At 68.0% G+C, this 225,956-nt stretch carries 216 protein-coding genes, 6 pseudogenes and 1 riboswitch (2 of these 223 cut by a window edge); of the genes and pseudogenes, 99 read left to right on the forward strand and 123 right to left on the reverse strand.

Annotated elements, in window-relative coordinates:
• From ACEL92_RS13085 to ACEL92_RS13100, 4 genes are all read right to left on the reverse strand, one after another.
• Positions 1-62: the beginning of a wax ester/triacylglycerol synthase domain-containing protein gene (locus tag ACEL92_RS13085; protein WP_374025953.1), read on the reverse strand. The gene continues 1,306 nt to the left of window position 1, outside the view; only the first 62 of its 1,368 coding nucleotides appear in the window; it begins with the start codon at positions 60-62; the stop codon falls past the left edge of the window.
• 117 nt (positions 63-179) lie between these two features.
• Complete coding sequence (locus ACEL92_RS13090; RefSeq protein ID WP_374025954.1) at positions 180-1,520, reverse strand: hypothetical protein; 1,341 nt, start codon at positions 1,518-1,520, stop codon at positions 180-182.
• A 23-nt stretch (positions 1,521-1,543) separates the two neighbouring features.
• Positions 1,544-3,004, reverse strand: a complete 1,461-nt coding sequence (locus tag ACEL92_RS13095; RefSeq protein WP_374025955.1) for a condensation domain-containing protein — start codon at positions 3,002-3,004, stop codon at positions 1,544-1,546.
• Between the two features lie 381 nt (positions 3,005-3,385).
• Positions 3,386-4,570, reverse strand: a complete 1,185-nt coding sequence (locus ACEL92_RS13100) for an acyl-CoA dehydrogenase family protein (RefSeq protein ID WP_374025956.1) — start codon at positions 4,568-4,570, stop codon at positions 3,386-3,388.
• A gap of 146 nt (positions 4,571-4,716) precedes the next feature.
• Here ACEL92_RS13100 and ACEL92_RS13105 point away from each other — a divergent pair, with 146 nt between their 5' ends.
• Positions 4,717-5,097, forward strand: coding sequence for an NYN domain-containing protein (locus tag ACEL92_RS13105; protein WP_374025957.1), 381 nt, complete (start codon positions 4,717-4,719; stop codon positions 5,095-5,097).
• Positions 5,098-5,164: 67 nt separating this feature from the next.
• Here ACEL92_RS13105 and tpx read toward each other — a convergent pair whose 3' ends face one another.
• Complete coding sequence (gene tpx / locus ACEL92_RS13110; RefSeq protein ID WP_374025958.1) at positions 5,165-5,659, reverse strand: thiol peroxidase; 495 nt, start codon at positions 5,657-5,659, stop codon at positions 5,165-5,167.
• 127 nt (positions 5,660-5,786) lie between these two features.
• Between tpx and ACEL92_RS13115 the strand changes: the two genes are divergently transcribed.
• Together ACEL92_RS13115 and ACEL92_RS13120 are read left to right on the forward strand one after the other, a co-directional pair.
• Positions 5,787-6,746 (forward strand): GlxA family transcriptional regulator, encoded by a 960-nt coding sequence (locus tag ACEL92_RS13115; protein WP_374025959.1) that lies wholly within the window; start codon positions 5,787-5,789, stop codon positions 6,744-6,746.
• Positions 6,747-6,764: 18 nt separating this feature from the next.
• Complete coding sequence (locus ACEL92_RS13120) at positions 6,765-7,502, forward strand: DJ-1/PfpI family protein (RefSeq protein WP_374025960.1); 738 nt, start codon at positions 6,765-6,767, stop codon at positions 7,500-7,502.
• Here ACEL92_RS13120 and ACEL92_RS13125 read toward each other — a convergent pair.
• Positions 7,499-7,972 (reverse strand): nuclear transport factor 2 family protein, encoded by a 474-nt coding sequence (locus tag ACEL92_RS13125; protein WP_374025961.1) that lies wholly within the window; start codon positions 7,970-7,972, stop codon positions 7,499-7,501. The two genes, ACEL92_RS13120 and ACEL92_RS13125, sit on opposite strands and share 4 nt — an antisense overlap.
• Positions 7,973-8,030: 58 nt before the next feature.
• Here ACEL92_RS13125 and ACEL92_RS13130 point away from each other — a divergent pair, with 58 nt between their 5' ends.
• Positions 8,031-8,801, forward strand: coding sequence for an SDR family oxidoreductase (locus ACEL92_RS13130; RefSeq protein WP_374025962.1), 771 nt, complete (start codon positions 8,031-8,033; stop codon positions 8,799-8,801).
• A 1-nt stretch (position 8,802) separates the two neighbouring features.
• Here ACEL92_RS13130 and ACEL92_RS13135 read toward each other — a convergent pair whose 3' ends face one another.
• The 3 genes from ACEL92_RS13135 to ACEL92_RS13145 all read right to left on the reverse strand — a co-directional run bounded on the left by ACEL92_RS13135 (position 8,803) and on the right by ACEL92_RS13145 (position 12,140).
• On the reverse strand, positions 8,803-9,576 hold the full coding sequence (locus ACEL92_RS13135; RefSeq protein WP_374025963.1) for a YqjF family protein: 774 nt from the start codon (positions 9,574-9,576) through the stop codon (positions 8,803-8,805).
• Positions 9,573-10,232 (reverse strand): hypothetical protein, encoded by a 660-nt coding sequence (locus tag ACEL92_RS13140; protein ID WP_374025964.1) that lies wholly within the window; start codon positions 10,230-10,232, stop codon positions 9,573-9,575. The genes ACEL92_RS13135 and ACEL92_RS13140 overlap by 4 nt, the downstream gene beginning before the upstream one ends.
• A gap of 75 nt (positions 10,233-10,307) precedes the next feature.
• Positions 10,308-12,140 (reverse strand): fatty acyl-AMP ligase, encoded by a 1,833-nt coding sequence (locus ACEL92_RS13145; protein WP_374025965.1) that lies wholly within the window; start codon positions 12,138-12,140, stop codon positions 10,308-10,310.
• A 217-nt stretch (positions 12,141-12,357) separates the two neighbouring features.
• On the opposite strand from ACEL92_RS13145, the gene ACEL92_RS13150 reads away from it, so the two are divergent.
• Complete coding sequence (locus ACEL92_RS13150; RefSeq protein WP_374025966.1) at positions 12,358-12,825, forward strand: SRPBCC family protein; 468 nt, start codon at positions 12,358-12,360, stop codon at positions 12,823-12,825.
• A 6-nt stretch (positions 12,826-12,831) separates the two neighbouring features.
• Here the strand turns inward: ACEL92_RS13150 and ACEL92_RS13155 are convergent, their stop codons facing one another.
• From ACEL92_RS13155 to ACEL92_RS13175, 5 genes are all read right to left on the reverse strand, one after another.
• A complete protein-coding gene (locus ACEL92_RS13155) occupies positions 12,832-13,167 on the reverse strand; it encodes a hypothetical protein (RefSeq protein ID WP_374025967.1) in 336 nt (111 codons plus the stop codon).
• A 73-nt stretch (positions 13,168-13,240) separates the two neighbouring features.
• Positions 13,241-14,404 carry an LLM class flavin-dependent oxidoreductase gene (locus tag ACEL92_RS13160; RefSeq protein WP_374025968.1) on the reverse strand — a complete coding sequence of 388 codons (1,164 nt, stop codon included), beginning with the start codon at positions 14,402-14,404 and terminating at the stop codon, positions 13,241-13,243.
• Between the two features lie 183 nt (positions 14,405-14,587).
• The gene (locus tag ACEL92_RS13165; RefSeq protein WP_374025969.1) at positions 14,588-14,986 is read right to left on the reverse strand and encodes a hypothetical protein; all 399 of its coding nucleotides are present in this window, start codon (positions 14,984-14,986) and stop codon (positions 14,588-14,590) included.
• A gap of 419 nt (positions 14,987-15,405) precedes the next feature.
• Entirely contained in the window at positions 15,406-17,697 is a 2,292-nt protein-coding gene (gene aceA / locus ACEL92_RS13170) for an isocitrate lyase ICL2 (RefSeq protein WP_374025970.1), read from the reverse strand.
• Positions 17,698-18,027: 330 nt separating this feature from the next.
• Positions 18,028-18,750, reverse strand: coding sequence for an MBL fold metallo-hydrolase (locus ACEL92_RS13175; protein WP_374025971.1), 723 nt, complete (start codon positions 18,748-18,750; stop codon positions 18,028-18,030).
• A gap of 144 nt (positions 18,751-18,894) precedes the next feature.
• Between ACEL92_RS13175 and ACEL92_RS13180 the strand changes: the two genes are divergently transcribed.
• The 3 genes from ACEL92_RS13180 to ACEL92_RS13190 are packed head-to-tail and all read left to right on the forward strand — an operon-like array spanning position 18,895 to position 21,040.
• Positions 18,895-19,899, forward strand: a complete 1,005-nt coding sequence (locus tag ACEL92_RS13180; protein ID WP_374025972.1) for a zinc-binding dehydrogenase — start codon at positions 18,895-18,897, stop codon at positions 19,897-19,899.
• Between the two features lie 35 nt (positions 19,900-19,934).
• Entirely contained in the window at positions 19,935-20,381 is a 447-nt protein-coding gene (locus tag ACEL92_RS13185) for an SRPBCC family protein (protein WP_374025973.1), read from the forward strand.
• A gap of 50 nt (positions 20,382-20,431) precedes the next feature.
• A complete protein-coding gene (locus ACEL92_RS13190) occupies positions 20,432-21,040 on the forward strand; it encodes a YbhB/YbcL family Raf kinase inhibitor-like protein (RefSeq protein ID WP_374025974.1) in 609 nt (202 codons plus the stop codon).
• 3 nt (positions 21,041-21,043) lie between these two features.
• Here the strand turns inward: ACEL92_RS13190 and ACEL92_RS13195 are convergent, their stop codons facing one another.
• The gene (locus ACEL92_RS13195) at positions 21,044-22,606 is read right to left on the reverse strand and encodes a phytoene desaturase family protein (RefSeq protein WP_374025975.1); all 1,563 of its coding nucleotides are present in this window, start codon (positions 22,604-22,606) and stop codon (positions 21,044-21,046) included.
• Between the two features lie 107 nt (positions 22,607-22,713).
• Between ACEL92_RS13195 and ACEL92_RS13200 the strand changes: the two genes are divergently transcribed.
• Complete coding sequence (locus ACEL92_RS13200; protein ID WP_374025976.1) at positions 22,714-23,313, forward strand: TetR/AcrR family transcriptional regulator; 600 nt, start codon at positions 22,714-22,716, stop codon at positions 23,311-23,313.
• A gap of 31 nt (positions 23,314-23,344) precedes the next feature.
• On the opposite strand, the gene ACEL92_RS13205 is transcribed toward ACEL92_RS13200, so the two are convergent.
• Positions 23,345-24,214: a LysR family transcriptional regulator gene (locus ACEL92_RS13205; RefSeq protein WP_374025977.1), complete on the reverse strand. Its 870-nt coding sequence runs from the start codon at positions 24,212-24,214 to the stop codon at positions 23,345-23,347.
• 95 nt (positions 24,215-24,309) lie between these two features.
• Here ACEL92_RS13205 and ACEL92_RS13210 point away from each other — a divergent pair, with 95 nt between their 5' ends.
• Complete coding sequence (locus tag ACEL92_RS13210) at positions 24,310-24,702, forward strand: tautomerase family protein (protein WP_374025978.1); 393 nt, start codon at positions 24,310-24,312, stop codon at positions 24,700-24,702.
• Positions 24,699-25,676, forward strand: a complete 978-nt coding sequence (locus ACEL92_RS13215) for an NAD(P)H-dependent flavin oxidoreductase (protein ID WP_374025979.1) — start codon at positions 24,699-24,701, stop codon at positions 25,674-25,676. The genes ACEL92_RS13210 and ACEL92_RS13215 overlap by 4 nt, the downstream gene beginning before the upstream one ends.
• On the opposite strand, the gene ACEL92_RS13220 is transcribed toward ACEL92_RS13215, so the two are convergent.
• The 3 genes from ACEL92_RS13220 to ACEL92_RS13230 are packed head-to-tail and all read right to left on the reverse strand — an operon-like array spanning position 25,662 to position 28,532.
• A complete protein-coding gene (locus ACEL92_RS13220; RefSeq protein ID WP_374025980.1) occupies positions 25,662-26,375 on the reverse strand; it encodes a hypothetical protein in 714 nt (237 codons plus the stop codon). The two genes, ACEL92_RS13215 and ACEL92_RS13220, sit on opposite strands and share 15 nt — an antisense overlap.
• Before the next feature lie 15 nt (positions 26,376-26,390).
• Complete coding sequence (locus ACEL92_RS13225) at positions 26,391-27,824, reverse strand: class I adenylate-forming enzyme family protein (RefSeq protein WP_374025981.1); 1,434 nt, start codon at positions 27,822-27,824, stop codon at positions 26,391-26,393.
• A gap of 9 nt (positions 27,825-27,833) precedes the next feature.
• Positions 27,834-28,532, reverse strand: a complete 699-nt coding sequence (locus ACEL92_RS13230; protein ID WP_374025982.1) for a hypothetical protein — start codon at positions 28,530-28,532, stop codon at positions 27,834-27,836.
• A gap of 163 nt (positions 28,533-28,695) precedes the next feature.
• Here ACEL92_RS13230 and ACEL92_RS13235 point away from each other — a divergent pair, with 163 nt between their 5' ends.
• The 6 genes from ACEL92_RS13235 to ACEL92_RS13260 all read left to right on the forward strand — a co-directional run bounded on the left by ACEL92_RS13235 (position 28,696) and on the right by ACEL92_RS13260 (position 32,784).
• Entirely contained in the window at positions 28,696-29,178 is a 483-nt protein-coding gene (locus ACEL92_RS13235; RefSeq protein ID WP_374025983.1) for a carboxymuconolactone decarboxylase family protein, read from the forward strand.
• A gap of 13 nt (positions 29,179-29,191) precedes the next feature.
• Positions 29,192-29,821 carry a nitroreductase family protein gene (locus ACEL92_RS13240; RefSeq protein ID WP_374025984.1) on the forward strand — a complete coding sequence of 210 codons (630 nt, stop codon included), beginning with the start codon at positions 29,192-29,194 and terminating at the stop codon, positions 29,819-29,821.
• Positions 29,821-30,315, forward strand: coding sequence for an SRPBCC family protein (locus ACEL92_RS13245; RefSeq protein ID WP_374025985.1), 495 nt, complete (start codon positions 29,821-29,823; stop codon positions 30,313-30,315). Before ACEL92_RS13240 ends, ACEL92_RS13245 begins: the two co-directional genes overlap by 1 nt.
• 93 nt (positions 30,316-30,408) lie before the next feature.
• Positions 30,409-30,978: a hypothetical protein gene (locus ACEL92_RS13250; RefSeq protein ID WP_374025986.1), complete on the forward strand. Its 570-nt coding sequence runs from the start codon at positions 30,409-30,411 to the stop codon at positions 30,976-30,978.
• Between the two features lie 43 nt (positions 30,979-31,021).
• Positions 31,022-32,005, forward strand: a complete 984-nt coding sequence (locus ACEL92_RS13255; RefSeq protein ID WP_374025987.1) for an FAD-dependent oxidoreductase — start codon at positions 31,022-31,024, stop codon at positions 32,003-32,005.
• Positions 32,002-32,784, forward strand: coding sequence for an enoyl-CoA hydratase/isomerase family protein (locus ACEL92_RS13260; protein ID WP_374025988.1), 783 nt, complete (start codon positions 32,002-32,004; stop codon positions 32,782-32,784). Before ACEL92_RS13255 ends, ACEL92_RS13260 begins: the two co-directional genes overlap by 4 nt.
• 4 nt (positions 32,785-32,788) lie before the next feature.
• Here the strand turns inward: ACEL92_RS13260 and ACEL92_RS13265 are convergent, their stop codons facing one another.
• Positions 32,789-33,187, reverse strand: a complete 399-nt coding sequence (locus ACEL92_RS13265; protein ID WP_374025989.1) for a phage holin family protein — start codon at positions 33,185-33,187, stop codon at positions 32,789-32,791.
• 165 nt (positions 33,188-33,352) lie between these two features.
• Entirely contained in the window at positions 33,353-34,420 is a 1,068-nt protein-coding gene (locus tag ACEL92_RS13270; protein ID WP_374025990.1) for an amidohydrolase family protein, read from the reverse strand.
• A gap of 155 nt (positions 34,421-34,575) precedes the next feature.
• Between ACEL92_RS13270 and ACEL92_RS13275 the strand changes: the two genes are divergently transcribed.
• On the forward strand, positions 34,576-35,772 hold the full coding sequence (locus ACEL92_RS13275; RefSeq protein WP_374026204.1) for an MFS transporter: 1,197 nt from the start codon (positions 34,576-34,578) through the stop codon (positions 35,770-35,772).
• A gap of 77 nt (positions 35,773-35,849) precedes the next feature.
• On the opposite strand, the gene ACEL92_RS13280 is transcribed toward ACEL92_RS13275, so the two are convergent.
• The 3 genes and pseudogenes from ACEL92_RS13280 to ACEL92_RS13290 all read right to left on the reverse strand — a co-directional run bounded on the left by ACEL92_RS13280 (position 35,850) and on the right by ACEL92_RS13290 (position 40,874).
• Complete coding sequence (locus ACEL92_RS13280) at positions 35,850-37,121, reverse strand: competence/damage-inducible protein A (protein WP_374025991.1); 1,272 nt, start codon at positions 37,119-37,121, stop codon at positions 35,850-35,852.
• 27 nt (positions 37,122-37,148) lie between these two features.
• Positions 37,149-40,396: pseudogene (locus ACEL92_RS13285) on the reverse strand (LuxR C-terminal-related transcriptional regulator).
• Between the two features lie 172 nt (positions 40,397-40,568).
• Complete coding sequence (locus ACEL92_RS13290) at positions 40,569-40,874, reverse strand: MTH1187 family thiamine-binding protein (protein ID WP_374025992.1); 306 nt, start codon at positions 40,872-40,874, stop codon at positions 40,569-40,571.
• A 51-nt stretch (positions 40,875-40,925) separates the two neighbouring features.
• Here ACEL92_RS13290 and dtd point away from each other — a divergent pair, with 51 nt between their 5' ends.
• Entirely contained in the window at positions 40,926-41,357 is a 432-nt protein-coding gene (gene dtd, locus ACEL92_RS13295) for a D-aminoacyl-tRNA deacylase (protein WP_374025993.1), read from the forward strand.
• Positions 41,358-41,417: 60 nt separating this feature from the next.
• A pseudogene (locus tag ACEL92_RS13300) lies at positions 41,418-42,197 on the forward strand (SAM-dependent methyltransferase); the annotation flags it as partial.
• On the opposite strand, the pseudogene ACEL92_RS13305 reads toward ACEL92_RS13300, so the two are convergent.
• The 3 genes and pseudogenes from ACEL92_RS13305 to ACEL92_RS13315 form a co-directional block, all read right to left on the reverse strand.
• Positions 42,198-43,354, reverse strand: a pseudogene (locus tag ACEL92_RS13305) (alcohol dehydrogenase catalytic domain-containing protein). It lies immediately after the preceding pseudogene.
• 10 nt (positions 43,355-43,364) lie between these two features.
• Positions 43,365-45,296, reverse strand: a complete 1,932-nt coding sequence (locus ACEL92_RS13310; RefSeq protein ID WP_374025994.1) for a flavin-containing monooxygenase — start codon at positions 45,294-45,296, stop codon at positions 43,365-43,367.
• A gap of 94 nt (positions 45,297-45,390) precedes the next feature.
• Positions 45,391-45,513 (reverse strand): annotated as a pseudogene (locus ACEL92_RS13315) (hypothetical protein); the annotation flags it as partial.
• A 62-nt stretch (positions 45,514-45,575) separates the two neighbouring features.
• Here ACEL92_RS13315 and ACEL92_RS13320 point away from each other — a divergent pair.
• Complete coding sequence (locus ACEL92_RS13320; RefSeq protein ID WP_374025995.1) at positions 45,576-46,040, forward strand: hypothetical protein; 465 nt, start codon at positions 45,576-45,578, stop codon at positions 46,038-46,040.
• A gap of 112 nt (positions 46,041-46,152) precedes the next feature.
• Complete coding sequence (locus ACEL92_RS13325) at positions 46,153-47,283, forward strand: nitronate monooxygenase (protein WP_374025996.1); 1,131 nt, start codon at positions 46,153-46,155, stop codon at positions 47,281-47,283.
• Between the two features lie 8 nt (positions 47,284-47,291).
• Here ACEL92_RS13325 and ACEL92_RS13330 read toward each other — a convergent pair whose 3' ends face one another.
• The 3 genes from ACEL92_RS13330 to ACEL92_RS13340 are packed head-to-tail and all read right to left on the reverse strand — an operon-like array spanning position 47,292 to position 48,277.
• Entirely contained in the window at positions 47,292-47,519 is a 228-nt protein-coding gene (locus ACEL92_RS13330) for a hypothetical protein (protein ID WP_374025997.1), read from the reverse strand.
• A 57-nt stretch (positions 47,520-47,576) separates the two neighbouring features.
• Positions 47,577-47,867: a hypothetical protein gene (locus ACEL92_RS13335; protein ID WP_374025998.1), complete on the reverse strand. Its 291-nt coding sequence runs from the start codon at positions 47,865-47,867 to the stop codon at positions 47,577-47,579.
• Between the two features lie 11 nt (positions 47,868-47,878).
• Entirely contained in the window at positions 47,879-48,277 is a 399-nt protein-coding gene (locus ACEL92_RS13340; RefSeq protein WP_374025999.1) for a hypothetical protein, read from the reverse strand.
• A 211-nt stretch (positions 48,278-48,488) separates the two neighbouring features.
• On the opposite strand from ACEL92_RS13340, the gene ACEL92_RS13345 reads away from it, so the two are divergent.
• Genes ACEL92_RS13345 through ACEL92_RS13355 form a run of 3 tightly spaced genes read left to right on the forward strand, consistent with a single transcriptional unit; the run spans position 48,489 to position 51,359 of the window.
• Positions 48,489-49,772 (forward strand): cytochrome P450, encoded by a 1,284-nt coding sequence (locus ACEL92_RS13345; RefSeq protein ID WP_374026000.1) that lies wholly within the window; start codon positions 48,489-48,491, stop codon positions 49,770-49,772.
• A gap of 10 nt (positions 49,773-49,782) precedes the next feature.
• Positions 49,783-50,796: an alcohol dehydrogenase catalytic domain-containing protein gene (locus ACEL92_RS13350; RefSeq protein WP_374026001.1), complete on the forward strand. Its 1,014-nt coding sequence runs from the start codon at positions 49,783-49,785 to the stop codon at positions 50,794-50,796.
• A 14-nt stretch (positions 50,797-50,810) separates the two neighbouring features.
• Positions 50,811-51,359 (forward strand): YceI family protein, encoded by a 549-nt coding sequence (locus tag ACEL92_RS13355; protein ID WP_374026002.1) that lies wholly within the window; start codon positions 50,811-50,813, stop codon positions 51,357-51,359.
• Between the two features lie 11 nt (positions 51,360-51,370).
• Here ACEL92_RS13355 and ACEL92_RS13360 read toward each other — a convergent pair whose 3' ends face one another.
• The gene (locus ACEL92_RS13360; protein WP_374026003.1) at positions 51,371-52,477 is read right to left on the reverse strand and encodes a hypothetical protein; all 1,107 of its coding nucleotides are present in this window, start codon (positions 52,475-52,477) and stop codon (positions 51,371-51,373) included.
• A gap of 592 nt (positions 52,478-53,069) precedes the next feature.
• Between ACEL92_RS13360 and ag85B the strand changes: the two genes are divergently transcribed.
• Complete coding sequence (gene ag85B / locus ACEL92_RS13365; protein WP_374026004.1) at positions 53,070-54,065, forward strand: diacylglycerol acyltransferase/mycolyltransferase Ag85B; 996 nt, start codon at positions 53,070-53,072, stop codon at positions 54,063-54,065.
• Between the two features lie 73 nt (positions 54,066-54,138).
• Here ag85B and ACEL92_RS13370 read toward each other — a convergent pair whose 3' ends face one another.
• Positions 54,139-54,819, reverse strand: coding sequence for a hypothetical protein (locus ACEL92_RS13370; RefSeq protein ID WP_374026005.1), 681 nt, complete (start codon positions 54,817-54,819; stop codon positions 54,139-54,141).
• Between ACEL92_RS13370 and ACEL92_RS13375 the strand changes: the two genes are divergently transcribed.
• From ACEL92_RS13375 to ACEL92_RS13415, 9 genes are all read left to right on the forward strand, one after another.
• On the forward strand, positions 54,812-55,393 hold the full coding sequence (locus ACEL92_RS13375; RefSeq protein WP_374026006.1) for a chorismate mutase: 582 nt from the start codon (positions 54,812-54,814) through the stop codon (positions 55,391-55,393). The two genes, ACEL92_RS13370 and ACEL92_RS13375, sit on opposite strands and share 8 nt — an antisense overlap.
• 132 nt (positions 55,394-55,525) lie before the next feature.
• Positions 55,526-55,936, forward strand: coding sequence for a resuscitation-promoting factor RpfC (rpfC, locus tag ACEL92_RS13380; protein ID WP_374026007.1), 411 nt, complete (start codon positions 55,526-55,528; stop codon positions 55,934-55,936).
• A gap of 38 nt (positions 55,937-55,974) precedes the next feature.
• Positions 55,975-56,448, forward strand: a complete 474-nt coding sequence (locus tag ACEL92_RS13385) for an SRPBCC family protein (protein ID WP_374026205.1) — start codon at positions 55,975-55,977, stop codon at positions 56,446-56,448.
• A gap of 6 nt (positions 56,449-56,454) precedes the next feature.
• Positions 56,455-57,288: an SDR family oxidoreductase gene (locus ACEL92_RS13390; RefSeq protein ID WP_374026008.1), complete on the forward strand. Its 834-nt coding sequence runs from the start codon at positions 56,455-56,457 to the stop codon at positions 57,286-57,288.
• A 13-nt stretch (positions 57,289-57,301) separates the two neighbouring features.
• A complete protein-coding gene (locus tag ACEL92_RS13395) occupies positions 57,302-57,721 on the forward strand; it encodes a lipoprotein LpqH (RefSeq protein WP_374026009.1) in 420 nt (139 codons plus the stop codon).
• Between the two features lie 54 nt (positions 57,722-57,775).
• Positions 57,776-59,107 (forward strand): cytochrome P450, encoded by a 1,332-nt coding sequence (locus tag ACEL92_RS13400; protein WP_374026010.1) that lies wholly within the window; start codon positions 57,776-57,778, stop codon positions 59,105-59,107.
• Positions 59,108-59,181: 74 nt separating this feature from the next.
• Entirely contained in the window at positions 59,182-59,631 is a 450-nt protein-coding gene (locus ACEL92_RS13405) for a nuclear transport factor 2 family protein (RefSeq protein ID WP_374026206.1), read from the forward strand.
• 463 nt (positions 59,632-60,094) lie between these two features.
• A complete protein-coding gene (locus ACEL92_RS13410; protein WP_374026011.1) occupies positions 60,095-60,286 on the forward strand; it encodes a hypothetical protein in 192 nt (63 codons plus the stop codon).
• A gap of 33 nt (positions 60,287-60,319) precedes the next feature.
• Positions 60,320-61,261: a DMT family transporter gene (locus ACEL92_RS13415; RefSeq protein WP_374026012.1), complete on the forward strand. Its 942-nt coding sequence runs from the start codon at positions 60,320-60,322 to the stop codon at positions 61,259-61,261.
• A 116-nt stretch (positions 61,262-61,377) separates the two neighbouring features.
• Here the strand turns inward: ACEL92_RS13415 and ACEL92_RS13420 are convergent, their stop codons facing one another.
• The 9 genes from ACEL92_RS13420 to bfr form a co-directional block, all read right to left on the reverse strand.
• Positions 61,378-61,626: a DUF3761 domain-containing protein gene (locus ACEL92_RS13420; RefSeq protein ID WP_374026013.1), complete on the reverse strand. Its 249-nt coding sequence runs from the start codon at positions 61,624-61,626 to the stop codon at positions 61,378-61,380.
• Positions 61,627-61,727: 101 nt separating this feature from the next.
• Positions 61,728-62,162, reverse strand: coding sequence for an SRPBCC family protein (locus ACEL92_RS13425; protein ID WP_374026014.1), 435 nt, complete (start codon positions 62,160-62,162; stop codon positions 61,728-61,730).
• Complete coding sequence (locus ACEL92_RS13430; protein WP_374026015.1) at positions 62,162-62,995, reverse strand: lysophospholipid acyltransferase family protein; 834 nt, start codon at positions 62,993-62,995, stop codon at positions 62,162-62,164. Before ACEL92_RS13430 ends, ACEL92_RS13425 begins: the two co-directional genes overlap by 1 nt.
• A 31-nt stretch (positions 62,996-63,026) precedes the next feature.
• Positions 63,027-64,136 (reverse strand): amidohydrolase family protein, encoded by a 1,110-nt coding sequence (locus tag ACEL92_RS13435; RefSeq protein WP_374026016.1) that lies wholly within the window; start codon positions 64,134-64,136, stop codon positions 63,027-63,029.
• 10 nt (positions 64,137-64,146) lie between these two features.
• The gene (locus ACEL92_RS13440; RefSeq protein WP_374026017.1) at positions 64,147-65,499 is read right to left on the reverse strand and encodes a glutamine synthetase; all 1,353 of its coding nucleotides are present in this window, start codon (positions 65,497-65,499) and stop codon (positions 64,147-64,149) included.
• 41 nt (positions 65,500-65,540) lie between these two features.
• Complete coding sequence (locus ACEL92_RS13445; protein ID WP_374026018.1) at positions 65,541-66,431, reverse strand: TIGR03854 family LLM class F420-dependent oxidoreductase; 891 nt, start codon at positions 66,429-66,431, stop codon at positions 65,541-65,543.
• Positions 66,432-66,559: 128 nt separating this feature from the next.
• Positions 66,560-67,054 (reverse strand): carboxymuconolactone decarboxylase family protein, encoded by a 495-nt coding sequence (locus ACEL92_RS13450; RefSeq protein WP_374026019.1) that lies wholly within the window; start codon positions 67,052-67,054, stop codon positions 66,560-66,562.
• Positions 67,055-67,083: 29 nt separating this feature from the next.
• Positions 67,084-69,156, reverse strand: coding sequence for an MDR family MFS transporter (locus ACEL92_RS13455; RefSeq protein ID WP_374026020.1), 2,073 nt, complete (start codon positions 69,154-69,156; stop codon positions 67,084-67,086).
• 84 nt (positions 69,157-69,240) lie between these two features.
• Positions 69,241-69,720, reverse strand: a complete 480-nt coding sequence (gene bfr / locus ACEL92_RS13460) for a bacterioferritin (protein ID WP_055405255.1) — start codon at positions 69,718-69,720, stop codon at positions 69,241-69,243.
• A 357-nt stretch (positions 69,721-70,077) separates the two neighbouring features.
• Between bfr and ACEL92_RS13465 the strand changes: the two genes are divergently transcribed.
• Positions 70,078-70,263 (forward strand): bacterioferritin-associated ferredoxin, encoded by a 186-nt coding sequence (locus tag ACEL92_RS13465; protein ID WP_374026021.1) that lies wholly within the window; start codon positions 70,078-70,080, stop codon positions 70,261-70,263.
• A gap of 6 nt (positions 70,264-70,269) precedes the next feature.
• Here ACEL92_RS13465 and ACEL92_RS13470 read toward each other — a convergent pair whose 3' ends face one another.
• From ACEL92_RS13470 to ACEL92_RS13485, 4 genes are read right to left on the reverse strand one after another with little or no spacing between them, the layout of a single operon-like run.
• Positions 70,270-71,019, reverse strand: coding sequence for an enoyl-CoA hydratase/isomerase family protein (locus ACEL92_RS13470; RefSeq protein WP_374026022.1), 750 nt, complete (start codon positions 71,017-71,019; stop codon positions 70,270-70,272).
• An 18-nt stretch (positions 71,020-71,037) separates the two neighbouring features.
• On the reverse strand, positions 71,038-71,481 hold the full coding sequence (locus ACEL92_RS13475) for a TIGR03618 family F420-dependent PPOX class oxidoreductase (protein WP_374026023.1): 444 nt from the start codon (positions 71,479-71,481) through the stop codon (positions 71,038-71,040).
• Positions 71,478-72,188: a hypothetical protein gene (locus ACEL92_RS13480; RefSeq protein WP_374026024.1), complete on the reverse strand. Its 711-nt coding sequence runs from the start codon at positions 72,186-72,188 to the stop codon at positions 71,478-71,480. Before ACEL92_RS13480 ends, ACEL92_RS13475 begins: the two co-directional genes overlap by 4 nt.
• A 26-nt stretch (positions 72,189-72,214) precedes the next feature.
• A complete protein-coding gene (locus ACEL92_RS13485) occupies positions 72,215-73,150 on the reverse strand; it encodes a hydrogen peroxide-inducible genes activator (protein ID WP_374026025.1) in 936 nt (311 codons plus the stop codon).
• Positions 73,151-73,251: 101 nt separating this feature from the next.
• Here ACEL92_RS13485 and ACEL92_RS13490 point away from each other — a divergent pair, with 101 nt between their 5' ends.
• From ACEL92_RS13490 to ACEL92_RS13500, 3 genes are read left to right on the forward strand one after another with little or no spacing between them, the layout of a single operon-like run.
• The gene (locus tag ACEL92_RS13490; RefSeq protein WP_374026026.1) at positions 73,252-73,839 is read left to right on the forward strand and encodes a peroxiredoxin; all 588 of its coding nucleotides are present in this window, start codon (positions 73,252-73,254) and stop codon (positions 73,837-73,839) included.
• 40 nt (positions 73,840-73,879) lie between these two features.
• On the forward strand, positions 73,880-74,416 hold the full coding sequence (locus ACEL92_RS13495; protein WP_374026027.1) for an alkyl hydroperoxide reductase: 537 nt from the start codon (positions 73,880-73,882) through the stop codon (positions 74,414-74,416).
• Positions 74,417-74,420: 4 nt separating this feature from the next.
• Entirely contained in the window at positions 74,421-75,731 is a 1,311-nt protein-coding gene (locus ACEL92_RS13500; protein ID WP_374026028.1) for an alpha-amylase family protein, read from the forward strand.
• Here the strand turns inward: ACEL92_RS13500 and ACEL92_RS13505 are convergent.
• Positions 75,717-76,154 carry a DUF1810 domain-containing protein gene (locus ACEL92_RS13505; protein WP_374026029.1) on the reverse strand — a complete coding sequence of 146 codons (438 nt, stop codon included), beginning with the start codon at positions 76,152-76,154 and terminating at the stop codon, positions 75,717-75,719. The two genes, ACEL92_RS13500 and ACEL92_RS13505, sit on opposite strands and share 15 nt — an antisense overlap.
• Before the next feature lie 19 nt (positions 76,155-76,173).
• Here ACEL92_RS13505 and ACEL92_RS13510 point away from each other — a divergent pair, with 19 nt between their 5' ends.
• Positions 76,174-77,442 carry an alpha-hydroxy acid oxidase gene (locus ACEL92_RS13510; protein WP_374026030.1) on the forward strand — a complete coding sequence of 423 codons (1,269 nt, stop codon included), beginning with the start codon at positions 76,174-76,176 and terminating at the stop codon, positions 77,440-77,442.
• On the opposite strand, the gene ACEL92_RS13515 is transcribed toward ACEL92_RS13510, so the two are convergent.
• Positions 77,410-78,189 carry a helix-turn-helix transcriptional regulator gene (locus ACEL92_RS13515; protein ID WP_374026031.1) on the reverse strand — a complete coding sequence of 260 codons (780 nt, stop codon included), beginning with the start codon at positions 78,187-78,189 and terminating at the stop codon, positions 77,410-77,412. The genes ACEL92_RS13510 and ACEL92_RS13515 overlap by 33 nt on opposite strands.
• 93 nt (positions 78,190-78,282) lie before the next feature.
• On the opposite strand from ACEL92_RS13515, the gene ACEL92_RS13520 reads away from it, so the two are divergent.
• The 7 genes from ACEL92_RS13520 (at position 78,283) to ACEL92_RS13550 (ending at position 84,393) form a co-directional block, all read left to right on the forward strand.
• On the forward strand, positions 78,283-79,107 hold the full coding sequence (locus ACEL92_RS13520) for a sulfite exporter TauE/SafE family protein (protein ID WP_374026032.1): 825 nt from the start codon (positions 78,283-78,285) through the stop codon (positions 79,105-79,107).
• 87 nt (positions 79,108-79,194) lie between these two features.
• Positions 79,195-81,516 (forward strand): endopeptidase La, encoded by a 2,322-nt coding sequence (lon, locus tag ACEL92_RS13525; RefSeq protein WP_374026033.1) that lies wholly within the window; start codon positions 79,195-79,197, stop codon positions 81,514-81,516.
• 270 nt (positions 81,517-81,786) lie between these two features.
• Entirely contained in the window at positions 81,787-82,185 is a 399-nt protein-coding gene (locus ACEL92_RS13530; protein ID WP_374026034.1) for a hypothetical protein, read from the forward strand.
• Between the two features lie 77 nt (positions 82,186-82,262).
• Positions 82,263-82,652, forward strand: coding sequence for a nitroreductase family deazaflavin-dependent oxidoreductase (locus ACEL92_RS13535; RefSeq protein WP_374026207.1), 390 nt, complete (start codon positions 82,263-82,265; stop codon positions 82,650-82,652).
• A gap of 7 nt (positions 82,653-82,659) precedes the next feature.
• Complete coding sequence (locus ACEL92_RS13540) at positions 82,660-82,992, forward strand: TfoX/Sxy family protein (protein ID WP_374026035.1); 333 nt, start codon at positions 82,660-82,662, stop codon at positions 82,990-82,992.
• A gap of 43 nt (positions 82,993-83,035) precedes the next feature.
• A complete protein-coding gene (locus tag ACEL92_RS13545; RefSeq protein WP_374026036.1) occupies positions 83,036-83,671 on the forward strand; it encodes an endonuclease in 636 nt (211 codons plus the stop codon).
• A complete protein-coding gene (locus ACEL92_RS13550) occupies positions 83,668-84,393 on the forward strand; it encodes a DUF72 domain-containing protein (protein ID WP_374026037.1) in 726 nt (241 codons plus the stop codon). Before ACEL92_RS13545 ends, ACEL92_RS13550 begins: the two co-directional genes overlap by 4 nt.
• Here ACEL92_RS13550 and ACEL92_RS13555 read toward each other — a convergent pair.
• The 3 genes from ACEL92_RS13555 to ACEL92_RS13565 form a co-directional block, all read right to left on the reverse strand.
• Positions 84,390-86,504 (reverse strand): NAD-dependent epimerase/dehydratase family protein, encoded by a 2,115-nt coding sequence (locus ACEL92_RS13555; protein WP_374026038.1) that lies wholly within the window; start codon positions 86,502-86,504, stop codon positions 84,390-84,392. The two genes, ACEL92_RS13550 and ACEL92_RS13555, sit on opposite strands and share 4 nt — an antisense overlap.
• Positions 86,505-86,602: 98 nt before the next feature.
• On the reverse strand, positions 86,603-88,087 hold the full coding sequence (locus tag ACEL92_RS13560; RefSeq protein WP_374026039.1) for an acetyl-CoA acetyltransferase: 1,485 nt from the start codon (positions 88,085-88,087) through the stop codon (positions 86,603-86,605).
• Positions 88,088-88,144: 57 nt separating this feature from the next.
• On the reverse strand, positions 88,145-90,538 hold the full coding sequence (locus ACEL92_RS13565) for a CoA transferase (protein WP_374026040.1): 2,394 nt from the start codon (positions 90,536-90,538) through the stop codon (positions 88,145-88,147).
• Between the two features lie 162 nt (positions 90,539-90,700).
• Here ACEL92_RS13565 and ACEL92_RS13570 point away from each other — a divergent pair, with 162 nt between their 5' ends.
• A complete protein-coding gene (locus ACEL92_RS13570; RefSeq protein ID WP_374026041.1) occupies positions 90,701-91,618 on the forward strand; it encodes an undecaprenyl-diphosphate phosphatase in 918 nt (305 codons plus the stop codon).
• A gap of 69 nt (positions 91,619-91,687) precedes the next feature.
• Here ACEL92_RS13570 and ACEL92_RS13575 read toward each other — a convergent pair whose 3' ends face one another.
• The gene (locus ACEL92_RS13575) at positions 91,688-92,197 is read right to left on the reverse strand and encodes an N-acetyltransferase family protein (protein WP_374026042.1); all 510 of its coding nucleotides are present in this window, start codon (positions 92,195-92,197) and stop codon (positions 91,688-91,690) included.
• Positions 92,198-92,295: 98 nt separating this feature from the next.
• Here ACEL92_RS13575 and ACEL92_RS13580 point away from each other — a divergent pair, with 98 nt between their 5' ends.
• The 3 genes from ACEL92_RS13580 to ACEL92_RS13590 all read left to right on the forward strand — a co-directional run bounded on the left by ACEL92_RS13580 (position 92,296) and on the right by ACEL92_RS13590 (position 96,566).
• On the forward strand, positions 92,296-93,144 hold the full coding sequence (locus tag ACEL92_RS13580) for an SDR family oxidoreductase (RefSeq protein ID WP_374026043.1): 849 nt from the start codon (positions 92,296-92,298) through the stop codon (positions 93,142-93,144).
• Between the two features lie 46 nt (positions 93,145-93,190).
• A complete protein-coding gene (locus tag ACEL92_RS13585; RefSeq protein ID WP_374026044.1) occupies positions 93,191-95,590 on the forward strand; it encodes a phosphoketolase in 2,400 nt (799 codons plus the stop codon).
• Positions 95,591-95,804: 214 nt separating this feature from the next.
• Positions 95,805-96,566 (forward strand): lysostaphin resistance A-like protein, encoded by a 762-nt coding sequence (locus ACEL92_RS13590; protein ID WP_374026045.1) that lies wholly within the window; start codon positions 95,805-95,807, stop codon positions 96,564-96,566.
• 14 nt (positions 96,567-96,580) lie between these two features.
• Here the strand turns inward: ACEL92_RS13590 and ACEL92_RS13595 are convergent, their stop codons facing one another.
• From ACEL92_RS13595 to modA, 6 genes are all read right to left on the reverse strand, one after another.
• Positions 96,581-97,609 (reverse strand): zinc-binding alcohol dehydrogenase family protein, encoded by a 1,029-nt coding sequence (locus ACEL92_RS13595; RefSeq protein ID WP_374026046.1) that lies wholly within the window; start codon positions 97,607-97,609, stop codon positions 96,581-96,583.
• 49 nt (positions 97,610-97,658) lie between these two features.
• A complete protein-coding gene (locus ACEL92_RS13600) occupies positions 97,659-97,958 on the reverse strand; it encodes a GlsB/YeaQ/YmgE family stress response membrane protein (RefSeq protein WP_374026208.1) in 300 nt (99 codons plus the stop codon).
• A gap of 125 nt (positions 97,959-98,083) precedes the next feature.
• Positions 98,084-99,163 (reverse strand): alanine and proline-rich secreted protein Apa, encoded by a 1,080-nt coding sequence (locus ACEL92_RS13605; protein ID WP_374021277.1) that lies wholly within the window; start codon positions 99,161-99,163, stop codon positions 98,084-98,086.
• A 108-nt stretch (positions 99,164-99,271) separates the two neighbouring features.
• Entirely contained in the window at positions 99,272-100,369 is a 1,098-nt protein-coding gene (locus ACEL92_RS13610) for a sulfate/molybdate ABC transporter ATP-binding protein (RefSeq protein WP_374021278.1), read from the reverse strand.
• Between the two features lie 6 nt (positions 100,370-100,375).
• Complete coding sequence (locus ACEL92_RS13615; protein ID WP_374026209.1) at positions 100,376-101,173, reverse strand: ABC transporter permease; 798 nt, start codon at positions 101,171-101,173, stop codon at positions 100,376-100,378.
• A 242-nt stretch (positions 101,174-101,415) separates the two neighbouring features.
• Positions 101,416-102,183, reverse strand: a complete 768-nt coding sequence (gene modA / locus ACEL92_RS13620) for a molybdate ABC transporter substrate-binding protein (protein WP_374021279.1) — start codon at positions 102,181-102,183, stop codon at positions 101,416-101,418.
• A 253-nt stretch (positions 102,184-102,436) separates the two neighbouring features.
• On the opposite strand from modA, the gene ACEL92_RS13625 reads away from it, so the two are divergent.
• The 4 genes from ACEL92_RS13625 (at position 102,437) to ACEL92_RS13640 (ending at position 106,173) form a co-directional block, all read left to right on the forward strand.
• Positions 102,437-103,114, forward strand: a complete 678-nt coding sequence (locus ACEL92_RS13625; RefSeq protein ID WP_374021280.1) for an SDR family oxidoreductase — start codon at positions 102,437-102,439, stop codon at positions 103,112-103,114.
• A gap of 59 nt (positions 103,115-103,173) precedes the next feature.
• A complete protein-coding gene (locus tag ACEL92_RS13630) occupies positions 103,174-104,091 on the forward strand; it encodes an LLM class F420-dependent oxidoreductase (protein ID WP_374021281.1) in 918 nt (305 codons plus the stop codon).
• Positions 104,092-104,205: 114 nt separating this feature from the next.
• Positions 104,206-104,586, forward strand: a complete 381-nt coding sequence (locus tag ACEL92_RS13635; RefSeq protein WP_374021282.1) for a DUF4189 domain-containing protein — start codon at positions 104,206-104,208, stop codon at positions 104,584-104,586.
• A gap of 198 nt (positions 104,587-104,784) precedes the next feature.
• Complete coding sequence (locus tag ACEL92_RS13640; RefSeq protein WP_374021283.1) at positions 104,785-106,173, forward strand: NAD(P)/FAD-dependent oxidoreductase; 1,389 nt, start codon at positions 104,785-104,787, stop codon at positions 106,171-106,173.
• Positions 106,174-106,380: 207 nt separating this feature from the next.
• On the opposite strand, the gene ACEL92_RS13645 is transcribed toward ACEL92_RS13640, so the two are convergent.
• Positions 106,381-106,770, reverse strand: a complete 390-nt coding sequence (locus ACEL92_RS13645) for a PaaI family thioesterase (RefSeq protein ID WP_374026211.1) — start codon at positions 106,768-106,770, stop codon at positions 106,381-106,383.
• A 308-nt stretch (positions 106,771-107,078) separates the two neighbouring features.
• Between ACEL92_RS13645 and ACEL92_RS13650 the strand changes: the two genes are divergently transcribed.
• The 4 genes from ACEL92_RS13650 to ACEL92_RS13665 all read left to right on the forward strand — a co-directional run bounded on the left by ACEL92_RS13650 (position 107,079) and on the right by ACEL92_RS13665 (position 111,499).
• Positions 107,079-107,498, forward strand: coding sequence for a BlaI/MecI/CopY family transcriptional regulator (locus ACEL92_RS13650; protein ID WP_374021284.1), 420 nt, complete (start codon positions 107,079-107,081; stop codon positions 107,496-107,498).
• Between the two features lie 14 nt (positions 107,499-107,512).
• The gene (locus ACEL92_RS13655; RefSeq protein ID WP_374021285.1) at positions 107,513-108,463 is read left to right on the forward strand and encodes a M56 family metallopeptidase; all 951 of its coding nucleotides are present in this window, start codon (positions 107,513-107,515) and stop codon (positions 108,461-108,463) included.
• Between the two features lie 100 nt (positions 108,464-108,563).
• On the forward strand, positions 108,564-110,021 hold the full coding sequence (gndA, locus tag ACEL92_RS13660; protein ID WP_374021286.1) for an NADP-dependent phosphogluconate dehydrogenase: 1,458 nt from the start codon (positions 108,564-108,566) through the stop codon (positions 110,019-110,021).
• Between the two features lie 41 nt (positions 110,022-110,062).
• Entirely contained in the window at positions 110,063-111,499 is a 1,437-nt protein-coding gene (locus tag ACEL92_RS13665) for a GuaB1 family IMP dehydrogenase-related protein (protein WP_374021287.1), read from the forward strand.
• A 51-nt stretch (positions 111,500-111,550) separates the two neighbouring features.
• Here the strand turns inward: ACEL92_RS13665 and ACEL92_RS13670 are convergent, their stop codons facing one another.
• The gene (locus ACEL92_RS13670; RefSeq protein WP_374021288.1) at positions 111,551-112,174 is read right to left on the reverse strand and encodes a GNAT family N-acetyltransferase; all 624 of its coding nucleotides are present in this window, start codon (positions 112,172-112,174) and stop codon (positions 111,551-111,553) included.
• Between the two features lie 293 nt (positions 112,175-112,467).
• Between ACEL92_RS13670 and ACEL92_RS13675 the strand changes: the two genes are divergently transcribed.
• The 6 genes from ACEL92_RS13675 (at position 112,468) to ACEL92_RS13700 (ending at position 121,933) form a co-directional block, all read left to right on the forward strand.
• Positions 112,468-113,838, forward strand: coding sequence for a hemolysin family protein (locus ACEL92_RS13675; protein ID WP_374021289.1), 1,371 nt, complete (start codon positions 112,468-112,470; stop codon positions 113,836-113,838).
• A complete protein-coding gene (locus tag ACEL92_RS13680) occupies positions 113,835-114,875 on the forward strand; it encodes a hemolysin family protein (protein WP_374021290.1) in 1,041 nt (346 codons plus the stop codon). The genes ACEL92_RS13675 and ACEL92_RS13680 overlap by 4 nt, the downstream gene beginning before the upstream one ends.
• Before the next feature lie 281 nt (positions 114,876-115,156).
• On the forward strand, positions 115,157-117,352 hold the full coding sequence (locus ACEL92_RS13685; RefSeq protein ID WP_374021291.1) for a malate synthase G: 2,196 nt from the start codon (positions 115,157-115,159) through the stop codon (positions 117,350-117,352).
• Between the two features lie 108 nt (positions 117,353-117,460).
• Positions 117,461-119,515, forward strand: coding sequence for a substrate-binding domain-containing protein (locus ACEL92_RS13690; RefSeq protein ID WP_374021292.1), 2,055 nt, complete (start codon positions 117,461-117,463; stop codon positions 119,513-119,515).
• A gap of 234 nt (positions 119,516-119,749) precedes the next feature.
• On the forward strand, positions 119,750-121,003 hold the full coding sequence (gene kasB, locus ACEL92_RS13695; protein WP_374021293.1) for a 3-oxoacyl-ACP synthase KasB: 1,254 nt from the start codon (positions 119,750-119,752) through the stop codon (positions 121,001-121,003).
• Positions 121,004-121,072: 69 nt separating this feature from the next.
• Positions 121,073-121,933 carry a haloalkane dehalogenase gene (locus ACEL92_RS13700; RefSeq protein WP_374021294.1) on the forward strand — a complete coding sequence of 287 codons (861 nt, stop codon included), beginning with the start codon at positions 121,073-121,075 and terminating at the stop codon, positions 121,931-121,933.
• Between the two features lie 10 nt (positions 121,934-121,943).
• On the opposite strand, the gene gcvP is transcribed toward ACEL92_RS13700, so the two are convergent.
• From gcvP to ACEL92_RS13760, 12 genes are all read right to left on the reverse strand, one after another.
• A complete protein-coding gene (gene gcvP, locus ACEL92_RS13705; RefSeq protein ID WP_374021295.1) occupies positions 121,944-124,778 on the reverse strand; it encodes an aminomethyl-transferring glycine dehydrogenase in 2,835 nt (944 codons plus the stop codon).
• Positions 124,779-124,950: 172 nt separating this feature from the next.
• Positions 124,951-125,048, reverse strand: a riboswitch (glycine riboswitch).
• 41 nt (positions 125,049-125,089) lie between these two features.
• Complete coding sequence (locus ACEL92_RS13710; protein WP_260737685.1) at positions 125,090-125,695, reverse strand: MerR family transcriptional regulator; 606 nt, start codon at positions 125,693-125,695, stop codon at positions 125,090-125,092.
• Between the two features lie 292 nt (positions 125,696-125,987).
• Positions 125,988-126,482 (reverse strand): bifunctional nuclease family protein, encoded by a 495-nt coding sequence (locus ACEL92_RS13715; RefSeq protein WP_046184273.1) that lies wholly within the window; start codon positions 126,480-126,482, stop codon positions 125,988-125,990.
• 105 nt (positions 126,483-126,587) lie between these two features.
• Entirely contained in the window at positions 126,588-127,343 is a 756-nt protein-coding gene (locus tag ACEL92_RS13720; protein ID WP_374021296.1) for a MerR family transcriptional regulator, read from the reverse strand.
• Positions 127,343-127,804, reverse strand: a complete 462-nt coding sequence (gene garA, locus ACEL92_RS13725) for a glycogen accumulation regulator GarA (protein ID WP_374026212.1) — start codon at positions 127,802-127,804, stop codon at positions 127,343-127,345. Before garA ends, ACEL92_RS13720 begins: the two co-directional genes overlap by 1 nt.
• A 259-nt stretch (positions 127,805-128,063) precedes the next feature.
• On the reverse strand, positions 128,064-128,462 hold the full coding sequence (gcvH, locus tag ACEL92_RS13730) for a glycine cleavage system protein GcvH (RefSeq protein ID WP_374021297.1): 399 nt from the start codon (positions 128,460-128,462) through the stop codon (positions 128,064-128,066).
• Between the two features lie 28 nt (positions 128,463-128,490).
• On the reverse strand, positions 128,491-129,435 hold the full coding sequence (locus ACEL92_RS13735; RefSeq protein ID WP_374021298.1) for a DUF881 domain-containing protein: 945 nt from the start codon (positions 129,433-129,435) through the stop codon (positions 128,491-128,493).
• Positions 129,398-129,730 (reverse strand): small basic family protein, encoded by a 333-nt coding sequence (locus ACEL92_RS13740; RefSeq protein WP_007170008.1) that lies wholly within the window; start codon positions 129,728-129,730, stop codon positions 129,398-129,400. The genes ACEL92_RS13735 and ACEL92_RS13740 overlap by 38 nt, the downstream gene beginning before the upstream one ends.
• Before the next feature lie 55 nt (positions 129,731-129,785).
• A complete protein-coding gene (locus tag ACEL92_RS13745) occupies positions 129,786-130,712 on the reverse strand; it encodes a DUF881 domain-containing protein (protein WP_374021299.1) in 927 nt (308 codons plus the stop codon).
• Positions 130,705-131,334: a CDP-alcohol phosphatidyltransferase family protein gene (locus ACEL92_RS13750; protein ID WP_374021300.1), complete on the reverse strand. Its 630-nt coding sequence runs from the start codon at positions 131,332-131,334 to the stop codon at positions 130,705-130,707. The genes ACEL92_RS13745 and ACEL92_RS13750 overlap by 8 nt, the downstream gene beginning before the upstream one ends.
• A gap of 67 nt (positions 131,335-131,401) precedes the next feature.
• The gene (gene secA2, locus ACEL92_RS13755) at positions 131,402-133,726 is read right to left on the reverse strand and encodes an accessory Sec system translocase SecA2 (protein ID WP_374021301.1); all 2,325 of its coding nucleotides are present in this window, start codon (positions 133,724-133,726) and stop codon (positions 131,402-131,404) included.
• Positions 133,727-133,760: 34 nt separating this feature from the next.
• Positions 133,761-135,413 carry an acetolactate synthase gene (locus tag ACEL92_RS13760; RefSeq protein WP_374021302.1) on the reverse strand — a complete coding sequence of 551 codons (1,653 nt, stop codon included), beginning with the start codon at positions 135,411-135,413 and terminating at the stop codon, positions 133,761-133,763.
• Positions 135,414-135,506: 93 nt separating this feature from the next.
• Here ACEL92_RS13760 and ACEL92_RS13765 point away from each other — a divergent pair, with 93 nt between their 5' ends.
• The gene (locus tag ACEL92_RS13765) at positions 135,507-137,432 is read left to right on the forward strand and encodes an ABC transporter ATP-binding protein/permease (RefSeq protein ID WP_374021303.1); all 1,926 of its coding nucleotides are present in this window, start codon (positions 135,507-135,509) and stop codon (positions 137,430-137,432) included.
• Positions 137,433-137,435: 3 nt separating this feature from the next.
• Here the strand turns inward: ACEL92_RS13765 and ACEL92_RS13770 are convergent, their stop codons facing one another.
• The 3 genes from ACEL92_RS13770 to ACEL92_RS13780 form a co-directional block, all read right to left on the reverse strand.
• The gene (locus ACEL92_RS13770) at positions 137,436-138,899 is read right to left on the reverse strand and encodes an FAD-binding protein (protein ID WP_374021304.1); all 1,464 of its coding nucleotides are present in this window, start codon (positions 138,897-138,899) and stop codon (positions 137,436-137,438) included.
• Positions 138,896-139,399 carry a VOC family protein gene (locus tag ACEL92_RS13775; protein WP_374021305.1) on the reverse strand — a complete coding sequence of 168 codons (504 nt, stop codon included), beginning with the start codon at positions 139,397-139,399 and terminating at the stop codon, positions 138,896-138,898. The genes ACEL92_RS13770 and ACEL92_RS13775 overlap by 4 nt, the downstream gene beginning before the upstream one ends.
• A 120-nt stretch (positions 139,400-139,519) precedes the next feature.
• Positions 139,520-140,203, reverse strand: coding sequence for a TetR/AcrR family transcriptional regulator (locus ACEL92_RS13780; RefSeq protein WP_374021306.1), 684 nt, complete (start codon positions 140,201-140,203; stop codon positions 139,520-139,522).
• Positions 140,204-140,315: 112 nt separating this feature from the next.
• Between ACEL92_RS13780 and ACEL92_RS13785 the strand changes: the two genes are divergently transcribed.
• Positions 140,316-140,759 (forward strand): nitroreductase/quinone reductase family protein, encoded by a 444-nt coding sequence (locus ACEL92_RS13785; RefSeq protein WP_374021307.1) that lies wholly within the window; start codon positions 140,316-140,318, stop codon positions 140,757-140,759.
• 5 nt (positions 140,760-140,764) lie between these two features.
• Here ACEL92_RS13785 and ACEL92_RS13790 read toward each other — a convergent pair whose 3' ends face one another.
• A complete protein-coding gene (locus ACEL92_RS13790; protein ID WP_374021308.1) occupies positions 140,765-141,445 on the reverse strand; it encodes a hypothetical protein in 681 nt (226 codons plus the stop codon).
• Positions 141,446-141,539: 94 nt separating this feature from the next.
• Complete coding sequence (locus ACEL92_RS13795) at positions 141,540-142,472, reverse strand: sterol desaturase family protein (RefSeq protein ID WP_374021309.1); 933 nt, start codon at positions 142,470-142,472, stop codon at positions 141,540-141,542.
• A 101-nt stretch (positions 142,473-142,573) separates the two neighbouring features.
• Between ACEL92_RS13795 and ACEL92_RS13800 the strand changes: the two genes are divergently transcribed.
• Entirely contained in the window at positions 142,574-143,770 is a 1,197-nt protein-coding gene (locus ACEL92_RS13800) for an NAD(P)/FAD-dependent oxidoreductase (protein WP_374021310.1), read from the forward strand.
• On the opposite strand, the gene ACEL92_RS13805 is transcribed toward ACEL92_RS13800, so the two are convergent.
• The 20 genes and pseudogenes from ACEL92_RS13805 to ACEL92_RS13900 form a co-directional block, all read right to left on the reverse strand.
• Complete coding sequence (locus tag ACEL92_RS13805) at positions 143,767-144,477, reverse strand: MgtC/SapB family protein (RefSeq protein ID WP_374021311.1); 711 nt, start codon at positions 144,475-144,477, stop codon at positions 143,767-143,769. The two genes, ACEL92_RS13800 and ACEL92_RS13805, sit on opposite strands and share 4 nt — an antisense overlap.
• Positions 144,478-144,645: 168 nt before the next feature.
• Positions 144,646-144,966: a DUF732 domain-containing protein gene (locus tag ACEL92_RS13810; RefSeq protein ID WP_374021312.1), complete on the reverse strand. Its 321-nt coding sequence runs from the start codon at positions 144,964-144,966 to the stop codon at positions 144,646-144,648.
• Between the two features lie 91 nt (positions 144,967-145,057).
• Complete coding sequence (locus ACEL92_RS13815; RefSeq protein WP_374021313.1) at positions 145,058-145,381, reverse strand: DUF732 domain-containing protein; 324 nt, start codon at positions 145,379-145,381, stop codon at positions 145,058-145,060.
• A gap of 91 nt (positions 145,382-145,472) precedes the next feature.
• Positions 145,473-146,885: a PPE family protein gene (locus ACEL92_RS13820; RefSeq protein WP_374021314.1), complete on the reverse strand. Its 1,413-nt coding sequence runs from the start codon at positions 146,883-146,885 to the stop codon at positions 145,473-145,475.
• Between the two features lie 55 nt (positions 146,886-146,940).
• Positions 146,941-148,200: a PPE family protein gene (locus ACEL92_RS13825; protein ID WP_374021315.1), complete on the reverse strand. Its 1,260-nt coding sequence runs from the start codon at positions 148,198-148,200 to the stop codon at positions 146,941-146,943.
• Positions 148,201-148,816: 616 nt separating this feature from the next.
• A pseudogene (locus ACEL92_RS13830) lies at positions 148,817-148,900 on the reverse strand (type VII secretion protein EsxI); the annotation flags it as partial.
• Between the two features lie 241 nt (positions 148,901-149,141).
• Positions 149,142-150,974 carry a type VII secretion AAA-ATPase EccA gene (eccA, locus tag ACEL92_RS13835; RefSeq protein ID WP_374021316.1) on the reverse strand — a complete coding sequence of 611 codons (1,833 nt, stop codon included), beginning with the start codon at positions 150,972-150,974 and terminating at the stop codon, positions 149,142-149,144.
• Entirely contained in the window at positions 150,971-152,167 is a 1,197-nt protein-coding gene (eccE, locus tag ACEL92_RS13840; RefSeq protein ID WP_374021317.1) for a type VII secretion protein EccE, read from the reverse strand. The genes eccA and eccE overlap by 4 nt, the downstream gene beginning before the upstream one ends.
• Before the next feature lie 19 nt (positions 152,168-152,186).
• Positions 152,187-153,992 carry a type VII secretion-associated serine protease mycosin gene (locus ACEL92_RS13845; RefSeq protein ID WP_374021318.1) on the reverse strand — a complete coding sequence of 602 codons (1,806 nt, stop codon included), beginning with the start codon at positions 153,990-153,992 and terminating at the stop codon, positions 152,187-152,189.
• On the reverse strand, positions 153,970-155,481 hold the full coding sequence (gene eccD, locus ACEL92_RS13850; RefSeq protein ID WP_374021319.1) for a type VII secretion integral membrane protein EccD: 1,512 nt from the start codon (positions 155,479-155,481) through the stop codon (positions 153,970-153,972). The genes ACEL92_RS13845 and eccD overlap by 23 nt, the downstream gene beginning before the upstream one ends.
• 263 nt (positions 155,482-155,744) lie before the next feature.
• Positions 155,745-156,647 carry an ESX secretion-associated protein EspG gene (locus ACEL92_RS13855; RefSeq protein ID WP_374021320.1) on the reverse strand — a complete coding sequence of 301 codons (903 nt, stop codon included), beginning with the start codon at positions 156,645-156,647 and terminating at the stop codon, positions 155,745-155,747.
• Positions 156,648-156,734: 87 nt separating this feature from the next.
• Positions 156,735-157,019, reverse strand: coding sequence for a WXG100 family type VII secretion target (locus ACEL92_RS13860; protein WP_046182844.1), 285 nt, complete (start codon positions 157,017-157,019; stop codon positions 156,735-156,737).
• A 50-nt stretch (positions 157,020-157,069) separates the two neighbouring features.
• Entirely contained in the window at positions 157,070-157,366 is a 297-nt protein-coding gene (locus ACEL92_RS13865; RefSeq protein WP_007168951.1) for a WXG100 family type VII secretion target, read from the reverse strand.
• Between the two features lie 288 nt (positions 157,367-157,654).
• On the reverse strand, positions 157,655-157,954 hold the full coding sequence (locus ACEL92_RS13870) for a PE family protein (RefSeq protein WP_374021321.1): 300 nt from the start codon (positions 157,952-157,954) through the stop codon (positions 157,655-157,657).
• Positions 157,955-158,365: 411 nt separating this feature from the next.
• Positions 158,366-159,583 (reverse strand): PPE family protein, encoded by a 1,218-nt coding sequence (locus tag ACEL92_RS13875; protein WP_374021322.1) that lies wholly within the window; start codon positions 159,581-159,583, stop codon positions 158,366-158,368.
• Between the two features lie 340 nt (positions 159,584-159,923).
• Positions 159,924-161,177: a PPE family protein gene (locus ACEL92_RS13880; protein ID WP_374021323.1), complete on the reverse strand. Its 1,254-nt coding sequence runs from the start codon at positions 161,175-161,177 to the stop codon at positions 159,924-159,926.
• Between the two features lie 473 nt (positions 161,178-161,650).
• Complete coding sequence (locus ACEL92_RS13885; protein WP_374021324.1) at positions 161,651-162,871, reverse strand: PPE family protein; 1,221 nt, start codon at positions 162,869-162,871, stop codon at positions 161,651-161,653.
• An 8-nt stretch (positions 162,872-162,879) separates the two neighbouring features.
• Positions 162,880-163,179 (reverse strand): PE family protein, encoded by a 300-nt coding sequence (locus ACEL92_RS13890; protein ID WP_374021325.1) that lies wholly within the window; start codon positions 163,177-163,179, stop codon positions 162,880-162,882.
• Between the two features lie 165 nt (positions 163,180-163,344).
• A complete protein-coding gene (locus ACEL92_RS13895) occupies positions 163,345-164,598 on the reverse strand; it encodes a PPE family protein (protein WP_374021326.1) in 1,254 nt (417 codons plus the stop codon).
• A gap of 495 nt (positions 164,599-165,093) precedes the next feature.
• On the reverse strand, positions 165,094-165,288 hold the full coding sequence (locus tag ACEL92_RS13900) for a ferredoxin (protein ID WP_374021327.1): 195 nt from the start codon (positions 165,286-165,288) through the stop codon (positions 165,094-165,096).
• A gap of 253 nt (positions 165,289-165,541) precedes the next feature.
• Between ACEL92_RS13900 and ACEL92_RS13905 the strand changes: the two genes are divergently transcribed.
• Positions 165,542-166,714 (forward strand): cytochrome P450, encoded by a 1,173-nt coding sequence (locus ACEL92_RS13905; RefSeq protein ID WP_374021328.1) that lies wholly within the window; start codon positions 165,542-165,544, stop codon positions 166,712-166,714.
• Between the two features lie 45 nt (positions 166,715-166,759).
• On the opposite strand, the gene eccCa is transcribed toward ACEL92_RS13905, so the two are convergent.
• Together eccCa and eccB are read right to left on the reverse strand one after the other, a co-directional pair.
• Entirely contained in the window at positions 166,760-170,923 is a 4,164-nt protein-coding gene (eccCa, locus tag ACEL92_RS13910) for a type VII secretion protein EccCa (RefSeq protein WP_374021329.1), read from the reverse strand.
• The gene (gene eccB, locus ACEL92_RS13915; RefSeq protein ID WP_374021330.1) at positions 170,920-172,437 is read right to left on the reverse strand and encodes a type VII secretion protein EccB; all 1,518 of its coding nucleotides are present in this window, start codon (positions 172,435-172,437) and stop codon (positions 170,920-170,922) included. The genes eccCa and eccB overlap by 4 nt, the downstream gene beginning before the upstream one ends.
• A 462-nt stretch (positions 172,438-172,899) precedes the next feature.
• Here eccB and malQ point away from each other — a divergent pair, with 462 nt between their 5' ends.
• The 4 genes from malQ to ACEL92_RS13935 all read left to right on the forward strand — a co-directional run bounded on the left by malQ (position 172,900) and on the right by ACEL92_RS13935 (position 176,842).
• Positions 172,900-175,062 (forward strand): 4-alpha-glucanotransferase, encoded by a 2,163-nt coding sequence (gene malQ / locus ACEL92_RS13920; protein WP_374021331.1) that lies wholly within the window; start codon positions 172,900-172,902, stop codon positions 175,060-175,062.
• Positions 175,063-175,066: 4 nt separating this feature from the next.
• Positions 175,067-175,948, forward strand: a complete 882-nt coding sequence (locus ACEL92_RS13925) for an LLM class F420-dependent oxidoreductase (RefSeq protein WP_374021332.1) — start codon at positions 175,067-175,069, stop codon at positions 175,946-175,948.
• A gap of 4 nt (positions 175,949-175,952) precedes the next feature.
• The gene (locus ACEL92_RS13930; protein WP_374021333.1) at positions 175,953-176,420 is read left to right on the forward strand and encodes a nuclear transport factor 2 family protein; all 468 of its coding nucleotides are present in this window, start codon (positions 175,953-175,955) and stop codon (positions 176,418-176,420) included.
• Between the two features lie 155 nt (positions 176,421-176,575).
• Positions 176,576-176,842, forward strand: a complete 267-nt coding sequence (locus ACEL92_RS13935; RefSeq protein ID WP_374021334.1) for a LapA family protein — start codon at positions 176,576-176,578, stop codon at positions 176,840-176,842.
• Between the two features lie 30 nt (positions 176,843-176,872).
• On the opposite strand, the gene ACEL92_RS13940 is transcribed toward ACEL92_RS13935, so the two are convergent.
• Complete coding sequence (locus tag ACEL92_RS13940; RefSeq protein WP_374021335.1) at positions 176,873-177,301, reverse strand: SRPBCC family protein; 429 nt, start codon at positions 177,299-177,301, stop codon at positions 176,873-176,875.
• Between the two features lie 120 nt (positions 177,302-177,421).
• Positions 177,422-177,979, reverse strand: coding sequence for a hypothetical protein (locus ACEL92_RS13945; RefSeq protein ID WP_374021336.1), 558 nt, complete (start codon positions 177,977-177,979; stop codon positions 177,422-177,424).
• A gap of 196 nt (positions 177,980-178,175) precedes the next feature.
• On the opposite strand from ACEL92_RS13945, the gene ACEL92_RS13950 reads away from it, so the two are divergent.
• Positions 178,176-179,927, forward strand: coding sequence for a DUF4407 domain-containing protein (locus ACEL92_RS13950; protein WP_374021337.1), 1,752 nt, complete (start codon positions 178,176-178,178; stop codon positions 179,925-179,927).
• On the opposite strand, the gene ACEL92_RS13955 is transcribed toward ACEL92_RS13950, so the two are convergent.
• Positions 179,924-180,532 (reverse strand): CGNR zinc finger domain-containing protein, encoded by a 609-nt coding sequence (locus ACEL92_RS13955; RefSeq protein ID WP_374021338.1) that lies wholly within the window; start codon positions 180,530-180,532, stop codon positions 179,924-179,926. The genes ACEL92_RS13950 and ACEL92_RS13955 overlap by 4 nt on opposite strands.
• Positions 180,533-180,594: 62 nt before the next feature.
• Between ACEL92_RS13955 and ACEL92_RS13960 the strand changes: the two genes are divergently transcribed.
• Positions 180,595-181,554: a DMT family transporter gene (locus ACEL92_RS13960; protein ID WP_374021339.1), complete on the forward strand. Its 960-nt coding sequence runs from the start codon at positions 180,595-180,597 to the stop codon at positions 181,552-181,554.
• 247 nt (positions 181,555-181,801) lie between these two features.
• On the opposite strand, the gene ACEL92_RS13965 is transcribed toward ACEL92_RS13960, so the two are convergent.
• The 3 genes from ACEL92_RS13965 to ACEL92_RS13975 all read right to left on the reverse strand — a co-directional run bounded on the left by ACEL92_RS13965 (position 181,802) and on the right by ACEL92_RS13975 (position 185,042).
• The gene (locus tag ACEL92_RS13965) at positions 181,802-182,089 is read right to left on the reverse strand and encodes an ANTAR domain-containing protein (RefSeq protein WP_067750263.1); all 288 of its coding nucleotides are present in this window, start codon (positions 182,087-182,089) and stop codon (positions 181,802-181,804) included.
• Between the two features lie 240 nt (positions 182,090-182,329).
• Positions 182,330-183,694 (reverse strand): wax ester/triacylglycerol synthase domain-containing protein, encoded by a 1,365-nt coding sequence (locus tag ACEL92_RS13970; protein ID WP_374021340.1) that lies wholly within the window; start codon positions 183,692-183,694, stop codon positions 182,330-182,332.
• Between the two features lie 115 nt (positions 183,695-183,809).
• Positions 183,810-185,042 (reverse strand): CaiB/BaiF CoA transferase family protein, encoded by a 1,233-nt coding sequence (locus ACEL92_RS13975; protein ID WP_374021341.1) that lies wholly within the window; start codon positions 185,040-185,042, stop codon positions 183,810-183,812.
• A 285-nt stretch (positions 185,043-185,327) separates the two neighbouring features.
• Between ACEL92_RS13975 and ACEL92_RS13980 the strand changes: the two genes are divergently transcribed.
• From ACEL92_RS13980 to ACEL92_RS14015, 8 genes are read left to right on the forward strand one after another with little or no spacing between them, the layout of a single operon-like run.
• Positions 185,328-186,191: a mycofactocin-coupled SDR family oxidoreductase gene (locus ACEL92_RS13980; protein ID WP_374021342.1), complete on the forward strand. Its 864-nt coding sequence runs from the start codon at positions 185,328-185,330 to the stop codon at positions 186,189-186,191.
• A 4-nt stretch (positions 186,192-186,195) separates the two neighbouring features.
• The gene (locus tag ACEL92_RS13985; protein ID WP_374021343.1) at positions 186,196-187,179 is read left to right on the forward strand and encodes a thiamine pyrophosphate-dependent dehydrogenase E1 component subunit alpha; all 984 of its coding nucleotides are present in this window, start codon (positions 186,196-186,198) and stop codon (positions 187,177-187,179) included.
• 2 nt (positions 187,180-187,181) lie between these two features.
• Positions 187,182-188,180, forward strand: a complete 999-nt coding sequence (locus ACEL92_RS13990) for an alpha-ketoacid dehydrogenase subunit beta (protein ID WP_374026213.1) — start codon at positions 187,182-187,184, stop codon at positions 188,178-188,180.
• Positions 188,173-188,409: a lipoyl domain-containing protein gene (locus ACEL92_RS13995; protein WP_374021344.1), complete on the forward strand. Its 237-nt coding sequence runs from the start codon at positions 188,173-188,175 to the stop codon at positions 188,407-188,409. Before ACEL92_RS13990 ends, ACEL92_RS13995 begins: the two co-directional genes overlap by 8 nt.
• 20 nt (positions 188,410-188,429) lie before the next feature.
• The gene (locus ACEL92_RS14000) at positions 188,430-189,302 is read left to right on the forward strand and encodes an enoyl-CoA hydratase/isomerase family protein (RefSeq protein WP_374021345.1); all 873 of its coding nucleotides are present in this window, start codon (positions 188,430-188,432) and stop codon (positions 189,300-189,302) included.
• 7 nt (positions 189,303-189,309) lie between these two features.
• Positions 189,310-190,842, forward strand: coding sequence for an acyl-CoA synthetase (locus ACEL92_RS14005; RefSeq protein WP_374021346.1), 1,533 nt, complete (start codon positions 189,310-189,312; stop codon positions 190,840-190,842).
• 4 nt (positions 190,843-190,846) lie between these two features.
• Positions 190,847-192,238, forward strand: a complete 1,392-nt coding sequence (locus ACEL92_RS14010) for an SRPBCC family protein (RefSeq protein ID WP_374021347.1) — start codon at positions 190,847-190,849, stop codon at positions 192,236-192,238.
• Positions 192,235-193,938, forward strand: a complete 1,704-nt coding sequence (locus ACEL92_RS14015; protein WP_374021348.1) for an FAD-binding protein — start codon at positions 192,235-192,237, stop codon at positions 193,936-193,938. Before ACEL92_RS14010 ends, ACEL92_RS14015 begins: the two co-directional genes overlap by 4 nt.
• On the opposite strand, the gene ACEL92_RS14020 is transcribed toward ACEL92_RS14015, so the two are convergent.
• Together ACEL92_RS14020 and ACEL92_RS14025 are read right to left on the reverse strand one after the other, a co-directional pair.
• Positions 193,935-194,780, reverse strand: a complete 846-nt coding sequence (locus ACEL92_RS14020) for an enoyl-CoA hydratase/isomerase family protein (protein WP_374021349.1) — start codon at positions 194,778-194,780, stop codon at positions 193,935-193,937. The two genes, ACEL92_RS14015 and ACEL92_RS14020, sit on opposite strands and share 4 nt — an antisense overlap.
• A gap of 99 nt (positions 194,781-194,879) precedes the next feature.
• The gene (locus ACEL92_RS14025) at positions 194,880-195,440 is read right to left on the reverse strand and encodes a class I SAM-dependent methyltransferase (protein ID WP_374021350.1); all 561 of its coding nucleotides are present in this window, start codon (positions 195,438-195,440) and stop codon (positions 194,880-194,882) included.
• An 81-nt stretch (positions 195,441-195,521) separates the two neighbouring features.
• Between ACEL92_RS14025 and ACEL92_RS14030 the strand changes: the two genes are divergently transcribed.
• The 4 genes from ACEL92_RS14030 to ACEL92_RS14045 all read left to right on the forward strand — a co-directional run bounded on the left by ACEL92_RS14030 (position 195,522) and on the right by ACEL92_RS14045 (position 198,221).
• Positions 195,522-196,106, forward strand: a complete 585-nt coding sequence (locus ACEL92_RS14030) for a TetR/AcrR family transcriptional regulator (RefSeq protein ID WP_374021351.1) — start codon at positions 195,522-195,524, stop codon at positions 196,104-196,106.
• Between the two features lie 199 nt (positions 196,107-196,305).
• Positions 196,306-196,977 carry a TetR/AcrR family transcriptional regulator gene (locus tag ACEL92_RS14035; RefSeq protein WP_374021352.1) on the forward strand — a complete coding sequence of 224 codons (672 nt, stop codon included), beginning with the start codon at positions 196,306-196,308 and terminating at the stop codon, positions 196,975-196,977.
• Positions 196,978-197,020: 43 nt separating this feature from the next.
• Entirely contained in the window at positions 197,021-197,497 is a 477-nt protein-coding gene (locus ACEL92_RS14040) for a hypothetical protein (protein WP_374021353.1), read from the forward strand.
• Positions 197,498-197,558: 61 nt separating this feature from the next.
• Positions 197,559-198,221, forward strand: a complete 663-nt coding sequence (locus ACEL92_RS14045) for a cutinase family protein (RefSeq protein WP_374021354.1) — start codon at positions 197,559-197,561, stop codon at positions 198,219-198,221.
• An 8-nt stretch (positions 198,222-198,229) separates the two neighbouring features.
• Here the strand turns inward: ACEL92_RS14045 and ACEL92_RS14050 are convergent, their stop codons facing one another.
• The 3 genes and pseudogenes from ACEL92_RS14050 to ACEL92_RS14060 form a co-directional block, all read right to left on the reverse strand.
• Entirely contained in the window at positions 198,230-198,610 is a 381-nt protein-coding gene (locus tag ACEL92_RS14050; RefSeq protein ID WP_374021355.1) for a DUF5073 family protein, read from the reverse strand.
• Complete coding sequence (locus ACEL92_RS14055) at positions 198,607-199,392, reverse strand: heavy metal-binding domain-containing protein (RefSeq protein ID WP_374026214.1); 786 nt, start codon at positions 199,390-199,392, stop codon at positions 198,607-198,609. Before ACEL92_RS14055 ends, ACEL92_RS14050 begins: the two co-directional genes overlap by 4 nt.
• Before the next feature lie 176 nt (positions 199,393-199,568).
• Positions 199,569-200,466, reverse strand: a pseudogene (locus ACEL92_RS14060) (SDR family NAD(P)-dependent oxidoreductase).
• Between the two features lie 605 nt (positions 200,467-201,071).
• Between ACEL92_RS14060 and ACEL92_RS14065 the strand changes: the two are divergent.
• The 3 genes from ACEL92_RS14065 to ACEL92_RS14075 all read left to right on the forward strand — a co-directional run bounded on the left by ACEL92_RS14065 (position 201,072) and on the right by ACEL92_RS14075 (position 203,154).
• The gene (locus ACEL92_RS14065; protein WP_374021356.1) at positions 201,072-201,881 is read left to right on the forward strand and encodes a SigB/SigF/SigG family RNA polymerase sigma factor; all 810 of its coding nucleotides are present in this window, start codon (positions 201,072-201,074) and stop codon (positions 201,879-201,881) included.
• Between the two features lie 123 nt (positions 201,882-202,004).
• Complete coding sequence (locus tag ACEL92_RS14070; RefSeq protein ID WP_374021357.1) at positions 202,005-202,628, forward strand: hypothetical protein; 624 nt, start codon at positions 202,005-202,007, stop codon at positions 202,626-202,628.
• A 34-nt stretch (positions 202,629-202,662) separates the two neighbouring features.
• Positions 202,663-203,154, forward strand: a complete 492-nt coding sequence (locus ACEL92_RS14075; protein ID WP_374021358.1) for a DUF2231 domain-containing protein — start codon at positions 202,663-202,665, stop codon at positions 203,152-203,154.
• A 15-nt stretch (positions 203,155-203,169) separates the two neighbouring features.
• Here ACEL92_RS14075 and ACEL92_RS14080 read toward each other — a convergent pair whose 3' ends face one another.
• Positions 203,170-203,646 carry a nitroreductase family deazaflavin-dependent oxidoreductase gene (locus ACEL92_RS14080; protein WP_374021359.1) on the reverse strand — a complete coding sequence of 159 codons (477 nt, stop codon included), beginning with the start codon at positions 203,644-203,646 and terminating at the stop codon, positions 203,170-203,172.
• A 145-nt stretch (positions 203,647-203,791) separates the two neighbouring features.
• Here ACEL92_RS14080 and ACEL92_RS14085 point away from each other — a divergent pair, with 145 nt between their 5' ends.
• The 6 genes from ACEL92_RS14085 to ACEL92_RS14110 all read left to right on the forward strand — a co-directional run bounded on the left by ACEL92_RS14085 (position 203,792) and on the right by ACEL92_RS14110 (position 210,269).
• Positions 203,792-204,469, forward strand: coding sequence for a TetR family transcriptional regulator (locus tag ACEL92_RS14085; protein ID WP_374026215.1), 678 nt, complete (start codon positions 203,792-203,794; stop codon positions 204,467-204,469).
• Between the two features lie 43 nt (positions 204,470-204,512).
• Positions 204,513-205,736, forward strand: a complete 1,224-nt coding sequence (locus tag ACEL92_RS14090) for a cytochrome P450 (protein ID WP_374021360.1) — start codon at positions 204,513-204,515, stop codon at positions 205,734-205,736.
• Complete coding sequence (locus tag ACEL92_RS14095) at positions 205,730-206,680, forward strand: SDR family oxidoreductase (RefSeq protein WP_374021361.1); 951 nt, start codon at positions 205,730-205,732, stop codon at positions 206,678-206,680. The genes ACEL92_RS14090 and ACEL92_RS14095 overlap by 7 nt, the downstream gene beginning before the upstream one ends.
• A 71-nt stretch (positions 206,681-206,751) precedes the next feature.
• Positions 206,752-207,918: an amidohydrolase family protein gene (locus ACEL92_RS14100; RefSeq protein ID WP_374021362.1), complete on the forward strand. Its 1,167-nt coding sequence runs from the start codon at positions 206,752-206,754 to the stop codon at positions 207,916-207,918.
• 1 nt (position 207,919) lies between these two features.
• Positions 207,920-209,155, forward strand: a complete 1,236-nt coding sequence (locus tag ACEL92_RS14105) for a M24 family metallopeptidase (protein ID WP_374021363.1) — start codon at positions 207,920-207,922, stop codon at positions 209,153-209,155.
• Positions 209,145-210,269, forward strand: coding sequence for a M24 family metallopeptidase (locus ACEL92_RS14110; RefSeq protein ID WP_374021364.1), 1,125 nt, complete (start codon positions 209,145-209,147; stop codon positions 210,267-210,269). Before ACEL92_RS14105 ends, ACEL92_RS14110 begins: the two co-directional genes overlap by 11 nt.
• 33 nt (positions 210,270-210,302) lie before the next feature.
• Here the strand turns inward: ACEL92_RS14110 and ACEL92_RS14115 are convergent, their stop codons facing one another.
• From ACEL92_RS14115 to ACEL92_RS14150, 8 genes are all read right to left on the reverse strand, one after another.
• Positions 210,303-211,388 (reverse strand): IS630 family transposase, encoded by a 1,086-nt coding sequence (locus tag ACEL92_RS14115; RefSeq protein ID WP_374021365.1) that lies wholly within the window; start codon positions 211,386-211,388, stop codon positions 210,303-210,305.
• Between the two features lie 43 nt (positions 211,389-211,431).
• Complete coding sequence (locus ACEL92_RS14120) at positions 211,432-211,995, reverse strand: HdeD family acid-resistance protein (protein ID WP_374026216.1); 564 nt, start codon at positions 211,993-211,995, stop codon at positions 211,432-211,434.
• A gap of 53 nt (positions 211,996-212,048) precedes the next feature.
• Positions 212,049-212,477 (reverse strand): hypothetical protein, encoded by a 429-nt coding sequence (locus ACEL92_RS14125; RefSeq protein WP_374021366.1) that lies wholly within the window; start codon positions 212,475-212,477, stop codon positions 212,049-212,051.
• 511 nt (positions 212,478-212,988) lie between these two features.
• Entirely contained in the window at positions 212,989-215,109 is a 2,121-nt protein-coding gene (glgX, locus tag ACEL92_RS14130; protein ID WP_374021367.1) for a glycogen debranching protein GlgX, read from the reverse strand.
• A gap of 90 nt (positions 215,110-215,199) precedes the next feature.
• On the reverse strand, positions 215,200-216,219 hold the full coding sequence (gene dmpG, locus ACEL92_RS14135; RefSeq protein WP_374021368.1) for a 4-hydroxy-2-oxovalerate aldolase: 1,020 nt from the start codon (positions 216,217-216,219) through the stop codon (positions 215,200-215,202).
• Positions 216,216-217,169: an acetaldehyde dehydrogenase (acetylating) gene (locus ACEL92_RS14140; RefSeq protein ID WP_374021369.1), complete on the reverse strand. Its 954-nt coding sequence runs from the start codon at positions 217,167-217,169 to the stop codon at positions 216,216-216,218. The genes dmpG and ACEL92_RS14140 overlap by 4 nt, the downstream gene beginning before the upstream one ends.
• Before the next feature lie 23 nt (positions 217,170-217,192).
• Entirely contained in the window at positions 217,193-217,981 is a 789-nt protein-coding gene (locus tag ACEL92_RS14145; protein WP_374021370.1) for a 2-keto-4-pentenoate hydratase, read from the reverse strand.
• Positions 217,978-218,637: a TetR/AcrR family transcriptional regulator gene (locus ACEL92_RS14150; RefSeq protein ID WP_374021371.1), complete on the reverse strand. Its 660-nt coding sequence runs from the start codon at positions 218,635-218,637 to the stop codon at positions 217,978-217,980. Before ACEL92_RS14150 ends, ACEL92_RS14145 begins: the two co-directional genes overlap by 4 nt.
• 89 nt (positions 218,638-218,726) lie before the next feature.
• Here ACEL92_RS14150 and ACEL92_RS14155 point away from each other — a divergent pair, with 89 nt between their 5' ends.
• Genes ACEL92_RS14155 through ACEL92_RS14165 form a run of 3 tightly spaced genes read left to right on the forward strand, consistent with a single transcriptional unit; the run spans position 218,727 to position 222,150 of the window.
• Positions 218,727-220,274 (forward strand): bifunctional 3-(3-hydroxy-phenyl)propionate/3-hydroxycinnamic acid hydroxylase, encoded by a 1,548-nt coding sequence (locus tag ACEL92_RS14155; RefSeq protein WP_374021372.1) that lies wholly within the window; start codon positions 218,727-218,729, stop codon positions 220,272-220,274.
• An 11-nt stretch (positions 220,275-220,285) separates the two neighbouring features.
• Positions 220,286-221,140, forward strand: coding sequence for an alpha/beta fold hydrolase (locus ACEL92_RS14160; protein ID WP_374021373.1), 855 nt, complete (start codon positions 220,286-220,288; stop codon positions 221,138-221,140).
• 8 nt (positions 221,141-221,148) lie between these two features.
• A complete protein-coding gene (locus tag ACEL92_RS14165; RefSeq protein WP_374021374.1) occupies positions 221,149-222,150 on the forward strand; it encodes a VOC family protein in 1,002 nt (333 codons plus the stop codon).
• A 190-nt stretch (positions 222,151-222,340) separates the two neighbouring features.
• Here the strand turns inward: ACEL92_RS14165 and ACEL92_RS14170 are convergent, their stop codons facing one another.
• The 5 genes from ACEL92_RS14170 to ACEL92_RS14190 all read right to left on the reverse strand — a co-directional run.
• Positions 222,341-222,466: a hypothetical protein gene (locus tag ACEL92_RS14170; RefSeq protein WP_374021375.1), complete on the reverse strand. Its 126-nt coding sequence runs from the start codon at positions 222,464-222,466 to the stop codon at positions 222,341-222,343.
• A gap of 20 nt (positions 222,467-222,486) precedes the next feature.
• On the reverse strand, positions 222,487-223,284 hold the full coding sequence (locus ACEL92_RS14175; protein ID WP_374021376.1) for an AI-2E family transporter: 798 nt from the start codon (positions 223,282-223,284) through the stop codon (positions 222,487-222,489).
• A 374-nt stretch (positions 223,285-223,658) separates the two neighbouring features.
• Positions 223,659-224,942 (reverse strand): hypothetical protein, encoded by a 1,284-nt coding sequence (locus ACEL92_RS14180; RefSeq protein ID WP_374021377.1) that lies wholly within the window; start codon positions 224,940-224,942, stop codon positions 223,659-223,661.
• Between the two features lie 4 nt (positions 224,943-224,946).
• Entirely contained in the window at positions 224,947-225,711 is a 765-nt protein-coding gene (locus ACEL92_RS14185) for an SDR family NAD(P)-dependent oxidoreductase (RefSeq protein ID WP_374021378.1), read from the reverse strand.
• A protein-coding gene (locus tag ACEL92_RS14190) for a CaiB/BaiF CoA transferase family protein (protein ID WP_374021379.1) crosses the window boundary here: on the reverse strand, positions 225,708-225,956 show its end. The gene runs 2,085 nt beyond the window's last position; only the last 249 of its 2,334 coding nucleotides appear in the window; the start codon falls outside the window, past its right edge — the gene reads right to left on this strand; the stop codon is at positions 225,708-225,710. Before ACEL92_RS14190 ends, ACEL92_RS14185 begins: the two co-directional genes overlap by 4 nt.

Here is a 225,956-nt window from a genome sequence, read left to right on the forward strand (position 1 = left end):
ACTCCCGCGGCTTCCCCGAGGCGAAAAAAGGTCTGGTCTACCAGATCCAGTGTGGTGTTCATGGTTTGAGTCCTTTACTTTTCTATCCGAAACCGAAGGTATGGCGCGGAGCGGTTACCTGTCGTGCTTGTGAGCCATAGCCGGCGATAGCCGCAATCCCCTCCTTTTGCGCATTGTGCTCACCGGCCGGCCGGCTCGGTGCATGGCCAACCGATAGCCGACGAGAGCGAGAATTCGCGAAGGACGCTCGAAACGTGCTGCCGTAGCTCATCATTCGAACCCGCTTCGGGCGACGGGCTCGCAACCACAGAGACGAAGAGCCGCCCGTTGGCGATTCCCCCGAGCAGGGACAGCAGCCCGCCGAGCTGATGCACCATGCCCTTGGTCATGCCCGCGGGCAGAGAACGCATGGCGAAGTGGTCGGCGCCGGAGCCGTCCGGCCGATTGGCGGCCGGGTCGACCAAGCCGATGTTTGACGACCCGACGGTGGCCGCGCTGTTCGTGGCGGCGCCGACCCATTGCTTGCCGAGTCGCTCGGGCACCAGGGGAACCAAGGGCAGCAGCGTCCACCGCACGTCGGGCTCGTCCTTCGAGCGGATCAGCGCCCGTTTTGTGGCGGCGCGGATCGCGCGCAGGTCGGCCGTTGCCGGTGCGGGGTCGACCGTGAAGTCGACGTTGGTGATCGCATTGGCGCGGGTGTCACCGCCGGTGCGCTCGTTGACGGCCATCGTCATTTCGACCGTGCCGTCGGCGGTGACGCGTCCCACCCGCTGGGCGAGGCGCGCGGCCAACGCAAGGAACAGGCTGTTGGTGGTCCCCCCGAGAGTCCGAGCGCGGGCGTCCCATTCGTCGGCGTCGACGAAGACCGTCGCCGTCGCGGGCGTGATGCTTTCGTCGTTCGCCGTCATCGGTGCGCGCGCCGGCGCGGTGTGGTCGTGGTTGCGCCGGATGAATTGTGCGGCTGCGACGGCGGCCCGGCCGATGGCGGGGATGTCGCGTGTGGTCTGGCAGGCGTCCTCGCACAGCGCCCGTAACCGCCGGCGCGAACCGGCGGCGGGCCAAAGGCCCCCGTTGTCGTGGCCGTCCGCAGCATCCGCCAACGCCTGGTACAGCCCGACGGCGTCGGTGAGGCAGTGCGAGGCGACCAGGCTCACCCCGGCGCCGCCCTCGGTGAACGGGAGCACCGCGAGGTGCCATCCGGGACCGAATTCGGCGTCCAGTGCGGTATTGGTCTGCTCGTCGCACCAGGCGTCGAACTCCGCACGCGGACGCGGGGTTTCGACGATCTGAAGCTCGGGCTGGGCGTTGGGGGTGACCCAGCGGTGTCGGCCGAACGGCAACGGCGAGCGCTCGACACTCCTTGATAGCCGACCCTGCTGCAGGTGCTGGTGAAACCGGCGCAGACCGTCGATGTCTATCCCGTGCTCGTACATCCACATGCACTGGATCACATTGGTCATGCCGGCGGAACGCTCCACGCGGAAGAAGGTGTGGTCGACCAGGTCGAGTACGTTGTTCATTTTCCTCACAGTCCTTTCGTTTCTCACGCGCCGACGGCGCTGTTGCAGCACGAGTTCGCGTGGTCCACAACGGCATTCACCCAGTCGGCGGTGGTCTTGACGGCGGCCGCGAACGCCCGGGCCAACGCCGCGATGTAGCGATGCACCGATGCGTGCGCCTCGGGGTTGTCCGGAAAGGAGATCGTCGCGGTGGTCTTGTCGGCGTGACGGTTGATCCACATGTTGATCCCACCGTGCGACAGGTTGTCGGCGTAGGTGCCGAAGTTGGCCTCGTCCAACAGGTCGCAGGCCGGAATCGCGCGGAAGTCGATGAAGGACACCATCATTGCCCGGTTGGTGGGCGGCGCGACCTCGAGGTGATCCGGGTCGGCCAACTCGAGGGCTCGTTGCACGGGCACGGCGGCGAGAGGCTTTGCGCCGTCGAACGATCGCTGCGCGGCGTGCGCCGCCTCGGGAAACGAGCCGGTCCCGGTCGGCACGGTGACGGGAATCAGGGTCGCGAACCAGCCCACGGTCATCGAGTCGACGCCCGCAGTGCGCGTGTCATATGGCGTGAAGCCGTGATACGTATCCTTGCCCGTCAGCTCGCGCTCGGCCAGCGCCGCGCACGCCAGTACCCCCCCGCTGAATCGGGCGCCGGCCGCGCGGCAGGCGGTGTCGAAGGACTCTGTCTCGGCGGCGTCCAACAGGTCGAAGGTCAAAAAGTCGCCCTTCTTGTCGGCGCAGTTCCCGGCTTCGGTGTCACCCAGGGGCAGCGGGAAGCTCGGCCACTCGCCCGCGGTGTCGCGTGCGAACTCCATCCACTGCTCGACCTCCGGGGACGCCGCGGTCAGGCCCGCCAGCTTCTCGTGCTGCCGCAGCCCGTAGCTGCGGTAGCTGGCGATCTGCGGGAAAACGCCGGGCAGGTCGGTGGTTTCGGTCATCGACCGGTAGGTCAGCTGGATGTCGAAAAAGATCAGGCCGGCGGACACGCCGTCTATGTGCAGATGGTCGACGCTGGCGTAGAACGAGAAGTGGTCGGCGTGCTGGACGATGCCGAAGGTGAAGCAATCCCACTCGAGCGTCGCCGGCGTCGTCGTCAGGACGTGGGCGCGGATCTGATCGGCGTCCATGTGCCCGGATTCCGTCGGAACGAGGTCGATCTCGGCGGGGTCGACGGACCGGCGGACGAAGGTCCCGGCGTCGAATTCGAACCAGTCGTGGTAGGCGTCGTTGCGCCGGACATGCGCGTTGATCGTCGCCGTCATGGCGGGGATGTCGCAGACACCGGGGATGTCCCACGCCACGACCATCAGCCGGGGAAGCTGGACGCCCGCCGCCTTGCCGTCGTAGGCGGCCTTCAGGTGCTGAGCCCGCTGGTAGCTCGGTGGTAGATCACTGCGCCGCGCGTTCCGGGCCGCTTCGTGCGCCGCGGATGACGCCATCCAGGTGGTGACGGGACCGGCCGACGGCTGCCATCCGGTGATCTTGCCCAGCGTGATCATTTCTCGATCCTTTTCTGTGTGGTGCCACCGTCGCCGCGAGAAGGAAAAGCGTTGTCCGCACACATGTTTCGATGCGTTCCTGTGGCCTATTCGGTTGTTGCTGGAATTGAACCTACGGCGCGCCGACGGCGAAGTCGCGCTTGTGGTCGATAGACGGAATAAGCGACGATTCATCGGTTTTGCGCGTTGTGCTCAGGTGTTGTCCCGGGGTGGCGGCGCGCGAACAAAGCGGCGGCCTCGACGCCGACGACAGACTTGGTCCCGGCCGGAGCGCCGCTCAGGAACAGCTCGCTCGGTCGGGCGTGACGTCGGGCGAGGGCAATGACCACTGCGACGTCGACGGCCAACCGCCGGGCGAGCGGCTGGCTTAGTCGCGGCCCGTTACAGCCCCGGCTGGTCTTCGATGATGCCGAGCCAGATCTGCGCCACGTCGATGGCAACTTTCTCGCTGATGAACGCGTGCTGCGTGCCGGTGTAGATGTCGCGGAAGGCGCGCTCGAGCCGGCTGCCCTCCCGGATCGAACTTGTGCCCGCGACCAGGTGGGCCCACTCGGCGCAGCCGCGGGCAGTGTCGGTCGCATAGACCGCCGCCACCCGCATGTCCGCGCGCAACGTGGGCGTCAGGTCCTCCCCCGCGGCGACCGCGGCCTCCGCGGTGGTGAACGCGTCGAGCACCAGCAGGCGCGCGGCCCGCCACGCCGCGCGATGGTGCGCCAGCCCCTTCTGGAACGTGGGTCGGCTGGCCAGCGACGCCATGTCGCTCATTCGGAACTTCGTCGCCGCCAGCTCTTGGACGTCGTCCAGCATGCTCTTGGCGACGCCGAGCGCCCACGACGCGTGACCCGCTGCGGTGACCGGCATCAGCCCCATCCGGGTGGCCGGGGACGTCCCCCGATGCGGCTGACGCACGAAGAGCTCGAAGGTGCGGCTCGCCGGCACGAAGACCTCTTGGGTGCTGTAGTCGTAGGAACCAGTCCCCTTGAGCCCCTGCACAAACCAGCCGTCGTTGAAGCTGATCTGCTCCCGCGGAATCACCGCGACCCGCATTTCGGGGATGCCCTCACTGATCCAGCGCATTTCACCGTCGTCCATCGGCAGGAACCCGGCCGCGACGTACTGGGAGTGTCCGATGCCCGAACCGAAATTCCACGACCCGCTCACCAGGTAGCCACCGTCGACTGCGGCCCCCTGCCCGTTGGGGAAGAATTGGCCGCCCATCGTGACACGGTTGTCGTGGGCGGTGAACACCTCCGCGAAACCCTCGTCGGGCAAATACGCCGCCGCGGCGAACGAGGAGGGCAGGTTGGCGATGCCCACCCAACCGAATGAGCCGTCTTGCCAAGCCATTTCGATCCAGGTCTCGATCATTTCGGTGAACGAGGGCTCGACCCCGCCGGCCTCGACCGGGTTGAACGCGGGCATCAGCCCGGTCGCCCACATCTGGTCGACGATTGCCGGCGTCAGCGTGCGGGCCCGCTCGGATTCGGCGGCTTCGGCGAGCACCAGCTCCCGCATGCCGCGGGCCAACGAGACGACCCGGTCATCGGTGGGGGCTATCGACGTCATTGACCTGTCCCATCGTTGCGACGGCATCAGCGGGCAACTGATATCGGTGACCGTACCAACCGGTCAGCGTCGAAAGGATGCATTCGCGGGTCGCGGAGTGCGGGTCGATGGGCGGCACGGTGAAATGTCGCCCTACCGTAGGGACCGTGCGGTGGATCGTGGACGGCATGAACGTGATCGGGAGCCGTCCGGACGGCTGGTGGAAGGACCGCCGCCGCGCCATGGCCGCACTGGTCGACAGCCTCGAGCGATGGGCCGCCGCCGGGGAGGACGACGTCACGGTCGTGTTCGAGCGGCCGCCCTCGACCGTCATCCCCACGTCCGTGGTCGAAATCGCCTATGCCCCCAGGCCGGCCGCCAACTCGGCCGACGACGAAATCGTCCGCCGCGTGCGCGCCGATCCCCATCCGCACGACATACGGGTGGTGACGTCGGACAAGGGGCTGAGCGAACGCGTGCTGGGCCTCGGCGCGTCCGTGCACCCCGCCGCCGGCTTTCGTGACCTCATCGACCCGAGGGGCTCATGAACACCGGCCCCGCACCCAACCTGAGCAACCCGGCCACGAGCCCGCAGATAACGGGCTTGGCGGTGAGTCAGCCCGCCGCGGCCAGCGCCGCGTCGTAGTTGGGCTCCTGGGCGATCTCGGGCACCAACTCGGTGTAAGCGACCTTGCCATCGGCGCCGACCACCACGATCGCGCGGGCCAGCAGGCCGGCCATCGGGCCGTCGTTGATGGTGACGCCAAAGTCCTCGCCGAAGCTGCTGCGGAACGCCGAACCCGTCTTGACGTTGTCGATGCCCTCCGCCCCGCAGAACCGGGCGAACGCGAACGGTAGGTCTTTCGACACGCACACCACCGTGGCGCCGGTGGCGGCGGCGCGTTCGTTGAATGTGCGGACGCTGGTCGCACATACCGGGGTGTCCACCGACGGGAAGATGTTGAGCACCAAGGCCTTCCCGCCGAGCTGGTCGCTAGTGACCTCCGACAGATCGCCGCCCGTCAGGCTGAAGGCCGGCGCCGGAGATCCGACGGAAGGGAGCTCGCCGACGGTGTTGATCGGGTTTCCACGCAACGTTATCTGTGCCATGCCGCACAGTCTGCCAAGCCCGTCGCGGCCCCTGCGGGCCAGGTCCCCGTGTCCTAACTCCCCGTGTCCTAATTGGTGGGGTGCGCGGCCTAGACGCCAAGCCGGGCTGTGCCGAACACTTAGGTCCATGACTCGCAGGGTGGTCATCGCCGGGTTCCCCGGCGTGCAGGCGCTCGACGTGGTGGGACCGCACGAGGTTTTCACCAGCGCGTCGCTGCTCACCGGCGGCGGGTACGACGTCGCACTGGCTTCCATCGGCGGTCAGGCGATCACCACACCGACGGGGCTGGCCTTCGTCGCGGCGCCGCTGCCGGATCTCGGCGAACCCGGCGAACAGATCGACACGGTGGTGTTGCCGGGCGGTGGCGGTGTCGACGCCGCGCGGTCGGACGCCGAACTGATCCGCTGGATCCGGGCCGTCGCCGCGACCGCCCGCCGCGTCGTCACGGTCTGTACGGGCGCGTTCCTGGCGGCCGAGGCCGGGCTGCTGGACGGGCAGCGCGCGACCACGCACTGGGCATTCGCCGGGCGGCTGGCCCGCGAGTTTCCCGCGATCGACGTGGACCCGGATCCGATCTTCGTCCGCAGCTCGGACACCGTGTGGACCGCCGCGGGTGTCACCGCGGGCATCGACCTGGCGCTCTCGCTGGTGGAGGACGACCACGGCACCGAGGTCGCGCAGACCGTCGCGCGCTGGCTGGTGCTGTATCTGCGTCGGCCCGGCGGGCAGACACAGTTCGCGGCGCCGGTATGGATGCCCCGGGCCAAACGCACCTCGATTCGCGCGGTGCAGGAGGCGATCGAGGCCGAGCCCGGAGGCGAGCACCGCATCGACGAGCTGGCCCGTCGCGCGGCGATGAGCCCGCGGCACTTCACCCGCGTGTTCACCGCCGAGGTCGGCGAGGCACCCGGCCAGTACGTCGAGCGGATTCGCACCGAAGCCGCGCGCCGGCAGTTGGAAGAGACCGACGACACCGTCGTCGCCATCGCCACCCGCTGTGGCTTCGGCACCGCGGAGACCATGCGGCGCAACTTCCTTCGTCGGGTCGGCATTCCGCCGGACCAGTACCGCAAGGCTTTCGCCTAACAGGAAAGAACGACACCCATGACCGAAATAGCGATCGTGAGCTATCCGGGGTTCACCGCGCTCGACATGATTGGCCCATACGAGGTGCTGCGCAACCTGCCGGACGCCGAGGTGCGATTCGTCTGGCACGAGGCGGGCCCCATCACCGCCGACTCCGGCGTGCTGGTCATCGGCGCCACCCATTCGCTGGCCGAAACGCCCTCGCCGGACGTGGTTCTGGTCCCCGGTGGCCCGTCGACACCGGTGCATGCGCGCGATGAGGTGCTGCTGGACTGGCTACGCCAGGCGCATCGAAACGCCGCGTGGATGACGTCGGTGTGTTCGGGGTCGGTGATCCTGGCGGCCGCCGGTCTTCTCGAGGGCCGCCGCGCGACGTCGCACTGGCTGACCGTTGCCGCCCTGAAGGCATTCGGCGCGGTGCCGGTGGGCGACGAGCGGATCGTGCGCCAAGGCAACGTCGTCACGTGTGCGGGGGTGTCGGCGGGACTCGACCTGGCGCTGTGGCTCGCCGCGGAGATCGGCGGCGAGGGCCGCGCCAAGGCCATCCAGCTGGCCATCGAATACGACCCGCAGCCGCCTTTCGACTGCGGCCATCTGTCGAAGGCGTCGACGGCCACCAAGGCGGCGGCCACCGCGCTGCTGTCCAGGGACAGTGTGAAGCCGGCCAACATGAAGGCCGCCACGATGCTGGCGTGGGAGCAGGCGCTGGCGGCCGTCCGGTCACGCCGACGGGCGGGACATCCGGTGACGAGTTAGCCCGGCTGCAGGATTTCGTCGGACGCCAGCCGTCCCCCCGCCTGCAGCCAGGCCGTCACCACGCCGGGCGCGTCGCGGTTGGGGTTGTAGATGTCCTCCTCGCTGGAGAACAAGCCGTTGCCGGCGTAGACCAGCCGGGTCCAGTTCGGAAACCAGAAGGGCTCACCTTTGGGATCGGTCGGGTGGTCGAGCAGATTCTTGATCATCACCACCACGGCGTCGTTGTCCTCGTCGTAGGCAGTCCAGTCGGACGGAAATCGCATGTGCGGGAACGGCGCCATGACGGCGACGATCCAGTCCCGCACCGCCTCGCGGCCGTGGAACACTCCGTAGTGATGCTCGGTGTAGACGACGTCCTCGGTGAAGAGATCAGCGAACGGACGCCAGTCGCCCGAGGCGCTGCACCCCTCCACCACCCGCGTGTAGTTCTCGACCGCTTGCTCGATTTCTGCCCTGGTGAATTTGCCCATGGCGGACACACTAGAACGTGTTTCGGTTATAAGTCGCTCCTCTGGATAGGGATCCCGCATGAACGTCTTGAAGTTGTTTGATCTGCGCGGCAAACGGGCGTTGGTCACCGGGGCATCCAGCGGCATCGGCAAGAAGGTGGCGCAGGCGTATCTCCAGGCCGGTGCCGACGTGGCGATCGCCGCGCGGCGCGCCGAGGGTTTGGCAGAGGTGGCCCGCGAGATCGCGGCGGACGGCGAGGGCAAGGTTTTACCCATCCCCTGCGACGTGACCCAGCCCGAGCAGGTGACCGCGATGCTGGACCGGATGACCGCGGAGTTGGGCGGGGTCGACATCGCCGTCTGCAACGCCGGCATCATCACCGTGACTGGAATGCTGGACATGTCCCCGGAGGAGTTCGAACGCATCCAAAGCACCAACGTGACAGGCGTTTTCCTGACCGCCCAGGCCGCGGCCAGGGCTATGGTCCGGCAGGGGCTCGGCGGCAGCATCATCACCACGGCCTCGATGTCCGGCCACATCATCAACATCCCGCAGCAGGTGGGTCACTACTGCGCGTCGAAAGCGGCGGTGATCCACCTGACCAAGGCCATGGCCGTGGAGTTGGCACCGCACAACATCCGGGTCAACAGCGTCAGCCCCGGTTACATCCTCACCGAGCTCGTCGAGCCCATGACGGAGTACCACCGGCTGTGGGAACCGAAGATCCCGCTCGGCCGGATCGGCCGCCCCGAGGAACTCACCGGCCTCTACCTCTACCTGGCCGGCGAGGCCTCCAGTTACATGACCGGATCCGACCTCGTCATCGACGGTGGCTACACCTGCCCGTAGGTCATGCGACGACGACGCGGCGGCCGAACCGCGTTCGCACACCCGGTGAGAAGAGCGCGCGCAAGCGCTCGCCGGCGGGCCGCACCATGCTGGCCGCCACCAGCTCGTCGTCCAGCGCGACGACCTGGGCCGCGCGCAACGGCCAGGGTTCGTGCTCGTTCGGTATCCACCACGTTCGGCCGGCCTTGCGGGTGTGTGCGCCCCACCGGGCGGTGAGCCAGACCTCCAGCGCCGTCGGGTCCACCGGGCCGCCGACGGTGATCTCGATGCTGCTGCGCAGGCCGCGCCGGGGCCACCGGCGAACGCTGTGGTACGTGACGCGGTCGCCGTGCCGGCTCGTCCGCATCCTCGCCCAGGTGTAGTGCACGCCGAGGCTGGCCCGGACGGCGGGCACGACCGCCAGCCGAGCCGTTTCCAGCGACCGGAACAGCACGCCGTGCCGGCCGGAATTGTCGACGGAATAGAGCCGTACGTTGGTCTCCGGGAAGCTGCCGAAGTACGGAAGAGGAAGGGAGGAGCCGACTTTGGTGCGGTCCATGACGAACGGGACCAGCCCGACGTAGGTCATCCCGTCGGAGAAGACGTCGGGGCGGGTGCCGGGCGGATACATCGTTTCGACGGTGTCGGGCCGGACCGGCCAATGGATGAAGGTCAGGTCACGCCAGCGCTGATCGAAGGTGACGGGACCGCCGAGCGGCGGCGGCGTGACGGTAAAACCCGCGAGAGGTGGGTTCCCGCCGGGTTCGGCGACCGGCGGGTCGGGCGTCGCGGTCATCCCTCCAGCTCACCGAAGACCGTGCGCTCGATGGCGGCTTGCGTGGTGGCCGGAAAGACGACGAGGCCCTCCAGTTCCTGACGCGCCAACTCGTAGGCGCGCCGGCGTTCCTGTGGTGCCGCGGCGGGGTCCGACGCCACTCGCAGCAGGTTCTGCCCGCGCGCGATTCGCTGCTGGTCCGCGCGGGAGAAGTCGCTGCGCCGCCTGCGCTTCGCCTCGACCTCCGCGGTGTTGAAGGCGGTCACATAATCCTCGACTGCGGCTCGGTATTGCGCGGCGGCCTCCCGGTCGTCGACCAGGTCTTCGGCTTTGACCGGGCGCAGGAAATCGGCGCGCAGCTTGGCCTTGTGGAAGGCGACCGTCAACGGATCGCGCATGTCCGTCATCAGCGGGAAGTCCAGGAGCTTGGCGATGTCGAGTTCATAGTCGAGCCATCGCGAGTCGGTGCGCCTGTGCTCCTCGAGAACCCGGCGTAACGACTGCCACTGCGCGACGTGGTTGTCGCCGGCATCCGGCGGCGTTTCCGCCCGGTCGACGACCGGTGCTTGCTCGGCCGCGCGCCGGTTGGCGCCGAACGAGCGGACCACGGCGACGGCGGCACCCACCAGGGGCAGGATCACGATCAACAGCTCCGCCAGCCGGATGAGCAAACCCACACGGCCAGGATGCCACCCGCGGGGTGGTCACGTCGGTGGTCGCACGCCGAGGGCGTCGCGAGCCGTCCGCCCGATTCAGTGTGCGCCCAGGCCGCCGCTCAGGTACTGGTCGCGGCAGGCCCGGCGAGCCAGCTTGCCGCTGGTGGTGCGCGGGATGGCCCCGGCCGGCAGGAAACAAATGTCGGCGACCGGCAGCCCGTGGCGGCGCATGACGGCGGCCCGGATGGCCTCGATCGCCGGTTGCGGATCGGCTCGGCTGGTGCCCGTCGCGCGCTCGGCAATGATCACCAGCTGTTGATCGGACTCCCCGTCCGGCACGGCGAAAGCCGTTACATAGCCACGCCGGACGAGCGGAGACGCTTCGGCGACGGTGGCCTCGATGTGCTGCGGGTAGTGGTTGCGGCCTGCGACGGTGACCATGTCGGCGATCCGGCCGGTGACGTACAGCTCGCCGTCGAGATAGGTGCCCAGGTCCCCCGTCCGCAGCCACGCCCGGTCGACGGCCGAGCCCGCCGCGTGACTGCCTTCGGCCAACCGGGTGTGCAGCCGACCGCCGAACGCTCGGCGGGTGTCGTCGGGCAACCCCCAGTAGCCGCGGCCGACGTTGTTGCCCTGCACCCAGATCTCGCCGACGCGACCGTCGGGCAGTTCGGCGCCGCTGTCCGGGTCGACAATGACGGCCCACTCGCTGCGGCCTACCTGGCCGCAGGACACCTGCGTGACCGCGTTCGGGTCGTCCGCCGCCACCCGCACGGCGCGACCGGCGCCCAGTTCCTCGCGGTCGAAATAGGCCGGCGTCGCCTCCGCTTCTGGCGCGATCGTCGCGACGAACAGGGTCGCCTCCGCGATGCCGTAGGAAGGCTTGAAGGCCGTCGGGGGTAGACCGTAGGGACCGAACGCCTTGTTGAAAGCGCTGATCGCGTCGATGCTGACCGGTTCGGATCCGATGATCAGCACCACGTTGCTCAGGTCGACGGCGTCACCCGGCGCGGGCGAGCCCCGTTGGGCAGTCCATTCGTAGGCGAAGTTGGGCGCCGCGGTGACCGCCCGCCCCGCCTCGGCCGACAGGGCTTTGATCCACCGTTGCGGTCTGCGCACGAACGCCGCGGGAGACATCAGCGTGGAGTGTCCCCCGTACACCGCCGGGAAGCCGATCATCGACAGGCCCATGTCGTGGTACAGCGGCAGCCAGCTCACACCGTGGGTGTTGCGGTCCAGCAGGTCGATCGACAGGATCATCTGCACGAGGTTGGTGCCCACCGCCCGGTGGGTGATCTCGACGCCGACCGGGGGCCGCGTCGAACCCGACGTGTACTGCAGGTGGGAGACGTCGTCGTGGCGGAGTTCGGTGGGGGTGAACGATTCCCGCGCCGAGTCGGGTATCTCGTCGATGACGATGACCCGCGGCCGGTGCAGCGGCAGCCCGCTCAGAAAATCTTCGACCGCTGCCCTGGCCGCAGCCGTCGTCAACACGGCCGTCGGCCGCGAATCACGCAGGGCGGTGTCCAGGCGTTCGGCATGGCCGGGCAGCTCGGGCGCGAACAGCGGCACCGCGATGGCCCCGGCTTTGACCGCCGCGTAGAAGCCCATCACATAGTCCAGGCTCTGCGGCGCCAGGACGGCGACCCGCTCGCCGGGGCCGGCGGCCTCCTGCACGCGCGCGCCGATGGCTTCCAGCCGGATACCGAACTGGTTCCACGTCACCTCTTCGGCCACCCCGTCGGCCGAGCGGTTGTAGTCCAGGAAGCGGTACGCCACGGCGTCACCGACGTTCGCGATGTTGCGGTCGATGAGGGAGATCAGCGTGACGTCCGGCGGCGGCATGATGTTGCCGTCGGCATCCAGGCAGTCCTCGATCTTGAGCATGCGGGGGACACCTTGGGCGCGCTGCCCGGAACCGGACTCCATGAACCCACTGTAGGCAAGGCGACGCGGCAACCCGTGGTGCGTGAACGTGATCATCGGCACGCCGCTCGCGCGAAGGACGTTGTCTGAGAAGCGAATCCGCGAGCTGCATCCAGGGTTTCCCAGCGCCTCGGCAAGGGCCTGCGGGTCATGCTTGGGGTGCGGTAGCCTACGCGCGAGCGGCCGGCAGGGCCGGCGACGGATTTCCGGGGAGTGGCTCATGTCAGGCAGGACGTATTCGTTCGAGGTCACCCGTGCCAGCGCCGCGCCCGCCGCGACGCTGTTCCGCCTCGTGACCGACGGCGCGAACTGGTCGAAGTGGGCCAAGCCCATCGTCGTGCACTCGAGTTGGGCGCGGCAGGGTGATCCGGCGCCGGGCGGGGTCGGGGCGGTCCGCAAGCTCGGGATGTGGCCGGTGCTCGTGCAGGAGGAAACCGTCGAATACGAGCCGGACCGGCGGCACGTCTACAAGCTGATCGCGCCGTCGAACCCGATCAAGGACTACGTCAGCGAGGTGGTCCTGACGCCGAACCCGGCCGGCGGCACCGACATCCGCTGGACCGGCTCGTTCGTCGAGGGCGTCCGCGGGACGGGTCCGCTGATGCGGGCCGCGATGGGTGGCGCGGTCCGGTTCTTCGCGCGTCGGCTGGTGGAGACGGCCGAGCGCGAGTCGAAAGCCCAGCGCTAGCGCCAGCTACGGGTTGTTGGCCTGCTGCTCGTCGAGCTGAGCCTGCTGCATGCCCTGTTCGAACTGCTGCTGCGCCTCTTCGTTTTGCTGTTCGGCCTGCTGCATGGACTGCTGCAGCTGCTGTTGAGCGAGCTGCTGCTGCAGTTGAGCCTCGTCGTCGCCGTCATCGGCGGCAAAACCGCTCCCGCCGGAAAGGGTGGGCGGGGTCTGCGGGAACGCCGTCGCGTCGGTTGGACGCGCCGACGCCTGCGCCGCGTCGAAGGTCAGCAGGGCGACGGCCGCGGCCGCCGCGAAGAAAAGCCGCGTAATCCGGCGCCTGGAATGGTGAAGGGTGGTGGTCATCCCACAGTTGTGCGCCGGGACCCTAGCAGCCAGCTGGGAAGCGGCTATCGCCGCAATATGAAGAATCGCAGCGCTACTTGGAGTCGACTTCGTCCTGGTACTTCTTGGTCATGTGCGCGACCGCATCCAACTGAGATTGCGCGAGGCTGTCCCGGGCCTGTCCGGCGCGCGCGGCTGCATCCAGCGTCGGCTGTGCCTGCCCTTGGAAATGGGGCATGACCTCGGCGGCGAACAGTTCGGCGGACCGTCTGGTGGCGGCCGGGTTGGCCCACTCGTGGCCCATCTGCAGCATGCAGCCGAATCCGCCGGATTGATCCCACAGCCGCTGCACCTGTTCCCGCCCGCGCTCCGGCGTGCCGATCACGCCCGCCCCGTTGTCGTTGATGACGTCGATCATTTCGTCGAGCTGCTCGCCGGGCATTGTCATCTGCGGGAACGCGGCCACCTTCTGGAAGTACCGGAACCACGGCTCGATGCCGAACTTGACCTCTTCGCGCGCCTGCTTGTCCGTTTCGGCGAGGTGGAACAGGCCGACCAGGCTCCAGTTCTTGCGGTCGACCTGCGCGCCGAACGCCGCCGCGCGCTCCTCGACGATGCCCCAGTGATAAGACAGCGCGTTGAAACCCTCAACGGTCAGCGTCGCGCCGATGGACAGCAGGCCGATGCCATGCCTGCCCGCCAGCCGGGCGCCCGTCGGTGACGCGACCGCGGCCACCGACAGCGGGATCCCGCCGTCGGAATACGGGGCGAGCTGCAGCTTGGCGTCGAACAGTTGGTGCGTGGCCGTCTTGGCGCTCACGGTTTCGCCGGCGAGCAGGCGGACGACGATGTCGAGGTTGGTTTCGAGCAGTTCGCGCGTGTCGGTCGGGGTGAGCCCGATCATCGACGAGTCGCTGGGCAGCGAGCCGGGACCCACACCGCCGATGATCCTGCCGTGGGTCAGGTGATCCAGCAGCATCAGCCGGTCGGCAACCCACAGCGGGTTGTGGTAAGAGAGCGAAATGACCCCCGTGCCAAAGCGAATGCGCTTGGCGCGCTCGGCCGCCGCGGCGATGAAGACCTCCGGCGAACTGATGATCTCGCTGCCCGCCGAGTGGTGCTCGCCCAGCCACACTTCGTCGAAGCCGAGGGCGTCGAGGTGCTCGATGAAGGCGAGGTCGCGCTGCAGCGCCAGCGTCGGGTTCGTGCCGGCCCGATGGAACGGCGCGATGAAGTATCCAAACCTGAGCTTCGCCATCGAAGTCCCCTTGCAGCCGAGTTGGCCAGAACCATAACTCGAATGCAGTGTCCGGCCTAGGCCGTCACGCCAGAACGCTCGTTTGGCGGGAATTTTCAGCCGGCGGGGCCGGGTGATCCCAGCCCCGCCGACTAGGGGAACAAGTCCGTGTTGTGGTGCGGTCGGCGCCGGTTCGGCGAGATGTCAGTAGCCGCCGCAGACGTTGCCGACGCAACCGCCGCCGCCACCCGGGCCGCCGCCGCCACCCCCGACACCGGGGATGCTGCCGCCACCGCCGCCCGGGCCGCCACCACCCGTGGGGCCGCCGGGGACGCCGCCGCCACCGCCGCCCGGGCCGCCACCGCCGGTGGGGCCCCCGGGGACGCCGCCGCCACCGCCGCCCGGTCCCCCACCGCCCGTGGGGCCGCCCGTGGTGCCGCCGCCCCCGCCGGGGGTGGACGGCGCAACGCTGGACGACGGCGTGGTCGTCGGCGTGGTGGTGGTGTTGTTGGTCCCCTTGTTGCCGCCGCCGCATCCGACCGCGAGCACAAGCATGGCCGCACCGCCGAAGAGCGCGACCGAGTTTCTGGCTGCAGATCTCATCTCGAAGTCCCCAATCCCCACTTGCACCACGTGCAACTGGTCCCCTTGTCCCTACCCCGGCGCACGCTCGGGCAAACCGGATGCGCCACAGGCTCTTCGAAGCCGAGAAACGCCGCTGGCCCATCACCGGGATGGGCCAGCGGGAAGACGGTTCGACAAGCAGTCGAGACCGGACACGCAGCGAAATCGGGCTGGAGCAGAAACGAGGAACGCGAAGAACGGTTCGCGCGTGGGACCGAGGCGCGGTTGGGGCCGATGGCCCATCTCGGGCTAATGGACCATCGGCGAATCAAATCGTATCCGCGGACAACTGTTGCTATGCGGGATTCCGATTAAGCCGCGGTAAGAAATTTTCTTATTCGTAAATTGGATAGCCCGCCCGGCCACTTGGCGCACCCGTCCCGCCCGGGGGCCGCTCCTCAGTCTTCCTTGGTGATCAGCTTCCGCAGCGCCACGCGGTCGGGCTTCAACAGTTCCTCGATGCGCGGACGGTTCACCTCGGCGACGATGATCTCGCCGACCTCCTGATTCACCTCGCTGAAGATGCCGTGGGACTTCATCTTCGACGTCTGGTACTGGTTGTCCTCGGTGGGCGTCACGTAATAAACCGCGTCGGCCTTGAAGCGGTGCACCAGCCAGAGGTGGATCAGCGTCATCAACCGCTTCTGGCGCAGCTTCTCGGCGAACGTGTTCTGGTCGCGCACCGTCAGAATGCTGCGGCCGTGCCGGTCCTTGATCGGATCGAACACGACGTTGGCCAGCTGTTCGTCCCCGTTGCCGTGGATGCCCAGCACCAGCACGTCCGAGCCGGGCCGCCGCGGCCGCAGCTGCACGCGCAGCTTCTCGCCGAGCTGGTAGTGCTCGCTCCACAGCGCCAGCCACTCCTCCAGCAGCTTCTTGGGCACCTCGGTCTGCACGAGGTGCTGGTGCTGGGTCGAACCCTTGCCCATCGCCTTGGTGGTCGCCGTCCGCCCCGAGGACGCCTGCAGCGCCGCGTCGCTGCGCGGCCCACCGACCAGTGTCTGCGGCGTCCGATACGGCGACTCCACCAGGCGCATCTTGCGCTGCAGGCGAGCCAGCGCCAGCATGCCGTCCTGTTTCAAGGAGGCCGCGAACTCCTCGGCGGCGACGCCGTCAATCTGGTGGCCGCCGTAGGTGATGAAGTTGAAGACGAAGCCCATCTTGCCGAGCTCCTCGGGGAAACGCTTCATCTCCTCGTCGGTCATGCCGGTGGTGTCCCAGTTGAACGACGGGGACAGGTTGTAGGCCAGCATCTGGTCGGGAAACTCGGCGTGGATCGCCTCGGCGAACTGCCGGGCGTCGGCGAGATCGGCCGTCTTGGTCTCCATCCAGAGGATGTCGGCGAACGGCGCCGCGGCCAGCGACTTGGCGATCGCGTAGGGAATGCCGCCGCGGATCTGGTAGTAGCCCTCCGGCGTCTTCGCCAGCTCGCAGTCCCACGGCGGGTCCACGCCCAGCTGCTTCGCCTTCTCCCGGGCGGCGTAGAGCGACGCGCGCTGGGCGAATTCCCGCCACTCCGCCGGGCTCATGCCGACGGGCTCGTCCTCTTCGCTCTCGCCGAATTCGAGCACCTCGGCGACGGCCTCGCCGTAGGTCATCAGGCCGGCATCGTCTTCCCAGGCGGCCACGAATCGCGACTCCACCTGGTCGAAGAGGTCGTCGATCGAATCCCGCCCGTCCTCGCGACGGGCGTTGACGGCCTCGGAGATCAAGCCCTGGATGCCCTGGCGTTCGAGCCACGCGGAGGCCACGGCGTACTCCGAGTCCGCCAGCGCGTAGAGCAGATGGCCGTTGAGTTCCTTGACGCCCAGCTCGTAGAAACGCCGAAGCATCGCCAGGAAACAGGCCTTGTACGACGGGATGTTGAGGTTGGTGGCGCCGAGCAGGAACGGCTGGTCGCGCTCGTCGGCGCGGCTGTCGATCAGGTTCGCCGCCTCGGCGTCGGTGCGCGCGACGATGATCCCCGGCACCCGCATGATGTCGAGCTGGAAGCGAGCGGCGTTGAGCCGCTTGATCTGTTCGTCGGAGGGCACCAGGACCTTGCCGCCCTGGTGGCCGCACTTCTTCGTGCCCGGGCGCTGGTCCTCGATGTGGTAGCCGGCGACGCCCACCTCGACGAAGCGGCGGACGAGGTTGCGCACGTGCGGATCACCGCCGTGCCCGGTGTCCGCGTCGGCGATGATGAACGGGCGGTAGTCGTAGGCGGGGGTGCTGGCTCGCTGCGCCTCGCTCATGTTCAGCCGCTGGTACTGCTGGTTGCGGTCGGCCGTCAACAGGGCGCGCACCAGTACCGCGGCGTCGTCGGGCACCTGGCTGAGCGGGTAGCTCGCCAGGTCCGGGCCGGGGTCCTCGGTGGTGGAGCCCTTGGCCGAGGTTGCCCAGCCGCCGAGGTAGATGCCCTCGATGCCCATCCGCTTCATTGCCACGGCCTGGCCGGGCGAGTAGGGCCCGAACGTGGTGATGCTCTTCTTGGTGGCGAACAGTTCGCGCAGCCGGTCGTAGAACGCGGCCGCCGCTTCGCGCGCCACGATGTAGTCGGTGGGGATGGTGCCGCGTTGTTCCACTACCTGGCGAGCGGTGTAAAGACGCGTGATTCCGGCGAACCGCGGGCCGTCCATGTAGCGCTGGGTGGCGGCGATGTCGTCTTCGTACGAGGTCCGGACTTCAGTGTCCGAGTCAATGATGGCCATGGCCCTACGCTCCCTGTTCGGCACGATTCCCTTGAACGTGAGTCTATCCCCGGGGGTGACGGTTCAATCAGGGGTCGAAAGACCCGTGCCAAAACTGTTGCCAACTGCCCTACTCCGGACCACGCCGGGAGCGCGAGCCTGACGGGCACACAAGACCGTCGGTATCGACGGAAGTCCCCGACCGGTGCGAACAAATCTGATTCGACAGAATTCGTTGTACGGCAAGTGATTTGATAACTTCGACGGCTTGCCCCGACCGCCCGCTCGAGCGGAAGTGCGGAAAGCCGGCGAATCCAGCAAACAAGAGGTCGCGTCTGTGCGGTGCAACGTTTAGCCCGGGGCGGTGCCCGCGCGTCGGGCCAGCCAATCCCGCTGGCGGCGGATGAATCCGGCGTCGACGACGCGTCCGTGGCCCGGCACGTAGACGGCATGCGGTCCGCCCACCGCGAGTATCCGGTCGAGGGTCGACGGCCAGGCCGCCACATCGGAGTCGGCGTCGATATAGGGATCGCCGGACTCCTCGACGAGATCACCGGTGAAGAAGACGACCGGGTCGCCTTCGCCGTCGACGCCGGGCGCGATGACGACCAGGTCGGCGATGGTGTGTCCCCGACCCAGGTGGGTGATCGTGACGGTGCGATCGCCCAGGTCGACAACGGCGTCGTAAACACCGCGCTGGGGCGGCCGCAACGCAGCGATGGCGCGCTCGACCTGCGCGGCGTCGGCGCCATAGCTCACGGCGTGCGCACGAAGGTGATCGGCGGCGGTCGACAAATACTCGATAACCTCTGGGGCACAGATGATTTCGGCTTCGCCAAAGGCCGAGGAACCCAGAACGTGGTCGAAGTGGTTGTGCGTCAACACGACATGGGTGACCCCTCGCCCCGCGAGCCGGCGCACGTCGGCCGCGATCGCCTCCGCTTCGGCCAGCGTGGTGCCGGTGTCGACGAGCAGTGCCCCGGTGCCGCCGCGGACCAGCCCGATGGTGACGTCGCAGAACGGCAGCCGGCAGCGATGCACGCTGGATGTCAGCCGCTCCCAGGCGAAGTGCATAACCGGGAAGATAACCGTCGCCGGGCTGCGCCGTCAGCGCTTGTCGGAATGGTTGACATGCCGGAAATCCCCGACTTATATTTCGGTCCCCCCGCCTGGCCGACGCCGTCAACCGGGCCTGAGCGGCCGGGGAGGAAGTTGCAGATGCGCGCAGTCGTCATCACCAAGCGCGGCGATCCATCGGTGCTGCGGGTACAGCAGCGCCCCGATCCCCCGCCACCGGGTCCCGGGCAGCTGCGGGTCGCCGTGCGGGCGGCGGGGGTCAACTTCGCCGATCACCTCGCCCGTGTGGGCATGTACCCCGACGCGCCGAAACTGCCGGCGGTGGTCGGCTACGAGGTCGCCGGGACGGTCGAGGCCGTCGGCGCGGGTGTCGATCCCGGCCGCGTGGGCGAACGGGTCCTGGCGGGCACCCGGTTCGGCGGCTACGCCGAGCTGGTCAACGTCGCGGCGAGCGACTCGGTGCCGATGCCCGCCGCGATGACCTTCGAACAGGGCGCCGCCGTCCCGGTCAACTACGCGACCGCATGGGCCGCGCTGCACGGGTACGGGTCGCTGCGCACCGGCGAGAGGGTGCTGGTGCACGCCGCGGCCGGCGGGGTCGGGATCGCGGCCGTCCAGTTCGCAAAGGCCGCGGGGGCCGAAGTGCATGGCACGGCGTCGCCGGCGAAGCATCAGAAGTTGGCCGAACTGGGCGTGGACCGAGCGATCGATTACCGACGCGACGGCTGGTGGGAGGGCCTGGAACCGTACGACGTGGTGCTCGACGCGCTGGGGGGAACCTCGTTGCGGCGGTCCTATGCGCTGCTGCGGCCGGGCGGAAGGCTTGTGGGATACGGCGTTTCGAACCTGCAACACGGCGAGAAACGCTCGCTGCGGGCGGCGGCCCCGCACGCGCTGGCGATGCTGCGCGGGTTCAACCTGATCGACCAACTTTCGGCGTCCAAGGCCGTGATCGGCCTCAACATGCTGCGACTGTGGGACGACCGCGGCACCCTCGAACCGTGGATCGCCCCGCTGACCAAGGCGCTCGAGGACCAGACGATCGCCCCCATCGTCCACGCGGCGGTGCCGTTCGACCAAGCGCCGGAGGCGCACCGCATCCTGGCGGCGCGCGAGAATATCGGCAAGGTGGTCCTGGTGCCGTGAGTTTTTAGTGGCGCCGCAGTGGTTATCTATCCCCCATGGCTGTCACCGAATCCCGCGAGGTCGTCATCGAAGCGACACCGGATGAGATCCTGGATGTGCTGTTCGACATCGAATCGCTGCCCGAGTGGTCCTCGGTTCATCAAAAGGTGGAGGTTCTCGAGCGGGACGATCAAGGTCACCCCACCAGGTCGAAGCAAGTGGTCAAACTGGTCGGCGTCAGCGACGAGCAAGAGCTCGCGTACACCGTGCACGACGACGGCGTGAGCTGGACACTGGTCAGCGCCAAACAGCAGCGCGCGCAGGACGGCCGCTACACGCTGACCCCCGACGGCGACTCCACCCGGGTGAACTTCGATCTGACCGTCGACCTGTTGATGCCGGTGCCCGGGTTCTTGATCAAGCGTGGATCCAAGAGCCTGATGGACACCGCGACCAAGGGGCTGCGCAAGCGCGTGCTCGACGTGAAGAAGCGCGACTCCTAACGGCGCTCCGGCCCTACCGGACGGCCGCGGCGCGGTCCACACTGTTTGTTATGGAATCGACGACCCCGCGCGGCCCTCGCCGTATCGCATCGATCATCGGCGGGCTCTCGATCGTTGTCGCGCTGGCCGGCTGCGGTGGCCACGGCGACACGCGCGTGACGGCGCCGTCGACGCCGAAGGTGACCACCCTGGGGCGGACGGTCGCGGCCGCGCCCGCCGGGGCGCCATTGACCATCAGCAGCCCGGCGTTCGGCGACGGCGCCCCGATTCCCGTGCAGTACACCTGCAAAGGGGCCGACATCGCGCCGCCGCTGGCCTGGTCGGCACCGTTGGGGGCGGCGCTCGTGGTCGACGACCCGGACGCCGTCAACGGGCTGTACGTGCACTGGGTCGTTGTCGGCATCGGCCCGGGATCCGGCAGCACCGCCGACGGTCAGACTCCCGCCGGTGCGGTCGCGCTGCCGAACACGGCCGGACAGGCCGCTTACAAGGGCCCGTGCCCGCCCGCGGGAAGCGGCACTCACCACTACCGGTTCACCCTCTACCAGCTGCCCAACGACTACCAGCTCCCCGGCGGCCTCGCCGGCGTGCAGGCGGCGCAGACGATCGGCGGCGCCGCGACCGCCCAGGCGCAGCTGACCGGAACGTTCGCCGGCTGAGCCTCAGGCCATGTCGTCGAGCGCTTGATAGCCGGCGTTGTAGCCGGGCGTGAAGGTGATGCCCGGCCCGCCATGGCATCCCGCGCCGCCGAGGTAGAGGCCGTCGATGGGGATCGGGAAGTCGATGAATCCCTTGGGGCCGGGCCTGTTCGGGCCCATCAGGTCCGGATGCAGCAGGCCGTGGCAGAAGTCGCCGGCGGGCGCGCCGAACATCGTGTTCATGTGGTAGGGCGCGAAGGTGATGTGGCGGATCACGATGTCCTTGAAGTTCGGGGCCAGCCTGGTGATCTTGTCGATAACGCGCCCCGCCATCAGGTTTTTGAGATGCCCATGCTGATCCCGGCTGACTTCGACCGGGAACGCGTACGCGTAGGCGCTGGCGGCGTGCTTGCCCGGCGGCGCCATGCCCGGATCGTGCACGGACGGTATCTGCATTCCCATCGAGGGGTTGTCGGGGACAATGCCCCGACGGCAGTTCTCCCAATTCAGCTGCTGTTCCTCGGGATCCCCGAAGATCCCGACCGATTGCTGCATGCCTTCCTCGTTCAAGAACTCATACGGTGCGGCGAACTCGGGCAGGCCGTCGAGGGCGAAGTGGATCTGCACGAACGAGGCGCGGTGGTCGCGGCCGGACAGCCGTGAGACCAGCTGCGGCGGAACGTGTTCGGCGTCGATGAGGTCGGTGAGCGTGACGTCGGGGGCGAGGTTGGAGACCACGATCGGGGCGGTGATCCTGGAGCCGTCGCGCAACCGCACCCCGGTCACCGCGCCATGCTCGACGAGGATCCGGTCCACCTTGGCGCGGTAGCGGATCTCGCCGCCGTGGGAGACGAACAGCTCTCGCAGGTGTTCGGTGAGCGCGCCGATGCCGCCTTTGAGCTTGGTCATCATCGCGGTGGCATCGTCCGGCACCGCCAGCGCGAACGCCAGGCAGGTCGCGCTGCCCGGCGTGTAGGGCCCACGGTAGGTGGAGTTGACGGCCAGGAAGGCGAGCATTCCCCGCATGACGGCGTGCCTGTCCTTGTCGGGTAGGTAGCGGTCGATGACGTCCATCGCCGACCCGAACAGCATCTCGTGAATGGCCTGGCGCTCCGCGTCGTTGGCGGCGCAGGCATACATCTCGTCGAGGGTCTTGGGTCGTGTGCGGACGTCGAAGCGGCCCAGGGCCTTTGCCGGGCCCTGGCTCCACGCGATCAATTCCGCCATGCCGGTGACGGCTTCGATGCCGTGCTTGTCGCCCAGGTGCGTCATCAGTTGCATCGGGTCGCGGTAGAAGATCATCGGTTCCTCACCGTGGTCGCCGATGTTGGTCGACATCACCTCCGGCTCCACCGTGGGCAGGGTGTCGAGGCCCAGGTCCTTGGTGATCTGGCTTGCGGTGGGAAACTGCACCGAACCGGCGATCTCGTAGCGGAAGCCGTCGATCAGTTCGACGGTGGCCGCCATGCCGCCCGCGTAGGTGTTGGCTTCCAGGCACAGCGTGCGCAGGCCCGCGCGCTGCAGCACCGCCGCCGCGGTCAATCCGTTGTGTCCGGCACCCACGACGATCGCGTCATAGTCCGACATGGCTTCCTCCCTCGGGTCGGCGCGTGACAAGAATATGTCAGTACTGACATAATAGGAAGATGTCAGCCCTGACGAATTGCGGCCGGCTGGGATACCATCTCGATGGGATGAGCGCGCCGACGAACCGCCACGAGCTACGCCGACGATCGACGCACGAGGCACTGCGCCAAGCGGCCTTGAAAAGCTTCGCCCGCAAGGGGTTTGCCAACGTCACCGTGACGGAGTTGGCCAGGGAGGCCGGCGTCACCGAACGGACCTTCTTTCGGCACTTCCCCACCAAGGAGGCGGTGCTCTTCCAGGACTACGAGACGCAGCTGGAATGGCTGGCCGAGGCGCTCGCCCGCCGCCCCGCTTCCGAGTCGCTCTTCGATGCGGTGCTGGCGAGCGTCGCGGCTTTCCCGCACGACCTCGAAGTGGTCCGCCAGGCCGCTTCGGCCCGCGCGGAGTTGATCAGCGCGGAGCGCATCGCCGGTCACCTGCGCGTCGTGCAAGCGTCGTTCGCGCAAGTGCTGACCGACTTCGTCAGATGCCGCAACGCGGAAGTGGCGAATATCGATCTGCTCGCCGAGGTCGCGGGCTCGGCCCTGGCCGCCGCGCTCGTTGTGGCGGTGGAGAATTGGGGCCGCAACGGCTGCGCCGGGGATCTCGGCGAGCTGGTGGCGTCCAGCCTGGATCTGCTGCGCTCGGGCCTGGCGCCGCTGGCCTGACCGCTCGCATGCCGAGATCGTGAGCGCACGCTCAAACGTTTCGCGCGCTCGCGACGGCGGCCTCGACGAAGCGGCGCAGCACGGCGTTGCGGGCGCGCGGCAGAAACGTCAGGGCGACCGGGCTCTCGGGGGCCCCGCGCAGCGTGACGAACCGGACGCCGGGGTGGATGTTGCGGCGGACGGCGACGTCGGGGATCACGCCGATGCCGCGATCGGCCGCCACCGACTCGAGCCACTCGTCGAAATTGGTTGTCTCGATGATCCTTTTCGGTCCCTCCCCCGGTGGCCACGACCATGGCCCGGTGGTCCCGCTGGCGGTGTTGACGACCAACGGCCACTGCGGGACCTCGGCCCAGTCCAGCTCCGAGCGGGACGCCAGCGGCGAATGCAACGAACACACGGCCACCCGGTTCTCGTCGAACAGATGCACCACCCGCACGGCGGTCGACGTCACCTGTCCGCGGACCACGGCGACGTCGACCCGGCCCTGCTGCACGGCGCCCAGCGCATCGTCGGTGCGGACCAGCCTGACCGTCGTCCCGGTGGCCCGTTCGAAACGGGCGACGGTGTCCTGCGCCCACGGGTCGGGCAGCAACCAGCTGAATCCGAGGCCGATGCTGGCCTGCCGACGCACGGCGCCGAACGCCCGCTCCAGCTCGGCGAGCACCCGCTCGACGTGCTCGAGGAACGTGCGTCCCGCCGAGGTCGTCTCCACGTGCCGCGAACTGCGGTCCACCAGCGTCACGCCGAGCGCGTCCTCAAGCTGCTGGATGGTCCGGCTGAGCGCCGGCTGGGTGATGCGGAGCTCCTCGGCGGCCCGGGTGAACGACGCGAGTCGCGCCACCGCCTCGAACGCCCGGAGGTGGCGCAACTCGACGCGACCACCATCGAATGTACCCATGCTTGACGAGCATAGATCGATTACAGCAGGCATTTCACACCCGATCGGGGCGGACCTAACGTCATAGCCAGGACACAGATCGCAAGGAGACGAAAATGCCGCTGCTGTACATCGACCTCGTCGAGGGCCGCACGCCGTCGCAGGTGCGGGCGCTGCTGGACGCCGTACACGAGTCGGTCGTCGAGGCGTTCGGGGTGCCGCCGCGCGACCGTTATCAGGTGGTCCGCAGCCATCCCGCCCACGAAATCGTCGCGCTGGACACCGGTCTGGGCATCACCCGCTCGGCGCAACAGGTGATCATCCACGTGGTGAGCCGGCGACGCACGAGGGCGATGAAGGAGAAGTTCTACGAACTGCTGGCCACCAACCTGGCGGAGCGATGCGGGCTGGACGCGGCCGATCTGATCGTCTTGGTCACCGAAAACGGCGACGAGGATTGGTCTTTCGGCCATGGCCGGGCGCAGTTTCTGACCGGGGAGCTCACATGAGCCTCGACACTCGGCTCACGAAACTCCTCGGCATTCGACACCCGGTCGTGCTCGCGCCGATGGCGACGATCTCCGGGGGGCGGCTGGCGGCGGCGGTGACGGCGGCCGGTGGCCTCGGCCTGATCGGCGGCGGCTACGGCGACGCGCAATGGCTGCGGCGCGAATTCGAGGTCGCCGAAAAGGCAAATGTCGGTTGCGGTTTCATCACCTGGAGCCTGGCCCGGCAACCCGAGCTGCTCGACGTGGCCCTGGACCGAAGTCCCGCCGCGATCATGCTGTCGTTCGGTGAGCTGCACCCGTTCGCCGATCGGATCCGCGCCGCCGGCGTCCCGCTCATCGCGCAGGCGCAGACGCTCGACCACGCGCGCCGCGCCCTGGACGCCGGCGCCGATATCGTGGTGGCCCAGGGCGGCGAGGCGGGCGGGCACGGGATGAGCGCCCGGTCCACCTTCACCCTGGTGCCTGACGTCGTCGACCTGGCCGCCGAGCGCTCGCCCGGCACGCCGGTGCTGGCCGCGGGTGGGGTCACCGACGGGCGCGGACTGGCCGCCGCGCTGGCGCTCGGAGCCGACGGGGCGCTGGTGGGCACCCGATTTTGGGCGACGCCGGAGGCACTGGTGTCGCCGCGCGCACAGCAGCGGGCGCTGGCGGCCTCCGGCGACCAGACCGTTCGCACCCGCGCCTATGACCTGGTGCGACAGCTGGATTGGCCGGCCGAATACAACGCGCGGGCCCTCGGCAACGCGTTTCTCGACACATGGCATGGCGACCAGGACGCGCTGGCGGCGTCGCTGCCACAGGTGGTGGCCGACTACCAAAAGGCCGTCGCCGCCGAGGATTTCGACACCGCCGCCATTCTCGTCGGAGAGGGGGTCGGCCTGCTCCGGCAGGTCCGGCCCGCGGGCGACATCGTGGCCGACATGGTCGAGCAGGCCGCCGGGATCCTCAACCGACCGGCCTCAATACAGCGGTGACCAGCCCGACGTCCGCAACAACCGGCTTTCCCACTGATCGCGGTATTTCAGCGCCTTGACCATGTAACTGCCGGGCCGGCGGTGCTCGGGCGCCGTCTCGGTAGTCAGCAGCCCGACGAGCGCGGAATAGTTGTTGAAGTTCTCGATCTTCTGCCACAGCATCGCTTCTCGGCGGCGGTGGCTGCCGTGCGCGACCTGAAAGCACGCTTGGATATCGAGGATCCGCATCTCTTTTGGGGCTTTGGACAGCAGACGGTAATAGATCTCGTCCCACATCCGGATGTAGTCATCGAGCGCGGCGTCGGGCCAGCCGGTGTCTTCCATGAACAGGCTCAGCGGGTGGGTCGCACCGTCCGTGGGCACGGTCGCCAGGTCGACCGTTTGCAGCGGTGACCAATCGACGGGAAGCAGCAGCTTGCCGGTCACTTCGTGGCGAAGGTTGTCCAGTTCGCGCATCCATGGGCGCAGGTCTCCGCTTTGAGTCCGGCGCGCGAGGCGTTCCCAGGCCGCACCGTCGACAATGCCCGTGATGGTGACCACGGTGTAGGACCGCCCCGACCCGTGCGCGTGATTGGTGTACCAGAGCAGCCGGGCGTCGTCCGCCTCGGCGAGCGTGGGCATCCAGCCCTCGCGGTACGCCGCCTCGAACTCGTCCTGCCGTGCGCCGACCACCCGGTGGGTTTCGTGGAGGAACAGCATCGGAACTCCTTGCCTTCAGGCCTGTTCGGCGATCAGCGCGGCGATCTGGCGGCGGCTGACCTTGCCGGTCGCGGTATACGGGATGTCGTCGACGAGCGCTAGCCGCTCGGGCAGCTTGAAGTAGGCGATCGACTCGCGACAATGCGATCGCAGATCGTCCAGCGTCACTGGTGCCCAAGCCACCACCGCGGCTCCTACCCGCTGGCCCAACTCCTCGTCGGCGATACCGGCGACCGCGACATCCCGCACCGCCGGGTGCGAACGCAGCGCTTCCTCCACCTCGATCGGCCCGAACTTCTCTCCCCCGCGGTTGATGGTGTCGCTGAGCCGTCCGCACGGGAAGAGGTAGCCGTCGGCGTCCTGGCGCGCCAGGTCGCCGGTGCGCAGCCACCCGGCGGTGACGTTCTGGGTGGTGTTCACCCACAGCTCACCGACCGTCCCGACCCCGACATCAGCACCGGTCTCGGGGTCCACGACCCGCACCTCGGTGCCGGGCAGCGGCCGGCCGACGGATCCCGCCCGGGCGGGATCGCGGTGGTCGGCGGGCATCAGCGTCGTATAGGCGCCGAGGGTCTCGGTCTGGCCGAACACGTTGGCGAAAGCCACGTGTGGCAGGGCGGCCATCGCCCTGCGCACCAAGGCGACGGGCGCGGCGGCGGCCCCGTACGCGATGGCGATTAAGGACGACAAGTCGGCGTCGGGGAAGCCGGGATGGTCGAGGATGCGCTGCAACATCGTGGGAACCAGGAAGGTGGTCGCCACCCGGTGTTCCGACACCAGGCGCAACCACTCGCCGGCGTCGAATCGCGGCTGCACCACCGACGTGTTGCCCGAGTACAGACTGCCGAGCGTGCCCAGCGCGCCCCCGACGTGGAAGAACGGGACACACGTCATCCCTACCGAGGGCTTGGCGTCGGCCCGGAAGGGCGCCGCCATCCCCTCGATCCGCCTTGCCAGCTGCCCGCCGCTGATGCCGACGGCCTTCGGCAATCCCGTTGTCCCGCTGGTGAACAACACCAGGGCGTCGTGGTCGTCGTTCTCGGCCGGCGCCGCCGCCTCGGCGCCCTCCAGCAGGTCTGCGCCCAAAACCGTTGGCGCACCGGCCTTTCGGAGCCGATCCGCATACGGGCCCCCCGCGACGGCCACCTCGGCGCAGCCGGCGCCCGTCAACAGGCCGCGGAGCTCGGGCGGCGTCAGCGCCGGATTCATCAGCGCGGCCGCGGCGCCGATGCGGGCCGCCCCGAGGACGGCCGCGATGGAGAGCACGCTGCCACCGTCGACGACCGCGACGCGCTGGCCGGCCACCACACCGCGCTCGGCCAGGCCGGCGGCGCACCGGCGCACGGCCGTGGCCAGCTCGCCGTAACCGATCGCACGCCCGTCGATGACGAGCGCCACGCGAGTGGGATCACCCGCCTCGGCGGCCTCGAGCATCGTTGAAATATTCATCCGGGCGGCTCAGTACAGCGGTGACCACGCGGAGGTGCGCAGCAACCGACTGGTCCACTGGTCCCGCAGGTCGAGGGCGTCGTGCATCCAGGTGCCCGGGGCCCGGTACTCGGCGGGAACGCGGGTCCGCAGCAGTGCCAGGAGTTGCTCGGGCCGCTGAATGCGCTGCATCAGGATGACCTCGCGGTGCAGGTGGCTGCCGAGCGTGGGCCGAAGAGCCGCCTGAATCAACAGCATTGACGATGGCCGTTCCAGGCTCTGGGCATACACGTCGCCGCTGCGTTCGATGTATTCCTCGAACCTGTCCGGGAAAGGCCACATGGTGTCTTCCATGTAGAGGCTGAGTTCGTGTTCCCGCCCGTCGACGGGCACCTGCCCCAGCGGCATCTGCTGCAGCGGCGACCACGGCAGCGGCGCCAGCAGTTTGGCCTCGACGTCGTAGCGCAGCTCGTCCAGTTCGCGCATCCAGCCCCGCAGTTCACCCTGCTGCACCCGCAGCGCCAGACGCTCCCACGCCGCCCCATCCCGGACCGCGGTGACGGTGACGACGGTGTAGGACGGGCCGCTGCCCTGGGCGTGGTCGGCATACCAGAGCAGCCGGGCGTCATCACCGGCGGCGAGCATGGGCAGCCAGCCTTGCCGGAACGCCGCCTCGAAGTCGTCTTCGCACCGACCGCGGACCCTGTGCACCTCGTGCATGAACAGCATGCCGAGACCTCCCAGCGGGCGCTCGGCCTTGAGCGCCCCCGTCCAACGGACGCTAACGCCGAGGAGTTGCCGTGTCCATGGGCGGTTTCACGGCGCCCTGGACAGCCGGGTGGCGAACTGGTTTGCTCGACTCAGTAATTACCTCACCGGGCAGGAGTCGCCGATGGCCCGTCTCACCGTGCCGGATGGCCCGGGCGGCGAAGCCGCGATGATCTGGACGCTGCGGCCGCAACTCGGCGACATGGTGGAGCGGATGGTCCGCGGCGCTTACCAGCAGAGCGTGCTCCCGGCCGACGAGCGCGAGCTGGCCAGGATGCGCATCGCGCAGATCAACGACTGCGTCGCCTGCGCCGGATTCCGGGCGCAGTCCGTGCTGGACGCCGGTGTGGCACCGGAGCTCTACGACAACGTCGCCGCGTACGCCGGCTACCCGGGCTATACGCCGCGCCAGCGGCTCGCCATCGAATTCGCCGAGCGGTTCGCCACCGACCATGCGTCCCTGGACGACGCCTTCTTCGAGCGGCTGCGGGGGTCGTTCTCCGATCCCGAGATCCTCGATCTGACGCTCTGCGTCGCGGTGTTTCTCGGCCTGGGCCGCTCGTTGACCGTGTTGGGTGTCGACCAGTCCTGCGCAATCGATCTCTAGTGAGGAACACTGGATGGACCTGGCCACGGTCGACGAACTGCTGACCACGACGCGGTCGGTGCGTAAGCGCCTCGACCTCGACCGCCCCGTCGGCCGCGACGTGATCCTCGAATGCATCCGGCTGGCGATGCAGGCGCCCACCGCGAGCAATGCCCAGGATTGGCGGTGGCTGGTGATCACCGATGCCGACAAGCGCGCAGCGATCGCCGACATCTATCGCAGCGTGGGCGCCGAATATCTGGCTCACGCGGCCAAGGAGGCGTCGGACCCGCAGACCCGGCGCGTGTACGCCAGCGCGTTCGCCCTGACCGACACGCTGGGCAAGGTTCCCGTGCATGTGATCCCCTGCCTGGCGAACCGCATCGACAACGCCAACCTGTTGGTCGCCGCGTCGGCCTGGGCGTCGATCATCCCGGCGGGCTGGAGCTTCCTGCTCGCACTGCGGTCGCGCGGGCTGGGTTCGGTGTGGACGACGATGCATCTGGCCAGGGAGCGGGAGGTGGCCGAGCTGCTCGGCATCCCCGAAACGGTCACCCAGGCGGCGCTGTTTCCGGTGGCCTACACCGTCGGCACCGGCTTCCGGCCTGCCGCGCGGCCGCCCGCCGAGACCGTCACATTCTGGGATAGCTGGGGAGACGGCTGATGCAGTCCTACACCGTGCGGTTTCACGTCGACGCGCCACCGGCGAAGGTGTGGCGGGTGCTGCATCCGCCCGCCCCGCCCGACGCCCCGCGGCCGCGAGTCCTCGAATGGCCCGGCGGCAGCATGGAGATCCTCAACGAGGGCAACGAGGCCGGCGAGGGTCTGGTCCGCACCTGCGTCTACGAGGTGCCCAAGTATCTGCTATCCGGCGGCCGGGCGCGGTCGTGGGAGACCGTCACCGAAGCCGAGAAGAACAAGCTGTCACGCTATGTCGCGGTCGGCGCGCCGCCCTGGTCCCGGGCCGAGGGCTACCACCGCCTCGAGGAGCAGGCGGACGGGACCACCGTGCTGACGTTCCACGAGACCTACCACGCCTACAACCCGGTGCTGCGGTTCCTTCTCGAACGGCCGGTGCACGCGCGGATCTCTCGTGACAACCTCAAGACCTACGAGCATGCGCTCGGCTACGCCGGGCGCGTCCGGCGCCTGCCCTAGGGTGCGCGACCAGGGCTTACGTGTCCGACGACGGCGACCGGCGTATGCCGCATTGTGTGATTTACGGTCCTCGCCCCGGTACGCTGGCGTGCTATGGGGTTTGAGGCTGGTGTTCCTGCCGCGGCGCGGTTGGCCGTTGCGGGACTGATGATCGCGGGTTGGACCGCTTCTGCGGGTTTCGCGGGGGCCGACCCTGACCAGACGCCGGCACCGTCACCGTCGCCGGCGGCCTCGCAGGGGCCCCCGCCCGGTCCGCCGCCGTCGTCCGCCTCGCCGGCGCCTTCCCCGGGAGCCTCGCCGGCCGCCGCGCCGGGACCGGGACCTAAGACGACGATCGATAAGGACGGCGTCTACAACGTCGGGTCTGACATCGCGCCCGGCATCTACAGCTCGGGCGGGCCCGTGAACAACGGCACGTGCTACTGGAAGCGGACGGGCAATCCCGACGGCAACATCATCGACAACGCGATGAGCAAGAAGCCGCAGGTGGTGCAGATCGACCCGACGGACAAGGCGTTCAAGACGTCGGGTTGTCAGCCCTGGCAGCTGACCCCGGACGCGGCCCTGCCCCCCAGCACGCCGCCCGCCGGCGTGCAGGGCACGCTCGGGATCCTCAACGGGTTGCTGGGCGGTCAGGCCGGCCAGCAGCCTCCCCATTCCTGACGGGCGCTGACGAGGTTTCGCCCGGTTTCGTTACGGTGGCGCCGTGGCCAGTGCGCAGCAGATCGTCGTTGTCGGTGCCGGAGTCAGCGGGCTGACATCGGCCGTGTGCCTGGCCGAGGCCGGCTGGCCGGTGCGGGTCTGGACGGCCGCCCCGCCGCAGCAGTCGACGTCGAAAGTGGCGGGTGCGGTGTGGCTGCCACCGCGGCCCGCGCAGCGTGCCAGCGCCACGCTGGCGTGGACCGGGCATTCGCTGCGGGTCTTCCGTGAGCTCGCGGACCATCCCGACTCTGGCGTCCAACTGGCGCCGGCGATGGCCGTCGGTGAATTGACCGCCACCGAGGCGATGTCGTCCGCCGCGGAGCTGATCCCCGACCTGCGGCCGGCCGACCAGGCCGACCTCCCGGGCGGGTTCGGCAACGGCTTTCGCGCCACGCTGCCGATGATCGACATGCCGCACTATCTCGACTACCTGACCCGGCGACTGGCCGCGGCCGGCTGCGACATCGAGGTGCGTCCGGTGCACTCGCTGGCCGAGGCGGCCGACGCCGCGCCGATCGTGGTCAACTGCACCGGCCTCGCCGCGGGACGGCTGGTCGGTGACGACAGCGTGCAACCGCTGTTCGGCCAGCATGTGATACTCACCAATCCCGGTCTGCGCCAGCTTTTTCTGGAGATCAACGGCGGCCCGGAATGGACCTGCTATTTCCCCCATCCCCAGCGGGTGGTGTGCGGTGGCATCAGTGTCGCCGGCCGTTGGGACACCGCCGCGGATCCCGCTGTGACCGAGCGAATCCTGCAGCGCTGCAAGCAGATCGAGCCCCGGCTCGCCGACGCCGAGGTGATAGAGATCATCACCGGGCTGCGACCCGACCGTCCCACGGTGCGGGTGGAGGGAGAGCCACTGAATCGGGCGTCCGGCGAGGCTTGGTGCATTCACAACTACGGCCACGGTGGCAATGGCGTGACCCTGTCCTGGGGTTGCGCGCGCGACGTGGTCCGGCTGGCGGGCCAGGGCACGGCGCGATGAGCATCGACTACGCGCTGGACGCCCACATCGCCACCATCAGGATCAACCGTCCCGAGACGCGTAATTCGCTTGACATGGCGCATTTCCGCGACCTGGCCCACGCGTGGGAGGCGTTCCGCGATGACGCCGACGCGTGGGTGGCGGTGATCACCGGTGTGGGGCAGGACTTTTGCACGGGCGCTGACCTGAAGAAGTTCATCCCCGAACTCACGGGCGACCTACCGCAGCCGGGAGGGTGGAACAAGGAAGACGCCATCCACGCCGTCCTGCACCGCTTTCCCGTCTACAAGCCGATCGTCGCCGCGATCAACGGCACCTGCGTCGCCGGCGGCTTCGAGATGTTGAGCTCCACCGATATCCGCGTCGCCGTACCCGCCGCCCGCTTCGCGGTGATGGAGCCCAAGCGCGGCCTCTTCGCCGGCGGCGGAAGCACGGTGCGGCTGCCGCGCCAGATGTCCTACCCGCTGGCGATGGAGCTGCTGCTGACCGCCGACATGGTGGACGCGGACCGCGCCCTGGCGATGGGGCTGATCAATCGGGTGGTGCCGCCGGAGCGGCTGATGGACACCGCCTACGACTACGCCGAGCGCATCGCGGCGAACGCGCCGCTGGCGGTGTTCGCGACGAAGCAGTCCGCCGTGGAGGGGTTGGCGCTCGACCTCGAGTCGGCGTACGAGAACGAAACCCGGCACAGCGACCGCATTTTCGAGACACAGGACGCCAAGGAGGGGCCGCGCGCCTTCGCCGAAAAACGACCACCGCGCTGGCAGGGCCGCTGAGCCGTCAGGCCCGGCGGCGGCCGACGTCGCGAATCACCAGCGACAGCAGCCAGCTCACGATGGACAACACGATCGCCGCCCAGATCGCCGTCCACCAAAAGTGATCGATCTGTAGACCCCAGTGCGTGGTGTGTTCGGTGATCCGGGCGGTGAGCCACAACATCAGCGCGTTGACGACGACGTGAAACAACCCGAGGGTGAGGATGTAGAGCGGGATCGACAGGATCTGGACGATCGGCTTGATGAACGCGTTCACCAGACCGAAGATGACGGCGACGACGAAGATGATGCCGACCCGCTGGAGCTTGGTGTCACCGCCGACGAAGGTGATGCCGTGGACGAGCTTCGTAACCAGCCAAAGCGCGAAACCGGTCAATGCGGCGCGCAGCAGAAAGGGGCCCATGCCCACGATCCTCCCACCACAGCTGGGCCAACGGCAGCCCGTTCGCGGCTGTCCGGTCGCTTGTCAGCAGGGCGTTCGCGGCGCTCGGCGATGAAAGCGGCCGCGGCGTCCGGGACAGATTGAGCCAACCACGGTGAGCGGCTACGAGTCACCAACGCCGGCAACCTAATTCAGGTTGTAGAAGCGCTGCGCGTTCAACCCGCCGATCTTTTCGCGGGCCTCTTCGTTGATATCCGGACGCGTCCGCAGGTGCTTGGTGCTTTCGGGCCATTCGCCGTCCCAGTGCGGATAGTCGCTGGCGAACATGATGAAGTCGGCGCCCAGCACGTCGATCACCCCGGGCAGGATGGGTTCCTCCGGCTCGCACGTCACCCAGATGTTGCCCGCGGCCAGGTACTCGTGCGGGTCGCGGCGCCAGCCGCGTTCGACCCAGTCGCCCCGCTTCTCGTAGTGCTCGTGCAGGCGATCCATGAAGAACGGAACCCAGCCCGCGCCCGCCTCGAGGAAGGCGACGCGCAACCGCGGGTGGCGCTCGAAGACACCGCCGGACACCAACGCCGTCATCGCCGTCATCTGGTCGAACGGGAAACTGATGCAGTGCACCTGAATGTAATTGGTGAAGCGGTCCACGCCGATCTTCGGCAGGTGAATGCCCGGGGCGCCGTGGATGCCCAACGGCATCTCCAGGTCGACCGCTGCGGCGTAGAAGGGGTCGAGATCGGGGTGGTCGAGGTTACGCGTCTTGAGCGCCGGCGGGACCAGGGTCGCCACCAGCCCAAGCTCTTTCGCCTCGGTCATAACGTCGATCGCCGCCTGGCCGTGCTCAATCGGGGTGACGGCGACTCCCCGTAACCGTCCACCCGACGGGGCGCAGTAATCCGCGATCCACTGGTTGTACAGCCGGGCGAACCCGGCGGCGAACTCAGGATCCTCGAGGCTGGGCGCGCACAGGCCGAGGCTCGGATACAACACCATCGTGTCGATGTGGTCGCGGTCGGCGTCGCCCAGCACGCCCTCGGTCGATCGGCAATTGATGTCGGGTGCCTTGCTGATGCCGTGCTCCGGCGGACACCCCGCACCCGGGCCCTGGTCCTCCGGATAGTTGCGTCCTTCGAACGTCAACCGCATCCGCCCGTCGGTGCTCGGCTTGACGTACTGCGGCCAGCGTTTGATCGCTTCGATTGCCAGCGAGGGATTCTCGGCGACGTGTCCGTCGGCGTCGATGATGCGCATGTATCCGGAACTTACTCCCCCGGATTGTATGTTGGAATGGCTCGCTTTACCGCGCGCGGTAGGCCACGATGCTGAACGTGACAACACAAAGTCCTCGAAACAAGCTGACCGCCGACCAGCGGAACTCGTTCATCGCGGCGTTGCTGGGTTGGACGATGGACGCCTTCGACTACTTCATCGTCGTGCTCGTCTATGCCGACATCGCCAAGACCTTCCACCACAGCAAGGCCGAGGTCGCATTCGTCACCACCGCAACGCTGATCATGCGCCCCGTCGGCGCGCTGCTGTTCGGGTTGTGGGCCGACCGTGTCGGGCGCCGGCTCCCGCTGATGGTGGACGTGATGTTCTACTCCGTGGTGGGCTTCCTGTGCGCGTTCGCGCCCAACTTCACCGTGCTGGTGATTCTGCGGCTGCTGTACGGCATCGGCATGGGCGGTGAGTGGGGCCTGGGCGCCGCGCTCGCGATGGAAAAGGTTCCCGTCGAGCGACGCGGTTTCTTCTCCGGGTTGCTGCAGGAGGGCTACGCGTTCGGATACCTGCTGGCGAGCGTCGCCTCGCTGGTGGTGATGAACTGGCTCGGCTTGTCGTGGCGGTGGCTCTTTGCGCTGAGCATCGTTCCCGCACTGGTCAGTCTGATCATCCGCTACCGGGTGGAGGAGTCCGAAGTCTGGGAGGCCGCGCAGGACCAGATGAAACTGACCAGCACCAGGATCCGCGACGTGCTGCGGGACGGGGCGATCATCCGCCGGTTCTTCTACCTGGTGCTGCTGATGACGGCGTTCAACTGGATGAGCCACGGGACCCAGGACGTCTATCCCACATTTCTGACCTCGACGGCCAACCACGGTGCCGGCCTGTCCAGCGCGACCGTCAAGTGGATCGTGATCGCCTACAACGTGGGCGCCATCATCGGCGGCCTGGCGTTCGGGACGCTGTCACAGCGGTTCAGCCGCCGCTACACCATCATCTTCTGCGCGATGCTCGGCCTGCCGATCGTGCCGCTGTTCGCCTACTCGCACACGGCGGCGATGCTGTGTCTTGGTTCGTTCCTGATGCAGCTGTTCGTGCAGGGCGCGTGGGGCGTGATCCCCGCGCACTTGACCGAGATGTCGCCGGACGCCATCCGCGGCCTGTACCCCGGGGTCACCTACCAGTTGGGAAACCTGTTGGCGGCGTTCAACCTACCGATTCAGGAGCGCCTCGCGGAGTCGCACGGGTACCCGTTCGCCCTGGCGGCGACGATCGTGCCGGTGCTGATCGCGGTGGCGTTCTTGACGCTGATCGGCAAGGACGCCACGGGCATTCGCTTCGGCACCGCCGAAACCGTTTTCTTGCCAACCGAAGCCAAGTAACCGCGGACCAACCGCTCCCGAGCGTCACGCCAGCGTGACGCCGGGCCGTCGGAGCCACGCTAGCGTGACGCTCGCGGTCAGGGGCTGCTGAGCAGGCGCAGCAGCAGGTGCATCGCCACGGTCGTGGAGCGCTCCCGGACGTCGGAGCGGTTGCCGGGCAGCCGCAACGTGCGGGTGTCTTTGCGGCCGTCGGCGAGGGTCACGCTGAAACAGACCGTGCCGACGGGCTTTTCGGGTGTGCCCCCGCCGGGACCGGCGATGCCGGTGATCGCGACGGCGGTGTCGGCGTCGAAGCGGGCGATGGCGCCGGCCGCCATCGCCTCGGCGACCGGCTCGGACACCGCTCCGTGCGCCTCGATCAGCGCCGGGTCGACGCCGAGCAGCTCCGCTTTGGCCTCGTTCGAGTAGGACACCACCCCGCCGGCGACGTAGTCCGACGATCCGGGCCGGTCGGTCAGCCGCGCGGCCAGCAGCCCGGCGGTGCACGATTCGGCCGTTGCAATCCGGCGGCCGGCCAGCGCCCGGGCGACCAAATCGTCGACCGTGGAACCATCTTCGGAGAAGAGCTGCTGAGAATGCCGGTCGCGCAGCAGCTGCATGAGTTTCGCGTAGCTGGCTGCGGCGTCCGGCTCGTAGCGCGTCACCATCTCGACCTCGCCCCGCCGCAGGCAGGTGGTGATCTCCAGCGACTCGAAGCCCGGCACCGACGCCTCGGCCTCGCGCAGCGTCTCGGCCAGACCCGATTCGGGCAGCCCGAACATTCGCGCGGTGTCCTGCCGATAGAGCGTTCGCCCGGCGATCGCCTGCTGCGCCGCCGGCGTCTCGATGGCCCGGCTCCACATCGGCTGCAGCTCGCGCGGCGGCCCCGGAAGCACGATCACCGTCGGCTTGCCGGGGACCACCACTCCAGGCGCGGTGCCCACCGGGTCGAGCACCTGAGCTCCGGCGGGAATCATCGCCTGCTTGCGGTTGGCGGCGCGCACCGCGTCGAAGTCGACGCCCTCGAAGCGGGCCATCAGCTTCTTGAGGATGTTCGCGATCTTGTTCTCGGTTTCGTCGTCGAGCACCAGCTCGCGGCCGCAGAACCGCGCCACCACCTCGACCGTCATGTCGTCGGCCGTCGGGCCCAGGCCGCCGCTGGTGACGATCAGGTCCATGCCCTGATCCGCCATGAAGCGCAGCTGCGCCTCGATGTCTTTGGCGCGGTCACCGCAGATCGTGATGTGCGCCAGCTCGACGCCCAGCTCCAGGAGGCGATCCGCGATCCAGGGGCCGTTCGCATCCTGGACGCGCCCGGTGAGGACTTCGGTTCCGGTGACGACGATGCCTGCGCGTGCGCTCACCGCCATGAGCCTACTGGCCCCGGCCGGACTCGATCAGCCGCGGCGGGCCGCCTGCTGGGCGAGTTGCACGCGCGACTTAACGCCGACCTTCGAATAAACGTGAGTGAGGTGGGTTTGGACGGTCCGTGGTGAGACGAAAAGCCGGGCGGCAATGTCCTTGTTGGTGAGCCCCTCACCGACGAGGCGAACGACGTCGAGTTCGGTCGGCGTCAATGACGCCCAGCCGTTCGAAGGCCGTCTGCGTTCGCCTCGTCCGCGCTGCGCGTAGGCGATCGACTCCTCGATGGACAATGCGGCGCCCTCCGTCCATGCGGCTTCGAAGTCATTCTCCCCCATAGCATCCCGGACCACGGCGATCGCGGCGCCCACGCCGGCGTCGTAGACGGGGAAGCGCACCTGCCCGGCCTGCCGCCGGATGGCCGCTGCGGCGCCGAGGATCCGCGCCGCGTATTGGTGACTCCCGTTGGCCGCCGCGATGCGCGCGAGGCATTCCAAGACGTCGGGAAGGCGCAGGTAACCCCGCGTCTCGGAAACGATCGCCAGCGCCGCATGGGCGTCGCGCTCGGCTTGCTCCGGCTCGCCCTGGGCGAACGCGACGAACGCCCGCGTCGTCAATGCGGCCATCCGGTACCACCGGGCACCACCGCAACGGTCTCGTCCGCCCATCGGCGGGCGTCGGCCAGGTCACCGCATGCCAGCAACGCTTCGGCCATCGGGTTCATGCTTCTGACGAAGATTTCGCGGAAAGGAACGGTATGCCGCCACGCCGTCTCACATGCCAGCTTCGCCGCGCCCGCGTCAGCGCTTGCCAGTGCGGCATAGGCGAATACGGCGTAGACCGTGTCGCCGTAGAAGCCGCCCATCGCGACGGTGCCTTCCTCGGCGGCTTCCGCTGCCACCCTGGCCGCGGCTGCATCGCCCTGGTAGGCGAGCACAACACCGTGGCCGACATGACCATTCACCCGGTTGGTCAGCTCGTTCGCGGTCGCGGCGCCCTCGGCCAAGGCGGCGAGAACTCGACCGGCCTCGGCGAGTTCGCCCTGCATCCACAGCGCTACGCCCAGCCAGATGCCCGAATTCCGCGAGGTGAACCGGTCGCCGAGGGCTTCAGCGATATCTCGCGCTTCCTCGGCGGCGGGCCGCGCATCGATCGGGTCGCCGGCAAAACATGCCGTGACTGCTTGGAGGTTACGGATCTGCGCGAGCTGCGCGCGATCGCCGGCCGCCTCGGCGCGCTCGACGGCCTCAACCAAGAACGGCTCAGCGATTTCGGCGGTGTAGAAAGCCAACATCCCGCAGGCGGTGAGGATTTGGGCAACCAGGGCTGCATCGTCGAGTTGACGCGCGATCACAAGGGCGTCGTGTGCACGCTTCATGCTGGCGGTGCCTGCCGCCGACGCCACGAGAACGCTGTGGTCGGCGACCGCCTGCACCCATACGGCCGGTTCGACGCTCGGATCGCGCGCGTCGGTCAGGATGGCGCCGAACCCGGCAATGCCTTCCGCCAACCTCCCGCGCCTGGCCCAGAAGTTGAACAGCGACGAGACCAACCGCAATGCCGCGTTGTTGTCGCCCATCTCGCGGCTCCATAAGTATGCGGCGCGAAGATTGTCGTTCTCGGCTTCGGCCCACTCCAGCAGTCGCCCATATGCCGGCTTGCTGACCGCCTCCAGCCGGGCCGCGGTGGCGGTGTAGTAATCGCGGTGCCGCGTGCGCACTTCGTCGGATTCGCCGGACTCACCGAGCTTTTCTAGAGCGTATTGCCGCACGGTTTCCAGCAGCCGGTAACGCATCCCGCCCCGGACGTCTTCGGCGACCACCAGCGACTTGTCGACCAACAGGCCGAGCTGGTCGAGGATCTGGTAGCCCTCCACCTCGCTGCCGGCTCCGACCGCCTGGGCGGCTTCAAAGTCGAAGCCGCCCGTGAAGACGGCCAGCCGGTGCAACAGGACCCGCTCAGGTTCGGTGAGCAGCGCGTGTGACCAGTCCACCGAGGCGCGCAGTGTCTGTTGGCGGCGCACTGCGGTGCGTGCGCCGCCGGTCAGCAGCCGAAACCGATCGTGAAGACTGTCCAGGATCTGGGTCAGCGAGAGCGCTCGAACCCGCGCCGCCGCGAGTTCGATGGCCAGCGGCATGCCGTCGAGGCGGCGGCAGATTTCCAGCACCAGGTCGGCATCGTCTGCGGTCACGCAGAAGTCCGGCCGGGCGCGGCGGGCCCGGTCGGTGAAAAGCGCGACCGCCTCGTCGGCCAGCGACAACGACGGCACGCGCCAGATCACTTCGCCGGCGATACCCAGCGGTTCACGGCTGGTGGCAAGAAACGTCACATGCGGGCACGCATTGAGCAGCTCAATGGTCAGCTGCCCGCATGCGTCGAGCAGATGCTCACAATTGTCGAGAAGCAACAGCATTGTGCGCTCGCCGAGGAACCGCACCAGCGTGTCAGTCGTCGACCGGCCCGGCTGGTCGGGCAGTCCGAATGTGCGGGCCACGGCAATCGGAACCACGCGCGGGTCGGTGATCGGCGCGAGGTCGACGCACCACACACCGTCGGAGAACTCGGTTGCGAGTGTGGCCGCGGCCTCGGTCGCGAGCCGCGTTTTGCCGGCGCCGCCGGCGCCGGTCAGGGTAGCGAACCGGTTCTCCAGGGCAATCTGGCGGATCGCCGCCATTTCAGCTTGCCGCCCAATGAAATTCGTCAGTTGAGCAGGAAAATTGCGGACGACGGGCGTCGTGGTTTTCCGAAGCGGCGGAAATTCGTTGCGAATGTCCGGATGGCAGAGCTGCACTACCCGTTCGGGTCGAGGAACCCCACGCAGGGGGTAGCTGCCGAGGTCGGTCAGCCAGGCGTCGGTGGGGAGCCGGTCGGCGACCAGCGCCTCGGCGGTGCCAGAGAGTACGGTTTGGCCGCCGTGGGCCAGGTCGCGGATGCGCGCGGTGCGGTTGATGGTGGGACCGATGTAGTTGGCTTCGTCGCGGAGCTGGATCTCACCGCTGTGCACACCGATGCGCAGGCGGATCGGCGCCAATGGCGCGCGTTGCAGATCCAACGCGCATGCGGCGGCATCGCTGGCGCGGGCGAAAGCGATCACGAAGCTGTCGCCTTCGCCCTGCTCGACGGGCCGCGCTCCGTGGTGCGCGGCGACGAGCTCTGACAGTGTGCGATCCAATCGCGCGACCGCAGCCGTCATCTCGTCGGGTTGGCTTTCCCACAATTGGGTGGATCCCTCGACGTCGGCCAGTAGCAACGTCACCGTGCCAGTCGGCAGCAAGTCGCCCACGCCCAAGTCGCTCCAGTCTGTGCTGTCCAAAGGCGGCGTGTCCGCGCGTTCGATCATGGTAGCCAGGATCGGCGCGCGCGGTGAGGCAAACATCGGCAAAAGCGCGTATATCAGCTCAGCTCACCGCAGAATGCGGTCCACGGTGACGCGCGTTCCAAGACGCCGTACGGGGCTAGGTGCCTTCGAGGTAACGCTCGACGGTGGCGACCTTCTGCGTCATCGCGTCGCTGACCCCGGCCCGCCAGTCCGCCTTGATCACCGTGCTGACGCGGGGCGCTCGGGCGGCAACGGCCTCCACGGCGCGCTGCACGACCGCCATCACCTCGTCCCAGGTTTCGCCCTCGATGACGGTGAACATCGAATCCGTCCGGTTGGGCAGGCCGGAATCGCGGACCACCCGAACCGCTTCGGCGACGATCTCGCCGACGCCCTCGCCCACCCCCATCGGGGTGACGGAGAACGCGACGAGCACAGACACCCACCGAGCCTACCCAAGCCGTTCGCGGCCGGCCTGGCAGCATCAAGGCCCATGCGGGTTCTGGTGCAGCGGGTGACGTCGGCGGCGGTGTCGGTCGACGGAGACGTGGTGGGGGCCATCCGGCCGGACGGGCAGGGCCTGCTGGCCTTCGTTGGCGTCACCCACGGCGATGACCTCGACAAGGCTCGCCGGCTCGCCGAAAAGCTCTGGTATTTGCGGATTCTCGACGACGAGCGGTCGGCCGCCGACGTCAACGCGCCGATCTTGGTGGTCAGCCAGTTCACCCTGTACGCCGACACCGCCAAAGGCCGGCGCCCGTCGTGGAACGCGGCCGCGCCGGGTGCGGTCGCCGAGCCGATGGTGGCGGCGTTCGCCGACGCGCTGCAACGGCTGGGCGCCGAGGTTCAGACCGGGGTGTTCGGCGCGAACATGCGCGTCGAGTTGGTCAACGACGGCCCCGTCACCGTCATGCTCGAACTCTGAACCGACGGGTAGGTTGGAGACGTCGCTTGCCGCAGCCGATTGTTAATGGGAGGGGCGACCATGAGCCCGACGCCCGAGTTTGGGTCGCTCCGTTCCGACGACGACCATTGGGACATCGTCAGCAGCGTGGGCTACACCGCGTTGCTGGTGGCCGGATGGCGGGCGCTGCACTCGGTAAGCCCGCAGCCGCTGGTCCGGGACGACTTCGCCAAGCTTTTCATCGAAGCGTCGCGAGACCCTTATCTGGCGGCCAAGCTTGCCAACCCGGGGACGTCCGAAGACGAACTGGCCTTTCCTCGCCTCTACGGTGTGCAGACGCGGTTCTTCGATGACTTCTTCGTGGAGGCCGGCGCCGTGGGCATCCGCCAGGCGGTGATCGTCGCGGCCGGGCTGGATTCCCGCGCGTATCGGCTCGAATGGGTCCAGGGCACAAGGATTTTCGAGGTTGACCTGCCGAAGGTGCTGGAATTCAAGGCCCACGTGCTCGCCCAGCACGGCGCCAAACCCAAGGCCCCCCGGGTCGGGGTCGCGGCCGACCTGCGCGCCGACTGGTCCAGAGCGCTGGAGGACGCCGGCTTCGACGTGGAGCGGCCCAGCGCCTGGTCGGTGGAGGGAGTGCTGCCCTACCTGACCGACGAGGCCCAGAACGCGCTCTTCACCCGGATCAGCGGACTCAGCGCGCCCGGCAGCCGAATTGCCATCGGCGCGCTCGGTTCTCGCCTGGACCACGACCAGCTCGAGGAGCTGGAGTCGGCCCATCCCGGCGTCAACATGTCCGGCGACGTCGACTTCTCCGCCCTGACCTACGAGCCACAGTCGGACCCGGCGGAACGGCTGGCCTCACATGGTTGGTCGGTCGACCCCGTCCGTAACACGCTCGATCTCCAGGCGGGGTACGGGATGACGCCGCCGGACGTCGACGTCAAGATCGACAGTTTCATGCGGTCCCAGTACATAACGGCCAGTAAGCGCTAGGGCGTCAGCAGGATCTTCACGTCGTCGCCCGACCGCGACGCGGCGGTCGCGTAGCCCTTCGCCGCCTCCTCCAACCGCAGCGTCGTCGTAAAGATCCCGTCGACGTCCAGTCGCCCGGACTGCAGCAGCGGGATCAATTCGGGCCAGGTGCGCTGCACGGGCGCGGTCGTCATGCGCAGGGTGATGCTGCGGATCAGGCAGCCCAGGGCGTTGAGCGGAAAGGGATTCATGTCGTGCACACCGACAACCGAGACGGTGCCGCCGGGTCGCACCGCGTTGAGCGCGTCGGTCAGGGACGCGTCCGTGGCGACGGCGTCGATCACCGCGTCCGCGCCCCGGCCCGCGGTGGCCTCGAGGATGGCGCCGATCGCGGGCGCCTTGAGGGGCATTGCCCCCCACCTGGCGGCGCGCTCGAGACGCCCATCCACCTGGTCGACCGCGAAAACCGTTGCGGCGCCCTGGAACAGTGCGCTGCGCAACGAACACAACCCGACAGCTCCCAGGCCGATGACCGCCACGGTGCCGCCGAACGGGATGTCGGCGCGTTGCGCCGCCGCCCAGCCGGTCGCGAGGTTGTCGGTGAGCAGCAGCGCCTGTTCGGTGCTGATCGCGTCCGGCATCTTCAGCAGCTGGAAGTCGGCGGCGGGCACGGCCAGCAGATCGGCCTGCGCCCCACCGAGCAGGCCCCCGCCGAAGATCTGGAAACCGTTGTGGCACATGACCGGATCCCGGGTGGCGCATCCGGCGCAGGCGCCGCACCCCGTCACCGACGACACCATGACGAGGTCGCCCACCTTGACGGTGCGCACTTGCGGTCCCGCCTCGACCACGGTGCCGATCGCTTCATGCCCCAGCGCGATCGGCTCGGGCATCGGGAAATCCGCCTCGTAGAAATGCAGGTCGGATCCGCAGATCCCGGCGGCGGTGACCTCGACGATCGCCCCATCGGGGCCGGGAAGGGCGGGATCGGGTCGGGTGTCGACCCGGATGCTGTGGGGCCCGTCGACGACTACCGTACGCATATTGTCGTGCTCACTTCCCTTGCCGCACCACGAATTGGGACCAGTCGGGCTCGCGCACCGCGGCCCAGTACTCGTTGAGGCGCCACGGACTGACGGTGTGAATCTCGCCGTCGGCGTTCTTGAAGTAGGAGTGTTTGACCGCGGGGTGCGCCCACACCATCTTCTTGATCTGGGTCTGCGTCCGCTCGTGCCACGCGGCGGCCGCGTCGGCCTTGGGCTCCAGCGAATGCACGTCCGCCTCCGCCAGTCGCGCCAGGCACTGGTCGATGTAACGCATCTGCAGTTCGGACTGGAAGATCAGGCTGCCCCCATGGGCGAGGTGGGTCCCGGGCCCGTAGATGATGAACAAGTTCGGGAACTTCGGGACGGTGATGCCGAGATAGGCGTACGGGCGGCTCCCCCACATCTCACGCAGGTCGACGCCGTCGCGGCCGGTGATCTTCAGCGGCCACAACACATCGGTGTGCCGGAATCCCGTGGCATACACGATGATGTCGGCGTCATGCGTCTCGCCGTCGTCGGTGACGATGCCGCTCGGGGTGATCCGCCGGATGGGTGTGCGCACCAGATCGACGTTGTCGCGTTGCAGCGTCTGCAGCCAGCTGCCGTTGTCCTGCAGTGTGCGTTTGCCACAGGCGGGATAGTCGGGCATCACCTTGCCCAGCAACTCGTCTCCTTCGCCGATCTGGCTGGTGATCCACTGGGAGAACATCATCTGGGCGGCGGCGTTGATGTCGCTGACGGCGTGGTCCTGGTCGGCGTAGTCCGGGTCGCTTTCCGCCGCGTCCAGGCCCTTGTCGGACCCGGGCCAAAGGACCAGGAAGCGGTACCACCGTCCGTAGAACGGCAGGTGCCGCATCGCCCACCGCATGCCCTCGCCGACCTCGTCGTGATACATCGGATTGGGGAACATCCACTGCGCGGTCCGCTGAAACACGGTGAGGTGCTCGACCTCCGGCGCGATGGCGGGGGCGATCTGAAAACCGCTGGCGCCGGCGCCGATCAGGGCCACCCGCTTGCCGCGCATGTCGACGGAGTGGTCCCAGGCGGCGGAGTGGAACGCAGGTCCGGCGAAACTGTCGGCGCCGTCGAAGGGGGGAATGTTCGGCCGATTCAGCTGGCCGACGGCGGTGATCAATGCTCGCGCTCGCACGGTGCTGGTCCGGCCCTCGGCGCCGCGCAGCCGGATACTCCAGGTGGCGTCGGCGTCAACCCACTCGGCGGCCAGCACCTCGGTATTCCAGAGCACGTGCTCGGCCAGGTCGTGCTTCGCCATGACCTTGGTGAAATAGTCCTGCAGCTCGTGCTGCTCGGCGAAGAAATGGGTCCAGTCGTTGTTGGGTTCGAAGCTGTAGCAATAGAAGTGGTTGGCCACGTCGACCCGCGCCCCGGGATAGCTGTTCTCCCACCAGGTTCCGCCCGGGCCGGCGTTCTTCTCCACGATGGTGAACGGAATGTTGGCCTGCTTGAGCCGGATCCCCGCGAGGATGCCCGATTCTCCGCAGCCGACGACCAGGACCGGGATGTCCGCCGCGCTCTCGGCCGGCAGGGCATGCGGACGACGGGGATCGGCGCCATGAAGGTCCATCTCTTCGAGGATCAGCGGCAGGTAGTCGTCGGTCACGTGTTCGCAGGCCGCCCAGTCCATCATCTCCCGAATGAGGTCGGGGCTCAGCGGCTTTGGCTCGGGGCAACCGCGGTCCCGATAGTCGACGATAACCGGAAGGGCCGCCGCGCGGGCCCGCGCCTTTTCCTCCTCGGACATGAATCCCTGAATCTCGTTGAGGAAGACACCCATCTGCTTGAAGTCGCGGATGAACCGCGGATCGCCGGTGATGTGCACCAGCGACAGCAACAGCGTCGGGATGCTGACGTCCGCGAGGGCGGCCTCAATCTCCGCGGTGGACGTGGTGAAGGGTTCGCCGGCATAGGCGCTGCGCATCGAGCCGATCCTCTCGGTGAACGGGGCTCCCCAATTACGCGACGTGCCGTGTCGTAATTGGCAGCACTACGCTACTCGCTGGCCGCGGAGCGGATCAATAGCGTTGACGCGACGGCGGGTCGTCCTCGTCGTTGTCCGACGTCAGCTTTTCGGGGTGGTGGAAGGTGTTGGTGCGGGGCTGGCCGCGGTCGAGATGGGGTGGCGGAATCCATTCGGAGCTGGGAAACAATGGGTCCACGTCGACGCCTGCTCCCAGTGAGCCGGAGATGGAGGAGCGCCATGGCCTCGCTACTCACGGCCTGCGCCGGATTCCTGCTCGCAATCTTGTGGATGGATCTGATCTTCGATGTGCAGGTGCTCCGGTTTCGTTCTGCGCCAACGGATCTGCCGGAAGATGTGCTCGCCTCCATTGCGGCTTACTACCGTCGCGCGACCACCACGTCTCGCCCGATGGGGCGGCTGATCGCCGTCGTGATGGTGATTCTGCTGGGGGCGTTAACCTACGAGTCCGCGCGTGGGCCGGAGCCGTGGTGGCTGCTGGTGCTGTCGGCCATGCTCGCGGGGCTTCCGATCATGCTCGCGTTGACGCAGACGGTCCCCGACGCGGTGCGGCTGGGGCGGCGGGCGGACGGTCCGCCCGAACAGACGCGGCTGGCGCGCTCCATCTGCCGGGATCATCTGGTCTGCGCCGGCTGCATGTTTGCGTTGGTGGCGCTGTGGGTCGCGCGCAGCGCGACATTCTGACGGGGCCGACGGGTCGTAGTGACAAAACGCAGGTCAGGACCCGCTGGCCACGTCAACGCAGTCCGTACTAAACTAGAACACGTTTCAATTCGGCCGCGCCCCAGGAGTAGGCATGCACACCGCCATCTGCGATGAGCTTGGTATTGAGTTTCCGATTTTCGCGTTCACGCACTGCCGTGACGTCGTGGTCGCGGTCAGCAAGGCCGGGGGGTTCGGCGTCCTCGGCGCGGTCGGCTTCACGCCCGAGCAGCTGGAGATCGAACTCAACTGGATCGACGAGAACATCGGTGACCACCCCTACGGCGTCGACATCGTCATCCCGAACAAATACGAGGGCATGGACTCGCACCTCTCGGCGGAGGAACTCGCCGAGACGCTGCGCAAGATGGTGCCCCAGGAACACCTCGACTTCGGCAAGAAGATCCTCGCCGACCACGGGGTGCCGATCGAGGACAGCGACGGCGACAGCCTGCAGCTGCTCGGGTGGACCGAGGCGACGGCCACGCCCCAGGTCGAGGTGGCACTCAAGCACCCGAAGGTGAAGATGATCGCCAACGCGCTGGGCACTCCCCCGGCCGACATGATCAAGCACATTCACGAAGCCGGGCTCAAGGTGGCGGCGCTGTGCGGCTCGCCCTCACAGGCCCGCAAGCACGCGGACGCGGGCGTCGACATCATCATCGCCCAAGGCGGTGAGGCCGGCGGCCACTGCGGTGAGGTGGGCTCAATCGTGTTGTGGCCGCAGGTGGTCAAGGAAGTCGCCCCGGTGCCGGTGCTGGCGGCGGGCGGTATCGGCAGCGGCCAGCAGATCGCGGCGGCGCTGGCGCTCGGTGCGCAAGGGGCATGGACCGGCTCGCAGTGGCTGATGGTCGAGGAATCCTCGAACACCCCGGTGCAGCAGCAGGCGTACGTCAAGGCGGGCAGCCGGGACACCGTCCGCAGCCGGTCGTTCACCGGCAAGCCGGCGCGCATGTTGCGCAACGACTGGACGGAGGCGTGGGAGCAGCCGGGCAACCCGAAGCCACTCGGCATGCCGTTGCAGTATATGGTCTCCGGCATGGCGGTGCGGGCCACCAACAGGTACCCGAACGAGAGCGTGGACGTCGCCTTCAACCCGGTCGGTCAGGTCGTCGGTCAGTTCACCAAGGTGGAGAAGACGGCGACGGTCATCGAGCGCTGGGTCCAGGAGTATCTGGAAGCGACCAACCGACTGGACGAACTCAACGAGGCCGCCTCGGTCTGACCGCGGAACTAGACCTCGTCGTCGTCGAGCGCCTCGCGGCCGCTGAACATCTCCCTCGTCCGGTCGACCGCGTAGGTACCGATCTCGATCGAGTTCTGAACGATACCGCTGGCGCCGCCGGAGATGTCACCGCGGATGATGTCGCTGGCGTGTTCGACGATGTCGGAGGCCTTTTCGACCGCGTTCGTCGCGATGTCCCTGGCCGCGTCGACCGCATCCTTCGGGTTGAAAGCCATCTCGAGTCTCCTCTGGTCGCAGGACAGTTGCTATGACTCTAGCCGGGGCGCGCCGGGCTAGTAGTTCACCAGGCTGCGCCAGTAGTCCTCCGGAATTTCGGCCCCGGACCGCAAGATTCGGGCCAGGCCGACGGCCATCGCGATGCCCAGCAGGCCCAGCCACAGCCCCGCCAACCCGATGACCCCCCACAGCACGGCGGTGACGGCGGGCCACGGCGACAGCACCGCGAGAACCGGCGCGAAAAAGAACCCCGTCCCGATGTACCACGCCGAGCCGGCACGATCGGACGCCAAGACGAACCGCAGCCAGCGCGGGACGAGGGTCTCGCCGGGCCGCCCGTCGTTCATGACTCAGCCGCTCATCCCGCCGGGGGGAAGAATCCGGCCCCGGTGAACCAGCCCTCTTGCCAACCCTGCGCCCCCAGGCACAGCATGGGCAGCCCGCGATCAGACTGCGCCGCCGCCTGCGGTCCAGGGCACTTCGCGCCGGCCTGCTGCACCCCGTACAGGGGGTAGGAGATGACCCAATACCCGGTGGTGGCCGCCGGGAACTGGTTCGGCGGAGGGAAATGGCACGCCTCGGCCTGGCCGCTGGTGCCTCGACCGAAGATGAAGCGCTCGTAGTTGTCGCACGGCGCGCCCAACGACGCCTGATAGTTCATGCCCGGCACGTCGCCGTCGTACCCGGCCGCTGCGTGCGGCGCCATGCCAATCGCGATGCCCGCTATCGAAGCGGCGCTGAGCAGTACCCGAATCATGTTCCACCCCGCCTGTCGTCGCCGGTGACCTGCACCAAAGCATATCCATCGAGGCGCAGGCCACAAGACCTTATCGGCCGCGGGGCCCGAGAACGAGGAACACGTTTCAATTTGTGCTCGGCGATCTTGAGTCAACGCTTCCCAACCGTGGTGCGGCAATGGTTTATTTGCACAAAGACGACTAGACCACTTCGTCATCGAGGAGCGGGCCATGCCAACCGTCGAGCCAACCGCCAAACCGGTCCCCAATCTTCCTCCCGGATTCGACTTCACCGATCCGGACATCCACGCCGAGCGGTTGCCGGTGGAGGAACTGGCCGAACTGCGGCGGACGGCGCCCATCTGGTGGAACGAGCAGCCGATCGGGGCCGGCGGATTCGATGACGGCGGCTTCTGGGTGGTGTCCAAGCACAAGGACGTCAAAGAAGTCTCGCTGCGCAGCGACGTCTTCTCCAGCCTGAAAAACACGGCGCTGCCGCGTTATAAGGACGGAACGGTCGGCGAGCAGGTCGAACGCGGCAAGTTCGTGCTGCTCAACATGGATGCGCCGCAACACACTCGGCTGCGCAAGATCATCTCGCGGGCATTCACCCCTCGGGCCATCGAGCGCCTTCGCGAGGACCTTGCCGAGCGGGCCCGGCGCATCGTCGCCGAAGCGGCCGCGCAAGGGCGCGGTGACTTCGTCGAGCAGGTGTCGTGCGAGTTGCCGTTGCAGGCCATCGCCGGGTTGATGGGCGTGCCGCAGGAAGACCGCAAGAAGCTTTTCCACTGGTCCAACGAGATGGTGGGCGACCAGGATCCGGAGTTCGCCAGCAACGACGCCATCACCGCTTCCGTCGAACTCATCATGTACGGCATGCAGATGGCCGCCGAGCGGACCAAAAATCCGGGCGAAGACCTCGTCACCAAGTTGGTCCAGGCGGACATCGATGGCCACAAGCTCTCCGACGACGAGTTCGGCTTCTTCGTCATCCTGCTGGCCGTGGCCGGCAACGAAACCACCCGCAACTCCATCACCCAGGGCATGATGGCCTTCACCGACTTTCCGGATCAGTGGGAGCTGTTCAAGTCCGAGCGCCCCGCCACCGCGGCCGACGAGATCGTCCGGTGGGCCACGCCGGTGACCTCATTCCAACGCACCGCGCTCGAGGACTACGAACTGTCCGGTGTGCAGATCAAGAAGGGCCAGCGGGTGGTGATGGTCTACCGCTCAGCCAATTTCGACGAGGACGTCTTCGACGACCCGTTCACCTTCAACATCCTGCGCGACCCTAATCCGCACGTGGGTTTCGGTGGGACCGGGGCGCATTACTGCATCGGAGCGAACCTGGCGCGCATGACCATAGACCTGATGTTCAACGCCATCGCCGACGGGATCCCGAACCTGGAATCGATCGGAAAGCCCGAACGGCTACGGTCCGGCTGGCTGAACGGGATCAAGCATTGGCAGGTGGACTACCACACTGACGGCGCGAAAGCCACTGCCGCACAGTAGCATCAACTGCATGACAACCCATCGAGCAGTTCACGTAAAGTCGGCCGGCGCACCGTTGGAACTGGTCGATGTCGAAACCAAGCCACCGGGACGCGATGAGGCGCGGATCGCCGTCACCGCCTGTGGAATCTGCGGCACGGACGCGCACTTTGTGGCCGGTAACTTCCCGGGCATGACGTGGCCGTTGACTCCCGGGCACGAAATCGCCGGGACTATCGCCGAACTCGGCGCGGGTGTCGAGGGTTTCGCCGTCGGCGATCGCGTCGCGGTCGGCTGGTTCGGCGGGTGCTGCTACCACTGCGAAGAGTGCCGAAAAGGCCACTTCATTCACTGCGAGAACGGGAAGGTCCCCAGTTACCAGTATCCGGGCGGCTACGCGGAGTCGGTGACCGTCCCGGGAAGCGCGCTTGCCCACATACCGGAAGGGCTCTCCGACGCAGAAGCCGCGCCGATGGGCTGCGCCGGCGTCACCACCTACAACGCGTTGCGTCACACGAAGGCGGTGCCCGGCGACCGGGTCGCCATCCTCGGTGTCGGCGGGCTCGGACACCTCGGGGTGCAGTTCGCGCGGGCCATGGGTTTCGAAACCATCGCCGTCGCTCGCGGCGGCGCTAAAGAGGAGGACGCCCGGAAGTTGGGCGCCCACCACTACATTGACTCGACCGCGACCGATCCCGCGGAAGCGCTGAAGGCTCTGGGTGGGGCGGCGGTCGTGCTGGCGACCGCGGGCAACTCGGCGGCGATGGCCGCAACAGTGGGGGGGATATCGCCACAGGGCGAGCTCGTCACCATCGGCGTCACGCCAGAACCGTTGCCGATCAGCCCCATCCAACTCATCGGGCCCGGAATCAGCATCGTCGGTCATCCCTCCGGCACGGCGAAAGACGTTGAAGAGACGATGCATTTCGCCGTCCTGTCCGGGGTGCGGGCGTGGATCGAGGAGCTGCCACTGTCGCAGGCCGCCGAGGGCTACGCGGCACTGGAGCAAGGACGCGCGCACTACCGCACCGTCCTGACGATGTGATCGCACCGCGGCCTATGACCGACGAGTGGAGCTTGGACGCGTCGAACGGCGAACTGCTGCTTGCCACAGGGGTCCAGGGCCGCGCCGCCCGGATGGGTCACCGACTCGCAATCGCGATGACCCGGTGGCATGCCACCGTGAGCTGGGCCGGTTCCGAACCGGCCACCGTCGAGCTTGTGGTCGAGACCGACTCGCTGGAGGTTCTGCGCGGCGAGGGCGGCGTCAAGGGACTGTCCACGCCCGAGAAAGCGGTGGTGCGGTCCAACGCCCTGAAATCGTTGGATGCTAGCCGGTTCCCCGAGATCCGCTTCGTCACACGGGGCGTCGACAAGACCGACGACGGTTACCGGCTCAGCGGGGAACTCACCGTGCGGGGAAAGACGCGGGACCACGTAATCGAGCTGCGCACAGAGGATCTCGGGGACGAGTGGCGCATGTCCACCGAGTCCACGGTCCGGCAGACCGACTACGGCATCAAGCCGCACTCAGTGCTGATGGGGTCGGTCCAGGTCGCCGACGACGTTGCGTTGTCCTTCACCGCCACTCACGCGAAGGACGCCTGAGCGGCCCGGCGTCAAGGCTGCGGCTGCGCGGGCGCCCGCGGCGCCGTGTCGCCCGTCGGCTCACCGGCGTCGGCCGGGATGTGCTCGAGAACCCTTGTCAGGTAGGGCTGCCGGTTGGCGGAGTCGGGCTGCGGCGCCTCGGGGGCGGCGGGTTCCGAGATCGGTTCTGCGGCGGGAACCTTCGCCTGCGGGGTCAGCGGCGCGACGACCGGGGGCGGCGCCACGGCTTCGGCGATTTGTGGTGTGGGCGGTTGCACCGCGTGCCGAGGGGCCGGCTTGCTGGCCGGGGCCAGCTGGATACCCACGGCGAGCGAGAGAGAGGAGACGAACGTGACCACACCGGCGGCCAGGGTGGTGACGGCGCCGGCGTACGAGAGCTTGCGCGGCGGCACGGGCGTGGCGGCGGGGACGCTGTCGTGCTCCACCAGCTGCTCGTCGGTGAACTCGGTGCTTCGAGCGGCGGTCAGCGCCGCGCCCCGCGCGATGGTTACCTGCACCATCGTTTGCACGAAAACCGGTACGGGCAAGGCTTTTTCGAGCTGCCAGGAGAAACCGTCGACGTCGGCATGCGCGCCGACGACGACAACCCCGCCCGGTTGCCAGCCGTTGCGGTCGAACATGCCGCTCAGCCAGCGTGTCAGGCCGTCGAGGCCGCCGCCCACCTGCTTGGTGGCCGTCCGCGTCTCCCCGTTGTGGGTGTCGACCATGACAACGGTCGTCCCCTCCCGTTCGAGCAGACAGATGGCGGTCTGGTCGTAGCCGATGACCGGCGCGATGGCCTGCGCCAGGGTCTCGACGGCGTCGAGCGCACGGACCGGTATGACGTTGTCGAGGCCCGCGTCGGTGAGCGCTTCCAGCACCAGGGCCGCCTGCACGGACGCGTCGTCGTTCCAGGTCACTCCGATGACCCGCAGCCGGTGATCGCTGGCGGCCGCCTGCGCTTCCACCCGCAATACCTCGTCGGCTACTTGCTCTGCGGTACTGAGGGCGCGCACCCCGCGACCGGCGTCCAGGGCCAGCTCCCGGTGGTCCAGGATGGTGCCGTCCGCGCCGTGTCCTTCAGCGAGAACCCATCCAATGGCGGTCGGCGTCACTGATAGCCCGAGTACCGTGTCCAAAACTTATGCCCCAATCGGTCCCGGACCCCCGACACCCTCACCCACACCGACGCGCACCAGTGAATCCCCTGGTGAGGTGGTTCGTGAGGGCCGGAACGGACCGAGAAAATGTGGTCTACATCGGCTTGCTTCGTGAGAGCCTACGCGGTCGGCGCAAGTCCGGCTGCCCCGGTTCGGCTCCGCCGGACGCTCGCCTGGACGCGCTGGCCGGCGAACGGCCTCACGACGCCGGGAAACCATCGCATGTGCTCGCGGCGATAGGCGATAAAGGTCTTAGCTAGGGAATCGGCTTTTCCGGCGGCGGTTCGGGCAGCGGAACGCGGTTGTCTACGGGACGGGACAGAAAAATGCGGCTTTGTGCGTTGAGCCAAAACCGGCCATGGGACTGCTAGCAGGCATTTTGGCCCACCTGCGGGGGTGTGCGATGGAGAACCGGCCGGCGTGTGCGTCTGTGGTGCCCTTATCCCGGCCGCGAAAATGGTGGAAGAAAAGCGATACCGAATCGAGACATCCCCGCGTCCCGATCGACATTCGGCCTATTCACCCGGTAAATTCCTGCTGAGACCGCCATCACATACGACAAGGGGCAGGGATGACAGAACTGAGCGAGAAGGTCCGGGCCTGGGGGCGCCGGCTATTAGTCGGTGCTGCAGCGGCTGTGACGCTGCCGGGCCTGATCGGTCTTGCCGGCGGCGCGCCGACCGCGGGAGCGTTCTCGCGCCCGGGTCTGCCCGTCGAATACCTGCAGGTGCCGTCGGCGGGTATGGGCCGCAACATCAAGGTCCAGTTCCAAAGCGGCGGCAGCGGCTCTCCGGCGGTCTACCTGCTCGACGGGTTGCGGGCCCAGGACGACTACAACGGCTGGGACATCAACACGCCCGCGTTCGAGTGGTACTACCAGTCGGGCCTGTCGATCGTCATGCCCGTCGGTGGCCAGTCCAGCTTCTACAGCGACTGGTACAGCCCGGCCTGCGGCAAGGCGGGTTGCTCCACCTACAAGTGGGAGACCTTCCTGACCAGTGAGCTGCCGCAGTACCTGGCCTCCAACAAGAGCGTCAAGTCCACGGGCAGCGCCGCGGTCGGCATATCGATGGCCGGCTCCTCGGCACTGATCCTGGCCGCCTACCACCCCAACCAGTTCATCTACGCCGGCTCGTTGTCGGCCCTGATGGACCCGTCGCAGGGCATGGGCCCTTCCCTGATCGGCCTCGCCATGGGTGACGCCGGTGGCTACAAGGCCAGCGACATGTGGGGCCCGTCGAGCGACCCCGCGTGGCAGCGCAACGACCCGACACTGCAGATTCCCAAGCTGGTCGGCAACAACACCCGGCTCTGGATCTACTGCGGTAACGGCACCCCGTCGGAGCTGGGCGGGGCCAACATGCCCGCCGAGTTCCTGGAGAACTTCGTGCGCAGCAGCAACCTGAAGTTCCAGGACCAGTACAACGCGGCTGGTGGCCACAACGCGGTGTTCAACTTCAACGCCAATGGCACGCACAGCTGGGAGTACTGGGGCGCTCAGCTGAACGCTATGAAGCCGGACCTGCAGGGCACCTTGGGTGCCACTCCCGGCGGCGGCGGCGGATAACCTCACCTGCCCCGAGGTCACTACTGCGCCCGGCGACGACGCCGTCGGGCGCAGTAGTACGTTATGAGCCTGATCAGCTCGGCCTGGCGAACTCGCCGGTGATATCCGTCCAGGCCGTCGCGTCCGCACGGTGATCGCTCATGTTCCGGCATTGGCCGTAGACGCGCATCACGCCCACGGTCGGCTCGTCGTCGTGCCGGTAAACGATCACGGTGACGGCATCCTTGGTAAGCGTCTTGGCGAAGGCGTGATTGTTGGGCGGTAGGCCCTCGGTCCAGCCGCGGTCGGTCAGCGTTGCGGCGATTCGGCCGAAGTACGTGTCGGCCTGTGTTGCGGGGGGCACCGAGAAAGTGAGGTAGACCGCGCCTTGATACGGCGGGTCGTCACGGTTCTTGCAGGACATCAGCGAGTAGCCGGCCGACGACGTCCGCAGGGCCGCGGCGGCGACGACGTCCTGCGCCGACTGGACGACCTGAGCCCTCGACTGATCGTCACTCAAGGGGCTGGCGGGATGGTCGAGATCGTCGGCGGGCGTCGAATGCAGGCGATCGAGCATGACGATCGCCGCGCCCAGCAACAGTGGGACCGCCAGCGCAGCCGCGATCAGCGCCCGAAACTGCTTCGAACGCAACGACTTTGCCCGCTTCCCGCCTATGCGCTGCGGGGCGCGACTGCCCATGGTCGACGACATCAGCACCTTCAGGCTAACTCCGAAGTGCCCGGCCGCCCGGGACTGCCGCAGAATCATGGTCATGACCGGCCGCCGCAGCACGCTGAGTGCACGCTGCGGCGCCGTCGTGGGCGCGTTGGCGGTGCTGGTCGCATCGCCGGCAGCGGCGGACGACTCCGGGGCTCTCACCGAGTTGGTCGATGCCGCCGCGCGGCGGTTACAGATCGCCGAGCCGGTGGCCGCGTTCAAGTGGCACACGCACGGGCCCATCGAAGACCCGGACCGCGTCCAGCAAGAGCTCGCGGGATTGGCCACCCAGGCCTCCGCCCGGCAGGTCGACCCTGACTACGTCACCAAGGTGTTCGGCGACCAGATCAGGGCCACGGAGGGCATCGAATACAGCCGGTTCGCGTACTGGAAGCTCGACCCCGCCGGCTCGCCGGCCCAGCCGGCGGACCTCGCGGCGTCGCGGTCGGCGATCGACGACCTCAACCAAACGATGCTGGACCAGATGGCGGACCACTGGGACCTGCTGCATTCACCGGCCTGCCCCGCGCAGCTCGACATCGCCAGGGGCGGCGTCGTCCGCGCACGCCGGCTCGACGCCCTGTATCAGCGGGCGCTGGCGTTAGCAACCGAGTCATATTGCCACCAATAATTTATTTTTTCCTCATCGGTTTCTAACACTTTCTTTCTGTGTCGCAATAAGGCCATTTCCGCAGTTGGAAGGCATATCTCGCACCATTTTCGAATAGGTAACGCTTAGGCCACAGCGGCCGAAATCCATCACATGAAAATCCTCTGCAAGCCTCTCGTCAAGTCCCTGGCGGTCGGCGGGTTCGTTGCAGCGTCGATAGCTTCGTCCACCGGTATCGCCACCTCCGCCCCCACGCCCAACTGGGACGCGATCGCCCAGTGCGAGTCCGGCGGCAACTGGCACGCCAACACCGGGAACGGTGAATACGGTGGTCTCCAATTCAAGCCGGCCACCTGGGCCGCATACGGCGGTGTCGGCAACCCGGCGGCCGCGACCAGGGAGCAGCAAATCGCCGTGGCCAACCGGGTTTTCGCCGACCAAGGCGTGGAGGCCTGGCCGAAGTGTGGCGCGCAGTCGGGCCTGCCGATCGGTTGGTACTCGCACCCGGCGCAGGGCATCAAGGAGATCATCAACGGTCTGATCCAGGCGGCGGTTCCGCACTGACGATCAACCATCGTCGCGCTCTATGACGTAGCGGCAAGCTGTGTTTGGATCAGCGCATGGAAGGTTCGGCGACTGTTCATATGGCGGCGTCCGCGGACAAGATCTGGGACCTCATCGCGAACGTTCACAACGTCGGACGGTTCTCCCCGGAAGTGTTCGAAGCCGAGTGGCTGGGTGAGGCGAGCGGCCCGGCCCTCGGCGCCAAATTCCGCGGGCACGTTCGTCGCAACGAGATCGGGCCGGTGTATTGGACGACCTGCGAGGTCACCGCGTGCGAACCCGGTCGTGAATTCGGATTCGCGGTGCTGCTCGGTGATCGGGCGGTCAACAACTGGCACTACCGGTTGGCGCCGAGCGGCGGCGGTACGGACGTGACCGAGTCGTTCCGGCTCAGCCCCGCGCCGTGGCTCGGCCTCTACTGGGTGTTCGGTGGCTTTCTGCGTAAGCGCCGCAACGTCCGCGACATGACCAAAACCCTCAACCGCATCAAAGACGTGGTCGAGGCGGGCTGACGCGCCGTGAAATCGGTCTTCATCACCGGCGCGGGCAGCGGCATGGGGCGCGAGGGCGCAAAACTGTTCCACGCCAAGGGCTGGCGAGTCGGGGCCGTGGACCGCAACGAGGACGGCTTGGCGACGCTGCACGACGAACTGGGCGCCGACCGGCTGTGGACGCGTGGGGTCGACGTCACGGACAAGGCGGCCCTCGAGGGCGCCCTGGCGGACTTCTGCGCCGGCAACACCGGCGGCGGGCTCGACATGATGTGGAACAACGCCGGCGTCGGTGAATCCGGCTGGTTCGAGGACGTGCCCTACGAGGCCGCCATGCGCCTCGTCGACATCAACTACAAGGCCGTGCTGACCGGCGCCTACGCGTCGTTGCCGTATTTGAAGAAGTCGCCTGGCAGCCTGATGTTTTCGACGTCGTCCTCGTCCGGGACCTACGGGATGCCGCGCCTGGCGGTCTATTCGTCGACCAAGCACGCGGTCAAGGGCCTGACCGAGGCGCTCAGCGTCGAATGGCAGCGACACGGGGTCCGCGTCGCCGACGTGTTGCCCGGTCTGATCGACACCGCCATCCTGACCACGACGACGAATCACTCCAACGACGGCCGTGCGCCGATGACGGCGGAGGAGCTACGCGCCACCGCGCCCAAGAAAGGCATGCTCCGCTTGATGCCGGCCAGCAGCGTCGCGGAAACCGCGTGGCAGGCTTACCACAACCCGAAGCGGTTGCATTGGTATGTGCCCAAGAGCATTCGGTTGATCGACTTGTTCAAGGGCCTGAGTCCGGAGTTCGTGCGACGCAGCATCGTCAAGTCGCTGCCCAGGATGATGCCGGATCGGCAGTGAAGGAGGTGAACCGGTGCGAAACCGGTTATGCGCGGTCGCCGTCCTCGTGATCGCCGGTGTCGGCCTCGCGGGTTGCGGTCAGGCCCAGACCACGCCGCGGAAAGCGGCCCGCCTGACCATCGACGGCGCCACGCACAGCACCCGGCCACCGTCATGCAGCCAAAACCAGCAGTACCGAACCATCGACATCAAGGACCATGACGGCGGGGTCGAGGCCGTGGTGCTCACCAGTGGTTATAGGGTGATGCCCCAGTGGGTGAAGATCCGCAACGTCGACGGGTTCACCGGCAGCTTCTGGGAAGGCGGGGTGGGCGACGCGCACGCCGAGGTCACCAACGACGCGTACACGATCACCGGCAGCGCCTACGGCATCAACAGCAGCAACCCCAACAAGGTCATCACGACCGACTTCAAGATCAGCGCCGAGTGCTGACCCGGTCGGCGTTCGCACCTAGGCTCGAAAAGACATCGATCGATGGAGGGGCCGGTGAGGGAACGACTGCATTGGTTGGCGATGCACGGATTCATCCGGGGTGTCGCGACGCTCGGCGTCCGGCGGGGAGACCTGCATGCCAGGCTGATCGCCGACCCGGAGGTGGCCGTCAATCCGGTGGCCTATTACGACGAACTGCGGGCCGCGGGACCACTCGCCAAGGGCCGCGTGAGCTATCTGACCGCCGAGCATGCGCTCGCCCATGAGCTGTTGCGCTCCGACGACTTCCGCGTGGTGACGTTCGGCTCCAATCTGCCCAGGCCGTTGCGGTGGCTGGAGGGCCGCACCCGCGACGGCCTGCTGCATCCGCTTCGGGCGCCGTCGCTGCTCGCCGTCGAGCCGCCGGACCACACCCGGTATCGCAAGACCGTGTCGGCGGTGTTCACTCCCCGGGCGGTCGCCGCGTTGCGAGACCGCGTGGAACAGACCGCCACCGACCTGTTGGACCGGCTGGCCGCCGAGTCCGGCGCCTCACCCGTCGTCGACATCGTGGGACGGTACTGCTCGCAGCTTCCGGTCGCGATCATCAGTGACATCCTCGGCGTACCGGAGCCGGACCGGCGGCGGGTGCTGGAGTTCGGTGAGCTGGCCGCGCCGAGCCTCGACATCGGGCTGACGTGGCAGCAGTACCGCAGCGTGCAGCGAGGGCTGGCCGGGTTCAGCTCCTGGCTCGATGAGCACCTGAGCCGGCTGCGTCGCGCCCCGAGCGACAATCTCATGAGCCAGCTGATTCAGATAGCCGAAAGTGGCTCCGCCGACATGTATTTGGATGAGAACGAGCTACGGGCGATCGCCGGGCTGGTGTTGGCCGCCGGATTCGAGACCACGGTGAACCTGTTGGGGAACGGGATTCGCGTGCTGCTGGACGCCCCCGACCGCCTCGACATCCTGCGCGGCCGCCCCGAGCTGTGGCCCAACGCCGTCGAGGAGATCCTGCGGCTGGAGTCGCCGGTGCAGCTGACCGCTCGGGTGGCGTTGGGTGACGTCGAGCTGGCCGGCCAGCGGCTCCGGCGGGGTGACGTGGTGCTCGTCTATCTGGCCGCCGCCAACCGCGACCCGTCCGTCTTCGACGATCCGCACCGCTTCGATATCGAACGACCCAACGCCGGAAGGCATCTCGCGTTTTCCGGTGGCCGGCACTTCTGCCTGGGCGCCGCGCTGGCGCGCGCCGAGGGCGAAGTGGGGCTGCGCACGTTCTTCGACCGCTTCCCCGAGGCGCGCGCGGCGGGCGCGGGCAGCAGGCGCGACACCCGCGTGCTGCGGGGCTGGTCGTCGCTGCCGGTGGCGCTGGGTCCGGCGCGATCGATGGCTCACGTCGACGGCTAGGGGGCGGCCGCGCTGAGTCCGTTGTTGACACCCGTCCGGCAACCGAGTTTATTTGCGCTATGACAGACGTTTCTATGATCTCGGTCGAGGATGTCGTACTCGGGCTATGGCAGGCGCTCTCGCGGCGGGACTGGGAGGCGGTCAAGACGTTCCTGTCCGATGACTGCCTCTACGTCGACATGCCGGTGCCGGCGCTGTCGGCGCGCGGACCCGAAGACATCGTCAAGCGGCTCAAGATGGGCCTCGAGCCGCTGGCCGGTTACGAGAACCACGACGGCGTGCTGGTGTCCAACGGGTCCGACGTGCTGTACGAGCACTCCGAGACATGGACCTTCACGACGGGCGAGCAAGGCGTGCTGAGATTCGTGACCGTCCATAAGGTCGCCTCGCAAGAGGGGAAGGTCACCGTCTGGAAAGACTATTGGGACATGAACAGCCTGGTTTCGTTCGCGCCGCCGAACCACTTCGAGAACCTCGCGAACGCGGACACCAGTTGGGTGTTCGACGCGACTAGCTTGGTCTAGCAGACTCGTCCACGTCCCGGATTTAGACGCGTAATCGTTGCCCACCGCGTTACGTGCCATCTGACATTATCTGCTCTCCTGGCGCGAGGGGTAGCCCGACTGAGAAACGCGTCGGTGCACCTAATGACCTTGGCGCCGTGGCGCGTTGGGCATCCGCGTTCGAGAGGGTCCGCCTGGCCAATGAGGCCCTCCGACGCGGGGCGGTCACGCTCGCGATGCGCTGACAGCACTGGAGGCGAGCAACTGCGGCGCCAAAAATCATTTCGGGGGGTCGTCTGACGACTTCGAGGCGGGCGCGTCGACCGAGGCTGGTTGCAACTCGATCCCGCGATCCTTGCCAAATGGATAGGAAACCCTATCGCTAGAGGCAACTCAATCTGGCTTCCCGGTCATTCCGGAAGCGGTGCTTCGTCGATCACCATTTCCTTCATGATTCGTCACCAACTAGGCAACGGCAACGCACATGACCGCCAGTAACCTCCACCCGTCGACTGCCGTCGACGAGCAGAACCGTCTGCGGTCGGCGCTCTTAAAGAGCGTGCGGGCCGCCTTCATCGTGGCGGTGACTGGGGGCACGTTGGCTGGGACCGGGCTGGTCCTGTGGCTGTTGAAAGCGCTCGCGACGAGCAGGTACGGCAATTACTTCGGGGTTTAGCCCGAAGCGATCTCGGCATCTCGAGGAGGTCCCATGTTGAAGTCGGATATCGCGGTTGTGCTCGCCCTGTGCGCCGCACTGGCATCCGCGATCGGCGCGGTGAGCCGTCAACAGTCCGCGCATGAGGTCACCGACGAACCCGTCGGCCACTGGGAGTTGTTCCGGTTGTCGTTGCGCGACGCCCGGTGGTGGCTTGGCGGCGGGGGAGCCGTTGCCAACTACAGCCTGCAAGCCGCCGCGCTGGAGGTCGGGTCGGTGATGTTGGTGACGGCGCTGCAGGTGACGGCGCTGCTATTTGCCCTGCCGGTCAATGCGCGGCTCACCCATCAGCGGGTGACTCGCCGGCAGTGGATGTGGGCGACGGTGCTCGCCGTCGCTTTGGCGGTGGTCGTCACGGTTGGCGACCCGAAGGCCGGGCAGTCGCAGGGGTCGCTGACAACCTGGACTGTGGTGGCCCTGGTGTTGGGTCCGCTACTGGCGTTCTGTGTCCTGGGTGCGCGCATTTGGCCCGGTCAGCGTGCGGCTGTACTGCTGGCGGTGGTGGCCGGTTCGTCGCTGGCCCTCTTCGCGGTGCTCACCAAGGCCGTCGTCGCGGCGGCCGGACATGGTTTCGGGGCGCTGCTATGCGCGCCGGAATTCTATGTCTGGATACTGGCGGCGTTGGCGGGGATGATCTTTCAGCAGTCTTCGTTTCGCGCTGGTGCGCTGACCGCCTCTATGCCGTCGGTGACGGTGGCCAAACCAGCGGTGGCATCGGTTCTGGGCATTGTGGTGCTCGGCGAGACCCTCAACGCCGATGGCGTGGGCATGATCGTCCTGGCGTCGGCGGTGATAGTGGTGATTGTCGCGATAGTGGCTCTAGCCCGCGGCGAGGCCCATACGGGCACTGCTGCCAGCGGACCGCGTACGGACGGTTTCGAGGTCCGCGCGAACGCCGACGCCAGTTGGGTGTTCGACTCCGCGGCCTTGGCGTGACGGTATCCCGTTGCGCTACAGGATGTTCGGCGATGCCGACGCTTGGGCGTTCGGATGGTCACCCCTCGTCCTCCGACCATCCGATCGCCGTAAGCAGCGCCGGTCATCGCCGACCGCTACAAGTACTGCTGGACTCCCCCGTGTCCGTGGCACGTGCCGCCCGAATGCGGATGCTCGCTGAACGACCAGCTGCCGTCCGCGCATTTCGCGGTGGCGCCCGGTGGCTGTGAGCCGCCCTGCTGCGGATACGGCACGCAGTCGCCGGAACTGGCGGTGTAACACCCCGGCGACGAGTAGGCCGGTGCTGCCACACCACCGGCGGCCGCCGCGATGGCCGCGGCGACAAGCGTTGCTCGGAGCAACATGCCCCCAAACCCTTTCTTCGATGCGTTTGGTGACGTTGCCCGATTCGTCGATCGGAGCCTATGCCGCGCGGGGATTTGTTGTGGGGCGAATTGGAAAAATGCTACGACTCGGCGAGTATCCTCAGCCGCTTCAAGGTGTCGGCGACGGTGCGTCCCACCTGGCGCACGGCGATCCGGTCAGCGATGTACCCGAGCAATCCCCCGGGCGCCTGATACGACAGCCGGAACGTCACCTTCGTGGAGCCGTCGCCGCGGTCGCGCAACCGGATCCGCCCACGCAGCGTAACCCCGGTGATGCCCACCCAGGCCAGGTCCCGGCCTTCGTCGAATTCGACCACCTCGATCAGCCCGCCCACGGGAACCGAGCCGATCTTCCAATGGACGGTGTAGCGGGCGCCCACGCCGGCCGGCTTGTCGTTCGACGACTCCCAGCGCTCCAGGCTCGTCATGAACGACGGGTAGCAATCCGGGTCGCTGACGATCTTCCAGACCGCGTCGCGGTCCGCGTTGATGACGCAGCGGCGTTCGACGCGCATCAGCCGATCACCGGGAATCGCCGTTCAGCGGCCAGTCGGTCGACCCCGCCCTGCAGGCTGGCCATCACCTTGTCGTGCACCGCCTGGTCGTCCCCGTCGACCTCGATCGGGTCTTGAACCTCGATCACGATCTTGGTTGGCAACGGGATGTGGCCGGCCAGGTCGCTGATGTTCAGGCCCCAGGGCAGTGCCAGCGAGATCGGGATGCTCTTGAGGCGCAGCAGCTTGTCGGCCATCAGTAGTCTGGCCAGCCACTGCCCACGGTTGAGGAACAACGCGCTTTCCTGCCCGCCGACGCTGGCGACCGGCACGATCGGCACCCCGGCCTCACGGGCCAACCGCACGTAACCCATCCGGCCGCCGAAGTCGACCTTGTGACGCTCCCACGACGGCCGAAACACCTCGTAGTCGCCGCCGGGGTAGACCAGCAGCGCCGCCCCGGAATCCAATGCGAGACGGGCATTTTCGGGGTTCGCGGCCACGGTGCCGAACTTGCGTAACCAGCCCAGCGGCGGAGCGGAGACGACGAGGTTGTGGGCCAACTGGTAGAAGGGCCGCTCGACACCGAAGTAGGAGCAGAACGCCAGCGTGAAGACGAAGGTGTCGGGGGGCACGTTGCCGCCGCTGTGGTTGCCGACCAACAACACCGGCCCCTCGGCCGGGATGCGGTCCAGGCCCCGCACGTCCGCGCGGAAATAGAACGAGGCCAGCAACCAGGTCCCCGGCAGCTGGTCGCGAATGTAGTCGGGGTCCCGCTGGTCGAGGTCGGCCTTGGGTACCCACGACACGACCTTGTCGCGGGCCCACTCCAAGACGCCCCTCGCGGTCGCCATAACCGCCGGTATACCCCGGTGTCACCGGTGGTCAAACGCGGTACAGTCCTGCGGCGTTGCCGTGAGCGATCAGGTCGACCACCCGGATGGCGTCGGCTTCGCTCCAGTCGTCGTCGACGACGAAACCGCGCAGCACCCGATGAATTGCCCTGCGCCACAGGGCCGCACCGAGAAAATGGAGTTCCGCGGGGCCGAACCCGTCCGACGAATAGAGGATCTTGCCGAAGGGGGCCAGCTCCAGCAGCCGCGCGATGAAGGCCGGTGACCGCGCCCCGAGTTGGTTCACGCTCAACCCGCCGTCGACATAGACGTGGTTGAACGCCTGCGCCAGGTATCCGGCCTCGCGCTCGTAGGGATAACAATGCAACAGCACGATCGGGGTGTCCGAGGACTGCCGCAGGAAGTCGAGCAGCAACAGGGGGTTGGTCTTGTGCAGGTCGCAGTCCCGATCGCCGAGGCCGACGTGGAATTGCAGGGGCTTGCCCAGCCGCAGCGCCTGATGCAGCCCGAACCGGAGCAGCACCCGATCCTGCAAGCGGGTGCCGCCGCGGTCGCGCCACCGGAGGGCCGCCTCGGCCACCTGGGCCGGCGCCGGCTCGCTCAGGTCGCCGTCGAACCCGCCCCGGTAGGCCAGGATCGACTTGGTGCCGACGGCCGTCGCCGCGCGCCGGTGCAGGATGTCCTCGAACGCCGCCGCGTAGTCGCCGGGCGCCCGGGCGGCTTGCTCGGCGACCTGCTCAAGGCGGATCACCTCGTGAGCGCGGTTACCGGACGACTCGGCCATGTCGGCGGGGCCGGCGGTGTCCGCGCCGATCCCGGTGTCGACCAGCCAGTCGCTCACCCCCGCGGCCGGCAGGAACATGCGGGCCAGTTCCACCTCGCCGAACTGGTCGCGACGTTCCCAATATGATTGCGGATCTGCGTGTTTTGGGAGCCCAAGGACGGGCCCGCAATGGGCGCGCACGGCGAAGCCGAGTTGCGTGTCGAATCCCGAGCCCACGATGGGTTCGGTGTTGGCCTCGTTGAGCGCGTTTTCGAACCGATTCCGGTCCCCCGCCGTCATCCAGCAACCGTGGACATGCTGATCGATCAGGGTCACTTCGTCGATGTGGCCGGCCAGCGCGCGAGGTTCGGAAACCATGGCTAGCCCGTCACAGGCTCCAGGCCATGCGGAACTTGTCCGCCAGTTGCTCGGGGCCCAGGTCGCCGTATCGCTCGTGTTCCAGCGAGCGGACGGCGACCACCATGTCGACCGCGGCATCGCCGAGGATGCCCCGCATCAGCTTCGAATCGTTCAGTGCGGCAATGACTTCGGCGTGGTCTCGATTCAGACTCGCGATGCCGTCGCGTTCACGTTCGGAGGCGGCGAGGTCCGCCGGGTCGACCACGACCTCTGGGGGCAGCGGCGCTTGCCGTTCGATCCCGTCCAGCGCCAGCCCGAGGATCGCCGCCGACGCCAGGTACGGGTTCGCGGACGGGTCGACGATCTTCACTTCGACGTTGCCGCCGCGCGGATTGCCGAGCCCACCGGCGATGAATCGCACTGCGGCTTCGCGGTTTTCGGTTCCCCAGCAGGCGTACGAGCCGGCCCAGTTGCCGGGGTGCATGCGCAGGCCGGACACGATCGACCCGCACAGCAGGCCCTGCGCCTCGGGCAGCCCGTGGACCACCCCCGCCACCGCGTGCTCCCCCGCGGCCGTCATGCCCCGGGCGCCCGCGCCGTCCGAGAACAACGGCCCGTCGCGCGTCGTCAGCGAAAAGTGTTGATGAGCACCGGACCCCACGCCGTTGGCGAAGGGCGCCGGCGACAGGCTGATGCGCAGCCCGTGACGGCGGGCCACCCTCCCGACGATCAGCCGCAGCAGCACCAACTGGTCGGCGGCGGCCACCGGGGACTGCGGTGCCACGGACAGCTCGAATTGGTTGGCCCCGTATTCGGGGTGGAACTGCTCGATCGCGATGCCCGCCGCGCCGGCCGACCGGGTGACGTCGCGGACGAACGCCTCGTGTTCGAGGACGCCGGCCAGGCCGTACTGCGCCCACAGCGTCGACGGGAGGCGATCACCGTCGGGACCTACCAGCAGGAATTCGACCTCGTGTCCGATCACCGCCTCCACGCCGGCTTCGGCGAGCGCGGTTTCGACCCGGCTCAGCGTGCCGCGGGCGCAGGCGGGCACGGGCGCCCCGTCCTGGGAGAAGAATGCGGCGGGCGCCCATGCCAGCCCGTCACCGACGATGCGCAGGGCGGACAGGTCGATGCGGAGCCGCTGGTCCCCGATCACGCCGACATCGCGGGTGAGGGCGATGCCGCTCTGGTCGATCGCGAAGGCGTGCCACGACGGGCTGGCCCCGAGGCCGGGATCGGCGAAGGTGTTGGTCCGCCGGATCGGGACCGTCTTGGCCAGGGTGAGCCCGGCGGGATTCACGACGGTGCCGATGACCGTGTCGACGCCCTCGGACTCCAGCTGGGCGATCGCCGCGGCGGCAAGCGGGGTGCCGGTCATGGCAGTCATTGTGCAGGGTCGGTAGGCCCGGGCTCGCGAATTCAGTTCTGGCGGGCGGTCAGCTCGCTGACGAACCGGTCGAGGAAGCCGTCCAAGGGCGCGCCCCCGGCCAGCCGGATGACGAACTTCGTCAGTCCCGCGTCGATGTAAGCGTCCAGCTGCCGGTGCAGCCGATCCCATCCGACGGCGATCAGATCGGCGGGATCGACGTCCGGTCGGCGGCTGCGGGCCGCCGCAGCCAGCGTCGGGGGCAATTCGCCGTCGACCGCGTCCACGACGGCCAACGAGATCCCGAAGTGATCGGGCTCGATCCGCCTGCCCGCCTGCGCCGCGGCGCGTTCGATCGCCTCGCGGCCGATCCGCGCCTCCGCCGGTGTCAGGAAACTGCCCAGCCAACCGTCGGCCAGCGCGCCGATGCGCTGGAACGCCGCCGGCGCCGAGCCGCCCAGCCAGATGTCCAGCGGGGGTTGCGGCTTGGGCATGACGGCGGCCCCGCTGACGGTGAAGTACCGGCCTTGGTAGCTAGCCGAGTCCTCGGTCAGTGCCGAGCGCAGCACCCGTAGCGACTCGTCGAACACCGCGGCCCGCTCGCCGTCGGGAACCACGAACACCTCGCGCTCGGCCGGAATCGCCGACCGCAGACCGAAGACGGGAAGGACCCGCTTCGGCGCGACGGCCGCCAGCGACGCCAACTGCTTGGCGACGAGGACCGGGTGCCGCCCGGGCAGCACGGCCACGGAGGTGCCGACCTTCAGCCGGGTCGTCCTGGCCAGTGCGTACGCCATCCCGACCACCGGGTCCACCGCCGGGGAGTACACCAACTCGGAGAACCACAAGGAGTCCACGCCGTTGGCCTCCAAATGATCGACGATGGGAGCCAGTCGATCCGGTGTGGTGTCTGCACCCAACCCGACGCCGAAGCGAATCTTCACGCGTAGGGCAACGCGCTGACGCGGCCTTTTGTGCCCGCCAGATATAACCGGCTGCGACGCCTTTCGGGCGCGTCGTCGCAGCCGGTTATGTGTCGCGGTGTGATCGAAGGCGGGTGCGCCCGCCGCGGCTATGCCCGGCTGGGGATGGTCAGCTTGCAAGCCTGGCCGATGTCGAGAGTCCGCAGGACGCGGCCCATGCCGACCCACAGCGCGCACGAAAGGGCCAGATCGGCCAGCAGCTCGTCGGAGAAGTGTTCGGAGCACCGGCTCCAGAAGTCCTCGTCGTCGCGCAGACCCGTGTGATCGCTGGCGAAGCGGTCCGCGAACTCGGCAGCCAGCCGCTCTTGTTCGCTGTAGCCCGGCCAGGTGCGCCACTGAAGGGCGTGGTCGTACAACTCCTCGTCGACGCCGGCGGCGGGCCCGTCCTCGTCGCGGGTGTTGACGCAGACCACGCATTCGTTGCGGTGCGCGATCACGGCGCGCGCCAGTTCGCGGGTGCGCAGCGGCAACCGGTTCTTGGTGTAGACCGCGTTGCTGAAGCCGCCGAGCGCGCCGCCGATGTCGGGGGACTTCACAAACCAGCCGGCCAGGTCGTCGTCAGCAAATGTTCCGATTCGGCTCATGGCGTGATGGTACGCTCGCGCCGCGCGTTTCAGGCGGTCGCCGCCGGGATCTTCATGGTGGGACGGTCGTCGCTCCAGTCCCGTTGCGCGAGAACGCGGCCCGCGACTCGATTCAGCGCCGCTTCGACCACCCGACGATCCGGTCGCCCGTCGAATCCCGGTGAGCGGGCGAGCTTGTCGACCAGCCAGCCCACCAACAGCGAGTGCACGTAGTCCACCTGCTGGGCCCCCGCGGGTGTCAGCCACAGTTGATCGCCGTCGCCGCGGGCGTATCCGGTGGCGATCAGCCGCGAAAAGGTGGGTTCCAAGACCTCGAACGGTATCCGTAGGTAGTCGGCGATGTCGGTGAGTCGGGCCGTGCCATGCATCTGCCCGTAGCGGTTGATGCGCAGGACGCCCCACAATCCGGCCACGTCGAGCCGGCAGTCAGGACGCATGGCTATGCTGCGCAACCGCATGCCGGGCACACCGCGCAGCATGCGTTCGACCGCGTTCTCCAGCATCTGATCCGGGGTCTCGGTGCTCGGCATGCCGAACGCGTCGCCGAGATCGATTGTGCTGTCGTGCATCTCCCGCAGCGGAACCTGGCGCAGGAACAACGCGAGGACGAACCCCACCAGTGCGACCGGAACCGCCCATCCGAACACGTGGGTGAGCGACTCGGAATAGGCGGCGACGATCGGAGCGGCCGCCTCTCGGGGCAACCGGTGCAACGCCTCCGGTGACGCGGCGGCTGCGGCCGGCGCGCGGCTGGCTACCATCGCCGGGCCGATCCGGCTGTGTAGGAAGTTCGTGAACAGCGAACCGAAGATGGCGGCGCCGAACGAGCTGCCGATCGTGCGGAAGAAGGTGACGCCGGAGGTCGCGACGCCGAGGTCGTCGAAGCCCACGGTGTTCTGCACGATCAGGACCAGGGTCTGCATGCACATCCCGATCCCGGCGCCGAGGATGACCAGGAACAGCGACTGGACGAACACCGATGTCGACGGGTCCATCCGCGACATCAGAAAGAATGCCACTGCCATGACGGCGGTGCCGGCGACGGGGAAGACCTTGTATTTGCCCGTGCGGCCGACGATGACTCCGCTGCCCATCGAGGTGGTCAGCATCCCGATCACCATCGGCAACGTGCGCAGGCCCGACGTGGTGGCCGAAACGCCGTTGACAAACTGCATGTACGTCGGCAGGAACGTCAGCGCGCCCAGCATGGCGAACCCGACCACGAAGGACAGGACGCAGCACACCGTGAACACCGGACTGCCGAACAGCCGGGTCGGCAGGATCGGCGCGGCGGCGCGGCTTTCCACCCAGGCGAAGAGGCACAACGCGATCACCGAGCCGGCAAACAGGCCGATGATCGTCGGCGATCCCCACGGATACGTGGTCCCGCCCCAGCTGGTGGCCAGCGTCAGCCCAGCGGCGCCGAGGCCGACCAACAGGATGCCGGTGTAGTCGATGGCCGGTTTGGCGCGCTCGGACAGCGCCGGGATGGCGGCGGCCGCCACGAAGAAGACCACGACAGAGATCGGCACGTTGATCCAGAACGCCCAGCGCCAGGTGAAGTGGTCGGTGAAGTAGCCCCCGAGCAAGGGACCGATCACGGTGGTGACGCCGAAGACCGCGCCCATCGCGCCCTGGTAGCGGCCGCGGTCCCGCAGCGGGATCACCTCGCCGATCAGGGCCATGGCGGTCACCATGAGCCCGCCGCCGCCGATGCCCTGCAGCGCGCGGGACGCGACGAGCATGCCCATTGAGCTCGAGAGGCCACACAGCACCGATCCGGCGACGAAAAACACGACGGCCGCCTGGAACACCCGCTTGCGGCCGAACAGGTCACCGAACTTGCCGACGAGGGCGGTGATGATGGTCGACGCGAGCAGGTAGCTGGTGACCACCCACGATTGATGGCCTGCGCCACCAAGATTGGCGACGATGGTGGGCAAAGCGGTCGCCACGATCGTCTGGTCCAGCGCGGCCATCAGCATGCCGAGCAGGATCGCCACGAAAATGAAATTGCGTCGCTGCGGGTCGACCGCGACGTCCCCGGGTCCCGTATCCGAAGCGCGGCCGGCCGGAGCCGCCGCTGGTGTCGCCCTCGTCATGCCCGCCTTTCCACGGCTTTCGATGGTAGTGAGTGCCCACGGTCGACCCGCGGCAACCAGAACCGAGAAAAGGCGCGCGGTGTGTTAGCTCGGCGGCCGCGAGACGCACTGCGCGGAGTAGAGCTCCACGCCGAGCTTGTCCATCAGCTCAAGCTGCGTCTCGAGGTAATCGATGTGCTTCTCCTCGTCAGCCACGATCTCTTCCAGCAGGTTGGCGCTGGTGGTGTCCTGCTTCTCGCGGCACATGATGATGCCGGGCTTGAGCCGGTCCATCACCTCGTACTCGATGGCCAGGTCGGCCTCGAACTGCTCGCGCAGCGTCTGGCCGATCCGCAGCGAGAACAGCCGCTGGTAGTTCGGCAAACCGTCCAGGAGCAGGATGCGGTCGGTGATCGCCTCGGCGTGCCGCATCTCGTCGAAGGATTCCGCGCGGGTGTGCTCGGCGAGCTCGGTGAAGCCCCAGTTGTCCTGCATCTTGGAGTGCAGGAAGTATTGGTTGATCGCGGTGAGCTCGCCGGTCAACTGCTCGTTGAGCAAGCGCAAAACATCCGGATCCCCTTGCATGATCACTCCCCTACGGTGACGGTCGAAACGGTGGTCATTCCAGGGCCTCGGCGGGGTGTGCTGGGCTGCGTACGCCATGCCGGGCCGTAGTCGCACTTTGCCATGCCGGGGTGCAATCTTCCAGCAAGGTATGGCTGTGCTCAGTGTGTGTCCCGCGCCGCTCGGGTGACCGACGTTGCTGGCGGGTAAGGTTAGACTGCACTAACTAACTTAGGTTAGACTCAACTAATATTGCCGTCGGTTCGGCATTTTCTTCGGGAATCCCCATGACAGGGACGCCGAGAGGGAGGACGAATTGAGCGCGCGCGGCCAGGTCGTCGAGGAAGGGAACGTCGCCCGCATGCAGGGGATGCGCTGATGTACGTCTGCCTGTGTGTCGGCGTGACCAACCACACGGTCTCCGAGGTGGTCGCCCGGGGCGCCTCCACCTCCAAAGAGGTTACGGCGGCGTGCGGGGCCGGCGGCGACTGCGGGCGCTGTCGGAGGACGTTGCGGGCGATCATCGCCGCGTCGGCGAACCTCGAGGCCGCCCCGTCCCGTTAGCCCCCGTCAGCGTTTGTTGAAGTCCGCCAGGGCCGCGGCGTTGGCCTGGGCGCCCATCAGCTCCGCGAAGTGCGCGTTTTCCCGCGCCGTGGCCGCGGCGATCTCCGGCCGGACCGGCTCCACCATGGTGTGCTTGACCGCCATCAGGCTCGAAATCGGGCGGCTGGCAAGGATTTCCGCGTGCCGACGGGCTTCGGGGAGTAGATCGTCGGGCTCGCAGACCCGCCAGACCAGGCCCATGCGCAACGCCTCGTCGGCGTCCACCCACTCCGAGGACATCAGCAGCCAGGCGGCGTTCTGCCGGCCCACCAGCTGCGGCAGCAGGTACGACGACGCCGCCTCCGGCGCCACGCCCAGGCTGGTGAACGGGCACTTCAGCCGGGCGGTCGATGACATGAATGCCAGATCTGCGTAGCCGAGGATGGTGGCTCCGATCCCGACCCCGACGCCGTTGACCGCACAGATCAGCGGCTTGGGGAACGCGCTGAGGGCGTCGATGAGCCCGATGAAACCGTGCTTGCCCGGGGTGAAGCCCGGATCGGTGATGCGGGTCTGCATCTCGGCGAGGTCGGTGCCGGCGCTGAAGCCGCGGCCCGCGCCGGTCAGCAGCACCACGGCGACCTCGGCATCCTCGGCCGCGGCCAACAGCGCCTCCGCCGTGGCGTCGTACAGCGCCTCGTTGAACGCGTTCAGCGCCTCTGGCCGGTTCAGCGTGAGGGTGCGCACCCGCTTGTCGTCATCGATCTGCAGCGTCACGGCTGCAGCCTAACCACCTCAGCCGTTGCTGTAGACGCGGGTGGGCGCGATCAGCACGACGGCGCGCCGCTCCTGGGCCATGACGCGGTCGTAGGTGTCCCAATCGTCGTGCGTGCCGCCCGCGGCGGTGAAGACATCGCGTAGCAAGAGCCGCAGCTGGTCGTCCGTGGTCAGCCAGGGCTGGGCATCCTCGGGGCCGGCCAGCTCCGCCCGGCCCTCGACGGTCGCCCACTGCCAACCCTTGCGGAAGGTGACCGCCAGCTGCGGGCGCGCGCGCAGGTTGGCCAGCTTGACCCTGCCGTAGGTGGTGAAGCCCAATACCTCCTGGCCGCTGGCCGGATGCGGCAACAGGCCGACGTTGACCAGCGACGCCTGCACCGTTGCGTCGGCGCGGACCGTGGAGACGACCGCCAGGCCACTTTCCGCCGCGGCCAGGCTCACGGCGTCATGCAGAGATGTCATGTGGGTTCCTCGATGAACGGTGTCTTGAAGACGTAGCGGCTGGTGGGGACTGTGTCGATGTTCTCGTTGGCGCCGAACGCCGTGGTGCTGGCGACCATTCGGCCCAGGCGGTCCTGCAGGTCCTTGTCGTCGGCGGCACCAAAAAAGGCCTTCAGATCGGTGATCGCCTCCGCAGGGAACAACTCCTCGACGATGCCCGCGATTCCCGGCGCGTCCGGGGTGAGGGCGCGCACCACCCAGTTCTGGGTGTAGCCGAAGGTCGACTGCGTCTCGATGGCCACCGAGGTGTGGTCGCGCTGCCACCGGTTCAGCCACGTTGACTGGTCCAGGCCCTCGGGCTTGCGCAGCAATGCGATATTTGCCAAACCCGTTGTGCGCGAACCGGACTCGTTAACCGGCGCCTTGAGCGGGACCGATTCGGTCACCAGGTACGCGGCGAGGTGTTCGCATTCGTCCGCGAGCAGCTCCAAAGCCGCCGCCATCTGCTCGCCGTAGCACTGCTCGGTCCACATGCTCACCACCGCGGCGACCGGCGGGTCCAGGGTCGTGAGCGTCATCAGTGAATGGCGCACCGCGTCGTCGCGAACGTTGACCGCCAGCCCCGGCAGTCCCAGTGCCCGCAGGCCATCGGCGACGGGGCCTCGCTGGCGGGCGCACCACTGATCGTCCGAATCGGCACGCATGAGGACTGCGATGACCTTTTCCATGGGCTGAACCTACCGCTGGCGTCGCGTTATTTGACCAGCCGCACCTGGTGCCGGCCGCTGATCAGCGTGCCGATGATCCCGGCCAGCTGGCGGTAGGACTCGTCGCGACCGCTCGACGAGCGGTACACCAAACCGATGCGCCGCCCGGGGCGGGGTGCGGCGAACTGCGCCAGGCCGAGGCGGCTTCTCGTCGCCTCGACCGGAACCGCGCTCTGCGGGATCAGCGTCACCCCCAGTCCGCCCGTGACGCATTGCACCGCGGTGGCCAACGACGCCGCGCGGGTGTTGGCCAACTCGGCGCGCACGCCGGCCTTGTGGCACACGTCCAGCGCCTGGTCACGCAGGCAGTGGCCCTCGTCCAGCAGCAGCAGCGGCAGGTCGGCCAGCGCCGTCGCCGGGACCCGGCGCTTTCCGGACAGCGGATGTCCGGGCGGCAGCGCGAGCACGAAATCCTCGTCGTAGATCGGTATTGCGGTGATGCCGCCGGCGCCGGCGGGCAGGGCGATCAGCGCCGCGTCGAGCGCACCCTCGCGCAATACCGTCAGCAGCCGTTCGGTCTGGTCTTCGGTCACCCGCAACGTCATGTCGGGGAATCGCTCGGCGAGGCCGGCCAGCACGGTCGGCAGCACGTAGGGCGCGACCGTCGGAATCAGGCCCAACCGCATCCCCGCCCGCAGCGGGTCGGACGACCCGGCGGCCGCGGCGGTGAACGCGTCCACCGCCTCGACGACGGCCTGGGCGCGCGGCAACAGCTCGAGGCCCTCGGCCGTCAAGAGGACACGCCGCGTGGAGCGCTCGATGAGCTGGCTGCCGAGCCCGGTCTCCAGCGCCGCCAGCGCCTGCGACAGCGTCGATTGGCTGACGCCGAGAGATGTTGCGGCACTGCTAAACTGACGCCTTTCGGCGATAGCGACGAACGCGCGCAGACCGGCGATGGTGGGCTGATAACTCTTATCGGGCATACCTATAAGTGTAGTGGGAAATATCACCTTTACTTCAGACAGGGTAACCGGGCAACATGAGCATGGAAGCTAATCTTGAGTCAATCCAATTAAGGAGCGATATGCCTCTGCTGACTATCGGCGACCAATTCCCCGCCTACGAGCTCACCGCGCTGATCGCGGGCGATCTGTCGAAGGTCGACGCCAAGCAGCCCGGCGACTACTTCACCACCATCACCAGCGACGACCACGAGGGCAAGTGGCGAGTCGTGTTCTTCTGGCCCAAGGACTTCACCTTCGTCTGCCCCACCGAGATCGCCGCGTTCGGCAAGCTCAACGACGAATTCGCCGACCGTGACGCGCAGGTGCTGGGCGTCTCGATCGACAGCGAGTTCGTGCACTTCAACTGGCGCGCCCAGCACGAAGACCTGAAGAAGCTGCCGTTCCCCATGCTCTCCGACATCAAGCGCGAGCTGAGCCTGGCCACCGGCGTGCTCAACGCCGAGGGTGTGGCCGACCGGGCGACCTTCCTGGTGGACCCCAACAACGAGATCCAATTCGTCTCGGTCACCGCGGGATCCGTCGGACGCAACGTGGAGGAAGTGCTGCGGGTCCTGGACGCGCTGCAGTCCGACGAACTGTGCGCCTGCAACTGGCGCAAGGGCGACCCGACGCTCAACGCCACCGAACTCCTCAAGGCTTCGGCTTAGTCCGGGGCTGGGCGGGTACAAGGCCTGATTAGGAGGCGAGATGAGCGTAGAAAACCTCAAGGAAGCGCTGCCCGAGTACGCGAAGGACCTCAAGCTCAACCTGGGCTCGATCACTCGCACGACCGAGCTCAACGAGGAGCAGCTGTGGGGCACCCTGCTGGCTAGCGCCGCGGCGACGCGAAACACCCAGGTGATCAGCGAGATCGGCGCTGAGGCCGCCGACGTGCTGTCCGCGGAGGCGTACAACGCGGCGCTGGGAGCCGCGTCGATCATGGGCATGAACAACGTGTTCTACCGGGGCCGCGGCTTCCTCGACGGGAAGTACGACGATCTGCGCGCGGGATTGCGGATGAACATCATCGCCAATCCAGGTGTCTCGAAGGCTAACTTTGAGCTGTGGTGCTTCGCGGTGTCGTCGATCAACGGATGCCCGGACTGCGTGGCCGCCCACGAGCACACGCTGCGCGAGGCGGGTGTGAGCCGGGAGACCATCCAGGAGGCGCTGAAGGCCGCGGCCATCGTCTCCGGCGTCGCCCAAGCGATCGTCGCCTCCCAAACCCTGGCCACCGTCGGCTGACGCAGTGACGGCACCAGCCTGGGTAGAACACGCGATCTGGTGGCAGGTCTATCCGCTGGGGTTCGTCGGCGCCTTTCCCGCGTCGTCCGAGCCGCCGCAGCCGGACGAACACCGGCTGCGGCGGCTCGTCGACTGGTTCGACCACGCCATCGCGCTGGGCGCGTCAGGTGTTGCGCTGGGCCCCATATTCGCCTCGCGCACACACGGATACGACACCACCGACCATTACCGCATCGATCCCCGGCTCGGTGACGACGCCGACTTCGACCACCTCGTGGTCGAGGCCCGTCGCCGCGGCCTGCGCATCCTGCTCGACGGGGTGTTCAACCACGTCGGCGTGGATTTCCCCCGCTACCAGGAGGCTTCGCGCAACGACGTGGCCGCGCGCTGGTTCCGCGGGCGTCCCGGCTCCTTCCACACCTTCGAGGGTCACTCCGAGCTGATCACGCTCAACCACGACAACCCCGAGGTGATCGACTACACCGCGGACGTGATGGCGCACTGGTTAGAGCGCGGCGCCGACGGCTGGCGCCTCGACGCGGCTTACACCGTGGCGGAACGGTTCTGGGCGTCGACGTTGCCGCGGGTCCGCGAGCGCTTCCCGGACTCCTGGTTCGTCGGCGAGCTCATCCACGGCGACTACGCTGCGGTGGTGCGGGCCGCCACGTTCGACTCGGCCACCCAGTACGAGCTGTGGAAGGCCATCTGGAGCAGCCTCAACGACGGCAACTTCTTCGAGCTGGACTGGGCGTTGCAACGGCATGCCGAGTTCCTGGCCGGCTTCGTCCCGCTCACCTTCATCGGCAACCACGACGTCACCCGGATCGCCAGCCGGCTGGACAACCCTCGGCACGTGGCGCACGCCCTGGTGCTGCTGCTGACCGTCGGCGGCGTGCCAAGCGTGTACGCCGGTGACGAGCTGGGATTCCAGGGTGTCAAGGAGGAGCGCTACGGAGGGGACGACGCCGTCCGGCCCGAGTTCGCCTCTCCCCCACTGGAATTGGACGCATTCGGGGCGGAAATTTGGGCGTTGCACCAGTTCCTGGTCGGGTTGCGCCGTCGTCACCCGTGGCTGCACCGGGCGACGACCAGTGCGCTGCGGCTGGAGAACCGGCACTACGTGTACGAGACCCGTAACGGCGACGACGCGCTGTTGGTGGCGCTCAACATCGGCGACGAGCCGATGCGCGTGGCGCTGTCGGAGCTGGGCACCGCCCATCGGCGAGTCCTCGGCGGGTCCTCGGCGCCGCCGCAGGAGATCCTCGACGCGGTCGTCGTCGAGCCGCACGGTTGGCAGATCCTAAGCCCGGCCTAGGCGCTCCAGCGTGAGTCGGTCCTGGCGGCCGTCGTAGTACTTGTCGAGGAGCGCGACGAAATCCTGGTTGTCGTCCGTCGCCTGTGCGAACAGCGTCATCGACGAACGCAGCTTGAGGTCGTCGGGCGAGCCGAAGATCTCGCCGACCGAGCGGCCCTGCACCTCGTTGACCAGCCGGGCGCACTCGTGCAGTCGCGGCCCGAGGACGTCGTGGCGCAGGTACGCCCGGGCTTCGTCGAGCGACGAGATGCCGTAGTACACCGCCGTGGGGCTGCCGCCCAGACCGCGCAACTGCGGGAAGACGTACCACATCCAGTGACTGCGTTTCCGCCCGGAACGCAGCTCGTCGACCACGTTGCGGTACACCGGGGCCTGCGCGTCGACGAAGCGCTGGAGGTCGAAGGGGTCGCTCTCCGGTTTCATGTGACTACCGTTGCACACTGTGGAATCGAAAAGGCGGAAGGCCGTCCGACGGCGAGTGCCCAAGGTGCGCGATCTCGCGCCGCTGATCAAGTTCAAGCGCCCGCAGCTCGACGCGACCAGGCGCCGCCTCGAAGCCGCGTACACCATCCAGGATCTGCGACGCATCGCCAAACGGCGCACGCCCAAGGCGGCGTTCGACTACACCGACGGCGCCGCCGAGGACGAGCTTTCCATCTCGCGTGCCCGACAAGCCTTCCGCGACATCGAATTCCACCCGACCATCCTGCGCGACGTCACCAACGTCACCGCCGGCTGGAACGTGCTGGGTCAACCGGTTGTCCTGCCGTTCGGCATCGCGCCCACCGGCTTCACCCGGCTGATGCACACCGAGGGCGAGATCGCCGGCGCGGCGGCGGCGGCCAAGGCCGGCATTCCGTTCTCGCTGTCCACCCTCGGCACCTGTTCGATCGAGGACCTGGTGACCGCTGTTCCCCAGGGCAGGAAGTGGTTTCAGCTCTACATGTGGCGGGACCGCGAACGCTCGATGGCGCTGGTGCGGCGCGCGGCCGACGCGGGCTTCGACACCCTGCTGGCCACCGTCGACGTCCCGGTGTCCGGCGCCCGGCTGCGCGACAACCGCAACGGCATGACCATCCCACCGACGTTGACGCTGCGCACTGTCCTGGATGCGGTCCCGCACCCGAAGTGGTGGTTCGACCTGCTGACCACCGAGCCGCTGGCGTTTGCGTCGCTGGACCGCTGGCCGGGCACCGTCGCCGAATACCTTTCCACCATGTTTGACCCCAGCCTGACTTTCGACGACCTGGAATGGATCAAGGCGCAGTGGCCGGGCAAGCTGGTGGTCAAGGGCATCCAGACGCTCGACGACGCCCGCGCCGTCGTCGACCGCGGCGTCGACGGCCTCGTGTTGTCGAATCACGGTGGCCGACAACTGGATCGGGCGCCGGTGCCCTTCCACCTCCTGCCGACGGTTGCCCGTGAACTCGGCAAGGACACCGAAATCCTGGTCGACACCGGCATCATGTCCGGCGCCGACATCGTCGCGGCCATCGCGCTGGGTGCGCGGTGCACGCTCGTCGGGCGCGCCTACCTGTACGGGCTGATGGCCGGTGGCGAGGCCGGCGTCACCCGCGCGATCGACATCCTCGCCGACGGGGTTATCCGCACCATGCGGCTGCTGGGTGTCACCTGCCTCGAGGAACTGTCCCCCAGGCATGTGACGCAGCTGCGGCGGCTAGGACCCATCGAGCCGTCGACTCAGGAATGACTTCGGCGTGCTGCCAATGCTTTTGACGAACATCGCCGTGAAGGCCGCTGGATTGTCGTAACCCAGGTTGGTGGCGGTCCGCGTGACGCTCATGCCGCCGCTCAGCAGCCCGATGGCGTGCAGGACGCACGCCCGCTGCCGCCACTGCTGGAAGGTCAGGCCCGTTTCGGCGCGGAACACCCTGTTGAACGTGCGGACGCTGAGGTTCAGGTGCGCCGCCCACCGGACCGGCGACTCCCGGACGCTCGGCGCCGACGCGAACGCCTGGCAAAGGCCGCGCAAATCGTCACGGCCCGGCATCGGCAGATCGAGCGGTAGCGGTGTCACGCACTGGATCTCGTGCAGGACGAGGTCGACCAACGCGCCGTCCCGCCCGTGCCGGTCGTAGGCGGCCGGCAGGTCCACCGCGGCGAGCAGCAACGCCCGCAGCAGCGGCGAAACATCGACGACCTGGCAGCGGGCCGGGAACCAGGGCACGGCTGACGGCTCGATGTAGAGGCTGCGGGTGCTGACCCCGTCCATCAGCACTTGGTGTTCGGTGTTCGACGGGATCAAGACCGCCCGGTGGGTGGGCACCGTCCACGCCGCGTCGGCGGTCTCGACCCGCATGACGCCGGTCGCCCCGTAGAGGAGTTGGGCGCGGCGATGCCGGTGAAATTCCAGCAGGTGGTGTGGTGGGTAATCCGTCCCGATTGCCAGTACGGCGCGGTCGACGTCATCGAAGTCGTCGAGGACAACGTTGCGCACGCGGCCAGCGTAGACCCCGTGTGGCGCAAACTCAGGTGTTCGTGGCCGATGAGCGATTGTGCGCCACTGCGCAACGAACCTAGCGTGGGCCGCATGATCGGATTCGTCCTGCTGCTGTTCGCGGTGGGTTGCGTCACGGGATTCACCACGGTGATCTTCGGATTCGGTGGCGGATTCGTCACCGTTCCCGCCGTGTACGCCGCGGTCGCCGCCACCGGCGGAGGCGTCGCTGAAGGCCAGGCGATGCACACCGCCGTCGCCACGTCGACCGCGGTCATGGTCGTCAACGCGGCGTCGGCGACCGTCGCCGGCGCCCGGCTCGGCCGGCTCCGCCGCGACTACCTCTGGCCGATCACGCCGTTCATCGCGGGTGGGGCGGCACTCGGCGCGGCCGCCGCCAACCGGGCGCCCGAGGTGCTGTTGCACATCCTGTTCGTGGCCTACCTCGCCGTGACCATCGTCGACAGCGTCGTGCGGACGGGCTTCCTGAGCGGCCCCGCCGGTTCGGCGGCGGGCGCGCCGCTCAGCAGCGCCGCGTCGACCTTCGGCGGGGTCGGCATCGGCGCGATTGCCAGCTTTCTCGGCGTGGGCGGCAGCGTGATGACGGTTCCGCTGCTGCGCCGCAAGGGCGTTGCCATGGCCGAGGCCACCGCCCTGGCCAACCCGCTGAGCCTGCCCGTCGCGGTCGCCGGAACCGCCATCTACGCGTTCGCCAGGTCCGCGGGAGGGCATCCCGGCCAGGTCGGTTACGTGAGTCTGGCCGCCGCAGCGGCGCTGGTTGCCGGATCGGTGCCCACGGTCGCGCTCGCCAAGCGAGTCCTCGCCAGCCGGAAGATCCCCGACCGGGTCCACGCGGTCGCCTACCTGATCCTGCTCGGAACCATCTTGATCGCGATGATCGCGACGATGGTCGCGTGAGGCTTCAGGCTCTGGGCGAAACAGGCCGGGGGAACAAACGGCCGCCCGGCTGGGTTGAGCGCATCAGACTCAGTTTTTGGAGGATTGATGGCTGAAGCCAAATCGGTGCCGGTGCTGTTTGTCACCGACACCATCGTGTTGCCCGGAATGGTCGTGCCGATCGCGCTCGACGACACCGCGCGGGCGGCGATCGACGCCGCTCAGGCGAGCGAATCGGGGCAGTTGCTGATCGCGCCCCGGCTCGACGACCGCTACCCGTCACACGGTGTGATCGCGAAAATTCTGCAGGTCGGACGCATCGCGGGGGGCGGCACTGCGGCCGTCGTGCGCGGCGAACGCCGTGCTCAGATCGGCACCGGCGCGTCCGGGCCCGGCGCAGCGTTGTGGGTCGAGGTGACCGAGGTCCCCGACGCCGAGACGACCGACGAGATCAAGGCGCTGACGGCGGAGTACAAGAAGCTACTGCTGGCCATGCTGCAGCGGCGCGAGGCGTGGGAGATCGTCGACTACGTCAACAGGCTGACCGACCCGTCGGCGCTGGCGGACACCTCCGGCTACGCGTCCTACCTGACCAGCGAGCAGAAGCGGCAGCTGGTCGAGACCGTCGACGTCGCTGAGCGGCTGCGCGTGCTGATCGACTGGACCAGCGCCCACCTGGCGGAGGTCGAGGTCAACGACAAGATCGCCGAGGACGTGCGCGAGGGCATGGAGAAGACGCAGAAGGAATTCCTGCTGCGCCAGCAACTCGCCGCCATCCGCAAGGAACTCGGGGAGGGCGAACCCGACGGCTCCGATGACTACCGGGCCCGCGTGGAGGCCGCCGACCTGCCCGAGAAGGTGCGTGAGGCCGCGCTGCGCGAGGTCGGCAAGCTGGAACGGTCCAGCGACCAGAGCCCGGAGAGCGGCTGGATCCGCACCTGGCTCGACACCGTCCTCGACCTGCCCTGGAACGTCAGGACCGAGGACTCGACGGATCTGAAGGCCGCGCGCGGCGTCCTGGACGCCGACCACCACGGGCTGGACGACGTCAAGGACCGCATCGTCGAGTACCTGGCCGTGCGGGCCCGCCGCGCTCAGCGCGGGCTGCAGGTCGTCGGCGGCCGCGGCTCCGGTGCGGTCATGGTGCTCGCCGGTCCCCCCGGCGTCGGCAAGACGTCGCTGGGCGAGAGCGTCGCCCGGGCCTTGGGCCGCAAGTTCGTGCGCGTCGCCCTGGGCGGTGTGCGCGACGAGGCCGAGATCCGCGGGCACCGGCGCACTTATGTGGGCGCGCTGCCGGGCCGCATCGTGCGGGCCATCGGTGAGGCGGGGTCGATGAATCCCGTTGTGCTACTGGACGAAATCGACAAGGTCGGATCCGACTATCGGGGCGACCCGAGCGCCGCGCTGCTGGAGGTCCTCGACCCGGCGCAGAACCACACGTTCCGCGACCACTACCTGGATCTGGACCTGGACCTGTCCGATGTGGTCTTCCTGGCCACCGCCAACGTCATCGAGAACATCCCGTCGGCCCTGCTGGACCGGATGGAACTGGTGCAGATCGACGGCTACACCGAGGACGACAAGGTCGCCATCGCGCGGGACTACCTGCTGCCCCGGCAGCGGGAGCGGGCGGCGCTGACGGAGGACGAGGTCACGCTGACTGACGCCGCGCTGCGCAAGATCGCCGCCGACTACACCCGGGAGCCGGGTGTGCGGCAGTTCGAGCGGCTGCTCGCCAAGGCGCTGCGCAAGGTGACCACCAAGCTGGCCGACGCCGCCGAGCCCATCACTATCGACGAGCCGGATCTGGTCGACTACCTGGGCCGTCCGCGGTTCACTCCCGAGTCGGCCGAACGCACGGCGGTGCCGGGCGTGGCCACCGGCCTGGCCGTCACAGGTCTGGGCGGCGACGTGCTCTACATCGAAGCCGGTGCTACGGACGGCGAGGCGGGCCTGCAGCTCACCGGTCAACTGGGTGACGTCATGAAGGAGTCGGCGCAGATCGCGCTCTCCTACGTGCGCTCCCACGCTGCCGAGTTGGGTGTGGACCCGAAGGCCCTGGACCGCCGCATCCATGTGCACGTGCCCGCCGGCGCCGTCCCCAAGGACGGCCCGTCGGCCGGTGTCACCATGGTGACCGCCCTGGTGTCGATGGCCACAGGACGGCAGGTGCGCTCCGATGTGGGCATGACCGGAGAGGTGACGCTGAACGGGCGGGTGCTGCCGATCGGCGGCGTGAAGCAGAAGTTGCTGGCGGCCCAGCGGGCCGGCCTGTCAACGGTCTTCATCCCGTCGCGCAACGAACCCGACCTGGATGACGTGCCCGCCGAGGTGCTCGACGCCCTGGACGTGCGGCCGATGACCGACGTCGCCGACATCGTCGCTCAGGCGCTGGAACCGGTCACGCAGACCGCTACGGTCGCCGCTTGACATGAGGCTTGGCCGGGATGCGCAGCAAACTAGCTCGCATCCCGGCCAAGTGCGTCGTGCGCTGACTTCCCTCGCGTCCTGCGTGAGGCGCGAAGAGGTTTTCGACGTCCACCCGGCGGGGTATCTGCGGGGTTGGAGGTTCGACTGCCCGTGAGGGCGGTGGGGTGAGCGAATCACCAAGTCAATTGGTTGAGCTGCCGTTCAGGCAGCCAAATCGCTCGACAAGGGGGTTCACTTATGAATCTGAGCAAAATAGCAGCCGGCGCTGTCATGGCCGGAACCATCACGTCCGCGGCGTTCGGCATCGGCGCCGGTATCGCGCAGGCCGACCCGAACGGCCCGAACATTCCGGGACCGAACGTCCCCGGCCCGAACGTGCCGGGACCCAACGGCCCGGATGTCCGTGGGCCGGGCGAGCTGCCGCCGCCGGGAGTGCCGATCTGTAACGGCGGCCCCGGCGCCAACTGCAACGGGCCGGGCACGCCGCTGCCGCCGGGGCAGCACGGCTTCCCGCCGCCGGGGCACTACAACGACCCCGTCGGCTACGGCCTGCCGGCGCGCTGGACCCCGCCGGGACAGCCCGGCGACTACCCGGTCGTGTTCAACGCGTCCGTGAACCAGTGGGGCGTTTTCCTGCCCAGCGGTCAGTTCGTCGCATACGCGGGCTAACCGGCAACACGAAGCGGCCGCCCCCAGCTTGGGGGCGGCTGTTTTCGTTGCGCGGTGACATCGGCAGCGGGCTGGCGTTGAATAAGGCCGTGAGTCTCAAACGCCAAGTGGTCCACCGAGTGCAACGCCTCCTCGTCAATCCAGTGGGCCGGCAGATGCCGGGGATCAGCCTGGAAACCACAGGCCGCAAGAGCGGCAAGCCGCGGCGCACCGCTGTGGGCGGACGCTTGATCGACAATCAGTTCTGGATGGTCTCCGAACACGGCGAACACTCCGACTACGTCCGCAATATCAAGGCCAATCCCGCCGTTCGGGTGCGCATCGGCGGCCAATGGCGCAGCGGCACCGCGCATCTGCTGCCCGACGACGACCCGCTGCGCCGGCTGGGCGACCTGCCGCGGCTCAACAGCGCGGTGGTGCGCCTCATGGGCAGTGACTTGCTCACGATTCGGGTGGATCTGGACTGACGCGCCGATGGCCTACGACGAAAACCTGGCGAACGAAATCCGCGAGCTCGTGGCCTCCGAGCGCGGCATCGAGGAGAAGCGCATGTTCGGCGGCCTCGCGTTCCTGGTCAACGGCAACATGTCCGTGGCGGTCAGCGGCCAGGGCGGTCTGCTGGTCCGGGTCCCGAAGGACGACCGGGACAAGATGCTGCGGCGAGACCACGTCAGCCCCATGGTGATGGCGGGCCGCGACGTTCGCGGCTGGGTCCGGGTGGATGCGGCCGGTGTGCGCACCAAACGCCAGCTTGAGGGCTGGGTGACACGCGGCGTCGGCTACGCGCGCAGCCTGCCCGCCAAGTGACCGGCGCGGTTTGCTGACACCCCGTGCGGGTACGTGATCGGGTATGCCGAACCGCGAGCGACTGGTGCGACGACTGCTCGACGCCGGCGGCACCACCTACGCCGCCGAGGCGCGAATCAGGCTCGGCGACAAGCCGATGCCGTTGTTTCAGCTGCTTGTCGTGTGCATGCTGGCCAGCAAGCCGATCGATGCCGCCATCGCCATGGCGGCCGGGCGTGAGCTGTTCAAGGCGGGCCTGCGGACGCCGAAGGCCGTGCTGGGCGCCGACCGGCGGACCATGATCGGCGCCTTCGGCCGGGCCCACTACGTGCGCTACGACGAAAGTTCGGCCACCCGGCTCACCGAGATGGCCAAGCGTGTCCGCGACGAATATTCCGGCGATCTGCGCGCACTGGCCGAACGCAGCCGACACGACGCCGGCGCGGCGAAACGATTGCTCAAGCAGTTCAAGGGAATTGGCGATACCGGCGCCGACATCTTCTTGCGGGAGGTGCAGGATGTCTGGACGTGGCTGCGGCCCTACTTCGACGACCGCGCCACCGCCGCGGCCAGGCAATTGGGTCTGCCCAGCCAACCGGCAAAGCTGGGAGCCCTTGCGCCGCAGGCCAATGCGCGGCTGGCCACCGCGCTCATCAGGGTGTCGCTGGACGACGAGGTACGCCGGGCGGTGACCGGTTGACCGTCCGGATCGGTACCTCCGGGTGGTCCTACAACCATTGGGCGGACGTGCTGTACCCGACGGGCCTGCCCGCCGCACGCCGGCTGGCCGCTTACGTCGAGGTGTTCGACACCGTCGAGCTGAACGCGAGCTTCTACCGCTGGCCGAAGGATACGACCTTCGCGGGATGGCGTGGCAAGTTGCCGGACGGGTTCAAGATGTCCGTCAAGGCGCATCGGGGACTGACGCACTACCGTCGCCTGGCATCCGTCGGGCCGTGGATCGAGCGCTTCGAGCGCTGCTGGGAGCTGCTGGGTGATCGCAGCGGGGTGCTGCTCGTCCAACTGCACCCCGAGCAGCAGCGCGACGACGCGCGCCTGGACGCCTTCCTGAAGGCCGTGCCGGAGTCGATCCGCGTCGCCGTCGAGCTACGCCATCCGTCCTGGAACGACGACGCCGTCTACGAGTTGCTGGAACGCCGACGCGCCGCCTACGTGGTGATGAGCGGCGCGGGGCTGGCGTGCGTGCCGCGGGCCACCACCGATTTGGTGTACGTGCGCATGCACGGTCCGGATCAGGACGCGATCTATGCCGGCTCCTACTCGAACGACCAGCTGCGGCAGTGGGCCGAACGAATCACCGCGTGGAGCGGTGACGGCAAGGACGTGTGGATGTACTTCAACAACGACTTGGGCGGCCACGCGGTGCGCAACGCGTTGTACCTGCGCCAGCTGTTGGGTTAATCAGCGAGCTGGTCGACGGGGGTCCACGCGCCGTCGATCACCTCGGGCGGCCGATGGGCCTGCAACCGGTCGCGCTCGGCGCGGCGACGCTTGACCCGCAACCGGGCGTCGCCGGGCATGCTGACCAGCTCGTCACAGGTCAGGTAGTACACGTCGTCGGCGACGTCGAACAGGTCCGCCGCGACCCGGCGCGAACCCAGCTCCCGCAACGTCATCCGGAGTTGATGGGTGAACCGCAGCGTGGCGTCGTGAGCGAGCTCGCGGGAGTCGCGGGCGCTAGCGGTGAGCCGCTGGGCCAGCGTCGGCCGCGGCGGTGGCTCGGACGGCGACGCGGCGGCCACGGCGACTTCCCCGGCCGCCCTCAGCAGCATCGCCGGGTCGTCGCCGTACGTCTGGCTGGCCAGCTCCGCCTCGCCGGGCCCCCGATGCGCGATGCGGACGACGGTCGCGTCGACGGCGGCCGCGGTGGAGGGAGACAACGCGCGGATGCTGGCGAGATTGCCCTCCTGGGCCAGCGCACACAGCGGCGGATCTGCCCGGAGCACGGCGGCCAACTGGGCGGTTTCGGTCGCCACGATGCCGCTTTCCACGATCATGCCCACCCCGGGAACGCCCCGTGCCGCCGTGCTGCGCTCCAGCGCGGCCGCGGTGACACCGCTGTCGATCAGCCACAACCCGGTCAGGATCCAGCCCTGATGGATGCGGTCCCGCAGCAAGCCGATCCGGACCTCGAGGCCGGCGTCGGGCAGGGACGCCAGCTGTGCCGCGTCGAGGTGTTCGGTCTCGGCGGCGGCGCTGTAGGCGCGAGTGTCGGACTTGAGATGGCGCAGCAACGCCAGTGACCGGCCCGCGACGACGGCTTTGGCGATGGACCCGAGCGCCCCGCGGGCCAGTGCCGGCTCGCCGAGCGGCAGCGGGTCGCCCACGTGCGGCCGGCCCACCAGCGCGTCCCGCGCGACGGCGTCCTGGTCCCAGCCGGGCAGCTGCGCGGCGGCGACCATGTTGACCGACACCCCGACGTAGGGCCGGTGGCCGAACACGGCGATGGCCCGGTTTGCCCACTCGTCGCCGACCACACCGCCGAGCGCCAGCACCTGGCTCAGCACGCGACTCGCCGCGCGCAGCCCGCTCAGCTGGACGTCCAGCGTGATGGGGGTGAGCGGTCCGGGCAGCGCCTCGGCGAGATTGCCCGCACTGAAAATCGGGAATCGTGGGTCGATCCGGTCGTCGAATTCTCCCTCGACGCCCTCCGGCGCCGCGCTGCGCTCCTCGGCCGCGGGGCCGCGGCGCGGGACCACCTCGACCGGCAGCGCCAGTTGGCGACCGTGCCCGGTGGCGCCAGCGGCCGCGATCCGGCGGCCGACCAGGCCGCGCGCGGTGTCGGCGACCGCCTCGAGTGCCTGCCAGCCGAACTCGAACGACCACTCCTCTTGCACCCCGGCGATGTCCATATCCGGGATGAGCTGCGGCCAGCTCTGCAGACGGGTCAACCGGGACCGCGGATCCGCGGACCGCAGCATCCGCCACGCGGTGACCACGTTGACGGTGTCCGGCGAGGCGAGGTCCACCACACCCGTGCGGTCGGCGTTCAGCGATGCCACCAGGAAGCGCACCAGGTCCTCGACGTGCAACACCCGCATCGGCTCCGCCGACACCTTGGTGCGCAGCAGCGTGGCCACGGTGCGGCAGACCATCCAGTCGAGCTGGCGGCCGACCGGCGGGGCGATGCGGACGACCAGGCTGGGACCCCAACTGGTGGCCACCAGGTCCTCGGCCGGCCGGTACAGCTCGGGTGGGCCGGCGGCTTGGGACACGAACAGCAACCGGGCGCCGGCGCGGGCGGCGACGTCGGTCACGTGCGCGAGGCCGTCGATCTCGACGCTGCCGGGGGCGGTCGTGTCGACCGGGGCCAGGTGGACCACCGCGTCGGCCTCGTCGGCGAGCTCACGCAGGACGGGGTCGCGCAGCGACGCGCAGACGAATTCGACGTCGTGGTCCAGGCAGGGATGCGGGCGCTCAGCGATGCCGCTGACCGTGTGCCCGGCAGCGATGAGCTGCCGTGCAACCAGCCGCCCGAGTGCGCCGGTGGCGTCGGTAACCAGGATCTGCACCTGGGCTCACCTCCCCCGACCTCAAACTAAACAATAGGCAGCCGACATGACCTACGCGACCGTTACTGAGCAAACGCCGTTCGAGCCGGCGAGGGCGGTTATTGCACCGCGGCACTGCCGTCGGCGGCGACGGCGACCTTGGCGCCACCGATATCTTCCTGCACGGTGGCCTGCGCCGCGGCGCTGTCGGTGATCACCGCCAGGGTCCGCGAGCCGTCGGGCGTGCGCACGGCCAGGAAGGCCTTTTCCGGCCGCCCCTCGCGATCGAACGGCGTCGTCCACGCCTCCACGGTGCCGACGCCTTCCCATTCCACCAGACCAGCACAGGTGGGCTCGCGGTCGACGGCCGGTTGCGCGTCTTCCCAACGGAATTCGGCGGGCGGTTCGGTCCCGTACACGCCGAAGCTGTGCTTGGTCAGATAGCCGCCGTTGGCGGTGATCAGTCCGCGGCGCCCGGGGTTGGCCGCCAGCAGCTCCGCCATGGTCGCGATGGAGTGCATCACGTAGTTGCTCCACGGGCCGCCCGCAAATGTCAGCCCCCCGGTGACGGTGAGTGGCCGGGTGGGATCGTCGTGCGGCAGCCCGAGTTCGGCCGCGGCGACCTGGACGGCCGAGGGGAAGCAGGAGTACAGGTCGACGTAGTCGATGTCGTCGACGCCCACACCCGCCAGCTCCAGCGCCCGGCCGCCGGCGATCCGGATGGCCGGAGAGCGATGCAGCTCGTCGCGCTCGGCGATGGCCGAGGTGTCGTGCGCGTCGGCGCCCGAATGCGGGTAGATCCAGCGGTCCTCGGGGACGTGCAGTCGCCTGGCCTGCTCCACCGAGGTCAAGACGAGCGCGGCGCCCTGGTCGACCATGTTGTTGGAGTTCATCAGCTTGGTGTAAGGCCAGCTGATCATCCGGTTCTGCGGGCCGGGCTCGCAGATTTCGTCGGCGGTCACCGGCGTGCGGATCCACGCGTGCGGGTTGTCGACCGCGACGGCGTTGAAGCGGGACCACAATTCACCGATGCGCCTGCGGTGCTGCTCGACGGGCTCGCCGGTGGCGATGCGCAGCGCCTGCTCGAACAGCGGGTAGACGTAGGCCGGCCGGTCCAGCCGGATCCTGATCTCCGCGTCGCCGGCCATCGGGACGTCGTCACCGCTGACCTCGGCCATCGGCACGGAGTCGTCCTGGACGGTCCACTCGAGCTTGGCGCCCTTGGCCCGCAGGCCGCGGCGGGTGCGCCAGGTCTCCGCGCCGGCCAGCAGCACCACCTGGGCCCGGCCCCGCTGGATGTCCAGGCATGCCTGGTTGACCAGCGACTGCGGCACGTTGCCGCCGACGGGGCTGTAGAGGGTGGTGAACTCGCTGGCGCCGATCCGCTGCCCGAGCAGCAGGCCGGGGTCGCGGTAGTGCGCCGAGAGGATGTTCACCACGCGGATGGAATCCACGGCCTCGATCACCCGCGCATCGGCGGCCCGCCGGGCCGCGGCCGCCATCAGGTCCATCGGTTCCACCGACCGCTTGTCCGGATCGATCTCCTCACGGTGGTTGACCTGGCCGTAGCCGATCAGCACGGGCGTCCGGGGGTCCACGGTCATGGCTCGAATTTAGCGGGGCTATCGATCCGGATGGCCGCGCGGTCAGATTTCGCCACGTCAGGGCGGCCCGAACAGCACACCGTCGGCGATGAGCCGGTCAATCTCCGCGGGGCCCATGCCGAGCACCCTTCGGCAGACGTCGACTGTGTCCTGGCCCGGCAGCGGCGCCGGGCGCTGGGGGGCCGGCGGGATGTGGTGGAACGGCGCCGGGCCGGTCTCCGCGGGCAGCGGACGTTCGACCAGGGGATGCAGCATCTCGGCATACAGTTTTCGCTCCACCAGCTGTGGGTCCTCCAGTACGTCGGGCGGCCGGTGCATCGGCCCGGCCGCGACCCCCGAGGACTGCAGCAGTTGGGCGGCTCGCTCCGGGGTGCGTGTCCGGGTCCAGGCCGACACCAATTCGACTAACTCGCCCCGGTGCGCCAGCCGGGCCTCACCCGTGGCGAACCGCGGGTCGTCGGCCCACTCCGGGTGGTGGAAAACTCCTGTGGCGCAACGCCATTCCTCGTCGGAGCCGATCGAGATGGCGCACCATTCGTCGTCGCCGGCGCACGGATAGACGGCGTGCAGGCTGGTGTCGGCGGCGATTCTCGGCACGCCTGCTTCCTGCGCGGCCTGGGTGACGTACAGCGTGTCGAGTTGATTGACGACGGCTTCGGCCTGCGAGATGTGCACGTGTGACCCGTCGCCCGAGCGATGGCGGTGGATCAGCGCGGCCAGTGCCGCGATCGCGGTGATCCGTCCGACCACGTGGTCCGGGAAGATCGTGGTCGCGTCGTAGAAGTGGTGCCGGGCGGCGCCGCCGTGTGCGTCCGGATCGTCGGCCGTCCACAGCCGGGTGACGCCGGTGGCCGCGCGGACCAGGGGGCCGTAGCCCATGCGCGTGCTCCACGGGCCGCGATCGCCGTACGCGCTGCTCTCGGCGAGCACGATGCGCGGGTTGACCGCACGCAGGTTGTCGTAGGAAAAGCCAAGCGCGGCAAGGGTTCCCGGCTTGAAGTTGGCGAAGACGGCATCTGACTCGGCGACGAGCCGGTTGAAGATCTCCTTGCCGGTGGCGCTGCGCAGATCCAGGCCCATCGCCAGGTGGTTGCGATGCGTCCAGGCGAACGACTCGCTCATGGCCTCACCGACGCGGGCCTGCCGCAGCCCGTCCGGGTACTCGGCACTTTCGATCTTGATGACCTCGGCGCCCAGGTCGCCGAACAGGCGGCTCAGCTCGCCGCCGGCCACGATGATGCCTAGATCCAGGATGCGCAGGCCGGCGAACGGATAGTCGCCGATGCGGCCCGACGGCGACTGGACCACGGCGGGATTTCCGCGCCAGCCCGGTCCGTCCTGCCCCGCCGCCGGGGCCGGGCTGCGGAAGCCCGCGTGGTGGCCGTCGACGACGAAGTAGCCGGTCGGCACGCGAGCGCGTACCCCCGGAACCAGCTCCGCCTCGGTGACCGCGCCGACCGCCTGGAAGTGCTCGGAATCCATCACCCACGACGGCGTCAGCACGGCGGCGATCGGCACGCCGTGGGCCTGCCCCGCGGTCACCAGATCCTTCATGGTCTGCCCGGCGAACAGCGCCTGGACCAACTCGCTGATCTGCGGCCACGCGGCGAACCGCGCACCGATCACGTCGTACTTCGGGTCTTGGAAGTCGGCCGGCTCTCCCAGCCAGCGCCGCAGCCCCCGCCACTGGCGCGGCGCCATCACGCACAGCCGGACGTAGCCGTCCTGGCAGGGATAGATCGGGTAGGCGTCTTGGTTCTTGGGGCGTCCTCGCCACTGCCCCGTGCGGCGGATGCCGGCGGCGACCTGCCCGTGCGCGCCGAACGCCGGATCGAGCGCCATGACGACGGCGTCGAGCCGCGAAAAGTCGATGAATTCACCTGCGCCGCAACGCAATCGGTTGTAGTACGCGACGAGGGCGGCCCAGGCCGCCTGGACGGCGGCCGTGGACGAGGCGATGCCGTCCGGCGGCAACACCGGGGTGCCGGTGGTGGGCCCGGATCGCGACAGCGAGCCCGACATCGCGTAGAACACCGGATCGGTGGCCCGCCACAACGATCGGGGGCCGGTCGCCCCGAAGTCGGTGATCGACAACACCACCAGGTGCTGGTGCTGGGCGGCAAGTTCCTCGACCGATGTCCCAAAAGTCGGGGCTTCCCCATAGAAGCCGTCGTCCACGACGATGTCGGCTTGCGCGGCGAGGTCGAGGAAGACTCCGCAGTCGTCCTCGTCGAACGGGTCCAGCACCACGCTGCGCTTGTTGGCGTTGTGCACGGCGAAGGGAATGCTCGCACCGGCGAGCGTCGGCCGCGCATCGCGGGCCGGGCTTCCGGTCGGCGGTTCGACCTTGAGCACGTCGGCGCCCAGGTCGGCGAACAGGCGGGTCACCGCGTCGCCGTTGCCGCTCGACAAGTCGAGGACGCGTACGGCGTCGAGCAACCCGTCGGACATCAGCACACCGTACCCGCACGTGTGATGATCCGGCCCGGCTCCGTGTTGCCCCGCCAAAAGGCCAACTGGGCAAGCTGATTGGGTGGTCGCACCCGCCGTCGGCTATCGTCACAGGCCGATCGGCGAGGCCATGGGCGAAACGATCCGACGGAGGCATCCACTATGAGCGCGCACCTGACCTACCTCGAGGCCGTGGTGGTCGGGGCTTTCCAGGGCGTCACCGAGTTGTTCCCGGTGTCCAGCCTCGGGCACGCCGTGTTGGTGCCCGCGGTGGTCGGCGGTCGATGGGCCGAGGACCTGAGCGTCTCCGCCCCCGAATCGCCCTACCTCGCCTTCATCGTCGGCCTACACGTGGCCACCGCGGCCGCGTTGCTCATCTTCTTCTGGCGCGACTGGCTGCGCATCGTGGCCGGATTCGTGTCGTCATTGCGGTATCGACGCATCCAGACCCCCGACGAGCGGCTCGCCTGGCTGATCGTGGGCGCCACCGTCCCGGTGGGTCTGGCGGGCCTGGCGCTGGAGCGGACGTTTCGCACCACGCTCGGCAAGCCCATCCCGGCCGCGATCTTCCTCTTGCTCAACGGCGCCGCCCTATACGCGGGTGAGGTGCTGCGCCGGCGCGTCTCCCCCGCGCCCGACCACGATCAAACGGCCGGGCAGGAACCCGCGCACACTGGCGAGGCCGTCGACAACCGCCTGGCTCAACTCCCCCTGCGCCGCGGCATCCTGATCGGTGCCGCGCAGATCCTGGCCCTACTGCCCGGCATCAGCCGCTCGGGCATCACCATGGTGGCCGGCCTGTGGCGCGGCCTGTCGCACGAGGACGCCGCGCGGTTCTCCTTCTTGTTGGCGACGCCGATCATCCTGGCCGCCGGCGTGTATAAGATCCCGGAACTGTTCGGGACCCGCGCGGCCGGGATCGGCGGCCAGGTGCTCGCCGGCAGCATCGCCTCTTTCGTATGCGCTTACCTCGCCGTGCGGTTCCTTACGCGGTACTTCCAGACCCGCACCCTCACGCCGTTCGCCGTTTACTGCGCGCTGGCCGGCGGCGCCAGCCTGGTGTGGCTCGCCGTCGGCTGACGCAGACACGATTCCGGTGCCAGTGCGTCACCTGGCTTGGCGGTTTCTCGACGGGTTGGTGCTGCGCCGCTACACCGGCTCTAGCCGATAGCGCACCAACCGCGCCGTTTGGTTGCCGAAACGCGCGGTGCGGCAAGCCCCGTCGGACCGCCAGCCGCCCCGTTCGTAGAACCCCCGGGCGCGGGTGTTCGCGTCCAACACCCACAACACGGCGCGGGCAACGCCGACCGCCCGCAGCCGGTCCCGGGCCGCCGTCAGCAGCAGGGTGCCCAGGCCCGCGCCCACGTGCGCCGGGTCGACGTAAAGGGCCATCAGCTCACCGGGATTCGGTAATTCGTCGTCGCGACACAGACCCGCGGTGGCGAAGCCGCGAATCGCGTGGCCGTCGACGGCGACCAGGGTGGACGACACCCGCAGTCCCACGCGACCGAAGGTGTACCGGTCGAGCACCGCCCCCGGGCTCAGGCCGTCGAGATAGTCGTCGGCGATCAGACCGCGGTACGCCGACCGCCACGACCGCACGTGCAGGCGGGCCACCTCGTCGGCGTCAGCCGGGGCCGCGGCCCGCACCTCGGTCATCGTCGCAGTATCCACGGTTGTTGCGCAGCCTGACGGAAGAGTGCTGTGCTTACCAGGTTGCCCTGTTGACACCCGTCAAGAATCCGGAGGGTAGGGAAATGGCAGACACGGCATCCGTCGGGCTGAAGGTCCGCGGCAAGGTCATCGTGATCACCGGCGGCGCCCGGGGAATCGGGCTGGCCACCGCGACCGCCTTGCACAACCTGGGCGCCAAGGTGGCAATCGGGGACATCGACGAGGTCCGGGTGAAGGAGTCCGGCGCCGCGCTCGGCCTGGATGTGTACGGCAAACTGGACGTCACCGACCCGCAGTCGTTCTCCGACTTCCTGGACGAGGTCGAGCGGCAGCTCGGCCTGATCGACGTGCTGGTCAACAACGCGGGCATCATGCCGCTCGGGCGGATCGTCGACGAGCCGGACGCCGTCACGCGGCGCGTCCTGGACATCAACGTCTACGGCGTGATCCTGGGCAGCAAGCTGGCGGCCCAGCGCATGGTGCCCCGCGGGTCCGGTCACGTCATCAACATCGCCTCCCTCGCGGGCGAGACGTACATCGCCGGCGCGGCCACCTACTGCGCCAGCAAGCACGCGGTCATCGGGTTCACCGACACCGCGCGGATCGAATACCGCCGCGCGGGCGTGAAATTCTCGGTCGTCATGCCGACGTTCGTGAACACCGAGCTGATTGCCGGCACCTCGGGGGCGAAGGGCATCAAGAACGCCGAGCCGGCCGACATCGCCGAGGCGATCGTCAATCTGGTGGCGCATCCCCGGCCGCGCGTGCGGGTCACGAAGACGGCCGGCGCGATCATCGCGTCGCAGAAGTTCCTGCCGCGCGCGCTGTCCGAGGGGCTGAACCGCGCGCTCGGCGGCGAGCACGTTTTCACCGACCACGTCGACGCCGAGCAGCGCAGGGCGTACGAGTCGCGGGCCCGCGGCGAGGAGTGACTTTCGCTTCTGGCGACGTTCATCGGCGGCGCGGACAATCGGGCGGGTGAGCCTCGAAACCCGAACATCCGTGCCCGAAGCCCTTTCCGACGACGAACTCGAGCTGATCAACGCGTACTGGCGCGCCGCCAATTACGTTTCCGTTGGGCAGATCTACCTGCTGGACAATCCCCTGCTGACCGAGCCGCTGTCGCCCGAGCACGTCAAACCGAGGCTGCTGGGACACTGGGGCACCACCCCGGGCCTGAACCTGATCTACGCCCACCTCAACCGGATCATCCGCGACCGCGACGCCAGCATTATCTACGTCACCGGGCCCGGCCACGGTGGCCCCGCGCTGGTCGCCAACGCCTACCTGGAGGGCACCTACAGCGAGGTGTACACCGGCATCGAGCAGGACGCCGAAGGGTTGCGAAAGCTCTTCCGGCAGTTCTCTTTTCCCGGCGGCATTCCCAGCCACGTCGCCGCCCAGACGCCCGGCTCCATCCACGAGGGGGGTGAGCTCGGCTACGCGCTGGTGCACGCCTACGGCGCGGCTTTCGACAACCCGGATCTGGTCGTGGCCTGCGTGGTCGGCGACGGCGAGGCCGAAACCGGGCCGCTGGCGGCCAGCTGGCACTCCAACAAGTTCCTCAACCCGGCCACCGACGGCGCGGTGCTGCCGATCCTTGCGCTCAACGGCTACAAGATCGCCAACCCGACCGTGCTGGCGCGCATCCCCCACGCCGAACTCGAAGCCCTGCTGCGGGGCTATGGCTACCGACCGATCACCGTCGCCGGTGACGACCCGGCGAACGTGCACCAGCAGCTCGCCGCCGCGCTCGACGACGCGTTCGACGACATCGCGGCCATCCAAAGCACGGCGCGTGGCGGCAACCAGACCGAGCGGCCGGTGTGGCCGATGATCGTGTTGCGCACGCCGAAGGGCTGGACCGGCCCGAAGGTGGTGGACGGCAAGAAGGTCGAGGGCACCTGGCGATCGCATCAGGTCCCGCTCGCCGAGACGCACGACAACCCCGAAAACCGCGCCCAGCTCGAGGAGTGGCTGCGTAGCTACCGGCCCGAGGAGCTGTTCGACGGCGACGGCACGTTGCGCGCCGAACTGCGGGCGCTGGCGCCCAGCGGTGATCGCCGGATGAGCGCCAACCCGCACGCCAACGGTGGGCTGTTGCTGCACGACCTCGACCTCCCGGACTTCCGCGACTACGCGGTCACCGTGTCGCGCCCGGCGGCCACGACGCACGAGGCGACCCGGGTGCTCGGCACCTTCCTGCGGGACGTGATCGCCCGTAACTCCGACCGGTTCCGCCTGATGGGTCCCGACGAGACCGCATCGAACCGGTTGGACGCCGTCTACGGATCGACCGACAAGGTGTGGCTTTCGGAGATCGAGCCCGCCGACGAGAACCTCGCGCCCGACGGCCGCGTCATGGAGGTGCTCTCCGAGCACCTGTGCCAGGGCTGGCTGGAGGGTTACCTGCTGACCGGCCGGCATGGCCTGTTCAACTGCTACGAGGCGTTCGTCCACATCGTCGACTCCATGCTCAACCAGCACGCGAAATGGCTTGCCACCAGCCTGGAACTGCCGTGGCGGCGGCCGATCGCGTCGCTGAACTACCTGCTGTCCTCGCACGTGTGGCGCCAGGACCACAACGGCGCGTCGCATCAGGACCCCGGCTTCATCGACCTGGTCGCGAACAAGCGGGCCGAATTGACCCGGGTGTACCTGCCGCCGGACGGCAACACGCTGCTGTCGGTGGCCGACCACTGCCTGCGTAGCCGCGACTACATCAACGTCATCGTCGCCGGCAAGCAGCCGGCGCTGGCCTACCTGGACATGGACCAGGCCGTCGCGCACTGCGCGCGGGGCTTGGGCATCTGGCCGTGGGCGAGCACCGCCACCGCCGACCCCGACGTGGTGCTGGCCTGCGCCGGCGACATCCCGACGCTGGAAACCCTGGCTGCGGCCGACATCCTGCGCCGCGACCTGCCCGAGCTGGCGGTCCGGGTGGTCAATGTCGTCGACCTGATGCGGCTGCAGCCGGATTCCGAGCACCCGCACGGCCTGCCGGACCGGGAGTTCGACGCCCTGTTCACCCGCGACAAGCCGGTGATCTTCGCCTACCACGGCTACCCGTGGCTGATCCACCGGCTCACCTACCGGCGCACCAATCACCCGCACATCCACGTGCGCGGGTTCAAGGAGCGCGGCACCACGACGACACCGTTCGACATGGTGATGCTCAACGATCTGGATCGCTTCCACTTGGTGATCGACGTCATCGACCGGGTCGACGGGCTGGCCAGCAAGGCCGCCGTGCTGCGCCAGCGCATGGTCGACGCCCGCCTCGCGGCCCGCATTTACACCCGCGAGCACGGCGAGGACGACCCGCAGATCGCCAACTGGACCTGGGAGTCGAGCGAGCAGAACGAACGTAGTGAGTGATGGGAGCGAGACGACCGATCGAAACCTGGGAGTCGAGCGAGCAGAACGAACGTAGTGAGTGATGGGAGCGAGACGACCGATCGAAACCTGGGAGTCGAGCGAGCAGGCCTGACGTCGAGATTGTTGTCAGGGTCGTGCTTGGGGCGCCGACCACAGCCGTGACGGCAGTGTTCGTTGAAGTCACGGCGCGGTGGGCCACCGGTAAACTGGCCAGATGCTCGAGGCGCCCGCTATCGCTGACACCCACCCGGTGCTCTCGCAACTGTCGGCGCTGCACAGGTTTCGGATCCACCTCGACATCGCCGTCGTGGTGCTGGTGCTGGTGCTGACCAACCTGGTCGCGCACTTCACCACCCCCTGGGCCGGCATCTGCGTGGTTCCCGCCGCCGCCGTCGGGCTGGTGTTCCTGATGCGCGCCAATGGACTGGACTGGGCCGACTTGGGTTTGGGGCGCGAACACTGGAAGTCAGGGCTGGGCTATGCCGTGGCCGCGGTGCTGGTCGTGGCGTCCGTGATTGTCGTCGGGGTGCTGCTGCCGATGACCCGGCCGATGTTCCTCAACCACCGCTACGCGACAGTCTCCGGCGCGCTGATCGCCTCGATGGTGATCATCCCGCTGCAGACCGTGATCCCGGAGGAGCTCGCGTTTCGGGGTGTGCTGCACGGCGCGCTGCACCGGGCCTGGGGCTTCCGCGGGGTCGCGTTGGCGGGTTCGCTGCTGTTCGGCCTGTGGCACGTCGCGACATCGCTCGGGCTGACCAGCAGCAACGTCGGCTTCACCCGGCTGTTCGGCGGCGGCATCGTGGGGATGCTGGCGGGGGTGACCGGCGCGGTGCTGGCCACCGGCGCGGCCGGCTTCGTCTTCAGCTGGCTACGCCGGCGCAGCGGCAGCCTGATCGCTCCGATCGCGTTGCACTGGTCGCTTAACGGGCTTGGTGCGCTGGCCGCCGCGCTGGTGTGGCACCTGAACAGCTGAGAACGCTCGAACGATCACACCAGCAGTACCGCGGCGCCTGCGATGCGGCCCGCGCTGAGATCCGCCAGCGCCCGGTCCGCTTGGTCCAGCGGGTATTCCGGGGTGGTCACCTCGATGTGATGCTCCCCCACGAAGTCGAGGAACGCCCGTGCGTCGGCCCGGGTGTTGGACGTGACCGAGCGGACCTGACGTTCCTGGAACAGGTGGCGCTGGTAATTGAGGACTGGGATGTCGGACAGATGGATGCCGGCGATCGCCAGGGTGCCGCCGCGATCCAGCGCCTCCAGCGCGGGCAGCACCAGGTCTCCGACCGGGGCGAACAGGATGGCCGCATCCAGCGGCACCGGTGGCGGGTCGGCCGCTCCCTGTGCCGACGCGGCGCCGAGTTGCATGGCGAGCTCCCGCGCCTCGGCTCCGCGGGTCATCACGTGCACCTCGGCGCCCTGCGCCAACGCGACCTGCGCGGTGATATGGGCGCTGCCGCCGAAGCCGTACAGCCCGAGCCGTCCGCCCGGCGGCAGGTCGGCACGCAGCAGCGAGCGATAGCCGATGATGCCGGCGCACAGCAGCGGCGCGAGCTCGCTGTCGCTGTAACCTGCGGGCAGCGGATGCGCGAAAGCAGCGGGAACGGTGGCGAATTCGGCGTAGCCGCCGTCGGCGTCCCATCCGGTGTAGCGGGACTGGGGGCACAGGTTTTCGTCGCCGCGGCGGCAGTACTTGCACACCCCGCAGGTGTGGCGCAGCCAGGCGATGCCGACCCGGTCTCCCACCCGAAACGCGTCGCCCGCCTGCGAGCCCATTTCCACGACCTCACCGACCACCTCGTGGCCGGGTGTCACGTGGTCGCGGTGCACGGGCAAGTCGCCCTCGGTGACGTGCAGGTCGGTGCGGCACACGCCGCACGCCCTGACGGCGACCAGCAGTTCCGACGGCCCTGGGTGCGGCACCTCGGAGGTGACTTGCTCGAGCGGGGCGGTGTCTATCGGGCCTGGGTGACGCACCCGCCATGCGCGCATGGCCGCGGTGGACAGCGGTGCAATCATCCGTCAATCATGCCGCTATCCGCCACGGCCGCCACGCGTTAACTGAGGTCTAGGTCCTGCGCACCATCCCGACAACCCAGAGCAGGATCAGCGAACCGAGCAGCGCGGTGAGGAAGGTGAAGATCAGGCCCCCGCCCGCGGTGTTGACGAAGAAGCTCAAAATGAAGCCGCCGATCAACGCGCCGATGATGCCGATCACGATGTCCATCAGGATGCCGGCGCCACTGCCGCGGATGATCTTGCTGGCGAGCGCACCGGCCAGGCCGCCGATGATGATGTAACCAATGATGCCGACGCTCGTAAACGTGGTCGAGCGGGCCAGATATTCGGTAGCTGCCATGACATCCATGCGGGTCTCCTTGCATTCGCTGGCAAAGCCCAGCAAGTTGCTGGGCGTCACCTCGGTATACCCGCTTTAGGTAACGGCAAAGGTCCCGATTCGGCGACGGTTGGCCCACCATCCCGAGCGCCGGGTCAGGTCGATTGCGTCCGCTGCGGCAACGGCGCCGGCGTGGGGCTGACCTCCCCGGCCGGAGCCGGAGCCGGCGTTGGCGATGGCGATCCCGGAGCCGCGGGCGCTGGCGATGGCGCTCCCGGAGCCGCGGGCGCGGGCTGGCCTCCCGGCGGAGGAGCCGCAGGAGCCGGTTGGGCGCCCGGCGGAGGAGCCGCCGGGGCTCCGGCGGCCGGCGCGGGCGGGCCCGCCCACGGCTGGATCGACTCGGCCAGCGCCTTGGCCGCACCCTTGTCTACCGGATCGTTAGCCGTGCCGAGCCAGACCACGAACCAGCGTTGCGGCGGCGCCCCGGTGTTCGCGTTCGCCGCGGGCAGCCCGACCACGCCCGTCCAGATCTGGCCGTTGGGCTTGGACGCGTCGCTGAACTTGACCTCGTAGTACGACGCGCTGCCGGTGACGCCGTTGGCCCCGGTGAGCGGGGTCGCTTCCTGGTTGATCCTGGTGCCCGGATACGGCAGGAAGAACTCACCCATGTCCGAGCCGAGCCGCACGGCGGCCTTGGCGTTGTTGGCCTCGGCGCTGGCGTAGAGCTTCTGGTCCAATCGGCCCATCACGATGCGGGTGTCGTTGGCGACCGGCGGCGGCTGATCGGGCATCGGCGGCGGACCCGTCGTCTTGCTCAGCAGCGCCGAGCCGTAGTCGAGGTGAGACGCGTCCGATTCCACCCAGCCGGCGGGAAGGACGTAGCTGAACCCGCCCACGGCGTTGGCGACCCGCCCGGCGTTCGGGTCGACAGGGGGCGGCGGCGGTGCGTTCGGGTCGACCGCCGGCGGCGGTGGGGGCGCGTTCGGATCGACGGGAGCCGGAGGCGCGCCGGGCGCCGGCGCGGCCGGCGGCACAGTGGTCGCGGGAGCCGCGGGGGCGGCCGCCGGCGGCGGCGCCGTCGTGGTCGTCGGCGGGACCGGCGTCGGAACCTCCGGATCGGCGTTTGCGGGCGCCGGCACTGCGATCGTGACGGCGCTGGCACTGGTCACTGTGGCTATCGCCAGCGTCGCCCAGAGGCCTTTGCGACGTGTCGAGTTGGGATCCACCTGCTCCATGGCGACGAACCTACCGTGTTACCGCTGTGACGCAAGGAGCCTTGCGGACAATTGCATCGTCGTTTTGCGGACGTTGCCAGAGTGCAACCGGGCACCCGATTCCACCGTTCAGTGCGCCGCCGGATACAACGCCACCTCGTGCGCTTTGACCGAGAACCACACCTTTTCGCCAGGCGCCAGCCCCAGCTCCGATGCGGCATCCACCGTGATTTCCGCGGCCAGGCCGGGCGCACCGTCAGGTTGCTGCTCGCCGCGCACGAACACCGCCGCCCCGCGGATGTCCAGCTCCGCCACCGTCACCTCGACCGTGTTCCGTGGACTGCCGTGCGGTCGCTCCCGATAGACCGCCACCGCCGTCGGCGGGAAGACCGCGATCGCGTTCTGCCCGGCGGCGAGCTCGTCACCCCCCGGGGCCGCGTGCCAGCGCACGCCCGAGCGCGCGTCCAGCGCGGCGTCGGCGGCGGCGGTCCCGTTGACCAGGTTGATGCCCGCGATCCGCGCTCCGAAGTGACTGCGCGGCGCGGTGAGCACCTCCGAAACCGGGCCGATCTCGGTGATCTTGCCGGATTCCAGCACCAACACCCGGTCGGCCAGCGTGAACACGTCGAGCAGGTCGTGCGTTATCAGGACCACCGCGCAGCCGGTGCGGGCCACGACGCGCCGCAGTAGCGCGCGGATGCCCGCGGCCGCCGCGACGTCGAGGCCGTTCAGCGGCTCATCGAGCAGCAACGCGTCGGGCTCGGCGGCCAGCGCCCGCGCGACCGCCACGCGCTGGGCTTGCCCGCCCGACAGCTGCCGCGCCTTGCGGTCGGCGAACCGCTCGGCGTCCACCTCGCGCAGCCAGCGCAGCGCCGCCGCCCTCCCCGCGGCACGTCGTGGGCGCGGCCACTTGCCCCGGCTGTGCGGCCCGAAGGCCACGTTGGCGGCGACGCTCATGTGCGGGAACAACAACGGGTCCTGCAACAGCAGCCCGACGCGGCGGTCATGGGTTGCGACGTTCACCCCGGCGGCGGTGTCGGTCAGCACCCGGTCACCCAGCCGCACCACCCCCTGGTCCGGGCGAATCAGTCCTGCGATCACATGCAGCGCTGTCGACTTGCCCGCGCCGTTGGGACCGAGGACCGCGAGGACTTCACCCGCCGACACGGCGAACTCCACGTCCAGGCGGCGGTCCGCGACGACGGCGCGCAGCTGCAAATCGCTCATGGCGGGCTATCTCGTTTCATTTCCGGTCAACCGGCGGGCGCCGAGCCCCAGCACCACCACCGCCGCCACGGCGACCAACAGAATCGACAGCGCGACCGCCGCGTCGGCGTCGTTGACCCGCTGCAGGTAAATCTCCAGTGGCAGCGTGCGGGTGACCCCCTGGCGCGAACCGGCGAACGTCAGCGTGGCGCCGAACTCCCCCAGCGAGCGCGCGAACGCCAGTACGGCCCCCGACGCCAGACCCGGCAGCAGCAGCGGCAGGGTGATACGCCACCAGACGGTGCTGGGCCGCGCCCCCAAGGTCGCCGCCACCACTTCGAAGTCGGAGCCGGCGGTGCGTGCGGCACCCTCGAGGGAAATCACCAGGAACGGCAGCGACACGAAGGTCTGCGCCAACACCACGGCGGTGGTGCTGAACGCGATGCTGACGCCGGCGGCCTCGAGGTACCGGCCGAGCAACCCGAGCCGGCCGAACGCGTACAGCAGCGCGATCCCCCCGACGACTGGCGGCAGCACCAAGGGCAGCAGGATCAACGGCCGCAGCAGCCGCACAAGTCGCGCGGTGCTGCGGGCCAGCACCAGGGCCATCGGAACACCCAGCAGCACGCAAAGCAAGGTGCTGGCCGCGGCCGTCTTGAGGCTGAGCAGCAGAGCGGTTCGCGACGCCGGGCTGGTGATCAGCGACCAGAAATTCGGCCAGTCGACCTTGATAGCGATTGCGAGAAGCGGCAGCACCACGAACCCCGTCCCCACGACGGCGGGCACGTACACCCACCGCGGCAGATCAGCGCGACGCTCGCTAATGCCGACACTCCTATGGCCGGGAGACGTTTACCGCCTCAACCTAGCGTTGCGCGATCGCCAAGCGGGCGAAGCGCGTTCTTTCCCGCCGATGTGCCGGTTCAAGCTACCTCCGCAAGGTCCCCGGTGACCACACCTACGAATCGCTCGCTCGCAAGGGTGAGACGATGACCGCCGCCGAGATGGCGACCGATGCCTACGACCAAATCGACCAGGCCCGAACCGGTTTCGGGCAGTCCCGCTGATCAGGGTTTGGCGAAGCCCAGCTGCGCCAGGATGTTTCGACCAACGTCACCGGTCACCATGGCAACGAACCGTTGCGCCAGCGTGGGTTGCGGCGCCTTCTTCAACACCGCGATCGGATACACGTTCACCGCGCCGGCGGCCTCCGGGAAGCTGACGGTCGTCACCTTGTTCCCGGCGCCGTGGGCGTCGGTGACGTAGACGAGCCCGGCGTCGGCCTGCCCGGTGGTGACCTTGTTGAGAACGTCCGTCACGCTGAGTTCCTCGCTCACCGGGTTCAGGTGGACGCCGGTGCGGTCCTCGACGCGCTGGGTCGCCGAGCCGCACGGCACCGGCGTCTGGCAGATCACCACGCCCAGTCCCGGCCTCGCGAGGTCGGCGAACGATCCGACTTTCCTGGGATTGCCCGGCGCGGTGACGATCACCAGCGTGTTCGACGCGAAGTTCTTCGGGTCACCGGACAGCAGGCCGGCCTTGGCGACCGTGTCCATCTGCGCGGTGTCCGCCGACGCGAAGACGTCGGCGGTGGCCCCCTGCGTCAACTGGGTGGCCAATTCCGACGATCCTGCGAATTCGAAGTCGACGTTGCTGCCGGCGTTCTGGGCCTTGAACTGCGCACCGAGTTGGGTGAACGCGGGCTTCAGCGAGGCGGCTGCGAACACCACCAGCTTCCCGGACGCCGCCGAGGGCGGCGCCGAATTCGATCCGCACCCGGTCAGCAGAGCGAGCAGCATCGTCATCAAACTGGCCAGCCACCCGATCCGAGGCATGGTGCACCCTAACCCGCCGCCGATGCGGTCCCATTGCGGGCCCAATCGGCGCAAAAAAGTGTGCGCCCGAATAGTTATGCAAATGATCCGCGCGTCGCGGCGCGAACAATTTCGCCGACTAGCTACTGTCCAGTAACATCGAGGAGATTGATGCCATAACGCGGTGAGATCCCAGGCGGGTCCGCTAAGCGGTCCGGTGGTCGGCCACACGGAACTGCCCGGGTCTGGGTTCAACGTTGAACACGAGGAGGTCATGGCAGTGGAAGTGCTGGTCACCGGTGGAGACACCGAACTCGGACGCACAGTGGCCGAAGGCTTCCGCGATGACGGTCACAAGGTGACCCTCGTGGGCGCGCGGCGCAGCGACCTGGAGATCGTCGCCAAGGAGCTGGACGTCGACGCGATCGTGTGCGACACCACCGACCCGGCCAGCCTCACCGAGGCCCGTCCCCTGTTCCCCCATCATCTGGACACCATCGTCAACATCCCGGCGCCGTCCCGGGAGCCCGGCGACCCGCGCACGTACTCGATCGCCGACACGGCCGCCTCGTGGCGCAACGCCCTGGACGCCACGGTGCTTTCCGCGGTGCTGACGGTGCAGACCGTGGGTGACCACCTGCGCTCGGGTGGCTCCATCATCAGTGTGGTGCCCGAGAACCCGCCCGCCGGAAGCGTCGACGCCGCGATCAAGGCGACCCTGTCGAACTGGGTCGCCGGACAGGCGAGCATCTTCGGCACCCGCGGCATCACGGTCAACGCCGTGGCCAGTGGGCGCAGCACGCAGCCCGGCTACGACGGCCTCTCCCGCACGCCCCCGTCGGTCGCCGCCGAGGTGGCCCGGTTGGCCCTGTTCCTGACCACTCCGGCGGCGCGCCACATCACCGGCCAGACCCTGCACGTCAGCCACGGCGCGCTCGCGCAATTCGGCTGAGGGCGTAATCGGCGTCCGAGCCGTATCGTCGCGCGCGGACCGGCACTACGGTAGACCGCGTGGCTATTCGACTCGGTCTACAGATTCCCAACTTCTCCTACGGCACCGGGGTGGACAAGCTCTTCCCCACTGTTATCGCTCAGGCCCGTGAGGCCGAATCCGCCGGTTTCGACTCGGTCTTCTTGATGGACCACTTCTACCAACTGCCCATGCTGGGCGACCCCGACCAGCCGATGCTGGAGGCCTACACGGCCCTGGGTGCGCTGGCCACCGCCACCGAGCGAGTCCAGTTGGGCACCTTGGTGACTGGGAACACCTATCGCAATCCCGCGCTGCTGGCGAAGACCATCACCACCCTCGACGTGGTGAGCCAGGGCCGAGCCATCCTGGGCATCGGAACCGGCTGGTTCGAACTCGAGCACGACCAACTGGGTTTCGAATTCGGCACTTTCACCGACAGGTTCAACCGGCTCGAGGAGGCGCTGCAGATCATCCTGCCGATGATCAAGGGCGAGCGGCCAACCTTCTCCGGCAACTGGTACCACGTCCGCGAGGCGGTGGCGAATCCCCGCTTCCGCGAACACATTCCGCTGATGATCGGCGGCAGCGGCGAGAAGAAGACGATCCCCCTCGCCGCGCGCCACTTCGATCACCTCAACGTCATCGCCGGATTCGACGAACTGGCCGGCAAGTTGGATGTCGTGCGGCGGCGCTGCGAGGAGATCGGCCGTGACCCGGCGACGCTGGAAACCAGCACGCTCACCACGGTGCTGGTCGACGAGAACACCATGCCCGACCAGATTCCGGCCGAGATGACCCAGCGCATGGTGGTCGGCAGCCCCGAGTCGGTCGCCGACCAGATCAAGACCAAGGTGGTGGACGCCGGCATCGACGGTGTCATCATCAACCTGCCGTTCTATGCCCCCGGCGTGATCAGCGCCCTAGGCGAAGCGCTGCGCCCGGCCGTCGGGCTGTAGCCGCGACGCCGCCCCCGTGGGGTCGCGGATTGGCGGCGCGGCGGTAATACTTCCGTGTAGCAGCGTTTACCTGCGCCACCCAGGCGCAGCGCGGGAGTAGGGGGCCGGAAGGTGATGAAGAGACGAATCCTGGCGGCGGTGGCGGCCGGCGTGGCGTTTGTCGCACCCCCGATCGCGCATGCCGGTGGCGACGGGATCGCGATGGCGATATCGGACTCCACCGGCCACATCGACATCGCCGACGGAGCCTCGAGCGCGGGCGCGGCCGAAAAGGCGGTGATGGAAACCTGCCGCAAGACGATCAGCGACTGTCGGCTCCTGGCCAGCGGGCAGGGCGGATGCGTTGCGCTGGTGATGAACGCGTCGAAGACCAAATACTTTGGGGGCTGGGGGCCGACGCGCGAAGAGGCTGAGGCGGAGGCGCTCGCCCGCGCCCCCGGCGGAACGATCCAGACGGGCCACGACCACTGCGTGGGCGAAGGCTCGAGCCAATAACCGCCCTACGGCGCCCGGGCGGACAACCCTGATAGTTGCGCCACACTGGCCGCGGCCCACCAGGGTTTTCGCCTCGCGACACCGTTAGTGTTGCAAACAACACACGCTGCTCAACTAGGTTTCCGGGTATCCGCCTGACTAGCGTTGTGGCTAACTGCAGTCGCGTGTCCAAAAGCCCCCGTCAGGAGCAGCGGAAACATGAGCCCCTCACCAAAAACCACAGCTGGAACCGAGCGGCGTCACCAGGTCGTCATCATCGGTTCGGGATTCGGTGGGCTCAACGCGGCAAAGAAACTCAAGCACGCCGACGTCGACATCAAGCTGATCGCGCGCACCACCCACCACCTGTTCCAGCCGTTGCTGTATCAGGTGGCCACGGGCATCGTGTCCGAGGGCGACATCGCCCCGCCCACCCGTGTCGTCCTGCGCCGGCAACGCAACGTCCAAGTGCTGCTTGGCGACGTGACACACATCGATCTGGACGGCAAGTTCGTGGTGTCCGATTTGCTCGGCCACACGTACGAAACCCCTTACGACAGCCTGATTATCGCCGCCGGCGCGGGCCAGTCCTACTTCGGCAACGACCACTTCGCCGAGTTCGCGCCCGGCATGAAGTCGATCGATGACGCGCTGGAGGTGCGTGGACGCATCCTGAGCGCCTTCGAGCAAGCCGAACGGTCGCGCGATCCCGAACGGCGCGCCAAGCTGCTGACGTTCACCGTCATCGGCGCCGGCCCCACCGGGGTCGAAATGGCAGGCCAGATAGCGGAATTGGCGGCGCACACGCTGAAGGGCTCGTTCCGTGGCATTGACTCCACCAAGGCGCGGGTGATCCTGCTCGACGCGGCCCCCGCCGTGTTGCCGCCGTTCGGCGACAAGCTGGGGACGCGGGCGCGGGCCCGGCTGGAGAAGATGGGCGTGGAGATCCAACTGGGAGCGATGGTCACCGACGTCGACCGCAACGGCATCACCGTCAAGGACTCCGACGGCACCATCCGGCGCATCGAGTCCGCCTGCAAGGTATGGTCCGCGGGCGTGCAGGCCAGCGGGCTGGGCCGCGACCTCGCCGAACAATCGTCGGTGGAACTGGACCGGGCGGGCCGCGTCAAGGTGCTGCCCGATCTATCAGTGCCCGGTCACCCGAACGTGTTCGTGATCGGCGACATGGCCGCCGTCGAGGGCGTTCCGGGCGTGGCGCAGGGCGCGATCCAGGGCGCGAGGTACGTCGCCGGCACGATCAAGGCCGAACTCGGCGGCGCCGACCCGGCCGAGCGCGAGCCGTTCCAGTATTTCGACAAGGGCTCCATGGCAACGGTTTCGCGGTTCTCCGCGGTGGCCAAGGTGGGCCCGCTGGAGTTCAGCGGCTTCATCGCCTGGCTGATGTGGCTGGTGCTGCACCTGGTCTACCTGGTCGGGTTCAAGACCAAGGTGAGCACGCTGCTGTCCTGGACGGTGACCTTCCTGAGCACCCGGCGCGGCCAGCTGACGATCACCGAGCAGCAGGCCTTCGCCCGCACCCGCCTCGAGCAGCTGGCGGTGCTCGCCGCCGAAGCCAAGCGGCCGGCGGCCGCCAAACGAGCGAGCTAACCGGTCCGCCGGTCTGCCCGCCACGTGCTGAGCAGTCCGCGTTAAGCCGTTGCGGTGCAGCGTAATTCGAATGCTCAGGCGGCCCGCCAGCGGGCGTTTTATCAAAGTTGTTCGCGCCCTTGGCGTCTGCGTGAATGTACGGTGAATTCCGTTGAACAGCAACAGATTTGCGCGGGGCGCGGTCGGCCACGCTTCCTCACCCGTCGACTACGCCTCGAGGTTCTGCAGCCGCACCTGGCCGCGGGCGACAACCTTGTCTTCGCCGTCGGTGATGGTGACCAGCCACAGCTGCTGGCGCCGGCCGCGGTGGATCGGTTCGGCGGCGCCGTACACCATGCCCGAGCCGATGGAACGCAGAAAGTCGGTGTTGTTGTTGACCCCCACGACGTTCCCGCCGCCGCGGGTGGCAAGCCAGGTGTAGGCGGCCACGCTGGCCATGCTCTCGACGATCGAGCAGTACACCCCACCGTGCACCAGGCCCATCGGCTGCAACAGTTTGGGCGTGACCTCGAGTTGGGCGCGGGCGCCATCGGGGCTGAGTTCGGTGAATTGCAGCCCGATCTCCTGATCGAACGGTGCGGTGAAATCCGGCGGCATGGTCGGCGGCTGTGGCACGTTCTGTGTTTACACCATGGTCTCCGGCGACGGCGCTCGTGGCGGTGGCTGCGGGGCCCGGAAACGGCTGAGCCCCGTGCCGCGGGGGCACGGGGCTCGCCGATCGAGTAGACCGGGGGTCACTGCAGCCCTCAGGACTCTGCCGCGGTCGTTGTTCGCTCGACTGGGTTAGCATAGGCAAGGCTGCCCTAATTTCGCAAGCACCGTTCCGGTGGCGCGGTGAAAAGCTTCGGTACGACCGTCGGTAGTAAGCGGAGTACGATGTTGTCGACGTCAGGAGAGAACGCACTATGGCGAAACTGACCCGGCTGGGAGATCTGGAACGCGCCGTGATGGACCACCTGTGGTCCACACCGGAACCTCAAACGGTCCGCCAGGTACACGAGGCGCTGTCCGCGCGGCGTGACCTCGCCTACACGACGATCATGACCGTCCTGCAGCGACTGGCCAAGAAGAATCTGGTCTCGCAGATTCGCGACGACCGCGCCCACCGGTACGCTCCCGTGCACGGCCGCGACGAGCTGGTCGCCGGGCTCATGGTGGACGCGCTGGCACAGGCCGAGGATCCCGGCGGCAGGCAGGCCGCCCTCGTCCACTTCGTCGAGCGGGTCGGCGCCGACGAGGCGGCTGCACTTCGGCGGGCACTCACCGAACTGGAAGCCAATCAACGCAATAACGCGCCATCCGCTGGCGCGTCGCCGGAGGACTGAGGGAGACTGACAGCGTGTCCGCGCTGGCCTTCACCATCCTCGCGGTGCTGCTGGTCGGTCCGGTGCCGGCCTTGTTGGCACGCGCGAGCTGGCCGTTGCGCGCTCCGCGCGCCGCAATGGTGTTGTGGCAGGCCATCGCGCTGGCCGCGGTCCTTTCGGCGTTCAGCGCCGGGATTGCGATCGCCACTCGGCTTCTCATGCCCGGTCCCGACGGGCGGCCCACCGCCAGCGTCCTCGGCGCCGCCGGCCGCCTCGGGTGGCCGCTGTGGGCCGCCTACATCGCCGTCTTCGCGTTGACCCTGCTGGTCGGCGCCCGTTTGATGGTTGCCGTCGTTCGGGTGGCCATCGCCAACCGGCGGCGGCGCGCCCACCACCGCATGGTGGTCGATCTGGTCGGACTCGGCCACGGCGCGGAGCTTCGCCAGCCCTGCGCCCATACGCGCGACCTCCGCGTGTTGGGCGTGCCGCAGCCGCTCGCCTACTGCCTGCCCGGGGTCCGCAGCCGCGTCGTGGTCAGCGAGGGGGCGCTGAGCGCGCTCGCAGACGAGGAGGTCGCGGCGATCCTCACCCACGAGCGGGCCCATCTGCGGGCCCGGCACGACCTCGTCCTGGAGGCGTTCACCGCGGTGCACGCCGCGTTCCCGCGGCTGGTGCGCAGCGCGAATGCGCTCGGCGCGGTACAGCTGCTCGTCGAGCTGCTCGCCGATGACGCCGCCGTTCGCGCCGCGGGTCGCGCTCCCCTGGCTCGCGCGCTGGTCGCCTGCGCGTCCGGGCGCGCGCCGTCGGGCGCGCTGGCCGCCGGTGGCCCCAGCACGGTGGTCCGCGTCCGCCGGCTGTGCGGGGGCGGCAACAGCCTGGCGATGGCGGCGGCCGCATACCTGGCCGCGGTCGCGGTGTTCGTCGTGCCGACCGTCGCGCTGGCCGTGCCGTGGCTCACCGAGCTGCGGCGCCTGTTCAACCTCTGACGCCCCGGAGGGCCCGGCACCTCGGGCGGACACCTGTCCCTTGTGCCACAGTGTGACGGAAAGCTTTTGGGCACAGTTCTCCGACTCGAGAGGCGAAGACATGGGTTCGTCGGAATCAAAGACCGCTACCGCGCAGATCGGCGTCACCGGCCTGGCGGTGATGGGCTCGAACATCGCTCGCAATTTCGCCCGGCACGGCTACACGGTGGCGCTGCACAACCGGTCGATCGCCAAGACCGACGCGCTGCTCAACGAGCACGGCGACGAGGGCAAGTTCGTGCGGTCGGAGACCATCGCGGAGTTCCTCGACGCCTTGGAGAAGCCGCGGCGGGTGCTCATCATGGTCAAGGCCGGCGACCCCACCGACGCCGTCATCAACGAGCTCGCCGACGCCATGGAAGAAGGCGACATCATCATCGACGGCGGCAACGCCCTCTACACCGACACCATCCGCCGCGAGAAGGCGATGCGCGAACGGGGGCTGCACTTCGTCGGCGCCGGGATCTCCGGCGGCGAGGAGGGCGCGCTCAACGGCCCGTCGATCATGCCGGGCGGCCCGGCCGAGTCCTACACGTCGCTGGGCCCGCTGCTCGAGGAGATCTCCGCCCACGTCGACGGCGTCCCGTGCTGCACCCACATCGGCCCCGACGGCGCCGGCCACTTCGTCAAGATGGTGCACAACGGCATCGAATACTCCGACATGCAGCTGATCGGCGAGGCCTACCAGCTGCTGCGCGACGGGCTGGGCAAGACCGCCGACGAGATCGCCGACGTCTTCGACGAGTGGAACAAGGGCGACCTGGACAGCTTCCTCGTCGAGATCACCGCGCAGGTCCTGCGCCAGAAGGACGCCAAGACCGGGAAGCCGCTCGTCGACGTCATCCTCGACGAGGCCGAGCAGAAGGGCACCGGCCGCTGGACCGTGAAGTCGGCGCTGGACCTTGGGGTCCCCGTCACGGGCATCGCCGAGGCGGTGTTCGCCCGCGCGCTGTCCGGCTCGGTCACCCAGCGCAAGGCCACCACCGGGCTGGCGTCCGGTCAGCTCGGTGAAAAGCCAACCGACGCAAAGCAATTCGTCGAGGACGTGCGCCAGGCCCTCTACGCGTCGAAGATCATCGCGTATGCCCAGGGCTTCAACCAGATTCAGGCCGGCAGCGCCGAATACGACTGGGGCATCACGCCGGGCGACCTGGCCACCATCTGGCGCGGCGGCTGCATCATCCGGGCCAAGTTCCTCAACCGCATCAAGGACGCGTTCGACGAGGACGCCGACCTGCCGACCCTGATCGTCGCGCCCTACTTCCGCAGCGCGATCGAGGCCGCGATCGACGGCTGGCGCCGCGTCGTGGTGACCGCCACGCAGCTGGGCATCCCGATTCCCGGCTTCTCCTCGGCGCTGTCCTACTACGACGCCCTGCGCACCGAGCGGCTGCCCGCGGCGCTGACCCAGGGCTTGCGCGACTTCTTCGGTGCCCACACCTACGGCCGGACCGACGCCGACCCGGACAAGCGCTTCCACACGCTGTGGAGCGGAGACCGCAGCGAAGTTCCCGCCTAGCTGGGTACTACTGAGAGGACACGAGGGGGACGGCGACAGCGATGAGATTCCTGGATGGGCATCGGCCCGGTTACGACCTGACCTACAACGACGTCTTCGTCATGCCGAACCGCTCGGAGGTCGCGTCGCGCTTCGATGTGGACCTGTCCACCCAGGACGGCTCGGGCACCACCATCCCGGTGGTGGTCGCCAACATGACGGCGGTCGCCGGGCGACGAATGGCCGAGACCGTGGCCCGGCGGGGCGGTCTGGTCATCCTGCCGCAGGACATCCCGATCACCGCGGTGCAGCAGACGGTGGACTTCGTCAAGAGCCGCGACCTGGTGCTCGACACCCCGGTCGTGCTGGGTCCCGACGATTCGGTGTCGGATGCGACGGCTCTGATCCACAAGCGCGCGCACGGGGTCGCCGTCGTCGCCTTCGAGGGCCGCCCGATGGGGCTGGTGAGCGAATCCTGCTGCCTGGGCGTGGACCGGTTCGCCAGGGTGCGCGACGTCGCGATCAGCGACTTCGTCACCGCCCCCGTCGGGACCGAGCCGCGCAAGATCTTCGACCTGCTCGAGCACGCCCCGATCGGCGTCGCCGTCGTGACGAACGTTGACGGCACGCTGGCCGGCGTGCTCACCCGCACCGGGGCCGTTCGCACCGGCCTGTACACCCCGGCGGTCGATCGCGACGGTCGGCTGCGGGTGGGCGCGGCCGTGGGCATCAACGGCGACGTGGGCGCCAAGGCGCGCTCGCTGGTCGAGGCCGGTGTCGATGTGCTCGTCATCGACACCGCGCACGGGCACCAGGTGAAGACGCTCGAAGCGATCCGCACGGTGTCCTCGCTCGAACTCGGTGTGCCGCTGGTGGCCGGCAACGTCGTCTCCGCGGAGGGCACCCGCGATCTGCTGGGCGCCGGGGCGAATATCGTCAAGGTCGGAGTCGGGCCGGGGGCGATGTGCACCACCCGCATGATGACCGCGGTCGGGCGCCCGCAATTCTCCGCGGTGGTCGAATGTGCTTCGGCGGCAAGGCAATTGGGCGGGCATGTGTGGGCCGACGGCGGGGTCCGCCATCCGCGGGACGTGGCGCTGGCGCTGGTGGCCGGCGCGTCCAACGTGATGATTGGGTCGTGGTTCGCCGGCACCTACGAATCGCCGGGGGACCTGATGCGCGACCGCGAGGATCAGCCCTACAAGGAGAGCTATGGGATGGCGTCCAAGCGTGCGGTGGTCGCCCGCAGCGCCGCCGACACCGCCTTCGACCGCGCGCGCAAAGCGCTGTTCGAGGAAGGCATTTCGACGTCGCGCATGGGTCTGGACCCCGACCGCGGCGGCGTCGAGGATCTGATCGACCACATCACCTCGGGCGTGCGCAGCACGTGCACGTATGTCGGCGCCGCCAACCTCACGGACCTCTACGAGCGGGCCGTCGTGGGTGTGCAGTCGGCCGCGGGCTTCGCCGAAGGCCATCCGCTGCCGCTGGGTTGGTGACACCGATCGCCAGAAGCGCGCAAGCACTTGCGGCGGGGGGTGTTTCGCAGGCTATGCGGCCGGCGGGCGCTCCCACGCGTAGAGCGACATGCGCCGGTTCCGGGTGTCGTGCTCGCCGAGGAACACGCACCCGGCGTACTCGCACAGTCGCCGCGCCGTGGTGTTGCGGTGATCGGGGTCGAACATGACGCGCCGGCAGCGGGGTTCCATGGCAAAGACGCTCCCGACAATGTGCGGCAACAACATCGGGCCCAGCCCCCGGTTCACCAGCGCCGGGTCGGCGATGGCCGCGTGCAGCCCCAGGTCGTACGGGTCGGCGTCGTAGTAGTGCGAGATTAAATCCTTTGCTCCCCAATATAATTCGAGGTAGGCGAACTCCTGTCCGGCGACGCTGCCCAGCAGTGGCAGCGAATACGTTCCGTCCAGCTGCGCGCCGAGGTGTCGCTCCCACCGCACGGCCGGCCAGTCGTATTCCCAGGCCGCCGCCAGGTGCGGGCGGTTCATCCACTCCGCCACCATGCCCGCGTCCTGCCGCCGCGCGGCACGCAGCGCGAAGGGCGGTTCGAGCGCCGGGGCCGGGGGCCGGCCGATGCGGGCTACCTCGTCGCTGATGTCGAAGCGCTCGCGCGGAAGCACTTGAGCGGGTTCGGTTTCGGGTGGGGCCTCGGACGCCATGGTGCGCCAGCCTATCGAGTAAGGTTAGCCAACCCATACTGGGGTCGCCGGGTAGGCGCTGCGCCGCCGAAAACGGTCGTTGGCCGACCGGGGGGCATGCCGGGCTACGATAAATCGGCAAAGACGGAGGCGACCGCATCCGCACCGGTAACAGGCAGCGAAGGGATTGACGTGCCGCAGGCACCCGCGCAGCCCATGGGCTTCCGGGCGCGGCAGCCGTCCGACGAGCCGTCCGACGCGGAGCCTTCCCCGGCGCTTCCGTCAACGCACTCGGCCCGCGGGTGGCGTGATCGATGAACGTCAGCGTCGCCGTGATCAGCGTGCTGGCCATCGCGGTGCTCATCTTCGGCAACGCGATCTTCGTGGCGGCCGAGTTCTCACTGACCACGCTGGACCGCAGCGCGGTGGAGGCCAACGCCCGGCGGGGCGGCCGCCGCGACCGCGCGATCCGGCGCGCCCACCACAAGTTGTCGTTCCAGCTGTCCGGCGCCCAATTGGGCATCTCCGCAACCACACTGGCGGCCGGTTACCTGACCGATCCGATGCTGGCCGACCTGCCGCACCCGTGGTTTGACGCGATCGGAGTGCCCGACCGGGTGGCCGACGCCATCATGGCGTTCGTGGCGTTGGTCATCGTCACCTCGGTGTCGATGGTGTTCGGCGAGCTGGTTCCGAAATACCTCGCGGTGGCCCGGCCGCTGTCCACCGCGCGCGCCGTGGTGGGCGTTCAGCTGCTGTTTTCGCTGTTGTTCACCCCGGCGATCCGGCTCACCAACGGCGCGGCGAACTGGATCGTGCGCCGACTGGGCATCGAGCCGGCCGAAGAGCTGCGGTCGGCCCGCTCGCCGCAGGAACTGCTGTCGCTGGTGCGTTCCTCGGCCCGCAGCGGCTCGCTGGATCCGGCGACGGCGTCGCTGGTGCGGCGCTCGCTGCAGTTCGGCGCCCTGACCGCCGAGGAACTGATGACGCCTCGATCCAAGATCGTCGCGCTGCAGACCGACGACACGGTCGCCGACCTGGTGTCCGCGGCCGCCGAGTCCGGGTTCTCCCGATTCCCGATCGTCGACGGCGACCTCGACGAAACCGTCGGCATCGTGCACGTCAAACAGGTGCTGGCCATCCCGGCGGCCGACCGGGCGCGCACGGCGCTGACCACGGTGGCGCAGCCCGTCCCGGTGGTGCCCTCGACGCTGGATGGCGACGCCGTCATGGCCGAGATCCGCGCGAACAGCCTGCAGACCGCGATGGTCGTCGACGAATACGGCGGCACGGCGGGCATGGTGACCGTCGAGGACCTGATCGAGGAGATCGTCGGCGACGTCCGCGACGAACACGACGACGCCACCCCGGATGTCGTCGCGGCCGGCACCGGCTGGCGGGTCTCGGGCCTGCTGCGCATCGACGAGGTGGCCGCCGCGACCGGCTTCCGGGCCCCGGAAGGGCCCTACGAGACCATCGGCGGGCTGGCGTTGCGCGAATTCGGCCACATCCCGGTGGCCGGCGAAACCGTGCAGCTGCCCGCCCTCGACGCCGACGGGCTGTTGGACACCTCGCTGCGCTGGCAGGCGACCGTCATCCGGATGGACGGGCGGCGGATCGACCTGCTGGAGCTCAACGAGCTGCAGGCTGACGGCGACACCGCGGCCAAGGGAGGCCAGCGATGAGCGATCCCATGGGCGTGATCCTGGCGATCCTGCTGATCGGCGTCAACGCCTTCTTCGTCGGCGCGGAATTCTCGTTGATCTCGGCCCGCCGCGACCGGCTGGAAGCGCTGGCCGAGCAGGGCAAGGCGCGCGCGGTCACGGTGATCCGTGCCGGCGAGCAACTGCCGGCAATGCTGGCCGGGGCCCAGCTGGGGGTCACCGCCGCCTCGCTGTTGCTGGGGCGGATCGGCGAGTCGGCCGTCTCCAGCCTGCTGCGCTCGGCGCTGGGGCTGACCAGCATCCCCCCACCGCTGCTGCACACGCTGTCCTTCGCGATCGCGTTGGCGATCGTGGTGACGCTGCACGTCCTGCTGGGCGAGATGGTGCCCAAGAACATCGCGCTGGCCGGCCCCGAGCGCACGGCGATGCTGCTGGTGCCGGCCTACCTGGCCTACGTGCGGGCGGTCCGGCCGTTGATCACGTTCTACAACAAGTGCGCCAGCGTGGCGGTTCGCGCGCTGGGAGTCGAGCCCAAGGAGGAGCTCGAGCTCACGGTCTCCCCCGTCGAGCTGAGCGAGATGATCGCCGAATCGGAATCCCAGGGCCTGCTGGACCGGGAGGAGCACACCCGGCTGACCCGGGCCCTGCAGATCGGCACCCGCGTGGTCGGCGACGTGGCGGTCCCCCTCGAAAACGTGCACGCGGTGCCGGTGGCGGCGCCCGGTTCCGGCCCTACGGTGGGCGCCGTCGAGCGCGCCCTGGCCCAGACCGGCTACTCGCGGTTCCCGGTGGCGAACGTCAACGGTGACTTCATCGGTTACCTGCACATCAAGGACATGCTGACGCTCGGCGACGACCCGGGGACCGTGATCGACCTGGCGATGGTGCGCCCGCTTCCGCGGCTGCCCAAGTCGCTGCCGTTGGCCGACGCGTTGTCGCGAATGCGCCGCAGCAACAGCCATCTGGCGCTGGTGACCGGCGCAGGGGGCGACGTGGTCGCGATGGTGGCGATGGAAGACCTGGTCGAGGACCTCGTCGGCACCATGCGCGACGCGTAGGGGTACTGGGTCGCCGAGGAGGGCTACGGCGAGCCCGTATGATTTCCATCGGCTGCCAGTCAAGAAAGTGCTGGAAGGTGCAGGATCTCAGGCGCGCTGATGCGTTGCTGTAAATAGATCCCCTGGCTCGCCGCAGCGGCATGGTTTGGAGCTGTCAGCGCGGCCTGACCTGGTGTGGCGGGTCGGGCGGATGCGCTCACCAGGCTGCTGCTCGGTACGCTGAAGGCATTGCCGCTCTGGGCCAATGACGGCTTGGTGAGGCTTCATTATGGAGGAGAAACATGACTGATCGCGTGTCGGCGGGGAACCTACGCGTCGCCCGAGTGCTCTACGACTTCGTGAACAACGAGGCCCTGCCCGGCACCGACATCGACCCGGACAGCTTCTGGGCGGGAGTCGACAAAGTCGTCACCGACCTGACGCCCAAGAACCGGGACTTGCTGAACCGCCGCGATGAGCTGCAGGCCCAGATCGACAGGTGGCACCGGCAACGCGTGATCGAGCCGTTCGATGTCGACGCCTACCGCCAGTTCATCACCGAAATCGGTTACCTGCTGCCCGAACCCGAGGACTTCACGATCACGACCTCGGGCGTCGACGACGAGATCACCACGACCGCCGGTCCGCAGCTGGTGGTGCCCGTGCTCAACGCTCGCTTCGCGCTGAACGCCGCGAACGCGCGCTGGGGCTCGCTGTACGACGCCCTCTATGGCACCGACGTCATCCCCGAGGATGACGGCGCCGAGAAGGGCACCAGCTACAACAAGGTTCGCGGCGACAAGGTCATCGCCTACGCCCGCAATTTCCTCGACCAAGCGGTGCCGCTGGAATCCGGCTCCTGGGCCGACGCGACCGGGCTGTCGGTCGAAGACGGCCAGCTGAAGGTCGCGACCGGCGACGGGTCCGTCGGCCTGGCCAGCCCGGAGAAATTCGCCGGCTACACCGGCGAGCTCGGCTCCCCCGACTGGTCGGTGCTGCTGGTCAACCACGGCCTGCACATCGAGATCCTGATCGACCCGGAATCGCCGATCGGCAAGACCGACCGAGCCGGCATCAAGGACGTGGTCCTGGAATCGGCCGTCACGACGATCATGGACTTCGAGGACTCGGTGGCCGCCGTCGACGCCGACGACAAGGTGCTCGGCTACCGCAACTGGCTCGGCCTGAACAGGGGCGACCTGTCCGAAGAGGTCGCCAAGGACGGCAAGACCTTCACCCGCGTGCTCAACCAGGACCGCACCTACACCACGCCCGACGGTGACGGCCAGCTGACCCTGCCCGGCCGCAGCCTGCTGTTCGTCCGCAACGTGGGGCATCTGATGACCAACGACGCCATCGTGGACGCCGACGGCAACGAGGTGTTCGAAGGCATCATGGACGCGCTCTTCACCGGCCTGACGGCGATCCACGGGCTCAAGACGGGCGACGCGAACGGGCCCCTGGCCAACAGCCGCACCGGGTCGATCTACATCGTCAAGCCCAAGATGCACGGGCCCGACGAGGTCGCCTTCACCTGCGAGCTGTTCAGCCGCGTCGAGGACGTGCTGGGCCTGCCGCAGGCCACCCTGAAGGTCGGCATCATGGACGAGGAGCGGCGCACCACCGTCAACCTCAAGGCCTGCATCAAGGCCGCGGCCGACCGGGTCGTGTTCATCAACACCGGCTTCCTGGACCGCACCGGCGACGAGATCCACACGTCGATGGAGGCCGGCCCGATGATCCGCAAGGGCGCGATGAAGAGCACCACGTGGATCAAGGCCTACGAGGACGCCAACGTCGACATCGGGCTGGCCGCCGGCTTCAAGGGCAAGGCGCAGATCGGCAAGGGCATGTGGGCGATGACCGAGCTGATGGCCGACATGGTCGAGCAGAAGATCAGCCAACCGAAGGCGGGCGCGACCACCGCGTGGGTGCCCTCCCCGACGGCGGCCACCCTGCACGCGATGCACTACCACTACGTCGACGTGGGCGCCGTGCAGGAGGAGCTGGCGGGCAAGAAGCGCACCACCATCGAAGAGTTGCTGACGATCCCGCTGGCCAAGGAACTGGCCTGGGCTTCCGAGGAAATCCGCGAGGAGGTCGACAACAACTGCCAGTCCATCCTCGGTTACGTGGTGCGCTGGGTCGCCCAGGGAGTCGGCTGCTCGAAGGTGCCCGATATCCACGACGTCGCCCTGATGGAAGACCGTGCGACGCTGCGGATTTCGAGCCAGCTGTTGGCCAACTGGCTGCGCCACGGCGTCATCACCGAGCAGGACGTGCGGACCAGCCTGGAGCGGATGGCGCCGCTGGTCGACGAGCAGAACGCCAAGGACGCGGCCTACCAGCCGATGGCTCCCAACTTCGACGACAGCCTGGCGTTCCTGGCCGCACAGGACCTGATCCTGACGGGAACCCAGCAGCCCAACGGCTACACCGAGCCGATCTTGCATCGCCGTCGGCGCGAAGCCAAGGCCCGCGCGGCGCAATCAAATTGAGCCGGTGCCTTAACCAAGCTCGGCACGCATCGATACCGCCGGTGACTAAGATCAGCGGCGAGTTGGCAGCAAGTCGGATCGACCGACGGAAAGGCGACGGACACCGCTATGGGTAGGCACAGTTTGCCCGACCCTGAGGACTCCGTCGACCAACCGCACCAAAGCGGCGAGGCGGACGACCGTCACCGGGATGCCGTCGGCGAGGACTACCCCGACGCGGGCCACCGGCCGGCCGACGACGACTTCGCGGACCAGGACGACTTGTCCGCCGGCGAAGAGCCCCACGCGGCCGAGGACGCGTTCGCGGATGACACCGCCGACGAGTACCCGGAGTTTCCGCCGCGGCAGCCGGGCCCCCCCGCCTCGGAGCCGCCGGCCTCGTCGCCGTCGCTGTTCCGCGGGGGGCACCGGGGACTTGGCGACTGGCGGGGCGGCCACCGCAGCGACGGCGGCCGCCGGGGGGTCAGCATCGGCGTGATCGTGGCCCTGGTCGCCGTCGTCGTCGTGGTGGGCACGGTGATCCTGTGGAGTTTCTTCGGTGACGCGTTGTCCAACCGCTCCCACCAGGCCGCTGGGCGCTGTGTCGGCGGCAAGGAGACGGTCGCCGTCATCGCCGACCCGTCGATCGCCGACTCGGTGCAGCAGTTCGCGCAGACCTACAACTCCTCCGCCGGGCCGATCGGTGACCACTGCGTGGAGGTCAGCGTCAAACCGGCCGGCTCGGACGCGGTCCTGAACGGATTCATCGGCAAGTGGCCCGCCGAGCTGGGCGGGCAGCCGGCGTTGTGGATTCCCGGCAGCTCGATCTCGGCCGCGCGGCTCGCCGGAGCCACGGCGCAGAAGACGATCACCGACAGCCGCTCGCTGGTGACGTCGCCGGTGGTGCTCGCCGTCCGGCCCGAACTCGCGTCGGCCCTGGCAAATCAGAATTGGGCGGCGCTGCCCGGCCTGCAGACCAACCCGAACGGATTGGCCGGCGTGAACCTGCCGGCCTGGGGGTCGCTGCGGCTGGCCGTGCCGATGAACGGCAACGGCGACGCGGCGTTCCTCGCCGGGGAGGCGATAGCGGCCGCATCTGCCCCGCCCGGCGCGCCGGCGACCCAGGGCACCGGCGCGGTGCGTGCGGTGCTGAACGGCCAGCCCAAGCTCGCGGACAATTCGCTGACCGAGGCGATGAACACCCTGCTGAAGCCGGGCGACCCGGCGGCCGCACCGGTGCACGGGGTCATCACCACGGAGCAGCAGCTGTACCAGCGCGGCCAGTCGTTGCCCAACGCCAAGGGCGCGTTGGCCTCCTGGCTGCCGTCGGGCCCGGTGCCCGTCGCCGACTACCCCACCGTCCTGCTGAGCGGCTCCTGGCTCACCCAGGACCAGACCGCGGCCGCCAGCGAGTTCGCCCGCTACATGCACAAGCCCGAGCAGCTCGCCAAGCTGGCCAAGGCCGGCTTCCGGGTCAACGGGGTCACGCCGCCGAGCAGTCCGGTCACCACGTTCCCGGCGCTGCCCTCGGCGCTGTCGGTGGGCGATGACGCGATGCGCGCGACGCTGGCCGAGGCGATGGCCACGCCGTCGAACGGGCTGGCCGCGACCATCATGCTCGACCAATCGATGCCGGGCCAGGAGGGCGGAAAGACCCGGTTGGCGAACGTGATCGCGGCACTTCAGGACAAGATCAAGGCGCTGCCGCCCACGTCGATCGTCGGCCTGTGGACGTTCGACGGTCACGAGGGCCGCTCGGAGGTGCCCGGCGGGCCGCTGGGTGACCCCGTCAATCCCACCAGTGGCCAACCCCGCTCGGCGGCGCTGGCGGCGGCGTTGGACAAGCAGTACTCGTCGGCCGGTGGCGCGGTGTCGTTCACCACGCTGCGCATGATCTACCAGGACCTGCAGGCCAACTACCATGCCGGCCAGACCAACTCGATCTTGGTCATCACCGCAGGCCCGCACACCGACCAGACCCTGGACGGGGCCGGACTGCAGGACTTCATCCGCAAGAGCGCGGACCCGGCCAAACCGATCGCGGTCAACGTCATCGACTTCGGCGCCGACCCGGACCGCGCCACGTGGGAGGCGGTCGCCCAGCTCAGCGGCGGCGGCTACCAGAACCTGGCCACATCCGCGAGCCCCGACCTGGCCGCGGCACTCAACGCCTTCCTCAGCTGACAACGATCACGCTCGCACGCGGGGACGGGCAAGCCAACGTTGCGGCGGGGCCTTCCCGTCTGGACCGTAAGTTGCCGCTAGGCTTTGAGGTTGATTCCACAGCCGACGCTATGGGGAGCGGTGCGAAGGCTTTTGGTTGAGCGCCTTCCACTGGAATCCCGGGGGGTGCCCCGATGTACGCGCGGCCGTGACGAAGGCCGGGGCGGCGGCGCGAAAGGATGATCCACGACAGCAATGACGAAACTGATTACTGGGCAAGCGCTTCCAGACGTGGTGGTCACGGGGATCGCCATGACGACCGCGCTGGCCACCGACGCGGAAACCACCTGGAAGTTGCTCCTGGACCGCCAGAGCGGCATCCGCGAGCTCGACGACCCGTTCGTGGAGGAGTTCGACCTGCCGGTCCGCATCGGCGGGCACCTGCTGGAGGAATTCGACAGTGAGCTCAACCCCGCCGAGCTGCGCAGGACGGGCTACCTGGCGAGGATGTCGGCCATCGTCAACCGGCGGGCGTGGGACCACGCCGGCTCACCCGACGTCGACCCGAACCGCCTGCTGGTGTCGATCGGCACCGGGTTCGGTTCCGGCGAGGAGCTGGTGTTCAGCCTGGACAACCTGCGGGCCCGCGGCGTGAAGGCGGTCTCGCCGCTGTCCGTCAGCAAGTACATGCCCGACGCCGCCGCCCAGGCGGTCGGCCTGGAACGGCACGCCAGGGCCGGTGTGATGACGCCGGTGTCGGCGTGCGCGTCGGGGTCGGAGGCCATAGCCCGGGCCTGGCAGGCGATCGTGTTCGGTGAGGCCGACGTCGCGATCTGCGGCGGCGTCGAGACCAGGATCGAGGCGGTGCCGATCGCCGCCTTCGCGAACATGCGGATCGTGATGTCGACGAACAACGCGGACCCAGCCGGCGCGTGTCGCCCCTTCGACAAGGACCGCGACGGTTTCGTGTTCGGCGAGGCGGGCGCGCTGATGGTCCTCGAGACCGAGGAGCACGCCAAGGCGCGCGGGGCGCGCATCCTGGCGCGGCTGATGGGGGCCGGGGTGACATCCGACGGCTACCACATGGTGGCGCCCGACCCGAGCGGGAGCCGCGCCGGCCACGCGATGACGCGCGCCATCCAGCTCGCGGGTCTCACGCCTGACGACATCGACCACGTCAACGCCCATGCCACCGGGACGCAGATCGGCGACCTGGCCGAGGGCAAGGCAATCAACAACGCGCTGGGCAGCAACAAGCCCGCGGTGTACGCGCCGAAGTCCGCGCTGGGGCATTCCGTCGGCGCGGTGGGCGCGGTGGAGTCGATCCTGACCGTGCTGGCGTTGCGCGATCAGGTCGTTCCACCGACGCTGAACCTGGAAAACCTGGATCCGGAAATCGATCTGGACGTGGTGTCGGGCAATCCGCGGCGCGGCAACTACCGGTACGCCATCAACAATTCGTTCGGGTTCGGCGGACACAACGTCGCCCTGGCCTTCGGCCGGTACTGAGCGCCGCTGCGGCGGGGTTTTTGTCACGCTCCGGGCCTAGCATCGTGGGGGCTACACCAAACGAGCGCCATGGGCATCGACTTCGTCCCCGACCCGCGGCTCTACCCGTTCCGGTCGCGCTGGTTCGACAGCTCGCGGGGCCGGGTGCACTACATCGATGAAGGCGCCGGGCCCCCGCTTGTGCTGTGGCATGGCAACCCGACCTGGAGCTTCCTGTATCGCAACGTCGTCCTCCCGCTGCGTGACCGGTTCCGTTGCATCGCACCGGATTACCTGGGATTCGGGCTATCGGACCGGCCCGCGGGGTTCGGCTACACCATCGAGGAGCACGCCGGGGTGCTCGGCGAGTTCGTCGACCACCTGGAGCTGGACAGCTACCTGACGATGGGTCAGGATTGGGGCGGCCCGATCAGCATGGCGGTCGCGGTCCAGCGGGCCGAGCGGGTGCGAGGCGTCATCCTGGGCAACACCTGGTTCTGGCCGACCGACGTGTTCACCACCAAGATGTTCAGCCTGGTGATGTCCAGCCCGCCACTGCAATACGCGGTCCTGCACCGCAACTTCTTCGTCGAGCGACTCGTTCCCGCCGGCACCCAGCACCGCCCGAGCGACGCGGTGATGGAGCACTACCGCGCCGTGCAGCCCAGCCCCGGGGCGCGCAGGGGTGTCGCCGAGATGCCGAAGCAGATCCTGGCCGCCGAACCGCTACTGGCCCGCCTCGCCCGCGACGTGCCGGCGAAGCTGGGCGCCAAACCCGCCCTGTTCGTCTGGGGCATGAAGGACTTCGCATTCCGGCCCGGCCCGAGCCTCCCGCGCATGCGGGCGGCCTTTCCCGACCACGTCGTGGTCGAACTGCCCGACGCCAAGCACTTCATCCAGGAGGACGCGCCGGATCGGGTCGCCGCGGCGATCGTCGAGCGGTTCGGGTGATCGGACGAACTTACGCGAAGGCTTCCACCGGCGGGCACGAGCAGACCAGGTTGCGGTCGCCGTAGGCGCCGTCGATGCGCCGCACGGGCGGCCACACCTTCGGCCGGAAGTTCTTGCCCAGCGGATAGGCGGCCTCTTCCCGGGTGTACGGGTGCTCCCAGTCGGAGACCAGCAGGCATTCGGCGGTGTGCGGGGCGCCGCGCAGCGGATTGTCGTCGACCGACCACTCCCCCGCGCCCACCCGGTCGATCTCGCGGCGGATGGCGATCATGGCTTCGCAGAACGCGTCCACTTCGGTCAGGGTTTCACTCTCGGTGGGCTCCACCATCAGCGTGCCGGCCACCGGAAAACTCATCGTCGGCGCGTGAAAGCCGTAGTCCGCCAGCCGTTTTGCGACATCGTCGACGGTCACGCCGGTCGACTTGGTGATGCCGCGCAGATCGAGGATGCATTCGTGGGCGACCATCCCGTTCTCGCCGGTGTAGAGCACCGGGAAGTACTCGTCGAGGCGCCGGGCGATGTAGTTGGCCGAGGCGATGGCGGTCAGCGACGCCGCCCGCAGGCCGCTAGCAGCTCCGCCGCCCATCATCCGGATGTAGGCCCAGCTGATCGGCAGGATCGAAGCGGACCCGTAGGGCGCCGACGACACCGGATGCCCGTGGGGCAACTCGGGAGCATGCGGGTGCCCGGGCAGGAACGGCGCCAGGTGCGATCGCACCGCGACCGGTCCCACCCCCGGCCCCCCGCCGCCGTGCGGGATGCAGAACGTCTTGTGCAGGTTCAGGTGGCTGACGTCGCCGCCGAACTTCCCCGGCCGGGCCAGGCCGACCAGCGCGTTGAGGTTCGCCCCGTCGACGTACACCTGGCCGCCGGCGTCGTGCACGGCCGCGCAGATCTCGGCGATGTCGTGCTCGTAGACGCCGTGCGTGGAGGGATAGGTGATCATCAGCGTCGACAGCTCGTCGCCGTGCTGGGTCACTTTGGCGCGCAGGTCGTCGAGGTCGACGTCGCCGTTGTCGTGGCAGGCCACCACGACCACCCGCATGCCGGCCAACGCGGCCGACGCCGCGTTGGTGCCGTGCGCGCTGGACGGGATCAGGCAGATGTTGCGGTGCGGTTCACCGCGGCTGGCGTGGTAGTCGTGGATGGCCAGCAGGCCGGCGTATTCGCCCTGCGAGCCGGCGTTGGGCTGCAACGACACCGCGTCGTAGCCGGTGATGTGCACGAGCCAGGTCTCCAGGTCACTGATCAGCCGGCGCAGGCCGGGGGTGTCCGACGCCGGCGCGAACGGATGCTGGCGGGCGAATTCCGGCCAGGTGATCGGCTCCATCTCGGCGGCGGCGTTCAGCTTCATCGTGCACGAGCCGAGCGGAATCATGCTGCGGTCCAACGCGATATCTTTGTCCGCCAGCGCGCGCAGGTAGCGCATCATCGCCGTTTCGGTGCGGTACTGCGTGAACGCCGGATGGGTCAGGAACTCCGAGGTGCGGGTCGCGATGTCGACGGGGGCGGGCCCGGCGGCCGGCACGCCGAAGGCATCCAGCACCGCGGCCACGTGGGCGTCCGTGGTGGCCTCGTCGCAGGCCACCGAGACATGGTCGGCGTCGACGCGCCACAGGTTGACGCCGTGCGCCTTGGCCGCGGCCACCACCTCGTCGGCGCGTCCCGGAACCCGCGCCAGCACGGTGTCGAAGAACTTGTCGTGCACCACCGCGTCGCCGAGCGCCGCGGCGATGGCCTCGGCGTGCCCGTGCACGCGGCGGGCGATCGCGGCCAGCCCGTCGGCGCCGTGGTAGCTGGCATACATGGCGGCCATCACGGCGAGCAGCACTTGGGCGGTGCAGATGTTGCTGGTCGCCTTGTCACGTCGGATGTGCTGCTCGCGGGTCTGCAGCGCCAGCCGGTAGGCCGGGGACCCGTCGGCGTCCAGGGACACGCCGACCAGCCGGCCGGGCAGCTGGCGGGCGTGCTTGGCGTGCACCGACAGGTATCCGGCGTGGGGGCCGCCGAATCCCATTGGCACGCCGAATCGTTGGGTCGTCCCGAACGCGACGTCCGCGCCGATGTCGCCGGGCGGGGTGATCAGTGTGCACGCCAGCAGGTCGGCGCCGATGGCGATCAGCGCGCCACGGTCGTGGGCCTGTTCCACCAGGGCCGCCCAGTCGGCGATCCGGCCGCTGGCGCCGGGCAGCTGGGTGACGACGCCGAAGATGTCGCCGTCGGGAAGTCCCCGGCTCAGGTCCGCGGTGACGATCTCGATGCCCAACGGCTGAGCCCGCGTCGAAAGGACGGCCGCCGTCTGGGCGAACAAATCGGCGTCGACGGCCAGCCGGTTCGAGGTGCCGCGGGTCGCGCGGTGCATCAGCGTCATGGCCTCGGCGGCGGCGGTGCCCTCGTCGAGCATCGAGGCGTTGGCGACTTCCAGCCCGGTCAGGTCGGCCACCATCGTCTGGAAATTCAGCAGCGCCTCCAGTCGGCCCTGGCTGATCTCCGGCTGGTAGGGGGTGTAGGCGGTGTACCAGGCCGGGTTCTCCAGCACGTTGCGCAGCAGTACCGGCGGCGTGAGCGTGTCGTAGTAGCCCTGCCCGATCATCGAGACAGCCACCGTGTTGGCCTCGGCCAGCGCCCGCAGCTCGGCCAGCGCCTCGGCCTCGGTGACGGCCGGCGGCAACTCGTCCAGACCCGGCGCCGCGCCGCCGCCGGTGAGCTTGTCGAGGATGCCGGCGGGGACGGCCTTGGCGGCCAGCTCGTCCAGCGAATCGACACCGATGACGGACAGCATCGCCGCGACGGCTTGGCCGTCCGGGCCGATGTGCCGGGCTGCGAAGGTTGATTGGTCGGGCACTGGTGGACTCCTGGCGGTGATGTCGACAAGGGCAGAGGACTAGCGGCCCTCTCCCTCTGTCTTCACCCGTTCGCCGGGCGCCTGAGAGATTCGGCGCCGGGCGTTGCCCTCGCGCCTTTCCCCATCGGCGGGCGCCGACCGCTGGGGCCGGCACCGCTTTCCAGAGGCATCGTTAACCCGCGCGGTCCGGGTGCCTGAGAGGTTAGCGGAGAGGTGTTGCTCCTTCGGCGTCCGTGACTGGCCGTCACGAAACTCTCCCGCACGAGTGCGATGCAGCGTCCAGTTTACCCGGCCCGGTGGCGCGGGTGGGGTTAACCGATCTTGCGGTCGCGGTGCTTGCGACGCGAGGCCAGTTCGTCTTCCGGGGCGGCGATCGACTCGCCCCCGTCGGCCCGCTCGCCAGGGAAGTCGGCGATCACGCCGGTCAGCTCCCGCATGGCGCCCGACACCGCGATGCCGAACACGCCCTGGCCGCCCTGCAGCAGGTCGACGACCTCTTCGGCCGACGTGCACTCGTACACGGTGGTGCCGTCGGAGAACAACGTGATGTTGGCGAGGTCCTGCACGCCGCGCTGGCGCAGGTGGTCGACCGCAACCCTGATGTTGTGCAGCGAGATTCCGGTGTCGAGCAGCCGCTTGACGATCTTGAGCACCAGGATGTCTTTGAACGAGTAGAGCCGCTGGCTGCCGGAGCCCGCCGCGCTGCGGATCGACGGCACCACCAGCGACGTGCGCGCCCAATAGTCCAGCTGGCGGTAGGTGATTCCGGCGATCTGGCAGGCACTCGGTCCGCGGTAGCCGACCAGCTCGTCCGGCACGGAGTCATCGGGAAAGAGCCCGGGCTGCACGGGCGCTTCCGGCGCGGCGGTCGGGTGGTCAGCTAGATCCAGCTGTTCTTGGCGTGGCTGCTCGCTCACGGTGCTTCCTCTCGCCGATCGCGCTTTCGTTTCCAGCTGCGTACTGGCTGCGTCGCAGCAACGTTTGCTCAGGCCCGAGTGCTAGAGAGCTTACGCGCTTGCATAGCTACCGCGCCCTTAAGTCGTGATCAAAGTATGGCTGCCGCCGGGCAAAGTGAGGGCGCTATCCGCCAGGCGTGTCGACATCCCGGTGGTAAGTGAGATGGATCCGTGATGTCGGTCTCCAGGGTAGTCCCCGCCGACGGTGTTCGCGAAGCCGCTGCAACCGGCCGGAACGGGGTCCGGGAAGTGGCTAGGTGGCCTTGAAGTCGTCGGGCGAGACGCTGTCGAGGAACTCCTTGAACTTCTCCACCTCGTCCTCGCGCACGGCGGTGCCGCCCTCTTCGTCGGTCTCGTCGGGGATGAGCAGGCCGGCCTGGGCCAGCACGGCCTCCTCGACATAGATCGGGACGCCGACGCGCAGCGCTATCGCCACCGAATCCGAGGGCCGCGCCGACACCGTGATGTTGCGGTCGAACACCAGGTCGGCGTAAAAGGTGCCCTCTTGCAGGTCGACGATCCGCACCTCTTTCAGTGAATGGCCAAGCGCGGCAATGACATCCCGGATCAGATCGTGCGTCAGCGGACGCGGCGGCTCGACGCCCTGCTGCTCGAGCGCGATGGCGGCAGCCTCCGATTGACCAATCCAGATCGGCAGGTATCGATCGCCGTCGGTTTCACGCAGTAGCAGCACCGGCTGGTTCTGCGGCTGCTCCACGCGAATGCCGACAACACGAACTTCACCCATTTGTGTCTGCCCTCCGCATATGCTGCCGTCTCCGTTCTTGGCGCAACGGCGGCCCCTAATTTCCGCTGTGCCGCTGAAAACCAAGCTATCGACGAAGTCTAGTCCTCAGCGATGCAGAACGTCGCGAACGGCGGATTTGATCAGCGATGTGTGCAAGGTGATGGCCAGGGCCGCCACCTCGCGCGCCAGGTCGTCGGCGCGGTCCCGGGCTCCGGTCTTACCGGCTTTCCCTATCGGCCCGGCGATTTGGGCGATCAGGTCTGATTGCCGGTCCGCCGCCGAGCGGAAGGCCCGCAGGTGCCGCGGCTCGACACCGTATTCCGACAGCGCCCGCGCGCACTGCAGGATGACGACGGCGTGTTCGTCGAAGAAGCCGCCCGGGCCGGTGGTGATCACCCCCGCCTTGAGCAGCGCCGTCAACAGGTCCTCGCCCACCCCCGAACGCTCCAGCAGGTCTTCCCGGCTCAACCGGATGCTCGACGGCGCGACGGCCGCCGCGTCGGATCCGGCGCCCGGCTCGGCGTCGGTCTCCCCGATTCCCGCCACGGACACCAGTCGTGGGGCGGCGTAGGCCGACCCGAAGGGCGGCAACTCCCCGTCGGGCTGCGCGTCCAGCTGCGCCCGGATGACCTTGAGCGGTAGGTAATGATCGCGCTGCGCGGTGAGGATGAACCGCAGCCGAGCGCAGTCGTAGGCGGTGAATCTCCGATAGCCCGAGGCGGCGCGCTGCGGCGTCACCAGTCCTTCGGCCTCCAGGAAGCGAATCTTGGAGATCGTGACATCGGGAAAGTCCGGCCTCAACAGTTCCAGGACCGCCCCAATCGACATCCCGGCCAGTGCCGGGCTATCGGGTGCGCTCACTAGCCTCCGGATCCTCCGTCCTCACCCTGCTTGGGCCCGGTCAGAAACACCAAGCGGAACTTGCCGATCTGCACCTCGTCGCCGTTGGCCAGCACCGCCGAGTCGACGGGCTCGCGGTTGACGTAGGTGCCATTCAGGCTACCGACATCCACCACGTTGAATTCGTCGTTTTCCAGCCTGAATTCGGCGTGGCGGCGGCTGACGGTCACGTCGTCGAGGAAGATGTCGCTGTCGGGATGCCGGCCGGCCGATGTGATGGGCTGGTCGAGCAGGAATCGCGAGCCGGCGTTCGGTCCCCGTTTGACGACCAGCAACGCCGAGCCGGCGGGCAGGCCCTCCACCCCGGAAACCGCGCTCTCGGTGCCCGCCTGCGCGGGCGCATCCAGTTCGTTGAGGAAGTCGGCACGGAAGACCGAAGTCGTCTCCACCGTGACTTCGTCAGAGGTCTGGTCGTTGTCCATGTCCGTCACGCTGCTCCTCACTGGCCGCTGTGGCGTTGTCTGACCGGGCCGCTCGGCCGGCTGCTCACTGGGTTTACTCGCCCGGTACTGCCGATTGCTAAGACTGCTGCCTTCAAGTGTCGATCTGTCGACGGTACCGCGCATAGGTCTGCAATGTGCCCCCACCCGACGATCGGCGGACCGATTGACCGCCTTTCCCCCGCCGGCCTTCCGCACCGCTCGCGTCGCCGCGCGGGGCTGGCAGGCAGATTAGCAATCGTCATTCGGTCAGTGTTCCGCGGTAGGCCTCGGCGTCAAGCAGCGACGAGATGGTCGACTCCAGCGCGGCGACGTCGGACACCTGCACATCCAGCAGCCACCCGGCCCCATACGGGTCGGAGTTGACCAGCTGCGGGCTGCCTTCCAGATCGGCGTTGACCGCGGACACCGTGCCCGACACCGGCGCGTACAGATCGGACACCGACTTCGTCGACTCGACCTCGCCGAAGGATTCACCCGCGGTCAGCTCGGCCCCGACGTCGGGCAGCTGAACGAAGACGACATCGCCCAAAGCCGACTGCGCGAAGTCGGTGATCCCGACCCGAACGACGTCGTCACCGCTTCGGCGAACCCATTCGTGTTCGGCGGTGTAGTGCAGTTCGGGCGGGATATCGCTCACGAGTAATCCTGTTCTGTTGCGGACGTGCTCACTTGACGGGCTGAGCGTATTGGTGCGGTTTTGGTTGTCGCAAGGTGGTCACGTCCACTCGGTCGTCCTGCCGCACGGACATCCGCGCACCGACGCGCTTGATGCTGTCCTCGGCGCCGCCCGGAATGTTCATCGCCGCGGCCAGGGTGGGCGGATCACCAATGGCCAGAATCGAATACGGGGGTGACAGCGTCTTGGTGTCCATGGTCAGCGAGCCGGGCATGCCCACCACCCAGGTATCGACACCCACGCGCACGGACTGGTGTGCATCGTTGATCTCGATCGCCTCCGCGCCGGCGGCCCGCAATTCGTTGATCACGTCGAGCATGACCTCAGGCGAGACCCCTGGCCCCGGGTCGTCGATGGTGACCGTGACGCCCGGCCCGGTGGCGCCCACGGCGCCGACCAGGATGGACAGGGCAGCCAGCCTGGCCTGCGCGGCCTGGATGGCGGCCTGGTCGTTGTTGCCCGACGCCTGCAGCGAATTCAGCGTGTTCTGCAGTTCGTTCACTTCGGCGTTGAGGGTGGCCTCGCGCTGCCGCAACGAATCCAAGAGCACCAACAAGTCTGCGGGACGCGCCGTTTCCAGTGAATCACCCGACTCGTTCTGGCGGAACTGCGTGACGATGGCGATGCCCAGCAGCAGACACAACAACACCGCCAACGTCCCGAACGCGACCCGGGAACGGCCGCCGCGGACCATGCCCGACAGGCCGGTGCGGCGCACCGGACCGATCTCCGGACGTGGACGCTTGGGCGGAAGTTCGTGCCGGCCGTGCGGCGCGCGGCCTTCCGCTGCACCGCTTTCGGCCGCGCCGCCTGGCGGTTCCCCGCTCACACTGGCCACACCTCGGCCATGGCGCCGCTCCCCTCCGTCGCTTCGCTCCGCATCGTCGCGCCGCCCGTCACGCCCCGAACAGCCGGCGGCGCAGCGCGGCGGCATTGCCGAAGATGCGGATTCCCAGCACCACGATTATCGCCGTGGACAGCTGCGTGCCCACGCCCAATTGATCCCCGACATAAACGATCAACGCGGCCACGAAAACGTTGAACACGAACGAGATCACAAAGACCTTGGGGTCAAAGATCCGCTCCAGGTAGGCGCGGAGCCCGCCGAACACGGCGTCGAGCGCCGCCACCACCGCGATGGGTAGGTACGGCTGGACGACCTCGGGCACCGCGGGGTGGAACACCAGGCCGAGCACGATCCCGATCGCCAGCGCCGCGATACCGATCATGCTCGGCTTCCGTTCGGTGACTCGCACGCGCGGAGACGTCTGCCGAGGACTTTTGTCACTGTGGCCCAATCTGTTTGGCGAACCTGGTATCCCGGATCGATCCGGCGGGAAGCGTCAGCCCGTCGGCGGCGTCCACCGTGACGACCACACCGTAGGAGACCTCGAGGAGCTTGAGGCGCTGTCGGCCGGAGCTCTGGTCGAAGACATCCCGCATCGCGCGGGGCGATCCCACCGCGAGGATCGTGTACGGGCTGCTGGTGGGGTTGTTGTCGACCAGGATCGCCCCGCCCGCTTGCCGAATGGTCACGTTCGGCCCGATGCGGACGCCGCCGACCGAGATGGCCTCGGCCCCGCTCACCCACAACGAGTTGACGACCAGCTGCAGATCCCGGTCCAGGATGATCTGCCTGCTGCCGCTGACCCGCTGCTTGGAGACGTCGGAGAGGTTCGGGCCGGCACCGGGATCGGTCACGGTCACCTTAAGGCCGGGACCGATGACGGGCCGGCTGGCCGCCGCCAGGCCCAGCGCATCGAGGCGAGCCAACAGCCGCTGCCCTTCGGCGTCGTCGGCCAGCGCGCGCCGCTGCACGTCGTCGACTCGAGAGGACAGCTCGCTGCGCCGCTGGGCGAGTTTGGCGGCGGTGCTCTCCGCCGACCGCACATTGCCCAGCAACAGCTGCTGCGCAGAGCGCACACCGGGGGCGACCGAGCGGGCCTGCGCGACGGCGGCGGCGAAGACGGTGGCGATCAGCAGCGCCGCCAACGCCTGCCAGAGCCAACCGAAGGCGCGTTGGCGCGCGCCGCCCGGCGCGGCGGCCCCGCCACGTTTCGCCGCGGCCGCGGCGTAGCCGGGATCGAGGTGCTCGGAGAGCAGGGCGCGCAGCAGGGACGGCACCGGGATCAACTTCGGCCGCGACGCCACGTGTGCGCTGCGGCCGGCGTTGGGGTCGTAGCCGCCCAGCAGGCGGTCCGGGTCAGCCACGATCGACCGCCCTGGGCGTGCCGGGCGGGTGCGCACCGTGTTTGAGCCGGGGCATCCGGCGGATGACCAGCGTCATCTGCACCACGTACTGCGCGAACGCCCACAGATAGCCGTACATGCCCCAGATCAGGAAGGCCCAGCCGCAGGCCCCGACCACCCGGCTCCACAGGGCATCCCAGGTGCCCAGCAGCACCAGCGGGAAGCCCGACATCAACGCGAACGTCGCGGCCTTGCCGATGTAGGTCACCGGCAGCGCCTTCAAGCCCCGGCTCCACAACAGCGGCAGCGTCGCCGCCAGCAGCCCGTCGCGCGCCAGCAGGATGCCGACGAACCACCACGGCACGATCCCGCTCAGCGCCATCACGACCGGCACGCAGATCATGTAGAGGCGGTCGACCGCCGGGTCGAGCAGGGTGCCAAGCCGCGAGGACTGGTCGAGCAGCCGGGCGATCTTGCCGTCGGCCCAGTCGGACGCGCCGCTGAACATCAGGATTCCGACCGCCCACCCGTTGGCGTGCGCGAACAGCAGGGCGTAGACGAACACCGCGATGAGCACCAGGCGAATGGCGCTCAGCGCGTTGGGCACCGTCAGCACCCGGTCAGGCGGAAGCGCCGGCTCCATAAGCCGTGACCTTAGCCGAACGCCGAGTGTGCGGCTGGACGCACATTCGGCGCCCGCCGTAAACGGCTTAGCGGAAGACCCCGGGCAGGCTGAGCGTCGACAGCGTGTCGTCCGACAGCGGGTTGTCGTTGACCATGTAGGTCCACGTCGAGGTGGGCCGGGCCAGCTTGGACAGATCCAGGCCCTGCTCCTCCTCGAGGACGTTCGCGGTCTCGAACGTCTGCTGCGCGGCCTCGATGGCGTCGGCCGCCAGCGACGCGAACGCGTCCACCGCCAGCCGGTGGAATTCGTCCAGCGGGTTCTGCCGCCCCAGCGCGCGCAGGTGGATGCTCTCGCGGATGTCCGCCAGGTAGGCCAGATGGTCGGCCCACCCGCGGTCCAGGTGGTAGAGCATGATCTGCCGGCAGATCTTCTCCAGGCGATCTTCGGGGATGTCCTTGGACAGCTCCTTGTACCGCTTGGGCGAGAGTTCCGCGAGCTCCTCGCGCGCAGTTGCGGTGCGCAGCAACGTGTTACGGCGGTCGACGATGATGGCCCGCTGCTGGGCGATCAACTGGTTGTAGCGCCAGGTGTTGGCGTGCACGTCCAGCATCCGGCCCTCGGCGACCCGCTGGGCGTGGTCGAGCAGCCCGGCCGCCTTGGGGCTGACGATCCGGCCGTCCTCGTCGGTTTCCATCGGCAGCTTGTTGTGGTCGAGGTTGGCCGCCACGACGTCGTCTTCCCAACTCGAGAAGAACACCGACGAGCCGGGATCGCCCTGGCGTCCCGCGCGCCCGCGCAGCTGGTTGTCCAGCCGCTCCGTGTGATGCCGTCCGGTGCCCACCACGTGCAGGCCGCCGAGCTCGGCGACCCGGTCGTGGTCGGCCTCGTCGGAGCCACCGAGCCGAATGTCGGTGCCGCGCCCGGCCATCTGCGTCGACACGGTGACCACCCCGAACTTGCCGGCCTCGGCGATGACCTCCGCCTCCTCGGCGTCGTTCTTGGCGTTCAGGACCACCGCGGGCACGCCCCGGCGCAGCAGCCGCTCGTGCAGTTCCTCGGATTCGGCCACGTCGCGGGTGCCGACCAGCACCGGCTGGCCGGTCTTGTGCACCTCGGCGATGTGCTCGACGATCCCGTCGTTCTTGGCGGCGGCGGTGATGTAGACGCGGTCGGACTCGTCCTCGCGAATGTTGGGTTTATTGGACGGAATCGGCGACACACCGAGCTTGTAGAACTGGCGCAGCTGCTCCCCGGCGGCCAGCGCGGTTCCCGTCATGCCGCACACGGTCTCGTAGCGGTTGATCAGCGCCTGCACCGTGATGGTGTCGAGCACCTCCCCGGTTTCGGTGGTCTCGATCCCTTCCTTGGCCTCGACCGCGGCCTGCAGGCCGTCGGGCCAGCGCTGCAACTGCGCGATGCGCCCGCGGGAGGCGTTGATCAGGTGCACGGCGTCATCGCGGACGATGTAGTGCACGTCGCGCTGCAGCAGCACGTGCGCGTGCAGCGCGACGTTGACTTCGGTCAGGGTCGTGCCGACGTGCTCCTCGGAGTAGAGGTCGATGCCGCCGAGGGCCTTCTCCACTTTGCGCGCCCCGACGTCGGTCAGATGCACGTTGCGGCTGTCGGAGTCGGTGTCGTAATCGGTTTCCGGGGACAGTTCGCCGACCAGCTTGATGATCTCCAGCCGGGGCGTCTCCCGGTGCGTCGTGCCCGCGAGCACCAGCGGCACCAGGGCCTCGTCGACGAGCACCGAGTCGGCCTCGTCGATCAGGGCCACGTCGGGGTTGGGCGACACCAGGTCGTCGACGTCGACCACGAGCTGGTCGCGCAGCACGTCGAAACCGATTTCGTTGACCGAGGCGTAAGTGACGTCGCAGCCATAGGCGGCGCGACGCTCCTCGCTGGTCGACTCGGCGGTGATCCAGCCGACCGTCAGCCCCATCGCCTCGATCAGTGGGCCCATCCACTCCGCGTCGCGGCGGGCGAGGTAATCGTTGATCGTCACCACGTGCACGTGCCGCCCGGCCAGGGCGTAGCCGGCCGCCGCGATCGCCCCGGAGAGCGTCTTGCCCTCACCGGTGGCCATCTCGATGACGTCGCCGGCGAGCATCCGCAGCGCACCGAGGAGCTGGACGTCGAACGGGCGCAGCGTGGTGGCCCGTTCGGCCGCCTCCCTCGCGATCGCCAGGAATTGCGGGATGTCGTCGGACTCGGCGAGGTCCTCGAGCTTGAGCAGCTTGGCGGCCTTGCGCAGTTGCTCGTCGGTCAGGCCGGCGGCTTCCTCGTCATATTCGGACGAGTCGGTGACCTGGGATAGGGAGCGGTTGCGGTTCTTTTCGGTGCTGGCGCCCAGCAGTCGCCAAAATCGGCTGCTCAGGCGGCCGGGTTGCGCGCGGGTGGTCTTTGGCACAGGTCAACGGTACGCGGTGAGCAGCATTGACCCGTCAGGCGAGGTTGGACCGGCGGGGATAGGCGACGTTGGGATCGGTGAGCACATTGACCACCGAGGGCAGTCCGCTGGCGAAGGCGCGTTCCAGCGCGGGCCGCAGCTCGGCCGGCGCCGAGACCAGCTCACCGTGGCCGCCCAGCGCGCGCACCACCTCGTCGTAGCGGGTGCCCGGCCGCAGTTCCGCCACCACCGAATAGCCGTACAACGCCTCCATCGGATGCTTCTCCAGCGCCCAGATCCCGTTGTTGCCGATCACCGACACCACGGGCACGTGGTGCCGGACCAGGGTGTCCCATTCCATGCCGCTGAACCCGAAGGCGCCATCGCCCTGCAGCAGGACGACCTGACGGTCCGGCCGGGCCAGCTTGGCGGCCAGGGCGTAACCCGGGCCCGAGCCGAGGCAGCCGAACGGGCCGCTGTCCAGCCAGCAGCCCGGTTGATAGCTATCGATCACCCGCCCGGCGTAGGACCCGAAGTCGCCGGCGTCGATGACGACGATGGCGTCGCGGTCGAGCATCGGCGACAGCTCGGCGTACACCCGCATGGGATGCAGCGGCACCCGCTCGTCGGCGAGTTCGGCCTTTTCCTTTCCGCGTGCGGCGGTCTCGGCGGTGCGCAGTTCGTCGATCCAGTCGCGGTGGTCGTTCCCGCCCCCGGACGCCAGCGCCGCGAGTATCGACAACAGGTCGCCGTAGAGCTCGGCCTCAACCGGGCGGGGATGCTTGCGTTCGGGTTCGGCGCGGTCCACCACGATGAGCCGGGTCTGTGGCCCGAACACCCCGCCGAAGCCCAGCCGGAAATCCATGGGAACCCCGACGATCAGCGCAACATCGGCCTCGCCCAACGCTTTTCCCCGCACCCGGGAGAACGCCAACGGGTGGTCGGCGGGCACCGCGCCGCGGGCCATCCCGTTCATCAGCACCGGGATCTGTAGTTCCTCGGCGAGGCGCAGCAGGGCCGCCTCCCCGTGCCCCCACCAGACGTTGGTGCCCGCCATGATGACCGGCCGGTTGGCCCCCGACAGCACGCTGGCGGCGCGGCCTAGGGCGGCGCCGTCCAGGTCGTCGACGCCGGGCCCCGGCGGCAGGTCGGCGAGGGCGCCGGGACGCCCGTGATCCTCGGACATGGAAAACACGTGGTCCATGGGGAAGTCGACGAAGCCGACGCCCGACGGGGCGCCGACCGCCGCACGCAACGCCTCGTCGACGAGCCGGCCGGCGTCGTCGGCGGACTGCGCCGTCGCGGCGAAGCGGGCCAGCGGCGCCACGAACGGCACGTGGTCGACCTCCTGCAACGAGCCCATGCCCCACCGCCCGGCCGGGGCCCGGCCACCGAGCACGACGAGCGGCGACTGGTTCTGCTGCGCGGCCGCCATCGCGCTCATCCCGTTGGTCACGCCCGGTCCCGCGGTGAGCGCGGCGACGCCGGGCACCCTCGTCACTTTCGACCACCCTTCGGCGGCGAAGGCCGCGGTCTGCTCGTGGCGGGTGTCGATCAGCCGAATCCCCTCTTCACGGCAACCGTCGTAGACCGAAAAGAGGTGCCCGCCGGACAACGTGAAGAGGGTGTCGACACCGCTGGCCCGCAGGCGCCGCGCGATGAGCCGGCCGGCGTGCAATGTTTGTGTGGGGATGGCGTCGGTGCTCATAACCGCAGCCTATCCAGATCCGTCGGGTACCTTCGCCGGAGGATTTGAAGTGCCAGCCAAGTCCACCAGCTCGACCGTGAGGAGACAGCGACCATGGGTCCGAAGCCGTTCAAACCCTCGATCAACTGGTCGGCGGCGGCCGTGGATTCCTTGCGATGGGTCGCCATCGCGTGGCTGATCAGCGCCGTCTGTCTGTTCGTGGCGCTGGTCCTGTTCAGATACGTCACACCGTGGGGACGGCAATTCTGGCGCATCACGCGCGGGTACTTCGTCGGGACGCGCAGCATCGGGGTGTGGGTGATGCTGGGCGTGCTGTTGCTGTCGGTGTTGCTTTCGGTGCGGCTGATGGTGTTACTCAGCTACCAGGGCAACGACCTGTACACAGCGGTGCAGAAGGCCGTCCAGGGCGTCGCGGCCGATGACGATGCGGTCAAACAATCGGGCATTCACGGCTTCTGGATGTCGATCGCGATCTTCAGCGTGCTGGCCACCCTCTATGTCATCCGGTTCATGATCGACATCTACCTGACGCAGCGGTTCATCATCGCCTGGCGCATGTGGCTGACGTCGCATCTCACCGACGACTGGCTCGACGGCCGGGCCTACTACCGCGACTTGTTCATCGATGACACGATCGACAACCCCGACCAGCGCATCCAGCAGGACATCGACATCTTTACCGCGAACGCGGGCGGCACCCCGAACATCCCGTCGAACGGCACGGGCAGCACCTTGCTGTTCGGGGCCGTCAACGCGGTGGCGTCGGTCATCTCCTTCGCGGCGATCCTGTGGAACCTGTCCGGAAACCTCAACGTGTTCGGCGTCGAGTTTCCGCGCGCGATGTTCTGGACTGTCCTGGTCTACGTGTTGGTCGCCACGCTGGTCGCCATCTGGCTCGGGCATCCGCTGATCTGGCTCAGCTTCAACAACGAGAAACTCAACGCCGCCTTCCGCTACGCGTTGGTGCGACTGCGCGATGCCGCCGAGGCCGTGGGGTTCTACCGCGGTGAGCGAGTCGAGCGGGCGCAACTGTGGCGTCGGTTCACCCCGATCATCGACAACTACCGCAAGTTCGTGCGCCGGACCATCATCTTCAACGGCTGGAACTGGTCGGTGTCGCAGGCGATCGTCCCGCTGCCGTGGGTGATTCAGGCGCCGCGGCTGTTCGCCGGGCAGATCGACTTCGGCGACGTCGGACAGAGCGCGACGGCCTTTGGCAACATTCACGATTCGCTGTCGTTCTTCCGCAACAACTACGACGCCTTCGCGGCCTTCCGGGCGGCCATCATCCGGTTGCACGGCCTGGTCGACGCCAACAGTCAGGGCCGCGCGCTGCCGACCATGCTGGTCAAGCCGAGCGAGGAGACGGCCGTCGAGCTGCGCGACGTCGAGGTGCGTACCCCGGCCGGCGACCGGCTGATCGATCCGCTGGATGTTCAACTGGCCGAAGGCGATTCGCTGGTGATCACCGGGCGCTCGGGCGCCGGCAAGACCACGCTGCTGCGCAGCCTGGCCGAATTGTGGCCGTACGCATCCGGGACCCTCTGCCGTCCCGACGGCGAGAACGCGACGATGTTCCTCTCGCAGCTGCCGTACGTGCCGCTGGGCAGCCTGCGCACCGTGGTCTGCTACCCGAACTCGCCCGACGGCGTGTCCAATGACGAGCTGCGTGACGTGCTCACCAAAGTGGCGTTGGCCCCGCTGCTCGAGCGGCTCGACGAAGAGCGGGATTGGGCCAAGGTCCTCTCCCCCGGTGAGCAGCAGCGCGTCGCTTTCGCGCGCATCCTGCTGACCAAGCCGAAGGCCGTCTTCCTGGACGAGGCCACCTCCGCGCTCGACGAAGGCCTGGAATTCGCGCTCTACCAACTGGTTCGGACCGAGCTCCCGGACTGCGTGGTGGTCAGCGTCAGTCATCGGCCCACCGTCGAGCAGCACCACGAACAAGAGCTGCAGTTGCTCGGGGGTGGCCCATGGCGGTTGGGCCCCGTGGAAGAGAAGAAGGAGCCCGCGGGCGTCTAGCTCCTACGCGCCCCCGGCGCTTCGCGCCGCGTGCGCTCCGGCGCGGCGCCCGAAGAACGAGCCCTCGCCCAGCTGCGTGCCGCTGGCGTAGCCCTTGCCGTCCTGGGCGATGTTGGAGGCGCACGCGCCGGCCGCATACAAGCCCGGCACGACAGTGCCGTCCTCGCGCAGTACCTCGCCGTCCACGGACGTGGCCAGACCACCGATGGTGAAACCGGCATACATTGCCTTGCCCAGCGACATGTCGAACGCGCCCCAGGGGCCCTGATCCTGCGCCGCGAGGAATTCGGGCTGCTTGTGAAAGTCAGGATCCTCGCCGCGGGCGGCGTTGGCGTTGTAGCGGTCCAGCGTCGCCACCAGGTTGCCCGCCGGAATGCCAAGCGCCGCTTCCATTTCCGGGACGGTTTCCCAGCCGTCGATCAGCGGAACCAGCGGCATCTTCGGGTGCTCCAAATGCGCCTCGTCGACGATGAGGAACGCCGCGCTATCTGGCTGGTCCATGATGAACCCGGAAGTCCGTGAATGGTAGGAATCCTCCGCGACGAAGCGCTGCCCGAGCTTGTTCACGATGATGCCGGTAAGCAGGATCGACGGCGGGTAGGGCGGGGCCGTGATGAAGATTTGGTCCATGTGTTCGGTCGCGCCACCAGCCGATACGCCCAGCCGGATGCCCAGGCCGTCGTCGTAGGTATTGCCCAGCACGAACGGCTTTTCCGCCAGCTTCGGCGTGTGCTTGGCAACCATCTCCGAGTTCATGACGAATCCCCCGGCGGCGATGATCACCGACTTTGCCTTGATCGCACCGGTTTCGGCGAAGTGCTTCCACATGACACCGCACACCGCGCCCGGACCGTCCAGGATGAGCTCGGTGGCTGCGGTCTCGTACCGGATCTGCACGCCCAGGCTGGCGGCCCGTTTCAGCAGCAGATCGATCACCATGCTGGCCCCCCCGGTGTCACCGGGCACGGGGACCTTGTGGCCGCGCGGCGCGGGCACGGCCTTCTCCAGGAAGGGCCACACCTTCTCGTTGCCGGTGAACATCAGGCCTTCGGTGTTCGGCTGGATGACCGCTTTGCCCGGGAAGTAGCTGCGCTCGAACTGAAAGCCCAAGTCTTCCAGCCAGTTGAAATGCTCGACGCTGCCCTCGCAGTAGGCGCGGATCTTGTCGTGGTCCGGCTGCCGAGAGACGGCCACCAGGTACTTGTACATCTCCTCCGGCGAATCCGGGTGGCCGGTCGCCTGCTGGACCGCCGTGCCACCACCGAGGTAAAAGTGGCCGCCCGCAAGCGAAGTCGTCCCCCCTGCCACGGCGGCGCGCTCGAGCACCAGCACGCGCGCCCCGGCGGCCGCCGCGCTGACGGCCGCACAACCGCCCGCGATGCCGAAGCCGACCACCACCACGTCGACTTCATCGGACCACGACGTGACGGCGTCCGCGTTGACCGTTGCCGGAATCTCGGTGCTCATGGGCGCTGCTCCTGTTTGATGTAGTCGTAAAACGCCCTCATCTCGGGCGCTATGTAGGCGATTTCCACGAACGGCAACGCCGCTTGCGGCGCCGACACATAGGCGAACTGAATCCCGCCGGGCATCACGCCCTGCTGCACGATCGAGGCCCCGAATGCGACCGCCTCTGCCAACGCCGCGTCGAATTGTTCGGGGCTGTCGGCCTCCATGCAGATGTGGTGCAGACCCTGCCCGGAGTCACGCAGAAAGTCACTATAGATGTTCTTGCCGCGCACCGGCTGGATCAGCTCCAGCTGCATGTCACCGAGATAGCTCAGCGATATGCTGGCAACGAAATCGGCGGGCTCGCCGAGGTAGCTGCAGGACTCCGGAGCAAAGTGAACCTCGGGTATCCGTACCCACTTGCGCACACCTAACAGGCCGGTGAGGGCGGTTTCGGTGGCATCGAGGTCGGTGGTCACCCACGCGATCTGCGTCGGCGATTGAACGGGAAGGGTCATCGTCTCGCAGGATAGTCCAGTGCGGCGGGCGCCAGAAAGACCCACGAATACTTTGCCCATGGGGCACCGGCCGCGTCCCCGGGAGCTGGGTGAACACGTTCTAATTTCGGTCTGCGACCGTCAATGGCGACTCAGCATGTCCACCAACAGCCGAAGCTGCGCGTCGAACACGGCCTCGGGGTCGGTCAGGGTGTCGCTGCCGTATTGCCCGAACACCTCGAGGCTGATCGCGCCCAGCACCCCGGCCCACAACAAGAAGCACTTGCCGACCACCTGGTCGTCGCCGGGAAACCCGAACTCGTGGCGAATCCGCTCGAAGTCCGTGGACATCGGTTGTGGGGCAACGACATCGGTCAGCCTGATATCACCGGTGGCAATCCCGGATGCGACGGCGTCGAAGAAGGCCGCGACCACCCGGGTTCCCACGGCCACCGTGCGCTCGGGCGGTGCGTGGTACCCGGGCACCGGGCTGCCGTACAGCAGGGCCCAGCGGGAGGGATGCGCGACGGCCCACCGCCGGGTGGCCCGGGCGATCGCGACCACGTCGTCACTCCAGAGCTCCCCGGCCGTCTCCCGCGCGCGGTCGACGGCGTCGGCCAGGTCCGAGTAGGCGTCGACCAGCAGCAACGTCAGCAATTCGTCGCGGCTGGACACGTACCGGTACACGGCCGACGACACCATCCCCAGTTCCCGGGCGATCGCCCGCACGGACAGCCCGGCCGCCCCGCGATCCACCAGCTGCTGCCGGCCCAGCTGGATGATGCGCGCCTCGATCTGCTCCCGGGTGTCCTGGCGTTTGCCCACCGGGCCAGTCTGGCACAACCGAGATCACCGCTCTTGCTTTCGGGCCAGGACTGTGGCAATGTCGCGGGCAAAGAGAGCACCGCTCTGGTTAAGTTGTGAGAGGGGATGCGACATGTCCACGCGATACGAGGAACCGAACCGGGGCGCACGGGCCGGTACCGCGGTGATCCGCTGGCTCGCCGAGATGGGTGTCAGCATCGCCGGGACCCGTGCGCTGCGCGTGCGCGGGCGCAAGAGCGGTAAGCCGCGGGCGGTGGTCATCAACCTGCTGACCGTCGATGGCGTGGACTACCTGGTCTCCCCCCGCGGCAACACCCAATGGGCCCGCAACGTCCGCGCCGCGGGCGTCGTCGAGACGGGTCCCCGGTGGCGCAGGCGGCGCGTGCACGTTAGCGAGGTGGCCGACGCGGCCAAGCCCGAACTGCTGCGACGCTATCTCGACCGCTGGTACTGGCAGGTGAGGGATTACGTCGCCGGGCTGACCCCGCACAGCACCGAAGAGCAATTCCGCGCTGCCGCGCCGGCCATCCCGGTGTTCGCCCTCGCAAAGGCCTGAATCGCCTACCGGGCGCCCCGCGCCACGCCGAGATCCTCACGGACCTCCTCGGACGTCGCGCGCCACGACACCGCGGCCGGAAAGTCGCCCCAGACGCTGTTGAAGATCCCCACGAGCAGCCCGGGACCGGCGCTGGACGGCAGGTACACGGGGCCGCCGGAGTCACCGTTGTGGCTCTGCACGCCGTGCGACATGGTGAACCAGCCGTTGTTCACGCTTTCCACCGTGCCGCACGTTTCACCGGTGCTCACGCCGAAGTGGCAGATCGCTTGGCCGGGTGCCAGCGCGGCCGCCGGATTGGAGATCAGCTGACGCCCGCCCGGCAGCACGTTGTTCGCCATGACGCCGTTGTCGAGCACGATCGCCTCGTAGTCGGTGATCAACTGGTCGGTCGCCACCGTCGTCCCGCTGGGGGTGTTGTCCCGGAAGGCGGCCAGACGGCCGATGACCGCTCCGCCCCGGTCGGTGACGACGCCCTCGCCACCCCGGCAGTGCCCGGCGGTGAAGGCGATTTTCATGCCGGGGTCGACGTAGCCCAGCGTGCAGACGCGGTTGCCCTGGTGGATCTCCATGCCCGGATAGACCACGACGGGGTCCGCTTCGGCCGGCGCAAGCGGCAGCCATTGCGCGAGCGCGGCCACGGTGACCGACGCGACGAATGCGCGCAGTGCCAGGCGACGCACCATGAACTCCGATCCGTCGGGGCCTAATCTCGACCGATTTGACATTACGGCGTGACTTTCCGTCACGCAGAAGTCTTCGCGCCGTCCGCCACCGGCGTTACGGCGACGTCGCCACCGGAACGGCCGCCGCGGCCTGCTCAGCCACCCGCGGCGCCCAACCGGGCGGCCCGAAGACGTAGCCGAGACGATCGCGCAGCCGAGTCGCCGAACGCCAGTCGCGGGCGATCGCGACGTATTCGCGGGTCTGCAGTTTCCAGATGTTGAACGTGTCGACCCGCTTGGTGAGGCCGTAGTGCGGCCGGAACAGCTCGGCCTGGAAGCTGCCGAAAAGCCGGTCCCAGATGATCAGGATGCCGCCGTAATTCTTGTCCAGGTAAATCCGGTCCATCCCGTGGTGCACGCGATGGTGTGACGGGGTGTTGAAGACGAACTCGAATGCCCTGGGCAGCTTGTCGATTCGCTCGGTGTGCACCCAGAACTGGTAGATGAGGCTGATCGAGAAGCTGAAGAACACCATCCAGGGCGGTATCCCGAGCAGCGGCAGCGGAACCCACATCAAAATCTCGCCGCTGTTGTTCCACTTCTGGCGGAGGGCCGTGGCGAAGTTGAAGTATTCGCTGGAGTGATGCGCCTGGTGCGTCGCCCAGATCAACCGCACCCGGTGGGCGATCCGGTGATAGGCGTAGTACAGCAGGTCCACGCCGACAAGCGCGATCACCCAGGTGTACCACCGGCCGACCGGGAGGTGCCAGGGCGCGACGTACGCGTACAGGGCGGCGTAGCCGAGCAGGGCCAGCGTCTTCCATGCGGCGGTGGTACCCACCGAAACCAGGCCCATCGAGATGCTGGCGACTGCGTCGCGGGTGAAGTACGCCCCGGACGCCGGCCGGGGCTCGGCGACAATGCTTTCGAGCTTGCGGGCCGCCGCCCATTCCAGGGTCAACAGCAGCAAAAAGAAAGGGATGGCGAGCAGCACCGGGTCCCGCATCTGCGGGGGCAGCGCTGACACGACATCTGAAAGCGCACTCACAGGCATAAGACTACGACGAATGACCGGAACGTCGCGTCGCCTTGGTCCGGCATGCGGCCCACACTGTGGTGACAGGATCGACCGACGTGAGGTGTCGAGCGTTGAGCGCTGTCGTGGTGATCGGCTCGGGGTTCGCCGGACTGTGGGCGGCGCTCGGGGCTGCCCGCCGACTCGACGAGCTCGCCATTCCGGCGGGCACGGTCGACGTCACCGTGTTGTCCGCGCAACCCTTCCACGACATCCGGGTGCGCAACTACGAGGCCGACCTGGCCCGTTGCCGCATCCCGCTCACCGAGCTGCTCGACCCGGCCGGGGTGACACATATAGCCGCAGAGGTGACCGGCATCGACACCGCCGCCCGCACCGTCGCCACGTTGGACGGCGCGACGTACCCGTACGACCGGCTGGTGCTGGCGTCGGGCAGCCGCGTGGTCAAGCCCGACCTACCGGGCCTGCGGGAGTTCGCCTTCGACGTCGACACCTATGACGGTGCGCTGGCGCTGCGGGACCACCTCCGCGGGCTCGCCAATGGTTCGCCGACGGCCGAGGCCGGCACCGTGGTGGTCGTCGGGGCGGGGCTGACCGGGATCGAAGTGGCCTGCGAGCTGCCGGACAGGTTGCGGCGGCTGTTCGCCGGGAGCGGCGTCGCTCCCCGGGTGGTGTTGCTGGACCGCAGCCGCATCGGCTCGGACATGGGCGCCTCGGCGCGGCCGCTGATCGCGGAGGCCCTGTCCGCCAACGGCGTCGAAGCCCGCGCGGGGGTGGGTGTCGACGCCATCGACGGGGGCGGTGTGTCACTCACCTCGGGCGAGTACCTGGCGGCGGCCACCGTGGTGTGGTGTGCCGGCATGCGGGCCAGCCCGCTGACCGAGCAACTGCCGGTTCCGCGCGACGGCCTGGGGCGGGTACCCGTCGACGACTATCTTCGCGTCATCGGGATGCCCGGGATCTTCGCCGCGGGCGACGTCGCCGCCGCTCGCATGGACGACGAGCACCTCTCGGTGATGTCGTGTCAACACGGCCGACCCATGGGCCGCTATGCCGGATACAACGTCATCGGCGACCTGGTCGGAGAACCGCTGCTGCCCCTCCGAATCCCTTGGTATGTCACGGTTCTCGATCTCGGTCCGGCGGGCGCGGTCTATACCGAAGGGTGGGACCGGGTGGTCGTATCCAGCGGCGCGCGGGCCAAGGACACGAAGCGGACCATCAACACCCGGCGGATCTACCCGCCGCTGACCGGCAACCGCGCCGACCTGCTGGCCGCGGCCGCACCGGAGCTGCAGTCCCGTCCTTAGCGGTCCGGCTGCGCTTCGTCGCCGGCGTACCACTGCACCGCGCGGACTCCCGGTTGCAGGGAGAGCTCCGCCACCAGCCGCTCCAGCCGGGCGGGCGCGTCCCCGTCCATGAGGAGGTGAGCGGTCAAAGTGACCTCGTCGTCGTCGGCGTGCGCGGTGTGGATCCCGCGCAGCGTGATGTCGTTGCCGCTTGCGTGCTGCACGATCTGGGCGCGCGCGTACTTCTCGTGCTTCGGGCGGGCGACCACCTGCACCCGGTAGGGCCGCAGGCTTTCGTCTTCGTCCCCCGTGTTGTCGCGGTCGATCAGGCGGCCCAGCGGGCGCCCGAACACGTGAATGGCAATGACGGTCCCCGTGCCGATCAGCGCGAAGACCAGATGCCCGGAGGCGGCCAGCACGCCGATCGCCGCGGAGCACCACAGGGTCGCGGCGGTGTTGAGGCCGCGGACGTTGACTCCTTCGCGCAGGATCACGCCACCGCCGAGGAATCCGATGCCGGACACCACATACGAGGCGACCCTGGTGGGGCTGGTGTCCGTCGTGGCCGCCGCGTACAGAACGAACAACGTCGCGCCGCCGGCCACCAGCGCGTTGGTGCGCAGGCCGGCCCGGCGCGCCCGCCATTGCCGCTCCAGGCCGATCAGGGCTCCGCAGCCCACCCCGACGGCGAGCCGGAGCGCGAAGTCGGCGACGCTCAGCGTTTCCATCGGCACTCCTTCCCCCTCGTTCCAGCCCCGGGCGCGCAGCGGTAGCCGCAGCTAATCAGGCCCAGGTAAACAGCGGGTGGACCCTAATCGAATCGGATGCGATGCGGCAACGCGCGCGAAACCCCCGGTGCCCCTTGGCGTTGCGTCGCGGTCACGACGGGCGCCGCGCTATTGCGCGCTGAGCTTCTGAGGGCAATAGTATTTCGCGGCGATCGCCAGGAACGACGTCGCGTGATCGGCGGTCAGTCCGGGGTTCTGGGCCTGCAATTCGCTGACCATTTGGGGTCCGTACTCGCCGCTGTTCATCGACTCGCACACGGCCCTGGCGAACTGGACGGCTGCGTCGGGCGTCTTATAGGTGATGCCCGCGCTCCGCAGCGAAGCGAGAAAGCTCGCCTGATCGACGGCACCGGTATCCGGATCGGCGTTGGCCGGCGCGGCGAGCCCGATCGCAGCCCAGACGCCGATCAGCGCCACCAGCAGCCTCATAGCCGAGGATTGTGTCACGGCGGCACGTGGAGCGCAGCGCGGAATCACGGCCGAATCGCCCTATCGTTCAGCTCAACCCGGCCGGCGCGGGTCAGGCTTTGCTGAGATGGTGCGGGCAGTAGTACTTTGCGGAAATCATCGCGAAGTTGGAAGCCATCTCCATGTCCATCCCCGGGTTGTGCATCTTCACGTCGTGGACCAGCTCCAGGCCCGACTCGCCATTGTTCAGGCACGAGCACACGGCCCGGCCCGCCCCGACGGCCGCGTCCGGGCTGGCGAAGCTGAAGCCGGCTTGATGCAGGGCGGAGAGAAACGCGCCGTCGTCACCGTCCGGCACCGGCGGCGGATCCGCGTATGCCGGTGCGGCCAGGCCGATTACGAGGGAAGCGCCCAGTGGCGCCAGTAGCCGTTTCATTACCTACCTTCTTTCATGGCGGCGGCAAGAGGACTTGAGATGTTGCACGCCGATCGACAGACCACACCGAGATGTCGAAAGGCCTTGCCGCTTAACCCAACTGGGCGTCGGCGGGCAGAACCTTGGACTTGTCTCCCTTCTTCAGGTGCACCGCGTGGATGCCGGGCTTTTTGGCCAGCTGCTCGAGCAGGGCGTCGAGCCCCTCCTGGTCGACGTTGTGGTGCTGGACGGTTTCGGGCTTTTCCGATATCTGCGCAACCAGACGCTTCAGTTGTTCCGGCGACTGCTTGTCTTTGAGGTCCTTGATCGGCTTCATCCGGTTGCGCACGCTGGCGCCGACCACGGTCGGTCCGCCTGCGCCCAGCGCGCTGCCCAGCATTCCCGCCATCCCCATCGAACTGAACAGGCCGCCCTCGCCCAGGGCGGCCGCGGGCACGGCCTCGGGTCCCGCGGCCGACAATGCGGCGGCAACTGTCCTGATGGCCGGCGTGGCCGAGGCCCAGCTGGGCGGAACGGTCAACTGCCCCACCAAAGTGCCCCGCGCGAAGCCCGCCGTCGGGCTGATCGCGTCGTACAGCGTCCCCCGGCCGAAGCCCAGCACCCCGAGGCCGGCCCCCAGCGCATCCTTCGGCAACGCCCCATAGGTAATGGGCGGGGCGAATTTGAGCCACTGCGACAGCGGGAAGTTGATCAGCAGCCCGACGTCGTTGAATTGCGTGGTCAGCCCCAACGGCACCTTGATGGAGTTGTACATCGCCGTGATCAACGGGGTGCCGCCCGGCGTGGTGCCGAAGCCTTTCAAGAAGGTGGTGATGGCGGTGTTGTATTGGGTGGCGAGCTGCGAGAGCCATGCCAGGATCGGGTTGCCCGGGCCCGCGGTGAGCGAGGTGGCGGCCGCATTGATGGTCGACCCCACGCTGCCGGCCGACGTGCCCGCGGCCTGGCTCATCGCGGCCGCTTGCATCGTGTTGCCCGTGCCGGTGGTGGTCTGCGGCGGCTGGGCGAACGGCGTTAATCGGGTGGCCGCCTCCGACGAACTGGCGTAGGCGTCCATGGCCACAGCGTCTTGGGCCCACATCTCGCCGTATTGGGTCTCGGTGGCGGCGATCGCCGCGGTGTTCTGCCCGAAGAGGTTGGTCGCCATCAGTTGTGCCAAAAGAGCGCGGTTTTCCGCGATCACCGGTGGCGGCACGTGGGCGGCGAACGCCGTCTCGTAGGCCGCGGCCGCCGCGGACGCTTGGCTCGCGGCTTCCTGCGCCTGGGCGGCGGTCTGCTGCATCCAGGCGACGTAGGGGTACGCCGCGGAGGCCATCGCGATCGATGACGGACCCACCCACGGCCCGGTTGTGAGGCTGGAGATCACCCCCGAATAGGCGGTGGCGGTGGACTGCAGTTCGGTGGCGAGGTTCTCCCAGGCCGTCGCCGCCGCCACCAGTGAACCCACTCCCGGACCGCTGTACATCCGCCCCGAGTTGAACTCGGGCGGAAAGGCTCCGTAAAACATTGCTATCCCCTCACTCGGGCGGGTGCCGGACGGCTGTGCGTGGTGGTCATCGGTACTACTCCTCGATGTAAGGGATCACGATGATGGTGGCCGCGGCGGGGTCGGCCTCGGCGACCGCGCCGCCCAGCGAGCCGGCGGCCGCGGCGGTGCCACCGACGGAGTGGGTCGCGCTGGCGGCGACCGCGCGCCCGGCCAAGCTGGACAGGGCCATTTGACTGAAGACGCCCTCTTCGCCGGCCAGAGCGGCCGGGGCGGCGGCCAGGTTGGTGGGCAGCACCTGGGCGATCGTTCGGATCGCCGGAGCCGCTTGCGTCCAGCCCTGTGGCACCGACATGCTCCCGATCACGCGCGCCTCCCCCATGGATCCCGACACCGGCCCCACGGCGGAGCTGAGCATCGGCTTCACCGCGCTCGGACCACTGGTCAGGGGGGCGAGAGCGCCGGAGATGGCCTTGGGGCCGGACAAGTAGGCGGCGGCGCTCTGGCCGTTCTGACCCCACGCGTACGCCTGACCGAACGACAGGAACGGACCGCCCGGCACGCTGCTCCATGACTGGGGGGAATAAGGACCCGTCAGGACCGACCAGATGTTGTTCCAGTAGTCCAGGTTCTGCCCGATTCCGGTGCCCAGGCCAGTCCCCGTTGTTCCGGCATTCGGCGCCGCGTTGCCGGCATTCACCGCGGACTGCATCGTCGTGCTCAGCGAAGACAGCTGCGTCGCGGTGTTGCCGGTCGACTGTGCGCTCGACTGGGTGACGGCGGCCGCCTGCATCGGCCCGGCCGACTCGTTGGTGGTGCGGGGCGGTTCGGCGAAGGGTGTCAGTTGCGACGCGGTCGCCGACGAGGCCGCGTAGCCGTACATCGCGGCGGCGTCCTGCGCCCACATCTCCATGTACTGCGCTTCGGTGGCGGCGATCGCAGGCGTGTTCTGGCCGAGGATGTTGGTCGCGATCAGGGCGGCGAGCAGGGCGCGATTGGCCGCGATGACCGGTGGCGGCACGGTGGCCGCGAACGCCGCCTCATAGGCGCCGGCGGCCAGCTTGGCCTGGGCGCCGGCCTCTTCCGCCTGGGCCCCGGTCGCGTGGATCCATGCGACGTATGGCGCCGCGGCGGCGGCCATCGCGATCGACGACGGGCCCGTCCATGGCCCCGTCGCCAACGCCTCGACCGTCGAGTTATACGACGCGCCCGCGGCCTGCAACTCCGCGGCCAATTCGTCCCACGCCGCCGCAGCGGCCAGCAGCGGGCCCGAGCCCGCACCCACATACATCCGCCCCGAGTTGATCTCCGGCGGAAGCGCTCCGAAATCCAGCATCGACTACCTCCGGTCCCGCAAGTGGCCGCCATGGTAGGCGCGGCTTCGCTGCGTCGGCCGCATCCGCGCCGCGGTTCTAAGGAAACACATGAAATTGGCTAGAGAAGCCATGGGCTTATTTCGCATACTGCAGACAACGGACCATTCTCTCCCTTAGCTGATATCCCCGACAAGATTGACATCCGGCTCAAGTCCAACACCGCTCAATCAATATACGATCATCGTGAGCGAAAAATATTCGGTACTCGTTCCCGCCGCGTATACGGAATGTAAACAGTGAATGACAAGGCGCCGCTGAGTCCTGTGATAACTTTCTGGGACAGCTAATAACCACGATTGGATATACACAGGTGAGTGCGTTATATGCAGTAGAGAGCAACGGCTCACAAAGGGAATGTGAACCGTGATAGATGAAATACAAGTTGGCGAAATGAGCCGCGGCTCAATTCGCGGAATCACTTAAATTTTTGGCGATAATGGGTAAGTTGTGGACCTCCTGAGACATATCGACGGACAGCAACAATCTCTGCATTCGATACCGCAAATAACAGTAGCTTTATGCACCGCGGCTCGCGTGTCAATGCGAACTGATTACCTCTGTCTCAGACGCAATTGTCTAGCTCGAACCGACGGCGCTGTCGGTGCGTGCCATGTTGTTGCCGGCGCTTTGCACCCTCTGCCCGTGGGCGGTGGCCTGCTCTACATCACCTGGAAGAGTCGTGCGCGTTTACGCCGCCGGACTGATAGTTAATTGAGATCCCGTACACCTGCTGTTCATCAACACGAAGAGTAGGCCGAGTGCGCTGTGCCGCCGCTGATTAGCTGCTGACAGTTTCCTGGGAGGTCGTTTTCCCTGCTCGCCGCCGGTTTGCGGGCACGCCGGCCGCGTGTTTGGAAGGTTGCCAATGGCAATCTTCGCGCGAAGAAGCACCGGGTTCGAACTACGTCGACTTGTTCTCGGCGACTGCGGCGCTCAGACCCTCGGCGAGATCTTCTTGGGTCAGCTCTTTGAACCGCAGCAGTTGACGCTCGCTGAACTCGGTGACGTCGCTGGCCAGCACCGCATCGAGGTCCTCGTCGTCCAGGCGGAAACTGCGGTGATCGCGGGCCTTCTCCACCACGTTGCGCACGAAGCCGGCATTTCCCAGGGTGTCGATCCCGCGGATCAGGTCGCCGTCTTCGGAGTAGCTCTCGTCGAGATAAAACCTGGTGTAGGAGGGCAATAGGGAGTGGGCGGCTTCCTCGGTGATGACGTCCTCGTTCTCCTGGCCCATCAACCGGGTCAACGCGACCAGCTCGTCCGGGGTATAGCTGAAGAACTCGATTACGGTCGAAAACCGCCGGCGCAGACCCTGATTCACGTCGAGCATCTTTTCCATCGCCTTCGCATAACCCGCTCCGAAGACGACGAGTTCGTCGCGATGGTTCTCCATGTACAGCAGCAAGGTGTTGATGATCGCGTTGCCGTAGGGGTCGCCCTGCTGGTAACCCTTCTCGTGCAGCGTGTGCATCTCGTCGAAGAAGACCGCCCCGCCGAGGGCCTCCTCGAGCATCTCCTCGGTGTTCTTCTCCGCGTCGGCCATGTAGCGACCCAACAGCTTGGTCCGGCTGGTTTCCACCACCACCGGCTTGCGCAGCACGGTCAAGCCGCACAGCTGCTTGGCGAAGGCCCGCGCCACCGACGTCTTACCGGTCCCGGGCGGACCCAACAAGAGGGTGTGGCGCGATGTCACCGGCACGGGCAGGCCCATTTTGGCGCGCGCCAGGTTGACCTTCGTCGTCGACTTGATGAGCTTGATCTCCCGCTTGGCGCGTTCCATGCCCAGCATCGCGTTGAGCTCCGCGTCACCCTCGGCCAGGTACTTCGCGGCCTCCTCCGCGTGGCGAGCGGCCTCCGTCTCGGCGCGGGACGGGGCGCTGTCCGGATCCCACGGATTCGTCCGCGCCTCAATGGTTTCCGGGTCCGTCAAAACCAGTCGGTAGTTCGGGTTGTCCAGCGCTTCCCGGGCCGGGCTGAACTTCGGATCCCGCGAATACACCCGGCGCAGCAGTTCGACGGCCTCATCCTCGCGGCCCAGGTGGCGCAGGCACATGCCCTGCGTGTAGAGGGCAATGTTGGCCGCGCCGGGCACCCGGTCACCCTCCACGGCGTCCTGGCCGCGTCGCAGTGCCTCCTCGAAGACGCCGAGCGATGCCAGCGCCGTCGTCGCCATCGCCGCGCCGGCGGCCTTCAGCTCCGGCTGACGCCAGACCTTGCCCTCGGGGAACTGGTTGAGCACATCCGGCCACCGTCCGGTGCGGAAATACAACACGCCCCGCACGTAGTCGACCAGTTCCTGCTCGAAGGGCTGACGCGGCTCTACCTTGTCGAGCAGTTCCGCCGCCTCCTCGTAGCGTTTGGCCTCGGCCAGAACGGCCGCGTAGGCACACGCCAACGACTCGGCGCTGGTGACGGCCAGCTGCAGGAACAGCCCGTCGGAAACCTGGGGACGGAACTCCAGATCGGTGACCCCGAGCCTTCGGGTCTCCCACCCGAACGTCCGGATGGACGCCCACGCGCCGGCGAGCACCTCGATGCTGCGCTCCCCCGCCAGCAGCCGCGCAAGCCAGGCGTCACACATGCCGGGGTCCAGGTTGCTGGCCGTCGTGAACATCTGCGACGCAACCTGCGGATTGTGACTGGGTTGCAGCCCGTTGACCGATATCCCCGATGCCAACAGGCCGGCGACCATCGCGTTGCGGGCGCCCTCAGCGGTCGATTGGGGCCGCGTCATTGCGCCACAGGCACGCCCGCCGGGCTCTCTCGCAACTGACCGACCGACAGCGTTAGCTCGTCGTCGTCACGCACGGCGCGGCTCGGCACGACAAGCGAGGCGTGCGTCGCGGGGGCGGGCAAGCTCGCGCGGACCGCGGCCAACTGGCGACCGGTAAGCCGGTTGAGGCCGGCGGAGACGTCCCGGGGTAGCCGCTTCTCGGAGTGGTAGCGCACCCAGGCCGACACCTGCGGCCGGCCCGCGGGGGCGGTGAGCCGGACGGTCAGCACCGTGGCGACGGTATCCGCCTGCCACAACTCGTCGAGCGTGTCGGTGGTGATGTCGGCGGGCGTCACCCAGAAGCTGGTGGTGAAACCGTTGAAGTGCTTGAGGTGGCGCCAGCCGGGCCGGCTCCAGGTGGGCTCCAAGTCGGCCAGCACCGCGCGGTCCACCTCGGTGATCTCATCGGCGGTCAACGGCTTTGCGGCGCAGGTGAGTCCGTCGAGATCCTGGGCCAGCCGCTCGGTGGCCGCCACCAAAGTGGAAGCCAGGGAATCGCGGACCGCGACCGCGGCGATGTTGCGCTGCGGGTTCATCCGCAACACCAGCCAAGTACGGCGGACGTAGGACGTGGGCTCTCCGTTGGCCACCTCCCACTCCTCGGGGCCCCAATCCTCGAGTTTCGACAACTCGGCGGCGTTGCCGCCGCGGCGCACCTTGACCGACACGATGTCGATGTTATCGAGGTGAATGTCGAACTGCCGCAAGCCATCAGCCACCGCCTGCACCAGCAGGGTGGGCGGCGAATTCCGGTGCCGGTGGCGCGACGACGGGTCGTCTTCGCCGCCGTTCACCGCGATGACCGAGACCAGCTGGCCCTGGTACTCGCGCACGCCGACCTTGTCGCGCCCGAACCTGCGCTGGTAGTCGACCACCGGTGTGCAGCCGGCGCCCAGCGCGGTCCCCGGGTCCGCGGACCAATCCCACAACCAGGTGGCCAACGCCGAGGTCACCGTGACGCCGTGGTAGGTCACCAGGGATAACAGGGCGACCAGCACCGCGAGGCCGACACCCACCCAGAACGCGATGCGGTAGGTGCCCTGCCAGGACTCCGGGCAGTGGCTGGCCACCACCAGGATGGCGACGTCGACCAGGAACACCGCGGTCACCCGCGGCCACGACAACGCCAACCCAATTTTGCGCTGAGCTTTCATGACTGTTACTGCTCCGCCCTCATTGCTGCTTCCGCGATCGCTTCATCAGCATCGCCGTACCAAACACGCCCCCACCGATCAGTAACGCCGCGAGTAAGCCCCCGCCGGCCACCCACACCGGCACCATATCCCGGTTCGGAGGCGGCTTCGGAATGTTCAGCGGCGCTGACAATTGCTGCGGCGGAGTCAACGGTCCTTCGGGTACGTCCCACGTCAGTGCCGCGACCGGGTCGACGACGCCGTGGCCGATCTGGTTGTCCACGCCACGCGCCGGTGCGCGGGCGGTGCGAGTCAACCGGTTGATTACCTGGTATGCCGACAGCTGCGGGAATTTGGCGCGGACAAGCGCGGCGATGCCGGACACGATCGCGGCCGAGAAGCTGGTGCCGGACGGAACCAGCAGCGTGTTGTCCGGTCCATCGATCGCGTTGATGACGCCGTCGTCGCGCGGGGACAGCCCGACGACGTCGGTGCCCGGCGCGGCGATGCCCACCCACGGGCCGGCCACACTCGTCGATCCCTGACCCTGGCCGCCGGTCTGCGGCCGGCCATCTTCGTCGACGGCCCCAACGGTCAGGACGTAGTCGCTGAACCAGGACGGCGTCACGACGGTGGTGACGGAGTTCCAGTTGCGGGGATCGTTGGGCTGCAACGGGTCATGCGCCGGGTTCTGCTTGCAGTCCTTCTTGTTGGTGTCGCCCGCGGCCGCGACGATGACGGCGTTCTTGTCGACCGCCGCGTAGCGCACCGCGGCGCCAAGTGCGCGCTGGTCGACAATGTTGCGTGCGCTCATGCAGGTGACGTCCGAGATGTTGATGACCTGCGCGCCCATGTTGGCCGCGTGCACGATCGCCCGGGCCATCGTCTGAACGCCGTCGATCTTCGCCCGCGTCTGCGGGTCCTCGTCGCCGGTGTAGGCGTCCTTGAGGCCGAAGGCCTGGCTGGACTGGCGGATCGCGATGAGGTCCACGTCGGGCGCGACACCGCTGAACGCATCGGGGCCGGCCGACGGCGCCGGCGGTGGCGGCGGGTCGAGCGGGCGTGGGTAGTCAACCCCGACCACGTGACTTCCACCCGTGTAGCTCGGGATCGTCACCGTGCCACCGCCGTGGCTGACCGCCGGGGCCTGGCCTTGCGGCGGTCCGGGCGGTGGCCCGGCGGGCGCGGGTGCCGGCGGCGGCGCCCCGAACGGTCCCGGCGGCTGCTGCTGTTGTTGCTGGTCCTGAGGCGGAGGCGGAACCATCGTCACCGTCTGCGGCAACGGCGACAACGTCACCGTCTGGGGCGGCGGCGCTTTCGGTGGCGGTTCGGTGGTCGGGATGGTGACCGGACGTCGCGGCGCGGCCGGCGGCACCCCCGCTCCGTTGGCCGGCGCGGCGCCGATCATCGAGGCCACGATCGTGCCGTGCGCATCGCAGTCCGACAGTCCGTCTCCGCCCATGACGTAGTCCCCGCCGGGGATCAGGTGCGGAAACCTCGGGTGCGGGCTCACCCCGGTGTCGATGACGGCCACCTTCACACCGGCACCGCGCCCGAACTGCCATGCCTCCTGCAGGTTCAGCATGTCCATGTACTTCGGCTGCAACCGGAAATCCGTACCGGGCAGCACCCCCACCTCGGTGCAGTAGGAATTCTGCTTCATCGGCGCCGGAGGCCCTGGCGGGCCGTCAGGCGGCACCGCAGCGGGATCGATCGTCGGCGGCGAAATCGCCGAGGCGGGCGGCAAGCCGGCCAAGGCTCCTGAGGCGAGCAAGATTGCGGCGAGGGCCGCAGCGGATGCGCGCCCTCGCCACAACTTGGAATTACCGGTAGCGGATTGCTGCATAGACATTCATCAACCAAAATGCCAGCGGGAAGATCGGCATCAGGCAGAGGTATTCGATCCATTCCACGAACTTGCGGAACAGCGGGCTGTAGATGGTGTTGGGCACCACCGCCGCGGACGTGAGGCCGGCCGCCGGCAGCAGAACCAGGATCGCCGCACTGATCGACACGGCCAGGGGCGACTGCAACACGAGCGCGTACCGCACGACCACCGCGCCAACAATGAGGACGGCGGTGACGGCCAGGGTGATCGCCTGCCAGCGGTCGACGTAAGAACGTCCGCGCAGCATGAGGAACCCGGCGCTGAAGCCGGCCAACAGGAGCGGCAGCCAGCGTTGGCCAGTGTGCGGATCCGACAACGCGGCCAACGAGACGGTCATCAACACGCCAAGCCCTACTAGCAGGCCGGTCAAGAAGGAGCGGGCGCGTTCGGCCTGCACCAATACGTCGCGCACGGACGCGGGGCCCTCGAGAACCGGGGGGCCGCCGTCGGAGCGGACCACCGTGGTGGGCAGGTCCGGCCGGGCCTCGAACACCCACCGACTGGTCGCCGAAGGAAACACGGGCAGACGGATGCCCGCCAACCGTCGCGAGAGAGCGGGCGCGGTGTGGTAGGCCAACACCGACACCAGCACAACGCTGGCCAGCAGCGTCACCGCGCCAGTCATCGCGACCATTCGCGCCAGGGCCGCGATCGCGGTGACGAGGCTGACGGTGATGAGGGCGGTGTAAAGCCCCAGCCGCCGACCCGTGAAACGCAGGGCGAGCATCGCCGCGATGGTGAGAACGCCGAAGCCCAGGACGGCGTGGGGGGATCCCACTCCGCCCGGCGGCGCCGCCGCCGCGGCGACCGTGAAGGGCGCCAGGCCGCTCAGCAGCATGATGTCGGCGATACGGCGATCCTGGTCGGTGCGCGCCCGCATCAGGAGCATCAAAGAGACCCCCAGCACCACCGCGGCGATCACCGCGGAGTATGCCGTGGGCAGCCAGGAGTTGTGGTGCCATCGGTACCAAAGCAGCAACGCCGAGGCTGCCGTTACCCCCGCCGCCACCATCGACGCGCCGACCTGCACCGCGGCGATCGGGTCGATCGCGGCGAAGCGCTTGCTCAGATTCGCCGCCACCGCGGTCGAGATGTGCTCGATTACCTGCGAGCGGTGTTCGGTGTCCTGGATGAACCGGATCCACAGTCGGTCGCCGTCGTAGACGTCCTGTTCGGTCAGGGACTGGGTGGCCCGCAACGGGGTGCCGTCAACCAGGCAGAGCGACCACCTACCGCGGCCCGTGGCCTCGAGCGGGGTCTCGCCAAGTTCCCTGAGCCGGCTGTTAACCACTTTCAGCAGCGGCTCGGTCATCACCGAGACGGGGGCGTTCGCGTCCAGCAGGACGCCGATTTGTACGCCCGCCCCGGCCATAACGCCGACCACGACCGCCCGAGGTTGCGAAATACCCTCAACGTCAGGCTGTAGCGCTTCAACTACCGCAGTCATAGCCCTGAACCCCTTACCGTCGTGAATGTGTACGCCCGTGCCGCCAACCGGGCGGGAGCCTGCGCCGACCGACTTTCCGGGGCGCTGCCGGCCCCGGAAGAGTGCAGCTCGACTATTCGGAAATCCATCTACCCCGCCTTGCGATTAATACTTCGGTGACAGTGGTTTGAGATTTGCTGAATCTCTGCGAGAAGTATGCCGTGTTGGCATCTCAACCGCATGTTGAGTGCAAAGCTGTTGGTGAACTTTATGTTTCATGAATGTCAGACCCGGCTATGGGTTTTCCACTCGCCGTACGGCAGTGTGTCCAGCACCGTCTTGACGCCCACCTGCACCAATTGGGGGGTTGCGGGGCAGATGGCCAGCCAGGCCTCCCCCGAACCGGCCGTCCTCGCTTGCTGGTAAAGGGCGATGCGGCCACCGGAACCGTCTTTGAGCGACAGCACCGACGCGCTGGGGCCTTTCGCGTCGTCCTGGTATTGGCGCGCGTACACCGCGACCTCGGCCGCCGGGTCCGAGAGGGCCTGTCCAAGCGCGGCCACCGTGGCGGCGCTGATGCCCATCCGCCGCAGGTCGCCGCCGGAAAATACGTTGAAGCCCGACTCCTGCCACGACTTGGTGGCTTCCAGCATCTCTTCCAGCGGCACGTTGACCGCATTGATGGCCGCGGGCTCCGCATGGTGGATCGACTCCAGCGCGTCCAAGACCAGCGACGCGATCGAGGCGCTGTCGGCGATGGCGACGTCGTCGACGGTGATGTCGCCGCCCACTCGCACGGCCGAGACCCAGTGCTGGCCGCGACGGGCCAGCACTACCCGGAACTCGTTGTCGGGGATGTCGCGCGACCCGGGCGGCTGGTTCTCGTCGTCGACGACGCCGTAGAGCAGCTTGCCCCGCGACAGCAGGGCGATGACTTCCAGGTCCGGCGCGGCCAGCACCCTCATCCGAGCGGCCACATGTTCGTTCACCTGATCGTTTTCGACGATGCCCTGCTCGCGCATCACCGCCATGCCGGGATGCTCGTTGAGCCAGTCGCTCGAGTCGGTAGAAACGAATGGCCGGCACCGCAACTCCGGCGCGACGTGCCGAATGTCCAGGAGGGCCTGGAGCATCCAGAAACCGTCGACGTTAACGGTGATGTCGGTGCGGGCGGTCTGTTGGTCCATCAATACCTCAAGGGTTCAAAGTGCACGGTAACCGCAGGACGCGGCAGCACACCGATATCTGGTGTGCTGCCGCGCCTGAAGTTGGGGTTAGGCCCAGCTGGACCCAACGGCGCTGTCGGTGCTGGCCATGTTGCTGCCGGCGCTTTGCACCTTCTGCCCGTGGGCGTTGGCCTGCTCGTAGATCACCTGGAAGTTGCGACCCAACTGGGTGATGAACTCCTGGCAGGCCACCGAACCCGCACCGCCCCAGAAGTCACCCGCAGCAAGCACATCGCGAACGATGGCCTGATGCTCAGCCTCCAAAGACGCGGCCTGGGCGCGGATCAAGGCACCGTGGGCGTCGACATCGCCGAACTGGTAATTGATTGTCATAGCGCTGTTCTCCTAATGTCTGGAATGGTACGCAGCCGCGCTTACTAGCGCTAGCTGCTGAGGATTTGCTGCGAGGCCTGCTCTTGCTGCTCGTAGTTGTTCGCGTCGCGGATCAGCCCGTCGCGCACTCCGTGGAGCATGTTGACGATGTTGCGGAAGGCCTGGTTGACCTGACCCATGGTGTCGTACGAGGTCGCCTGCGCCTGGCCGCTCCAGCCCGAGCCGGCGATGTTCATCGAGGACGCCCACATCTTGCGGGCCTCGTCCTCAACGGTCTGGGCGTGCACCTCGAAGCGGCCCGCCATCGCCCGCATCTCGTGCGGGTCGGTCATAAAACGAGTTGCCATCTTGGCTTTTCTCCTTAATACGTAGTTACTCAGAAACCTGCTGTGGTGACGACGATGGCCGGACCGGTTACGCGCTGGCGAACCGCCGAGCCGAATGCAAAAGGATGATCCCCCCTTCCCGTCAGCCGGCGGCCACCGGTCGCTTTAACACGGTGAGACGGACGTCAAACCCGAACTCCGGCGTTTGAGTTGTCCGGCCGTCAGCCCCCGAGATCATCGGCAGCTGGGTGGTCGGGTGCGAGCGCACGTCGAACACGTCCCGCGCCAGACCCCGAGCGGCCAATCCGATCAGCCCGCGGCAGCTGCGTTGATTGCCTCGGTCGCAGCGTACGAGCCGGAGCTGGTCGTCAGCGTGTTCACGAACGCCTCGTGAATGGCGGAGGCCTGCGCACTGACCGCCTGGTACATCTGCGCGTGCGCGGCGAACTGCGCCGCCGTCAGCGCCGACACCTCGTCGGCGGCCGCGGGCACCACCCCGGTCGTGGGCGCGGCGGCAGCCGCGTTCTGAGCGCTCAGCGCTGAGCCAATGGCCTGCAGGTTTCCGGCCGCCGCAGCCAGCGCCTCGGGCTGTGTGGTTACGAACGACATACTTGGTTCCCTCCTAGTTCAATCCCCGACTCTGCAGAGACTAGATGACGACGACCCCTGAAGCGCTTTCTGAAGTCGCCAGTTTGCAACTGTTCACGTGACGGTACGACGAATTCACTTTTAGTAACGACAGAGTAACAGCGCGACGCCTCGATCGCCTCCCTTCACAGCAAACTCTGACCCGCGCGGTCACCAAAGTGGCAGGTCCGCGTTTTCCCAGGCGCCACCGCAGGGCAGGACACGAAAAAATCTGATTGCCCATTATTCGCCACCGCCCGGCCAGCAACCGGCGTGCGGGGTCGCCGACGGCCGCACGACGCTTCTCCCCGAGCCCCGTCGACCGCCTGCGACCGAAGCCGTGGGTATCTCATCCGTTAACACTTTGACTGGGCCGCCGGACGCCGAAGCTGGCTATCCGGCGAAGGGTGGGCGGGCCATGACGGTGGGGCGGAATCCGTAGCGGGGGCCGGCGCCGGCGTGGGTGCCGCTGCCGACTCCGGCCAGGGGCATGCCGCCGAGCAGGTTGCCCGGTCCCCCGGCCGCCTCGGGCGCGGCGCTGATCGCGCTGACCGGGACCGCGGTGTGGCCCATCGCCGGCAATGCCGGCGCACCCGTCCAGGCCACCGGCACCGACAACTTGCCACCGATGGAGGCCGCGCCGCCGATGGCCGCCGCCGGGTGCACCGCTCCGGCACCACCGCCGAGCAGGCCACCGAGCCCACCCAGACCGGGCAACGCCTTAGCCGCCGCCGGAGCCGCACCACCGATCGCCCCGACCGACTTGGCGATCTGGGTGAAGGTGTTGGCCATACCGGTACTGAAGTACGGCAGACCCTCGGTGTTATAGAACAAGCCGGCGAACGGGCTGTAGCCGTTCACGGCCGCCCCCAGGTTGGTGGGGATGCTGGTCTGGCCGGTCAACAAGAACCACAGCTCTTGCAGCGGGTTCGTGGACTGCTGAGCGGCCGCGGCGGCCTGCGGGGCCGCGGTCGTAGCGGCCGTGCTCGCCGCCTTCTGCGCGACGTTGGCCGTGTTACCGGCGGTGGTGTTGGCCGCCGCATTGGCCACCGTGCTGGACTGGGTGGCCGTACCCGCCTCGTTGGTCACCTTCGGCGCAGCCTGAAACTGCGTAATGCCCTTGGTCGCCGCCGTGGACTGCACCGAGTAATTCGCCATCGCACCGGCATCCTGAGCCCAAAACTCGCCGTACTGAGCCTCCAACTGCGCGATCGCCCCGGTGTTCTGCCCGATCACGTTGGTCGCCTGCAACTGCTGCACCAACGCCCGATTAGCCGCGATCACCGGCGGCGGCACCACCGCAGCGAACGCCGCCTCATAGGCCGCCGCCGCCGCACTGGCCTGCACAGCCGCCTGCTCAGCCTGAGCCGCCGTGGTCGCCAACCACTCCGCATACGGCGTGGCCGCCGCCGCCATCGCCGCCGAAGCCGCGCCCGCCCACTCCTCACTGGCAAGCTGGGTCACCACATTCTGATAACTCAACGCCGCCGACTGCAGCTCCGCGGCAACCGCATTCCACGCCGACGCCGCCGTCATCAACGACCCCGACCCCGGACCGGCATAAATCCGCGCCGAATTAACCTCCGGCGGAAGCGCCCCAAAATCAAACACGAATTACTCCTTAACCTTGGCCGCTTGGCGCGAGTATTGAATGACGATAAATCGGTGTACGGCGGTCACCCGGCGCCCGACCCCCGTGGCATCGGCGGTCGTCGGGCCCGCGTAGGCCTCGGATCGGTCCCGCGGCACGGCACGGCACGGACGGTCACTCACCCGGCCGCCGGTCGCTTGTTGGCTATGAGCTGGAGGAAGACTTTCCTCGCCACGGCCCACTGCGACGACGGGGTCGAGCCCGAGCCGCGGCGCTGTCCTCAAGGCCGGATTTGGGCGTGGCCCGCGCCGAATAAAATCCGGCCGCGGATAACTGAAAAGGTCTGTGTTCATTTGCCCGCTATCCGGCTGATGGTGGGCGGGTCAGGACGCTGTAGCGGAAGCCGTATTTGTGGGAGTAGCCCGCGGCGGCGCCGGCCCGGCGGCCCACAACGCCGGTGGGCATACCGCGCAGCAGGGCGTTGCCCGGCGGGTTGCCGGTCACCCCGGCGGTCTGCACCGGCAGCGCCTCGGCCTCGGCCGCATTGGCCGGGCTGACCGCCGAGGTCAACGTGGCCCACTGCTGGGGCACCGACAAACCCCCGACTTGGGTGGCCTGCCCGGCACCGGCCGAGACGACGTTGCTGCTAAGACTGCCCAGGTTGCCCAACCCCAACTGGGCAAACTGCGGCGTCGGATACCACGCACCACTGGCGCCGGCCGTGCTACCACCAGGACCCGACACCAACTGCTGAGCCAACTGCGACCAAAACGCCGTTATACCGTTGGAGAAATACCCCAAACCCGTCGTCTGCTTGAGCATCACGGTGTAGAAGGTGGGACTTAGTCCCAGGTAGTTGTTGGTCGGCGTGGGCAGCCCGCTCTGGGCGAAATTCTGGATCGCACTGGTCAACCACGTAAACGGCCCGGGTTGCGACGACGCCGCGGTCACCTGAGGCGCCGCGCTGCTCACCACTTGCGCGCTCGCCACCTGCGAGGCACTCGAGGCCACCGTCTGGGCGGTATTGCCCGCCGGCTGCTGAGCCGCCTGACTCACCGCCAACGCCTGCTCGGCCACCCCATCAGGAGTCGTGGTATTCGGCGGAGCAGCAAAGGGCGCCAACTGCGAGGCCGTCGCCGAGGCCGCAGCATAGCCATACATCGCCGCCGCATCCTGAGCCCACATCTCCAAGTACTGCGCCTCAGTCGCCATGATCGCCGGCGTGTTCTGCCCAAAAAAATTCGTCGCGACCAACGTCGCCAACAACACCCGATTAGCCGCAATCACCGGCGGCGGCACCGTCATCGCAAACGCCGCCTCAAACGCCGCCGCCGCCGCACGACCCTGACTGGCCGACTCCTCAGCCAACCCCCCCACCGCAGAAAGCCAACTCACAAACGGCACCACCGCGGCCACCATCGACGACGACGCCGGACCCAACCACCGACCCGCCGTCAACTCCGCAATCACCGAGCTATACCCACTAGCCGCCGCAGCCACCTCAGCAGCAACCTCATCCCACGCCGCCGCCGCCGCCATCAACGGCCCCGAACCCGGACCCGCATACATCCGACCGGAATTAATCTCCGGCGGTAACGCCCCGAAGTCAAACACCTACGAACCTCCCGGCTCGAACCATGTGTTTCCCTCGCGAATGTTTGGATTGGCTGATTTCAAGCGATGCGCTTGCTTGCGAAGGCTAGAGCGCCGCGCGGTCTTCTCGCTGCCCGTCACGCGTCGGTCCGGCAGCAAGGCACTCCTTGCCGCGGGCCGCGCGGAATGTGCACAAGGCCGTGCGGGCCGATGCCCGCGTTCGCGGTCGACGCAGCTACCTGCGGGAACGGGGTGCCGGCCGGATCACGGTCGATACGCGGTTCCACGAAGCCCGGGCGGATCAAGTTGGGCGCGGGACAAAAAATCCGGTCGCAGATAAAGGCCGCAGCGGCGCCGGCCGGGCAGCGCCCGGCCGGTGCGACGGGCAAGCCATCCGCCGCGCAGCGGTTCGTGAGCGCAACGCGAAACACGCTTTAGCGCAGCACCTTTCGCGCGCTAAAGCGTGTTCCTACGCTGCCAACAGCAACCGCTGGTTATCCGGCGAAGGGTGGGCGGGCCATGACGGTGGGGCGGAATCCGTAGCGGGGGCCGGCGCCGGCGTGGGTGCCGCTGCCGACTCCGGCCAGGGGCATGCCGCCGAGCAGGTTGCCCGGTCCCCCGGCCGCCTCGGGCGCGGCGCTGATCGCGCTGACCGGGACCGCGGTGTGGCCCATCGCCGGCAATGCCGGCGCACCCGTCCAGGCCACCGGCACCGACAACTTGCCACCGATGGAGGCCGCGCCGCCGATGGCCGCCGCCGGGTGCACCGCTCCGGCACCACCGCCGAGCAGGCCACCGAGCCCACCCAGACCGGGCAACGCCTTAGCCGCCGCCGGAGCCGCACCACCGATCGCCCCGACCGACTTGGCGATCTGGGTGAAGGTGTTGGCCATACCGGTACTGAAGTACGGCAGACCCTCGGTGTTATAGAACAAGCTGGCGAACGGGCTGTAGCCGTTCACGGCCGCCCCCAGGTTGGTGGGGATGCTGGTCTGGCCGGTCAACAAGAACCACAGCTCTTGCAGCGGGTTCGTGGACTGCTGAGCGGCCGCGGCGGCCTGCGGGGCCGCGGTCGTAGCGGCCGTGCTCGCCGCCTTCTGCGCGACGTTGGCCGTGTTACCGGCGGTGGTGTTGGCCGCCGCATTGGCCACCGTGCTGGACTGGGTGGCCGTACCCGCCTCGTTGGTCACCTTCGGCGCAGCCTGAAACTGCGTAATGCCCTTGGTCGCCGCCGTGGACTGCACCGAGTAATTCGCCATCGCACCGGCATCCTGAGCCCAAAACTCGCCGTACTGAGCCTCCAACTGCGCGATCGCCCCGGTGTTCTGCCCGATCACGTTGGTCGCCTGCAACTGCTGCACCAACGCCCGATTAGCCGCGATCACCGGCGGCGGCACCACCGCAGCGAACGCCGCCTCATAGGCCGCCGCCGCCGCACTGGCCTGCACAGCCGCCTGCTCAGCCTGAGCCGCCGTGGTCGCCAACCACTCCGCATACGGCGTGGCCGCCGCCGCCATCGCCGCCGAAGCCGCGCCCGCCCACTCCTCACTGGCAAGCTGGGTCACCACATTCTGATAACTCAACGCCGCCGACTGCAGCTCCGCGGCAACCGCATTCCACGCCGACGCCGCCGTCATCAACGACCCCGACCCCGGACCGGCATAAATCCGCGCCGAATTAACCTCCGGCGGAAGCGCCCCAAAATCAAACATCATTGGCTCCTTTAACCAGTCGCGGCCGCGTTGGCCGCCTCAGTCACCGCGTAGGACCCCGAGCTCATCCTCAGGGTGTTGACGAACATCTCGTGAATCGCCGTGCCCTGGGCGCTCACAGCCTGATACATCTGCGCATGCGCAGAGAATTGCGCCGCGGTCAGCGCCGATACTTCGTCGGCCGCGGCCGGGACCACCCCCGTCGTCGGGGCCGCCGCCGCCGCGTTCTGCGCGCTCAGCGCCGAACCGATGCTTTGTAAACTGCTCGCGGCCGCGGCCAACGCCTCCGGCTGCGTCGTGACAAACGACATCAAAATCCCTCCCTGGTCGCGGCTCGCTGGCCTTCGAGGAACGGTTTGCCGGTGGGCTTACCGTGGGCGTGGCTTACTGCTGAGATTAAATGGGTCACGCGGTGCCTCGCCCTCCCTAGTGCCGACTGTTCATTCGTGTACAACTCCCGTTCACCTGGCCTTTCCCTATCCGGCTGATGGTGGGCGGGTCAGGACGCTGTAGCGGAAGCCGTATTTGTGGGAGTAGCCCGCGGCGGCGCCGGCCCGGCGGCCCACAACGCCGGTGGGCATACCGCGCAGCAGGGCGTTGCCCGGCGGGTTGCCGGTCACCCCGGCGGTCTGCACCGGCAGCGCCTCGGCCTCGGCCGCATTGGCCGGGCTGACCGCCGAGGTCAACGTGGCCCACTGCTGAGGCACCGACAAACCCCCGACTTGGGTGGCCTGCCCGGCACCGGCCGAGACGACGTTGCTGCTAAGACTGCCCAGGTTGCCCAACCCCAACTGGGCAAACTGCGGCGTCGGATACCACGCACCACTAGCGCCGGCCGTGCTACCACCAGGACCCGACACCAACTGCTGAGCCAACTGCGACCAAAACGCCGTTATACCGTTGGAGAAATACCCCAAACCCGAGGTCTGCTTGAGCATCACGGTATACAACGTGGGGTTCAACCCCAGGTAGTTGTTGGTCGGCGTGGGCAGCCCGCTCTGGGCGAAATTCTGGATCGCACTGGTCAACCACGTAAACGGCCCGGGTTGCGACGACGCCGCGGTCACCTGAGGCGCCGCGCTGCTCACCACTTGCGCGCTCGCCACCTGCGAGGCACTCGAGGCCACCGTCTGGGCGGTATTGCCCGCCGGCTGCTGAGCCGCCTGACTCACCGCCAACGCCTGCTCGGCCACCCCATCAGGAGTCGTGGTATTCGGCGGAGCAGCAAAGGGCGCCAACTGCGAGGCCGTCGCCGAGGCCGCAGCATAGCCATACATCGCCGCCGCATCCTGAGCCCACATCTCCAAGTACTGCGCCTCAGTCGCCATGATCGCCGGCGTGTTCTGCCCAAAAAAATTCGTCGCGACCAACGTCGCCAACAACACCCGATTAGCCGCAATCACCGGCGGCGGCACCGTCATCGCAAACGCCGCCTCAAACGCCGCCGCCGCCGCACGACCCTGACTGGCCGACTCCTCAGCCAACCCCCCCACCGCAGAAAGCCAACTCACAAACGGCACCACCGCGGCCACCATCGACGACGACGCCGGACCCAACCACCGACCCGCCGTCAACTCCGCAATCACCGAGCTATACCCACTAGCCGCCGCAGCCACCTCAGCAGCAACCTCATCCCACGCCGCCGCCGCCGCCATCAACGGCCCCGAACCCGGACCCGCATACATCCGACCGGAATTAATCTCCGGCGGTAACGCCCCGAAGTCAAACACCTGTTCTCCTCAGTTGGCCGGGACCGCTGGCGATCTCGGCAGTCGCATCGGATCAGTGGTGGCCGTGGTCACGGCTTCGTAAGCATTCGCCACCCGTAAGTCGCTCACCGCCCGAGATCACCGACTCGAACCTCTCGGTCCGCCACCCCAGTCGACGGGCTCGCCGGCGCATCCTGTCGATCCCGTGCTCGGCGCCCAAATGTGGCTTGCCGCCAAGCTTCTCGGACATTCGGTCAGGAACAACGCTCACCTTTGGCCTCGATCGATCCCCTGCTGTCAGCAACCGAGCGACAGTCCAAGGTCTTGCCGAACTGTCGCTCGTCGATGAGATTAGTTCGTTATCAGGGGCGTGCCGACACGCGACGCCAACTGTTCATTCCAGGCCAGGCACTGTTCACTCCCCGTCGACCACAGTTCATTCGCAGCAACTGTTTGTTCATCCGGGGTTTGCTTTCGATTCGTTCTCAATGCCGACCTCGCGGCGCGTCGCGCCGGTCAGTCCTCGTCGATGATCAGCGCCATTTCAGGGCACGACGCGACGCCGTCACGGGTCAGTTGCTCATCCTCGGGCCGCACCTCATGCTCCTCGAGGATCGAATAGCCGGATTCGTCTATCGGGAACAAGACCGGATCGACGGCGTAGCACTGGGCGTGACCCACACACTTGGCTTGATCGAGACGAACCCTCATCAGGTTCCCTCCCTACCGGGCTTCGCAGAATAAGCATGATCGCGATAACGAATCGAGGCGGCGATTCATCGCTGGCTAAAGTGTAGAAGATGGTCGCTGCATGAAGCAGTTGACCGGAAACCAACGCTCTGGCAAGCGATCGGATTCGTTTCCCATTGCGACACATGCGATATTGGTGTGCCAGCTGGAAACGGTGCCGACGAAGTCCCCGCCGCAGCGGTGAGCAGACCGAGATAGATCAAGCGGAGAGCCCATGAGCACTCCTGGCCAAGGCCAGCAAGGCACGTTCCATCTACCACGCCTCGATTTCGAGAAGTTACCGATGGCCGAGGACCGGGGCGTCGGATGGAAGACGTTGCGCGACGCCGGGCCGGTGGTGTTCATGAACGGCCACTACTACATCACCCGCCGCGAGGACGTGCTGGCCGCGCTGCGCAATCCCAAGGTGTTCTCGTCGACGATCCTGCAGCCTCCCGGTCATCCACTGCCCGTGCTGCCGCTGGCGTTCGACCCTCCTCAGCACACCCGTTACCGGAAGGTCCTGCAGCCGTTCTTCAGCCCGCTCGGTCTGAACAAGTCACGGCCGGTGCTGGAGCGGCACGCGACCGAGATGATCGCGGCGCTAGCTGGTCAGGGCAAATGCGAAGTGATGGCGGACTTCGCGCACCTGTACCCGTTCCAGGTCTTCATGGATCTCTACGGCCTGCCGATCCAGGACCGCGATCGCCTGATCGATTGGAAGGACGCCGTCGTTAGCGACAAGCCGTACATCACCCAGGCCGACATCGAGAAGAGCGAGCAACTGTTGGCGTATCTGGCCGATGCGATTCAGCAGCGCCGGGAGAATCCCGGCTCCGACATGCTGTCGCAAGTGATGGCCAGTGACGGTGACTTCACCGATCTGGAACTGCTGGGCATGAGCCACCTGCTTATCCTGGCGGGCCTGGACACGGTGACCGCGGCGATCGGGTTCTGCCTCTTCGAGTTGGCGCGCCGGCCACAGCTGCGTGATTCGCTTCGCGACAACCCAAGGCAGATCCGGGTTTTCATCGAAGAGATCGTCCGGCTGGAGCCCTCGGCACCCGTGGCGCCCCGGATCACCACCCAATTCGTCGAGATCGGCGGGATGACCTTGCCACCCGGCACATCGGTGCGGTTGTGCATGGCCGCCGTCAACCGCGACGAGAGCGACGCCACGTCCGTCAACGAGCTCGTCATGGACGGAAAGGTCCATCGGCACTGGGGGTTTGGGGGCGGACCGCACCGCTGCCTGGGCTCCCATTTGGCGCGGATCGAGCTGACGGTCATCGTCGGGGAATGGCTGCGGCAGATCCCCGACTTCGACCTGCCGGCGGACTATGTCCCCGCGATCAATTACCCCTCAAAGAGCTTCGCGCTCAAAGAATTACCGCTGCGCTGGGGCTGACCGGGCCAACCTCAGCGCAGCGGCATCCGTCATCCGTCATCCGTCTTACTTGCGCAGCTCCGTTGCCGCGACCTGGACGAACACACCGGTGTCCTCGGCCATCAGCAGGCCTCGGCCACGGGGCAGCGGGCCACCCTTCATCTTGCCGCGGATGAAGCCTTCGTCCGGGTCGGCGTCCATGACCAGCAACGGCGCGTTCGCCTGCGCCAGCGCTCGCAACATCGGGTCGCTGCCCGCCGAGGACCAACCACCGAAGGTGCGGGTGACGAGCACGTGCAACCCGACGTCGGCGGCTCTGGTCACCCACGGGGCAGCCTTGTGCAGCGGCGAGTCGAAACCTGCCGGCAGCTGCTGGATGTCGTCGACGATCAGGAAGATCTCCGGACCGCTCCACCACGACCGCGACAACAACTCCTCGGCGGACAGGCCCGGCGGCGGCTCACGTCCGGCCAGGACGGCCGCCAACTCACCCATCATCGCCTGGACGCCGTCGAGGTTGTACGCGAACTTCTCGACGTAGTCCGGACCCAGCGTCGTCAGCAGCTGACGCCGCGGGTCAACCAGCCAAACCTGTGCGGACGGCTGGCCGGACGGCGGCGTGGGCGCGCTGCTGGCTCCCGGCGCGTAGAGCCGGCCGATCTCGGACATGATGGTGGCCAGCGTGGTGGTCCGCCCACATTCGCGTCGACCCGTCACCATCAGGTGCGCATTCTCGCCGAAGTTGAGGTACACCGGCGATAGGTCCAATTCGGAGATGGCCCAAGCGATTCCGCCCGCGCCGACGCCCTGCCGGGTGTCCCGTGCGGCCAGCTCGCGCAGTTGCTCCACGTCGAACCGCGCGGGCAGGCGGCGCACCGGCGGGGCCTGACTGCTCGTGAGGCGGCTCACCGCGTCGATGACGCTGTCGGACTCGAACACGTAGTCAGGTGTGGTGCCGAGCGCGGGGCGGGCCACCAGCGTGTGTAGCCCGGCCTGCGGGTCGGAATCGAGGCGGACGTAGTTGACCGCGACCATGCCGCGACCCGGCTTGACCGGAACTTCCTTGGCGAACCGGGACCGGACCAGCTTGGCGTCCTCCACGGCGGCCAGCCGCAGCTCCACCCGGGAGCCGAATCCGCTGCGCACCGGCGGCCGCAGCTCCGATTCGCGATCGGCCGTGACCACCACGTGGACCCCGAACGACGGGCCCTGGTTGATGATCAGGTTCACCTGCTCGATCAGCACCTCGTTCTCTTCGGCCAGTGCCCGGTAGTTGTCCACGACCAGGTAGACGTCGCCGAACCCGTCGTTGGGGACCGGGCCGGGCTCGCCGCCGAACTTGCGCCGACGGAAGACCTCCATGGAGGCGATCCCGTACTCGAGGAAGGTGCGCTTGCGGTCACGGACCAGCGCCAGCAGCTCGGCCACCGTCCGGCGCACGCCGTACGGATCGGTCGGGCCGGCGACCTCACCGACGTGCGGCAACCGGGCGACCGTGGTCAACGCCGTGCTGCTGTAGGCCAGGCAGTAGAACTGGACCTGCTCGGGCGTATGGGTCAGCGCCGCGGAGCAGATGAGCGTCTGCAGCGCCGTCGTCTTGCCCGAACCGCCGGCGCCCAGGATCAGGACGTTGGCGCCCGGCCCCGAGGTGTCGACCGTCCACGGCGGCTGGTCGTGCTTGAAGGGCCGGTCGATGATCCCGATCGGGAACACCAGGTCGCGGGCTGTCCCGTAGTCCTCCTGCCACGGATGGCCGAGGAATCGGTCGACCAATTCGTCGATCGGAACGGGCTGGTTCAGCGGCGGCTGCCACAACCGGTACGGCTCGAAGTCGATCTTGCGCAGCTGATCGATGATGACCGTGCCGACCTTAGGAACCCTGATGCCCTCGACGTCGTCGTCGACCGCCTCGTCGGCCCCGAGGGCCTCGCCGTTCGTGATGGCGGCCGGGGTGAGCTCCGGGCCGCCCACGCTGACCTCGAGCGGGGTGAACGAGTTCGTGAACAGCTGCGGGCGAACGTAGTCGATGCTGTGCACCAACGCCGGCGCCTCGTCGCCGTCATCGGTGAGCCCGCGGGGGAAGTAGTCCCGCCACAGGAACTCGGCCTGGAACCGGACGATGTCCTCCAGGCTGCGGCGGAAGTAGCCCAGACCGGCCTGCGCCGGCAGGTTGACCGCGTTCGGCACGCCGGCCGCCTGCGCCGCACCGGCGGTACGCGCTTTCAGCACCAACCGGTAACCCATGTTCTCCATGAGCTTTTCGGCGCGACTTTCGATGGTCTGCGACGCCATCATCAGGTGGATCCAGTAGGCGCGGCCCTGCCGGCCGATCGAGTCGAGCACGTCGACCGCGGTCGGCATGATGCGGAACCATTCGTAGAACTCGTCGATGACCACCACGAGCATCGGCAGCGGCGCCATGTCCTGGCCGCGGGCCTGCATCCGGAGCCGGACCGAGTTGTACTCCTTGGCGTCGTCGACGCCGGCGCTGTCGCAGATCGCCTTGCGGCGGGCGATCTCGCCCCACAGGGCGTCCAGGAAGCGTTCCATCAGCGCCTGGTCCTCTTCCAGGTCGGTGATGATGCGCGACACGTGCGGGACCCCGGCGAACGGTTTGACCGCCGACCCACCCTTGAGGTCCGCCAGCACGAACTGCAGCTCCTCCGGCGGGTGGCTGAGCATCAGCGACTCGATCACGGTCCGCACCAGGGTCGATTTACCCGAACCCGTCGTTCCGGACATGACGCCGTGCGGACCGTCACCGCCCTCGTCGAGCGATTTCATGTCCAAGAACAGCAGTTCGCCGTTGTCGGAGCGATTTCCGAACGGCGCCCGCAAGCGCGATCGGCCCATCGTGTCGGTGCGCGCGCCCCACAGCGCCTCGAAATCGATGTGGCCTGGGTCGTCGATCCCGTAGTAGGCCAGGATGTCGCGGGCGCCGATGTGGGCCACCCGCTGGCCGATCTCCTCGTAGGCCTCGGCGAGGCGCCAGCGAGCCAGCGCCTGGGCGAATTCCTCCGCCTCGGCGACGCTGATGTGGTCGGTCAGCGCGAAGAACCACGGCTTCTCGTCGATCACCATCCAGGTGTCGCGGTCGCGGGGCAGGGTCTCGATGATGCCCTTGTCGTCGAACCGCAGGGTGCGCTCGGGAACTGACGTCCACATCGACGCACCGGTCAGGTCGAAGAACGTCACCCCGTCGATGCCTTCGGCGCTGATGACGAACTCCCACTGGGGGTCGACGACGTCCGCGACGATCACCGTGTGGGGCGTCGGCGTCTGCGCCGACGAGCTGGCGTGTCGGGGCGTGAAAGAGCCACGCCCGGCGAACAATTCGGACTGCTCGGCGGCGAACTCGCGCACCGAGCTGTACACCATCCGGGCGTTTCCGGCGGCGTCCTGGCGGCGCGGGTCGCCGAAGTGCGGAAGCCACTTGACCCAGTCCCACTCGTCCAGGTCCGAGGTGACGACGACCATCTGGACGTGGTCGGGCCCGTGCGAGAACGCCAGCTGGCAGATGATCGCCCGCATCAGTCCGAGCACCTGCTCGCGGTCCCCGTTGAGCGCGTACCACGGTTCGACGAGCAGGGAGATCATCTTGGGCAGGTTGTAGACGACGCTTTGGTAGCGGCCGAATTCCTGCAGCGCCTTACCGGTAACCGGCTCGAGTTCGATGTCGGTGGGCATGTTCTGGGGCTCACCCCAGGTCACCTCGGGACGGGTCATGCCGACGCCGACCCGGACCACACCGAAGTTGAGGTCCTTGCCGTCGGGCTTGCGCTCCCACATGCGTGAGCTGCCAACCGCTGCGGCCAGCGTCGTGGGCGCCGGGTGGAACCACCGGTAGTTGGCGTCCATGCTGTCGGCGGACTCGTGGGCGGTCTCGCGCAGCATGTCCAGCATCAGCATGAACTGGGCGCGCATCGCGTCCAGCTTGGGCCGACTCATCTGCTGCTGGCCGCCGAACCTGCCGCCGAACATCATCATCGCGACGCCACCGATCATGAAGATCGGGAAGATCGCTCCGGCACCGCCGAACACGCGCGAGCCGCTGCCGAAGACCATCGCGACCATGCCGATCAGCAGGCCGATCACCAGCACGCCGACGATGATCAGCCACACGGGCTTGCCCTCGGGCGGCGGAATGCTCAGGGGTGTCGGAAGGACGATGTTCTCCGGCTTGATGACCGGAGGCTTCTCCGGTGTCGGCCGTGCAAACCCGCGTTTCACTTAGGTACCGCCAATTCTCCTGGGGACATATCCATCGGTAGGGTGTCGTGCTCCACGAGCGCGTCCGCGCGCGACAAGGTCGGGCCTTGCGGGAGCAGCCGCAGCGCCACCCACGGCGCCAGGCTCGGTTTGGTCTTCAGGCCCAACGCCTCACGCACATCGCGCGTGTCGTCGACCCCGAACCGCGCGCCGGCGTCCGTCACCCACCAGAGCGATTCCGTCGTCTTGGCGCCCGGGTCGTTGCCGGTGACGGCCACGAAGTTTCCGTAGTCCGGCCCGAAGAAGACCTGGTCGGCCACGCGGCCCGTCGTGTCTGCCTTGACCAGCGAAACCACCTTGTTCTCGTCCTTGGCCGCCACCGGGATGGTCGGGCCGGACACGACCTGGATGCGGGCGCGGTTTTCACCGGAGGTCTTCTGCCACCACCAGCAGGTCGACGGGTTCTCGCGGATGTCCGAGACGTTGAGCGGGGCATCCGGGTAGGAGGACAGGTCCAGCTTGTTGACCACCGGCATCTTCGCCAGCGCGGACGGCTCCACGGTCACCGGTTTGGTGTTGCCCGGCCCGGCGTTCTGCAGGATCTGGGCCACCAACGGCGGCAGGGTCTGCACGCCGTCGGCCAGCACCAGCGAATACTGTTGCGGACCACTGATTTGCGGCGTGACGATCACCGTGCCGATCGGGCCGGGCGCGTTCGGGAACGACGCGCCGCCGCCCGCGTTCGGGATCTGCGGCACCGTCAGTTCCGGGCCCACCGGCAACGCATCGAACAGGGCGCGGCTCATGGGTTTGGCCTGGCCGACCTGCTCGGGCGTCAGGCCCAGCGGCAGGAGCACCGATCGGTTGGTCGCGTCGATGCGTGACCGGCGCCCCTCCCGGATCACCCACGCGTCCCCGCCGTAGTTCAGCACCACCGCATCCGAGCCGTTCAGCACGCGCCGGTGGTTGCTCAGGTCGGGGTTCCCGTCGATGACGGTCACCGTCACCCCGGACGGCGCACTGACCCCCGTCGAGGAGGAGACGGTGTCACACACCAGCCACGACGACGTGGTCGGGCTGGTGGTGTGGAAGTTCGACGGCGCGCCCGGGATGCCGACCATCGGGCCGCGCGGCAGGCTGGCGATCTGGTTGGACTTGACCAGGTGCGGGTTGTCCGGGCGGCCGGTGATCAGGCGCGCAGAAGCCAGGTTCAGCGCCGGGTACAACCGGTCACCCACGCGGACATAGAGGGCGCCGGAGTCACGGTCGGCGATGATCGGCGAATCCCCCACCTGACCGGCCGGGCTGAGGAACGAGTACAGCAGCGCGCCCAGGCAGATCACCAGCGCCGCCGATACCGATGCCACCACGGCCAGTGTCTGACGCCGCCCCGGCTCGACCTCCATGCGGACGCGCCAGCGGGTGAGCGCCATTGCGGTGCGGCGAGCGAGGAACTGGTAGCCGGTCACCTGGGTTCGCGTCGATAGCCCGAGGCCATACCCCGACCCGCGCTGCCCGCGACTCTCTTCCGCCACTTAATTCACCATCCGGTCTGCTAGAACGCCTGGATATTGCCTCTGAAAATTCCGCGGCGCGGATTACATCGACAACCGTAAGGCACCGGTACGGGCCGCGCCACGCGGCGACGATGGCGTTCGCTGCTGCGATCTGTTCATCTGTGGGTGTCCGGTCGTCGTCAGCCCACCGGGGCCGCCGGCGGGCGCGACATGCCAGGCGCCGTTGAGCTGGCACTTTTTGATCCCCCGGCCGATCCCCGCCGATCCCCGCCCGGACTATTCATCTCTCTGAAGGGCATCGTAATGGCGAATGCCCCGCTCGGCATGGCGAATGCCCCGCTCGTCATGGCGAGCGGGCGCCCTCGGCGAACGGCGCGAGGCACCGGCGGCCGGCAAAACGGGCGGTGGCGCCCGCCGGCGCCGAGTCGCCGCCTCTCCCCGATTGGTCGGCCGGGAATTTCTGGCACCAAGATGAGCGGTATGAGTGAGCTCGCGCCGTCGCTGGTCGAACTTGCCAGGAGATACGGCATCGCGACCGAGTACCAGGATTGGACCGGGCGACGGGTGCTCGTTTCCGAGACCACGCTGGTGGCCGTGTTGGCCGCGCTCGGCGTGGCGGCCGGCACCGAGCAGGAACGCAACGTGGCCCTGTCCGCGAAGCTGCGATCGCATTGGGAACGCCGGCTGCCGGCGACCATCGTCGGCCGGACCGGCGAGCAGGTCCGGTTCTGGGTGCACGTGACCCATGGCGACCCGGCCGAGGTCTGGTTGCAGCTCGAAGACGGCACGGTGCGCGGCGGGATCCAGCAGGTCGACAACTTCACCCCACCGTTCGACCTGGACGGGCGCTGGGTCGGCGAGGCCAGCTTCGTGCTGCCGCCCGACCTGCCGCTGGGCTACCACCGGGTGCACCTGCGCTCCGGCGACGGTGAGGCCAGCACGGCGCTGATCGTGACGCCGGATTGGCTCGGGCTGCCCGAGCGCCTCGGCGCCCGGCGCGGCTGGGGGCTGGCCGCCCAGCTCTACAGCGTGCGGTCCGGCCAATCCTGGGGGGTCGGCGACCTGACCGATCTGACGGACCTGGCGGTGTGGTCGGCGACGCGGCACGGCGCCGACTATCTGCTGGTCAATCCGCTGCACGCCGCCGCCCCGACGACCCCCATGGAGCCGTCGCCTTACCTGCCGACGTCGCGGCGCTTCGTCAACCCCATCTACCTTCATGTCGAGGCGATCCCCGAGTTCGCCGCGCTGCCCAAGCGGAGCCGGGTGCGGCGGCTGCGCTCGGATGTGCAGCAGCGGGCCGCCCGGCTGGACGCGATCGATCGTGACAGCGCGTGGGCGGCCAAGCGCACCGCGCTCGAGCTGCTGCATCGGGTGCCGAGGTCGGCGGGTCGCGAACTGTCCTACGAAGCCTTCCGCGCCCGTGAAGGCCGCGCGCTCGACGACTTCGCCACCTGGTGCGCCCTGGCCGAGAAGTACGGCGCCGACTGGCATGCCTGGCCGCAGGAGCTTCGGCACCCCCAGGCGAGCGGTGTCGCCGAGTTCGCCGAAAAGCATTCCGGCACAGTCGATTTCCATCGGTGGCTGCAGTGGCAACTCGACGAGCAACTCGCCGCGGCGCAGTCGCGTGCGGTCCGGGCCGGAATGGCGCTGGGCGTGATGCACGACCTGGCGGTCGGGGTGCATCCCAACGGGGCCGACGCGTGGGCGCTGCAGGATGTGCTGGCGCTGGGCGTCACCGCCGGCGCGCCGCCCGACGAGTTCAATCAACTCGGCCAGGACTGGTCCCAGCCGCCGTGGCGGCCGGATCGGCTGGACGCGGAGGAATACCGGCCCTTTCGGGCGTTGATCCGCGCGGTGCTGCGGCATGCCGGCGGCGTGCGAATCGACCACATCATCGGGTTGTTCCGGCTCTGGTGGATTCCGGAGGGCGCACCGCCCACCCAAGGCACCTATGTGCGCTACGACCACGAGGCGATGATCGGCATCGTCGCGCTGGAAGCGCACCGCGCCGGGGCGCTGGTCGTCGGCGAGGACCTCGGCACCGTCGAACCGTGGGTGCGCGACTACCTCCTGCTGCGCGGACTGCTGGGCACGTCGATCCTGTGGTTCGAGCTCGACCGCGACGGGAACGGCGGCCCTCTGCCGGCCGAGCGGTGGCGCGAGTACTGCCTGTCGTCGGTGACGACCCACGATCTGCCGCCAACCGCCGGCTACCTGGCGGGCGACCATGTGCGGCTGCGCGAATCGCTCGGACTGCTGACGCGCCCGGCCGAGGACGAGCTCGCCGCCGATCGGGCCGAGCTCTCGGCGTGGCTGGCCGAGCTGCGGCGGGTGGGGCTACTCGACGACGCCGACGACGACGAGGAAAGCATCGTCCTTGCGTTGTACCGGTACCTGGGGCGGACCCCGTCTCGGCTGGTGGGCGTGGCACTGACCGACGCGGTAGGTGACCGGCGCACCCAGAACCAGCCGGGCACCACCGACGAGTACCCCAACTGGCGGGTGCCGCTGACCGGTCCCGACGGCCGCCCGATTCTGCTGGAGGACGTGTTCACCGATGCGCGGACGGCCACCCTGGCCGAGGCCGTGCGCACCGCAATCGCGCCCACGGCCGTCGAGAGCGCGCCTGTTAGCTTCTGAGGCCATGAAGGTTTCAGTCGTGGCCCCGGTTGCCGACGGCGTCACCGCGGATCCGGAATGGATGGCGGCGTTCGCGGGTCACCTGGAACTGTGCGGGTTCGAGTCGATCGTGATCGTCGAGCACACCGTGCTGCTCACCCGCTATGACAGCGTCTACCCGTACGACAGCTCCGGCCGCGTCGGACTGGCCGCCGACTGCCCCATTCCCGACCCGCTCGATCTGCTGGCGTTCCTGGCCGGTCGCACCACCACCCTCGGCCTGGCCACCGGTGTGCTGGTGCTGCCCAACCACCATCCGGTGGTGCTCGCGAAGCGGGCCGCCACCGTGGACGCGTTGTCGGGCGGGCGGCTTCGGCTGTGCGTCGGCGTGGGGTGGCTCAAGGAGGAGCTTGAAGCGTGCGGCGCTGACTTCGACAACCGCGGCAGACGTGCCGACGAGCAGGTGGCCGTCCTGCGGGCCTTGTGGGCCGAGCAGCCGAAGGGGGTGTCACATCACGGCGAGTTCTTCGACTTCGACGATGTCATGTGTTATCCCAAACCGATTGCACGCGAACACCTTCCAATCCATATCGGCGGGCACAGCCGTGCGGCGGCCCGCCGCGCCGGTCGCTTGGGAGACGGGTTCCAACCGCTCGGTGTCACCGGTTCTGAGCTCGCGTCGCTGATTGCCCTGATGCGCGCCGAGGCGGCGTCGGCCGGACGCGATCCAGCGGCCTTGGAGATTTCACTGGGCCACGCGGTGAACAAGATCGACGCCAAGCGGGCCGGCAGCCTCGCCGATCAGGGCGCCGACCGGCTGGTGCTGGCCATGCCGCCGACCGCCGACATCGAACAGGCCAAGGACATGCTGTCGGCGTGTGCGCAACGCCTCTCGCTGATCGCGTGATGCGATGACCCTGTCAGCCGACGATCGATCCGCCCTGAGCGACCTGGTGCACCGGTACGCGGCCCTGGTGGACGAGCACCAATTCGGTTCCATCGCAGCGCTTTTCGCCGATACCGCCGTGCTGGAAGTGCCCGAACCACCCAAGGCTCTGCAGCCGATCCACCCGCATCGAGGCCGGGACGCCATCACCGCGGCGGTCGCCTCCGTCGCGGCGGTGGTCCGCACCGAGCACGCCATCATCGGCGAGGTCTATGACGAGGCCGTCCGGCCGGGCACCGCCCGCGGGCGCGTCGCGTGCATCGCACACCACTGGGACCAGCGCGGCGACGAGATTGTCGACGTCGTGTGGCATCTGCGCTACGACGACGAATACGCGCGGACCGACCGGTGGCGGATCAGCCGCCGGGCGCTGACCATCAACGCCATTGAAACCCGGGTCGCGCGGCGGTTGCGGCCGCGTGACCCCGACTAGCGGTCGCGCATGCATTCTCGCCCGGCCGGCCGCGCATCCAGCGGTCGCGGCCGCCGGCTCCACGCATTCGCCGGCGCCGCCTCCGTCGTTTGTCCCGACGGCATTCCGGGTAGCACCACTAAGCGGCCCAAAGGAATTGACCAGAGGAGACGCCCATGAGGTACAGCCCCGAGCACGCGAGAACCGGCCTTGGTGAATCGGTACACGTCGAACGCACGCGCGGGCTCGTCATCGTCGGGGCGGCGGTCCTGGCCTTCGTAGTGTGCGTGGCCACCTTCGCGCTCGGCCATGCCGGCGCGGGCGTTGCCGCGGCCATCGTCGCCCTGCTCGCGTTCGGGGCCGGGCTGGACTGGCTTGCCATGGACCGCAGGCGGATCCGCCAAGCGGAACGGGAGTGGCCGATCGGCCACGCGGCGCGGTAGCGCCTCTCCCCCGCCTATTGCGGAGCGGGCTTATTGCAGAGCGGCCAGGTTCTGCACGGACTTCTCCACGTCTGAGCGGAGGATCCGGGCCACCAGCCCGCCGATCGGCCCGCTGAGCAATCCGCCCCGCAGGTCCGCCGTGAGATGAAAGTCGGTCCCGGGATCCTTGTCCGTGACCGTCATCGCCACCCCGAGGCGAATCCCGCCGCGACCGCGGCCTTGCAGCTCAATCGCTTTGGGCTCGTCGTAGCGGGTGACCGTCCAGTGGATGACATTGCGGAACCCCTTGACCTTCACACACGACGAGACGCAGGTGCCCTCCTCGATCTTGTCGGGAACGGGTCCGCGCCACCCGGCGAAAATCGTCATCCACTCATCGAATCGGCCCAGGTCGGACGCCAGCTTCCAGGCGGCCTCCGGGTCCACCTCCGACGACACCGAGACATCTACACGTGCCAACTTTCCCCGCTCCTCCCCAAACGATGATCGCGGTCGGCGCCGGCACGGCAGCACAGGCGAACGGCGCGCAACGCGCACTGAGTACCCGCGGACGAGCGGGGCTATGCGTCGGGCCGGGTCCTACGGCCAGGCCTCCTGCAATTGCTGCGCCACGTCGATGATCTGGGCGGCCTGCGACTGCGGCGAGTCGATCTCCTCGGCGACGTACTGGGCGACGAATCGGCGGATCTCGCCGTCGACCCCGGCGAGGATGCGCAGCACCTCGCCGCGGAAGGACTTCGACGACACGTTGACGGTGATGTCGGAGGGCCGGGGTTTCGCGACGTCGACGATCAGCAACAGTGGCTCGGCGGCCCGCGCCGTGGCCCGCAATGCGATGTCCCCGGAGACGACGAACCGCTGCTTGTCGAGCCGCAGGTCGAGCAGCAGGTCGATCGACAGCGGGATGTGGATGACGAACGTGATGCTGTCACCCAGGCGGCGGGTGACCTTGGGCTCATGGATCTTGACGTTGGCGCTGACCTTGGCGATTCCGCCGGGCCCCTGCGGGATGGGCTCCATGGCGAACTCGTTTCCGGCGATGTCGGCGAACGCGGCGGCGACACGCTCGGGCGTGACAGCGACCTCGAAGAATTTGCGGCCAAACTCTTCGTAGGTGACAAAATCGTGAGTCTCCATAGGCTTATACCGTCTCACGCCCGTCGCCGGAACCGTCGTTGATCGGCACGCGTCGCAGAAATCCGCGGCCGCCAGGGCTTCTCCCCGGCGATCGGCCGGCGAGCCGTCGCGTTGTGAAGCACGCCACACCCGGGGGGCTTCGATTCGGTCCGGCGGGCGGTCGCCTGGGAGGCTTGTTGCTTGGGAGGTGTTTTCGATGTGCGCCCAGGAAGTTAGCGAGAAGCGCTCGGCGTCGCGGCCCGCAGGCCTGCTCACCTGGCTGGGCGGCGGGCAATGGCGCGAGCCGGGCGAGCGGTCCGCGCACGCCGCCGAGAGCGGGGCCGGTGCCGTGGTGTTGTTCGGCGCGGTGCTGGCCTGGCTGGTCGCGACCGTGGCGGTCAGCGAGACGGGCCGGTGGTCACTCCCCTTGGTGCTGCCGCTGACGGTGGTCTTCGGTCTGTTGGTGGCCGCGATTGCCCGCGCCACCACGTCGGGGGCGCACCGCGGCTGGGCAGGCACGGCGGGACGCGCGCTGGTCGCGACCGCGCTCGGGGCCGTCGTCGGCGAACTGGCCGCGCTCGTCCTGCTTTGCGGTTCGATCGACCATCGCCTTGACGAACGCGCCCTGCGCAACGCCGGCTCGGCGCCGGCCGTCGCGCAGGCCTCGGCGTCCCTGCAACAAACCAGGGATGCGCGGGCCGCGCTCGACAGTGCCGTCGACGGCGCCCACCAGCAGCAGGATCGCGCCCTGGTCATTGCGCGCTGCGAATACCGTCCCACCCCCGCCTGCCCGCAGACCCGCATCACCGGCGATCCCGGTGCCGGGCCCGAAACACGTACGGCAAACGAGCTTCTCGCGGACGCCCAGCATGAGTTGGACAACGCGCTCGCGGTCCGGGATCGCCAAGCCCCGGAGCTGGACGCCGAGATCTCCCGGGAGCAGCACGTCCTCGACGAGGCGCGTCGCGACGTGGTCGCCGGCGCCGACCGCGGCTTGGGCGCCCGATGGGTCGCGATGAACGACCTGACCCGCAGCGACGCGGGCGCGCTGACGCTGCGGTTGCTGGCGATCGCGTTCTGCGTGCTGCTCTACCTGCTGCCCCTGATCTTGAGGCGGTGGCGCGGCGAGACCACCCAGGATCGGCGTGCCGCGGCACGCGCGGAGCGCGAACGCGCGGAGCTCGAGGCCGACACCGCGGTCGCGATCAAGCGGGCCGAGGTCCGCCGTGAGGCCGAAATCATGTGGGCCGAGCACCAACTCACTCAGGCCCGGCTCGCCATCGAGGCCCAGACCGAGATTGACCGCGAGCAGCAGCGTCGCCGAATCGCGGACGCCATCGATCCGCCGGTGCGGGCGTCGTCACAACGCCCCATCGAACCGGCCGACGAAGACATCTTTCTGCCCATCGCCGCGGAAGCCGAGGCGGCCAGCCGGGCGATCGTCGGCCTGCCCGCGCAGACCCCCGACGCCGAGAACCTGCCCGCGCCCGTCGAGCGCGACGTGGTGGCGCACGAGGAACGCGGCCCGTCGCTCATCGGATCGATTCCGGACGCCACCAAGGCCGCCGCGCGGTGGATTCGTCCGCTGGTGCCCCCGTTCGTGGGGCGGGTGCTCGACACCACGACCGCCCCGCTGCGCACCGCCCGTCAGGTCTTCGAAGAGGTTGAGGAAATCACCTTCGCGCTGCGACGCACCCACAAAGTCACGGTCGAGTCCGAAAGCTCGGAGGCCGGCGCACGTTCCGGGCGTCCCGCCGGGACGGGCGAATCCCCCCTGCCCGCACGAGGTTTCATCGACTCGGTCCGCGACGATGCCGACCGGTCGCCGCACCCGCGGCTGGGCGGCCCGGGCCATCACGCGTCGTCGCTAGGGAAGGCGCACCGAAGCGACGAACGGGAATTGACCAAGCGGGACGGGCCGGCCGAGTTGAATTCCCCCCAAGGCCCGCGCCAGCTCCCGCCCGCTTAACGGCCTGTGCCATCCCGGCTGCGTTCGTAGAACCTGCGGACCCGCGCCCGGTTGCCGCAATCGACCGTGCTGCACCAGCGGCGGTTCTGCCGGTGGCTGGTGTCGAGAAACAACCAGCCGCAGTCGTCGTCGCCGCATCGTTTGACGCGCGACGCCGGGCCGCCGGTCAAAAAGGTCACCGCTTCGACGGCCAGCCGGTGCAACGGCGTTTGCGTCGTCAGCGCGGACTCCTGCCAGCTGGCCGCGTTCTGATCGACGACCAGGCGCCTGGCTCGCAGGGCGGATCGGTATGCGTCGGCGACTTTCTCGGCGTCGCGCGCCGACCCGCACCCGGTCCACATCCGGTGCAGGGCCTCCCTGAACTGCCTCGTCCGGTGTAGCGTTCGCGCGGCGCCGCCCGCGTCCGGGCCCATGCCTTCGGTCAGGGCTCGCGCCTCACCAAGCGACAAGATCCCGGCGTGCTGCGCCCAGGCCACCAGATCGGAGTATCCGACAAGGTATTCCGTGCGGCGATGGGCGTCACCCCGCCACGCCACCGTGTTGACCAAATCGACCGCGGGATGCCCCCCGCGCAGGTCGAGAGTCGCCGCTTCCGACCGCACCATGCCAACCATGCTAATGGGTAACCGATGATTTACCCATTAGGACGATGGGTATACCCCCGGGCATGAGAATCGTTCCCGCGCGCTCGCGTGATCAGATCGGATTGGCAACCGGCGCATTGTGCGTGTCGGCGTCCGCGGTGCTGCTCAAAGTGGCCGCCGCTACGCCGGCCACCGCCACAGCTGCACGCTGCCTGTTGGCCTTGCCGGTGGTCCTGTTCCTCGCGATCCCGGAATGGCGTCGCCACGGCGCCATCTCGCGCGGCGGTCTGCTGTCGGCCGCCATCTGTGGCGCATTTTTCGCCGGCGACATGTTGTTGTGGACCCAGGCCATCCCGGAAGTGGGGGCGGGGTTGTCCACCGTTTTGGTCAACGCGCAGGTTGCCGTCGTCCCGCTGTTGAGTTGGCTGGTGGATCGCGAGCGGGTCTCGCGCCGATTCCTGCTGACGCTGCCCGTACTGCTAGTCGGCGTCCTACTTGCCGGCGGGATGCTCGAGCGCGGCATTTCGGGGAGCGACCCCGTTCGCGGAACGGTGCACGCCGTGGGGGCGGCGCTGTGCTATTCCGGATTTCTCTTTCTGTTGCGGCGCGGCGGACAAGCCGGCCAGCCCATGCAGACCTACACGGTCGTACTCGCGACGTCGGCGGTCGTGGCCGTGGCCGTCGGCCCGTGGTGGCATGGCTTGCAGGTCTGGCCGGGCTGGCGTGCCGTCGGTTGGTTGGTGTTGGTCGCCGTCACCGGCCAATTGGCCGGCTGGCTACTCGTCGCCTTCTGCTCGGGCCGCCTCCCCAGCACCGTCAGTTCCGCCCTGTTGTTGCTGACCCCGGTGGGTGCGGTCGCGCTCGGCGCGCTCGCGCTCGCTGAGCGCCCGTCCTCCCTTCAGCTCGCCGGGTGCGCGCTCGTGCTGGTTGCGGGATATCTGGGCACCGCACGAAAAGCGGCGCAGGCGGACCCAATTCGTCAGGCGCAACCGTCACATCGACAGCCGCGTCCACGCGCCTACTCGTCCCCGAGGGCTTGGTGAGGCCCCGGCGGAATCGCCGGCCTGGTCGCGCTGAGTCAGCGGATTAGGTTGATTCCGTAGTCGATTTCGGGTGCGGGTTGATTGCTCGCGCGATTCCGCCGACACCGCCGGATCCCCCGCCCGCGGGTCGGCCACCGCAGCCGAAGCCCAGAAGCGTCACCTTCCACGGGCGCTTTTGCGTCGATGCGGTTGGCGACGGCCGGGTTACCCCTCGAAAACTCGGCCGCCGCAACGTCCCGATCGCCGCTCAACAGGTCACTGCGGCCGAGGAGAACAAGCGCCCCCATTCGTGCCGGGCCGCGGACTGCGCGTCGGTGAAGCTCGGCGTCTTCTCGCCGTCGCCCGCCAGGTGCACCAGGGCCCACGCCATCGCGAAAACCGGCACCTTGTGCCGTAGCGCCGCGCTGTGCAACTCGTCCAGGGCGGCTTCAGACGGACACCGGCGCAGGCCGATGAGTATGCCCCGCGCGGTATCGAGAATGCGGCCGGAATTCGGGCCACACGAGGTCTGGGCAGGGACCCAGTTCGCCGTCATCTTGTGGATACCTCCTGCGGCGCCGTCACGAATCCGCGACCTTGCGGATGAGGAATTCCTGCGCTACGCGTCGTCGCGGCCGCAAACCCCAAAGGCGCCCCTGTGCCATGATTTGTCGATTGACCGCGTTGTGCCAGAGCGCGGCCGGGATTGATATCGGCCCGTGACCGTTTCGGGATCGGCTGCTGACCAACGACTCCGGGGTGTTTCGGTTTGCCGGTGTAACCCAGTCACCGCGAATTAGGTTGCCAACGCGAGTAATTCGTCGAAGCCTGCGACGATCGCATCGTGGAAGAGGTCGTAGTCCGCAATTGCGGCGGTGTCGACGTTCAAGCCGAGCCCGCACGTATCGACATACGTCAGAAGGGTGACGTTGACCGCCGAGCCGATGGTGGGGCCGAATGCGTATTGCGCGCGCACCGCCGCCCCGCCGAGGAAGACCGGCACCGGAACACCGGGCACGTCGCTGGCCACGAAATCCACGTGGCGCAGTACCGAGCCGATGTACCAGCGGGGCGCTAGATTGAGCATCCCGGCGATCAATTGCGTGTAGGGCAAGGATCTTTCGTTGCGCACGGCCGCGGTGCGCTGGCGGATCGCTTGGATTCGCTTTGCCGGGTTGACCTCGCCGACGGGCACGTCGAAGCGCATCAACGTGATCCGGTTCCCGCCCATGCCATCGTCTTTGGTCCGCAGACTGATCGGCATCGTGATGTGCAAGTCGCGGACTGCAACGCCATGCTTCTCGTGGTAGAGCCGCAGCCCACCCGCCACCCCCGCGACGAAAGCGTCGTTCAACGCGCCACCACAGCGGTGCGCGGCCTCCCGGAGCAACCGCATCGGCACCTGATGCACGCCGAGCCGCCGGATCAGGCCGCGTTCCGTTGCCAGCGGTGACCCGGTGCTGCTTATCGGCCGGACGGTTCGGTAGACCGAAGCGGCGGTGGTCGCCGCGGACCGGATGGTGTCGACGGGCCGCCGAACGCCGTCGTACATCAACCGCGGCAGCAGGGTGGCCGCCCCCGTCAGGGCGCTACTGAGCAAGCCGGTGTCGTAGCGCGCCGCGTCGCGGTAGCCGCCCAGCATCCCGCGCTCAACCACCTCGGGCTCGGGCGGCAGGGGTTCCACGCGCGACAGGTTCTCCGCGAGGTCGAAGAGGTGCATCGCGATCTGGACTCCGCCCACCCCGTCGGTGAGCGCGTGGTGGAACTTGCAGATCATGGCCGCTCCTCCGTCGGCCAGGCCGTCGATCAATGTCGTTTCCCACAGGGCGCGGGCCCGGTCGAAGTCCTGCATCTCGGCAACGCGGGCCATCTCGAGCACATCGTCGAGCGTCCCGGGGCCCGGGATGCTCGCTCGCCGCAGGTGATAGTCCAGGTCGAAGCCCCGGTAGTGCTCCCAGCGCGGCGGTGCAGGCGGGGGCGACTGCACCACGCGCTGCCTGAACATGGGGAGTTTGCGGCTGATCAAGTCGAACCGCCTGCGCACCTCGTCCCAGTCCGGCGACCGGTCCAGGAGAACGACGCTGACCACGGTAGATCGCAGCCGCGGGTCGCTTTCCATTGCCCAGGTGAACGCGTCGCTGGCGCGCATGAATGCAGTCATGTCCGTGCTCCTTTGCACAGAACGTACGACTGCGGGCGCCTCAGGTCACCGGGTTACCGGCAGGCGGTGACTTTGGTCCCCACAGGTAACGCCTTTCGTCGACTGGCTGCCAGGCTTAGAGAATCGCTCCGCGGTCCTTGCCCGTGGCGATGTCGTCCCAGTCGACGCCGAGCTCCAGCAGGATCTCCTCGGTGTGCTGTCCGTGTTCGGGTGCGCGCGCGGGCGCCGGCGGCGTTTCGTCGAACTGAACTGGCGCCGCGACGATGCGGTACTTCTCGCCATGGTCGTCGACGTTTGTCACCACGTACCCGTTCGGTTCGACCTGTGGATCGTTGAGGGTCTCCCGCGGCGTTGCCAGGGCGCCCCACACACCGGGCTCGTCCTGTAGCGCCTTCTGCCAGTGGGCCAGGTCGTGGCGGGCGAACGCGTCGGCCAGGATCTCGGTGGCCGCCGCGGCGTTGGCTATCAGGTTGCTCGACGGCACGAATCGCTCGTCGGTCGCCAGCTCCGCCAGGCCCATCCGTTCGCAGAAGCCCACCCAGAACTTGTCCGGTTGCAAGAACACCAGCTGAATCCACCTGCCGTCCCGCGTCTTGTACCGGTTGACGAGCGGGTTGATGGCCAGGCCGGGCGGTGCGCCCGGGATCCCGTCGATGTCGAAGAAATCGGCCGCCGAGATGGACGGCGCTATCGCCCACATCGCCTGGGCCAGCAGCGAGGAGTCGACGATCGTCGGCTCACCGGTCCGCTCGCGGTGGAACAGCGCGGCGCAGACGCCCCCCGCGAGTGTCGCCCCGCCCTGGAGGTCGCCGAATCCAGGACCCTGCACTGCGGGCGTGTCGGCGCCGAACGGCGTGAGCGTGTAAGCGACGCCGCCGCGGGCTAGGTAGGTGGCCGCGTCGAACCCGCCGCGATCCCGATCCGGGCCCCGCACCCCCAGCCCGGTTCCGCGCGCGATGATGATCTTCGGGTTGAACGAGCGGATGTCGTCCACGGTCAGGCGGGCCCGCTCGAGCGCACCGGGCAGCCAATTGGTAAGGAACACATCCGCGCTCGCCAACAGGCGGCCGAACAGCGTGCGGCCGGTCTCGGACTTGATGTCGATGGCGATGCTGCGCTTGCCGCGATTGCCCAGCTCGAGGATGAAGTCGGCGTCCGGCCGGGCCGCCTGCCGGGTGAACCCGCCGACGACCAGCGCGCGCCCCGGATCACCGGACGCGACGCCTTCGACTTTGATCACGTCGGCACCCCAGTCCGACAGGGCCGCACCGGCCGACGGCACGTAGGTCCAGGACGCCAACTCGATGACCCGTACCCCCTGGAGCACACCCCCGCGCACGCCGGACATCGCCAACTCCCTCGGTCGACCGTCATTCCTTGCTATTTTAGATATTCTAGCTAGTCTAGGGCGTAGTGGTAGACCCGCTGCAGGTCAGCGCAGTTTTTCTGGAAGAGATGCGATGGATCCGACCGTCGGCCCGATTCCGACGCCAGCCCGCGGTGAACGCGCGCCGCATCCCAGAGCAGCACGGCGGTCGGCTGATGCGTCTCCGCTCGGCCCCCTGCTGTGCCAGCCAAACTTGTTGCGCCCCAACGCGGGCCGCGCCATAGCCACGCGGACGAAGGACGGGCGATGGGCAGGGTAGCGGGCAAGGTGGCCGTGATCAGTGGCGCCGCGCGGGGGCAGGGCCGTTCGCATGCGCGGATGCTGGCCGCGGAAGGCGCGGACATCATCGCGGTGGACCTGTGCGCCGACATCGAGACCAACGAGTATCCCCTGGCCCGGCGGGAGGACCTGGACGAGACGGCGCGGCTGGTGGAGAAGGAAGGGCAGCGCGCGTTCACCGCCGTCGCCGACGTCCGCGACCGCGCGGCCCTGTCCGCGGCGATCGATCAGGGCGTTGCCGAATTCGGCCATCTCGACGTCGTCGTCGCCAACGCGGGCATCTGCCCGCTGACCGCGGGCCTGCCGCCGCAGGCCTTCGCCGACGCCGTGGACGTTGACCTGGTCGGCGTGCTGAATTTGGTGCACGCGAGCCTCAAGCACCTGCTCGCCGGCGCCTCGATCATCGTGATCGGGTCCAACGCCGCGTTCATGTCGTCGATGAACACGACGGGCATCGACGGCGGCCCCGGCGGGGCCGGGTACGCCTTCGCCAAACTTGCTGCCGCGCATTACGTCAACGACTTCGCCCTGGCGCTCGCCCGGTTCTCCATCCGGATGAATGCGGTGCATCCCACCAACGTCAACACCGACATGCTGCACAGCCCGCCGATGTATCGTGCGTTCCGGCCGGACCTGTCGGATCCGGCCCGCGAGGACGCCGAACCGGTTTTCCCGCTCGTCCAGGCGATGCCGATCCCCTACGTCGAACCCGAGGACGTCAGCGAGGCGGTGTTGTTCCTCGCCTCCGACGCGGCGCGGTACATCACCGGGCAGCAACTTCGTGTCGACGGTGGGGGCTTTTTGAAGGTCAAGCCGTGGTCCGGTGCGTGATGGCATGACCGACGGGACACCGGGCGTCGAGCGCCGCCTGTACGAGCTGATGGTGCTCATGAAGGCTGCCGACGATCGATTGTCCAAAGGCATTGGCACCGGCGAATTCATGTGCGTGTACTGGCCCTCGCGCGGCCAGGAGGCCGTCGCCGCCGCGATGGGCGTCGCGCTGCGCCCCGACGACCAATTGGTTACCACGTACCGCGGCCTGCACGACCTCATCGGCAAGGGCGTCCCGCTCGAGGAGATCTACGGCGAGATGATGGGCCGCACCGTCGGCGCCGCCCGCGGCAAGGGCGGCACCATGCACATCGCCAACCCCGACAAGGGCGTCATGCTTTCGACCGGCATCGTCGGGGCTGGACCGCCGGTGGCGGTGGGGTTGGCGATGGCCGCCAAACGCAGAGGCTCCGACCGCGTCACGGTGGTCAGCTTCGGCGACGGAGCCACCAACACGGGGTCCTTCCACGAGGCGGCCAACATGGCCGCGCTGTGGGACCTGCCGGTGGTCTTCGTCTGTCAGAACAACCTGTACGCCGAGATGACGCCGACCGCCGACACCATGAAGCTCGCGCAGGTCGCCGACCGGGCGCTGGGCTACGGCATGCCCGGAGTGCGCGTCGACGGAAACGACCCGCTGGCGGTCACTTCGGCGCTCCAAGACGCGTTGCGGCGGGCCCGCGCCGGCGACGGCCCCACCTTCATCGAGTGCGTGACGTTCCGGTTCCGCGGCCATTACTTCGGCGACAGAATGCCCTACATCCCCGAGGAGCAATTGGCCGCCGCGATCGCAGCCGATCCGGTGCCTCGGTTCCGTAGCTACCTCGCCGAAGCGGGCCTCTGCGATCAGGACGAGCTCGACCGCATCGACGCCCAGGCGCTGGCCACCGTGGAGGCGGCGCTGGAGACCGTGATGCGCGCGGATTCCCCATCGATCGACGAGCTCGACCAGGACGTGTACGGGACGCCGATCAGGTTCCCGGTATGAACATGGACGAAGAAGAGCTGACCATGCGGGAGGCGCTCAACCTCGCGCTGGACCAGGCCCTCGCGGCCGACGACAGGGTGTTCCTGCTCGGTGAGGACATCGCCGATCCGGGCGCGTCCGGCCCGACCGCGGGGCTGTCGACGAAGTACGGCCACGAGCGCGTCCTGGACACCCCGATCTCGGAGGCGGCGATCGTGGGCGCGGCGATCGGTGCCGCCATCGACGGCCTGCTGCCGGTGGCCGAGATCATGATCATGGACTTCATCGGCATCGCCGCCGATCAGCTGGTCAACAACGCGGCCAAGTTGCGCTTCATGACCGCCGGACGCACGACCGCGCCGATCACCATTCGCACCCAGGTCTACGCCGGGCTGGCCACCGGCGCGACGCATTCGCAGAGCCTGGAGGCGTGGTTCATGCACATCCCCGGCATGAAGGTGATCGTGCCCTCCACCCCCCGGGACGGGAAGGGCCTCCTGACGGCGGCGATCTTCGACCCCGATCCGTGCCTGTTCGTCGAAACGATCCGGTTGCAGGGCAAGAAAGGTCCAGTCCCCAAAGACGCCGGTTTCTCAATTCCGTTGGGCCAGGCCGACATCAAGCGGCAGGGCACCGACGTGACCCTGATCGGCTACGGACGCTGCCTGCACGACGCCCTGAGCGCGGCGGCCGCCCTGCACGAACAGGGGGTGAGCGCCGAGGTCGTCGATCTGCGCACCCTGGTGCCACTCGACGTCGAGACCATCGTCGACTCGGTACGCCGCACCCGACGAGCCGTCGTCATCCACGACGCGGTTCAATTCGCCGGTCCCGGAGCCGAGATCGCGGCAATCCTGCAGCACGAATTGTTCGGCGAACTGGAGGCGCCGATCGAGCGGGTGGCCGCCAGGTTCGTCCCCAATCCGGCCGCGGCCGCGCTCGAGGCCCACGTATACCCGTCACCGTCACGGATCGTCGAGGCGGCGCTGCTTACCTTGCAGAAGGCTAAAGTCCATGGCTGAGTTCGTCATTCGGATTCCGCGGGTCTCGGTGGCCGTGTCGGAGGCCGAGCTGACCGGCCTGCTCGTCGACGCCGGACAGCACGTGGAAGCGGGCACGCCGATCTACGTGATCGCGACCGAGAAGGTGGAGCAGGAAATCGAGGCCGGAGCCTCGGGCACCGTGCGGTGGACCGGTCAGGTCGGCACCACCTACGACATCGGCGCCGAAATCGGCATCATCACTTCGTGAATCAGGAAAGGTGAGCACGTATGGATCTCAACGAGACTCGCGACAGGATCATCTATCAAAAAGAGGGGCCCATCGCCCGCATCACGCTCAACTGGCCCGAGAAGGCGAACGCGCAGGACCAGAAGCTGTCCGAGGAGGTCGATGCCGCACTACTGGACGCCGACCGCGACTACGACATCAAGGTGCTGATCCTCAAGGCCAACGGCAAGGGTTTTTGCTCCGGGCACGCCATCGGCAACAACTCCGTCGACTACCCGGCGATGGTCGAGGCCGCACAGGTGATGGGAACACCGTGGAAGCCGCAGACCGACCTGTTCGTCAAGCCGATCCTGAACCTGTGGGAGTTCTCCAAGCCGACCATCGCGGCCGTGCACGGCTATTGCGTCGGCGGCGGCACGCATTACGGGCTGACCACCGACATCGTCATCGCCGCCGAGGACGCGTACTTCTCCTACCCGCCGCTGCAGGGCTTCGGCATGCCCTCGGGCGAATGTTCGATCGAGCCATGGGTTTTCATGAACTGGCGGCGCGCGGCCTACTACCTGTACCTGGCCGAGGTCATCGACGCGAAGAAGGCGCTGGAGGTCGGCCTGGTCAACGAGGTCGTTCCCCGCGACCAACTGGAATCGCGGGCCGACGCCATCGCCCGCCACATCGCCCAGGCGCCGATGACGACGCTGCTGGCCACCAAGGCCAACCTGAAGCGGGCCTGGGAGTTGATGGGCATGCGGGTGCACTGGCAGAGCTCCAACGATCTGGTCGCGCTGTCGGCGCTCAGCAAGGACGTGCAGCAACTGATCCAGACGGTCTTCAAGGACAAGGTGCTGCCGTCCGAGCACGCCCGGCGGCAGGCCGCGGCGGCCGCCCAAACCGACGGCGCCGCAGCGACGTAGGCCGTCGGTGAACATCGCCGATCACGCGATCGCAGCCACTTCGTCGCCGGCACTGATTGCCGACGGCCGGGCGATCTCGTTCGGCGAGCTGTACGCCCGCAGCCAACGGGTCGCCGCGGCGCTGCACGGTGCGGGTCTGCGCCCGGGTGACGGCGTGGCCCTGATCCTGCCGAACCGGCCCGAGTTCCTCGAAATCACCTGGGGCTGCCAACTTTCCGGCCTGTACTACACCGCGGTCAACACCCACTTCACCCCGGACGAGGTCGCCTACGTCGTCGACGACTCCGATGCCAAAGCGGTGGTCGTCGACGCCACCATGCCCGATCTGGCCGCGCACGTCCGGGCAGCCAACGCCGCCGTCACCGTCCACCTCGCGGTGGGGGGCGAGCTGCCCGGCTGGGAGGGGTACGAAGACGCGCTGGCCAACGCCGGCACCGCGCCGCCGGTGTCGGACGGGTCGGAGATGCTGTACTCGTCGGGCACCACGGGGCGGCCCAAGGCCGTCCGGCGCCCGCTTCCGACCGACGGCAACGGCTCGTGGGCGCAGGCGGTGCTGGAGCTCGCACTCGCCCACAAGTACGGGATGAGCCGGTCGAGCGTGTACCTCTCCCCCGCGCCGCTCTACCACGCCGCGGGAGTCAACTACACCATGGCTGTCAACCGTGTCGGGGCGGCGGCGATCTTGATGCGCAAGTTCGATGCCGAGGCCGTCCTGGGACTCATCGAGACCTACCGCGTCACGCACGCCCAGTTCGTCCCGACCATGTTCGTGCGGATGCTCAAGCTGCCCAAGGCGGTTCGGGAGCGCTACGACGTCTCGAGCCTGCAGTGCGTCATCCACGCGGCCGCGCCCTGCCCGCTCGACGTCAAGCACCACATGATGAAGTGGTTCGGGCCGATCATCCACGAATATTACGGGGGCACTGAGGGATTCGCGGGGACGACGATCGGTCCGGAGGACTGGCTCGCCCATCCCGGGTCGGTGGGCAGGCCCATGTCCCCGGTGCACGTCGTCGGCGACGACGGCGTCGAGCTGCCCGCCGGGCGGGCCGGCGAGCTGTTCTTCGAGGGCGGGCCCGATTTCGAGTACTTCAAGGACCCCGCGAAGACGGCGTCGGTATCCAACGACCGCGGCTGGCGCACCCTGGGCGACATGGGTTATGTCGACGAGGACGGATATCTCTACCTCACCGATCGGTCCACGTTCATGATCGTCTCCGGCGGGGTGAACATCTACCCGCAGGAAATCGAGAACCTGCTGATCATGCATCCCAAGCTCGTCGACGCGGCCGTCTTCGGCGTCCCCAACGACGAGTTCGGCGAGGAGGTCAAGGCCGTCGTGCAGCCAGTCGACGGCGTCGCGCCGGGGCCCGACCTCGAGACCGAGCTGGTCGAATACTGCCGAGCACACGTCGCCGGCTATAAATGCCCGCGCACCATCGAATTCGTTTCCGAGTTGCCGCGGGATCCGAACGGAAAGCTGTACAAGAGACGCATCCGTGAGCGTTACTGGCAGGGGCGGGCATCGCGGATCCTATGAGGGGATGAAAATGGTCACCACCCAGAGCACCCATGACAGCCAACTGAACTGGACCCCGCTTCCGGTGCCGTGGGCGGTTCAGGCGGTCGATCGCATCCCCAAGCAGCGCTACTACAACCCGGAGTTCTACGCGCTCGAAACCGAAATGCTCTGGCCGCGCGTGTGGCAGATGGCCTGCCGCCTCGAAGAGATTCCCAAGCCGGGCGACTACGTGGAGTACGAGATTCTTGACGAGTCGATCATCGTGGTCCGCCTGGACGCGGAGAACGTCCGCGCCTACCACAACGCGTGCCGCCACCGCGGGGTAAAGCTGGTGGAGGGCAACGGAAACCGGCGCACCTTCGTGTGCCCGTTCCACGGATGGTGTTGGGGCATCGACGGGCACAACACCTTTGTGCTGAGGCCCGAGGAGTTCGACGAGGACAACCTGGACCCGGGGGATCTTCGGCTGGTCTCCGTCCGATGCGAGGTCTGGGGCGGATGCGCGTGGATCAACCTCGACGACGGCGCACCCCCGTTGCGGGACTGCTTGGAGCCGTTCGCATCGATCTACGACGCGTGGAAAGTCGAGTCGCTGCGTGTCGAGTGGTGGCAGTCGTGCCGGCTGCCGGTGAACTGGAAGCTGGCGACCGCCGCTTTCATGGAGGGCTATCACGTCCCGCAGACCCACCCGCAACTGCTGCCGTCCAGCATGCCCAAGCGGCCCGGCACCGCCACGCCACCCAATTTGGCCCAGACCAACCTGTATTTCATGCGCACCCTGGGTGAGGGCATGGCCGGCATGACCCACGAGAACGACGTCCGCATCGCCGAGGGCATGCAGGACATGGAACTGCCGGCCGACCCGGCCGAGGCGATGGCCGTCTGGCGCAGCGCGCTCAACGACGCCATCGTGCGCTGGCATCGCGCCCGTGGCTGCGACATCCCCGACCTGAACGAGCTGGCGCGGCGCGGTATCGACGAAGCGATCAATTTCGCTTTCCCCCACTACTTCTTGCTGCCCCAGTACAGCAGCGCCTCGTCCTACCGGATCCGGCCGCTGGGTCCCGAGGAGACGCTCTTCGAGATCTGGTCACTCACCCGCATCCCGCCGGAGCAGAGCACGGCCAGGCCGACGCCGCCCGTTCCCATGGCACCTGACGACCCACGCTGGCCACCGATACCGGCACAGGATTTCTCGAATCTGCCCAGGCAACAAAAAGGCCTGCACTCCAAGGGATTCGAGTACATGCGATTGTCCAGCCGAATCGAGGGCTTGATCTCCAACTTCGAACGCGTGATAGACGGCTTCCTCGCCGGCCTGCCGTACGACGCGCTGGTGCCGGCCATCCAGAAGACCAACACCACCATCGACGTTCCGGTCGCGGAGCTGGGTTTCAGCGTGGGGTCGCGATGACCGCCCGCTGGGACCGCTCGGTCGATCTGCTCATCGCGGGCAGCGGCGGGGGCGGCATGGTCGCGGCGCTGGCGGCGCTGGACTCCGGCATCGAACCGCTGGTGATCGAGAAGCAACCCCTGGTGGGCGGATCCACCGGGCTTTCCGGTGGCATGGTGTGGCTGCCCAACAACCCACTGATGCGCGCCGACTGCATCGCGGACTCGCACGAGGACGGGCTGGCCTACTTCGACGACGTCGTCGGCGACATCGGCCCGGCTTCATCGCCGGCGCGGCGCGAGATGTTCCTGACCGCGGGCTACGAGATGATCAACTTCCTGACCCGCAAGGGCGTTCGGTTCGTGCGATGCCCGGGCTGGAGCGACTACTACCCGAACCACAAGGGCGGCAACGAAGCCGGCCGCGCCATCGAATGCGTCCCCTTCGATGCGGCGAAGCTGGGGAGCTGGAGCCACAAGGTCCAGCCCTCGATGGCCAAGAGCTACGGCGGGTTCGTGCTCAAGACGAACGAGTTGCGCTCGGTGCAGTACTTCAATCGGTCGCCACGAGCCTTCGCAGTGGCCATGCGGGTCTTCGCGCGCACCAGGGCGGCCAGGCTCCGTGGCCGCGAGATGCTCACCAACGGCGCATCCCTCATCGGGCAGATGCTCAAAGCCCTGATCGACCTGCGGGGTGAGCCGCCGATTTGGACCGAGACCGCGCTTTCAGACCTGATCGTGCAGGACGGCCGCGTCGTTGGCGCGCGCGTCTTTCGCAACGGAGCCGTGCTGAACGTCGAGGCCCGCAAGGGCGTGCTGCTCGCCGCGGGCGGCTTCAGCCGCAACGCCGACATGCGCCGCCGCTACAGCGGCGACCAGCCCAACGAGGGACACTGGTCGATCGCGAATGCCGGCGACACCGGCGAGGCGTTGCAGTCCGCGATCGGGCTGGGCGCGAAGACCGACCTGATGGACGAGGCCTGGTGGCTGCCATCGGTTTTCATCGCCGACGGCGGGGACGCCGCGAGGGCGCTGGGCAGCGGCCGGCAGCGACCCGGCGCCATCTACGTGGACGGAACGGGCCGACGGTTCTGCAACGAGTCCAACTCGTATGTCGAAGTCGGCAAAGCGATGTACGCGAACAAGGCCGTGCCGTGCTGGATGGTCTTCGACGAGGGCTACATCACCCGATATGTGTCGGGGGCCAACCCGTTCAAGAAACGCCGCCTGCCCGAAGAACTCATCACGCGGGGCGCCGTCGTCCGGGGCGAGACCGTCGGCGACCTCGCGCGCCAGATGGGCGTCCCCCCGGATGCGCTGGAGCAGACGGTCAAGCGCTTCAACGGATTTGCGGCCAAGGGCCTCGACCCGGACTTCGGGCGCGGTCAGTCGGCGTACAACGACTGCCTGGGCGATCCCGGGTATCGCCCCAACGCCGCGCTCGGCCCGCTCGAGCGGGCGCCCTACTACGCCACCAAGGTCGTCCCGGCCGATGTCGGGACGTGTGGCGGAGTGATCACCAACGAGCACGCGCAGGTGCTCGACGAGGACGACTGTGTGATCGACGGCTTGTACGCGACGGGCAACATCACGGCGACGGTGATGGGGCGAAATTATCTGGGCGCCGGCGGAAGCATCGCCTACACCATGGTTTTCGGTTATGTCGCCGCCCGCCATGCCGCGGGTCGCAGGGTCGCGGGCGAGAAAAGCCGCACCCGCTAGGACGTCGCTTCCGGCTCGTCATGGCCGACGAACTCGCGCGGCTTCATGCCCGACTGCTTCAGCTCCGCCCGCCGGGCCTGCACGTCGGTGGCCGCACCGACCATGTTCGTCAGGATGTGACTGACCTGCAGGTGGACCCGCATCCCCATCAATTCCCACGCGCGCTTCACGTTGTTCTTCACCGCCATCAGCGTGGTCAACGGGATTTGACCGATCTTGCGCGCCATCTCCTCGACGGTGTCCTCGAGGTCTTCGCGCGGCACCACCTTGTTGAGCAGGCCCCAATCGAGGGCTTGTTGGGCGGAAAGCGTCGGGGCCAGCAGTAGCCAATCCATGGTGCGATGCCAGTTCATCAGCAACCACGGCTCGATCATGGTGTGGCCGCCGGGCTCGCCGAGGCTTTGCGCGAGCGGCATCTGGAAGTACGCGTCCTCGGATGCGACGCAGAAGTCCGTCAGCAGGCCGAGGTAGATCCCGCCGCCCATGCAGTAGCCGTGAATCGCGGAAATGGTCGGCTTCGGGAATTCCCACAGATACAGGGTCGGCCACAGGAACAGGTCGGCCGTGCCCTTGTAGAGGTCCTCGAAGGTCTCACCGAAGTCCGGGTACGGATTTTCGTCAGGTCCCCAGCGGGCGACGTGTCCCCCGCAGAATCCCTTTCCGTTCGCTTTGAGGATGACGACCTTGATCTCCTTGTCACGGTCGGCTTCGTGCAGGCACTCGTCGACTTCGGTGACCAGGACCGCGTCTTTGGTGTTGGCCTTGTCGACGCGGTTCAGGATGATCCGCGCAACCGGCGGCTCGCGCTCGTAGATCACCGCTTCCAGGACACGCCGCTCCATGCGCGTGACATTACCTTCAGCGGGCCGACCCGGACGCCGATTCGCCCCGCTCGCTCGCCATGCCGTTGGCCGGCATGGCGCCGGCGACGAAAAGGGTTGCTACTCAATGGGATTGGCCGCGCGGGCCAGCAGCCAGGCGCTACCCGCACCCTCACCAGCGGCGACCAGCTCGAGGTCGGCGAACGCCGCGGGTAGCTCACCGGCGGCCGCGCGAAACGGCCCCGGGGAGCCACCGACTTCGCTCAGCACGGCCATCGCCAACAGCCCGCCGGGCGCCAGGCGCTCGACGATCGCGCGGTCGAGGCGACGGTCCCGGAATCGGTGGCAGAGGATGACATCCGCGGGCGGTCCGGGAGGCAGCCCGCCGTCGAGGTCGACGACCTCGAACCGGCACCGGTCGCCAACCCCGGCCCGGTGAGCCAGGTCGCGGGCCTGGGCGACCGCCACCGGTGAGACGTCCACCCCCCGCACCGCAAGCCCGCGCGTCGCCAGCCACACCGCCGCCAGTCCCGACCCGCACGCGAGGTCGAGCGCCCGTCCCGCAGCAGGAAGGAGCTCTGCGTGGGGCGCCAGGAATTCGGGCGGCCCCACCGCCTCCACAGGCGGGGCGGCCTTGGTCGCGTACCGCTCGTCCCACCGCCGCCGGTCCGCCTCGGCCATAGGCGCCACTCTAGATTGTTCTGGACAGCCGTCTGCCGAACGCCGCCCGCAGCCGGCTGGTCGCCCTGCCTCACCCGCGCAATGCCTTCCTACACTGGACGGGTGTCTAAAGATGCGGCGCGCCGGTCGGACCGCAGGCCGGGCCAGACGATCCGCAAGGTCCTCGACGCCGGCCTGGAGGAGCTGCGCGAATCGTCATTCGCCAATCTGACGATGCGCTCGGTGGCGACCCGCGCCGGGGTGTCGCCGGCCAGCGCCTACACCTACTTTCCGTCGAAGAGCGCGCTGGTGGCGGCCGTGTATCTGCGCTTCCTGCGGGAGTTGCCGCTGCACACCGACGTCAATCAGACCACCAAGACGCGGGTCAGCGCGACGCTGCGTGACATGGCCGTGGTGGTCGCCGACGAGCCCGAGCTGACCGCCGCCTGCGGTGCCGCCCTGATGGCCGATGATCCCGCGGTGCAACCGATTCGGGAGCAGATCGGGCAGGAGGTGTCGATGCGGATCGGGGCGGCCCTGGGGCCCGGCTGGCCGCGGGCCGTGAAGTCCACGCTGCAGATCACCTTCTCCGGTGCCTTGATGACTGCCCGGTTCGTCAGCTTCGACGAGATCGAGGGACAACTCGACGAGGCCGTCAACCTCATCCTGGGCGCCTCCGTCGCCTGACTGACAGTGCCGCAACGCAGTTGACGCCACCGGCGTCGGGCAAGAAGGGCGGCCTTCCTGCCGCGCGGCACCCCCGATCCGCGGTGATCATCCATCCGGGCGGAACTGTCCGACCGGTGTTAACCAGCACCGATCGCCCGCCCCCAGCCGCTATGATCCGGCTGTGGGGATCACCGACTACGGGTTTGCCGCTCGATAGATGCGCAGTCACGGGTGGTCAGGAAACACGCCCGCCTCCGACGAGGAGGCGATCGAACGCATCCTCGACGCCGCCGACCGGATCATCGAGGAACGCGGCTCGGCGATGCGGATCGCCGACGTGGCGCGGGCGCTCGGGGTGACCCGACAAACCGTTTACCGGTACTTCCCCGGGACGCAGGCGCTGTTGGTGGCGTCGGCCATGCGGTCGGCCGACGGATTCCTGGACCGGATGGCCGCCCACCTCGAGGGCGTCACCGACCCCGTCGAGGCGATGACCGAAGGGCTGGCATTCGCCATCGAACAGTTGGCGTCGGACAACCAGGTCGAAGTCGTGCTGAGCCAGCGCCACCGGGGCGGCCGGAAGGTTTCGATCATCTCCGATACCGCCCTGGCGTTCGGACGGTCGATGCTGCACCGCTACGACATCGATTGGGAGAGTTACGGTTTCGACGAAGCCGGCCTCGACGAGCTGAATGAGTTCGGCTTGCGGCTGCTGCACTCCTTCCTCGCCGACCCGGGACGGCCGGCGCGCAGTGGCGCCGATCTGCGACGTTACCTCACCCGTTGGCTGGGACCGGCGCTCGCCTATCCCCAACTGGCGCGCGCGATGGACGCGTTGCAGACCCCCGAGCCGCCGCGCACGCGGCGGCGCCCTTCCAAGGCATCGTGAGGTTCGGCAACGGGCTCGGTTGACCACAACATAAGGAGCGGGCATGAGCGGCCTCGGACAGATCGCGCTCAATAGCGCGCCCGTTTTCGGTGGGGCGATGCTGGCCGTCGCCGCCGGACAGTTCCGGGGCCCCGACTTTCGCGGCCTGATCGCACAGGACATGGACTTGCTGGAGCGACTGCCGCCGGAGGCCGCCGGCCGGCGCGCGGAACTACAGCGCACCATCGACGCCCGCATCGACGACCTCATCGAGAATGCCGACCGGAGCCGGGCCGTGCGGAAGGCGGCGTTGTCCTACCAGGGCAACTGGCGGGACCTGGTACTCCTGGTCTGCGCGGTGCTGTTCACCATCATCTGGTGGGACGTCGACCACAACAGGGGCAACTGGTTGCCGATGTTTCTCCTGCTGATCCTGCTGACCATCGTGACCGCCGCCTACGCGTTTCGCGGCGTGCTGCGCTCCGCCGGTTCGTGGGCGCACAGACGATCCCATTCGCCCGGGGCCGATTCGCCGCGGTAGCCCGGCCCGGGCCACCGCCGCACAACGCGCGCGCCTGGCCAGCCTATGACAGGATCGCGCTGTGAAAGCGCATACCCTCGGCGGTCTGATTGGCGCTGCGCTGGCGCCCTTTTGGGCGCTTCCGGTTGCTCCCCTGGTGACGGCCGACCCCTGCCCCGATGTCGAGGTCGTGTTCGCGCGGGGTACCAACGAGCCCCCCGGCGTCGGCCGCATCGGCCAAAGTTTCGTCGACACCCTGCGCTCGCGCGTCGACGGCAGGTCGCTGAGCGTCTATCCCGTCGACTACCCGGCGACGACGGATTTCCCGAGGGCCGTGGACGGCATTAGCGATGCGGGCGCGCACGTCGAACACATGGCGGAATCCTGCCCGCGAACCAGGATGGTGCTGGGCGGCTACTCCCAAGGCGCGGCCGTGATCGGTTTCGTCACCGAAAGCGCCGTGCCGGACGGGGTGCACCTGGTGCAGGCACTGCAGCCGATGCCGGCCGAGGTTTCCAAGCACGTGGCCGCGGTCGCCCTCTTCGGAAAACCGTCAAGCCAGTTCATGAGCATCATCAACGAGCCGCCGGTGACGATCGGCCCACCCTATGCGGGCAAGACCATCGAGTTGTGCGTACCCGGCGATCCGATCTGCTCGGACGCCACCAACCCCCTCGCGCACCGGCAGTACGTCGAAGCCGGCATGGTGGACCAGGCGGCCGATTTCGCAGCCGGGCGCCTATAACCCGGCGCTCAGCGCGGCCCGGCGCCGGCTTCGAGCGCCTCGAGGGCCGCATCGATGTTGGGCATGATCGTCGGACCGTAACTGCTCACCAGCTGTCCGAGCGCGCGGCCGATGTGCGGCCCGACCGCGCCGGCGGCCAGCACCTCCTCGGCCAAAACGATGCCGTTCACCACGTGGGCCGCGCTCAGGCGGCCGTCCGGGGTGACCTCGTATCGCCAGTCGCCGATCTGCACCCGCTCGGGCTGCGACCGGAAGATGCCGCGCCGCGCCGGCATGAGGATCACCCCGGGAACCCCGCAGAAGACCCTCAGCACCAATCCGACTCCTCCAGGACCGGCCAGCGTCGTCCCGATGGCGTGACCGACCCGCTGCTGATCGAGGCTCATCAATCGCTCATGGGCAGGACGAACGACGGTGTCAGGGTTTGCGGCTCGCCGCCGCGACGCACCGCGGTTCCGGCCACGTAGAACTCGACGGTGTGGTGGCCCCACGCGTAGTTCGAGATGGCGAAATGCACGCCGACGACGCCGGTACCGCCATCGCGCTCGGCCTCGCTTTGCATTCGCGACATGGCCAGCTCGCGAGCCTGGTAGCTCCCCTGTGTCCACTGCGGCATCTCGGCGTTGCGGCCCACTTGACTCAGAGTGCGCAGGAAGCCTTGCACGGCAACGTGAAACACGCAGTTGCCCATCACGAACGCCACCGGGACGAACCCCGATCGCAGGAGGGTCGTCAGGTCCTGCCCGGACAGGTGGCTGGTAAACGCTTGCCCGTTGGGGCGCCGGTAGATCCCCGGCTTCTCCGTGTAGCGGACCGCGGTTCCGACCGCGATGAACTCCAGGTGCTCGCCCTCGCCCTGATGCCGCCATTCGAGCCGGACGCCGACCACGCCGTCCGCTCCCAGCGAATCGGCCTCCGCCTGCATCCGCGACATCGCGTTCCAGCGCGCCCGATAGGTGGCGTCGGTGAGCACGGGCAGTTCGGATTGTTGCCGAATGCCGGTGAACTGATACCCGACGTGGTACACCGAGACGCCCATCACCAATTCGATCGGCTCGAACCCTGCCCCATGTAGCAGCGCGAATTCGTTGATGGACAGGTCGGAAGTGAACACCTTGCCTGCGTGCGACAGCCGTTCGCTGGCAACTGGGTCGAGCGGGTTCGGTTGCATCGTCAAAACGCCCTCCTGCGGTTCGCAGGACAGCGTATGCCGCACGACCGCGACGCACACCCGCAACGTGCGACTTTCCGGTGCGCCGCCGGCGAAATGACGGCGACCCTCAAGCGCCGGGCCTGGCCAGCGGCGACCGGCCACGCGGTGGCGAGATCGATTTGCTGTCGGCCCGCTCAGTCGGCGGCTCGCCTGGCCCCGATCATCGTGTGCAGTTCATCGACCGACCAGGGTTCGGCATCATCGTGATCGCGGTAGCCCAGCAGCCGCGGCGCCGGCCGGTCGAAGCACCCGACGAATCCCCCTGCGGCAACAAAGATCTGGCCTGTTACGGCCCGGGCGAGGTCGCTCACCAGGTACGCGTAGAGCGGGGCCACGAAGGCGGGCGGGGCGCCCAAGGACACCCGCATGGGTCGTTTCGTCCAGCAAGCCGCGGCGGTGCAGGTCTTCGATGCGCCGTTCGTACTCGGCGCCTGTGGACAGCCGTGTCCTGGCGCCGGGACAGACCACGTTGGCCCGTACGCCGTGCGGCTTCACTTCGGCGGCGATGGCCATGGTCATGGCATTCACCGCTCCCTTGCCCGCGGGATAGCCGGTGCCGCCGTAGTCGCCCAGGAAAGCCACCGAGCTGGTCGTGACGATCGCGCCGTGCCCCTGCCCGGCCATCACCCGGGCCGCCGCCCGGCACGTGTGGAACGTCGAGCCGAGGTGGGCGCCGATCAGCCGGTCGAAATCCTCAGGCGAAATGTTCAGGATCGAGGAGCCGGGTGGCTCGGCGATTCCCGCGCAGTTGATCAGGGCGTCCAGCCGGCCGTAGGTGCGGACACAGTCGTCGACCAGCGCCGTGGCGACGCGCTCGGAGTTCGCGGGTCCGACCACCGCGGTGGCCCGCCCACCGGGCGCGACGATCGCGGCGACGGTCTCCGCGGCGGCGTCCGCGTCGCGCCCATTGACCACGACGCCGGCGCCCAAGGCGCCGAGCAGTTCGGCGACCGCGCGACCGACCCCTCGGCTGCCGCCGGCCACCACCACGCCACGGCCGGCCAGCAACCGCTCTGCGACGTTCACTGCCATCGGCGCTGGAAAGCGTTGCACGCGAAAACCTTTGGGCATCGGTCGGCGGCACGTCGCGCGAACACGGTCACGAACACTAGGCGAACAGTACCCAGCGCGCACGGAAATGAGAACCTCTGCCTTCGGTTGGCCGCCGCCGGATCCGGACATATTTGCGGGGATGTGGTAATTTCGCCGAAAGAGCTGGACTAGGCATGCCGTGCGACATTCTGATGTTTGCTGGGATCGTCCGCGCAGCGCGCCTCAGACAGTCGACGACGCGTTTCGGACTCGATCGGGCCAAGCGATCGCGGGTATGCGCGAAGGGGCGTATAGTCGACAACGAAGTCCGTTCTGGACGTGTCGCCGTTTAGCTCAAAGCGGCCAGTCAGCCGCACGGCTACCGAGTTTGAGATGGCTCCGGCGACCAACACCCGAGTCATGTTTGTCGGTATTCCGTGTGCGTTGGATCAGTCACGAGTCCTGCGGATAGAGGCGCGGCGAGCCGACTGCGCGCATGGCTGCGATGTCTCGCTGCACACGACTCAGAGGAGCGAGTAGATGCAAAATTTTCTGTGCACCAAAGCTTTCAGGATCGACCGCGCCGACACCGGGCGCGTGCGCCTATGACCGTTGTAATAGCAAACCCGCGCCCTGCTGAGTGCCGCAACAGGAAAGCCGACGATTCCTACGACGACGTGGTCGAAATGTTCGTCGAGCTGCGGCAGATGCCCGGGGAGTCGCATGAATACGGCCGCCAGCGGGAACGGATCGTGGCCCGCTGCCTGCCCCTCGCGGACCATGTGGCCAGCCACTTCGCCCGCCGCGGTGAAGGCATCGACGACCTCGTCCAGGTGGCACGCCTGGGATTGATGAACGCGGTCAATCGGTTTGATCCGGACAAGGGACCCAGCTTCATCGGCTTTGCGGTGCCGACCATGATGGGCGAGGTTCGAAGATACTTTCGCGACTACAGCTGGGGCATGCGGGTCCCGCGGCGGTTGCGCGAACTGCACGTGCAGATCAGCAGGACGACCGGGGATTTGGCGCAGAAACTGGGACGCGCGCCCACCGCGGGCGAGCTGGCGCAGGTGCTGGAAGTGCCCCGTGAGGAAATCGTCGAATGCCTCGTGGCGGGCGACGCCTACCGGCTGGATTCTCTGGATGCCCCGGTGGGCACGGACAGTTCGGGGACGCCGCGGCTGGTCGCCGACGCGGTTGGCGGCATCGATCCGCAGATCGAGCACATCACCAACCGTGAGGCGCTGCGCGTCCTGGTTGCCGGCCTCCCCGAACGCGAACGCGAGGTCTTGCGCATGCGGTTCTTCGAATCGATGACGCAGAGCCAGATAGCCGAGCGCATCGGCGTCTCACAGATGCAGGTCTCGCGCATCCTGGCCAGTACCCTGCGCTGCCTGCGCGACCAGTTGGATTAACCACCCCTCACCGCCCCCCGGGCGTCTTCGGCGCCACGCCCGCGCCACGCCGCAATGTACTGTGCGATTCGGAAACGAACTCGACTGTGGCGCCGAAGGCGGCCTGGAAAGGGAGCTCGAACGATGAGGACTTCGCGGACGGTGGCCGCGGGCATCGCGGCGACGACGGCGCTGGCGGTGGCGGTAGCGGGATGCGGCGGCAAGAATTCGACGCCGTCGACGTCCAAGCCAGGATCGTCCAGCTCGGCTACCAGCGCCCAAAGCTCGGCGCCGGCGTCGTCGGCACCCGGGCAGCCGAGCGGATACACCGGCCTGCTGATCCAGGCCAGTGACATCAACGCCCCAATCCCGTTCACGGCCACCCCGCCGGTCAACAACCCGAACGGCCAGCCGGGCGTCGCGACGACCTTCAAAGACGAGGACGGCAGTCACGTCATCACGGACACCATCCAGGTGTTGGCCGATCCCGGCGCCGCCACGGACGCTTTGAACGCGGCCAAGGGCGCTCAGGGTGACGTGATCAAGAACCCGACCACGCAAGCCGCCAGTGTCGGAACGGGCGGAACGACCCTGCTGGGCAATTCCCCCGACCACAGCAAGGGTGTGACCATACTGCTGTTCACCGAGGGCAGGGCCTTCGTCACCCTGCAGTTCGATGGGCCGCCCGACACGCTGGCGCCCGCGGATTTCGTCAACGACGTCGGCCAGAAGCAGGACGCGGTCATCAAGAAGGGGCTCGGCGGCTGAGCGCGAGCTGACCGGCCACAATCCGAGGAGCCCGATGACCATCATCAACGGCATGCCGGCCCATGCACTGCTGCTGCATTTCGTGGTGGTGCTCGTACCTCTGACGGCCCTGTTGGAAATCGTCTGCGTGTTCTGGCCGACGGCGCGGCGCGGCCCGCTGTTGTGGCTGGCGGTGATATCGGCCGTCGCCACCATGGTGCTGACGCCGATCACGGTGAGCGCCGGGGAATGGCTGTACGACCTGAGGGCCAAACCCAGCGCCATCCTGGAGAAGCACGCGGCGCTGGGCAGCACGATGACCTACTTCTCGGCCGCGCTGCTGGCAGCCGCCCTGGTGCTCGTGGTGATGCGCGTGATCGAACGCCGCTCGGACCAAAGCCGTGTGGTCGTCCGGGCGACCATTGCGATACTGGTTCTGGCCGTCGCCATCGCATCGACGATTCAGATCTACCGCGTGGGTGATGCCGGGGCACAATCGGTTTGGGGTGGCGAGATCGCCCGGCTGCAGAAATCCCGCCCGGGTTAGCGGTCGTCGCGACGCCTATGCGGTGGGCGTGAGAAGAAATAGCCGGAATTGGCGCCCGCCCGCACGATCCTGGGCGACCCGGTAGTTCGGCCAGTGCGCCACCGCCGTGGACCAAGCTTCGTCGCGTTCCGCGCCGGTGAGCAGCCGGACCGACGCGACGAAGCGATCGCCGCGCCTGCGAACGGTAACGCGTTGTGCCGCTTTGAGATTCGCCGACCATGAGGGATGGCGCTCTCGGCCCCAGTTGGAGCCGACCAGCAGCAGCCGGGCGCCGATCGGCACGTACTGCACCGTCGCCGTACGGGCGAGGCCCGTCTTGCGGCCCGACGTGGTGATCTGCACGTTGGGCAGGCCCGCGAGGTCGAGCACGCCGAACCGCCCGTTCGTCGCGAAGCGAAGCAGCGCCTCAAGACCCTCCGCGACCGGACGGCCGGTCAGGACGAGCCGGCGGTAGGCCGCCGGATTGCGAGCCACCCGCTGCAGCGGATTCATACGCAGACTGTATTCGCGGGCGGACCGCGGCGGGCGTCGGAGCGGTGAAATGACCTTGACGACTGGGGTTTCCGGCGCCGATGCTCGGCCTCCCGTTTCGGCGCCACGCTGATTAAATAAATTGCTTGATTTAATGGCGCGGCCGGTGTTCACTGGGGCGATGACCGCCGAGCGGGCCGCCCGCTCCGAGAGGTCGACAGGCACCCGGGAAGCGATCCTGTCGGCCGCGGAAGTGCTGTTCGCCGAGCGCGGGATGTATGCCGTATCGAATCGCCAGATCAGCGAGGCGGCCGGGCAGGGCAACAATGCTGCGGCGTGCTATCACTTCGGCACGCGGACCGACCTGCTGCGCGCGATCGAGGACAAGCATCGCGAGCCGATCGAGCAATTGCGGGCGCAAATGCTCACCGCAATGGACGATTCGGCCGACCTGCGCGACTGGGTGGGTGCGCTCGTGCGGCCACTGACCGACCACCTGCACGCGCTGGGCACGCCCAGCTGGTATGCCCGGTTCGCCGCCCAGGCGATGGCCGATCCCACCTACCGCCACGTCGTCACCAAAGACGCGCTCGCATCTCCGCTGCTGGTGCAGACCATCGACGGCATCAACCGCTGCCTCCCCGACCTGCCCAGGCGAGTGCGGTCCGAACGGATGGTCATGGTGCGCAACCTGCTCATGCACACCTGCGCCGAGCACGAAGGCGCTCTGGCCGAGCACGGGCCGCGTTCGCGTTCGGCCTGGCCGGTCGCCGGCGAGGGCCTGATCGACGCGATCGTCGGCCTGTGGCGCGCGCCGGTCCATGTGAGCGCGGCGGGCACCTAAGGTCCCGCCACAAACCGAGAACGGGCCAGAACCAAGGAGCGCAATGACCGACGTCTCGACCCCCACCGATATTCCGGAGTTTCCCATGTCGCGGGCGCCGGGTTGCCCGTTCGCCCCGCCGCCAAAGGTAATGGAGCTCAACGCCGACAAGCAGTTGAGCCGCGTCCGGATTTGGGACGACAGCACGCCGTGGCTGATCCACGGTTATGAGGCGATCAGGGCGTTGTTCACCGACTCGCGCACCAGCGTCGACGACCGGCTGCCGGGATACCCGCACTGGAACGAGGGAATGCTGGCGACCGTGCACAAGCGCCCGCGTTCGGTGTTCACCTCCGACGCCGAGGAGCACACCCGTTTCCGCCGAATGCTGTCAAAGCCGTTCACGTTCAAGCGGGTTGAGGCGCTGCGGCCGGCGGTGCAGAAGATCACGGACGACCACATCGACGCGTTGCTGGCCGGTCCCAAGCCGGGCGACGTCGTCAGCACGTTGGCGCTGCCGGTCCCCTCCCTGGTCATCAGCCAATTGCTGGGCGTGCCCTATGAGGACGCGGATTTCTTCCAGGCCCAGGCCCAGCGCGGCATGGGCCGCTACGCCACCGAGGAGGACACGGCGCAGGGCGCCGCGTCGCTGGCGAAGTACCTGGCGAACTTGGTGCGGGCCAAGATGCAAAGCCCCTCCGAGGATTTGGTTTCCGACCTGGCCGAGCGGGTCAACGCCGAGGAGCTCAGCGTGCGCGAGGCCGCCCAGTTGGCCACCGGGGTGCTCATCGCCGGCCACGAGACCACGGCCAACATGATCAGCCTGAGCATTGCTGCCCTGCTCGACCATCCAGACCAGCTGGCCCTGATGCGCGAAACCGACGACCCGAAGGTGATCGCCGTCGCGGTCGAGGAATTGATGCGCTACCTCAGCATCATCCAAACCGGTCAGCGCCGGATCGCCGTCGAGGACATCGAGGTGGGCGGCGAGACGATCCGCGCGGGCGAGGGCATCATCCTCGATGTCGCTCCGGCGAACTGGGACAGCCGGCAATTTCCCGATCCCGACCGACTCAACCTGCGCCGCGAGGAGGGGCCGCATGTCGGGTTCGGCTACGGTCGCCACCAGTGCGTCGGGCAGCAGCTGGCCCGGATGGAACTGCAAATCGTCCTGCCCACCCTCCTGCGCCGCGTCCCGACCATGCGCCTGGCGGTGCCGCTGGAAGAACTGCCCTTCAAGCACGACGCGCTGGCTTACGGCCTCTATGAGCTGCCAGTGACATGGTGAAGCCAGACTTAAGCCTGCAGGTTCCCGACCTGCGGGGCCAATTCGCCGTGGTAACCGGGGCCAATAGCGGTCTGGGATACGGTTTGGCGAAATGTCTGTCCGCCGCGGGTGCCGAGGTGGTCATGGCGATCCGTGACCGCGCCAAGGGCGAGGCGGCGATCGCCGCGATTCGCCGCGAAGTGCCGACCGCGAAGCTGGTCATCAAAGGCTTGGACCTGGCATCGCTGGAAAGCGTTGCCGCACTGGGCCAAGAGCTGACGGCGGAAGGCCGGCCCGTTGACATCTTGATCAACAACGCCGGCATCATGGCGCCGCCGCAACGTCAGGAGACCCCAGACGGCTTCGAATTGCAATTCGGGACCAACCATTTGGGGCATTTCGCGTTGACCCGGCACCTGCTGCCCGTGCTGCGCGCGGCGCGTGCGGCACGGGTGGTGACCGTCAGCAGCCTGGCGGCGACGCAGCGCAACCTGAACTTCGACGATCCCAACGCACGGGAGGGCTACCAACCGATGCGCTCCTACGGGATGGCCAAGCTGGCACAGCTCATGTTCGCCGTCGAATTGGATCGCCGCAGTCGGCGGGGCGGTTGGGGGTTGATGTCCAACGCCGCCCATCCCGGTTTGACCAAGACCAACCTGCTCAGCGGCGCCTCCTACGGCCGCGCGCGGCCCACGTTGCAGGCCCGGTTCACCCGACTCACCTGGCGACTGTTGCCATTCATGTGGCTCGACGTGGACGAGGGCGCCAAGCCGACGGTGTATGCCGCGGTGTCGCCGGACGCCGAGGGCGCCAAGTACTACGGTCCGCGCGGTTTCTACGAAACCGTCAGGGGCGGGGTCACTTTCGCCGGGGTCCCGAGACCGGCGCGCAGCGAGCCCGCGATGCAGCAACTGTGGCAGCTTTCAGAACGACTCACGGGCGTCATGTATCCGGAAGGGTGAAGAACGATGCTGCCACCCGCGCCTGGAACGCATCGGTCTGCTGTCCAGGTAGCCCGAAGAAAGGGACGATGATGTCACCTCACGTTCGCACCCCGTATCCCGAGGGGGTGATCGGTGCGCCCAAGGACCGCCGCGGCCACGCCTCGGAATTCAGCACCGGCCTGCCGCCCGGCACCGAGGTGTTCTCGGCCGACGACCACATCTCGGTGGCCGAGGACATCTTCTACGAGCACTTCCCCGACGACCTGAAGGACTACGCGCCGCGCATCTGGTACGAGGACGGGGCCTACCTGCTCGGCCGACCGGGGCAGTCGATGGTGGTCGGCGATTTCAGCGCCGTGCTCATGCAATACGACGACCTGGCCGGCGCGGTGAGCAACAACATCGACGCCCGCGTGCGCGAGCTCGCCGAAGACGGAGTCGACAAAGAACTGGTTTTTCCGAACGCCGTGTTGGCACTGTTCCACTATCCGGACCGAACCCTGCGGGAGCGAATCTTCCGGATCTACAACGAGCACATCGCCGCCGTGCAGGAGCGCTCCAACGGGCACTGTTATGGGGTGGGTCTGATCAACTGGTGGGATCCGCGCGGGGCCCGGCGCACGCTGGCCGAGCTGAAAGCGCTGGGCCTCAAGACATTTCTGATGCCGATCAGCCCCGGCAACGACGACAACGGTCACGCCATCGACTTCTCCAGCTCCGCGATGAGTGCGGTGTGGGACGAGATCGAGGAGGCCGGGCTGCCGATCACCCACCACATCGGGGAGAGCCAGCCGAAGGTTCCGAGCGAGGTCAACAGCGTCGCGGTCGCGATGATGGTCAACATTGACTCGTTTCGGGAGATGTTCTCCAAGTACATCTTCGGCGGCATCCTGGATCGGCACCCGCGCCTGCGGGTCGGCTGGTTCGAGGGCGGCATCGCCTGGGTTCCGCCGGCGCTGCAGGACGCCGAGCACGTGCTGGCCTCGTATCGGCACATGCTGGCCCACCAGCCGGAGCACGACGTCCGCCATTACTGGGACACCCACATGTGCGCCTCGTTCATGGTGGACGGTTTGGGGCTCGCCCAAGTCGACGAGATCGGAATCGACAAGGTGATGTGGTCCTCGGACTACCCGCACAACGAAAGCACCTACGGCTACTCGGAGCGATCGCTGGCCGCGGTCGTCGACGCCGTCGGTCCCGAGAACGCGGTCCGCGTCGTCAGCGGAAACATCAGGAAGTTCTTGGGTCTGTGAGATGACCGAATCACTGAGTGCCCCAGGCACGCTCATCGACATCCCCGACGAGCCGGACAGGGTGCGGATGCGTTCCGAAATCGGCGCGAGGTTGCGGTCCACGATGGCCGACCACGGCGTCGACGCGCTGGTATTGCTGATGAACGGCTACGTCGGGTACGCGACGGGGGCCAGCTGGCCCCTGCTGGACGCGGGGCTTTCGCACGTGGAGCGCCCCGTCGCGGTCGTGCTCGCCGACAACGAATACCCGCACCTGTTCATGCCGTTCCGCAGCGGCGCGTCCACCGATTCACCGGTGCCCGACGATCACCTGCATGGGCCCGTTTACCTCGAATTCGACCATGGCGTCGAGCAATTCGCCCGCGAGCTGGCGGAGCTGATTCCGCCGGGGGCGAGCGTCGCCGTCGACGAACTGACCTGGGCGATGCGAAGGGCCGGCCCCAAGCTGTTCCCCGGCGGCGAGCCGACAGATGCGGCGATCGTGGTTGGTGCCGCGCAGCTGGTGAAGACGCGGGACGAGCTGTCCTGCCTGCGCCGGGCCACCCGCATCACCGAAGAAGCGATCGTCGACGTGCAGCGGGCACTGGCGCCGGGAGTCCGCCAGATCGACCTGTCGGCCACGCTGGTGCGTCGCGCCTTCGAGCTGGGCGCCACGACCAACATGCTCGAGGCCATCTGGCAGGTGATGCCGAGTTCCCGGGAAGCCGGGGTGTGGACGACGCACGGCGATCTGGCGCTGCCGCTGCTTCCCACCGATCGTGAACTGGCCGCCGGGGACGTGCTGTGGACCGATATCAGCATCACCTACGCCGGGTACTGCTCCGACTTCGGCCGGACCTGGGTGGTCGGACAGCCGCCCAGCCAAAGACAACACGATCAGTTTCGACAGTGGCGGGCGATCATGGACGCGGTGCTCGCGGTGACCAAAGCCGGTGTCACCTCCGGGGATTTGGCGCGCGCGGCGATCTCCGCCAATGACGGCCGCAAACCGTGGTTGCCGCATTTCTATCTGGGCCACGGTATCGGTACCTACCCCGCCGAAGCTCCCATGATTGGAACGGATCTCGGCGAAGAGTTCGACGACAACTTCGTCTTCCCGGCCGGCATGGTTCTGGTGCTGGAACCGGTGGTGTGGGAAGACGGGACGGGCGGTTATCGCAGTGAGGAGATCGTGGTGATCACCGAGGACGGCTACCTGCCGATCACCAACTACCCCTACTCCCCCTATGGCGACTGAGGTTCAGCCCGACCCCGCCGCGTTGCGGACGGGGCGTCGGGAGCGCGCGCTGGCGCAGATGGACGCGCACGGGCTGGACATCTTGGTGCTCGGGCGGCAAGCCAACATTCGTTACGTGACCGGGGCACCGCAGCTGTGGATCGCGGGGACGCGGCCGTTCGGCCCGATGTGCGTGGTGGTACGCGGGTCCGGCGAGATTTATCTCAACAGCACCGACGACGAGGGGGTTCCGGAGGAGATCGGGCACGATCACCTGTACGGACTGGCCTGGAACCCGATGACGCTCATCGACGTACTGAAAAAGATCGACGGCGCCGACACGGCGCATCGGGTCGGAACCGACGCGATCACACCGACTTTCGCGGCATTGCTGCCCGAGGCGTTCCCCAATGCCGAGCTCGTCGACGCGGAGCCGGCCATGCGGGCCGCACGGCGCGTCAAGACGGCCGATGAGATCGCCGCGATGGACACCGCGCTCCGCGTCGCCGAATGCGGACTTGCCGCCGCGCTATCGGAATTCGCGCCGGGTGTCTCGGAGCGAACGCTGGCCGGCGCCATGATGGAGGCCATGGCCGCGGGCGGGGTGAGCACGCCCGCGACGCAGGATGCGGCCTGGGTGACGTCGAAGGAACACCCGTGGCGCCGCGCGGGATCGGGTGAGGTGGGCCCCGAAGATCTGGTCGCGTTCGCCGCCGGGGCCCTGGCGAATGGTTACGTCGCGGAGGTGGGCCGGACCTGGCCGGCCCGCGACAACGCCGACGGGGCTACCCGCGAGCTATTCGGCCGATCGGATGTCTTGCACGACAACATGCTTGCGGCCTGTAGGCCGGGCGCACCCACCTCTGACTTGGTCGCCGCCTATCGGGAGGCCGGTGAACCGATTCCGCCGATGCCGATCGCACACGGGCTGGGCCTGGGATTCGATCCGCCCGTGGTGTCCCAAACCCTGCTGGCCGCAGGCGAACACGACCAGCTGGAGGCCGGCATGGTTTTGGCGATCACCGGCTACGTGTGGCAAGAGCGTGTTGGGGCGGTATTCAGACGGGACACCGTGCACATCACCGGGAACGGCCACGACGTACTGACCGCCAGCCCGTCGTGGTCCGGTCAATGAAATCACGTTTAGCGCCGTACTGGTACTCCTCGGCTAGTGTCCTGAGTCATTAATTCGTCGGCAGTAGTTGGCGACGGATTCGAGGATTTGGTCGGCGGTTTTGGTCCAGACGTAGGGGCGGGGGTTGTCGTTCCAGGTTTGGATCCAGGCACGGATGTCGGTGTTGAGTTGGCGCACCGAGGTGTGGGTGCCGCGGCGCAGTTTCTTGGTGGTCAGTTCGGCGAACCACCGTTCGACCAGGTTCAGCCACGATGAGCTGGTCGGGGTGAAGTGCAGGACGAATCGCGGATGTGCTGTGAGCCAACGCTTCACCGCTGGGGTCTTGTGCGTGGAGGCGTTATCCAAGACCAGGTGCACGTCGAGATCGGTGGGTACTTCGGCGTCGATCTTGCGGAGAAACGCCAAGAACTCGGTGGCCCGGTGCCGCGAATGAAGGGCTCCGATGACCTTTCCGGTGGTGAGGTCGAGTGCGGCATACAGGCTGGAGGTGCCGTGACGAACGTAGTCGTGGCTGGCGCGCGCGGGGGTGCCCGGCAGCATCGGGAACACTGGCTGGGTCCGGTTCAAGGCTTGGATCTGAGTCTTTTCATCCACGCACAGCACCAGGGCCCGCTCGGGTGGATTTAGATACAGCCCGACGACGTCGCGGACCTTGGCCACGAACAACGGGTCCTTGGACAGTTTCCACGAATCCTGTTTGTGCGGAGCCAATCCGAACGCTCGCCATACCCGCGAGACCATCGACTGGCTCAGCCCGAGATGCTCGGCCATCGATCGGGTCGACCAGTGCGTGGCATCCGCTGGGGTGGTCTCCAACGTCGCAGTGATCAACGCTTCGATCTGCTCATCGCCCACCAGCCGTGGCCGGCCAGGACGCGGCTCATCGAGCAACCCGTCAAGCCGGTCGGTCACAAACCGCGTCCGCCACTTACGAGCACTGGAAATGTTGATATCGAGCTTGTCAGCGATCGCGGTATTGCTCAGCCCATCGGCAGCGGCCAGCACGATCCGCGACCGCATTGCCAACGCATTGGCACTGTTGGATCGCCTCGACCACGACAACAACTCAGACCGCTCGTCTTCGGTCAGATCCACCACGGGTGCGACAGGATTCGGCACCCACCAAGCTTAAACGCTAATGATGAATTAACGACTCACGACACTAGGTCGCTGGCTGCGCTGGGTGACGAGCGCCACCGGTCAACCGCTCAAAACCGCGCTCGACCGAACTGATTCCCTTGCGCGCCCGCAAAGCCCAGACGATCTGCGTGATACCGATGACGACAAGCGACACGCCGGCGACAATTGCCAATAAGACGATCGAATGCAACGGCCAGGCGATCACTATCATTCCGGCGAGGATGCTCACCACGCCGGAAAATATGTGCCAGCCGCGCTCGGGCAACGCCTGATTGCTGATAGCCAGCGCCGATTCCGCGACGCCCTGAAAAATGAAGCCGACCCCAATCCAGATGGCCAGCAGGACGATTGGCCAGCCAGCATAGAAGTGGCGGAAGGCGAACACACCCAGAACGATCGACAGCGCGCCACTGATGAACAACAGCACGCCATCGGACAACCCCAGCGCGAACGCGGCGGCAATCTGGGCTATGCCTGACGCAATCAGATAGATGCCAAACAATATCGCCGCAGCCAGGATGGACTTGCCCGGCCACACCAGCACTATTACCCCCAAGATCAGCGTCAGCACTCCCCAGGCAAGCATCGATTTCCAAAGGTTGCGGACTACATCTCGAGTGTCGAAGGTGGTCACGATTCTCAACTCCTTGCGGCTAATTGGTCGGCCTCGCCTCGGGCGAGTTCCGCGCGCACTACGGCCCATTCCGCTGCGTCCAGGCAGTACGCCGCGAGGTTTACGGCCACAACCGCATCGTCCTCGGCATTCTCAGCCGCACGCTCGGCGCTTTTCTCCTTCATGTCGCCCTGCCACTTTTCGAAGTCGGCACGCATCTGATTGATCTGATGCTCGATCGAGCTCTTGGTGTCCGACCACCAGCTACGGGCGTCTTCCTTCGCCAGGGTCGCGGCCGCCTCCAGCTCGATCTTCTCCTGCTCGATTGCGGCCTCGAGTTCGTTACGGCGGGCCCGCAGTTTTTCTCGGTTATTCTCTTGCACCGCGGTCGCCGAGTCCTCGACTTTCTTGACCCGCCCTGCCAGGTCCAGCAGCGACTCCGACAACTTTTTCATCTCATTCCTTTCATCGATCCGTCATCGGACAGCGACTAGTGTGTGCCGTTGGCAGCTGCCGGTGTAGGGTAAAAGGTCACATGATCGCCACTTCTGACATCAAAGAAGAAGCACCACATGCTGTTTGGCATAGTTTCGGTCTTGACCAAACGTCATCATTGACGGGTTCGGCAACTCGGTCAGCTGTTGCGAGAAGGGCACAACCAAAGCCACTCAGTGGTCCAAATGATTCGCGCGGCTAAGCAACTCCTCGAGCGCCTAACCGAATCCCTCGAAGCGATCTTCTTGTCCACCTTCGTCCTGATCGGCCAGAATCGGCAGGCGGAATTTCAGCAGGCCAGGCCGACCATGAATTTCATATTGAAGAACAAGAGCTACATATCACCACCGAACTGACACGCCAGATCCATGAACTGACCCCGGAGCTGCACCGCCACATTCTCGGGAAAGCTCCCGACAACGCGGAACTCGCGTAGTACTTCCACGCAATTGGCGATTCCGGCGCCATGCCTCATGACATCCCGGTTCTCGAGGTTGCCCGCTCGGCAGGGCAGGTGCAGATGACAACGGAGCGCGGCCCGGCTGGCGGGGGGCCGGCCGCTCCGACCCGTGTGGCATCGAAGCTGTCGCAGACGACCCGCCAGTCACCCGCGGAGACGCCGGCGGGCAGCGCGAATGTCATTGTCTCCCACCAGCCGTTGATCAAGACGAGAAAGAGATCGTCGAGCAGCGGGGTGCCGTCCTCGCGGCAGTCCGGATCGACCGACCCGTCGATCAGCACGGCGACGCTGCGCGCCAGCGGGTCCGCCCAGTCCCGGTCGGTCATGTCGCTGCCCGACGGCGTGAACCAACGCAGGTCGCGGGCCGCGGGCCCGGTGAGGAAGCGCCGTCGCCGGAAGACAGGGTGGCCGCGGCGCAACGCGATGAGGTCGGTTGTGAAGCCCAGCAGCTCGCGATCGATCGTCGACCAGTCAAACCAGCTGATCTCGTTGTCCTGACAGTAGGCATTGTTGTTGCCGCCCTGAGTGCGACCGAATTCGTCGCCACCGAGTAGCAGCGGCACGCCGGCTGACAGCACCAGCGTGGCGATAAACGCACGCTGCTGCCGCGAGCGCAATTTCAGGACGTCGGGTTCGGCGGTGGGCCCCTCCACCCCGCAGTTCCACGACCGGTTGTCGGTTGTGCCATCCCGATTGCCTTCTAAATTGGCGTCATTGTGTTTGTCGTTGTACGACACCAGGTCGGCCAGCGTGAAGCCGTCGTGGACGGTGACGAAGTTGATCGACGCGCTGGGCCGACGGCCCTCGTCGCGGCCGCCGTAGAGGTCGGCGGATCCGCACAGTCGCGAGGCAAAATCGCCGAGGAGCCCGTCGCGGCTGCGCCAGAAGTCCCGCACCGTGTCACGGAACCGGCCGTTCCACTCACTCCACAGGGGCGGGAACCGGCCCAGTTCGTAGCTATCGAACCGGCCGACGTCCCACGGCTCGGCGATCAGCTTGACCCGGGAGATCACCGGGTCCTGAGCGACCAGCGCAAAGAACGCTGCGAACGGATCGAAGTCGCCGCCCTGCCTGCCCAGCGTCGTCGCCAGGTCGAAGCGGAAACCGTCGACCCCCATCTCCGAAACCCAGTAGCGCAGCGAATCCATGATCATCTGTAGCGTCGCCGGGTGATCAGCGTTCACGGCGTTGCCGGTGCCGGTGGTGTCGACGTAGCGCGACGGGTCCGCCGGATCCAGACGGTAGTAGGCGCGGTTGTCCAGGCCACGGTGACACAGCGTGGGACCGCTGGCCCCGCCTTCGGCGGTGTGGTTGAACACAACGTCGAGCACCACCTCGAGGCCCGCGCCGTGCAGTCGGTTCACCATGGCGCAGAACTCCTCGACCTGTCCGCCCGGGAGGCCCGCCCGCACCGCCGCCGAGTACCCCGCATGCGGTGCGAAGAAGCCGATGGTGTTGTACCCCCAGTAATTGGTCAGCCCGCGGTCCACCAGGAACTGTTCGGGCACGCTGTGATGCACCGGCAGCAGTTCCACCGCCGTGACGCCCAGGCCAACCAGATGATCCACCGCCGCGTCGTGCGCCAGGCCCGCGTACGTTCCGCGCAGCGCGGGGGGTATGTCGGGATGGGTGGCGGTGAAACCGCGCACATGCACCTCGTAGAGCACCGTCTCCGCGAAGGAGTAGCGGGGCCGTGACGCCGCGGGCACCGACGTGTCGCCGATCACCAGACTGCGCGGCACGCATGCCGCGGAATCCAATTGGCTTGGTGCCGCCGGGTTTCCGACGTGGTGGCCGAGCACCTCCGGGCCGTACCGCACGTCGCCCGCGATGGCGCGCGCATAGGGGTCGAGCAGCAGCTTGGCCGGGTTGTAGCGCAGGCCGCGCCCCGGGTCGAACGGTCCGTCGACGCGGTACCCGTAGGCCTGCCCGGCGTGCACGCCGGGCACGAATCCGTGCCACACGTCGCCGTCGCGGTCCGGCAGCTCCAACCGCGACTCACTGCCGTGGCGGTCGAACAGGCACAGCGTCACGCGGTCGCCTCCCGACGACACGGCGAAGTTGGTGCCGCGCGGGTCGGACGTGGCGCCGAGGGGGGTGGGGCTGCCCGGCAAGACCTGAAGGCTCGTCATGGCTCCGTCATTGTTGCGCGTGGGTGGACTGCTTCGCAGTCTCGTCCGGTGGCGGCTCACACGCCAGAGTCAACGGGCACACGCCGTCCGTCAGGCGGACGCCCGTTCGCCGGTCAGGTCGAGGGCGATGTCGACGAGCAGGTCCTCCTGGCCGCCGACCAGCCCGCGGCGCCCGGCCTCGACCAGCAGCGATCGCGCATCGACGTCGAAACGTTCGGCGGTTGCCTCGGCGTGGCGCAGGAAGCTGGAGTACACGCCGGCGTAGCCCAGCGTCAAAGTTTCGCGGTCGACGCGCACCGGCCGCTCCTGCAGGGGCCGCACCAGGTCGTCGGCGGCGTCTTCGAGCGCATTGAGGTCACAACCGTGTTGCCAGCCCATCCGGGTGGCCGCCGCGACGAAGACCTCCAGTGGCGCGTTACCGGCGCCGGCGCCCATGCCCGTCAGTGATGCGTCGACACGGTGGCAGCCGTGCTCGACGGCGACGATCGAATTCGCCACCCCCAGCGCCATGTTGTGGTGCGCGTGGATGCCGACTTCCGTTGTGTCGTCCAGGCTCTCGCGGACTGCTCGCACCCGGTCGGCGACGTCGCGCATGGTCATCGCGCCACCGGAGTCGACGACGTAGACGCACCCCGCCCCGTATCCCTCCATCAAAACGGCCTGTTCGGCGAGCTTCTGCGGAGTCGTCATGTGGCTCATCATGAGGAAACCGACGGTGTCCATGCCGAGGTCGCGCGCCGCGGCGATGTGGTGCGCCGAGATGTCGGCCTCGGTGCAGTGCGTCGCGACGCGCACGACACTGGCGCCCGCCCGGTGCGCGGCGGTCAGATCGCGGACCGTGCCGATGCCCGGCAGCACGAGGGTCGCCACCTTGGCCCGTTGCACGGTCCCGGCCACGGCCTCGATCCACTCCAGGTCGGTGTGGGCGCCGAACCCGTAGACGCAGCTGGACCCCGACAGTCCGTCGCCGTGGGCGACCTCGATCGAATCCACCCCGGCCTCGTCGAGCGCCCGTGCGATCTCGGTGACCTGCTCCAGGGTGTAGGAGTGTCGCACGGCATGCATGCCGTCACGGAGCGTGACATCACTGATGTAGAGCGGCTTGCTCATTTCCGTACTCCCACAGTCGTCATCGAGTGCGCGGCGATTCGTTCCGCGGTGGCCAGGGCGGCCGACGTCATGATGTCGAGGTTGCCCGCGTAGGCGGGCAGGTAGTGCGCGGCGCCCGTCACCTGCAGCATGACGGTGACCCGGGCGCCCATGAACTTCCCGGTCTCCGGAATGTGCAGCGGCCGGTCGGCGTCGAACGTCTCGAACTGGACGGGCTTGGTGAGCTTGTAGCCTGGCACATACCGGGTGACCCGCTCTGCCATCTCGGCGATCGATGCGCCGATGGCTTCGTGGTCGCAGTCGCCCTCGACCAGGCAGTAGACGGTGTTTCGCATGAGGATCGGGGGGTCGGCCGGGTTGAGGACGATCACCGCCTTGCTGCGCTGCGCTCCGCCAACCACTTTCAGCGCGGTGGCGGTCGTCTCGGTGAACTCGTCGATGTTCGCGCGCGTGCCCGGGCCGGCCGACTTCGACGAAATGGACGAGACGATTTCGGCGTACGACACCGGGGCCGCGTTGTTGACGGCGGCGACGATCGGCACGGTGGCCTGCCCCCCGCACGTCACCATGTTCAGGTTCGGCGCGTCGATATGGTCCTCCAAGTTCACCACCGGCACGCAGAATGGTCCGATGGCCGCCGGCGTCAGATCGAGGACGCGAACGTCCTTGTCGCGCAGCATGTCCCAGTGCCTGACGTGGGCGCTGGCGCTGGTGGCGTCGAATACCAGCCGGATGTCGTCGAAGTGGGGCATCGCCAGCAGGCCCTCGATGCCCTCGGACGACGTCGGGACGCCGAGGTGTTTCGCCCGGGCCAGCCCGTCGGACAAGGGGTCGATGCCGATCATCGCCGCCATCTCCAGCGGCCCCTGGCTGCGGAGGACCTTGACCATCAGGTCGGTGCCGATGTTGCCGGACCCGATGATGGCGACCGGATACCGTTGGTTACTCACTGGCCTGCTCCTCGTTTGGGCTGTTACTCGAAATTCACGCTGACGGAACCGAGCCCGGCGACCGTCGCCGACGCGCGGTCGCCGGCGGCGACGAAGACGGCCGTGGTGTACGAGCCGGACATGACGAACTCGCCGGCCTCGATGGTGGTGCCGTATCCAGCGACCGCGTTAGCCAGCCAGGCGACAGCGGCGGCGGGGTGGCCCATCACAGAGGTGCCGGCACCCGTGGCGACGGTCGCGTCGTTGACGACGAGGGTCGCGGTGGTCTCGGGGAGCGCGGGCGCCCGGCCGATCGGCACCCACTCTCCCAGCACCACCGCGCCGGAGCTGGCGTTGTCGGCGACGGTGTCCGCCAACGTGATCCGCCAGTCGACGATCCGGCTGTCGACGATCTCCAATGCCGGGGCGACGGCCTCGGTCGCGGCCAGCACGTCGCCGATCGTCACACCCGGACCGCGCAAGGGCGCGCGCATCAGGAAGGCGACCTCGGGCTCGACGCGCGGCGCGCAGAACGCGGTGGCCGGGACGGTCCCCCCGTCGGAGAGCACCATGCTGTCGAGGATGTAGCCGAAGTCGGGCTCGTCGACCCCGAGCAGCTCCTGCATGGGCGCAGAGGTGATGCCGATCTTGTGGCCGCGCAGCACGTGACCCTGCGCGAGGTAACGGGCCATGTTGACGCGCTGCACCGAATATGCCTGCGCCACCGTCATGTTCGGGTGGGTCCGCGTCAGCGGCTCGATTGGGACGCGGGTGCTCTGGGCGTCGTAGAGCAGTTTTGCGGCGTCGGTCAGCTGAGCGGATTGGACGGTCATGCCGGCTCCCCGGGCTCGAGCGACTTGGCCGCCATGTCGAAGACGATGCGGACGTGCAGGTCCAACAACCTGACCAGGTCGACGGAGTCGCCACCGACCTCCTTGGCGATGAACAAGCCATCGGCGCCGGCAATCGCGTAGGTGGTCAGCAGGTGCACACCTTCGTCGCCAAGCTCCGGCGCAATCTGCCGTACCATCTCCGCGAACCGGTGGAACGCGCGATCGCGCACCTCGAGGAACATCTCCCTGGCCCGCGGTTCGACGGGCCGACGCTCCAGGCTCAGCATGAGCCCGAGGCGCAGGAAGTCCGGCGCATCGAGCAGGGCCTTGGCGACCCGACCGCCGAACTCGGTCATCCATTCGCGGTCCACCGTCACTTCCGGCAGGTCCAGCTCGGCCAGCCAGCGCTGAAAGCTTCGTTCGATGACCGCGGCGATCAGGTCGTCCTTGTCGGCGAAGTGCCAGTAGATGGAGGTCGGCGGCAGGCCGCTCTTCTTGCTGACCAGTGAGATCGTGGTGCCGTCGTAACCGCGTTCCGTGGCGACCTCGGTCGCCGCGTCGAGGATTCGCTCGCGCGACTGCTCGCCATTGGCCCGCGTACGCCGCTGAGCACGGGGTTCGTCGGCATTGGGGCCGGCCGACTTTTTCTGCGCCACATTCCCTCCTTTTCGGTGTTGACGATCACGCTACCGACAGCTTACTGTATGGAGCACTACATTAACAACCTCCACCGAAGGTTCCCCTCATGTCAGACCATCCGATTTATGACGTAGCGATCGTTGGGTACGGGCCGGTCGGCGTCACCGCCGCCAATCTGCTCGGCCAGATGGGCCTCAAGGTCGTCGTCGTCGAGCGCGATCCGAACATCTACGTACGCGCCCGGGCCATCTCCACCGACGAGGAGGTCGTGCGCATCTGGCAACAGGTCGGCCTGGCGGATCGCCTCAACGCCGACATGCAGCCCGGCAACGGCGCCAACTTCGTCGACGCCGACGGCGTCCCGTTCGTGCGGCTCCTGCCGGTGTCGCGCGGCAACGGCCACCCGCCGCAACAGTTCATCTACCAGCCGGCACTGGAGAAGGTGCTGCGCGAGGGGGTGGACCGCTTCCCCAACGTCAAGGTCCTCCTCGAGCACGAGTGCCTGCGGGTGGTTCAGCGTGACGAGCACGTCGAACTCATGCTGGCCGATCTTCGCGCCGACGAGTTCCGGCGGATCCGGGCGTCTTACGTGATCGCCGCGGACGGCGGGTCGAGCTTCATCCGCGGCCAGCTGGGCATCGGCTTCAGCGGGCGCACCTACGGAGAGCGCTGGATCGTCATCGACACCAAGGTGCTCAAGGAATGGCCCGGCCACGACCGGCTGCGCTTCCACTGCAACCCGGAGCGGCCGACCGTCGACTGCCCCACCCCGCTGGGTCACCACCGGTGGGAGTTCCCCGTGCGCGACGAGGAGGACGAGAGGGACCTCCTCTCCGAGGAGGCGATCTGGAAGGTGCTGCGGGGACAGGGGATCTCGCCCGACAACGTGAAGATCCTCGGGTTCGCCTGCTACAGCCACCACGTCCGCTTCGCCGACCGGTGGCGCGTCGGCCGCGTCTTCCTGGCCGGCGACGCCGCGCACGCGATGCCGCCGTGGATCGGCCAGGGCATGTGCGCCGGCGTTCGCGACGTGGCGAACCTGTGCTGGAAGCTGGCCGCGGTGCTCAACGGGTCGCTGCCCGAGTCGGTGCTGGACACCTACCAAGCCGAGCGGATGCCACACGTGAAGGAGGTCACCAACCGCGCGGTCAAGACGGGCAAGCTGATCATCCAACGCGACCCGCGGCGCGCCGCCGTGCGAAACCACTTCTTTCGCACCGCGAGCAAGGTGCCGGGGTTCACGTCCTGGCTCCGCCAGCACCGCTGGCTGCCCGACGCGCGTTACCAGAAGGGTTTATTGGCGCACAACGGAAATGGTGCCGTCGGCTGGCTCATCCAGCAGCCGTGGGTGGTCGAGGAGAAGGGTGACGCCGTCCGATTGGATGACGTCATCGGCGGCCGCTGGACCGTGCTGCACCTCGGGCCGGCCCCCGATCTGCGGGAGTGGCGTGAGGCGGGCGTCCCCGTCCTGAAAATCCTTGTGCCGGGCGCGGTTCCGAGCGCGGACAGCATCGTGGATGCGGACGGCATCCTGACGCGCTGGCTCGACAAGCGCGGCGCGTCGGCGGTGGTGGTGCGGCCCGACGGGTTCGTATACGCCGCCGCAAAGGAAGACCAGCGGTTGCCGGGGCCCCCGGCCGGGCTCAAGGTTTAAGGAGAGAATCGATGACCAGCAACACCATGACCGAGCGCACCGTGCGCGTCAACGGGAAAGACATCTTCCTCGTCGAGGCCGGGGACGGCCCACCGGTGGTCCTACTGCATGGCGGCGGCCCGGGCGCGTCGGGCGTGTCGAACTATTCGAAGAACATCGAGCCGCTGGCCGAGAACTTCCGCGTGATCGTCCCCGACATGCCCGGCTATGGCCGCTCGTCCAAGGGGGTCGATCGCGACGATCCGTTCGGCTACCTGGCCGATCACATCCGCGGCATGTTCGACCAACTCGGCATCGAGCGCGCGCACCTGGTCGGCAACTCCCTCGGCGGTGCCTGCGCGTTGCGCCTCGCCCTGGACACCCCGCATCGGGTCGACAAACTCGTGCTGATGGGCCCGGGCGGTGTCGGGACGAGCCGTGGGCTGCCGACCGCGGGGCTGAAAAGCCTTCTGTCGTACTACGGCGGCGACGGGCCCAGCCTTGAAAAGCTGCGCACGTTCATCCGCTCGTATCTGGTGTACGACGGCGAATCCGTCCCGGATGCCCTGATCGAGGCGCGCTACCAGTCGTCGATCGAGCTCGAGGTCGTCGCCAATCCGCCCCTGCAACGGCCGACGGGCCCAAGGGTGTTGTGGCGAATGGACTTCACCCGCGACCGCCGGCTCAAGCACCTGGCCACCCCGACGCTCGTCATCTGGGGGCGGGACGACAAGGTCAACAAGCCCAGCGGCGCGGCGATGCTGGGCGAGCGGATGCCCAACGCCGACGTGCTCATCACGGCGAACACGGGCCACTGGGTCCAGTGGGAACGCGCCGACTTCTTCAACGCCGTCACCACCGCGTTTCTGACGCCTGACCATCTGTAAGGAGCCTCATGACCACTGACATCTTCGGCAACGTCCACCTGGGCTATGTCGTGATCGAAACCAACAAGTTCGCCGACTGGAAGCGCTTCGGGCGCGACGCGATCGGCATGCACCTCGACGAGATGCTGCCCGACACGATGCGGTTTCGCCTGGACGCCAACGAATGTCGCTTCCTGCTGCGGCGGGGGCCGGCGGAGGACGTCGTCGCCCTCGGTTGGCATCTCGACGACCACGCCACTTTCGACGAGGTCTGCCGCCGGGTCGCGGACCACGGCGTGCCCTACGCCGAGGGCAGCGACGACGACGCCAAACTTCGCGGCGTCGAGCGCTTCCTGCGGTTCCCCGGACCCAACGGGCTGACGCAGGAGGTGTACAGCACCGCCCGCACCGCCCCGCTCTCGCTGGACATACCGGGCAGCGGGTTCGTCACCGGCGCAGGGGGATTGGGCCACGTGGCGATCTTCACCAAGAAGCCGCACGAGATGCGAGGCTACTACGACCACGTGTTCAACGCGCGCCTGTCGGACTACATCGACGAAACGATCAACGGCCTGAAGCTGAAGGTCCGCTTCCTGCGCGTCAACGAACGTCACCACTCCGTGGCGATCGCATCGGTGAACATGTTGCCCGTCAACCCGATTCGCACGCGGGTGCAACACGTGAACGTCCAAGCCGCCACGCTCGACGACATGGTGACGTCGTATCAGCGCGTCAAGGCGCTGGGTTTCGAGATGACGATGTCGGTCGGGCAGCACACCAACGACAAGGAACTGTCGTACTACGCGATGACACCGTCGGGATTCGAGTGGGAGGTCGGCTGGAACCCGATCGTCGTCGACGAGTCCGTCTGGAATCCGACGACCCACCAGGGCATCAGCATCTGGGGGCACAAGCTGGAGGGGCAGACGGTGGTCGACAAGCTCGAGATGTTCGCCGTGGCCGCGCGGTCGGTGCTGCATCGCGAGGACACCGTCCCCGCGCTCAGTTCCCCGCCGATCGCCGACGACTGACCCCGCCGTTGCGGATAATCGCGTCACGAGCGCCAACGCCGCCGCCTCGGTTCCCGACGCGCCCTCGCCCGCCGAAATACGTGGTTGTGCTCTGCAATCTGTCGCTCCCGACCTTCCGCTGTGGGCTCATCGGCCGAAATGTCGAACCGTATGGAACGGTCAGGTCCACGCGCCGGTGGGTCGGACTCCATCATGCTTCATCCAGCGTCGGAAACAGGAGTTCGGAAACCAGGAGCTGCACTGCCGCGGCGACGGGTATCGCGACCAACGCCCCTACTACCCCGAGCAGCGCCGCGCCGATGAGAACGGCGAACACGGTCACTCCTCCGGGCACTCTCACCGCACGCCCGATGATCTTGGCGTCAACAGGTAGTCCTCGGCCAAGCGGAAGGCGACGTAGAAAGCCACAGTGGCGATACTGACCGGGACGGACACCGTCAGCGCCACCAGCGCGACCACAAACCCGCCGACCGTCGACCCATAGGGGAATAGATCGATGATCGCGACGAACAGCCCGAGCAGCACCGCATAGGGAACGTTCAGGAAGAAGCACCACACGAACGTTGCTACCCCGGCGATGACAGAGGTCAGCACATTGCCGAAAACGTAGTCACCGAACTTCGCCATCACCTCGTCGCCGATGAGGATCGCGCGCGGTCGCCGCGACATCGGGACCAACCGATACACGGTCGATCGGATCCGCGGCAGCTCGGCCAGAAAATAGACGGTGAGCACGGCCACAATCCCGACGTGTGACAGTGCTCCGAAGATTGTCTCCCCGGCCTTGAGGAGGCCCCCAATAGCTGGCGAGCCCGAATTGTGGAGCATGTCGCTGATCCGCTGTTGGATATGGAAGCGCTCGTTTAGTCCCCCGATCACGGTCGAGTGGCTCTGTGCCTGCTGAAGAAAATGTGGGACCTGCTCGATGAATTGACGGGCTTCCTGCACCAGCGGGGGGACCGCCGCCGCCACGGCACCGGCGAGGACCCCAAACACCATCACGACCACGAGGCTTACCGCCGCCCATCGCGGCAGTTTGCGGTTCACTAGCCCGGACACCGCAGGCTCAAGCCCGAGGGCGAAAAAAATCGCCGCCCCGATCAAGACCAGAACCGAGGACGCTGCCCCGAGCATCCGCACCGCCCCATAGGTGACTGCCACACCCGCCGAGGCCGTCAGCCCCAGATAAAACGGCGAACGCCGATCGAATCGTTGACCCCGGGTACCGAACGGGTGGCTGTCCGATCGTAGTTGCGTCGCGGTGTTTTCGGCGGCCGCGATCGCCCCTTCCTCGTCGCGGTGCGGGCGACCCACGCGGCGGTGATGGCCCCGATCGGCGAGGTCCTTACCGCCGGCCGGGCCGTTGTTATTGTCCTCCACTGTCCCAACTCCGTTCGTCAGCAGGAAATGAACCCACGATGTCCGCGGCGTCGTTTTAACAGTGACGCTGAGCTATCGGACCCGGGCCAGAATCACAGATCCCACTTGAATGAAGTCCGTGGCCGCCGTCAACCCCGGTCGCCACCGGCGAGTACGTCGTCCAGCAGATCCCCGATGCGGTGCCGGTCCCACAGGAACAACAGGTTCGAGAGCATCTGCAGCGGCGCGCGCACGCTCTCGTCGTCCCTGATGAGCGGATGTGTGCGGTCGTTCGGGATGGCCTCGAATCGCTTCCGGATCATTCCGGGCACACCCAGGAGCCAGGCGACGCCCATCGCCGCCGCATAGAGCAACGTGCTGCGGCGCAACCGAACGGGGTCGAGATCCGGCCCACCGTAACGCTGGAACTCGGAAACGAACAGCTGCAACAATTCGTCGAGATGGGTTCCCCACAAATCGGTTTCGGCGCCCGACATGGCCCCCCAGATCGCCATGCCCAGGTTCATCTGCCCGACGCATCCCCAATCCATCAGGCCACAGCGCAGGACGCCGTCCGTATCGCGCCAGAACCACGCGTTGTCGATGTTGGCGTTCCAATGGCACAGCGCGACATAGTCGGCGTCGGCGGCCAGCAGGCGGTTGATCGCGTGCTCGTGGCGCGCGACCCGCGGCACGTCTTCACGCAGGCGGGCCATCAGCCCCGCCGAACAGACAGGCAGCAACCCACCATGGGCGCAGGCGAATTCGGCCAGCCCGTCCAGTCGGCGCTCTAACTTGTCGGGCGACAGTGGCGCACGCTCCCCCACCGTCGCCGCAGCCATGTCCAGCGGGAAGGGCGCGGTCAGCTCGGCCGGCAGCCGCCCGGACCGGTGGGTGCCGGCGAGCCGGGCCAGCGCGGTGAGCAGTGCGTGGTAATGCTCGGCGGGGCGGGGCATCTCGTAGTCCAGGCACTTGTGATATTGCGGTTCGATTCCGTTCTCCCCGAATCGAATCCGCTCGGTGATCAGGATTCCGGTGCCGGTCTGGCGGTGATAGTCGGCGAAGTGCGCCTTGGGCACCGAGATGGGAAACCTTTGGGCCCGCGACAGGGCCGCGAAGCGCACCTCCGGCTCCATCTGCGTCTTGCCGAGGTCGCGCGCCGGGTCTTCGAAGTCACGCGAGAACTTGACGAACAGGTCGGTGTGCAGATTCGGTGCGGGCTTGGCGTATTCGACCGCGAGCGTGACCTTTCGGCCGGTGCTGCCGCCGGTGACCTCACGGATCCCGGCGACGCGTGTGACGCTGTTGTCCCCCAACGCGCCCCAGGCGCGAAACGCCTCGGTGAGAAAGCGGGCACCGCCGCTGCGCAGCGCCGCCGCGTCGGCCGGAAACGCCAACCCGTGGTGGTCGCCCACGGCCCAATGCGAAGTCAACTGATTACCAGGTTTGTTCGGCCGCGCGCACCAGCATGTGGTTGACCGCCACCCGGCGGTCACGGGTCACCATGAACAACACCGCGTCGGCGATGTCTTCGGGCCGCAACTTCACCATGCCGGCGGTCTGACGTTCGAATGCCTCCCGTGACGACCCCGCCAGGTGGCTGAAGATCTCGGTATCGACCGTTCCCGGGCCGACCACTCCGACACGCACCCGTTGGCCGAGGACCTCTTGCCGGATGCCCTCGCTGAAGGCGTTCACCCCGAACTTGGTCAGCGAGTAGACGGCCGTGTTGGGCCGGGCGACCCACCCGGCGGTCGAACTGATGGTGACCAGATCGGCGACACCGCGCGGTGAGTCGGAGGCGGCGTTGATCAGATGCGGGAGGGCGGCACGAGTGACATACAGGACCCCTTGCACGTTCACCGTCACCATGGCGTCCCAACCTTGCAGCGACGCCTCGGCCGCGGGGCCGGACTGCATCAACCCGGCGTTGTTCACCACCGTGTCGAGCCGGCCGAACTCCGCCACGGCGCGCTGGACGGCCGCCGACACCTGGTCGGCATCGGTGACGTCGGCGGCCACGGCAAGCGCTGTGCCGCCGGCGGATTCGATGCCGGCTTGCAGTTCGGCAAGGCGGTCCGCGCGGCGGGCGAGCAGGGCCACCGCCGCGCCCTCGGCGGCCAGCGCCTTCGCCGTCGCGGCGCCGATACCGCTGCTGGCGCCGGTCACCAGGGCCGCGGTGTGGGCAAGTGTCGCCGTCATGCGCCCAGTATCTCGTGTAGCACATAATCGGTGTGCTCGCCCAGGTCCGGTGCGCCGCGGGCGATGCGCGCCGGGTCGCGCGCCATCCGCCAGGGCGGCCCGACGATCGGCCGCTGACCCTCACGGTGATCGCTGACGAACCGATAGAGCTCACGGTCCCACAGTCGTTGATCGCCGATCACATCGAGAGCGGTGGCGCTCTTGGCGGCCGGAACCCCGGCATCGCGCAGGCGCTGCGCCAGGCG

Origin of the sequence: Mycobacterium hainanense, from assembly GCF_041890355.1 — a bacterium.
In the GTDB taxonomy this organism is placed as follows: domain Bacteria; phylum Actinomycetota; class Actinomycetes; order Mycobacteriales; family Mycobacteriaceae; genus Mycobacterium; species Mycobacterium hainanense.

Bases quoted from the DNA above. Each gene is read 5' to 3' on its own strand.
- ACEL92_RS13905 (WP_374021328.1), top strand. From the start codon at position 165,542: ATGAGCACTCCTGGCCAAGGCCAGCAAGGCACGTTCCATCTACCACGC.
- ACEL92_RS13605 (WP_374021277.1), bottom strand. From the start codon at position 99,163: ATGGAGCAGGTGGATCCCAACTCGACACGTCGCAAAGGCCTCTGGGCG.
- ACEL92_RS13325 (WP_374025996.1), top strand. From the start codon at position 46,153: ATGCACACCGCCATCTGCGATGAGCTTGGTATTGAGTTTCCGATTTTC.
- ACEL92_RS13690 (WP_374021292.1), top strand. From the start codon at position 117,461: ATGGGTAGGCACAGTTTGCCCGACCCTGAGGACTCCGTCGACCAACCG.
- ACEL92_RS13175 (WP_374025971.1), bottom strand. From the start codon at position 18,750: ATGCACTTCGCCTGGGAGCGGCTGACATCCAGCGTGCATCGCTGCCGG.
- ACEL92_RS13165 (WP_374025969.1), bottom strand. From the start codon at position 14,986: ATGAGATCTGCAGCCAGAAACTCGGTCGCGCTCTTCGGCGGTGCGGCC.
- ACEL92_RS13120 (WP_374025960.1), top strand. From the start codon at position 6,765: ATGACCGAAATAGCGATCGTGAGCTATCCGGGGTTCACCGCGCTCGAC.
- ACEL92_RS13990 (WP_374026213.1), top strand. From the start codon at position 187,182: ATGGACGAAGAAGAGCTGACCATGCGGGAGGCGCTCAACCTCGCGCTG.
- ACEL92_RS13215 (WP_374025979.1), top strand. From the start codon at position 24,699: ATGAGCCTCGACACTCGGCTCACGAAACTCCTCGGCATTCGACACCCG.
- ACEL92_RS14025 (WP_374021350.1), bottom strand. From the start codon at position 195,440: ATGGCCGAGGCGGACCGGCGGCGGTGGGACGAGCGGTACGCGACCAAG.
- ACEL92_RS13950 (WP_374021337.1), top strand. From the start codon at position 178,176: ATGTGCGCCCAGGAAGTTAGCGAGAAGCGCTCGGCGTCGCGGCCCGCA.
- ACEL92_RS13130 (WP_374025962.1), top strand. From the start codon at position 8,031: ATGAACGTCTTGAAGTTGTTTGATCTGCGCGGCAAACGGGCGTTGGTC.
- ACEL92_RS13370 (WP_374026005.1), bottom strand. From the start codon at position 54,819: ATGACCATGATTCTGCGGCAGTCCCGGGCGGCCGGGCACTTCGGAGTT.
- ACEL92_RS13770 (WP_374021304.1), bottom strand. From the start codon at position 138,899: ATGAGCACCGAGATTCCGGCAACGGTCAACGCGGACGCCGTCACGTCG.
- ACEL92_RS13355 (WP_374026002.1), top strand. From the start codon at position 50,811: ATGACCGACGAGTGGAGCTTGGACGCGTCGAACGGCGAACTGCTGCTT.
- ACEL92_RS13340 (WP_374025999.1), bottom strand. From the start codon at position 48,277: ATGATTCGGGTACTGCTCAGCGCCGCTTCGATAGCGGGCATCGCGATT.
- ACEL92_RS13100 (WP_374025956.1), bottom strand. From the start codon at position 4,570: ATGACGTCGATAGCCCCCACCGATGACCGGGTCGTCTCGTTGGCCCGC.
- ACEL92_RS14105 (WP_374021363.1), top strand. From the start codon at position 207,920: ATGACCGAATCACTGAGTGCCCCAGGCACGCTCATCGACATCCCCGAC.
- ACEL92_RS13860 (WP_046182844.1), bottom strand. From the start codon at position 157,019: ATGACAATCAATTACCAGTTCGGCGATGTCGACGCCCACGGTGCCTTG.
- ACEL92_RS13700 (WP_374021294.1), top strand. From the start codon at position 121,073: ATGGGCATCGACTTCGTCCCCGACCCGCGGCTCTACCCGTTCCGGTCG.
- ACEL92_RS13485 (WP_374026025.1), bottom strand. From the start codon at position 73,150: ATGCCCGATAAGAGTTATCAGCCCACCATCGCCGGTCTGCGCGCGTTC.
- ACEL92_RS13965 (WP_067750263.1), bottom strand. From the start codon at position 182,089: ATGACGGCGAACTGGGTCCCTGCCCAGACCTCGTGTGGCCCGAATTCC.
- ACEL92_RS13815 (WP_374021313.1), bottom strand. From the start codon at position 145,381: ATGAAACGGCTACTGGCGCCACTGGGCGCTTCCCTCGTAATCGGCCTG.
- ACEL92_RS13590 (WP_374026045.1), top strand. From the start codon at position 95,805: ATGCTCGAGGCGCCCGCTATCGCTGACACCCACCCGGTGCTCTCGCAA.
- ACEL92_RS14080 (WP_374021359.1), bottom strand. From the start codon at position 203,646: ATGAATCCGCTGCAGCGGGTGGCTCGCAATCCGGCGGCCTACCGCCGG.
- ACEL92_RS13160 (WP_374025968.1), bottom strand. From the start codon at position 14,404: ATGGCGAAGCTCAGGTTTGGATACTTCATCGCGCCGTTCCATCGGGCC.
- ACEL92_RS13220 (WP_374025980.1), bottom strand. From the start codon at position 26,375: ATGCTGTTCCTCCACGAAACCCACCGGGTGGTCGGCGCACGGCAGGAC.
- ACEL92_RS13280 (WP_374025991.1), bottom strand. From the start codon at position 37,121: ATGGCGGTGAGCGCACGCGCAGGCATCGTCGTCACCGGAACCGAAGTC.
- ACEL92_RS13505 (WP_374026029.1), bottom strand. From the start codon at position 76,154: ATGAAACCGGAGAGCGACCCCTTCGACCTCCAGCGCTTCGTCGACGCG.
- ACEL92_RS13760 (WP_374021302.1), bottom strand. From the start codon at position 135,413: ATGAGCACCGACGCCATCCCCACACAAACATTGCACGCCGGCCGGCTC.
- ACEL92_RS13375 (WP_374026006.1), top strand. From the start codon at position 54,812: ATGGTCATGACCGGCCGCCGCAGCACGCTGAGTGCACGCTGCGGCGCC.
- ACEL92_RS13735 (WP_374021298.1), bottom strand. From the start codon at position 129,435: ATGCCGCCGCGCTGCGCCGCCGGCTGTTCGGGGCGTGACGGGCGGCGC.
- kasB (WP_374021293.1), top strand. From the start codon at position 119,750: ATGACGAAACTGATTACTGGGCAAGCGCTTCCAGACGTGGTGGTCACG.
- ACEL92_RS13195 (WP_374025975.1), bottom strand. From the start codon at position 22,606: ATGTCGGACTATGACGCGATCGTCGTGGGTGCCGGACACAACGGATTG.
- ACEL92_RS13985 (WP_374021343.1), top strand. From the start codon at position 186,196: ATGACCGACGGGACACCGGGCGTCGAGCGCCGCCTGTACGAGCTGATG.
- ACEL92_RS14010 (WP_374021347.1), top strand. From the start codon at position 190,847: ATGAAAATGGTCACCACCCAGAGCACCCATGACAGCCAACTGAACTGG.
- malQ (WP_374021331.1), top strand. From the start codon at position 172,900: ATGAGTGAGCTCGCGCCGTCGCTGGTCGAACTTGCCAGGAGATACGGC.
- ACEL92_RS13205 (WP_374025977.1), bottom strand. From the start codon at position 24,214: ATGGGTACATTCGATGGTGGTCGCGTCGAGTTGCGCCACCTCCGGGCG.
- ACEL92_RS13625 (WP_374021280.1), top strand. From the start codon at position 102,437: ATGGCAGTGGAAGTGCTGGTCACCGGTGGAGACACCGAACTCGGACGC.
- ACEL92_RS14185 (WP_374021378.1), bottom strand. From the start codon at position 225,711: ATGACGGCGACACTTGCCCACACCGCGGCCCTGGTGACCGGCGCCAGC.
- ACEL92_RS13180 (WP_374025972.1), top strand. From the start codon at position 18,895: ATGCGCGCAGTCGTCATCACCAAGCGCGGCGATCCATCGGTGCTGCGG.
- dtd (WP_374025993.1), top strand. From the start codon at position 40,926: ATGCGGGTTCTGGTGCAGCGGGTGACGTCGGCGGCGGTGTCGGTCGAC.
- ACEL92_RS13975 (WP_374021341.1), bottom strand. From the start codon at position 185,042: ATGTCCGGCGTGCGCGGGGGTGTGCTCCAGGGGGTACGGGTCATCGAG.
- ACEL92_RS13495 (WP_374026027.1), top strand. From the start codon at position 73,880: ATGAGCGTAGAAAACCTCAAGGAAGCGCTGCCCGAGTACGCGAAGGAC.
- ACEL92_RS13680 (WP_374021290.1), top strand. From the start codon at position 113,835: ATGAGCGATCCCATGGGCGTGATCCTGGCGATCCTGCTGATCGGCGTC.
- ACEL92_RS14015 (WP_374021348.1), top strand. From the start codon at position 192,235: ATGACCGCCCGCTGGGACCGCTCGGTCGATCTGCTCATCGCGGGCAGC.
- ACEL92_RS13805 (WP_374021311.1), bottom strand. From the start codon at position 144,477: ATGGAAACGCTGAGCGTCGCCGACTTCGCGCTCCGGCTCGCCGTCGGG.
- ACEL92_RS13190 (WP_374025974.1), top strand. From the start codon at position 20,432: ATGGAATCGACGACCCCGCGCGGCCCTCGCCGTATCGCATCGATCATC.
- ACEL92_RS13970 (WP_374021340.1), bottom strand. From the start codon at position 183,694: ATGACTGCATTCATGCGCGCCAGCGACGCGTTCACCTGGGCAATGGAA.
- ACEL92_RS14145 (WP_374021370.1), bottom strand. From the start codon at position 217,981: ATGACCGTCCAATCCGCTCAGCTGACCGACGCCGCAAAACTGCTCTAC.
- ACEL92_RS13580 (WP_374026043.1), top strand. From the start codon at position 92,296: ATGGCAGACACGGCATCCGTCGGGCTGAAGGTCCGCGGCAAGGTCATC.
- ACEL92_RS13135 (WP_374025963.1), bottom strand. From the start codon at position 9,576: ATGACCGCGACGCCCGACCCGCCGGTCGCCGAACCCGGCGGGAACCCA.
- ACEL92_RS13785 (WP_374021307.1), top strand. From the start codon at position 140,316: ATGTCCACGCGATACGAGGAACCGAACCGGGGCGCACGGGCCGGTACC.
- glgX (WP_374021367.1), bottom strand. From the start codon at position 215,109: ATGACGAGCCTTCAGGTCTTGCCGGGCAGCCCCACCCCCCTCGGCGCC.
- ACEL92_RS14040 (WP_374021353.1), top strand. From the start codon at position 197,021: ATGAGCGGCCTCGGACAGATCGCGCTCAATAGCGCGCCCGTTTTCGGT.
- ACEL92_RS13635 (WP_374021282.1), top strand. From the start codon at position 104,206: ATGAAGAGACGAATCCTGGCGGCGGTGGCGGCCGGCGTGGCGTTTGTC.
- ACEL92_RS13420 (WP_374026013.1), bottom strand. From the start codon at position 61,626: ATGTTGCTCCGAGCAACGCTTGTCGCCGCGGCCATCGCGGCGGCCGCC.
- ACEL92_RS13310 (WP_374025994.1), bottom strand. From the start codon at position 45,296: ATGCGCAGCGCCTATGCCGGCGAACCCTTCACCACGTCCACCGCGGAG.
- ACEL92_RS13610 (WP_374021278.1), bottom strand. From the start codon at position 100,369: ATGAGCGATTTGCAGCTGCGCGCCGTCGTCGCGGACCGCCGCCTGGAC.
- eccA (WP_374021316.1), bottom strand. From the start codon at position 150,974: ATGACGCGGCCCCAATCGACCGCTGAGGGCGCCCGCAACGCGATGGTC.
- ACEL92_RS13740 (WP_007170008.1), bottom strand. From the start codon at position 129,730: ATGATCGGTATCGCGGCGCTGGCGATCGGGATCGTGCTCGGCCTGGTG.
- ACEL92_RS13825 (WP_374021315.1), bottom strand. From the start codon at position 148,200: ATGCTGGATTTCGGAGCGCTTCCGCCGGAGATCAACTCGGGGCGGATG.
- ACEL92_RS13870 (WP_374021321.1), bottom strand. From the start codon at position 157,954: ATGTCGTTCGTAACCACACAGCCCGAGGCGCTGGCTGCGGCGGCCGGA.
- ACEL92_RS13570 (WP_374026041.1), top strand. From the start codon at position 90,701: ATGAGCGCGCACCTGACCTACCTCGAGGCCGTGGTGGTCGGGGCTTTC.
- ACEL92_RS13145 (WP_374025965.1), bottom strand. From the start codon at position 12,140: ATGGAGTCCGGTTCCGGGCAGCGCGCCCAAGGTGTCCCCCGCATGCTC.
- ACEL92_RS13330 (WP_374025997.1), bottom strand. From the start codon at position 47,519: ATGGCTTTCAACCCGAAGGATGCGGTCGACGCGGCCAGGGACATCGCG.
- ACEL92_RS13715 (WP_046184273.1), bottom strand. From the start codon at position 126,482: ATGGGTGAAGTTCGTGTTGTCGGCATTCGCGTGGAGCAGCCGCAGAAC.
- ACEL92_RS13425 (WP_374026014.1), bottom strand. From the start codon at position 62,162: ATGCGCGTCGAACGCCGCTGCGTCATCAACGCGGACCGCGACGCGGTC.
- ACEL92_RS13820 (WP_374021314.1), bottom strand. From the start codon at position 146,885: ATGTTTTACGGAGCCTTTCCGCCCGAGTTCAACTCGGGGCGGATGTAC.
- ACEL92_RS13775 (WP_374021305.1), bottom strand. From the start codon at position 139,399: ATGACCCTTCCCGTTCAATCGCCGACGCAGATCGCGTGGGTGACCACC.
- ACEL92_RS14030 (WP_374021351.1), top strand. From the start codon at position 195,522: ATGCCTTCCTACACTGGACGGGTGTCTAAAGATGCGGCGCGCCGGTCG.
- ACEL92_RS13900 (WP_374021327.1), bottom strand. From the start codon at position 165,288: ATGAGGGTTCGTCTCGATCAAGCCAAGTGTGTGGGTCACGCCCAGTGC.
- ACEL92_RS13560 (WP_374026039.1), bottom strand. From the start codon at position 88,087: ATGACCGTGGACCCCCGGACGCCCGTGCTGATCGGCTACGGCCAGGTC.
- ACEL92_RS13520 (WP_374026032.1), top strand. From the start codon at position 78,283: ATGATCGGATTCGTCCTGCTGCTGTTCGCGGTGGGTTGCGTCACGGGA.
- ACEL92_RS14155 (WP_374021372.1), top strand. From the start codon at position 218,727: ATGTCAGACCATCCGATTTATGACGTAGCGATCGTTGGGTACGGGCCG.
- ACEL92_RS13530 (WP_374026034.1), top strand. From the start codon at position 81,787: ATGGCCGGAACCATCACGTCCGCGGCGTTCGGCATCGGCGCCGGTATC.
- ACEL92_RS13125 (WP_374025961.1), bottom strand. From the start codon at position 7,972: ATGGGCAAATTCACCAGGGCAGAAATCGAGCAAGCGGTCGAGAACTAC.
- gndA (WP_374021286.1), top strand. From the start codon at position 108,564: ATGGGTTCGTCGGAATCAAAGACCGCTACCGCGCAGATCGGCGTCACC.
- ACEL92_RS13155 (WP_374025967.1), bottom strand. From the start codon at position 13,167: ATGACCACCACCCTTCACCATTCCAGGCGCCGGATTACGCGGCTTTTC.
- ACEL92_RS13665 (WP_374021287.1), top strand. From the start codon at position 110,063: ATGAGATTCCTGGATGGGCATCGGCCCGGTTACGACCTGACCTACAAC.
- ACEL92_RS13750 (WP_374021300.1), bottom strand. From the start codon at position 131,334: ATGGAGCCGGCGCTTCCGCCTGACCGGGTGCTGACGGTGCCCAACGCG.
- ACEL92_RS13955 (WP_374021338.1), bottom strand. From the start codon at position 180,532: ATGGTGCGGTCGGAAGCGGCGACTCTCGACCTGCGCGGGGGGCATCCC.
- ACEL92_RS13095 (WP_374025955.1), bottom strand. From the start codon at position 3,004: ATGATCACGCTGGGCAAGATCACCGGATGGCAGCCGTCGGCCGGTCCC.
- ACEL92_RS13980 (WP_374021342.1), top strand. From the start codon at position 185,328: ATGGGCAGGGTAGCGGGCAAGGTGGCCGTGATCAGTGGCGCCGCGCGG.
- ACEL92_RS13790 (WP_374021308.1), bottom strand. From the start codon at position 141,445: ATGGTGCGTCGCCTGGCACTGCGCGCATTCGTCGCGTCGGTCACCGTG.
- dmpG (WP_374021368.1), bottom strand. From the start codon at position 216,219: ATGAGCAAGCCGCTCTACATCAGTGATGTCACGCTCCGTGACGGCATG.
- ACEL92_RS13595 (WP_374026046.1), bottom strand. From the start codon at position 97,609: ATGATTGCACCGCTGTCCACCGCGGCCATGCGCGCATGGCGGGTGCGT.
- ACEL92_RS13885 (WP_374021324.1), bottom strand. From the start codon at position 162,871: ATGATGTTTGATTTTGGGGCGCTTCCGCCGGAGGTTAATTCGGCGCGG.
- ACEL92_RS14100 (WP_374021362.1), top strand. From the start codon at position 206,752: ATGTCACCTCACGTTCGCACCCCGTATCCCGAGGGGGTGATCGGTGCG.
- ACEL92_RS13210 (WP_374025978.1), top strand. From the start codon at position 24,310: ATGCCGCTGCTGTACATCGACCTCGTCGAGGGCCGCACGCCGTCGCAG.
- ACEL92_RS13565 (WP_374026040.1), bottom strand. From the start codon at position 90,538: ATGTCCGACGGGTTGCTCGACGCCGTACGCGTCCTCGACTTGTCGAGC.
- ACEL92_RS13670 (WP_374021288.1), bottom strand. From the start codon at position 112,174: ATGGCGTCCGAGGCCCCACCCGAAACCGAACCCGCTCAAGTGCTTCCG.
- garA (WP_374026212.1), bottom strand. From the start codon at position 127,804: ATGGACAACGACCAGACCTCTGACGAAGTCACGGTGGAGACGACTTCG.
- ACEL92_RS14055 (WP_374026214.1), bottom strand. From the start codon at position 199,392: ATGCAACCGAACCCGCTCGACCCAGTTGCCAGCGAACGGCTGTCGCAC.
- ACEL92_RS13475 (WP_374026023.1), bottom strand. From the start codon at position 71,481: ATGACATCTCTGCATGACGCCGTGAGCCTGGCCGCGGCGGAAAGTGGC.
- ACEL92_RS13320 (WP_374025995.1), top strand. From the start codon at position 45,576: ATGGCCTCGCTACTCACGGCCTGCGCCGGATTCCTGCTCGCAATCTTG.
- ACEL92_RS13650 (WP_374021284.1), top strand. From the start codon at position 107,079: ATGGCGAAACTGACCCGGCTGGGAGATCTGGAACGCGCCGTGATGGAC.
- ACEL92_RS13250 (WP_374025986.1), top strand. From the start codon at position 30,409: ATGGGGTTTGAGGCTGGTGTTCCTGCCGCGGCGCGGTTGGCCGTTGCG.
- ACEL92_RS13465 (WP_374026021.1), top strand. From the start codon at position 70,078: ATGTACGTCTGCCTGTGTGTCGGCGTGACCAACCACACGGTCTCCGAG.
- ACEL92_RS13230 (WP_374025982.1), bottom strand. From the start codon at position 28,532: ATGCTGTTCATGCACGAGGTGCACAGGGTCCGCGGTCGGTGCGAAGAC.
- ACEL92_RS13935 (WP_374021334.1), top strand. From the start codon at position 176,576: ATGAGGTACAGCCCCGAGCACGCGAGAACCGGCCTTGGTGAATCGGTA.
- rpfC (WP_374026007.1), top strand. From the start codon at position 55,526: ATGAAAATCCTCTGCAAGCCTCTCGTCAAGTCCCTGGCGGTCGGCGGG.
- ACEL92_RS13430 (WP_374026015.1), bottom strand. From the start codon at position 62,995: ATGGCGACCGCGAGGGGCGTCTTGGAGTGGGCCCGCGACAAGGTCGTG.
- ACEL92_RS13930 (WP_374021333.1), top strand. From the start codon at position 175,953: ATGACCCTGTCAGCCGACGATCGATCCGCCCTGAGCGACCTGGTGCAC.
- ACEL92_RS13855 (WP_374021320.1), bottom strand. From the start codon at position 156,647: ATGGACCAACAGACCGCCCGCACCGACATCACCGTTAACGTCGACGGT.
- ACEL92_RS14095 (WP_374021361.1), top strand. From the start codon at position 205,730: ATGGTGAAGCCAGACTTAAGCCTGCAGGTTCCCGACCTGCGGGGCCAA.
- tpx (WP_374025958.1), bottom strand. From the start codon at position 5,659: ATGGCACAGATAACGTTGCGTGGAAACCCGATCAACACCGTCGGCGAG.
- ACEL92_RS13260 (WP_374025988.1), top strand. From the start codon at position 32,002: ATGAGCATCGACTACGCGCTGGACGCCCACATCGCCACCATCAGGATC.
- ACEL92_RS13455 (WP_374026020.1), bottom strand. From the start codon at position 69,156: ATGACGAGGGCGACACCAGCGGCGGCTCCGGCCGGCCGCGCTTCGGAT.
- ACEL92_RS13345 (WP_374026000.1), top strand. From the start codon at position 48,489: ATGCCAACCGTCGAGCCAACCGCCAAACCGGTCCCCAATCTTCCTCCC.
- ACEL92_RS13545 (WP_374026036.1), top strand. From the start codon at position 83,036: ATGCCGAACCGCGAGCGACTGGTGCGACGACTGCTCGACGCCGGCGGC.
- ACEL92_RS13865 (WP_007168951.1), bottom strand. From the start codon at position 157,366: ATGGCAACTCGTTTTATGACCGACCCGCACGAGATGCGGGCGATGGCG.
- ACEL92_RS13265 (WP_374025989.1), bottom strand. From the start codon at position 33,187: ATGGGCCCCTTTCTGCTGCGCGCCGCATTGACCGGTTTCGCGCTTTGG.
- ACEL92_RS13575 (WP_374026042.1), bottom strand. From the start codon at position 92,197: ATGACCGAGGTGCGGGCCGCGGCCCCGGCTGACGCCGACGAGGTGGCC.
- aceA (WP_374025970.1), bottom strand. From the start codon at position 17,697: ATGGCCATCATTGACTCGGACACTGAAGTCCGGACCTCGTACGAAGAC.
- ACEL92_RS13685 (WP_374021291.1), top strand. From the start codon at position 115,157: ATGACTGATCGCGTGTCGGCGGGGAACCTACGCGTCGCCCGAGTGCTC.
- ACEL92_RS13600 (WP_374026208.1), bottom strand. From the start codon at position 97,958: ATGGATGTCATGGCAGCTACCGAATATCTGGCCCGCTCGACCACGTTT.
- ACEL92_RS13435 (WP_374026016.1), bottom strand. From the start codon at position 64,136: ATGGTTTCCGAACCTCGCGCGCTGGCCGGCCACATCGACGAAGTGACC.
- ACEL92_RS13405 (WP_374026206.1), top strand. From the start codon at position 59,182: ATGATCTCGGTCGAGGATGTCGTACTCGGGCTATGGCAGGCGCTCTCG.
- ACEL92_RS13270 (WP_374025990.1), bottom strand. From the start codon at position 34,420: ATGCGCATCATCGACGCCGACGGACACGTCGCCGAGAATCCCTCGCTG.
- ACEL92_RS14160 (WP_374021373.1), top strand. From the start codon at position 220,286: ATGACCAGCAACACCATGACCGAGCGCACCGTGCGCGTCAACGGGAAA.
- ACEL92_RS13480 (WP_374026024.1), bottom strand. From the start codon at position 72,188: ATGGAAAAGGTCATCGCAGTCCTCATGCGTGCCGATTCGGACGATCAG.
- ACEL92_RS13675 (WP_374021289.1), top strand. From the start codon at position 112,468: ATGAACGTCAGCGTCGCCGTGATCAGCGTGCTGGCCATCGCGGTGCTC.
- ACEL92_RS13185 (WP_374025973.1), top strand. From the start codon at position 19,935: ATGGCTGTCACCGAATCCCGCGAGGTCGTCATCGAAGCGACACCGGAT.
- ACEL92_RS13410 (WP_374026011.1), top strand. From the start codon at position 60,095: ATGACCGCCAGTAACCTCCACCCGTCGACTGCCGTCGACGAGCAGAAC.
- ACEL92_RS13115 (WP_374025959.1), top strand. From the start codon at position 5,787: ATGACTCGCAGGGTGGTCATCGCCGGGTTCCCCGGCGTGCAGGCGCTC.
- ACEL92_RS13645 (WP_374026211.1), bottom strand. From the start codon at position 106,770: ATGCCGCCGGATTTCACCGCACCGTTCGATCAGGAGATCGGGCTGCAA.
- ACEL92_RS13245 (WP_374025985.1), top strand. From the start codon at position 29,821: ATGCAGTCCTACACCGTGCGGTTTCACGTCGACGCGCCACCGGCGAAG.
- modA (WP_374021279.1), bottom strand. From the start codon at position 102,183: ATGCCTCGGATCGGGTGGCTGGCCAGTTTGATGACGATGCTGCTCGCT.
- ACEL92_RS14070 (WP_374021357.1), top strand. From the start codon at position 202,005: ATGAGGACTTCGCGGACGGTGGCCGCGGGCATCGCGGCGACGACGGCG.
- ACEL92_RS13090 (WP_374025954.1), bottom strand. From the start codon at position 1,520: ATGAACAACGTACTCGACCTGGTCGACCACACCTTCTTCCGCGTGGAG.
- ACEL92_RS14125 (WP_374021366.1), bottom strand. From the start codon at position 212,477: ATGAAAAAGTTGTCGGAGTCGCTGCTGGACCTGGCAGGGCGGGTCAAG.
- ACEL92_RS13235 (WP_374025983.1), top strand. From the start codon at position 28,696: ATGGCCCGTCTCACCGTGCCGGATGGCCCGGGCGGCGAAGCCGCGATG.
- ACEL92_RS13240 (WP_374025984.1), top strand. From the start codon at position 29,192: ATGGACCTGGCCACGGTCGACGAACTGCTGACCACGACGCGGTCGGTG.
- ACEL92_RS14000 (WP_374021345.1), top strand. From the start codon at position 188,430: ATGGATCTCAACGAGACTCGCGACAGGATCATCTATCAAAAAGAGGGG.
- ACEL92_RS14035 (WP_374021352.1), top strand. From the start codon at position 196,306: ATGCGCAGTCACGGGTGGTCAGGAAACACGCCCGCCTCCGACGAGGAG.
- ACEL92_RS14090 (WP_374021360.1), top strand. From the start codon at position 204,513: ATGACCGACGTCTCGACCCCCACCGATATTCCGGAGTTTCCCATGTCG.
- ACEL92_RS13925 (WP_374021332.1), top strand. From the start codon at position 175,067: ATGAAGGTTTCAGTCGTGGCCCCGGTTGCCGACGGCGTCACCGCGGAT.
- ACEL92_RS13540 (WP_374026035.1), top strand. From the start codon at position 82,660: ATGGCCTACGACGAAAACCTGGCGAACGAAATCCGCGAGCTCGTGGCC.
- ACEL92_RS14165 (WP_374021374.1), top strand. From the start codon at position 221,149: ATGACCACTGACATCTTCGGCAACGTCCACCTGGGCTATGTCGTGATC.
- ACEL92_RS13150 (WP_374025966.1), top strand. From the start codon at position 12,358: ATGTCAGGCAGGACGTATTCGTTCGAGGTCACCCGTGCCAGCGCCGCG.
- ACEL92_RS14175 (WP_374021376.1), bottom strand. From the start codon at position 223,284: ATGCTCGGGGCAGCGTCCTCGGTTCTGGTCTTGATCGGGGCGGCGATT.
- eccD (WP_374021319.1), bottom strand. From the start codon at position 155,481: ATGACTGCGGTAGTTGAAGCGCTACAGCCTGACGTTGAGGGTATTTCG.
- ACEL92_RS13275 (WP_374026204.1), top strand. From the start codon at position 34,576: ATGGACGCCTTCGACTACTTCATCGTCGTGCTCGTCTATGCCGACATC.
- ACEL92_RS13350 (WP_374026001.1), top strand. From the start codon at position 49,783: ATGACAACCCATCGAGCAGTTCACGTAAAGTCGGCCGGCGCACCGTTG.
- ACEL92_RS13200 (WP_374025976.1), top strand. From the start codon at position 22,714: ATGAGCGCGCCGACGAACCGCCACGAGCTACGCCGACGATCGACGCAC.
- ACEL92_RS13415 (WP_374026012.1), top strand. From the start codon at position 60,320: ATGTTGAAGTCGGATATCGCGGTTGTGCTCGCCCTGTGCGCCGCACTG.
- ACEL92_RS13890 (WP_374021325.1), bottom strand. From the start codon at position 163,179: ATGTCGTTTGTCACGACGCAGCCGGAGGCGTTGGCCGCGGCCGCGAGC.
- ACEL92_RS14110 (WP_374021364.1), top strand. From the start codon at position 209,145: ATGGCGACTGAGGTTCAGCCCGACCCCGCCGCGTTGCGGACGGGGCGT.
- ACEL92_RS13640 (WP_374021283.1), top strand. From the start codon at position 104,785: ATGAGCCCCTCACCAAAAACCACAGCTGGAACCGAGCGGCGTCACCAG.
- ACEL92_RS13335 (WP_374025998.1), bottom strand. From the start codon at position 47,867: ATGAACGACGGGCGGCCCGGCGAGACCCTCGTCCCGCGCTGGCTGCGG.
- ACEL92_RS13440 (WP_374026017.1), bottom strand. From the start codon at position 65,499: ATGACCGGCACCCCGCTTGCCGCCGCGGCGATCGCCCAGCTGGAGTCC.
- ACEL92_RS13845 (WP_374021318.1), bottom strand. From the start codon at position 153,992: ATGCAGCAATCCGCTACCGGTAATTCCAAGTTGTGGCGAGGGCGCGCA.
- ACEL92_RS13995 (WP_374021344.1), top strand. From the start codon at position 188,173: ATGGCTGAGTTCGTCATTCGGATTCCGCGGGTCTCGGTGGCCGTGTCG.
- ACEL92_RS13945 (WP_374021336.1), bottom strand. From the start codon at position 177,979: ATGGAGACTCACGATTTTGTCACCTACGAAGAGTTTGGCCGCAAATTC.
- ACEL92_RS13960 (WP_374021339.1), top strand. From the start codon at position 180,595: ATGAGAATCGTTCCCGCGCGCTCGCGTGATCAGATCGGATTGGCAACC.
- lon (WP_374026033.1), top strand. From the start codon at position 79,195: ATGGCTGAAGCCAAATCGGTGCCGGTGCTGTTTGTCACCGACACCATC.
- ACEL92_RS14065 (WP_374021356.1), top strand. From the start codon at position 201,072: ATGACCGTTGTAATAGCAAACCCGCGCCCTGCTGAGTGCCGCAACAGG.
- ag85B (WP_374026004.1), top strand. From the start codon at position 53,070: ATGACAGAACTGAGCGAGAAGGTCCGGGCCTGGGGGCGCCGGCTATTA.
- ACEL92_RS13450 (WP_374026019.1), bottom strand. From the start codon at position 67,054: ATGAGCCGAATCGGAACATTTGCTGACGACGACCTGGCCGGCTGGTTT.
- ACEL92_RS14120 (WP_374026216.1), bottom strand. From the start codon at position 211,995: ATGCTTGCCTGGGGAGTGCTGACGCTGATCTTGGGGGTAATAGTGCTG.
- ACEL92_RS13765 (WP_374021303.1), top strand. From the start codon at position 135,507: ATGGGTCCGAAGCCGTTCAAACCCTCGATCAACTGGTCGGCGGCGGCC.
- ACEL92_RS13225 (WP_374025981.1), bottom strand. From the start codon at position 27,824: ATGAATATTTCAACGATGCTCGAGGCCGCCGAGGCGGGTGATCCCACT.
- bfr (WP_055405255.1), bottom strand. From the start codon at position 69,720: ATGCAAGGGGATCCGGATGTTTTGCGCTTGCTCAACGAGCAGTTGACC.
- ACEL92_RS13490 (WP_374026026.1), top strand. From the start codon at position 73,252: ATGCCTCTGCTGACTATCGGCGACCAATTCCCCGCCTACGAGCTCACC.
- eccE (WP_374021317.1), bottom strand. From the start codon at position 152,167: ATGAAAGCTCAGCGCAAAATTGGGTTGGCGTTGTCGTGGCCGCGGGTG.
- ACEL92_RS13810 (WP_374021312.1), bottom strand. From the start codon at position 144,966: ATGAGGCTGCTGGTGGCGCTGATCGGCGTCTGGGCTGCGATCGGGCTC.
- ACEL92_RS14075 (WP_374021358.1), top strand. From the start codon at position 202,663: ATGACCATCATCAACGGCATGCCGGCCCATGCACTGCTGCTGCATTTC.
- ACEL92_RS14020 (WP_374021349.1), bottom strand. From the start codon at position 194,780: ATGGAGCGGCGTGTCCTGGAAGCGGTGATCTACGAGCGCGAGCCGCCG.